203 protein-coding genes and 8 pseudogenes (1 of these 211 only partly in view) are annotated in these 228945 nt (G+C 62.8%); 109 read left to right on the top strand and 102 right to left on the bottom strand.

What is annotated here, in order from left to right; translation table 11 throughout:
- From benC to F6X39_RS04235, 3 genes are all read left to right on the top strand, one after another.
- Positions 1-759 carry the 3' portion of a benzoate 1,2-dioxygenase electron transfer component BenC gene (gene benC / locus F6X39_RS04245; protein ID WP_187615685.1) on the top strand. The gene continues 264 nt to the left of window position 1, outside the view, so the window shows 759 of its 1023 coding nt (coding positions 265-1023); the start codon falls outside the window, past its left edge; it ends in the stop codon at positions 757-759.
- On the top strand, positions 756-1547 hold the full coding sequence (locus F6X39_RS04240; protein WP_187615684.1) for a 1,6-dihydroxycyclohexa-2,4-diene-1-carboxylate dehydrogenase: 792 nt from the start codon (positions 756-758) through the stop codon (positions 1545-1547). The genes benC and F6X39_RS04240 overlap by 4 nt, the downstream gene beginning before the upstream one ends.
- 165 nt (positions 1548-1712) lie before the next feature.
- Positions 1713-2930, top strand: a complete 1218-nt coding sequence (locus F6X39_RS04235) for a benzoate/H(+) symporter BenE family transporter (RefSeq protein WP_187615683.1) — start codon at positions 1713-1715, stop codon at positions 2928-2930.
- 13 nt (positions 2931-2943) lie between these two features.
- On the opposite strand, the gene F6X39_RS04230 is transcribed toward F6X39_RS04235, so the two are convergent.
- Genes F6X39_RS04230 through F6X39_RS04210 form a run of 5 tightly spaced genes read right to left on the bottom strand, consistent with a single transcriptional unit; the run spans position 2944 to position 8265 of the window.
- A complete protein-coding gene (locus F6X39_RS04230; protein ID WP_187615682.1) occupies positions 2944-4470 on the bottom strand; it encodes an efflux transporter outer membrane subunit in 1527 nt (508 codons plus the stop codon).
- A gap of 12 nt (positions 4471-4482) precedes the next feature.
- On the bottom strand, positions 4483-5598 hold the full coding sequence (locus F6X39_RS04225; RefSeq protein WP_184069711.1) for an ABC transporter permease: 1116 nt from the start codon (positions 5596-5598) through the stop codon (positions 4483-4485).
- Between the two features lie 32 nt (positions 5599-5630).
- Entirely contained in the window at positions 5631-6611 is a 981-nt protein-coding gene (locus F6X39_RS04220; RefSeq protein ID WP_187615681.1) for an ABC transporter ATP-binding protein, read from the bottom strand.
- A complete protein-coding gene (locus F6X39_RS04215) occupies positions 6608-7573 on the bottom strand; it encodes an HlyD family secretion protein (RefSeq protein ID WP_187615680.1) in 966 nt (321 codons plus the stop codon). Before F6X39_RS04215 ends, F6X39_RS04220 begins: the two co-directional genes overlap by 4 nt.
- The gene (locus F6X39_RS04210; protein ID WP_090810826.1) at positions 7570-8265 is read right to left on the bottom strand and encodes a TetR/AcrR family transcriptional regulator; all 696 of its coding nucleotides are present in this window, start codon (positions 8263-8265) and stop codon (positions 7570-7572) included. Before F6X39_RS04210 ends, F6X39_RS04215 begins: the two co-directional genes overlap by 4 nt.
- A gap of 403 nt (positions 8266-8668) precedes the next feature.
- Here F6X39_RS04210 and F6X39_RS04205 point away from each other — a divergent pair, with 403 nt between their 5' ends.
- The 14 genes from F6X39_RS04205 to F6X39_RS04140 all read left to right on the top strand — a co-directional run bounded on the left by F6X39_RS04205 (position 8669) and on the right by F6X39_RS04140 (position 27226).
- The gene (locus F6X39_RS04205) at positions 8669-10585 is read left to right on the top strand and encodes a potassium transporter Kup (protein WP_187615679.1); all 1917 of its coding nucleotides are present in this window, start codon (positions 8669-8671) and stop codon (positions 10583-10585) included.
- Positions 10586-10861: 276 nt separating this feature from the next.
- The gene (locus F6X39_RS04200; RefSeq protein WP_187615678.1) at positions 10862-12358 is read left to right on the top strand and encodes an alkaline phosphatase family protein; all 1497 of its coding nucleotides are present in this window, start codon (positions 10862-10864) and stop codon (positions 12356-12358) included.
- Between the two features lie 353 nt (positions 12359-12711).
- Positions 12712-14520, top strand: coding sequence for an alpha,alpha-trehalase TreA (gene treA, locus F6X39_RS04195; protein WP_187615677.1), 1809 nt, complete (start codon positions 12712-12714; stop codon positions 14518-14520).
- A 149-nt stretch (positions 14521-14669) separates the two neighbouring features.
- Positions 14670-15965: an MFS transporter gene (locus tag F6X39_RS04190; RefSeq protein WP_187615676.1), complete on the top strand. Its 1296-nt coding sequence runs from the start codon at positions 14670-14672 to the stop codon at positions 15963-15965.
- Between the two features lie 261 nt (positions 15966-16226).
- Positions 16227-17090 (top strand): ABC transporter permease, encoded by an 864-nt coding sequence (locus F6X39_RS04185; protein ID WP_187615675.1) that lies wholly within the window; start codon positions 16227-16229, stop codon positions 17088-17090.
- Between the two features lie 2 nt (positions 17091-17092).
- A complete protein-coding gene (locus tag F6X39_RS04180; RefSeq protein WP_187615674.1) occupies positions 17093-18145 on the top strand; it encodes an ABC transporter ATP-binding protein in 1053 nt (350 codons plus the stop codon).
- Between the two features lie 11 nt (positions 18146-18156).
- The gene (locus tag F6X39_RS04175; RefSeq protein WP_090810835.1) at positions 18157-19218 is read left to right on the top strand and encodes an extracellular solute-binding protein; all 1062 of its coding nucleotides are present in this window, start codon (positions 18157-18159) and stop codon (positions 19216-19218) included.
- Between the two features lie 3 nt (positions 19219-19221).
- Entirely contained in the window at positions 19222-20109 is an 888-nt protein-coding gene (locus tag F6X39_RS04170) for an ABC transporter permease (RefSeq protein WP_187615673.1), read from the top strand.
- A gap of 73 nt (positions 20110-20182) precedes the next feature.
- Entirely contained in the window at positions 20183-21373 is a 1191-nt protein-coding gene (locus F6X39_RS04165) for a M24 family metallopeptidase (protein WP_187615672.1), read from the top strand.
- Between the two features lie 66 nt (positions 21374-21439).
- Positions 21440-22687 carry a metal-dependent hydrolase family protein gene (locus tag F6X39_RS04160; RefSeq protein WP_187615671.1) on the top strand — a complete coding sequence of 416 codons (1248 nt, stop codon included), beginning with the start codon at positions 21440-21442 and terminating at the stop codon, positions 22685-22687.
- A gap of 74 nt (positions 22688-22761) precedes the next feature.
- Positions 22762-23682 carry a LysR substrate-binding domain-containing protein gene (locus F6X39_RS04155; protein WP_187615670.1) on the top strand — a complete coding sequence of 307 codons (921 nt, stop codon included), beginning with the start codon at positions 22762-22764 and terminating at the stop codon, positions 23680-23682.
- 127 nt (positions 23683-23809) lie between these two features.
- The gene (locus F6X39_RS04150) at positions 23810-24874 is read left to right on the top strand and encodes a PotD/PotF family extracellular solute-binding protein (protein WP_187615669.1); all 1065 of its coding nucleotides are present in this window, start codon (positions 23810-23812) and stop codon (positions 24872-24874) included.
- Between the two features lie 41 nt (positions 24875-24915).
- Positions 24916-25893, top strand: a complete 978-nt coding sequence (locus F6X39_RS04145; protein ID WP_187615668.1) for a N(4)-(beta-N-acetylglucosaminyl)-L-asparaginase — start codon at positions 24916-24918, stop codon at positions 25891-25893.
- Between the two features lie 253 nt (positions 25894-26146).
- On the top strand, positions 26147-27226 hold the full coding sequence (locus F6X39_RS04140) for a tartrate dehydrogenase (protein WP_187615667.1): 1080 nt from the start codon (positions 26147-26149) through the stop codon (positions 27224-27226).
- 91 nt (positions 27227-27317) lie between these two features.
- Here the strand turns inward: F6X39_RS04140 and F6X39_RS04135 are convergent, their stop codons facing one another.
- The 4 genes from F6X39_RS04135 to F6X39_RS04120 form a co-directional block, all read right to left on the bottom strand.
- Positions 27318-28430, bottom strand: coding sequence for a PAS domain-containing protein (locus F6X39_RS04135; protein ID WP_187615666.1), 1113 nt, complete (start codon positions 28428-28430; stop codon positions 27318-27320).
- A 231-nt stretch (positions 28431-28661) separates the two neighbouring features.
- On the bottom strand, positions 28662-29624 hold the full coding sequence (locus F6X39_RS04130; protein WP_187615665.1) for a PDR/VanB family oxidoreductase: 963 nt from the start codon (positions 29622-29624) through the stop codon (positions 28662-28664).
- Positions 29625-29704: 80 nt separating this feature from the next.
- The gene (locus tag F6X39_RS04125; RefSeq protein WP_187615664.1) at positions 29705-31165 is read right to left on the bottom strand and encodes an NAD-dependent succinate-semialdehyde dehydrogenase; all 1461 of its coding nucleotides are present in this window, start codon (positions 31163-31165) and stop codon (positions 29705-29707) included.
- 10 nt (positions 31166-31175) lie between these two features.
- Positions 31176-32324 (bottom strand): aromatic ring-hydroxylating oxygenase subunit alpha, encoded by a 1149-nt coding sequence (locus F6X39_RS04120; RefSeq protein WP_187615663.1) that lies wholly within the window; start codon positions 32322-32324, stop codon positions 31176-31178.
- Between the two features lie 400 nt (positions 32325-32724).
- On the opposite strand from F6X39_RS04120, the gene F6X39_RS04115 reads away from it, so the two are divergent.
- Genes F6X39_RS04115 through F6X39_RS04105 form a run of 3 tightly spaced genes read left to right on the top strand, consistent with a single transcriptional unit; the run spans position 32725 to position 36341 of the window.
- Positions 32725-34170, top strand: a complete 1446-nt coding sequence (locus F6X39_RS04115; protein ID WP_187615662.1) for a purine-cytosine permease family protein — start codon at positions 32725-32727, stop codon at positions 34168-34170.
- A 24-nt stretch (positions 34171-34194) separates the two neighbouring features.
- The gene (locus tag F6X39_RS04110) at positions 34195-35346 is read left to right on the top strand and encodes a porin (RefSeq protein WP_187615661.1); all 1152 of its coding nucleotides are present in this window, start codon (positions 34195-34197) and stop codon (positions 35344-35346) included.
- The gene (locus F6X39_RS04105) at positions 35346-36341 is read left to right on the top strand and encodes a LysR substrate-binding domain-containing protein (protein ID WP_187615660.1); all 996 of its coding nucleotides are present in this window, start codon (positions 35346-35348) and stop codon (positions 36339-36341) included. The genes F6X39_RS04110 and F6X39_RS04105 overlap by 1 nt, the downstream gene beginning before the upstream one ends.
- Here the strand turns inward: F6X39_RS04105 and F6X39_RS04100 are convergent.
- A complete protein-coding gene (locus F6X39_RS04100) occupies positions 36338-37048 on the bottom strand; it encodes a FadR/GntR family transcriptional regulator (RefSeq protein WP_187615659.1) in 711 nt (236 codons plus the stop codon). The genes F6X39_RS04105 and F6X39_RS04100 overlap by 4 nt on opposite strands.
- Positions 37049-37381: 333 nt before the next feature.
- On the opposite strand from F6X39_RS04100, the pseudogene F6X39_RS36520 reads away from it, so the two are divergent.
- The 4 genes and pseudogenes from F6X39_RS36520 to F6X39_RS04085 form a co-directional block, all read left to right on the top strand.
- Positions 37382-37537 (top strand): annotated as a pseudogene (locus F6X39_RS36520) (mannitol dehydrogenase family protein); the annotation flags it as partial.
- A 131-nt stretch (positions 37538-37668) separates the two neighbouring features.
- Positions 37669-38958, top strand: coding sequence for an MFS transporter (locus F6X39_RS04095; RefSeq protein WP_187615658.1), 1290 nt, complete (start codon positions 37669-37671; stop codon positions 38956-38958).
- 48 nt (positions 38959-39006) lie between these two features.
- A complete protein-coding gene (locus F6X39_RS04090; protein WP_187615657.1) occupies positions 39007-40554 on the top strand; it encodes a UxaA family hydrolase in 1548 nt (515 codons plus the stop codon).
- 139 nt (positions 40555-40693) lie between these two features.
- Positions 40694-42112, top strand: a complete 1419-nt coding sequence (locus F6X39_RS04085; RefSeq protein ID WP_187615656.1) for an FAD-binding oxidoreductase — start codon at positions 40694-40696, stop codon at positions 42110-42112.
- A 224-nt stretch (positions 42113-42336) separates the two neighbouring features.
- Here the strand turns inward: F6X39_RS04085 and F6X39_RS04080 are convergent, their stop codons facing one another.
- Entirely contained in the window at positions 42337-42711 is a 375-nt protein-coding gene (locus F6X39_RS04080) for a DUF3564 domain-containing protein (protein WP_187615655.1), read from the bottom strand.
- Positions 42712-43055: 344 nt separating this feature from the next.
- On the opposite strand from F6X39_RS04080, the gene F6X39_RS04075 reads away from it, so the two are divergent.
- The 3 genes from F6X39_RS04075 (at position 43056) to F6X39_RS04065 (ending at position 45726) form a co-directional block, all read left to right on the top strand.
- Entirely contained in the window at positions 43056-44045 is a 990-nt protein-coding gene (locus F6X39_RS04075) for a zinc-dependent alcohol dehydrogenase family protein (RefSeq protein WP_184044913.1), read from the top strand.
- 158 nt (positions 44046-44203) lie between these two features.
- Entirely contained in the window at positions 44204-45205 is a 1002-nt protein-coding gene (locus F6X39_RS04070; protein ID WP_187615654.1) for a universal stress protein, read from the top strand.
- A gap of 50 nt (positions 45206-45255) precedes the next feature.
- On the top strand, positions 45256-45726 hold the full coding sequence (locus F6X39_RS04065) for a universal stress protein (protein ID WP_187615653.1): 471 nt from the start codon (positions 45256-45258) through the stop codon (positions 45724-45726).
- A gap of 33 nt (positions 45727-45759) precedes the next feature.
- Here the strand turns inward: F6X39_RS04065 and F6X39_RS04060 are convergent, their stop codons facing one another.
- The 3 genes from F6X39_RS04060 to F6X39_RS04050 form a co-directional block, all read right to left on the bottom strand.
- Positions 45760-46860 (bottom strand): PAS domain S-box protein, encoded by a 1101-nt coding sequence (locus tag F6X39_RS04060; protein ID WP_187615652.1) that lies wholly within the window; start codon positions 46858-46860, stop codon positions 45760-45762.
- Positions 46861-46982: 122 nt separating this feature from the next.
- On the bottom strand, positions 46983-47765 hold the full coding sequence (locus F6X39_RS04055) for a helix-turn-helix domain-containing protein (RefSeq protein WP_187615651.1): 783 nt from the start codon (positions 47763-47765) through the stop codon (positions 46983-46985).
- A gap of 16 nt (positions 47766-47781) precedes the next feature.
- Positions 47782-48189 (bottom strand): response regulator, encoded by a 408-nt coding sequence (locus tag F6X39_RS04050; protein ID WP_187615650.1) that lies wholly within the window; start codon positions 48187-48189, stop codon positions 47782-47784.
- Between the two features lie 320 nt (positions 48190-48509).
- On the opposite strand from F6X39_RS04050, the gene F6X39_RS04045 reads away from it, so the two are divergent.
- The gene (locus F6X39_RS04045) at positions 48510-48971 is read left to right on the top strand and encodes a universal stress protein (RefSeq protein WP_184044907.1); all 462 of its coding nucleotides are present in this window, start codon (positions 48510-48512) and stop codon (positions 48969-48971) included.
- Between the two features lie 68 nt (positions 48972-49039).
- Here F6X39_RS04045 and F6X39_RS04040 read toward each other — a convergent pair whose 3' ends face one another.
- Positions 49040-49543, bottom strand: coding sequence for a universal stress protein (locus tag F6X39_RS04040; RefSeq protein WP_187615649.1), 504 nt, complete (start codon positions 49541-49543; stop codon positions 49040-49042).
- 23 nt (positions 49544-49566) lie between these two features.
- On the bottom strand, positions 49567-50406 hold the full coding sequence (locus F6X39_RS04035) for a universal stress protein (RefSeq protein ID WP_187615648.1): 840 nt from the start codon (positions 50404-50406) through the stop codon (positions 49567-49569).
- Positions 50407-50611: 205 nt separating this feature from the next.
- Here F6X39_RS04035 and F6X39_RS04030 point away from each other — a divergent pair, with 205 nt between their 5' ends.
- From F6X39_RS04030 to F6X39_RS04020, 3 genes are all read left to right on the top strand, one after another.
- The gene (locus F6X39_RS04030; RefSeq protein WP_222945102.1) at positions 50612-50959 is read left to right on the top strand and encodes a polyketide synthase; all 348 of its coding nucleotides are present in this window, start codon (positions 50612-50614) and stop codon (positions 50957-50959) included.
- Positions 50960-51023: 64 nt separating this feature from the next.
- The gene (gene phbB / locus F6X39_RS04025) at positions 51024-51770 is read left to right on the top strand and encodes an acetoacetyl-CoA reductase (protein ID WP_187615647.1); all 747 of its coding nucleotides are present in this window, start codon (positions 51024-51026) and stop codon (positions 51768-51770) included.
- Positions 51771-51907: 137 nt separating this feature from the next.
- Positions 51908-52222, top strand: a complete 315-nt coding sequence (locus tag F6X39_RS04020; RefSeq protein ID WP_187615646.1) for a hypothetical protein — start codon at positions 51908-51910, stop codon at positions 52220-52222.
- 69 nt (positions 52223-52291) lie between these two features.
- Here F6X39_RS04020 and phaZ read toward each other — a convergent pair whose 3' ends face one another.
- Entirely contained in the window at positions 52292-53590 is a 1299-nt protein-coding gene (gene phaZ / locus F6X39_RS04015; protein WP_187615645.1) for a polyhydroxyalkanoate depolymerase, read from the bottom strand.
- A 349-nt stretch (positions 53591-53939) separates the two neighbouring features.
- On the opposite strand from phaZ, the gene F6X39_RS04010 reads away from it, so the two are divergent.
- The gene (locus F6X39_RS04010) at positions 53940-54179 is read left to right on the top strand and encodes a hypothetical protein (protein ID WP_187615644.1); all 240 of its coding nucleotides are present in this window, start codon (positions 53940-53942) and stop codon (positions 54177-54179) included.
- Positions 54180-54259: 80 nt separating this feature from the next.
- On the opposite strand, the gene F6X39_RS04005 is transcribed toward F6X39_RS04010, so the two are convergent.
- Positions 54260-54766, bottom strand: coding sequence for a PRC-barrel domain-containing protein (locus F6X39_RS04005; protein WP_187615643.1), 507 nt, complete (start codon positions 54764-54766; stop codon positions 54260-54262).
- A gap of 128 nt (positions 54767-54894) precedes the next feature.
- On the opposite strand from F6X39_RS04005, the gene F6X39_RS04000 reads away from it, so the two are divergent.
- On the top strand, positions 54895-55344 hold the full coding sequence (locus tag F6X39_RS04000) for a hypothetical protein (protein ID WP_187615642.1): 450 nt from the start codon (positions 54895-54897) through the stop codon (positions 55342-55344).
- Between the two features lie 20 nt (positions 55345-55364).
- Here F6X39_RS04000 and F6X39_RS03995 read toward each other — a convergent pair whose 3' ends face one another.
- Positions 55365-55868: a flavin reductase family protein gene (locus F6X39_RS03995; RefSeq protein WP_187615641.1), complete on the bottom strand. Its 504-nt coding sequence runs from the start codon at positions 55866-55868 to the stop codon at positions 55365-55367.
- 521 nt (positions 55869-56389) lie between these two features.
- On the opposite strand from F6X39_RS03995, the gene F6X39_RS03990 reads away from it, so the two are divergent.
- The 4 genes from F6X39_RS03990 (at position 56390) to F6X39_RS03975 (ending at position 62389) form a co-directional block, all read left to right on the top strand.
- Complete coding sequence (locus tag F6X39_RS03990; RefSeq protein ID WP_187615640.1) at positions 56390-58129, top strand: methyl-accepting chemotaxis protein; 1740 nt, start codon at positions 56390-56392, stop codon at positions 58127-58129.
- 351 nt (positions 58130-58480) lie between these two features.
- On the top strand, positions 58481-60283 hold the full coding sequence (locus tag F6X39_RS03985) for a thiamine pyrophosphate-binding protein (protein ID WP_316251647.1): 1803 nt from the start codon (positions 58481-58483) through the stop codon (positions 60281-60283).
- Between the two features lie 248 nt (positions 60284-60531).
- Positions 60532-61566, top strand: a complete 1035-nt coding sequence (gene pstS / locus F6X39_RS03980; RefSeq protein WP_187615639.1) for a phosphate ABC transporter substrate-binding protein PstS — start codon at positions 60532-60534, stop codon at positions 61564-61566.
- Between the two features lie 421 nt (positions 61567-61987).
- On the top strand, positions 61988-62389 hold the full coding sequence (locus F6X39_RS03975) for a hypothetical protein (protein WP_187615638.1): 402 nt from the start codon (positions 61988-61990) through the stop codon (positions 62387-62389).
- A 91-nt stretch (positions 62390-62480) separates the two neighbouring features.
- Here the strand turns inward: F6X39_RS03975 and F6X39_RS03970 are convergent, their stop codons facing one another.
- Positions 62481-64010: a CYTH and CHAD domain-containing protein gene (locus F6X39_RS03970; protein ID WP_187615637.1), complete on the bottom strand. Its 1530-nt coding sequence runs from the start codon at positions 64008-64010 to the stop codon at positions 62481-62483.
- Positions 64011-64269: 259 nt separating this feature from the next.
- Here F6X39_RS03970 and F6X39_RS03965 point away from each other — a divergent pair, with 259 nt between their 5' ends.
- Both F6X39_RS03965 and F6X39_RS03960 read left to right on the top strand, forming a co-directional pair.
- Complete coding sequence (locus F6X39_RS03965) at positions 64270-64827, top strand: TetR/AcrR family transcriptional regulator (protein ID WP_184069571.1); 558 nt, start codon at positions 64270-64272, stop codon at positions 64825-64827.
- Positions 64828-65087: 260 nt separating this feature from the next.
- Positions 65088-65912 carry an alpha/beta fold hydrolase gene (locus tag F6X39_RS03960; RefSeq protein ID WP_221307791.1) on the top strand — a complete coding sequence of 275 codons (825 nt, stop codon included), beginning with the start codon at positions 65088-65090 and terminating at the stop codon, positions 65910-65912.
- Positions 65913-65946: 34 nt separating this feature from the next.
- Here the strand turns inward: F6X39_RS03960 and F6X39_RS03955 are convergent, their stop codons facing one another.
- Positions 65947-66738: a DUF2182 domain-containing protein gene (locus tag F6X39_RS03955; protein ID WP_187615716.1), complete on the bottom strand. Its 792-nt coding sequence runs from the start codon at positions 66736-66738 to the stop codon at positions 65947-65949.
- 2 nt (positions 66739-66740) lie between these two features.
- Complete coding sequence (locus F6X39_RS03950) at positions 66741-67343, bottom strand: DUF1326 domain-containing protein (RefSeq protein ID WP_090810898.1); 603 nt, start codon at positions 67341-67343, stop codon at positions 66741-66743.
- A 289-nt stretch (positions 67344-67632) separates the two neighbouring features.
- Between F6X39_RS03950 and acnB the strand changes: the two genes are divergently transcribed.
- A complete protein-coding gene (acnB, locus tag F6X39_RS03945; protein WP_187615635.1) occupies positions 67633-70218 on the top strand; it encodes a bifunctional aconitate hydratase 2/2-methylisocitrate dehydratase in 2586 nt (861 codons plus the stop codon).
- Between the two features lie 112 nt (positions 70219-70330).
- On the opposite strand, the gene F6X39_RS03940 is transcribed toward acnB, so the two are convergent.
- Positions 70331-71272, bottom strand: coding sequence for an alpha/beta hydrolase (locus tag F6X39_RS03940; RefSeq protein WP_262413277.1), 942 nt, complete (start codon positions 71270-71272; stop codon positions 70331-70333).
- 117 nt (positions 71273-71389) lie between these two features.
- On the opposite strand from F6X39_RS03940, the gene F6X39_RS03935 reads away from it, so the two are divergent.
- From F6X39_RS03935 to F6X39_RS03920, 4 genes are all read left to right on the top strand, one after another.
- Positions 71390-72307 carry a LysR family transcriptional regulator gene (locus tag F6X39_RS03935; RefSeq protein WP_187615633.1) on the top strand — a complete coding sequence of 306 codons (918 nt, stop codon included), beginning with the start codon at positions 71390-71392 and terminating at the stop codon, positions 72305-72307.
- Positions 72308-72590: 283 nt separating this feature from the next.
- A complete protein-coding gene (locus tag F6X39_RS03930; RefSeq protein ID WP_184023933.1) occupies positions 72591-72959 on the top strand; it encodes a YciI family protein in 369 nt (122 codons plus the stop codon).
- The gene (locus tag F6X39_RS03925) at positions 72956-74251 is read left to right on the top strand and encodes an RNA polymerase sigma factor (RefSeq protein ID WP_187615632.1); all 1296 of its coding nucleotides are present in this window, start codon (positions 72956-72958) and stop codon (positions 74249-74251) included. The genes F6X39_RS03930 and F6X39_RS03925 overlap by 4 nt, the downstream gene beginning before the upstream one ends.
- Positions 74252-74970: 719 nt before the next feature.
- The gene (locus tag F6X39_RS03920) at positions 74971-75543 is read left to right on the top strand and encodes a winged helix DNA-binding protein (protein ID WP_184012166.1); all 573 of its coding nucleotides are present in this window, start codon (positions 74971-74973) and stop codon (positions 75541-75543) included.
- A gap of 22 nt (positions 75544-75565) precedes the next feature.
- On the opposite strand, the gene F6X39_RS03915 is transcribed toward F6X39_RS03920, so the two are convergent.
- From F6X39_RS03915 to F6X39_RS03900, 4 genes are read right to left on the bottom strand one after another with little or no spacing between them, the layout of a single operon-like run.
- On the bottom strand, positions 75566-76963 hold the full coding sequence (locus F6X39_RS03915) for an amidase (protein WP_187615631.1): 1398 nt from the start codon (positions 76961-76963) through the stop codon (positions 75566-75568).
- A gap of 19 nt (positions 76964-76982) precedes the next feature.
- Positions 76983-78308 carry a M20 family metallopeptidase gene (locus F6X39_RS03910; protein WP_187615630.1) on the bottom strand — a complete coding sequence of 442 codons (1326 nt, stop codon included), beginning with the start codon at positions 78306-78308 and terminating at the stop codon, positions 76983-76985.
- 34 nt (positions 78309-78342) lie between these two features.
- Positions 78343-79365: a ring-hydroxylating dioxygenase ferredoxin reductase family protein gene (locus F6X39_RS03905; protein WP_184012160.1), complete on the bottom strand. Its 1023-nt coding sequence runs from the start codon at positions 79363-79365 to the stop codon at positions 78343-78345.
- 25 nt (positions 79366-79390) lie between these two features.
- Positions 79391-80740, bottom strand: a complete 1350-nt coding sequence (locus F6X39_RS03900; protein WP_187615629.1) for a Rieske 2Fe-2S domain-containing protein — start codon at positions 80738-80740, stop codon at positions 79391-79393.
- A 473-nt stretch (positions 80741-81213) separates the two neighbouring features.
- On the opposite strand from F6X39_RS03900, the gene F6X39_RS03895 reads away from it, so the two are divergent.
- The 9 genes from F6X39_RS03895 to F6X39_RS03855 all read left to right on the top strand — a co-directional run bounded on the left by F6X39_RS03895 (position 81214) and on the right by F6X39_RS03855 (position 88968).
- On the top strand, positions 81214-82287 hold the full coding sequence (locus F6X39_RS03895) for a porin (RefSeq protein ID WP_187615628.1): 1074 nt from the start codon (positions 81214-81216) through the stop codon (positions 82285-82287).
- Between the two features lie 115 nt (positions 82288-82402).
- The gene (locus F6X39_RS03890; RefSeq protein ID WP_222945101.1) at positions 82403-83518 is read left to right on the top strand and encodes an alcohol dehydrogenase catalytic domain-containing protein; all 1116 of its coding nucleotides are present in this window, start codon (positions 82403-82405) and stop codon (positions 83516-83518) included.
- A gap of 28 nt (positions 83519-83546) precedes the next feature.
- Positions 83547-84092 (top strand): cupin domain-containing protein, encoded by a 546-nt coding sequence (locus F6X39_RS03885; protein ID WP_187615627.1) that lies wholly within the window; start codon positions 83547-83549, stop codon positions 84090-84092.
- Positions 84017-84616: a bacteriohemerythrin gene (locus F6X39_RS03880; RefSeq protein ID WP_262413274.1), complete on the top strand. Its 600-nt coding sequence runs from the start codon at positions 84017-84019 to the stop codon at positions 84614-84616. The genes F6X39_RS03885 and F6X39_RS03880 overlap by 76 nt, the downstream gene beginning before the upstream one ends.
- A 20-nt stretch (positions 84617-84636) precedes the next feature.
- Positions 84637-85380 (top strand): SDR family NAD(P)-dependent oxidoreductase, encoded by a 744-nt coding sequence (locus F6X39_RS03875; protein ID WP_187615626.1) that lies wholly within the window; start codon positions 84637-84639, stop codon positions 85378-85380.
- A gap of 40 nt (positions 85381-85420) precedes the next feature.
- Positions 85421-85786, top strand: coding sequence for a BON domain-containing protein (locus F6X39_RS03870; RefSeq protein WP_187615625.1), 366 nt, complete (start codon positions 85421-85423; stop codon positions 85784-85786).
- Positions 85787-85874: 88 nt separating this feature from the next.
- Entirely contained in the window at positions 85875-86054 is a 180-nt protein-coding gene (locus F6X39_RS03865; RefSeq protein WP_187615624.1) for a Tar ligand binding domain-containing protein, read from the top strand.
- Between the two features lie 125 nt (positions 86055-86179).
- Positions 86180-87535 (top strand): purine-cytosine permease family protein, encoded by a 1356-nt coding sequence (locus F6X39_RS03860; RefSeq protein WP_184023971.1) that lies wholly within the window; start codon positions 86180-86182, stop codon positions 87533-87535.
- A 119-nt stretch (positions 87536-87654) separates the two neighbouring features.
- Entirely contained in the window at positions 87655-88968 is a 1314-nt protein-coding gene (locus F6X39_RS03855; protein ID WP_187615623.1) for a Rieske 2Fe-2S domain-containing protein, read from the top strand.
- A gap of 71 nt (positions 88969-89039) precedes the next feature.
- Here F6X39_RS03855 and F6X39_RS03850 read toward each other — a convergent pair whose 3' ends face one another.
- Positions 89040-89627 carry a winged helix DNA-binding protein gene (locus F6X39_RS03850; RefSeq protein ID WP_184023986.1) on the bottom strand — a complete coding sequence of 196 codons (588 nt, stop codon included), beginning with the start codon at positions 89625-89627 and terminating at the stop codon, positions 89040-89042.
- Positions 89628-90186: 559 nt separating this feature from the next.
- Between F6X39_RS03850 and F6X39_RS03845 the strand changes: the two genes are divergently transcribed.
- Positions 90187-90543, top strand: a complete 357-nt coding sequence (locus tag F6X39_RS03845) for an STAS/SEC14 domain-containing protein (protein ID WP_187615622.1) — start codon at positions 90187-90189, stop codon at positions 90541-90543.
- A 183-nt stretch (positions 90544-90726) separates the two neighbouring features.
- On the top strand, positions 90727-91710 hold the full coding sequence (locus F6X39_RS03840; RefSeq protein ID WP_187615621.1) for a hypothetical protein: 984 nt from the start codon (positions 90727-90729) through the stop codon (positions 91708-91710).
- Positions 91711-91989: 279 nt separating this feature from the next.
- Here F6X39_RS03840 and F6X39_RS03835 read toward each other — a convergent pair whose 3' ends face one another.
- Positions 91990-92604 (bottom strand): TetR/AcrR family transcriptional regulator, encoded by a 615-nt coding sequence (locus tag F6X39_RS03835; protein ID WP_187615620.1) that lies wholly within the window; start codon positions 92602-92604, stop codon positions 91990-91992.
- An 84-nt stretch (positions 92605-92688) separates the two neighbouring features.
- Here F6X39_RS03835 and F6X39_RS03830 point away from each other — a divergent pair, with 84 nt between their 5' ends.
- Complete coding sequence (locus F6X39_RS03830; RefSeq protein ID WP_187615619.1) at positions 92689-93819, top strand: MBL fold metallo-hydrolase; 1131 nt, start codon at positions 92689-92691, stop codon at positions 93817-93819.
- Between the two features lie 177 nt (positions 93820-93996).
- On the opposite strand, the gene F6X39_RS03825 is transcribed toward F6X39_RS03830, so the two are convergent.
- The gene (locus F6X39_RS03825) at positions 93997-94848 is read right to left on the bottom strand and encodes a LysR substrate-binding domain-containing protein (protein ID WP_184069590.1); all 852 of its coding nucleotides are present in this window, start codon (positions 94846-94848) and stop codon (positions 93997-93999) included.
- Positions 94849-94956: 108 nt separating this feature from the next.
- On the opposite strand from F6X39_RS03825, the gene F6X39_RS03820 reads away from it, so the two are divergent.
- A complete protein-coding gene (locus F6X39_RS03820) occupies positions 94957-95820 on the top strand; it encodes an alpha/beta fold hydrolase (protein ID WP_187615618.1) in 864 nt (287 codons plus the stop codon).
- A 44-nt stretch (positions 95821-95864) separates the two neighbouring features.
- Here the strand turns inward: F6X39_RS03820 and F6X39_RS03815 are convergent.
- Positions 95865-96370, bottom strand: a pseudogene (locus F6X39_RS03815) (ABC transporter ATP-binding protein); the annotation flags it as partial.
- A 261-nt stretch (positions 96371-96631) separates the two neighbouring features.
- Between F6X39_RS03815 and F6X39_RS03810 the strand changes: the two are divergent.
- Positions 96632-97009: a DUF3022 domain-containing protein gene (locus tag F6X39_RS03810; protein WP_187615617.1), complete on the top strand. Its 378-nt coding sequence runs from the start codon at positions 96632-96634 to the stop codon at positions 97007-97009.
- A gap of 119 nt (positions 97010-97128) precedes the next feature.
- On the opposite strand, the gene F6X39_RS36505 is transcribed toward F6X39_RS03810, so the two are convergent.
- From F6X39_RS36505 to F6X39_RS03790, 5 genes are all read right to left on the bottom strand, one after another.
- The gene (locus F6X39_RS36505) at positions 97129-97383 is read right to left on the bottom strand and encodes a hypothetical protein (protein ID WP_262413268.1); all 255 of its coding nucleotides are present in this window, start codon (positions 97381-97383) and stop codon (positions 97129-97131) included.
- Between the two features lie 181 nt (positions 97384-97564).
- Positions 97565-97831, bottom strand: coding sequence for a hypothetical protein (locus tag F6X39_RS03805; protein WP_187615616.1), 267 nt, complete (start codon positions 97829-97831; stop codon positions 97565-97567).
- A 50-nt stretch (positions 97832-97881) separates the two neighbouring features.
- Positions 97882-98040 (bottom strand): hypothetical protein, encoded by a 159-nt coding sequence (locus tag F6X39_RS03800; RefSeq protein ID WP_187615615.1) that lies wholly within the window; start codon positions 98038-98040, stop codon positions 97882-97884.
- Positions 98041-98134: 94 nt separating this feature from the next.
- Complete coding sequence (gene phbB, locus F6X39_RS03795; protein ID WP_184069596.1) at positions 98135-98878, bottom strand: acetoacetyl-CoA reductase; 744 nt, start codon at positions 98876-98878, stop codon at positions 98135-98137.
- 1442 nt (positions 98879-100320) lie between these two features.
- Entirely contained in the window at positions 100321-101037 is a 717-nt protein-coding gene (locus tag F6X39_RS03790) for a phosphatidylinositol-specific phospholipase C domain-containing protein (protein WP_316251649.1), read from the bottom strand.
- Between F6X39_RS03790 and F6X39_RS37305 the strand changes: the two genes are divergently transcribed.
- The 5 genes from F6X39_RS37305 to F6X39_RS03770 all read left to right on the top strand — a co-directional run bounded on the left by F6X39_RS37305 (position 100969) and on the right by F6X39_RS03770 (position 106115).
- Complete coding sequence (locus F6X39_RS37305; protein WP_316251650.1) at positions 100969-101274, top strand: hypothetical protein; 306 nt, start codon at positions 100969-100971, stop codon at positions 101272-101274. The genes F6X39_RS03790 and F6X39_RS37305 overlap by 69 nt on opposite strands.
- A 138-nt stretch (positions 101275-101412) precedes the next feature.
- Positions 101413-102678, top strand: coding sequence for an ABC transporter substrate-binding protein (locus F6X39_RS03785; RefSeq protein WP_187615613.1), 1266 nt, complete (start codon positions 101413-101415; stop codon positions 102676-102678).
- A 91-nt stretch (positions 102679-102769) separates the two neighbouring features.
- Entirely contained in the window at positions 102770-103645 is an 876-nt protein-coding gene (locus F6X39_RS03780) for a branched-chain amino acid ABC transporter permease (protein WP_187615612.1), read from the top strand.
- Between the two features lie 23 nt (positions 103646-103668).
- The gene (locus F6X39_RS03775) at positions 103669-104595 is read left to right on the top strand and encodes a branched-chain amino acid ABC transporter permease (protein WP_184024032.1); all 927 of its coding nucleotides are present in this window, start codon (positions 103669-103671) and stop codon (positions 104593-104595) included.
- Complete coding sequence (locus F6X39_RS03770; RefSeq protein ID WP_187615611.1) at positions 104592-106115, top strand: ATP-binding cassette domain-containing protein; 1524 nt, start codon at positions 104592-104594, stop codon at positions 106113-106115. The genes F6X39_RS03775 and F6X39_RS03770 overlap by 4 nt, the downstream gene beginning before the upstream one ends.
- Positions 106116-106149: 34 nt before the next feature.
- Here F6X39_RS03770 and F6X39_RS03765 read toward each other — a convergent pair whose 3' ends face one another.
- The 3 genes from F6X39_RS03765 to F6X39_RS03755 all read right to left on the bottom strand — a co-directional run bounded on the left by F6X39_RS03765 (position 106150) and on the right by F6X39_RS03755 (position 110442).
- Entirely contained in the window at positions 106150-107697 is a 1548-nt protein-coding gene (locus F6X39_RS03765) for a methyl-accepting chemotaxis protein (protein WP_187615610.1), read from the bottom strand.
- Between the two features lie 61 nt (positions 107698-107758).
- Entirely contained in the window at positions 107759-109129 is a 1371-nt protein-coding gene (locus tag F6X39_RS03760; RefSeq protein WP_187615609.1) for a dicarboxylate/amino acid:cation symporter, read from the bottom strand.
- 146 nt (positions 109130-109275) lie between these two features.
- On the bottom strand, positions 109276-110442 hold the full coding sequence (locus F6X39_RS03755; RefSeq protein WP_090810943.1) for a mandelate racemase/muconate lactonizing enzyme family protein: 1167 nt from the start codon (positions 110440-110442) through the stop codon (positions 109276-109278).
- Positions 110443-110621: 179 nt separating this feature from the next.
- On the opposite strand from F6X39_RS03755, the gene F6X39_RS03750 reads away from it, so the two are divergent.
- On the top strand, positions 110622-111518 hold the full coding sequence (locus F6X39_RS03750) for a LysR substrate-binding domain-containing protein (RefSeq protein ID WP_410449875.1): 897 nt from the start codon (positions 110622-110624) through the stop codon (positions 111516-111518).
- Positions 111519-111650: 132 nt separating this feature from the next.
- On the opposite strand, the gene F6X39_RS03745 is transcribed toward F6X39_RS03750, so the two are convergent.
- The 3 genes from F6X39_RS03745 to F6X39_RS03735 all read right to left on the bottom strand — a co-directional run bounded on the left by F6X39_RS03745 (position 111651) and on the right by F6X39_RS03735 (position 114234).
- Entirely contained in the window at positions 111651-112496 is an 846-nt protein-coding gene (locus tag F6X39_RS03745; RefSeq protein ID WP_187615712.1) for a GNAT family N-acetyltransferase, read from the bottom strand.
- A 33-nt stretch (positions 112497-112529) separates the two neighbouring features.
- Positions 112530-112859 (bottom strand): hypothetical protein, encoded by a 330-nt coding sequence (locus F6X39_RS03740; RefSeq protein WP_187615608.1) that lies wholly within the window; start codon positions 112857-112859, stop codon positions 112530-112532.
- 67 nt (positions 112860-112926) lie between these two features.
- Positions 112927-114234, bottom strand: coding sequence for a tryptophan leader peptide (locus tag F6X39_RS03735; RefSeq protein WP_187615607.1), 1308 nt, complete (start codon positions 114232-114234; stop codon positions 112927-112929).
- 414 nt (positions 114235-114648) lie between these two features.
- Between F6X39_RS03735 and F6X39_RS03730 the strand changes: the two genes are divergently transcribed.
- A complete protein-coding gene (locus F6X39_RS03730) occupies positions 114649-115134 on the top strand; it encodes an adenosine-specific kinase (protein ID WP_187615606.1) in 486 nt (161 codons plus the stop codon).
- 51 nt (positions 115135-115185) lie between these two features.
- Positions 115186-116088 (top strand): ATP adenylyltransferase family protein, encoded by a 903-nt coding sequence (locus F6X39_RS03725; RefSeq protein ID WP_187615605.1) that lies wholly within the window; start codon positions 115186-115188, stop codon positions 116086-116088.
- Between the two features lie 42 nt (positions 116089-116130).
- On the opposite strand, the gene F6X39_RS03720 is transcribed toward F6X39_RS03725, so the two are convergent.
- Positions 116131-117783 carry an FAD-dependent oxidoreductase gene (locus F6X39_RS03720; RefSeq protein ID WP_187615604.1) on the bottom strand — a complete coding sequence of 551 codons (1653 nt, stop codon included), beginning with the start codon at positions 117781-117783 and terminating at the stop codon, positions 116131-116133.
- Positions 117784-118064: 281 nt separating this feature from the next.
- On the opposite strand from F6X39_RS03720, the gene F6X39_RS03715 reads away from it, so the two are divergent.
- Positions 118065-118760, top strand: a complete 696-nt coding sequence (locus tag F6X39_RS03715) for a DUF4410 domain-containing protein (RefSeq protein WP_187615603.1) — start codon at positions 118065-118067, stop codon at positions 118758-118760.
- A gap of 18 nt (positions 118761-118778) precedes the next feature.
- Here F6X39_RS03715 and F6X39_RS03710 read toward each other — a convergent pair whose 3' ends face one another.
- Positions 118779-120002, bottom strand: a complete 1224-nt coding sequence (locus F6X39_RS03710) for a YeeE/YedE family protein (protein WP_187615602.1) — start codon at positions 120000-120002, stop codon at positions 118779-118781.
- 563 nt (positions 120003-120565) lie between these two features.
- Here F6X39_RS03710 and F6X39_RS03705 point away from each other — a divergent pair.
- The gene (locus F6X39_RS03705) at positions 120566-122896 is read left to right on the top strand and encodes a filamentous hemagglutinin N-terminal domain-containing protein (protein WP_187615601.1); all 2331 of its coding nucleotides are present in this window, start codon (positions 120566-120568) and stop codon (positions 122894-122896) included.
- A gap of 72 nt (positions 122897-122968) precedes the next feature.
- On the opposite strand, the gene F6X39_RS03700 is transcribed toward F6X39_RS03705, so the two are convergent.
- Both F6X39_RS03700 and F6X39_RS03695 read right to left on the bottom strand, forming a co-directional pair.
- Positions 122969-124984 (bottom strand): acyl CoA:acetate/3-ketoacid CoA transferase, encoded by a 2016-nt coding sequence (locus tag F6X39_RS03700; protein ID WP_187615600.1) that lies wholly within the window; start codon positions 124982-124984, stop codon positions 122969-122971.
- A gap of 31 nt (positions 124985-125015) precedes the next feature.
- Entirely contained in the window at positions 125016-125483 is a 468-nt protein-coding gene (locus F6X39_RS03695; RefSeq protein ID WP_184068525.1) for a CBS domain-containing protein, read from the bottom strand.
- 861 nt (positions 125484-126344) lie between these two features.
- Here F6X39_RS03695 and flgM point away from each other — a divergent pair.
- On the top strand, positions 126345-126656 hold the full coding sequence (flgM, locus tag F6X39_RS03690; protein ID WP_187615599.1) for a flagellar biosynthesis anti-sigma factor FlgM: 312 nt from the start codon (positions 126345-126347) through the stop codon (positions 126654-126656).
- 174 nt (positions 126657-126830) lie between these two features.
- Here the strand turns inward: flgM and F6X39_RS03685 are convergent, their stop codons facing one another.
- The 9 genes from F6X39_RS03685 to F6X39_RS03645 form a co-directional block, all read right to left on the bottom strand.
- Positions 126831-127733 (bottom strand): NAD-dependent epimerase/dehydratase family protein, encoded by a 903-nt coding sequence (locus F6X39_RS03685; protein ID WP_187615598.1) that lies wholly within the window; start codon positions 127731-127733, stop codon positions 126831-126833.
- Positions 127734-127914: 181 nt separating this feature from the next.
- The gene (locus tag F6X39_RS03680; protein WP_184024102.1) at positions 127915-128271 is read right to left on the bottom strand and encodes an STAS/SEC14 domain-containing protein; all 357 of its coding nucleotides are present in this window, start codon (positions 128269-128271) and stop codon (positions 127915-127917) included.
- Between the two features lie 183 nt (positions 128272-128454).
- Entirely contained in the window at positions 128455-129981 is a 1527-nt protein-coding gene (locus F6X39_RS03675) for a glycosyltransferase family 39 protein (RefSeq protein WP_187615597.1), read from the bottom strand.
- A 546-nt stretch (positions 129982-130527) separates the two neighbouring features.
- Positions 130528-131772, bottom strand: coding sequence for a D-amino acid dehydrogenase (locus F6X39_RS03670; RefSeq protein ID WP_187615596.1), 1245 nt, complete (start codon positions 131770-131772; stop codon positions 130528-130530).
- Positions 131773-131878: 106 nt separating this feature from the next.
- Positions 131879-132724, bottom strand: a complete 846-nt coding sequence (locus F6X39_RS03665) for an urea carboxylase-associated family protein (RefSeq protein WP_187615595.1) — start codon at positions 132722-132724, stop codon at positions 131879-131881.
- Positions 132725-132892: 168 nt separating this feature from the next.
- Positions 132893-133624, bottom strand: coding sequence for an ABC transporter ATP-binding protein (locus F6X39_RS03660; RefSeq protein WP_187615594.1), 732 nt, complete (start codon positions 133622-133624; stop codon positions 132893-132895).
- A complete protein-coding gene (locus tag F6X39_RS03655; protein ID WP_187615593.1) occupies positions 133612-135420 on the bottom strand; it encodes an ABC transporter permease subunit in 1809 nt (602 codons plus the stop codon). Before F6X39_RS03655 ends, F6X39_RS03660 begins: the two co-directional genes overlap by 13 nt.
- 3 nt (positions 135421-135423) lie before the next feature.
- On the bottom strand, positions 135424-136323 hold the full coding sequence (locus F6X39_RS03650; RefSeq protein ID WP_018422469.1) for a branched-chain amino acid ABC transporter permease: 900 nt from the start codon (positions 136321-136323) through the stop codon (positions 135424-135426).
- Between the two features lie 25 nt (positions 136324-136348).
- Positions 136349-137551, bottom strand: a complete 1203-nt coding sequence (locus F6X39_RS03645; RefSeq protein ID WP_187615592.1) for a branched-chain amino acid ABC transporter substrate-binding protein — start codon at positions 137549-137551, stop codon at positions 136349-136351.
- 312 nt (positions 137552-137863) lie between these two features.
- Between F6X39_RS03645 and F6X39_RS03640 the strand changes: the two genes are divergently transcribed.
- Positions 137864-138640, top strand: a complete 777-nt coding sequence (locus F6X39_RS03640; RefSeq protein WP_187615591.1) for an aspartate/glutamate racemase family protein — start codon at positions 137864-137866, stop codon at positions 138638-138640.
- A gap of 158 nt (positions 138641-138798) precedes the next feature.
- Here the strand turns inward: F6X39_RS03640 and F6X39_RS03635 are convergent, their stop codons facing one another.
- The 7 genes from F6X39_RS03635 to F6X39_RS03605 form a co-directional block, all read right to left on the bottom strand.
- Positions 138799-139248 carry an SET domain-containing protein gene (locus tag F6X39_RS03635; protein ID WP_187615590.1) on the bottom strand — a complete coding sequence of 150 codons (450 nt, stop codon included), beginning with the start codon at positions 139246-139248 and terminating at the stop codon, positions 138799-138801.
- A 233-nt stretch (positions 139249-139481) separates the two neighbouring features.
- The gene (locus tag F6X39_RS03630) at positions 139482-140309 is read right to left on the bottom strand and encodes an ABC transporter permease (RefSeq protein ID WP_090810989.1); all 828 of its coding nucleotides are present in this window, start codon (positions 140307-140309) and stop codon (positions 139482-139484) included.
- A 35-nt stretch (positions 140310-140344) separates the two neighbouring features.
- Entirely contained in the window at positions 140345-141601 is a 1257-nt protein-coding gene (locus F6X39_RS03625; RefSeq protein WP_187615589.1) for an ABC transporter permease, read from the bottom strand.
- Positions 141602-141640: 39 nt separating this feature from the next.
- Entirely contained in the window at positions 141641-142696 is a 1056-nt protein-coding gene (locus F6X39_RS03620; RefSeq protein ID WP_184068494.1) for an ABC transporter substrate-binding protein, read from the bottom strand.
- A 2-nt stretch (positions 142697-142698) separates the two neighbouring features.
- Positions 142699-143904: an ABC transporter ATP-binding protein gene (locus tag F6X39_RS03615; RefSeq protein ID WP_187615588.1), complete on the bottom strand. Its 1206-nt coding sequence runs from the start codon at positions 143902-143904 to the stop codon at positions 142699-142701.
- A 43-nt stretch (positions 143905-143947) separates the two neighbouring features.
- Entirely contained in the window at positions 143948-145099 is a 1152-nt protein-coding gene (locus F6X39_RS03610) for an SRPBCC family protein (protein ID WP_187615587.1), read from the bottom strand.
- Between the two features lie 124 nt (positions 145100-145223).
- Entirely contained in the window at positions 145224-146147 is a 924-nt protein-coding gene (locus F6X39_RS03605) for a LysR family transcriptional regulator (RefSeq protein WP_187615586.1), read from the bottom strand.
- A gap of 178 nt (positions 146148-146325) precedes the next feature.
- Here F6X39_RS03605 and F6X39_RS03600 point away from each other — a divergent pair, with 178 nt between their 5' ends.
- The 4 genes and pseudogenes from F6X39_RS03600 to F6X39_RS03585 all read left to right on the top strand — a co-directional run.
- Complete coding sequence (locus F6X39_RS03600; RefSeq protein ID WP_187615585.1) at positions 146326-147684, top strand: flavin-containing monooxygenase; 1359 nt, start codon at positions 146326-146328, stop codon at positions 147682-147684.
- The gene (locus F6X39_RS03595; protein ID WP_184068482.1) at positions 147684-148115 is read left to right on the top strand and encodes a RidA family protein; all 432 of its coding nucleotides are present in this window, start codon (positions 147684-147686) and stop codon (positions 148113-148115) included. The genes F6X39_RS03600 and F6X39_RS03595 overlap by 1 nt, the downstream gene beginning before the upstream one ends.
- Positions 148116-148125: 10 nt before the next feature.
- Positions 148126-148803 (top strand): DUF1028 domain-containing protein, encoded by a 678-nt coding sequence (locus tag F6X39_RS03590; RefSeq protein ID WP_187615584.1) that lies wholly within the window; start codon positions 148126-148128, stop codon positions 148801-148803.
- Positions 148760-149023: pseudogene (locus F6X39_RS03585) on the top strand (hypothetical protein); the annotation flags it as partial. The gene F6X39_RS03590 and the pseudogene F6X39_RS03585, both read left to right, overlap by 44 nt.
- An 86-nt stretch (positions 149024-149109) precedes the next feature.
- On the opposite strand, the gene F6X39_RS03580 reads toward F6X39_RS03585, so the two are convergent.
- Positions 149110-150441 (bottom strand): NRAMP family divalent metal transporter, encoded by a 1332-nt coding sequence (locus tag F6X39_RS03580; protein WP_187615583.1) that lies wholly within the window; start codon positions 150439-150441, stop codon positions 149110-149112.
- Positions 150442-151039: 598 nt separating this feature from the next.
- Between F6X39_RS03580 and F6X39_RS03575 the strand changes: the two genes are divergently transcribed.
- Positions 151040-151264, top strand: coding sequence for a hypothetical protein (locus tag F6X39_RS03575; RefSeq protein WP_187615582.1), 225 nt, complete (start codon positions 151040-151042; stop codon positions 151262-151264).
- A gap of 83 nt (positions 151265-151347) precedes the next feature.
- Here the strand turns inward: F6X39_RS03575 and F6X39_RS03570 are convergent, their stop codons facing one another.
- The 4 genes from F6X39_RS03570 to F6X39_RS03555 are packed head-to-tail and all read right to left on the bottom strand — an operon-like array spanning position 151348 to position 156021.
- A complete protein-coding gene (locus tag F6X39_RS03570) occupies positions 151348-152334 on the bottom strand; it encodes an ABC transporter permease (protein WP_184068473.1) in 987 nt (328 codons plus the stop codon).
- A complete protein-coding gene (locus F6X39_RS03565) occupies positions 152331-153311 on the bottom strand; it encodes an ABC transporter permease (RefSeq protein ID WP_187615581.1) in 981 nt (326 codons plus the stop codon). The genes F6X39_RS03570 and F6X39_RS03565 overlap by 4 nt, the downstream gene beginning before the upstream one ends.
- Positions 153308-154858, bottom strand: a complete 1551-nt coding sequence (locus tag F6X39_RS03560) for a sugar ABC transporter ATP-binding protein (protein WP_187615580.1) — start codon at positions 154856-154858, stop codon at positions 153308-153310. Before F6X39_RS03560 ends, F6X39_RS03565 begins: the two co-directional genes overlap by 4 nt.
- A 35-nt stretch (positions 154859-154893) precedes the next feature.
- Positions 154894-156021, bottom strand: coding sequence for a sugar ABC transporter substrate-binding protein (locus F6X39_RS03555; RefSeq protein WP_187615579.1), 1128 nt, complete (start codon positions 156019-156021; stop codon positions 154894-154896).
- A gap of 414 nt (positions 156022-156435) precedes the next feature.
- Here F6X39_RS03555 and F6X39_RS03550 point away from each other — a divergent pair, with 414 nt between their 5' ends.
- Entirely contained in the window at positions 156436-157164 is a 729-nt protein-coding gene (locus tag F6X39_RS03550; protein ID WP_187615578.1) for a FadR/GntR family transcriptional regulator, read from the top strand.
- 72 nt (positions 157165-157236) lie between these two features.
- Here the strand turns inward: F6X39_RS03550 and F6X39_RS03545 are convergent, their stop codons facing one another.
- Positions 157237-158955, bottom strand: a complete 1719-nt coding sequence (locus F6X39_RS03545; protein ID WP_262413238.1) for an alpha/beta hydrolase — start codon at positions 158953-158955, stop codon at positions 157237-157239.
- A gap of 687 nt (positions 158956-159642) precedes the next feature.
- Positions 159643-159954, bottom strand: coding sequence for a hypothetical protein (locus tag F6X39_RS03540; protein ID WP_187615577.1), 312 nt, complete (start codon positions 159952-159954; stop codon positions 159643-159645).
- Positions 159955-160138: 184 nt separating this feature from the next.
- Between F6X39_RS03540 and F6X39_RS36500 the strand changes: the two genes are divergently transcribed.
- Positions 160139-160675: a hypothetical protein gene (locus F6X39_RS36500; protein ID WP_262413237.1), complete on the top strand. Its 537-nt coding sequence runs from the start codon at positions 160139-160141 to the stop codon at positions 160673-160675.
- Positions 160676-160814: 139 nt separating this feature from the next.
- Here the strand turns inward: F6X39_RS36500 and F6X39_RS03525 are convergent, their stop codons facing one another.
- Positions 160815-161585: a DUF3047 domain-containing protein gene (locus F6X39_RS03525; protein ID WP_187615576.1), complete on the bottom strand. Its 771-nt coding sequence runs from the start codon at positions 161583-161585 to the stop codon at positions 160815-160817.
- A 423-nt stretch (positions 161586-162008) separates the two neighbouring features.
- Between F6X39_RS03525 and F6X39_RS03520 the strand changes: the two genes are divergently transcribed.
- From F6X39_RS03520 to F6X39_RS03505, 4 genes are all read left to right on the top strand, one after another.
- Positions 162009-162533, top strand: a complete 525-nt coding sequence (locus tag F6X39_RS03520) for a phasin family protein (RefSeq protein ID WP_187615575.1) — start codon at positions 162009-162011, stop codon at positions 162531-162533.
- Between the two features lie 108 nt (positions 162534-162641).
- The gene (locus F6X39_RS03515; protein ID WP_187615574.1) at positions 162642-162839 is read left to right on the top strand and encodes a hypothetical protein; all 198 of its coding nucleotides are present in this window, start codon (positions 162642-162644) and stop codon (positions 162837-162839) included.
- Positions 162840-163174: 335 nt separating this feature from the next.
- A complete protein-coding gene (locus tag F6X39_RS03510; RefSeq protein WP_187615573.1) occupies positions 163175-164200 on the top strand; it encodes a lysylphosphatidylglycerol synthase domain-containing protein in 1026 nt (341 codons plus the stop codon).
- On the top strand, positions 164175-165398 hold the full coding sequence (locus tag F6X39_RS03505; protein ID WP_187615572.1) for a polysaccharide pyruvyl transferase family protein: 1224 nt from the start codon (positions 164175-164177) through the stop codon (positions 165396-165398). The genes F6X39_RS03510 and F6X39_RS03505 overlap by 26 nt, the downstream gene beginning before the upstream one ends.
- A 71-nt stretch (positions 165399-165469) precedes the next feature.
- On the opposite strand, the gene F6X39_RS03500 is transcribed toward F6X39_RS03505, so the two are convergent.
- The 3 genes and pseudogenes from F6X39_RS03500 to F6X39_RS03490 all read right to left on the bottom strand — a co-directional run bounded on the left by F6X39_RS03500 (position 165470) and on the right by F6X39_RS03490 (position 168177).
- Entirely contained in the window at positions 165470-166162 is a 693-nt protein-coding gene (locus F6X39_RS03500) for a transposase (protein WP_262413235.1), read from the bottom strand.
- Positions 166163-167435: 1273 nt separating this feature from the next.
- Positions 167436-167557 (bottom strand): annotated as a pseudogene (locus tag F6X39_RS03495) (IS5/IS1182 family transposase); the annotation flags it as partial.
- Positions 167545-168177, bottom strand: a complete 633-nt coding sequence (locus tag F6X39_RS03490; protein WP_018421953.1) for a TetR/AcrR family transcriptional regulator — start codon at positions 168175-168177, stop codon at positions 167545-167547. The pseudogene F6X39_RS03495 and the gene F6X39_RS03490, both read right to left, overlap by 13 nt.
- Positions 168178-168462: 285 nt before the next feature.
- Here F6X39_RS03490 and F6X39_RS03485 point away from each other — a divergent pair, with 285 nt between their 5' ends.
- Both F6X39_RS03485 and F6X39_RS03480 read left to right on the top strand, forming a co-directional pair.
- Positions 168463-169356 carry an NAD(P)/FAD-dependent oxidoreductase gene (locus F6X39_RS03485; protein WP_018421952.1) on the top strand — a complete coding sequence of 298 codons (894 nt, stop codon included), beginning with the start codon at positions 168463-168465 and terminating at the stop codon, positions 169354-169356.
- Between the two features lie 89 nt (positions 169357-169445).
- Positions 169446-170309: a class I SAM-dependent methyltransferase gene (locus F6X39_RS03480; RefSeq protein WP_187615570.1), complete on the top strand. Its 864-nt coding sequence runs from the start codon at positions 169446-169448 to the stop codon at positions 170307-170309.
- A 567-nt stretch (positions 170310-170876) separates the two neighbouring features.
- Here the strand turns inward: F6X39_RS03480 and F6X39_RS03475 are convergent.
- A complete protein-coding gene (locus F6X39_RS03475) occupies positions 170877-171065 on the bottom strand; it encodes a hypothetical protein (RefSeq protein ID WP_102636823.1) in 189 nt (62 codons plus the stop codon).
- Between the two features lie 692 nt (positions 171066-171757).
- Between F6X39_RS03475 and F6X39_RS03470 the strand changes: the two are divergent.
- From F6X39_RS03470 to F6X39_RS03450, 5 genes and pseudogenes are all read left to right on the top strand, one after another.
- A pseudogene (locus tag F6X39_RS03470) lies at positions 171758-172009 on the top strand (hypothetical protein); the annotation flags it as partial.
- Between the two features lie 81 nt (positions 172010-172090).
- A complete protein-coding gene (locus F6X39_RS37300) occupies positions 172091-172312 on the top strand; it encodes a DUF6723 family protein (protein ID WP_187615710.1) in 222 nt (73 codons plus the stop codon).
- A gap of 135 nt (positions 172313-172447) precedes the next feature.
- Positions 172448-172618 (top strand): hypothetical protein, encoded by a 171-nt coding sequence (locus tag F6X39_RS03460; protein WP_187615569.1) that lies wholly within the window; start codon positions 172448-172450, stop codon positions 172616-172618.
- A 346-nt stretch (positions 172619-172964) separates the two neighbouring features.
- Positions 172965-173177 carry a 30S ribosomal protein S21 gene (gene rpsU, locus F6X39_RS03455; protein ID WP_090812766.1) on the top strand — a complete coding sequence of 71 codons (213 nt, stop codon included), beginning with the start codon at positions 172965-172967 and terminating at the stop codon, positions 173175-173177.
- Between the two features lie 188 nt (positions 173178-173365).
- Positions 173366-173656 (top strand): annotated as a pseudogene (locus tag F6X39_RS03450) (serine protein kinase RIO); the annotation flags it as partial.
- A gap of 424 nt (positions 173657-174080) precedes the next feature.
- Here F6X39_RS03450 and F6X39_RS03445 read toward each other — a convergent pair.
- From F6X39_RS03445 to oxlT, 4 genes are all read right to left on the bottom strand, one after another.
- Positions 174081-174512 (bottom strand): PAS domain-containing protein, encoded by a 432-nt coding sequence (locus tag F6X39_RS03445; RefSeq protein WP_187615568.1) that lies wholly within the window; start codon positions 174510-174512, stop codon positions 174081-174083.
- Positions 174513-174614: 102 nt separating this feature from the next.
- Positions 174615-175865: a formyl-CoA transferase gene (frc, locus tag F6X39_RS03440; RefSeq protein WP_184040886.1), complete on the bottom strand. Its 1251-nt coding sequence runs from the start codon at positions 175863-175865 to the stop codon at positions 174615-174617.
- Positions 175866-175890: 25 nt separating this feature from the next.
- Positions 175891-177633 carry an oxalyl-CoA decarboxylase gene (gene oxc, locus F6X39_RS03435; RefSeq protein WP_187615567.1) on the bottom strand — a complete coding sequence of 581 codons (1743 nt, stop codon included), beginning with the start codon at positions 177631-177633 and terminating at the stop codon, positions 175891-175893.
- A gap of 64 nt (positions 177634-177697) precedes the next feature.
- A complete protein-coding gene (gene oxlT, locus F6X39_RS03430; protein ID WP_187615566.1) occupies positions 177698-179029 on the bottom strand; it encodes an oxalate/formate MFS antiporter in 1332 nt (443 codons plus the stop codon).
- Between the two features lie 515 nt (positions 179030-179544).
- On the opposite strand from oxlT, the gene F6X39_RS03425 reads away from it, so the two are divergent.
- Positions 179545-179934: a hypothetical protein gene (locus F6X39_RS03425; RefSeq protein WP_187615565.1), complete on the top strand. Its 390-nt coding sequence runs from the start codon at positions 179545-179547 to the stop codon at positions 179932-179934.
- Between the two features lie 183 nt (positions 179935-180117).
- Here the strand turns inward: F6X39_RS03425 and F6X39_RS03420 are convergent.
- Positions 180118-180919, bottom strand: a pseudogene (locus F6X39_RS03420) (aldehyde dehydrogenase family protein); the annotation flags it as partial.
- A gap of 26 nt (positions 180920-180945) precedes the next feature.
- Here F6X39_RS03420 and F6X39_RS03415 point away from each other — a divergent pair.
- Positions 180946-181215 carry a LysR substrate-binding domain-containing protein gene (locus F6X39_RS03415; protein WP_222945105.1) on the top strand — a complete coding sequence of 90 codons (270 nt, stop codon included), beginning with the start codon at positions 180946-180948 and terminating at the stop codon, positions 181213-181215.
- Between the two features lie 154 nt (positions 181216-181369).
- Here F6X39_RS03415 and F6X39_RS03410 read toward each other — a convergent pair whose 3' ends face one another.
- A complete protein-coding gene (locus F6X39_RS03410; RefSeq protein ID WP_187615563.1) occupies positions 181370-182773 on the bottom strand; it encodes an MFS transporter in 1404 nt (467 codons plus the stop codon).
- 128 nt (positions 182774-182901) lie between these two features.
- On the opposite strand from F6X39_RS03410, the gene F6X39_RS03405 reads away from it, so the two are divergent.
- Positions 182902-183822, top strand: a complete 921-nt coding sequence (locus F6X39_RS03405; protein WP_187615562.1) for a LysR family transcriptional regulator — start codon at positions 182902-182904, stop codon at positions 183820-183822.
- Positions 183823-183957: 135 nt separating this feature from the next.
- Here F6X39_RS03405 and F6X39_RS03400 read toward each other — a convergent pair whose 3' ends face one another.
- From F6X39_RS03400 to F6X39_RS03365, 8 genes and pseudogenes are all read right to left on the bottom strand, one after another.
- Positions 183958-184695, bottom strand: coding sequence for a dienelactone hydrolase family protein (locus tag F6X39_RS03400; RefSeq protein ID WP_187615561.1), 738 nt, complete (start codon positions 184693-184695; stop codon positions 183958-183960).
- Between the two features lie 606 nt (positions 184696-185301).
- Complete coding sequence (locus tag F6X39_RS03395) at positions 185302-185628, bottom strand: hypothetical protein (protein WP_187615560.1); 327 nt, start codon at positions 185626-185628, stop codon at positions 185302-185304.
- A gap of 244 nt (positions 185629-185872) precedes the next feature.
- Positions 185873-186507 (bottom strand): annotated as a pseudogene (locus F6X39_RS03390) (malonic semialdehyde reductase).
- A gap of 567 nt (positions 186508-187074) precedes the next feature.
- A complete protein-coding gene (locus tag F6X39_RS03385) occupies positions 187075-187863 on the bottom strand; it encodes a hypothetical protein (protein WP_187615709.1) in 789 nt (262 codons plus the stop codon).
- Positions 187864-188465: 602 nt separating this feature from the next.
- On the bottom strand, positions 188466-189215 hold the full coding sequence (locus tag F6X39_RS03380) for an HNH endonuclease (protein WP_222945099.1): 750 nt from the start codon (positions 189213-189215) through the stop codon (positions 188466-188468).
- Between the two features lie 352 nt (positions 189216-189567).
- Positions 189568-189933 (bottom strand): hypothetical protein, encoded by a 366-nt coding sequence (locus F6X39_RS03375; RefSeq protein ID WP_187615559.1) that lies wholly within the window; start codon positions 189931-189933, stop codon positions 189568-189570.
- 130 nt (positions 189934-190063) lie between these two features.
- Positions 190064-190666, bottom strand: a complete 603-nt coding sequence (locus tag F6X39_RS03370; RefSeq protein ID WP_316251645.1) for a DUF4268 domain-containing protein — start codon at positions 190664-190666, stop codon at positions 190064-190066.
- A gap of 602 nt (positions 190667-191268) precedes the next feature.
- Entirely contained in the window at positions 191269-191433 is a 165-nt protein-coding gene (locus F6X39_RS03365) for a hypothetical protein (protein WP_187615558.1), read from the bottom strand.
- A gap of 488 nt (positions 191434-191921) precedes the next feature.
- Here F6X39_RS03365 and F6X39_RS03360 point away from each other — a divergent pair, with 488 nt between their 5' ends.
- Both F6X39_RS03360 and F6X39_RS03355 read left to right on the top strand, forming a co-directional pair.
- On the top strand, positions 191922-192965 hold the full coding sequence (locus F6X39_RS03360; protein WP_187615707.1) for an AraC family transcriptional regulator: 1044 nt from the start codon (positions 191922-191924) through the stop codon (positions 192963-192965).
- A 228-nt stretch (positions 192966-193193) separates the two neighbouring features.
- Complete coding sequence (locus F6X39_RS03355) at positions 193194-194126, top strand: hypothetical protein (protein ID WP_187615706.1); 933 nt, start codon at positions 193194-193196, stop codon at positions 194124-194126.
- Positions 194127-194188: 62 nt separating this feature from the next.
- On the opposite strand, the gene F6X39_RS03350 is transcribed toward F6X39_RS03355, so the two are convergent.
- Positions 194189-194773 carry a glutathione binding-like protein gene (locus F6X39_RS03350; protein ID WP_187615557.1) on the bottom strand — a complete coding sequence of 195 codons (585 nt, stop codon included), beginning with the start codon at positions 194771-194773 and terminating at the stop codon, positions 194189-194191.
- Between the two features lie 294 nt (positions 194774-195067).
- On the opposite strand from F6X39_RS03350, the gene F6X39_RS03345 reads away from it, so the two are divergent.
- Positions 195068-197821: a UPF0182 family protein gene (locus F6X39_RS03345; protein ID WP_187615556.1), complete on the top strand. Its 2754-nt coding sequence runs from the start codon at positions 195068-195070 to the stop codon at positions 197819-197821.
- Positions 197822-197833: 12 nt separating this feature from the next.
- On the opposite strand, the gene F6X39_RS03340 is transcribed toward F6X39_RS03345, so the two are convergent.
- Together F6X39_RS03340 and F6X39_RS03335 are read right to left on the bottom strand one after the other, a co-directional pair.
- Positions 197834-198295 (bottom strand): hypothetical protein, encoded by a 462-nt coding sequence (locus F6X39_RS03340; protein ID WP_187615555.1) that lies wholly within the window; start codon positions 198293-198295, stop codon positions 197834-197836.
- Positions 198296-198478: 183 nt separating this feature from the next.
- Complete coding sequence (locus tag F6X39_RS03335) at positions 198479-198901, bottom strand: ACT domain-containing protein (protein ID WP_187615554.1); 423 nt, start codon at positions 198899-198901, stop codon at positions 198479-198481.
- A gap of 163 nt (positions 198902-199064) precedes the next feature.
- On the opposite strand from F6X39_RS03335, the gene F6X39_RS03330 reads away from it, so the two are divergent.
- From F6X39_RS03330 to F6X39_RS03320, 3 genes are all read left to right on the top strand, one after another.
- Complete coding sequence (locus tag F6X39_RS03330; RefSeq protein ID WP_084754273.1) at positions 199065-199274, top strand: hypothetical protein; 210 nt, start codon at positions 199065-199067, stop codon at positions 199272-199274.
- Positions 199275-199514: 240 nt separating this feature from the next.
- Complete coding sequence (locus tag F6X39_RS03325; protein ID WP_187615705.1) at positions 199515-200420, top strand: S1C family serine protease; 906 nt, start codon at positions 199515-199517, stop codon at positions 200418-200420.
- Between the two features lie 18 nt (positions 200421-200438).
- Positions 200439-201107, top strand: a complete 669-nt coding sequence (locus tag F6X39_RS03320; protein WP_187615553.1) for a response regulator transcription factor — start codon at positions 200439-200441, stop codon at positions 201105-201107.
- A gap of 38 nt (positions 201108-201145) precedes the next feature.
- Here the strand turns inward: F6X39_RS03320 and F6X39_RS03315 are convergent, their stop codons facing one another.
- Positions 201146-201442: a YdhR family protein gene (locus F6X39_RS03315; protein WP_018422424.1), complete on the bottom strand. Its 297-nt coding sequence runs from the start codon at positions 201440-201442 to the stop codon at positions 201146-201148.
- Positions 201443-201555: 113 nt separating this feature from the next.
- Positions 201556-202947 (bottom strand): FAD-dependent oxidoreductase, encoded by a 1392-nt coding sequence (locus F6X39_RS03310; RefSeq protein WP_187615552.1) that lies wholly within the window; start codon positions 202945-202947, stop codon positions 201556-201558.
- Between the two features lie 119 nt (positions 202948-203066).
- Here F6X39_RS03310 and F6X39_RS03305 point away from each other — a divergent pair, with 119 nt between their 5' ends.
- The 6 genes from F6X39_RS03305 to F6X39_RS03280 all read left to right on the top strand — a co-directional run bounded on the left by F6X39_RS03305 (position 203067) and on the right by F6X39_RS03280 (position 209780).
- Positions 203067-204617 carry an alpha/beta hydrolase gene (locus F6X39_RS03305; RefSeq protein ID WP_187615551.1) on the top strand — a complete coding sequence of 517 codons (1551 nt, stop codon included), beginning with the start codon at positions 203067-203069 and terminating at the stop codon, positions 204615-204617.
- A gap of 156 nt (positions 204618-204773) precedes the next feature.
- Positions 204774-206087: a hypothetical protein gene (locus F6X39_RS03300; RefSeq protein ID WP_187615550.1), complete on the top strand. Its 1314-nt coding sequence runs from the start codon at positions 204774-204776 to the stop codon at positions 206085-206087.
- An 852-nt stretch (positions 206088-206939) separates the two neighbouring features.
- Positions 206940-207293, top strand: a complete 354-nt coding sequence (locus F6X39_RS03295; RefSeq protein WP_187615549.1) for a hypothetical protein — start codon at positions 206940-206942, stop codon at positions 207291-207293.
- A gap of 972 nt (positions 207294-208265) precedes the next feature.
- Positions 208266-208520, top strand: a complete 255-nt coding sequence (locus F6X39_RS03290) for a hypothetical protein (RefSeq protein ID WP_187615548.1) — start codon at positions 208266-208268, stop codon at positions 208518-208520.
- A 382-nt stretch (positions 208521-208902) separates the two neighbouring features.
- Positions 208903-209331, top strand: coding sequence for an ester cyclase (locus tag F6X39_RS03285; RefSeq protein ID WP_184040150.1), 429 nt, complete (start codon positions 208903-208905; stop codon positions 209329-209331).
- Positions 209328-209780 carry a MarR family winged helix-turn-helix transcriptional regulator gene (locus F6X39_RS03280; RefSeq protein ID WP_184040147.1) on the top strand — a complete coding sequence of 151 codons (453 nt, stop codon included), beginning with the start codon at positions 209328-209330 and terminating at the stop codon, positions 209778-209780. Before F6X39_RS03285 ends, F6X39_RS03280 begins: the two co-directional genes overlap by 4 nt.
- Before the next feature lie 408 nt (positions 209781-210188).
- Here F6X39_RS03280 and F6X39_RS03275 read toward each other — a convergent pair whose 3' ends face one another.
- A complete protein-coding gene (locus tag F6X39_RS03275; protein ID WP_316251644.1) occupies positions 210189-211001 on the bottom strand; it encodes an AraC family transcriptional regulator in 813 nt (270 codons plus the stop codon).
- Positions 211002-211227: 226 nt separating this feature from the next.
- On the opposite strand from F6X39_RS03275, the gene F6X39_RS03270 reads away from it, so the two are divergent.
- The gene (locus F6X39_RS03270; protein ID WP_184009305.1) at positions 211228-212007 is read left to right on the top strand and encodes an SDR family NAD(P)-dependent oxidoreductase; all 780 of its coding nucleotides are present in this window, start codon (positions 211228-211230) and stop codon (positions 212005-212007) included.
- 952 nt (positions 212008-212959) lie between these two features.
- Here F6X39_RS03270 and F6X39_RS03265 read toward each other — a convergent pair.
- The 3 genes from F6X39_RS03265 to F6X39_RS03255 all read right to left on the bottom strand — a co-directional run bounded on the left by F6X39_RS03265 (position 212960) and on the right by F6X39_RS03255 (position 217906).
- Positions 212960-213637, bottom strand: coding sequence for a carbonic anhydrase (locus F6X39_RS03265; protein ID WP_187615546.1), 678 nt, complete (start codon positions 213635-213637; stop codon positions 212960-212962).
- Between the two features lie 10 nt (positions 213638-213647).
- Positions 213648-214970, bottom strand: a complete 1323-nt coding sequence (locus tag F6X39_RS03260; protein WP_187615545.1) for a DUF2254 domain-containing protein — start codon at positions 214968-214970, stop codon at positions 213648-213650.
- Between the two features lie 170 nt (positions 214971-215140).
- Positions 215141-217906, bottom strand: a complete 2766-nt coding sequence (locus tag F6X39_RS03255) for an MGH1-like glycoside hydrolase domain-containing protein (protein WP_187615544.1) — start codon at positions 217904-217906, stop codon at positions 215141-215143.
- Positions 217907-218111: 205 nt separating this feature from the next.
- Here F6X39_RS03255 and F6X39_RS03250 point away from each other — a divergent pair, with 205 nt between their 5' ends.
- From F6X39_RS03250 to F6X39_RS03240, 3 genes are all read left to right on the top strand, one after another.
- Complete coding sequence (locus tag F6X39_RS03250; protein WP_187615704.1) at positions 218112-219833, top strand: dihydroxy-acid dehydratase; 1722 nt, start codon at positions 218112-218114, stop codon at positions 219831-219833.
- A gap of 465 nt (positions 219834-220298) precedes the next feature.
- Entirely contained in the window at positions 220299-220781 is a 483-nt protein-coding gene (locus F6X39_RS03245) for a cupin domain-containing protein (protein WP_121320573.1), read from the top strand.
- A gap of 368 nt (positions 220782-221149) precedes the next feature.
- The gene (locus F6X39_RS03240) at positions 221150-222769 is read left to right on the top strand and encodes a methyl-accepting chemotaxis protein (RefSeq protein ID WP_187615543.1); all 1620 of its coding nucleotides are present in this window, start codon (positions 221150-221152) and stop codon (positions 222767-222769) included.
- A gap of 181 nt (positions 222770-222950) precedes the next feature.
- Here the strand turns inward: F6X39_RS03240 and F6X39_RS03235 are convergent, their stop codons facing one another.
- From F6X39_RS03235 to F6X39_RS03225, 3 genes are all read right to left on the bottom strand, one after another.
- Entirely contained in the window at positions 222951-223373 is a 423-nt protein-coding gene (locus F6X39_RS03235; RefSeq protein WP_187615542.1) for a PaaI family thioesterase, read from the bottom strand.
- A gap of 443 nt (positions 223374-223816) precedes the next feature.
- A complete protein-coding gene (locus F6X39_RS03230) occupies positions 223817-224281 on the bottom strand; it encodes an SRPBCC family protein (protein WP_184040524.1) in 465 nt (154 codons plus the stop codon).
- Positions 224282-224299: 18 nt separating this feature from the next.
- Positions 224300-224839: a LysE family transporter gene (locus F6X39_RS03225; protein WP_262413230.1), complete on the bottom strand. Its 540-nt coding sequence runs from the start codon at positions 224837-224839 to the stop codon at positions 224300-224302.
- Between the two features lie 188 nt (positions 224840-225027).
- Between F6X39_RS03225 and F6X39_RS03220 the strand changes: the two genes are divergently transcribed.
- Positions 225028-225492 carry an Lrp/AsnC family transcriptional regulator gene (locus F6X39_RS03220; protein WP_184040530.1) on the top strand — a complete coding sequence of 155 codons (465 nt, stop codon included), beginning with the start codon at positions 225028-225030 and terminating at the stop codon, positions 225490-225492.
- Positions 225493-225843: 351 nt separating this feature from the next.
- Here the strand turns inward: F6X39_RS03220 and F6X39_RS03215 are convergent, their stop codons facing one another.
- Positions 225844-226767 (bottom strand): LysR family transcriptional regulator, encoded by a 924-nt coding sequence (locus F6X39_RS03215; protein WP_184012337.1) that lies wholly within the window; start codon positions 226765-226767, stop codon positions 225844-225846.
- 115 nt (positions 226768-226882) lie between these two features.
- Here F6X39_RS03215 and F6X39_RS03210 point away from each other — a divergent pair, with 115 nt between their 5' ends.
- Positions 226883-227761, top strand: a complete 879-nt coding sequence (locus tag F6X39_RS03210) for an NmrA/HSCARG family protein (protein WP_187615541.1) — start codon at positions 226883-226885, stop codon at positions 227759-227761.
- A 209-nt stretch (positions 227762-227970) separates the two neighbouring features.
- Here the strand turns inward: F6X39_RS03210 and F6X39_RS03205 are convergent, their stop codons facing one another.
- On the bottom strand, positions 227971-228774 hold the full coding sequence (locus F6X39_RS03205; RefSeq protein WP_187615540.1) for a hypothetical protein: 804 nt from the start codon (positions 228772-228774) through the stop codon (positions 227971-227973).
- Positions 228775-228945 lie beyond the last annotated feature (171 nt).

The raw sequence follows: 228945 nt of genomic DNA, 5'->3' as shown, positions 1-228945 counted from the left end.
GATCTGGTGATTCGCGTGCAGGCGTCGTCGGCGGCGTGCAAGACCGGGGTGTCGCGTTTCGAAGGCACGCTCGCGGCGGTCGAACGGCTGTCGGATTCGACGATCCATTTCTCGATCGATATCGACGGCGCGAGCGCGCCGAGCTTTCTCGCGGGTCAATACGTGAACGTCGAGATTCCGGGCGCGAGCGGCGAGAGCCGGTCGTACTCGTTCAGCTCGGCGCCGGGCGCGACGCGCGCGGCGTTCGTCGTGCGCAACGTGCCGGACGGCAAGATGAGCGGCTTTCTGAGCAACGATGCGCAGCCTGGTCAGCAGATCGGCTTCACGGGTCCGTATGGCAGCTTCTATCTGCGCGATCCGCAGCGTCCGGTGCTGTTCCTCGCGGGCGGCACCGGCATCGCACCGTTTCTGTCGATGCTCGACGTGCTGAAGGCGAGCGGCAACCTGCAGCCGGTGCGCCTCGTATACGGCGTGACCAACGACATCGATCTGGTCGCGCTAGAACAGATCGAGGAGGCGCAGCGCTCGCTGCCGAATTTCAGCTATCGCACCTGTGTCGTCGATTCCGCGAGCAGCCACGAGCGCAAGGGCTACGTGACCGCGCATGTGGATAGCGAATGGCTGAACGACGGCGACGTCGACGTGTACCTGTGCGGCCCGGTCGCGATGGTCGAAGCGGTGCAGGGCTGGCTGCGCGACAGCAGCGTCGAGCCCGCGAACTTCTACTACGAAAAATTCTCGGCGAGCAACGTAGCATGACTTCGACCTTTACCGATCGCTTCAAGGGCAAGGTGCTCGTCGTGACCGGCGCGGGCCAGGGCATCGGCCGTGGCGTCGCGTTGCGCGCGGCGCGCGAGGGTGCGGCTTTGGTGCTGGTCGACCGTTCGCCGATCGTGCACGAGGTGGCCGAAGAGATCACGTGCGCAGGCGGCGATGCGCGCGCGTTCATCGCCGACCTCGAAACCTATGCGGGCGCGGCCGCGATGACGGCCTTCGCGATCGAGGCGTTCGGCCGCATCGACGCGCTCGTCAACAACGTCGGCGGCACGATCTGGGCGAAGCCGTACGAGGAATATGAAGCAGAGCAGATCGAGGCTGAGGTGCGGCGTTCGCTGTTCCCGACGCTATGGTGCTGCCACGCGGTGTTGCCCGTGATGCTGAAGCGCGCGAGCGGGGCAATCGTCAACGTATCGTCGATTGCGACGCGCAGTATCTATCGCGTGCCGTATGCGGCGTCGAAAGGCGGCGTCAACGCGCTGACCGCGAGCCTCGCGTTCGAGCATGCCGAACACGGCATCCGCATCAACGCGGTCGCGACCGGCGGCACCGAAGCGCCGCCGCGCCGCGTGCCGCGCAATACGGCACCGCAAAGCGAGCAGGAAGCGACGTGGTATCAGGGCATCGTCGATCAGACGATCGCGTCGAGCCTGATGCATCGCTACGGCACGATCGACGAACAGGTCGGCGCGATCCTGTTCCTCGCTTCCGATGACGCGTCGTATATCACCGGCACCGTGCTGCCGGTCGGCGGCGGCGATCAGGGCTAGCGAGCGGCTGCGGCTGAACAATGCCGATAGGCCGCGCGGCGATCGTCCTTCATACTATCGGCCCGGAATGACTCCGCGCTCTGACGGTGACTTGCAACGACCAGCGGCAACCTGCGCCGCGAGGCGCGTGTCACCGACAGCGGGCCGCCCTGACCCACATCGACGATGAATCCCACCCCTAGCCAGGCGCCGACCACGCGCGCCGTTGCGGCCGACTGGTCCGTGTCCGCCGTCGCGGCCGGCTTTCTGGCCGTGCTGATTTCGTACGCGGGCCCGCTCGTGATCTTCTTCCAGGCGGCGCAAGCGGCCCACATGCCCAACGAGATGGTCGCGTCGTGGGTATGGGGCATCTCGATCGGCGCGGCCGTCTCCGGCATCTTCGCGAGCTGGAAGCTGAAAGTGCCGGTCGTGACCGCGTGGTCGGCGCCCGGCACCGCGCTGCTGGTCGGACTGTTTCCCGCGTTGACGCTGCATCAGGCGGTGGGCGCGTATCTGAGCGCCGCCGTGATCATTCTGCTGATCGGTATCTCGGGCTATTTCGACCGCATGGTGCGCAGCATTCCGAAGGGCATCGCCTGCGGGATGATGGCCGGCATTCTGCTGCAGTTCGGCACGCATGCGTTCAAGGCGGCGGCGTCGATGCCCGCATTGGCGTTCGGCATGATCGGCGCGTACATCGTGTTCAGGCGCCTGCTGCCGCGCTATTGCATCGTGCTGGTGCTGTTGACGGGCACGGTGCTCGCCATCGCGCTCGGCGCCGCGCACCTGGGCGCGCTGCCGCTGCAGGTCACGCGGCCGATCTTCATCAAACCCGAATGGACGCTGAGTTCGACGCTGAGTCTTGCGTTGCCGCTCGTGGTCGTCAGTCTGACCGGGCAGTTTCTGCCGGGGATGGCGATTCTGCGCGTGTCCGGCTATCACACGCCGGCCCGGCCGATCATCACCGCGACGAGCATCGCGTCGATCGGGGTGGCGTTTTTCGGTGGCATCACGATCGTGATCGCCGCGATCACGGCGGCGTTGTGCACGGGCAAGGATGCGCACGACGACCCGGACAAGCGCTATATCGCGGGCATGGCGAACGGCGTGTTCTATCTGATCGGCGGCACGTTCGCCGGTGCGATCGTCGCGCTGTTCACGATGCTGCCGAAGGAGTTCGTCGCGATTCTGGCGGGCCTCGCGTTGATCGGTGCGATCACGTCGAACGTGATGGGCGCGATCCAGGACGAAGACCATCGCGAGGCCTCCGTGATCACGTTTCTCGCGACCGCATCCGGTATGACGTTCCTCGGGCTCGGCTCCGCGTTCTGGGGCATCGTGATCGGCTCGTTCGCGTACCTCGTGCTGAACAAGGTGCGGCGCGAGACGGCGGCAAACCGATGACCAACCGATCGACTCAAGGCCGCGCCCCGAGCGCCTGATAGAGCGCGGCGGTATCGGCATAACGCTGCGCGGCGGCTTTGGTGCGATCGAGTCCGGTCTGCAATTCCTGACGCTGCGTATCGAGCAGTGTCAATTGACTGATGCCGCCCGCCGCATACCGCTGGCTGGCGATCCCTGCGCTGTGTTGTGCGCTGCGCTGCGCGGCGTCGAGTGCCTGCAATGCAATCGCGTCCTGATCGAGCGCGCGCAGCGCGTCGGCGACCTGTTGCAGTCCCTGCAGCACGGTTTGCTTGTAGACGGCGAGCGCCGCTTGCCAGGCCGCCTCCGACGAGCGCTTGCGCGCCAGCAGTTCACCGCCGTGGAACAGCGGCTGCGTGAGACCCGCTCCGAAATTCCACACGTTGAAGCCCGTCAGCAGATCGGACACGTTGACGCGTTCGGTCGCCGCGCTGCCCGACAGCGTGATGCGCGGATACAGGTTCGCGGTCGCGACGCCGATGTTCGCGCTCGCCTGATGCAACAGCGCCTCGGACGCGCGAATGTCGGGCCGCTGCCGCGCGAGCGTCGACGGCAAGGTCAGTGGCAGATCGGCCGGCAGCACTAGCGTGTCGAGGTCGAGCGCGGCGAGGTCGTGGGTGGTGGCCAATTCCGCCGGCGCGCGTCCCAGATAGATCGCGAGTTGATGATCGGTCTGCGCAAGCTGCGTGCGCAATGGCGGTAACGTCGCGCGGGTTTGCTGCACGAGCGTGCGCTGGCTCAGCAGATCGACCTCGGAGATGCCGCCCGCGCCATAGCGGCGTTCGGCGATATCGAGTTGCTGCATCTGGTTGGCGAGCAGCGCTTCGGTGAGGGCGATCTGCCGCGCGAGCGACGCGCGCCGGATCGCCGCCGTCACGACGTTGCCCGCGACCGTCAAACGCGCGGCTTCGAGTTCGTATTGCTGATAGTCGACCTGCGCGGCCACCGCTTCGAGCGCGCGGCGATTCGCACCGAACAGATCGAGCGTGTACGACACCGTGACCTGTGCGCTGTACAGCGTGAACGGCGCAAACGCGCGACCCTGCGTCAGCTGACCGAAGCCGAGCGCCTCGGGATCGATCTTCTCGCGCGTGGTCGACAGGTTCGCATCGACTTGCGGCCATAGCGTGCCGCCCGCCTGTGCGCGATAGTCCTGCTGCGCTTCGTCGAGTTTCGCGCGGGCTTGCGCGAGAGTCGGGCTATCGTCGAGCGCCTGTTGCACGAGCGCGTCCAGCGCCGGCGAGCCGAAAGCGCGCCACCAGCCGTCGCCGGGCACCTCGGTCGGCACGAAGTGTTGCGCGGCGCCGCCGGGACCATCGGCTGCGACGGTGCTCGCCGCAAGCGGCGCGGCGGTATAGCTCGACACGCGGGTCACGTCGGGTCGATGGAAATCCGGGCCGACGGTGCACGCGCACAATGCCGCGCTTGCGCAGAAGCCGGCGAGCCGGCGCAGGGCGGAACGCTGGGACCAACAAGCCGCGCGATGAAAAACCGCGTCACGAAAGCCAGGAGCGGAACACATTGCAGGCCTTCCTCAATCGAGCGTGCGCCGATAGAACTTCACGGCGATACCCATTACGACGAACAGAAAGATCAGCAGCGGCCATACATGCGGCCACATGTCGGCCCAACCGACGCCCTTGAGCAGAATGCCGCGCACCAGCCGGTTGAAGTAGGTGAGCGGCAACAGGTTGCCGATGTACTGCGCCCACTTCGGCATGCCCGCGAACGGAAACATGAAACCCGACAGCAGGATGTTGGGCAGAAAATAGAACATCGTCAGTTGCATGGCCTGCAACTGGTTCTGCGCGAGCGACGACAGCGTAATGCCGATCGTCAGATTGGCCGCAACGAACAATAAAGCGGACAGATACAGCGCGATCAGACTGCCTTCGAACGGCACGTTGAACACGAAGCGCGCCGCCGCGAGAATGATGCTGACCTGCACCAGGCCGATCGCCACGTAAGGCACGATCTTGCCGGTCATCACTTCGAGCGGCAGTACCGGTGTGGCGAGCAGATTTTCCATCGTGCCGCGCTCGCGTTCACGCGTGATCGCGAGGCCCGTCATCATCACCATCGTCATCGTCAGAATCACCCCCATCAGGCCGGGCACCACGTTGTACTGGGTCAGGCTTTCGGGGTTGTAGAGCCGGTGCAATTGAACGTCGAAAGCGGCGGGGCCGACCGCGAGCGTCGACAGCGGACCCGTGAGGTCCTTCTGCAACACCGACTGCGCGATCGACGGCAGCGCGCCGAGCGCGGTGCCCACCGCGGTGGGGTCCGTCGCGTCGGCTTCGACGAGCAGCGATGGCCGCGCGCCCTTGGCCAGATCGCGCGTGAAACCGACGGGGATATTCAGCACGAACAGCACCTTGCCCTGCGCGAGCGCGCGCCGACCGGATTCTTCGTCGGGCAGCGTCGATACGATGTCGAAGTAATCGGAGTTGCGCATCGCCATCAGGAAACTGCGCGTGAACTCGCTGTGATCGGCGGCGATGACGGCGGTCGGCAGATGCTTGGGGTCGGTATTGATCGCGAAGCCGAACAGCGCCATCTGCATGATCGGCAGCACGATCATCATCGCAAACGTGATGCGGTCGCGCTTCAGTTGCAAAAACTCCTTGCGCACGACGCTCCACCAACGCATCAGCGAAAAGCGTGGAAGTCGGCGCGCGGAATTCACGATGCTTTGCCCGAAGGGGTGGCGTAATTGTCGGTCGAGCGGTTCATCATGAAGATGAACACGTCCTCGAGGCCGGTTTCCTGTGGTTCGATCCGCAACGCCGGGTCCGAATGAGCCAGCTGGTCGATCGTGGCGTGGAGTTCGGGCGTGTCCGGACCGCTTACGTGCAGCGACGAACCGAACGCCACCGTCTGCTCGACGCCGGGCGAGCGGCGCAGCCGGTCGCCGAGCTCGACGAGATTCTGGCCGTACACGGCCCACGTCACGAGCCCTTGCGAATCGATGACCTGTTTCGACGTGCCCTGCGCGAGCAGCTTGCCGTAGGCGATATAAGCGAGCTTGTGGCAGCGTTCCGCTTCGTCCATATAGTGCGTGCTGACGAGCACCGAGATGCCGCGCGCCGCGAGGCGATGCAACTCTTCCCAGAAGTCGCGGCGCGCGCTCGGGTCGACACCTGCGGTCGGTTCGTCGAGCAGCAGCAGTTCCGGCTCATGGAGCATGCACGCGGCCAGCGCGAGACGCTGCTTCCATCCGCCCGACAGTGCGCCGGCCAACTGCTTCGCACGGCTTTGAAGGCCAAGCTGTTCGAGCGCGCGATCGACCGCCTCGCGGCGGTTCTTCATCTCGTAGATGCGCGCGACGAAGTCGAGGTTTTCGCGGATCGTCAGATCTTCCCAATAGGAGAAGCGCTGCGTCATATAACCGGTGCGCCGCTTGATCTGCGCGCTGTCCCGCACGATGTCGTAGCCGAGACACGTGCCGCTGCCGGAGTCGGGCGTCAGCAGTCCGCACATCATGCGGATGCAGGTGGTCTTGCCGCTGCCGTTGGGGCCGAGAAAGCCGAAAATCTCGCCGCGCTGCACGCGCATCGTGACATCGTTGACCACGTGCTTGCTGCCGAAATGCTTGTTCAGCCCCTGCACGTCGATCGCGTACACGGGGTCGCTGGCATTGCCGGGGGGCGCGGGCGCACTCATTGCAGCGTGACCGTGACGGGCTGGCCGGGCCGCAGCTTCGGCGCATCGGCGGTCTGTGGTCGGGCTTCGACCATGAACACGAGTTTCGCGCGGCTTTCGTTGCTGAAGATCACCGGCGGCGTGTACTCCGCCTGGTCCGAAATGAAGCTGAGCACGGCCGGCACATCGGCCGCGCAACCGTCGCAATGAATCGATACGCGACGGCCCGGCGCGAGCGAACCGACCACTCCCTGGGGCACGAAAAAGCGCACCTTGACGTTCTCCGGCGGCAGCATGCGCACGACGGGGCTGCCGGCCGGCACCCATTCGCCGCTGCGATACATCGTGTCGAACACGAGGCCGGCGTGCGGCGCGTGCACGCTTTTCTGATCGAGCTTCCATTGGGCCTGGCCGAGCTGGGCCTGCGCCGCGTCGACCTGCGCCTGCTGCGCGCGGATCTGTTCGATCCGCCCAGGCAGACGCGCGACGGCCAGCTGGCTTTGCAACTCACGCACGTGCGCGGCGCTCGACAACGCGGTCGCGCGCGAGTCGTCGAGCTGGCTTTGCGCGATGCCGCCCGCGCCGAATTGCTGTTGGTCGCGGCGGAACTGCGTCGCGGCGCGCGCCGCATCGGCTTCGGCCTGCACGAGTTGCGCGCGCGTCACAGCGACTTCCGGCGGACGCTTGCCGGTTCCAAGGTCGGCAAGCTGGGCGCGGGCCGAGCGCAATTGCTCGGCCGCCTGCGCGACGGCGTCGGTTTCGTTCTGCGCTTCGAGCGCGAAGAGCGGCGTGTTCTGCGCGACGGTCTGCCCGCGCGAGACCGCGAGCTCGGTCAACTGTCCCGCCTGCGAAGACGCGAGGTACAGGAACTCGCCTTCCACATAGCCTTGCCACGTGTTCGCCGGTGGTCGCGAACAGCTTGCGCACGCGATGCACAGCGCGAGCAACGCGGCACGTCGGGATGAGCTGGCGAACACGATCATGACGGCTTCCCCTTCGCGCGGCGTGCGGTGGACGTCGCCCCGGTTGCGGCCTTGGCGTTGGTCTCGACCGCCGTGGTTGCGCTCATGCCCTGCGCGAGCAGCGCGACGACATGGCGTTCGAGCGTCGCGCGATCGAACGAGGTGCGCGGATTCAGGCGCTGCCAGATCCTCGCGGTTGCCTGCGGCAGCATCACCAGAGCGAGCACCGAGTTGAACAGCAGCAACGGTTCGAGCTGGGCGTTCAACTGACCCGACGCGCAGCCACGCGCGATGTTCTGACCGAACGCGGCGAGCTTTTGCACGGGGATGCGCGCAAACGCGCGCTCGCGCAGCAAACCGCCTTCGTTGACGATCTCGCGCAGCCAGAGCGAAGGCAGCCACGGCATGGTTTCGGTGACATCGAACATGCGCTTGACGATGCCTTGCGTCAGTGCGAGCGGTTCGTCGTGTTCGGGATCGACCGGGTCCCAGATCGCGCCGAACGCGGCGACGAGCCTTTCCTCGAACAACGCGTCGAGCAGCTTTTCGCGCGTCTGGAACCAGTAGTGCACCATCGCGGATGTCACGCCGCTCGCCGCCGCGATCTGCGCAACCGTCGTGTTGGCGATACCGCGCTCGGCGAACAGCGCCACCGCGACATCGAGCAGATGTTCGCGTGCGTCGAAGTCCTGCGGATGAGGACGGCGACCCATTCGGGAACGGGCGGCTTGCGGCATGGACACCAGACTAATTGATGAGTTAGTTAGTTTTAACTCATTGATATTAGGATATTTTCCGGTATGGCGAAGGAGGGGAAACCCCTGGCGGCTGGCGGCCTTTATTCTCTCGTTGATCCGCGTCAGGAAACGCGCGACGTCACTGCCTGGTAGCTTCGCTTTCGCCGTTCCGCCTGGCGTTAAGCTGACAATGGACGGCAGCCGGCATCCCCGCGCGAAGCGCATTTTCGCCGGAAATTTCTATACTTTCTCTAGCGCACACCCGGCACGATCCAGCCCGTACGACCCAAACGAATTCACATCAACGAAACGAAAGAATCGAAGCGAACCCGCGGCGCGGCCCTCACGGCTCACGCGCGATTCGTATGAGGAGGGAGACATGGCACATTCCGCATCCGCCGCGCCGGCGAAGGAAGGCCACGGCGAAGCCTCGCCGGCTCTGCCAGCGCTCGCGCTGGCCGCGCTCGGCGTGGTCTATGGCGACATCGGCACGAGCCCGCTCTATACGCTCGCCACCGTGTTCGATCCCAGCAACGGTCTCACGCTCAATGCTTTCAATATCGTCGGCATCGTCTCGCTGATCTTCTGGTCGCTGATGATCGTCGTTTCACTCAAGTACGTCGTACTGATCCTGCGGGCGAACAATCATGGCGAAGGCGGCATCATGGCGCTGCTCGCGCTCGCGGCGTCGTCGATCGCGTCGCGGCCGCGTTTGCGTCGCGGCCTCCTCGTGGTGGGCGTGATGGGCGCGGCGCTGTTCTTCGGCGATAGCGTGATCACGCCGGCCATTTCCGTGCTGAGCGCCGTGGAAGGGCTCGAAGTCGTCGAGCCCGGGCTCAAGACCTATGTGATTCCAGTGACGCTCGCCGCGCTCATCATCCTGTTCGTCACGCAAAAGCACGGCACCGGCGGCATCGGCGCCGTGTTCGGGCCCGTGATGGTGCTCTGGTTCGTCGTGATCGGCGTGGCGGGCGTTGCGAACATCATGGCCGCGCCGGTCGTGCTGTATGCGCTCAATCCGCTGGAAGGGCTCGGCTTCGTCATGCATCACCGCTGGCTCGCGTTCGTCGCGCTCGGCGCGGTGGTACTCTCGCTGACGGGCGCCGAGGCGCTCTACGCCGACATGGGCCATTTCGGCAAGCGACCCATCCGCCTTACCTGGTTCGGCGTCGTTTTTCCCGCGCTCGCGCTCAACTATCTGGGCCAGGGCGCGCTGCTGCTGGCGAACCCCGGCGCGGTGCAAAACCCGTTCTACCGCCTGTTCCCGCAGTGGGCCATCGTGCCGATGATCGTGCTGGCGACGATCGCCACCGTGATCGCCTCGCAGGCCGTTATTTCGGGCACCTATTCGATGACGATGCAGGCCATGCAGCTTTCCTTCCTGCCGCGCATGAACGTCGTGCATACGTCGGAGCGCGAGATCGGGCAAATCTACGTGCCCGGCATCAACTGGATCCTGTTGATCGCCGTGGTTGCGGCGGTGTTGGGCTTCCGCTCGTCCACGGCGCTCGGGTCCGCGTATGGCATCGCCGTGACCGGCACGATGCTCATCACCACGTTCCTGACGTTCTTCGTCGTGCATTACGCGTGGCGCTACAACTGGCTGCTGTGCCTGCTGTCCACCGCGTTCTTCTTCGTGATCGACGCGTTGTTCTTCTCGGCTAATCTGCTCAAGATCGTCGATGGAGGCTGGTTCCCGCTCGTGATCGGCGCGATCGTGTTCACGGTCATGGCGACGTGGGGACGCGGCTGGGAAATGATGCTGGCCGAGGCGCGCGTGCGGGCGGGAAAGACGCCGCTCAAGCCGTACCTCGCTGCGCTGCTCGAAAGTTCGCCGACGCGCGTGGGCGGCACGGCGATCTTCCTGACGCCGGACGCCGAAGCGGTGCCGCACGCGCTCGTCAACAACCTGCGGCACAACCGTGTGCTGCATGAGCGCACGGTTTTCCTGAGCGTAATAACGAAGAACGTGCCGTGGGTGGCCGACAGCGAGCGCGTGCAGATCAGGCCGCTGTGCACGGGTTGCTGGCACGCAACGGTGAAGTACGGATTCAAGGACGAAGTGGACTTGCCGCGCACGCTGGCCGCCTACAAATCGCCGGAACTGGCCTTCAACCTGGACGACACATCGTGGTTCCTGAGCCGCGCGGCCGTGGTGCCCAAACGCGGCCATGGCATGGCGCTATGGCGCGAGCGGCTTTTCGCGGTGATGCTGCACAACGTGGGCAATATCGCGGCGTTCTTCAAACTACCGGCCAATCGCGTGATCGAAGTCGGCGCGCGCGTGGAGATCTAGAGCGCGCCGTTCAGCAAGCGTGGAGCAGCGGCCGGGCTGCTTCGATACTCCTCGGCCCCGTAACCGCCGCGCCTGCGTAGTCAGCACGCGAGGCGGAGGCGAATCGCCCTTGTCCCACGCTAGCGTTGAGCGCCGCTTCGCAACGGCCCTCGGATACCTCGGGTTCGAAACTTGCTGGCCACGACCAACCCGCCGCTCGAATCGGCGCGCGCGTTTTGCTTCGCGGCAGGCTGGCATGGACGGACGCCCGCGCCGCATCCAACGAGGAGACGTGTCATGGGCGACGAGACTCACCAGAATCACGGACACGACCGCCGCCGCTTTCTTGCGGGTGTGGCCGCGGTGGCCGGCAGCGTTGCGCTATCGGGTTGCGGAGGCGGCGGTGGATTGGGCGGAGACGGCCAACCGGGCGGAGGGAGTGCCAGCGACCCCACGCCCTCGATTACCGACATCCCATCGCCCAACGCCGCCGACCGCTACAGCCTGCCGCGCCCGGCGTTGCCCGCGCCGGCCAGTTCGGGCATCGACTTCATCGTGCTGGTCACGATGGAAAATCGTTCCTTCGACCATTTCCTCGGCTGGGTGCCGGGGGCCGAGGGCATGCCCGCGAACCAGCACTTCAAAGACGCGTTCGGCGCGACGCAAACGCCGTTTTCCCTCGCGGCGAATGCCGCGTACGGCTATCAGGCGTGCGCCTACCAGGACCCCAATCACAGCTTCTCGGGGGCTCGCACGCAACTGGCATCGGGTGCGATGAATGGCTGGCTGCTCACGCCGGGCACGAGCCTGATCCCGGGCGACCTGCTGCCTATCGGCTACTACACGTCGGCCGATCTTCAATTTTTCAACGCCGTGGCGAGCAGTTATACGATCGGCGACTTCTACTTCAGCGGCATCCTGACCAGCACCTTTCCCAATCGCCTCTATCTGCATAGCGGCGCAACGGATCGGCTCGACGACAGCACCGACACTTCGTCACTCGCCACGATCTGGGACAAGCTGAGCGACGGCAATATCGACTGTCACTACTACTTCCACGACGTGCCGTTCACGGCGCTTTATGGCACGCGTTATCTGGGCATTTCGCGCCCGTTTGCGGATTTCCTCGTGAATGCCGCGGCCGGGACGCTGCCGCCATTCTGCATGGTCGATCCGTCTTTCACGGGCGAGCCGGAAGGCGTTTCCACCGACGATCATCCGCATGCCGACATCCGCGACGGCGAGGCGTTTCTCGCGCAGGTCTACGAGGCGCTGCGCACGAGCCCGACGTGGAGCCGCACGCTGATGATCGTCGTCTACGACGAATGGGGCGGCTTTCTCGAGCACGTGGTGCCGCCCACCAGGCCGATCAGCAACAGCGAGCTCACACTCGGCAACGACGGCAAGCTCGGCTTTCGCGTGCCGCTCGCGCTGCTTGGCCCGCGCGTGCGCGCGAACTCGATCACGCGCTATCCGTTCGACCCCAGCTCGATTCACGCGCTGCTGCAATGGCGCTTCGGCTTACAGCCGCTTGGCGTGCGCGGCAGCGATCCGGCGACGTTCAATCTCGCCTACGCGCTCGCTCTCGACGACCCGCCGCGCACCGACGCTCCCGCGTTCACGGTCGCCCAAGGGCCGTTCGGCGGGACGTGTCTGGGGGCGGCGGCGCCTTTGCCGTCAAGCTCCGTAGCGGCGATCGATCAGTCGCAAAAGCTGGCGATCAACCCGACGGCGGACCGCTTCGCGGATCTGCGCGCGAAGGCGGCGTCTCTAGGATTCCGGACCGGAGGCTAAGCTGGGTTTCCGCTTAAAATGAGCGGGCCGCAAGCCGGCGCCGGACCGGGCCGCGCTGGATTCTGAATGGCAGCGCGCACGGCAGGATGCACGGTCTGATGAAGGCTCATGCCTTCAGCGCAGTTTGGTGAGAAACGCTTGCGCGCGACATCGTTTTGCGAAGCGGGCCCCGCACTTGTTGGCGAGACCGTCTCGAAGCCCCGCGGCAGCGTGCAGCATGTCATCGGCGCGCGCGGCGGGCCGCCTACGTCGACCTCACCGCGTCGCCCTCAACGGGTCCGCCGATGCCATTTCGTTACGATCTTCCCGTTTGGTGTTCCCGCGAGCGGCCGTACCGCCGCGTTGTAGCCTCCGTGGCCGCCGCGCTGGCGTTCGCCGCAAGCACCAGCGTCATTGCGCAATCCGCGCCGACGGTCGCCCAGACCCAGGCGGCCGCGCCGGCCGTTACGCTGCCCGCATCGGCCGCCGCCGCGAATGCCGCCAGCAGCGCCGCGGACCGGCACGTCGAAAACACGGATCACGCGCAGCCGTCGCCGGTCGTGCCGACGCCGCCGTCCGAGCTGTACGGCGAGCTGTATCGCGACGTCGAACTCGCGCATCTTTACCCGGACAGCAAGACGTTTGCCGATATGTCGCCAGGCGAGCCGCCGGCCCAGGTCATCGCCGACTACGACAGCCAGCGTGCTCAGCCGCGCTTCGACCTGAAACAATTTGTCGAACAGCGCTTCACGCTGCCCCCGCGCGCGCCGAAGCGCTACGCGTCCGATCCCGACGAGAGCGTCACCGCGCACATCGATACGCTGTGGAGCGTGCTGCGCCGCGAACCGGATGCGAGCGCGAGCCCGTACTCGTCGCTGTTGCCGCTGCCGTCGCCGTACATCGTGCCGGGCGACCGCTTCGACGAGATCTACTACTGGGATTCGTACTTCATCCTGCTGGGGCTCGACGCGAGCGGCCAGCACGCGCTCGTCGACGACGAGCTGAACAATTTCTCGACGTTGATCGACCGCTATGGCCACATCCCCAACGGCAATCGCACGTATTACCTGAGCCGTTCGCAGCCGCCGTTCTTCGCGCAGATGGTGCAGCTCGTCGCGCGGAAGGAGGGCGATCAGGTCTACGCCCGCTATCTGCCCGAGCTGCGCCGTGAATACGCGTACTGGATGGCCGGCAGCGACCGTCTCGCGCCGGGCAACGCGGCGCGCCATCTCGTGCGCCTCGCCGACGGTACGCTGCTCAATCGCTACTGGGACGAGCGCGCGGCGCCGCGCGACGAGTCGTACCGCGAGGATGTGATGACGGCGCAGCGGATGCCGCAACGCGATGCGCAGGATTTGTGGCGCAACCTGCGCGCGGGCGGCGAAACCGGCTGGGACTTCAGCTCGCGCTGGTTCGCCGACGGCAGGACGCTCGCGAGCATCGACGTGACCTCGCTGGTGCCAGTGGACCTGAACTGCCTGATGGTGGACCTCGAACGCACGCTCGCGAAAGCCTACCGTGTGACCGGCGACGCAGGCCACGCCGAAAACCTCGAACTACGTGCCCGGGTGCGCGCCGATGCGATCCGCCGGGTGCTGTGGGATCCGCAACTGCACGCTTTCGGCGACTACGACTTCGTGCACCGCACGCTCACGCACCGGCTTACCGCCGCGACGGTGTACCCGCTTTACGCCGGCGTCGCGACACGCAACGACGCGCGCGAAGTGGCGCAGACGATCCGGCGCGATCTGCTGCGTCCGGGCGGTCTCGCGACGACGCGGACCAACACCGGCCAGCAGTGGGACGAGCCGAACGGCTGGGCGCCGCTGCAGTACCTCGCGGTGATCGGGCTGCGCCGCTATAGCGAGCCGGAGCTCGCGCGCGATATCGCGACGCGCTGGATCCGCACCGACGTCGCGTACTACCAGCGCACCGGCAAGCTGGTCGAGAAGTACGACGTCGACGCGAGCGGCAAGTCGGCGGGGGGCGGCGAGTATCCGCTGCAGGACGGCTTTGGCTGGACCAATGGCGTGCTGCGCGTGCTGATGCAGCTCTATCCGGATGCGGTGAGTTCGACGCGGCCGGCCGATCTGCCGGGCGGCGCGGTGGGGGTGTCGGATGCGGCGGCATCGGCGGCGGCTGCGCCGCAGACGTCGCACAGCACGTCGCCCGCGGGCCACTAGTTGCAAACGAGGCGCGCAGCCAGGCCCGCGCGTTCCGAAGAGGTAGTAGCGATACCAGGATGATCGGTTGACTGCCTGGCGGCGGCGCAGCCCGTTACGATGCTTTGGATAGCTCGAACAGACCCTCGTCACCCTGGAAAGCCTCGAAGATGAATCGCAAGCTCGACGTACCATCGGCCGAACCGGTGCCGCCGCAGGCGCAGGCCACGGCGACAGCCAAGGCCGCCCCGCCGGCCGGCGATGAAGCCGCCGCGCATTGGCAGCGCAATCTGTGCGTGTGCGTGTTCGGCTCGTTCACGACCATCGTCGCGATGACGCTGCTGCTGCCGTTCCTGCCGCTCTATGTCGAGCAGCTCGGCGTAAAGGATCATGCGGCGATCGTGCAGTGGTCCGGCGCCGCGTTCGGCGCGACCTTCTTCAGCGCCGCGCTCGTCGCGCCCCTGTGGGGCAAGCTCGCGGACCTCTACGGCCGCAAGCTGATGCTGATCCGCTCGAGCCTCGGCATGGCGGTCGCGATGTCGCTGATCGGCATGGCGCACTCGGCGTGGCAGCTGGTCGCGTTGCGGCTGCTCGCCGGGTTGCTCGGCGGCTATGCGTCGGGCTCGATGATCCTCGTCGCGACGCAGACGCCGAAGGCGCGTTCGGGCTGGGCGCTCGGCGTGCTGTCGTCGGGGATCATGGCGGGCAATCTGGTCGGCCCGCTGATCGGCGGCTTCCTGCCGCCGTTGATCGGCATCCGCGCGACCTTTTGGGCCTCGGGCGCGGCGATCTTCGTCGCCTTTCTCGCGACGGCGTTCCTGATTCGCGAAATGCCGGTTCGCAAGCGCGCGGACAGCGCGCCGAAGCAGGGCGCGTGGGCCTCGGTTGACGACAAGGGGCCGGCCATCGCGATGCTTGCCACGGGTCTGCTGCTGATGGTCGCGAACATGTCGATCGAGCCGATCATCACCGTCTACGTCGCTCAGCTTACGAAGCCTCAAAGCGTGACGATGATCGCGGGCTTCGTGATGTCGGGCGCGGCGCTCGGCAGCGTGATCTCGTCGTCGCGTCTCGGCAAGTTCGCCGATCGCGCCGGGCACTGGAATGTGATCGTCGGCTGCCTCGCCGTATCGGCGGTGTTGCTCGTTCCGCAGGCGTTCGTCACCGCGAGCTGGCAGCTGATCGTGCTGCGTTTCCTGATGGGGATGGCACTGGGCGGCCTGTTGCCGTGCATCGCGAGCGTGATCCGCCATAACGTGCCGGCGAGCGTGACGGGCGCGATCCTTGGGTACTCGGTGTCGTCGCAATACGCGGGGCAGGTGGCCGGCCCGTTGCTGGGCGGTTTCGTCGGCGGACACGTCGGCATGCGCGCGGTGTTTCTCGGCACCAGCGTGCTGATGGCGCTCGGCGCGCTCGCGAACTGGCGCGTGAAGTCGGGCAGGGCACGGGCAGCGGTGGCGCGCTGATACAAGCCACCTCGACGGTCAACACGTTTGCCATTCCGGCGCAAACACCTTTCCCCTGGGCGACCAGCGCCCGCGTAAACCCCAGCGCGCGTCTAGCCAGAACCCGCTTTGCTCCTTTTTTTATTCATGCTACTGTGAATCGCAGTTCGTCAGGCTATGCAAATTTACATTGCGACCAGCCGAGGCGGAGCGGGGGTGGCCTGACGCCGCCACCCCGCCGGACACACCCCAACGTGTAATCCCGACCAAGGAGAAAGCGCGGTGACGCAGGTTCCGATCGACGGTAGCAGCATCGTTTCCGCGCGCGCTTTGTCCCACCCACGTCTGTCCCCGGCGAAATGGTTCGTCAGGGCGGGCGTCGCGCTCATCTATCTGTTCATGCTGAGCCCGCTGATCTTCGTGATCTGGCTGAGCTTCTTCAAGGACGCGATCATCACGTTCCCGCCGTCCGGCTACACGCTGTCGTGGTACGTCAACGCATGGCGTAACGACGCGTTCGCGAATGGTTTCGTGCTGTCGCTGAAGCTCGCGGCGGGCGCCGCGATCGGCGGCGTGGTGCTCGGTATCGCCGCCTCGCTCGCACTTGCGCGCTACCGGTTTGCTGGGCGTCGCCTCGTCAGCAACACGCTGCTGCTGCCATTAGTCGTGCCTGGGATCGTCGCCGGCATCGCGACCTATCTGTTCTATCTGCGCGCCGAGAATGCGCTCGACACCGACATCGTCGGCACATTCGGCGGCCTGCTGCTCGCGCATATCTGCCTGACGATCCCATGGACGATCCGGCTCGTCACCGCGAGCCTGGGCCAGCTCGACACCACCGTCGAGGAGGCGGCGCGCAATCTCGGCGCCGGTGCGTGGCGCACGCTGTGGCGCGTCACGTTGCCGATGCTGCGGCCGGCGATCGTCGCGTCCACGCTGTTCGGCTTCATCGTCTCGTTCGAGAACCTCGAGATGACCTTGCCGCTCGTCGGCCCCGGCAAGACGACGTTGCCGATCGCAATCATGCAGTACCTCGAATTCAATCTCGACCCAACCATTGCGGCGGTATCGGCCGCGCAGATCGTGCTGCTTGGCATCGTGATGCTGATCACCGATCGTTTCGTGAAGCTCGGCAAGGTGATCTGATCATGGCTCAGGTATCCCTGCGCAATCTGCGCAAGCAGTACGGTGCGACGACCGCGGTCGCCGACGTGTCGTTCGATATCGCCGAGGGCGAGCTGGTCGCGTTCCTCGGCCCGAGCGGCTGCGGCAAGACGACGACGCTGCGCATGGTCGCGGGCTTCGTCGAGCCGAGCGACGGCGAAATCTGGATCGGCAACACCGAGGTCACGCGGCTCGCACCCGACAAGCGCAATACCGGCATGGTATTTCAGCGCTATGCGTTGTTTCCGCACATGACCGTCGCGCAGAACGTCGCGTTCGGTCTGGAAATGCGGCGTGTACCGAAGGCGGAGCGCGACACGCGCATTCGCGAGGCGCTCGACATGGTGCAGCTGAGCTCGCTCGCCGAACGCTATCCCCGGCAGTTGTCCGGCGGCCAGCAGCAGCGCGTCGCGATTGCGCGCGCGCTCGCGATCCGGCCCGACGTATTTCTGCTCGACGAGCCGTTGTCGAATCTCGACGCGAAGCTGCGCGTCGAGGTTCGAGAAGAAATTCGCGCGCTCCAGCAGCGTCTCGGTCTCACGACCATCTTCGTCACGCACGATCAGGAGGAAGCACTTGCGATGGCGGACCGCGTGGCCGTCATGCACGACGGACGCGTGCAGCAGATCGGCAGCGCGGACGCGTTGTACGAGCGGCCCGCCAATCCGTTCGTCGCCAGCTTCCTGGGCCGCATGAATTTCCTCGCGGGCCACGTCGACAACGGCCAGTTCATCACGGCGAACGGCGAAAAGATCACGGTCAACGCCGCCGCGCGCAATGCCAACACGCTCGGCATCCGACCCGAGCGCCTGCGTCTCGCCGCGGCGCCCGAGCACAGCGAAGCGTCGATCCCGGTCCGGCTGGCCGACCGGATCTATCTCGGCGCGACCGTCGAATTGCGCCTCACGAGCGAGCGCGGCCAGAGCCTCGTCGCGCTCGTGCCGAACACCGCGCACGCCGGTGCCGGCGCATGGTTGCCGGGCGACACGCTGCACGCGTGCTTCAGAACCGAAGATTGCCTGCTTTTTTCCGCCTGAAGGACCATAAAATGAGCTATCCCATCACGCGCCGCACGTTTCTGAAAGCTGCTTCCGGTCTGCTCGTCGCTCCGTCGCTCGGTTTCGATCCGCGTACGGCATTGGCGGCCGACGCTTGCCCCAACGTCGTCGTCGGCACGTGGGGCGGCGATTATCTGAACCTGCTCGAACAGAACATCGGCAAGCCGATCATCGAGGCCGCTGGCGGTCGCGTCACGTACGACTCGGCGGATCAGATCGGCCGCATGACGAAGCTGCGCGCGGAGAAGATGTCGCGTCACGGTTCGCTCGACGTCGCCTGTCTCGCCGACATCGACATGTTCGACGTCAATCGTTCGGGGGTGCTCGAACCGCTCGACACGAAACTGGTGCCGAACTCGGCGCGCACGATCGAAGCGCTGCGCCGCCCGTATTCGATTCCGCACATCTTCAGTGCGATGGTGATCGTCTACAACCCGGAGAAGTTTCAGGCGAAGCCCGATTCGCTCGCGGTCGCGCTCGATCCGAAACTGAAGGGACGGGTGGGTTTTTCCGACATTCTGTACAACTTCAACGTGCTGCAGTCTTCGCTCGCGGCGGGCCAGCACAATGGCGACACGGCGGCCGGCATCCAGTTTCTGCGCGAGGTGCGCAAGCAGCAGCCGAAGGTCTATCCGTCGAACGAAACGGTCGCGGCGGCGCTGAAAAGCGGCGAAATCTGGATGACCTGCATGTGGAAAGCGCGCGCGCTGCAGTGGAAGAAAGGCGGCGTGCCGGTCGACTACGCGTTCCCGAAAGAGGGCGGCGTGCCGGTCACGTTCGAGGCCGCCGTGCCGAAGAACGCGCCGACGCGTGCGTGCGGCTTCAACTATCTGAACGCGATGCTCGATCCGCGCGCGCAGGTCGGCTTCGCCGAGACGATGGGCTATGCGCCGACCGTCACCGACGCGGCCTTGCCGCCGACGCTGCAACAGAGCGTCGGCTTCACGAATGCCGAGCTCGATCGCCTCGTGAAAGTCGACTACGCGCGTTTCACCGCGGAAAAACCGGCGCTGCTCGACTTCTGGAACAAGGAATTCAAGCCGGGACTTTGAACCATGACGACGAGCGCACTGAACGCCGCGCCGCGGCGCCGCGACTTCGCCGGGGGCCTGCTCGCAACGCCTGCCGTGTTGGTCGTGCTATTCGTGATCGTGCTGCCGGGCGTGCAACTGGTGCGCTACAGCTTCAATCATTTCGACTCGGTCCAGATGATGCAGGCGGCGTTCACGCTCGAGAACTACGTCCAGTTTCTGACCGATCCGTACTACCACACGGTGCTGTGGACCACGATCAAGGTGGCCGCGCTGTGCACGGCGCTGTCGCTCGTACTCGGTTTTCCGGTCGCCTATGTGCTTGCTAAAACGCAGAGCCGCTTCAAGAGCCAACTGGTGATGCTGCTGGTGTTTCCGCTGCTGGTCGGCAACGTCGTGCGCGCGGCGGGTTGGATGGTCATGCTCGGCAACGCGGGTTTCGTCAATGCGATGCTGATGGCGCTCGGCCTCGTCGATCAACCGGTGCGGCTGCTGTATACGCCGTTCGCGGTGGTGGCCGGCACCACCGCCGTGGTTCTGCCGTACATGATCCTGACCTTGCAGAGCGTGCTCGAAGGCCTCGATTTCTCGATCGAGGAAGCCGCGCGCAATCTCGGCGCGAGCTTCGCTCAGACGCTCGCGCGCGTCGTGCTGCCGATCGCGGCGCCCGGCGTCGCGGCCGGCACGATGCTCGTGTTCATTCTGTGCATGAACGCGTACGCGACACCGGTTCTGCTCGGCGGCACCGGCATCACGATGATGACGCCGGCAATCTACGACCAGATCGCCAAGGCGAACAACTGGCCGTTCGGGGCCGTGCTGTCGATCGTATCGATGGTCGTCACGTTTGCGCTGGCGCTGTTGTCGCACTGGATCATCCAGCGGCGCTACGCGAAGACGATGATGACCTGAACTGGCAGGGCGCGCCGCGGGCTGGTGGGTGGGATGCGCCTCTCCTTAATTCTTCTTCCTGAAGGAACGACAGATGCCAATCCTCACCGACAAGACTCGCGCTTACCGTCACGACCTGATGCAAAAACTGATGGAACGTCAGCGAGTCGATGCGCTCATCTTCACGTCCGCCGACTTCTTCCAGTGGGCGACCAATTTCCACGTCGACGTGCAGACCTGGGAGCGGCCGATCGCCGTGTGCGTGCCGCTGTCGGGCGAGCCGTTCGCGATCATGAACGAGCTGTCGACGCATCACGTGATGATGGCGCGCGAGCGCGGACATCTGTGGCTCGACGATATCTCGTTCTACTCCGAGCATCCGCGCGTGGTCGAGCGGCAGCCGCTACTCGCGGAAGTCCCGGAGCTGATCGCCGCGCGTTTGCGTGCCGCCGGGCTTGGCGCATCGCGAATCGGCGTCGAAGCCGCCGGCGGTCCGCTCGGCCGCGCGGCGGCGGCGCTGCCAGACGCGAAGTTCCTGCCGATGCTCGCCGAGCTGCGCTCGTTGCGCTGGGTCAAGCACCGGGAGGAGATTGCCATCATGCGGGCCGCCGCAAGCCTCGCCGATTGGGTGCAGGACCGCTATCGCGAGAACATTCGCCCCGGACGGCTCGTTCAGGAACTCGACTATCAGATGGCCGCCCTGATGGTGACCGAAGGCGCGCGCCGCTTTCCTGGCGAGAACCTCGAAGTGATGCGTTGCTGGACCTTGTCGGGACCGGCATCGGCGTCGCCGCACGGCGACGGTGCGTCGTGCGGCGCGCAGATCAAGGCGGGCGACGGTCTCGTCAATATCGTGATTCCGCGTTTGAACGGTCTCGTGATCGAGAACGAGCGCACCTGGTTCTGCGGCAAACCGGGCGCCGAGCAGGCGCGTTTTCATGAGGTCGCGCGCGCGGCCAACGAGGCGGCCGTCGCGGCGGCCGTCACGGGTCAGCCGGTTTCGGGTATCGACGCGGCCGCGCAGGCGGTGATCGAGCAGGCCGGCTGCGCAAAGTACATCCGTCATCGCACGGGGCATGGCATGGGCATCATCGGTCACGAGTATCCGGACGACATGGCGTTCAATCACCGCGCGCTGCTGGACAACGAGGTTTACTCGGCGGAGCCCGGCATCTATGTGTACGGCCTCGGCGGTTTCCGGCTCGACGATTCGGTCGTGACCGGCCCGACGCCGGAGCTGCTCACGAAGACCCCGCGCACGCTCGCGCACGCGACCATCGATTGAGTCGCGCAGCGCGCGACACCCTTCAACGTTGGAGATGACCCGGATCTTGTACCGGGAGGAGACCTGATGGAGTCGATTCTGTTCTCGCACTGCGCGCTGCTCGATCCGGCTGCCGGCGAATTGCGTGAGGACCACGCGGTGCTGGTGGAAAACGGACGCATCAAGGAGGTCTCGGACCGGCCGATCCGCAGCGCGTCCGCACGCGAAATCGACCTGCGCGGCAAGACGCTGATGCCTGGCCTGATCGATTTGCACGTGCACGTGCATGCGACGCAGCTCAATCTCGCAGCACAGGTGAACTTGCCGAACGTGCTGATCACGCTGAAGTCGTTGCCGTTGTTGCAAGGCATGCTTCGGCGTGGCTTCACGACAGTGCGCGATGCGGGTGGCGCGGGCTTCGCGCTCAAACAGGCGTTGGAACAGGGGCTCGCCGAAGGTCCGCGCCTGTTCGTGTCGGGCCGCGCGATCAGCCAGACTGGCGGACACGGCGACATGCGCGGCCGCAGCGACTACATCGGCACCGATAGCCCATGCGCGTGTTGCGCGCGGGTCGGCGCGATATCGCGTGTCGCCGACGGCGTCGATGCCGTGCGTCGCGCGGTGCGTGAAGAGCTGCAGATGGGTGCCGACCAGATCAAGATCATGGCCTCGGGCGGCGTCGCCTCGCCCACCGATCCGGTCGGCGCATGGGGCTATTCGGAAGACGAGATCAGGGCGATCGTCCACGAGGCGCGGGCGCGCGGCACCTACGTGCTCGCGCATGCGTACACGGCCGAGGCGATCGCGCGCGCGGTACGCTGCGGCGTTCGCACGATCGAGCACGGCAATCTGGTCGACGAAGCGGCTGCGCGGGTGATGGCCGAGCACGGCGCGTTCGCGGTGCCGACGCTCGTCACCTACGACGCGCTCGCGAACGAAGGCGAAGCGCTCGGCCTGCCCGCCGATAGCGTCGCGAAGATCGGGAGCGTGCGCCAGGCGGGCCTGCGTTCGCTCGAAATCTTCCGCGCGGCGGGCGTGCCGATGGGCTTCGGTAGCGATCTGCTCGGCGAATCGCAGCGTCTGCAAAGCGATGAATTCCGCTTGCGCAGCGAAGTGCTGACGCCGCTCGAGATCCTGCGCAGCGCAACGGTGGTCGGCGCGCAGGTGCTCGGCCAGGTCGGGCAGCTCGGGCAGATCACGGCAGGCGCGCACGCCGACATGCTCGTCGTCGACGGCAATCCGCTTGCGTCGCTCGACTGTCTGCTGGGGCAGGGCGAGCGCATTCCGGTCGTGATGAAGGGCGGTAGAATCCATGCCTTTGATTTGCCGGCGTGACATGCGCAGCGCTCGCTTGCGAGCGAGGTTGACAGCGGGGAGCGCCGGCGGCCCATGCAATCCGGAGAGAACGGATGGACTTTCGGCACATCGACGCATTCAGGGCGCTGATGCTCACGCGCACGACGACCCGCGCCGCGCAGGTCATCGGCACTTCGCAGTCGGGCATCAGCCGCCTGATTACCGATCTGGAGCGCTCGACCAGTCTCACGCTGTTCGATCGCAGCCGCGGCCGGCTCGAACCGACCGTCGAAGCCCTGGCGCTGTTCGAGGAAGTCGAGCGGCGCTATGCCGGCCTGGACAACATCCGCGAGTTCGCGCTGAGCTTGCGCAATCCGTCGACCGCGGTGATTCGCGTGGGTTCGGTCGTATCGTTCGGGCTCGGCTACTTCGCGCGCGTCGTGGCGAACTTTCATCGCCGGCATCCGGCCGTGCAGATTGCGTTGACGACCGGGGCATCGTCGCTGATTCGCGATCAGGTGGTGTCGCGTCAACTCGCGCTCGGTCTCGTCACGAATACCGTCGACGTGACCGGCACCGATTCGACCGCCTTCGCGCAGCTCGACGCGATCTGCGCGTTGCCGGCCGGTCATCCGCTGGGCAAGCGCAAGGTCATCAAGGTGGCGGATCTGCGGAATCAGCCGATCGTGTCGTACGATCTGCCCGACCTCGTGCGCTGGGGCATGGCTCAGGTGTTCGCGACCGGTCAGCTGCAATCGCAGGTGGTGGCGACCGCGCCGTATTCGGTCAACATCGCGACGATGGTCAAGGAAGGCCTCGGCATTGGTTTGTTGCATCCGGTGTCGGCGTACGACTTTCTCGACTCGAATCTGATCTTGCGCCGCTTCGAGCACGCAATGCCTTTCTATACGCTGAAGATCACGCCGCATGGCGCCGCGCCGGCTCCGCATCTCGACGAATTGTCGAAGGTGATGGAGGAGACGCTCGAAGAAGTGCTGGCGGCCGTGAATACGCGCTTGACGGCAGCGAGCTGACCGATTGCCGCTTCGCGGCGGCAGCGGCGTTCCCCACCTATCCAATGAAATACAGATCGGGCCACCGAGGCCCGGCGTCGTCCTTTGCGGCTTCTTTTCGAAAACGCATTTCTCCTGGAGCGAGTGTATGAATCACATCAACCAGCCACGCCGCCGTTTTCTTCGATCCACGGGGACGCTCGTCGCGGCCTCCGCGCTGGGTCCGTTCGCGATGAAAGCCAATGCGGCCGGTGCGTGTTCCGGTCAAGTGGTGGTCGGCACGTGGGGAGGCGACTATCAACGCCTGCTGCAACAGAACATCGATTCGCTGGTGACGCCTACCGGTGATGCGATCACCTATGCGGTCGGCAGTGCGCTCGCGCGGCAGACCACGATGCGTGCCGAAGCACACGGGCGGCGCAGCACGTTGGATGTCGCGCTGCTGCGCGATAACGACATGTTTCAGATGTACTCCGAAGGCACGACCGCGAAACTCGATGACGCGCTGCTGCCGAACCTTGCCAACGTGATTCCGCAATTTCGTCGCAGCTACGCGGTCCCGCACATCTTCAGCGCGCTCGTGCTCGTCTACGATACCGACACGGTGCGCACGCGCCCGGACGGTCTCGCCGCGCTGCTGGACCCTCAATTCAAGGGCAAAATCGGCCTGGTCGATGATCAGTATGACTATCTGACGCTCGCGGGCGCGCTTGCATCGGGTGGGCAAGCGAGCGATCTCGCACTCGGGCAGAAGTATTTGCGCGCGCTGCGCGAGGCATCGCCGCGAGTGTATCCGTCGGTCGATGCATTGGCGTCGGCGCTCAAGAGCGGCGAGATCGTCGTGACCGTCACGTGGAAGGCGCGCACGCTGCAGTGGAAGAAAGCGGGCCTCGCGGTCGATTACGTGTTCCCGAAGGAGGGCGCATTACCGGCCACGTTCGAGGCCGCGGTCACCGCGGGCAGTAAATCGTCCGCCTGCGCGTTTCCCTATCTGAATGCGATGCTCGATCCGCGTTCCCAGCGCGCGTTCGCCGAATCGATGGGCTACGCGCCGACGATCACGAACGCGAACCTGCCGCCGTCGTTGCAACAGGCGGTGGGCTTCTCGGGCAAGGAGTTGGAGCGGATCGTGCCGGTCGACTTCGCGATGCTGATGAAACACAAGACGGAAATGCTCGACTTCTGGAACAAGGACTTCCGCGCTGGACTTTGACCCTGAGGCTCCGCACATTTCTGCCTGCAAGACCCAAACACATGATCATTCTGACCAACAACGAAGGTAAATCCGGCATCGGCTTGACCGCGGAACTGCTGCGCAATGGCGGTGCCGGGCTCGACGCGGTCGAGGCAGGCATCCGGCTCGTCGAAGATGACGAAGAGGTGCGCACGGTCGGGCGTGGCGGCTGGCCGAATCTGCTCGGCGAAGTCGAGCTCGATGCGTCGGTGATGGATGGCTCGACGCTGCGGACCGGCGCGGTGGGCGGTCTGAAGGGCTTCAGGCATCCGGTGAGCGTCGCGCGCGCGGTGATGGAACGGCTGCCGCACGAGCTGCTGATCGGCGAGGGCGCCGCGCGCTATGCGGCCGAAACGGGTGCGGAGCGCTGCGAGCTGCTCGCCGAACATTCGCGCAAAGCGTACGCGCGCTGGTTCGACGGCGAAGTCAGCGCGACCGACAGGGCCGCGTGGCCGAATGTGCCGCTCGAACGGTACTGCCATGACGCGGTCGATCCGGAGATCGGCAAGGACACGACTGTTTTTCTTGCGCTCGACAGCGCCCGCAATGTCGTGAGCGGCACGAGTACATCGGGATGGGGCTGGAAATATCCGGGCCGTCTCGGCGACAGTCCCGTGATCGGCGCGGGCTCCTATGCCGATAGCCGTTACGGCGCCTGCGCATGCACGGGCGCGGGCGAGATGACGATCCGCGCCGGCACGGCGCGCGCGGTGGTGCTCTACATGAAAATGGGCATGAGCGTCGAGCGCGCGGTCAGCGAAGCGGTCGACGATATGCGCGCGCTCAAGGGCGGCTTGATCAGCCGCGTGACGATCCATGCGATCGATGCCGCGGGCAATCACCGCGTGGTGGCGGTCAATGGCTTGCCGGGCAATCACTACTGGGTGTGGACGCCAGCCATGGCGCAGCCGGAGCGCCGTGCTTGCGAGCTGATCCAGATCTCGGAGGGTGAGCCGCAGAGCAAGCGGATTGCGATGCAGGTTTATACCGACGTTTGAGGGCGACGCGTAGTGGCGATGTGGCCGTCCACGCATTGCGCGGACGGATAAGTTCGATCCGACGGTTCGTTCAGGTCGAATCAGTCGGGCAAAGACCTCGTAGCGATGCAGGCCCGGGCCTCGCGGACGATTATTCACGCATCGTGTTCAATGTCTCAACGCTACAGCGGCTAATTTCCGGCGCCCTTTGAGGCATGCTTGCACTCATCGAGCGCGCACCCCTTGAGGCGCGCCGTGCAACGGAGAACGAGACATGAGCAAGACATTCAGAATCGCCGCGATTCCCGGCGACGGCATCGGCCAGGAAGTGATGCCGGAGGGCGTGCGTGTGATGGAGGCGGCAGCCGCGAAGTTCGATCTGAAGCTGGAATTTACGCATTTCGACTGGGCGAGCTGTGACTACTACCTGGAGCACGGCAAGATGATGCCGGACGACTGGTGCGCCACGCTCAAGGAGTTCGACGCGATCTATTTCGGAGCGGTGGGCTGGCCCGACAAGGTGCCCGATCACATTTCGCTGTGGGGTTCGCTGCTGAAGTTCCGCCGCGAGTTCGATCAGTACGTGAACCTTCGGCCGGTACGTCTGTTGCCCGGCGTGCCGTGTCCGCTCGCGAATCGCAAGCCCGGGGATATCGACTTTCTCGTCGTGCGCGAGAACACCGAAGGCGAGTACAGCGCCGTGGGCGGCAAGATGTTCGAAGGCACGGAGCGCGAGTTCGTGCTCCAGGAGTCGGTGTTCACGCGCCAGGGCGTGGACCGCATCCTTCAGTACGCGTTCGAGCTCGCGAACGCGCGCGGACGCAAGAAACTTACGGCGGCTACCAAGTCCAACGGCATCTCGATCAGCATGCCGTACTGGGATGAGCGCGTAGTTGCGATGGCCGAAGCGTATCCCGACGTGAAGTGGGACAAGCAGCACATCGACATCCTGTGTGCGCGTTTCGTACTGCAGCCGGATCGCTTCGACGTGGTCGTGGCGTCGAACCTCTTTGGCGACATTCTTTCGGATCTCGGCCCCGCGTGCACGGGCACGATCGGTCTCGCGGCTTCGGCCAACCTGAACCCCGAGCGCAAGTTCCCTTCGTTGTTCGAGCCGGTGCACGGTTCGGCTCCGGACATCTTTGGGAAGAAGATTGCCAATCCGATCGCGATGATCTGGTCGGGTGCGATGATGCTCGACTTCCTCGGCAACGGCGACGCGCAATACAAAGCGGCGCACGAGGCGATCATGCGGGCCATCGAGAACGTGCTGGTGGAAGGGCCGCGTACCCCGGACATGGGCGGCGCGGCGAACACGGCGGACGTCGGCAAGGCTGTCGCCGCCGCGCTTTGAGCGGAAAGCGCGCGGGGTGTTCCTGCGGGACACCCCGTTATCTTTGACGAATGCTCGTCACCCGGAGTCAGCGAACGTTGATCACCCGGAGTCAGCGCGCGCCGATGCCGAACGGCGCGCTTCCCGTGGCCGCGGCTTCTTCGGCGGTCGGCTGCGCACCCGTGGTCGCGGCCGCCGTCATGTCGGCGGGCTGCGCCGCGCGGCACAGTGCCGTGAGCCACACATCCTCGCCGTGCGGCGCGACACGCGCGTAGCCTTGCTCCACCACCAGCCGCCACGTATCGTCGGGCAACAACGCGCGATACAGCACGCGATAGTCCGCGCGATGCGCGAGCGCGTCATTCACGCTCGCTTCGCGCGCCGCGCGGTCGTCGGAATGAATGTGCTGCGAAAGTTCGACGAAATGACGCGGCGCCCCGGCCGGATCGACGCCGAACAGGCGGCACCACTCGTCCGACACGATCAACTCGTCCTGCGCGCGCAGCCAGCGCCATGCACCGAAACCCGCGATGCGCGCAGCGTCGTTGAGCAACTGCAGGCGGCTTTCCAACGCGCGCTCCGCTTGCTTGCGCGCGCTGACGTCGATGGTGGTGCCCACCACACGCACGGGACGTCCGGCATCGTCCAGCAGCGTGGCGACGCGTGACTCGATCCAGCGGATCTGCCCGTCGGGAAGAATGATGCGGAAGTCCCACACGCGCGGCGCCGTGCTCGCAACGAGTTCCTTCAGGGACCCTTCGTTCAGCCAGATCGCGTCCTCGGGGTGCAGGATCTCCCAGAACTCGGCGTTGGTGTGAATCTCGCGGCCATAAAGCTTCGCGCAATTGCTCGAATAGATGAGCTCGTCGGTAACCAGATTCCATTCCCACGTCACGATGCCGGCCGACTCCTGCGCCTGTTTCATGCGCGCTTCGTTCGACATGATCTCGGCGGTGTAGCGGCGGCGCAGGTCGGTCATGGGCAGTTCCGTATTGCCTGCGATGCCGAGGTCCTTCACGGCTTCGTCGCCGTAGCGCAGCCAGACCCAGTTCACGTCGAGGAACGCCGCGAGGCGGCGCAGGTTCGAATAATCGATCTCGCCGCCGCGGGTCCACTTGTGCACGGCGGGTCGTGAAATGCCGACGGCGTCGGCCACTTGCTGCAAGCTCAGCTTCTTGTGCTCGAGCAGTACTTTCAGACGGAACGCGAACGTATCCTCGGACATCCATTTCCCTCTATGACGTATCGCGCGGTCGAACGGATCAGGCGAAAAGGGCGGCATAGGCCCCGGGCCCGAAAGAAGGGCCCGGGGCCTATGCCGCCGATGATGAATGGGGCGCGCGGCCGGGACAATGCGTGCGAGCGCCTATCTTTCGCTAGTTTAACGGATCGGCGCGAGGGCCGTTCCGTCAGGCGCTGCAGCGCTCTCGCGGGAATCCGTGCCGTGGAGGCCGGCCTACAGGTCGATCACGAGGCGTCGCGTGCGCGAGCGTGACACGCATAGCAGAATGGTCTTCTGCGCGGTTTTTTCGTCGTCATCGAGATACTGGTCGCGATGATCGGCCTCGCCTTCGAGGATCGCCGCTTCGCAGGTGCCGCACACGCCTTCGCGGCACAGCGACTCCACCGTCACGCCCGCGCGCTCGATGGCCTTGAGGATGGTCTCGTCCTCGCCCACTTCGAGCTCGATGCCCGACTTCGCGAGTAGCACGGTGAACGCCTTGCCGCCGGTGTCGGTAGCGGCGAACTGCTCCGAGTGCAGCTGTGACTTCGGCCAGCCCAGCAGCGCGGCGTTCGCGTAGACGGCGTCGTTCAAGCCCTGCGGGCCGCACACGTAAACATGCGCGTCGGTAGGCAGGCTCTTGAAGAGCTTGAGCAGGTCGAGACGCTGGCCCTCGCTTTCCACATAGCAGTGCACGTTGGCCGCGTGCGGGCCAGCCTTCAGTTCGTCGACGAATGCGCCGTGCTCGGGACTGCGGAATGCATAGTGCAGTTCGAGCTCGAGATCTTCAGGCCGATGCTCGGCGAGCTGCGCGAGAAAAGGGGTGATGCCGATGCCGCCCGCGATGAATACATGCCGCTTCGCGTCGCTCGCCAGCTCGAACAGGTTGGCGGGCGAGCCGATGGCGAGGCGCGTGCCCGCTTCGACCTTTTCGTGCATGAAGGCGGACCCCCCGCGCGAGGCCTCTTCGCGGCGCACGGCGATCTGATACCGGCGCGTGTCGTGCGGCGAACTCAGCAGCGAGTACGCGTTGTGGCGCCACGCTTCGCCGTCCTGCATGGAGACCAGCACATGGGCGCCGCCGTTGAAGGCGGGCAGTGGCGCGCGGTCGGGCAGTGCGAGCGTGAAGCGCTTGATGAGTGGAGTGAGTTGCTCGACGGCGACGACGTCGACAGCGATCGATTCGCGGGCGTTCATGTTGACTTCCTTGACTTCTGAATCCGGAGAAAAGAGCGGATGCGGCGCGGCCCGCATCCGCTCGAAGGTGAGCGCGTCGATTAACGCGAAACCCCCGCCATACAGAGGTACTTGATCGACAGGTAATCCTCGATGCCGTACTTCGAGCCTTCGCGGCCGATGCCCGACTGCTTGACGCCGCCGAACGGTGCGACTTCGTTGGAGATCAGGCCCGTGTTGATGCCGACGATGCCGTATTCGAGCTGATCGGCCACGCGCCAGACGCGGCCGATGTCGCGGCTGTAGAAGTACGCGGCAAGCCCGTAGATCGAATCGTTCGCGAGCTGCACGACTTCGGCGTCGCTCGAAAAACGCACGATGGGCGCGACCGGTCCGAAGATTTCCTCGGAGAGCACCGCCATGCCGGGCTTCGCGTCGGCGAGCACGGTGGGTGCGTAGAAGTTGCCGCCGCGCTCGTGCGGCGCACCGCCCGTGACCGCGCGCGCGCCTTGCGCCACGGCGTCGCGCACGAGGCTGTCGACCTTGTCGCGCGCCGCTTCGGTGATGAGCGGTCCGATGTTCACGCCCTCGGCGAAACCGTCGTCCACCTTGAAGGCGGCCACCCGCGCGGCAAAGCGCCGGCAGAACTCGTCGTACACCGAATCGTGTACATAGAAGCGGTTCGCGCAGACGCAGGTTTGCCCCGCGTTGCGATACTTCGAAAGCAGTGCGCCTTCGATCGCGGCGTCGAGGTCCGCGTCGTCGAACACGATGAACGGTGCGTTGCCGCCGAGTTCGAGCGACACTTTCTTGACGGTATCCGAGCACTGACGCATCAGCAGACGGCCTACTTCGGTCGAGCCTGTGAACGTGAGCTTCTTGACGAGCGGGCTCGAAGTCATCTCGAGGCCGATCTCGCGCGACTTGCCCGTGACGATGTTGATCACGCCGGCGGGAATGCCGGCCTCCTCGGCCAGCGCCGCAAGCGCGAACGCGGAGAGCGGTGTCTCGTTGGCGGGCTTGATGACGATCGTGCAGCCGGCGGCCAGCGCGGGACCGGCCTTGCGCGTAATCATCGCGGCCGGAAAATTCCACGGGGTGATCGCGGCGCACACACCCACCGGCTCCTTCGTCACGACCAGACGCTGGTCCGGGTTCGGGCTCGGGATCACATCGCCGTCGATGCGCTTGGCCTGCTCGCCGAACCACTCGATGAACGAGGCCGCGTAGCCGATCTCGCCACGTGCCTCCGCGAGCGGCTTGCCTTGCTCGCGGGTCATGATCTCAGCCAGCGCCTGCTGGTTCGCCATGATGAGCTCGAACCAGTTGCGCAGAAGGCGCGCGCGCTCCTTCGCCGTCGTGGCGCGCCACGCAGGGAAGGCGCGGTGCGCGGCCGCGATGGCCGCGCGCGCTTCGGCGGCGCCCATGTTCGGCACGTTCGCGATCAGCTCGCCCGTGGAGGGGTTGTAGACGTCGAGCGTGGCGCCGTCGTCGGCGTTGCGCCACTGGCCGTCGATATAGGCCCGCTCACGCAGCAGGCCGGGATGTTGCAGTGAATTCATGCGTGGCCCCTTATTCCTGGTACTGCTGGGCAAGCAGGTTGTGGAAGTGCGCAATGCCGTGCTCGCTGACGCCGCTGCGCTGACTGTCGACCATGATGCGTCCCTGGCCGCGATAGCCGCGCGACTTCAGGCCCTTCTGCACGCTCTCCACGAGGCGCAGGTCTTCCGGGCGGAACACGGTGCGATACCACTCGATCAGCTTCTGCTGCTCTTCGGTCGGCTCGTCGTTCAGGAAGTAGATGTCATAGTGCTGCAGCGTGACTTCGGCGCTCATCGGAAATTCGTAGATGACCGTCATGAAGTCGCCGCCCGGCGGCACGTTGAACATCGTGCAGGGCCACGCCCAGTAACCGCTGAAGCTCGGGTCCTTCACGGACGGATCGAGCTTGAACGAACGCTCCGACGACCGCGCGTGACCGAACTGCAGCGTCCAGTTGCCGTGCAGCGTGTGCGTGTACTGGTCGATCTTCACGGAATCCGAGAAGCCGGGGTGCGCCGGGCCGCAGTGGTAGCACTCGAGGTAGTTATCGACGATCGACTTCCAGTTGGCCGGCGTCTCGGTCACGAAGCGAGCGGCGAGCTTGAGGTCGTCGATCACGGGGCAGGCCTTGCGAAGGCTGGCTTCGAGGCCCGGCAGTTGCGATTCCACGCCCTCGGCGTCCGGGTTCAGGTTGATGAACACGAAGCCCGCGTACTCCTCTACGCGTACCGGCACGAGCGTCGAGTTTTCCTTGTCGAACGACTCCACGTGATCGCAGTTGTTGGCGTGCGCGAGCGCGCCGTCGAGCTTGAACGCCCAGGCGTGGTACGGGCAGGTGATAACGTTCTTCGCCTTGCCGCTGCCTTCGAGCAGCTGGTGGCCACGGTGCGGACAGACGTTATAGAAGGCGCGCAGCACCTTGTCTTTGCCGCGCACGAGCAGGATGCTCTCGCCCACCACTTCACGGGTCACGTAGGCATTCGCTTCGGCCAGTTCGCTGCGGTGCGCGACGCAGATCCAGGTGTTCTCGAAGATCCTTCTTTCTTCGGCCTTGTACACCGATTCAGAGGTGTAGTAGCTCGCCGGGATGGTCCAGGCGAGTTCGGGGTTGGCGCAGAAGTCGGCCGGCAACTTGGGGAGGTCGGGTTTTTTGTGGAATTCGATCGGGAGGAAGGTCATGGGGTCCGCCGTACTGGGAGTGAATTAACTGTCAGTTACTATAAAACTATTGGTTAACGGAAATATAGGAGAAAACCGTCCGGCGGAGGATCGGGGTTATCCCGCACTGATCGCCCGGTGGCGTGCGGGTTCGATGCAAGACGCCTATTCTTTTCTGTTAAAAATCAATGGAAATTGACGTTCGACGAACCAAATCGATTTCCGCGTAGACGTCAATAGGAGGATGCGATAGTGCGACGAAACACTTCAGGGTGGGTACCATCGTTAACTGATGGTTTGTAGTTAACTGAAAGATAACCGCGTCGTGTCATGAAACTGGAACTCCAGGTATCGGTACCGGCGCGGAAGGCGGGACCGTGCCATTCGCGGCCGCTTTCGCCACCCCACAACTGGAGGAGACATGTCCCACGAGGCAATTGCCGAAACCTTGGCCAACGAACCTTCGCGCGCAAAATCGCGAATCGAATCACGCTCGATCGACTACGTGCCGCTTGCCGAACGCAAAGGCAAGGCCTGGCATCTATGGCCCGTGTGGTTCACGGGCGACGCCAATCTCGCGACCGTCGCGGCCGGTGCGATTGGCATCAGCATGGGCGGCAACCTGCTGTGGAGTGCGATCGCCATCGTGCTCGGCAACGTGCTGGGCACCTTCTTCATGGCGTTCCATTCAAGCCAGGGGCCGCAGCTCGGGCTGCCGCAGATGATCCAGTCGCGCCCGCAGTTCGGCTACATGGGCGCGCTGCTCGTGTGGGTGGTCGCGCTCGTCACCTATATCGGCTACAACTCGTTCAACCAGCTGATGGCGGGACAGACCGCGCATCACCTGCTGGGCACCGAGCCGCATCTGAGCTACATCGTGTTCACGGTGATCGCGGTCGCGCTCGCGGTGTTCGGCTATGACCTGATCCATAAGGCACAACGTTGGCTCGCGCTTGCGCTGCTCGCCGCGCTCACGATCTTCAGCATCGGCATGTGCCTGAAGGTGCCGTTCCCCGCAGGCCAGCTGAGCCTCGCGGGCTTCAAGACCACGCCGTTCCTCGTGCAGCTTTTTTCGGCAGCGGCATATCAGCTCTCGTGGTCGATCTACGTTTCCGACTACTCGCGGTATCTGCCGCCCAATACCGGCGTGCGCGCCACCTTCTGGTGGACCTTCCTTGGCGCGCTCATTGGCGGCGTCTGGATGATGCTGGTGGGCACGGCGGCCGCGGCGCTCAACTCGCAGATCGAGATCTCCGACGCGGTCCAGCGCGCGGGCGACATGATCTTCCCGGGATTCGGTACGGTTACGCTGCTGCTCTCGCTGCTCGGATTGCTCGCCATCACGGGCCTGAACTTCTACGGTGCCTCGCTCACGCTGCTGAGCATCGCGGACTCGTTCAAGCCGCTCAAGTCGAACGCGACCAAGCGCATCGTGAGCCTCGTCGTGGTGGCACTCGTTGCGACCTCGCTCGCGTTCTCGGCGTCGGACAACTTCATGGGCAAGTTCGGCGACTTCCTCGGCATTCTCGGCTATCTGTTCACGCCGTGGACCGCGATCAACCTCGTCGATTTCTTCGTCGTGCGCCACTCGCATTACTCGGTGCGTGAGATCTTCAACCCGCGCGGCATTTACGGACGCTGGAACTGGCGCGGCCTCACCGCGTACTGGGTGGGCTTTGCCGCGATGATCCCGTTCTTCAAGACAGAGCTCTATTCCGGACCGGTCGCGAATGCGCTGGGCGGCATCGACATCGCGATGCTCGTGGGCCTGCCCGTCGCGGCACTGGTCTATCTGTGGGCCTGTCGCTCGATTGACATCGAAAAAGAACGCCAGCTCGTGCGCGAAGCCGACCGTGGCCTGAACTGAACCTGACTCAACAACGACTACAACATGAATCAGACGAAGAAATTGCGGCCCACCGTATTCGTTACGGCGGTGCTCGCACTCGCCTTGCTCCCGGTGGCCGCGCGCGCGCAAAGCAGTGTCACGCTTTACGGCGTGCTTGATGCGGGCATCACCTACGTCTCCAACGCGGGTGGCTCGCATCTGGTCAAGTTCGACGACGGCGTGACTTACGCGAACCGCTGGGGCCTGATGGGTACCGAAGACCTGGGCGGCGGGATGAAGGCCGTGTTCAAGCTGGAGAGCGGCTTTCACCTGGGTAACGGGCAAATCTCGAACGGCGGCTCGCTTTTTGGTCGCGCCGCTTACGTGGGTTTGCAGAACGACTGGGGCACACTCACGTTCGGCAATCAGTTCGACATGACGCGGGAAATGGTCTACCAGTACAACGCGGCCGCGTGGGCAAGCGGCTACGCCATCAACCAGGGTGACTTCGACCGCATGAACGGCGACCATCTGCCGAACGCCGTGAAGTTCATGTCGAGCACGTACGGCGGGTTTCAGTTCGGCGGCATGTACTCGTTCAGCAATACGCCTGGCGATTTTCACAGGGGCAGCGCGTGGAGCGTCGGCGCGCAGTATCAGCACGGCCAGTTCTCGATGGGCACCGCCTATACGCAGCTGAACAACCCGTCGGGCATTTATGCGTTCGACCCGTACAACATGATCGGCGTGCGCACGTTCTTCGGCAGGCCGACGGTGAGCGTCGATCCTGCCACGGGCGCCGTCACGTCGCTGTATGCGGATACGCCTTTTCCGGTCGACAGGCAAGGTGCCTTCGGCGTGGGCGCGAGCTATGTCATCAACAAGGTCACGCTGATGGGTGCTTTCACGTACACGCAGATCAAGGCGTTTGGCGAGAGCGAGCACATGCTGGTGGCCGAGGGCGGTGCGAACTGGCAGATCACGCCGGCGGCAAGTTTCGCGGGCGGCTATCAATACACGCACTTCGACGGCCACCACTGGAATCAGCTGTCTGCGGGTCTGCATTACCTGCTTTCGAAGCGCACGGACGTGTACATCTCGGGCGACTGGCTGCAGGCGTCGAACGGTGTGGATGCGGTGATCGGCTACAGCTTCACGCCTTCTTCGACGACCACCCAAGCCGACGTGCGCATCGGCATGCGCCACTCGTTCTGATGAAACTTCCTGCTTCCCCTGAGCTCAACGACCTGCGGGTGTTCTGCATGGTCGCCCGCAAGTCCAGCTTTAGCGCGGCCGCCGATGCGCTCGACGCCTCGGCGGCGTATGTGAGCAAGCGCGTGGGGATACTCGAAGCGAGCCTCGGCACGCGTTTGCTGCACCGCTCGACGCGCCGCGTGGCGATGACGGCCGCGGGCGAGCGCGTGTTCGCGTGGGCCGAGAAAATCCTCGACGACATGGAGCAGCTCGTCGAAGACGTCTCCAGCACGCGGCGCGTTGCGCGCGGCACGCTGCGCGTGTCGAGCAGCTTCGGCTTCGGCCGCAAGTTCGTCGCACCGGCGCTGGCAGCCTTGTCGGATCGCTACCCGCAACTGGGTGTGCGGCTCGACCTGTTCGATCGCGTCGTGGACGTGGCGGGCGAAGGCTTCGATCTGGACGTGCGCATCGGCGACGAGATCGCTGGCCACCTGATTGCAAGGCGCCTTGCAACCAACTATCGCGTGCTTTGCGCCTCGCCGGCATACCTCGCGCAGCACGGCGAGCCGCGAACCGTCGCGGATCTGGAGGCGCACGCGTGCCTCGCGATCAAGGAGCGCGATCACCCATTCGGCGTCTGGCGTCTCGATGCGGGCGGCAAGACGGTCGCGGTGAAAGTGACGGGTCCGCTCTCGACGAATCACGGCGAGGCCGCAGTGCAATGGGCGCTGGCAGGGCGCGGCATCGTGCTGCGCTCGATCTGGGACGTGCAGCCCTTGCTCGACGAAGGGAGGCTGCGGCGCGTGCTGCCCGAGCTCACGCAGCCCGCCAGCGTGTGGGCCGTATTTCCCGAACGTCTTGCGCAGTCGGCGAAGGTGAAGGTGTGCGTGGACTTTCTCGCCGAAGCGTTCGCGCAGGCTGGGGTGGGCTGCGCGGCGCAGGCGCCATCACAGGGCACTTCGAAGCCGCAGAGCAGAACAACGCCGACGCTGGTTCACAGTCACACCACCGCCTAAGGCGTCTTCTGCCCCCCCGCAATCACCCGCTCCAACGACAGCTTCAAGTGACGCTGCATCGCCGCCTGCGCCTGAATCGCATCATGCGCTTCCAGCGCTTCGAGAATCACGAGATGTTCGTCGGGCACGGCGCCCCACGTCGTTTCGTTCTCGAAGTGGCCGCGCAGCTTTTCCGACAGCGGACTATGCCGCGCATCGAATAGCGAGCTGACGGTGCGCACGAGCACCTCATTGCCGGACATTTGCGCGATCGCGAGATGGAACGCGCGATCGGCCGCGACCGGAATTCTGCCGGCCTTTACTTCGCGCTCCATCTCGCTGTAGATGGCGCGCAGCATCTTCAGATCTTTCGGTTTGCAGAACGGTGCGACGCTCGCGATGATCGAGCCTTCGATCAGGCAGCGCGCGCCGAGGATGTCGAGCAGGCTATCGCCGAGTTCGGCCTGCGACAGCGACGCATCATTCTGCGCGGACGGCGTCGCGCACAGGTAGACGCCCGAGCCCATGCGAATCTCGACGAGCCCTTCCAGTTCCAGCGCGACCAGCGCCTCACGCACCGACGGCCGCGACACGCCGAGCGTCTCCGCCAGCGCGCGCTCGGGCGGCAGGCGGCCGTTCGGCGCGAACTCCGGCTGAGCGATCAGCTCGCGCAATTTTTCGGCGATCTGAAGATAGAGGCGGCGAGTGTCGGCAGGTCTGGTGGTCACGAAACGATTCCCGGCGATGTAGCTTGTGCAAGCCCCATAAGGCGAGCGCCGATTGTAGATCGAAGCGCCCGGCGCGCAAATCGTGCGCGCTCGGCGGCGCGGCGACAGCGTTCGGGGTTTCCCCAACTTCGTGCGAATTGGCTTGACCAGTATCGCACTCGCCGTTATTTTCGCAAATTGGTAAGGCCGGATTGACGCCACGGAGACGCCAGCCGTGCAGCCCTGCTGGTCGCTCCGCATCCCGATACCCGATCAATTTCTCCATGACGATGAAGACTGTCATTTGCGAACAACCCGGCCAACTCGGGCTCGCCGAACGCGCGATGCCGGCGGTTCCTCGATCATCGGCTCGCCGACATCGCGCGCAATCACGAGCAAAAGAAAGAGCGGCGTTTCAAGCCGGTGATCGAACTCGCGCGCGAGCTTGGCGTGCGTGTCGAGCAACCGCGTCTAAGCGTGGCGCTTGCCGCGTGCACGCACGACGGCTAACGACGCGGGCCGCAAATCCGCAGTAGATCTGTAGCAGACCCCGGCAGCACACCCCGGCAGCACACCGGCGGCCACGAGGCCGCATGGTTCATCCAAATAGAGTAGATGCCAGCCCAGGAGGAGACGGTTTCATGAAGAAGAAGATGCGTTGGGTAGTGATTTTTCTGTGCTTTCTCGCGATCGCGGTGAACTACATCGATCGTGCGAATCTCGCGGTCGCCGCGCCGCAAATCGAAAAGGCGCTCGGCATCGGCCCCGCCGAGATGGGCTTCATCCTGAGCGGATTCTTCTGGACCTACGCGTTGATGCAGATGCCGTTCGGCTGGTTCGTCGATCGCGTCGGCGCGCGCATCGCGTTGCCGCTCGCGGTCGGGTGGTGGTCGGTGTTTACCGCGGCCACCGCGGTCACGACCAGCGTCGCGGGCATGTTCGGCTGCCGCCTGTTGCTCGGCGTCGGCGAGGCGGGCGCGTATCCGTCCTGCGCGAAGCTCGTCAGCCAATGGTTCGAGCCCAAGGAGCGCGCGATCGCGACGAGCATCTTCGATAGCGGCTCGCGGGTCGGCTCCGCGCTGTCGATTCCCGTGGTCGCGCTGATCATCGGCACGCTCGGCTGGAAGGCTGCTTTTGTCCTCACCGGCTTGCTCGGCGCGGTGTGGATCGTCGGCTGGTTCGTGATCTATCGGAATCCCGTGCAGGACGCGATGGAGACCGCGCGCAACGCTGCGCCGGCGGCTCGAGCGAGAGGCGGGCAGGACGACGTGACGTGGGCATCGCTGTTTCGCCATCGCACGCTGTGGGGCATGATGCTCGGCTTCTTCTGCCTGAACTTCGTGATCTACTTCTTCATTACGTGGTTTCCGAGCTATCTCGTGCAGACGCGCGGCTTCTCGCTGAAATCGCTCGGCACGCTCGGCATGATTCCGGCGCTGATCGCGATTCCGGGCGGCTGGCTCGGCGGCTATGTGTCCGACGCGCTGTTCCGGCGCGGCTGGAGCCTGACGGCTGCGCGCAAGACCTGCATGGTCGGCGGCATGCTGGTGTCGTCGGTGATCACGCTGTCGGCGTTCACGGAGAACACGTATCTGATGCTCGCGTTCTTCGGTATCGCCTATGGCAGCCTCGCGTTCGCCGCGGCGAGCATCTGGTCGCTGCCCTGCGATGTCGCGCCGACACCGCGCCATGTCGCGTCGATCGGCGGCATCCAGAACTTTGCGTCGAATCTGGCGGGGATCGTGATCACGACGTTCACCGGCGTGATGGTCGCAATGACGAAGGGCTCGTTCACGATCCCGCTCGTCGTCGCGGGCGGCTTCTGCTTTCTCGGCGCGTTTAGCTATCTTTTCATCGTGGGACGCATCGAGCCGCTGTCGCTGGAATCGGAAAGCCGCGATCTGCCGAAGGGCGCGCGCTCCACGATCTGACGTATTCTGTGTCAACGCATACGGATAACCCTGTTTTCGAGGCTTTTCATGTCGACTCAAGCTAGCGTCACGTCCGCGATCATCCGCCTGCATCCCGGCGACGACGTCATCATCGCGACCCGGCAGTTGCTGCCGGGCACGCGCATCGAGGCGGAACAACTGGTCGTCGCCGGACTGATTCCACCGGGGCACAAGATCGCGACGCGCAACATCGCGCAAGGCGAGCCGGTCAAGCGCTACAACCAGATCATCGGCGTCGCGCGTGAGGCGATCGCGCGCGGCCAGCATGTCCACACGCACAATCTCGGCATGTCGGAGTTCGCGCGCGAGCACGCGTTCGGCGTCGATGCGCAGCCGACCGTCTACGTCGACGAACCCGCGCATTTCATGGGCATTCGCCGCGACGACGGCCGCATCGCGACGCGCAATTACATCGGCATTCTGACCAGTGTGAACTGCTCGGCGACGGTCGCGCGCGCGATTGCCGATCATTTCCGGCGCGACGTGCGTCCCGACGCGCTCGCCGACTATCCGAACGTCGACGGCGTGATCGCCTTGACGCACGGGCTCGGCTGCGGCATCGACATGCAAGGCGAGGGCATTGCGATCCTGCGTCGCACGCTGGCCGGTTACGCGCTGCATCCGAACTTCGCGTCGGTGCTGTTCGTCGGGCTAGGCTGCGAGACGAATCAGATCGACGGTGTGCTCGCCGCGGGCGGTCTCGACGCCAGCACGACGAAGCTGCGCAGCTTCACGATCCAGGACAGCGGCGGTACGCGCAAGACGATCGAACTCGGTATCGCGATGGTGCGCGAGATGCTCGCCGACGTGAACCGCGTGCAGCGCGTGCCGGTGCCGGCTTCGCATCTATGCGTCGGTCTGCAGTGCGGCGGTTCGGACGGCTACTCTGGCATCTCCGCGAATCCGGCGCTCGGCGCCGCGGTCGATCGGCTCGTGCGGCACGGCGGCACCGCGATCCTGTCGGAGACGCCGGAAATCTACGGCGCCGAGCATCTGCTGACGCGGCGTGCGGTGAGCGCCGCGGTCGGCGACAAGCTGCTCGCGCGCATCGCATGGTGGCAGGACTATTGCGCGCGCAATGGCGGCGCGATGGACAACAACCCATCGGCGGGCAACAAGGCGGGCGGCCTGACGACGATCCTCGAAAAATCGCTCGGCGCGGTCGCGAAGGGCGGCACGACGAATCTGGTCGACGTCTACGAATACGCGCAGCCGATCGCCGCGAAGGGCTTCGTATTCATGGATTCGCCCGGCTACGATCCGGTGTCGGCGACGGGACAGGTCGCCTCGGGCGCGAACCTGATCTGCTTCACGACCGGGCGCGGCTCCGCCTATGGCTGCGCGCCGTCGCCGTCGTTGAAGCTGGCGACCAACACCGCGTTGTGGGAGCGCCAGCAGGACGACATCGATATCAATTGCGGCGGCGTGATCGACGGCAGCGCGAGCATCGACGAACTCGGCGAAGCGATCTTTCGCATGATGCTCGACTGCGCGTCCGGCACGCGCACGAAGAGCGAGCTGCACGGCTATGGGCAAAGCGAGTTCGTGCCGTGGCAGGTCGGCGTGGTGACCTGAGCGGGTGCATTGCAGCGACACGACCGAATAGCCGGATGGATCACGCACTGGAGGATGCAATTGGAACGCCGCCTTTATTCAGGCCGCGACGTGAAGCGCGCGCAGCGGCTCTGCCCGTCTGACGAACTGGAGATATCCGATGCAGCACGAACCGGTCTCCGCGACCCGCGGTAACGAAGCCGTCGCCGCGCTGCGCGCGGCGCTCGGCGCGGACATCGTGAGCCTGCCGGCCGAATTTGGCGGGCGGCAGTTCGCGGACTGGAGCGGCACGCCATCGACCGATCCGATCGCGCTGATCCGCCCGCGCACGACCGAAGAGGTCGCCACCGCGCTCAGGATCTGCCATCAATTCCAGCAGCCGGTCGTCACGCAAGGCGGCATGACCGGGCACGCGGGCGGTGCCTGCGTGCTTGGCGGGGAGGTCGCGCTGAGCGTCGAGCGGATGAACGGCGTCATCGACATCGATCCGGTCAGCGCGACGATGACCGTGTTCGCGGGCACACCGCTGCAGGTCGTGCAGGAAGCGGCCGATCACGCAGGCTTCATGTTCGCGCTCGACCTCGGCGCGCGCGGCAGTTGCACGATCGGCGGCAACATCGCGACCAATGCGGGCGGCAATCGCGTGATCCGCTACGGGATGATGCGCGACCAGGTGCTCGACGTCGAAGCGGTGCTCGCCGACGGCAGCGTGATCGGCGGCGAGCGCAAGATGATCAAGAACAATACCGGCTACGACCTGCGCAACCTGCTGACGGGCAGCGAGGGCACGCTCGCGGTCATCACGCGCGCGGTGCTGCGCCTGCGGGCCAAGCCGCGCGCGATCTCGACCGCATGGTGCGGCATGCCGGACTACGCGGCGGTGACCACGCTGCTCGGCCGCGCGCAGGAGCGGCTGCCGGCCGGCGTGTCCGCGTTCGAGGTCATGTGGCCGAGCTATTGCGACTTCGTGCGGCAACGCCTGCCCGAACTGCGCGTGCCGCTCGCGAGCGATCACGCCTACTACGTATTGCTCGAGACTTGCGGCGCGGACCCGGAACGGCAGTCGGCGGCTGTCGAGGAATTCCTCGCCGACATGTTGAACGCCGGCGTGATCGCCGACGCCGCAATCGCGCAATCGGACGCGGACGCCGCGGCGTTCTGGGCGATTCGCGACGCGCCAGCCGAATATCCGCGCCTGATCCCGGGACGCGTCTCGTTCGACATCAGCTTCGCGGTCGCGCAGGCGGGCGACGCGGCGCAGCGTTGCGACGAGCGGTTGCGCGCGCGCTGGCCGCAAGCGACGATCCTCGTCTATGGGCATCTCGGCGACGGCAATCTGCACGTAGTGGTGCAAGAACCTGGCTGGACCGACGAGGCCATCGACGACGTCAAGCGCGTCGTCTATGAACTGACGGGGGAAATGGGCGGCTCGGTATCGGCCGAGCATGGGATCGGCGAGGAGAAGCTGGGCGTGCTCGGCCTGTCACGCTCGCCGGCCGAACTCGCCGCGATGAAGGCGATCAAGCTCGCGCTCGATCCGCACAATATCCTGAACCCTGGCAAGGTGATCGCGATGTAGTGTGCGCGGCGCGAATCTGCGTGCGCAGCCACGGCGCTTTCAGCCGCTCGGGAACGCGCGCAGCATGTTGCGCGAGTCGCTTGCTTAGGCACTCGATCTCGCCGAGCGCGACGTGTTCGAATTCGGCGGGGCGCAGTGCGATCGCATCGTTGCGAGCGTACTCACGGAAATATCCGGCGGCGCGTCATGGCATCGGCGACGTGGTACGCCGGAGCCGTGCCGATTCAGGCGTCTTCGCCGGTTACGAATACGCCGTTTTCCGGTGCCGTCCGTTCGACGTCGATGCATTGCACGCGCCAGTGGCCGCCCACCAGGATGCGGCCGTGCTCGGCGCACCACTGCACGCGGCCGACCTCGCCTTCGAACGGCCCGTCGAGCTGATTCAGATCGAGCCCCTCGAGCACGCAGACCGGCGCGGAGCTATGCGGCGCGCACACGAGCGTATTGCCGCAATCCATATGCAACGCGCCCCATTCGGGCAACTCGAGCCCGAAATGACCTTCGCGCGACCATTGCCGCGTGTCCTTGTCGAGCCAGAGAATGGCGAAGGCCATCGGGTTGACACGATCGAACGCGTCGAGATGAACAGTCAAACGCATGACATGTCTCCGCAATGTATACGACTGATTCGCATTGCCGGCGCCATCGCGCGTCGGCAGCGGGCCCGCTGCGTGCGCATCGAGGCAACGCCGGCCGTCAGCGCAGACGCCGAGCACACGAGCAGACAGTTTCGGATTCGCGCAATCACGGCACGCACTCCCGTATCAGGAATAAGATCAGTGTACGGGCGGCGAAACCGCCCTCATTGACTTCGATCAAACGGTCTACGGCGCGGGCCGATCGCGCGACACAATGGCGCGCCTACGCTGATGAGAACGGCGCGCGCCTCGCTGTCTGCCATGACGGCAGCTTGTCGCCGCCGAAGCATCTGAAGGAGAACCCGATGCGAGCGATGGTGTTCGACGGCAGCTCGGCGACGCTGACCGAGCGGGAAGTGCCTGATCCGCGGCCCGGTGCCGGCGAGATCCTGATCGACGTTCATGCGTGCGGCGTGTGCCGCACGGACCTGCATCTGGTCGACCGCGAGCTCGAGCATCCAAAGCGGCCGGTGATTCCCGGCCACGAAATCGTCGGCGTGGTGGCCGAATTGGGCGCGGGCGTCAGCGGTTTCACGGTGGGCGAGCGGGTCGGCGTGCCGTGGGTCGGGCGCACCTGCGGCCACTGCCGCTACTGTCTGTCCGCCCGTGAAAATCTCTGCGACGACGCTGGCTTCACCGGCTACACGATCGACGGCGGCTACGCCGAGCGCACGGTCGCCGACAGCCGCTACTGCTTTCATCTGCCGCCGCACTACAGCGATATCGAGGCCGCGCCGCTGCTGTGCGCGGGTCTGATCGGCTATCGCACGTTGAGCATGGCGGGCGACGCCGAACGGATCGGTATCTACGGTTTCGGCGCGGCCGCGCATCTCGTCGCGCAGGTGGCGCGTCACCAGCAGCGCACCGTCTATGCGTTCACGCGCCCTGGCGACCACGCGGCCCAGCAACTCGCGCTGCGCCTCGGCGCGGCATGGGCCGGCGGCAGCGACGAGGCACCGCCCGGCGAACTCGACGCCGCGCTGCTGTTCGCGCCGGTCGGCGCACTGGTGCCGCTGGCGTTGCAGGCGGTCGCGAAAGGCGGCGTGGTGGTGTGCGGCGGCATTCATATGAGCGACATTCCGTCGTTCCCGTACGCGTTTCTGTGGGGCGAGCGGCGGGTGGTGTCGGTCGCGAATCTGACCCGCGACGATGGGCTTCAGTTCATGCGCAGCGCCGCCGAGATGCAGCTCGCGATCGAGACCACGACTTACGCGTTGCGCGACGCGAACCGCGCGCTCGACGATCTGCGCAACGGCAACCTGACCGGCGCGGCCGTGCTCGCGGTCCGCCCGTGATCCGCTAGCGAGCCGTTGGCGCTTGATACAGATCAAGCCGCGCGCCGCGTCGGCGTTCATCATGTAAGCGCGAACCGCTGGCGTCCCCGTCACGGGCCGAGGTGTGAAGCGACGCGGTCGGCGCGCCGCCTCGCGGTGCGACGATCCGAGGAGAGCCGATGAACACTGCTGCCGAGCGCAACACCTTCCACCGCGTGATGATCGCGTCCGCGGGCGGCAGCGGACTGCCGCTCGGCACGCGCGTCGCCCGGCAGTTGGTCGCGGCGGATGCGCGCTTTCGTCTCGTCGATATCGTTTGCAATCCTGCCGCGCTTTATCCGACGCTGATGCTCAGCTATCCGGACTGGTGCGAGGCGCATCGCGCGATGCTGCACGGCGCGCAGGCCGCGCTGCGCGACGCGGTGATCGCGTTGCACGGCGTCGTCGCGGCGAGCGACGCCGAGATCGTCGATCTCACCGCGCTGCATCAGGGCGCGGCCGAAGCGCTCGCCCACACGGCGACGCAATGGGACGCGGATCTGGTCGCGGTGGCCGCGCATCCGCGTGAACATCGCCGGGACAGCCGTATCGATCCCGAGGAACTGGTCGCGTCGATCGGGCGTCCGGTGCTGTACATGCCGGCGAGGTCGACCGACGCGAGCGATGCCTCGGCGGTGAGCCGCGTGCTGGTCGCGATCGATGGCAGCGACACCGCGCTCGACGCGCTGCGCACCGCGCTCGCGGTAGCGCCGCCCGACGCGCGCATCAAGGTCGTCTACGCGGCCGACGACCGGTTCGCGTGGTGCGAATGGTTACCGTTCGAAGTCGTGTCGCAGCATCGAATCGATGTCTTGCGGCGCGGCGCGGCGATGCTCGAACAAAGCCGGCGCGCGGCCGAAACCGCGTTGCTCGAGTTCGACGATGCTTCCGGCGATGCGTCGAGCGCGATTCTCGACGAAGCGCAACGCTGGCACGCGGACCTGATCGTGATGGGTTCGCACGGCATGCGCGGCGCGCCGCACCCGTTGCCGGGGCACGTGACGTCGCGCACGCTGCGCGACGCGGCGTGTCCCGTGCTCGTGTGTCCGCGGGGCGCGTCGTCATTGCGGGCGGACGACGTGCCGCACGGCGAGTGGCGCGAGCCGTATCTGGGCAGTCCGGGCGGGCCCTTTTATCTGTAGCAGGAGCGCGCCACGCGCGTTGACAAATCCAACCTCAGTGGAGAATCGGCATGTACCAACATATCCTCGTCGCGCTAGACGGCAGTACTTTCTCGAAACGCGCGCTGAAAGAAGCGGTGAATCTCGCCGCGTTGACGAAGGGCGTCGTGCATCCGGTTTATGTGGTCGACAAGACGCCGCTCTTTTCCTATGCCAGCTATTACGACCCGCTCACGCTCGTCGAGGCGTTGCGCCAGGACGGCCAATCGGTGCTGGAGGAGGCCGAACAGGCCTGCGCCGCCGCCGATGTGCCTTGCCGCCCTGAAATGATCGAGTCGGAGAGCCTGTCCGACGACGTCGCCGCGATCGTGCTGCGCCACGGCGAGCAGATCCGTGCCGATCTGCTTGTGCTAGGCACGCATGGGCGACGCGGCGTGCGGCGCCTCGTGATCGGCAGCGTGGCGGAGCGGGTGCTGCGTTTCTCGACCTGTCCGGTGCTGCTCATGCGCGAGCAAAGCACCGAGGATGCGCCTGCAGAGTAACCCGCGACAGCGGGGCGCGGCAGCGCGTGAGCATTACGCGAGCGCGTCGGCCGGTATCTGGATCGAGATCCTGAAGCCATGGCCCGGCGAGCTGGTGAACGACACGTTGCCGCGCAACTGCCGCACGCGTTCGCGAATGCCGAGCAAACCGAATGAATCTGTTCCCTGCGACCGATCCAGCGCGACACCCACGCCGTCATCCTCGATATCGAGGGATACGATGGGGCCCGCGCAGGTCATGTCGATGCGTACGCGGCTGGCCTTGGCGTGCCGCGCGACGTTCGTCAACGCCTCCTGAACGATGCGAAACAGCGCCGTCGCCGCGAATTCGCCGCATATCGGCTCGGCCGGTTCGAGATGCACGCTCGAGCGCACGTCGTAGCGTTTCGTGAAGTCTTCGGCCAGCCAGTCGAGCGCGGCGGCGAGTCCGAGGTCGTCGAGCAGCGGGGGCCGCAGATCGGCGGCGATACGCCGCAGCGAAGCGGCCATCCAGTCGATCTGCTTTTGCAGTTCGTGCGTCTGCGCGGCCAGCGGCTCGGTGTCGGCATGGTTTTTCAGCTTCGCTTCGAGCAGCGCGACGCTCATTTTCAGCGCGGTCAGCCGTTGGCCGAGATCGTCGTGCAGTTCGCGCGCAATACGTTTTTGCTCGTTTTCGCGGGCGATCTGCACGTGCGTGGATACCTGATTCGCGCGTTCGAGTTCCGCGAGGCGCATACGCTCGGTCAGGTCGCGCGTGATCTTGGCGAAGCCGAGCAGCGCGCCCGACGCGTCGTGCACGGCGGAAACGACCACGTTGGCCCAGAAACGCGAGCCGTCGCGACGTACGCGCCAGCCCTCGTCCTCGGTGCGGCCTACGGCTGCGGCGATTTGCAGTTCGCGGGCGGGCTTGCCGGCCGCGATGTCTTCCGGGGTATAGAACTTCGAGAAATGCTGGCCGATGATTTCTTCGGGCGTGTAGCCCTTGATGCGCTGTGCGCCGGGATTCCAGCTGGTCACGCGGCCGGACACGTCGAGCATGAAGATCGCATAGTCCTGAACCGCATCGATCAACATGAAATAGCGATCCTCGACGGGCACGTCCGACAAGGACGCCGCACCGGTGAAGCAGGAAGACTCGCCGCTCGACAGACCCATCGCTCCTCCGGGTGGTCACGCAAGGTCGCGCACCGCAACGCACCGAGTTATATCAGTTCGGGAGCGCTTGTTCCACCCCGCATGTCCCGCGAACGAACGTGAGGCGAGCGTCGCGTCGGCGTTCAAACCCGAGCCAGTCCTTCCGCGTCTTCGATGCGGATCGTTTTGCCGTTCGCCTTGACGAGGCGCTCGCGCTGGAACTTCGAGAACATCCGGCTCACCGTTTCGAGCTTCATGCCCAGAAAGCAGCCGATTTCCTCGCGGGTCATGCGCAAATGAAACTCCGCCGCGGAAAAGCCGCGCGCCTTCAAGCGCTTCGACAGATTCAGCAGAAACGTCGCGACGCGCTGTTCGGCGGTCATCGTGCCGAGCAGCATCATCTGGCTCGATTCGCGCACGATCTCGCTGCTCATCATCTGGTAGATGTGATGCTGCATCGGCTTCATCTCGCGACAGATCGCCTCGAGCTGCGCGAACGGAATGATGCACACGACGCTGTCTTCGAGCGCGATCGCATCGCAATTCTGCTTGCCCTCGCCGATGCCGTCGAGGCCGAGCGAGTCGCCGGCGATCTGGAAGCCGGTCACGTGCTCGCGGCCGTCGCGATGCATGACCACGGTCTTGAACGATCCGGCGCGGATCGCGTAGATGCTTTGAAACGCATCGCCCGCGCGATACAGCGCATCACCGCGTTTGATCGAGCGCGTCGAGCAGATCAACGTGTCGAGTCGGCTCAGTTCGTCGGATGTCAGCTCGGGCGGCATGCAGATCGCGCGCATCGCGCAGGTGGAGCAGCGCGGCACGGCGTGGCGTGTGGCCGCGGTGCGTGGCACGACGTGGATCGGTACGCCGTGCGAAGTGCGGGGCGCGTCGTGGCGGGGTTCACAGACTGTGGCAACTTGCATGCTCGGCTCCTCGCGGTCAGACCGGATGCGCATGACGCGCATAGGCAATCGCTTCGATGGCACGGCAGGCGAGTTCGAACTCCGAGGTCTTGTCGAAGCAGAAGTCGGCGCCCGCCGCTTCGCACGCTCGGCGAAACGCCGTCGTGCAATGATTGGTCAACACGATGCTGACGATGGACGGCCGCGCCCGCGACAGCGCCGCGAGCAGCAGCAGATTGGTCTTGCCCGAGAAGGACGGGTCCAGCACCGCGACATCGGCGCGACTCGCGACGATGTCGTCGAACGTGTGCTCGACGCCGGCGGACTCGCCGACGATTTCGATGCCGGGAATCAGCGCGATCAGGCAAGCAAGCCGGCGTCGGACCTCGGTCGCATCGTCGACGAGGAAGACTCTCGATAAGGTGGCTGGCGGAGCGGTGTCCATACTGACCAGTATTGGCGACCTCATCTCAGAAATATATCGGCGGGGATTTAAGCGGCGCTAGGAGTTCGGGTAGTGTTGTAGGAATATTCCTAGTGCATGGCTGGCGATGGGGTATGTAGCCGAGTGCGAGTACACGGCTACTTTCGACGTGACGGCTTCGAAGGTCGCAGGCATGCAGTTGATTAAGTAATCACGGAACAAGCCGATAAAGACCCATTGACCTGCGTCAAGCCGCGCGGCGGCGCGCGCTTCACACTGTCGGCGCGGACACGCGACGGCACCGCTTCGGTTCATGCCAGCGCTTTCACAGGGAGTCCAACATGTATGCACGAATTCTGGTTGCACTCGACGACAGTCCCAGCGCGCAGCGCGCCTTTGCCGAGGCGCTGAAGCTCGCGAAGCTGACGGGCGCCACACTCGAAGCCTGCTGCGTGGTAGGGCACGGCAAGTGGTCGGACAATGCCGATGTGGCTTTCGAGCCGGAACCGGCGGCCGCGGCGCAAGAATTCGCCAGCCGCGCGCTCGATGCGCCGCGCGAGCTGATGCGCGAGGCGCAGGTGCCCGGCGGCGTGCGGGTGATCGACGCGTACGCCGAAAGCGTGTCCGCGGTGCTCGCGCGCGTCGCCGACGAAATCGAAGCCGATCTGATCGTAATGGGCACGCACGGCCGCCACGGCGTGCAGCGCTTTCTGCTCGGCAGCGTCGCCGAGTCGCTCGTGCGTGCGACCGACAAGCCGGTGCTGATCGTGCGGCATGACGAACACGGGCACGCGCGGCCCTGAAGCGCCGCGTCGCGCAGCCGTGGCGCGATCGCGTCGGAGCGGCCGCGCAGCAGCCTGGTTTTCGCGGCTCAGGTGAGTTCGTGTTCGGCGCAGGCCGGGATTGACTGATCGCGCGTCGCGCCGTTCGCGTGCGCGGGAACCATCAGCACCGGGCAGCTGGCGCTGCGCAGCACGCGCTCGGCGACGCTGCCGAGCATCAGTCGTTGAACACCACGACGGCCGTGCGTGCCCATCACGATCGCGTCGGCGTGCCATTCGAGCGCCGCCTCGACGATGCGATGCGCGATGTCTTCGCCGGTGATCGCGGCTTCGACGGTGCGGGCCGTGCCCTTGATCCCGCGCGCGGTCATCCGGCTCTGGGCATCGGCCGCGATCCGCTTGCCTTCCTCGATGAAGGCGTCCTGGATCACGCAAGGGTCGAAGCCGGGCGCGTCGTAGGCGATGACGGGCACATCGATCACGTACAGCGGCTGCAGCTCGGCGCCCGATTCGGCGGCAAGGGTCAGCGCGGCGTCGAACGCACGGGAGGCGGTGTCGCTGCCATCGAGCGCGACGAGTAGGCGGTGAAACATGGCGGACTCCTTAAGCGCGCACTTCAGTGCGACAACAGCACCGGTACGGTCATCGACTCGAGCATCGTGCGCGTCGCGCCGCCCAGTACGACTTCGTGCAGACGCGAATGCGCGTAAGCGCCCATCACGATCATGTCGCAGCCGAGGTCGGCCGCCTGCGACAGCAGCGCGTCCCCGACCGGCGTGCCGTCCGCGACGCTCAGTTCGCGCACGTCGATCTTGACGCCGTGACGCGCGACGGTGAGTGCGATGTCGTCGCCCGGAACCGTGTCGCGCGGCGGACGATCGCCCGATGAATGAACCGTCAGCAGCGTCACTTTGGACGCGTGCGCGAGGAACGGCAGCGCGTCGTGGATCGCGCGGGTGGCTTCGCGGCTGCCGTCCCACGCGATCAGCACGTGGCGGCCGGGCGCCGCGAAGGTGCCGCCCGACGGCACCAGCAGCACCGGCCGCCCGGCCGACAGCACGACGTGCTCGACGAACTGTTCGGCGACGAACGCCTCGGGGTCGGTCGGGTCGGTCTGCCCGAGCACGATCAGATCGGCGAGACGCGCATAGGGCGGCACCACGTCGTTCGCGTAGCCGTTCGCGGCGATCCAATGACCGTCGACGTTCGCGCGCGCGAGTTCGGCACGAAACAGCCGCTCGAGCGCGCTGGCACGCTCGTGCCGCAGACGCTCGTGCTCCGCGTAGTAGTCGGCGGTGCCGGCCATCACGAAGAACGCGTGCCGCGGTGGCACGTACGTCGCAAACAGGCCTGTCAGCGTCGCATGAAAGCGGTGTGCGAGCTGCAATGCGATTTCGAGGCGCGGATGTGCACGAACGCTCGTATCGAGGTGAACGAGAATGCTTTTGTAGCTCATCGCCAAAGCTCCGTGACAGAACGTGGGGAAACGGGCGCAAGCAGGCTCGAGCCCGTCGTCAAATGGAGTCTAAGGGCCCGGCGGCCGCGGCTGTTGATGCAGATCAAGCGGGGGCCGCCGCGCGCTCAAATTACAGTAGCAGGCGCGCTCGACGGTTTGCAACCGCGCCTGGCAATCCTATGCTGTGCTCTGGAGGGCAGCGATCATGATTTCCGAATCCGATGCGCCGCCCGGGCGCCCCGCTTCACCTTGGACCTCGACGGCATCCGGACCGCCCGAAGGCTGGCTCGACTACGCGGCGGCGTATCGGACCGCACTGGGCGCGGCACACGAGTACGCTGAGCGGTGCTTCGCCGACTGGAGCAAGTCGATCGCTTTCGTCGCGCAGCGCGAGGCGGACTGGTTCGGCGAGGCCAACCGCGCTTGCGCCGCCTGGTATGCGGGGTGGCAGACGGTGTACGGGATCGCGCCAGGCGTCGCGCCGCTCGCGGGCGGCCTGAGCGCATGGTGGTGGAGCTCGCAGAACGCGCTGCCGTTCGCGGGCGTCGTTTAGCCGCGCGAGCCGGCAAGGCCGGCGCGCGCACCGTCAATGGCAGACACGGCAAGGAGGAGTTCAGATGGGAACGGATCGCGTGGCATTGGTCACAGGCGGGATGGGCGGTTTGGGCACGGCGGTCAGCCGGGCGCTTCATGACGCGGGCATGACGGTCGCGGTGACGCACTCGACGCACAACGATCACGTGTCGACATGGCTGCAGCACGAGCGCGACACGGGGCGCGACTTTCACGCGTACGAAGCCGACATCGCCGACTTCGATTCATGCGCGCGCTGCGCGCAGCGCGTGCTGACCGAACTGGGCGCGGTCGACGTGCTGATCAACAACGCGGGCATCACGCACGACACGAGCTTCGCGAAGATGAGCAAGGAGCACTGGGACGCCGTGCTGCGCACCGATCTCGATGGCCTGTTCAACATGAGCAAGCCGCTGTTGCCCGGCATGCTCGAGCGGCGCCACGGTCGCATCGTCAACGTGGGGTCGGTCAACGGTTCGCGCGGCGCCTACGGGCAAACCAATTACTCAGCGGCCAAAGCGGGCGTGCACGGCTTCACGAAGGCACTTGCGCTCGAAACCGCGAAGCACGGCGTCACGGTGAACACGGTGTCGCCCGGTTATCTCGCGACCGCGATGGTCGAAGCGGTGCCGCGCGAGATCCTCGACACGAAGATCCTGCCGCAGATTCCGCTCGGCCGGCTGGGACGTCCGGACGAGGTGGCGGCGTTGATCGCGTTTCTATGCTCAGAGGAGGCGGCTTTTATCACCGGTGCGGACATTGCGGTTAACGGGGGTATGCATATGCAGTGAGGGTGCTCGCCTTCACCGCGCTTGACCCACGTCAATGACCGCCTTTCTGGCAAGAACAGGATAAGCCCCATAGCAGGCGCCTGGACCCTGAGTCTGCGCGCAACAGGTTCGATCGACACTCGCAAGGGGAGGCGAAGATGGGCATCGACATGCAGATCGTCTACCTTGGCTTTGCGGGTGCCGCTCCGCTCGAAGCGGAAGCAGGTGCGCAACTGGTGCGTCTCGCGCGGTTTGGCGCGCTCGTGTCGCACTGCCATCTCGCCATCGAGGCGTTGCGTCCGGGATCGGCGCATCCGCTGTATGACGTGAGGCTGGATCTGGTCACGCCCGCGCACGAGCTCAAGCCCGTCGCGCACTGCACTGACGACGACGCCAAAGCGGCGATCCGTCGCGCGTTCGATGTGGCGGAAATGACCCTCGAAACAGCGATCGGCACCGAGCGTGGGAGCTGACGAACTTGCGTCGTGACGTGACGCTCGGCGTTCGTCAGATGCGGACTGCTGACGTTTTCCCCGGCCACCTCACGCCGATCTGCGGTTTGCCGAACCCCTGGCCGCGCGGCGCGGCCGGCAAACCTTCAACGCGGCGTGCTCGACATCGCGCCAGAATTCGCAGAGCCCCGGATGAACCGCATCGCGCCAACGGGGCCCGATGAAGAGGTCGTAGTGATTGCACTGCTCGATGGTGAGCTGCCGCGCGGCTCGCATCGGCGATGCATCGCACAGCGCATGCGCGCAATGCGTTTGCCCCGCGCCCGTGATCTCGTCGCTGTCACCCTCGATCGTGCACAGCGGGGTATCGCGCAGCGCGGCGATTCGTACCCGGCGCCCGGCGACCGACCACAGACCGCGCGGCAACAGATGTTCGTGAAACACCACCCGAAGCATGTCGAGGAAGTAGCACTCCGCCATGTCGAGCACCGCGGCATATTCGTTTGCCGAGCGCAGCGCCTGCTGCGCACCGGGCATGTCGCCGGCGAGCCATCGGGACCAGTAATCCGCTTCGAGTCGCAACTGCCGCTCCGGATGCGCGGCAAAAATCGCGGTCTGCTGGATGAAGCCCGGATACACGAGACGCCCCGCGCCGCAATAGGGCGGCGGAACGATATCGATCGCATGGTCGTGAAACCACTCGAGCGAATGGGAACTGGCGAAGCGGTCGGTGATGGTCGGGTTCAAACGGGTATCGATCGGGCCGCCGAGTAGCGAGAGGCTCGCGATCGGCGCCGCCTCGTCCATGGCGAGCAGCGCCGCGGCGCCGAGCGCAGGCACGCTCGCCTGACAGATCGCGATCACATGAACCGGCGAACCGAACGCACGGGCGGCGCCGACGAAGCTTTCGAGCGCCTGCACGTAGTCGTCGAGCGATAGCGGGCCCGCTTCGCGCGGTACGTCGCGCGCGTCGGCCCAATCGGTCACGAACACGTCACGTTCCTCGAGCAGCGTTTCGGCGGTCTCGCGCAGCATGACTGAGTGATGTCCGGCGAGGGGCGCGCACAACAGCACCGGCAGTTTTGCGTCGGTAGGGGGTGTAGAGGGGTTGCGCTTGAACCTGAGCAGCGCGCCGAGCGGCAAGGAGGCGACGACGCTTTCGTCGACGGTAACGCGGCTACCGTTGCCGGCAACGGAGTGGATCGCGAATGTCGGCGTTCGTTCGAAAGCGCAGGCGGATCTCAGCAGCCAGTAGCTGAACGCGTCGGCCGCCTGTTCCGGGCCGAGCCAGCCCGCTTGCGGGCGCGGCCCCGACTCCGGTTCGGACAGAACTCCCCCGACCATCGCGCGCGCGAGGCGTTGCTGTGCATCGATGAAGGCGTACCACATGATGAACTCCGACGTTCGTCGATCATGAGGGCAGCGTTGCCGCACCGGCACGAACTCGTGACGCGGATACCGTCGCAAAGCTTACCGCGAAACGTTGGGGCGAGGGGCGCGAAATCGGTGCACGCGGCGCGCCAAGCACGCCGCGTGCAAGAGGCGTTGCGCGTTTTCCCGGCAGGGTTTTCACGCGATGGCGTGCCTCTGAAACGGAGCCGAAAGTATCGGGGAAAGCGAACGACGTCGAGCGTGACTCATGGTTCGTGTCGACGGTTGACGTGGATCAACGAGAGAGGCGTTGCGGGTCATTACGCTGACGATGGCAGTCGCTCGCGACAACCCCGAGGAGAATCCAATGGCCATATCAGCAAACGCGCAGGAAGGAACCTGGTCCGTGAGCGTCGAGACGCGGGAGGCGCAGGAAGGCGGGTTTCTGTCGACGATCCATGTCAAACATGTGTCGCCCGAGGGTGACTTCGAACGTACCATGCATCAGTCGCAGGTGTTCGCCGTGGAAAGAGAGGCGGTACTCGAAGGCTTGCGCGAAGGCATGACGTGGATCGCGCTGAAGACGACGCGGACCATCGGGGTGTAACAGCGCACCGCGCCTCGCGTGCTCGCCGCAACAGGCAACGCGTGCGAGGTAGCGGTGCTCGAGCGTCGCGATGCGTGTCTTCAGATTCCGCTCGTCGGATCGACACGTGTCGCGGGATCGCTTTCGACGACACTGCGCGTCGCTTCCCAGTACGGTTCGCGATGATAGAACTGATGGACCGACGTCCCCCATGCGCGATCGGCCATTGCCGGCCAATGGTCCTTGTCGAAGCCCGGCGAGCTTTTCACCTGCTCGGCCGTGGCGTCCAGCTGGAAGCACTTGCGGTCCGTATCGAGCGTCAGCGAACGCCACGGGATCGCGTGCAAGGTCCCGCCGATGCCGAGAAAAGCGCCCTCCGTCAGCACCGCATACGCGATGCGGCCGCTGCGCACGTCGAGCATGATGTCGGAGATTTTGCCGAGGTCCTGGCCATCGGAAGAGATCACCTTGTTGCCGTCGAGCGTCGCGGCGGCCATGACCTCGGGTCCGGGACCGTCGCCGACGCCGCCGCCGGCGATACGTGCGCCGGCGCTGGGCTGTATGGGAGTCGCGGAGGCGTTCGGGTCGAGAGGATCGAGCGGGTTCATGTCGAAACTCCTGATTTCCACGGAATACCTGCCGTTCGCAAGGCGCGTACCCGATACCGGATTCGAAGACTAGAATAAAAACACGCCGTGTCTAGCGGCTGCGCTGCGCCCGGATAGGGGGAGCGATCATGCGTTGTGGAATCGTTGGTCTATGCACTGGCGTGGCGGGCGTATGTGTGTTGTCTGGCTGCGTCTATTACGGTCCTTACTCGTACTATCCGGGAGCCGGCGGCTATTACGCCTGCACCAGCGCCACTGCCACTGGCCCCGCGCAAGCATCGTCTGGCAACGCGCCTGTGCCGGCGAGCGATACGGCGGCCGCGAATGCGGCGCCAAACGACTTGCCGTTGTCGGGACAGAATTGCACGTACGTCGCGGTACCTGCGCCTGCTTACTACGGCTATCCCGGGTATTACGGTTATCCGGGCTATTACGGTTATCCCTATGGCTATTCATGGCCGGGCTACTACGGATGGTGGGGACCGTCAGTGGTGATCGGAGGCTACTGGGGCGGTGGCCATGGCCATGGCGGCTATTACGGCCACTGGCACGGAGGACATGGCGGGCACGGGCATTGAGCAGCCAGCACGCCAGCCAACTACGAAAACGTCTCCGGATAAAGATCCTCGCTCATGTCGAGATTGCCAGTCTGCGCGTAGATCAGCGGCTCGCCGTCCGCGCCGGCTAGCGCGCCATCGACGACGCGCCCAACTATCAGCCGATGATCTCCCGCCTCGATGTCGCCGGTCACCCGGCAGTCGAAATGCGCGAGCGCATCGAGCAACAGCGGCGCGCCGGTCACGCCGGTACGCCAGCGAGCCACCGCGAGCTTGTCGACGGCTCGGCCCGACTGCGTGCCGAAGTGCTCGGCGAGCTTCTGTTGATCCGCGCGCAACACGCTGATCGCGAACACCGCGCCGCTGCGCAGTAGTTCGTACGACTCATGCTCGGGACTGATGCCGAGCGCGACCAGCAACGGTGCAAACGAAACCTGCATCACCGAGCTTGCGGTGAACGCATTGCGGCGCTCGCCGTCCGCTACGCCGATCACATACACACCCGCAGTCAAATGCCGGAAAAGCTGCGCGATCCCGTTGCTCATAGGGCCTCCTGGATAACATTTCGTCGCGTGTTGCACGTCTGTGCGCCTGCTCCCGAAGATGCAAAACATAAATATTGAATCGATATAAACATATCGAAACAGAATGAATCTCAGCGCGGTTGTTCGTCGGAAGCAGACGTGACGCGGTGCGTGCCTGTGGGACGAATTCAGGCTATCACCGGGTTATGCAAACGATAAATATTATATTTACCTAAAGACATAGAGCGTGCATTTCGGGGCGACCAAAAGCTTTGCACCAGGCGAGTGCGGCCGGCACGAGTGCGTGCACCGATTGGCACTTTCATTGGCTCAAAATAGAGCACTCCTGTTCTCTTATAGGGACGTAAAAAAATCTTCGCGATGATCCCGCTATTCACCTGAAGAATGAGAGCGTATTGCCGATAACCAGTTATGTCCGGTACTACGTTTCGCGTCGGTATGACCTTGTGTTATAGCGGGCGCCAAAGCGGTGATGTACCTGCTTATCCGTTCGGGTTCTTACATTCTCAACAAAGCGAACTATGAATTTCGGCAATATGAAACTCGGCGCCAAGCTGATCAGCGCTTTCATCCTGGTTTCGATCATCAGCGCTGTTGTCAGCGGGATCGGCCTGCACAACATGGCGGAGATCAGTGCGAACGCAGACAAGACGTATCGGCAGGACCTTGTCGGGCTCAACCTGATACAGCAGGCTAACGCCGACGTACTGCGAGTCGGCACCTATCTGCGCAACGCGGTTCTGGCCACGACGGCCGCCCAGCGGGCTGGCTCGCTCGATCAAGCTGACAAGGCCTTTGCCTCGTCACGTGAGCACCTCAATCAGGCGGAGCCGCTCATCTATACCGACAAAGGCAAGGCTACGTTCGCCGACCTCGATCAAGGTTGGCAGGACTACATCCAGGCCTTCAATGAAATGAAAGGCAAGATCAACGCGGCGGCGTTAGGGGACCGGGACAGCCTGACCGAATACATGCTGGGCGAGTACCACCACAAAGGCTTCAAGACCCTCGTGCTGATGGGCAATCTGGTTGCCCTGAAACAGGCCGACGCGCAACGGACAGCTGAAGCCAACGATGCCGTGTACGAGGAAGGTCGAACTCTGATGCTGTTCTTCGTGGCGATGTCCGTGTCGATCGGCGTGGGAATCGGCATATGGATGATGCGTAGCGTAACGCGGCAACTGGGTACGGAGCCGGCGACGGCTGCTGCTGTGGCCAGAAGCGTGGCGGCCGGCGACCTGAACATCAGTATCGCCCTGCGGCCCGGCGACACGAACAGCCTGATGGCGTCGCTGAAAGCCATGTGCGACGCCCTGGTGCGGGTCGTGTCAGAGGTGCGCGAGAACGCCGAAGGTGTCGCGACTGCGAGTGCGCAGATCGCACAAGGCAATCTGGATCTGTCGAGTCGCACGGAGCAACAGGCGGCGTCGCTCGAAGAAACGGCTTCCAGCATGGAGGAACTGACTGCGGCGGTCCGCCACAACACGGACAATGCAACCCAGGCTGCCACGCTCGCGGGTACCGCCTCGAGCGTCGCGCAACATGGCGGCGAGATCGTCGGGCGCGTGGTCGAGACAATGCGTGACATCTCCACCAGCTCGGCCACGATGTCCGAGATTATCGGCGTCATCGAAGGCATCGCCTTCCAGACCAACATCCTCGCGCTGAACGCAGCGGTCGAAGCGGCCCGCGCGGGAGAACAGGGGCGGGGCTTCGCTGTCGTTGCGGGTGAAGTCCGCACGCTCGCGCAGCGCAGTGCGACTGCCGCGAAGGAAATCAAGGAGTTGATCTCGGACTCTGTCAGCCGGGTGGAGGCAGGCTCGATGCTCGTCGAAGAAGCGGGCGGTGCGATCAAGGAAATCGTGCAGTCAGTGAAGCGCGTGACCGACATCGTGGGCGAAATCTCGTCGGCATCGAGCGAGCAAAGCACCGGTATCGAACAGGTCAATCAGGCAGTCAACCAGATGGACCAGGTCACACAGCAAAACGCTGCGCTTGTCGAAGAGGCGTCGGCGGCAGCCCAGACAATGGCCCGGCAAGCGGAAAGCCTGCGCAAGACGGTCGCTTTTTTCAAGGTCGATGGCGAGAAGGCTGCTTCATCGCGAGCGACGACGCAAGCGGCAGTACCGCAACGGACGGCCCTGAACCGCGCCCCATCCTCTGCTGTAACACCGGCAAAGGTTGCGAGGAGACCAGTCCCCTCTTCAGAAGGTCCGGTAGTCGTCGCCGCCGCGACTGAGACGGACTGGCAGAAATTCTGAGCGATTCCGACCGGTTCAGGGTGCTGGATGACGTCGATTCATACCGTCGGCGCGTGCCAGCCCCGCGGGAGTCGAGCGGGCGAAGATCCGCGATACACGTGCGCCGGATGGCTATCAATGCGGCGCGGCGACTGCCTCAGGCACGCAGGCAGCGTGGATGATCAACAGTGCAGCCAGGGCGTGTGATTGTGGACGGAGACACCCGGGCCCGCCGGTCAAGCGGGTTCGAGGAAATAGCGTGATGCGCGACTGCACTCGACGTGCAGCGCCTTGAATGTCTCGCCGTCTCCGCGCACTGGCCATCGCCGATCTCGTCTCGCGCCGCTCCGACATGCAGCGCGTGACGGGCAGATGCGCAGCGGTGAGATTCGATTAACGGTAACTCGTGAGATCGTAATCAAAACTATGGGATCAAACGCTCCGCTCAATGTCTCGACAATGGTTGTGAACTCGTTGGAGTCCGCCGGAATAGACCACGTGTTCCTGGTCCCGGGAAAACTGATCTATCCGCTGCTGGACGCAATCGACAACTCCCCTTTGATTCGCGGAATCGTAGGCGCTCATGAGACTGGCAGTGCTTTCATGGCCGATGGCTATGCCCGCGCCAGCCGGAAATTCGGCGTTTGCGCAGGGATTTCCGGCCCAGGCACGATGAATTTCGTTCCCGGCATGGCAGCCGCTCACGCAGACCGGATTCCGATGCTCTATATTGCCGGCGGGATCTCGTCGCATGCGGAAGGCAAAGGGGCGTTCCAGGATGCCACGCCCGGAGGCATTTTTGAAAGCGGCGTGGTCAGAAGTCTGGTGACGGATATCGTCGAGCTAAAGAACAAGGAAAATACTCAGGCCGAGATGCGTCGTGCGATCGAAGGGTTGAACTGGATGCGTCGAGCGCAGTCATTCATCAGTATCCCCGTAGACGTTCAAAAGCAGGATGTCCTGCCCGGTCAGGACGTGGCACGGCAACCCTACGCTCACCGCGAATTTAACGCATGCGAAGTGCCCGCGAACCGCGCCGCTCTGGATGCCCTGTGCGATCAGTATCTGTTTCAGTCGAAGAGAGTCGCGTTTCTGGTCGGAAGTCGCGGCAATGATGCGGAAACTGCAAAGCTTCTTCTCGAGGTTGCCGAAGGCTTTCACATTCCAGTCGCAACGACACTATCGGGAAAAGGTGCATTTCCCGAGCAACATGCCCTTGCACTGGGTGTCTACGGATTTTCAAGTCATTCGCGCGCTGCACGGGTGATCAACTCCGACGAACTTGACGTACTAGTCGTGTTTGGTAGCGACCTGAACCAGCGAGACAGCATGAACTGGAGCAGGAGGCTGACAGGGGGGAAGGAGCTATTCATCTTTGATGACAGCTTCGATTCACCGGCGATGGGGCACATTTCGCGTCAAGGAATCTTCTCCGGAATTTCCGCGAGCTTCCGGTTGCTGGCTCAGAAAGCCGCGGACAACCCTCCCGGGCTGCCGCAAGCACTGCAAAGAAGAAAGGGGTGGATTGCCGAGATCAACGAGACCCCCCTGTACGACCACCGGTTCGAGCAGTTAGGAGCCCGAGTTTCCAGCGGCGACGAAGCGCTATATCCTGGAGACGTAGTTAAGCACTTGTGCCGGATGCTGCCGAAGGACAGCAACGTCGTGGTGGATTCCGGAGCCCACCGCATCTTCATGGCCCATTACTGGCTGTCGTCAGGTAAGGGCAACTACTTTTCGTCGAGCTCGCTCGCCCCGATGGGCTGGGCCATCGCAGCGGGAATCGGCGTCAAGCTTGCGGCCCCGGAACGCCCGTGTGTCGTGGTGACCGGCGATGGGTGCATGATGATGCACGGCATGGAGATTCAGACCGCGGCTCGATACCGAGTCAAGGTGATCTATGTGGTTCTGAACAACGCCGCACATGGCGCAATCCATATCGACGCTATCAGGAGTGGTTCGATTTCAGAGCAGTTCACCAAATTGCCCTGTCATAGCTGGTCGGCTTTTGCATCATCGATCGGTGTGGCCGCGCGCGCGGTTGAGCGCATCGACGAGCTTGATGGTGTATTGAGTGAAGCTTGCCAATATGACGGCCCCTTTCTGATCGAAGTCATCACCGGAGTTTTTCCCGCGCCGAACCGGTACTATGCAGAAGCCGAAGCCTGTCCGTGAGATTCCATCCTTCAACGCGACAAAGCCAACCGCATTGCTGAACGACGCCGCAATCAGACCGTCTGAACGCCGCGTCGCAGTTGTCAACGAAATGTCATTCGAACCGCCTAAGTTTAGACGTTCGGGCCGATGGCAAAGCTCGACGCGGCGATGGGCACGCCGGGCCTGCGCAATGCGCAAGAGAGGGGGCGCGGCGCGTAGCTTGCTGCAACCATTGAACCGGTCAGTCAATCTCGTGGAGGCAAACCATGCTGTTAAAACGCGGAATTGCAGTTCTTGCCGTTGCTCTACCGCTCGCGGCCGCGCAAGCGCAAACCGTCGACATCACCGGCGCGGGCAGCACTTTTGCGGCCCCGATCTATAACAAGTGGGCTGACGCCTACCATAAGGCGGGAGGCGGCAAGGTCAACTACCAGGGCATCGGTTCAGCGGGCGGCATCAAGCAGATCATCGCGAAGACCGTTGATTTCGCAGGTTCCGATGCGCCGATGAAGGACGACGAACTGGCGAAGACTGGCCTGTTCCAATTCCCGACCGTGGTCGGCGGCGTCGTGCCGGTCGTGAACCTGCCCAGCGTGAAGCCGGGTCAACTCATTCTGTCGGGTGCCGTGCTTGGCGACATCTATCTGAACAAGATCAAGAAATGGAACGATCCGGCGATCGCCGCGCTGAATCCGGGTATGAAGCTGCCAGATACGGACATCGCCGTGGTACGCCGCGCCGACGGTTCGGGCACGAGCTTCATCTGGACGAACTTTCTGTCGAAGGTGAACCCGGAGTGGAAGTCGAAGATCGGCGAAGGCACGACGGTGAACTGGCCGACCGGTACGGGCGGCAAGGGCAATGACGGCGTTGCCGCGTTCGTGCAACGCCTGCCGGGCGCGGTCGGTTACGTCGAGTGGGCATATGCGAAGCAAAACAACATGATCTACACCAGCCTGAAGAATTCGGCCGGTACCGTGGTTGCGCCGAAGACCGAAACCTTCAAGGCGGCCGCCTCGGGCGCGGACTGGAAGACGTCCTTCTACCAGATCCTGACGAACGAGCCCGGCAAGGACGCGTGGCCGGTCGTCGGCGCGACCTTCGTGCTGCTGCATGCGACGCAGGACAAGCCGGCGCAAGGCGCGGCAACGCTGAAGTTCTTCGACTGGGCGTTCAAGAACGGCGGGCAGGCTGCCAGCGATCTCGACTACATTTCGCTGCCGGACGCGGTCGTGTCGGAAATCCGCGCGCAATGGAAGACCAAGGTCAAGGACGCCTCGGGAAAACCGGTGTTTCAGTGAAGGCCTCGATGCCACCCGCCTCAAACAGCTTGTAATCGATCATGGACGAAGTCAATTGACGGTGCCGAGCGTTCAGGCTCGTCTGCTTTTGGTCAATCGCCGTTGTGCGATGCCGCCTCCGCGCCGAAGCGCTCGACCATGAATTCAATAAAGCTCGCATCGAGGTGATTGCGGGCGCCACGCGAGCGCGTAATCGCGATCGGTCGTCATAGCCATTGGCGTTTGCTTATCGTATCCATCAGCCGAACGGCAAGCGGCGTCGCGCCCGTGGCTAATCAACGCGATCAGGTGTTGGTCGGGGCCCTGGACCCGCTCGAGCGCGCAAAGAGGGAACGCTCATCACACGCCACGCCACGCTACGGCACGCTCGCGATGTACCATGTCTGCGTGAAATCTCGCGCTGGATATCGTGGAGTACATCATGGGAAGCGCATGGAAACGCCGCTTCAAACTGTTTATCCAGCGTTTCTGGCAGCCAACCAGCGCGTGCATGACCTGTATGCCGGGGAGCTGGGGCAACATCATGAGCCTCACGCACTGGGCGATCGCATTCAAAACCGGGCTGCTCACCGGCGTGCTCGCCCTGCTGCTCACCTTCACGCCGGCGGCGAAGTGGTACGGGAATCGCTATAGCAACGCGCTGCTCGTCGGTTGCCTGACCGCTATCGGCGATGCCTACTCTCATTTCAGCCACTACCGCTTTCATGTTCTCGAACACATCGCGACGGGGGTCGTGTCAGGCCTGTTTGCGCTTGCTGCGTCGTACCTGTTCGAGGACCGCGCGCGCCGCGTACGCGCGGCGTGGTCGCGTTTGTTCGGATAATAAGACTTCGATCTCGAACATCGTGAGACGTCACGATGAGTGTTGCGCGTGACACGTTCGTGCCCGGATACATCGCGGTGAATTGTTCGCGTCAGTGCGGTGACGAAAGCAGTTTGAAGCGCTTCCACAGCTTCTTCAATGTCTGATGATCGGCAGCGACGCGTGACGCGAGGAAGCCGCGTGCGAAGGCCGCGCCCGAGGCTGCTTCCGGCGACGTTTTCAACAACGACTTCAGAAGCTGGTCGGCGACGACGGCATCGTTGCGCCAGCCGAGATCATCCTGAAGCGCGGTGAGCGCGTCGACATAATGGCGAACGGCCTGCTTCGGGCATAGCGACGCAAAGAACTCGGTGGCGTATCGAACTTTTTTCGCCGCGATGCGGGCTCGGTGACGACGGTGATCGTCCAGATCGGCCAAACCCTTGCCACGTTTGATCAGTTTCTTGTGCCGACGACACAGGACATCGGCGGCGAATGACTTCACCGGGCCGCTGATCGCGTTGCGCTGTTCGTCGGACATCTCATCTCGCCAACCTTTGCGGTTCACCCAAAGCGCGAACTGGAGCGCGAGCCGCGTGTAGCGAACCGACTCGACCGCGGCAGCCGCGCGCTGCCGGTTGTTGACGGCAATCTGCTCGCACGCCTCTCTGACGGGCCGGATCTCGTCCGCATTGCCGTCGGCGCCGGCATGGTCGAGCGTCGATCCCGCAAGCACTTCCCAGTCGCGCGCGCCACCGAGTTCCGAGGCAATCCAGCGCAACTCCTCGTCGAATCCGGACGAGGCGGGGATGACCTTCGCAAACAGGTCGAGAGCCGAACGCAAGCGACGGAGTCCCACGCGCATCTGATGGACGCTCGATGGATCGTGGCCCGACACGACGCCCCGTTCATTCGCGTGGACCTGGTCCAGACAGTTGCGCACAATCACGCAGAACGCATCCTCGACCGAATCGCGTTTGTTCAGTCGCACTGGTTGCGCTTTCACCGCCTCGCTGTGCTCGTCAATGAGCAGTGCATACCCGACATCTGCCTTGCTGCGATGATCGATACGCAGCGGCGCAGTTTCGAGCATTTCCAGCGCGACCCGGTACAGCACATCCGGATTGCCCTGTTTCAGTTCCAGTTCCACCGCGGCGATCTGCACTGATCCCGAATCCGCCTCGACGCTTCCTTCGTCGAGAGCAAGCTCGAGTTCGTCTCCGGACGGCTGGCGCAGCACAAACGCTGACCGGTTGATCCGCGTGACGAACACCGGCTTCAGTTGGGCCGCAACGGTCTCGTCGCGAATCAGCTTTCCGCAGTCGCTGTCGTCGGGGATCTGGTCGTACAGCAGCGTCAGATCGGGCGCGTCGCTATTCACGGGCATCTCGAACTCGTCCCGGTCGAACAACCCCGCCTTGGCCGATCCTTCGCGCTTCAGCGTCTGGATTTTGTCGTTGCCGACGGTGCGCACGCGCAGCGAAGCCCCGCACCAGTGAAATGAAAAATCGGGCGTGTCGAAATAGGTGCTCGTCAGCAGGTGAGGCGTTCCCGCTGTGACTTCTGATTGCGCAAGCATCGACGCGTTACGCAATTTGACGAGATCTTCGTTCGCAACGCGCAGCTTCAGTTCCCGTTCCATGCTGCCTCCGAAATGAGCACCGGACTGTCAGACTACACCGGATTGGCTGGACCGCGTCGCGGCCGATCGTCCCCAGTGGCCTCAGATAAAAGTTGGACACGGAAAAAGTGGATGAGACGGTCGACGAGCCTGGCGCGAATGCCTGTACACGTTGGAACATCTTGATTAGGAAATGATCGTTTCCTATAATCGCCGTATGACTACACCCAACCATGCTGCCAGACAGCCACGTGCTCCAGGTCGTCCACGCGAATTCGAAATGGACGTCGCGCTGGACGGCGCAATCCAGATTTTTCGCGAGCGCGGTTATCAAGGGACGTCTCTTGGCGACCTTGGGTCCGCGATGGGGCTCACGGCCGGCAGTATCTACAAGGCGTTCGCCGATAAGCGAGCGGTATTCCTTGCCGCGCTCGAGCGCTACATCCACCTACGAAATGGCCAGTTGCAGAGCCTGCTCGACGCGGAGCAGACCGGCCGCGACAAGGTACGGGCCATTCTGCGGTTTTATGCTGAGTCTGCAATTGGCGAAGAGGGCAAGCGAGGCTGTCTCGTAGTCGGAAGTGCAGTCGACCTGCTGGCCTTCGATGACGAGGTCGCGAGTCATGTGGTCGCGTCTTTGCAGCGAACGGAGCGTCTGTTGTGTCGTTTGATCCGAGTGGGCCAGACAGACGGTTCGATCGCGTCCGCCGTGGATCCGGACGCTACCGGCCGCGCACTGCTGAGTCTGACGCAAGGTTTGAGGGTCGTCGGCAAAGTCGGGCGATCCCGGGCACACATGATGGCGGCGGCGGATCAGGCCATGCGTCTGCTGGACTAAGCACAGCAAGACATAGCATCGCGTGACCTGCGCGTGCCGCTCGCCCTATTAGGAAATGTCCATTTCCTAACATCATCCGCCAATGAGAAAAGCCGCTCAACGGTGTCATCCCCCAACCCAGAGGAGTTTCGTTCGTGAATACACATCACTCGCCGGTGCCATCAGGGAGTTCCGGATTCGTAAGCACGTTGCCAGTAGCAAGGCCCGTTGCGGGGCTAGCAGGATTCGAGCACAAGTTCGCAACCGTAGACGGACTGAGGCTGCATTACGTCACCGGTGGAAACCCACAGGGCGACGTGGTCGTGTTGCTCGCGGGCTTTCCCGAGAGCTGGTTCGCCTGGCGCAAAGTGATGGGACTGCTTGCAAAGACCTACCGAGTCGTCGCGCCGGACCTTCCCGGACAAGGTGATTCGGATCGTCCGATGGACGGCTACGACACACAAACCCTTGCGAGCCATGTTCACGGTTTGCTCCAGCAACTGGGGATGACCCGGTACTTTCTTGCTGCACACGACATTGGAGCGTGGGTGGCTTTTCCTTACGCCGTAATGTTCGGCGACGAGGTCCGGCGACTCGCGCTGCTGGATGCGGGGATCCCCGGCGTGACGTTGCCTGATGCGTTGCCGAGCGCGCCCGAGCGTGCATGGCGCACCTGGCATTTCGCATTTCACGGGCTACCGGACCTGCCGGAAGTGCTGCTCGCCGGCAAGGAACGTGAATACCTCGACTGGTTCTTGCGGCGAAAGGCGGCCAATCCCGATACTTTCACTGACGCCGATATCGATGAATATCTACGCATTCTCAAGAAAGACGGCGGTTTACGCGCGGGCCTTGCGTATTACCGGGCCGCGCATGTGTCCGCCCAACAGAATGCAGAACTGAAGCAACGAGGCATGCTCGACCTGCCACTGCTGACGCTCGGTTCCGATCAAGGTTCCATCGCCGATATGGCAACACCTTTGAGAGCCTTTTTCACCGACGTCCAAGGCCGCACCATTAGCCACTGCGGGCACTTCATTCCAGAAGAACAACCGCGCGCGGTCGCCGACGAACTCACTGCGTTCTTTGGAAGCGCAGAGGGGTAACGGGGCCACGGGGGCGCAAGATGCCGCGCATGGCTCAGGCGATGCGGGCGTGCTGTAGGACGATCCATGCGGACCACACAAGCAACGCAATGCCGAGCGGCTTGCCGATGGAGCTGCCCCAGCGGAAATTCTTCTCGGCCGACATGATCGCACCCAGCGCCAGCATCCAGCCGACGCTGCCAGTGCCGACCGCGAACATCAGCAGCATCAGGGCCCAACAGCAGCCGATGCAGAAAGCGCCGTGACTGATGCCGAGCGCAAAGCTCTCGCGGCGCGCGCTCCTGCCGCGCCAATGCTCGGTGATGAACATCAGCGGCGAGCGGCATTTGTCGAGACATCGGTGCTTGAGGCTGCTGAACTGATAAAGGCCCGCGAGCGCGACGATCGCGGCGCCGATCAGCCAGCCGTTTGCAAGCAAGCTCGCAGACTGGTCCGCGACCAGATGGAGCGCCGCGTCGAAGCCGTGCGCGAGCACGCCGAACAGCGCCCACATCGTCGCGTAACCGACGATCAGAAGCGCCATCAGAGTGCGCCGGTTTGCGCGCGCGACGGTCATCCGCCGGAACGTGTCGAAGAGCGGGAAGGCGGTCGGCAGCATCATCGCCGCGATCATCAGCAGCCATGCGACGCTGTGCAGCAATGCCGCAATCGTGAGGCTCGCGCCGGGCACCTCACGGCATATCGCGCCGACGAGCGGCAGTTCGGCCCAACTCGCATGATGCAGAAAACGCGCATAGGGCCCCGCGTCCCATATCCATAACGCGATCCACGCGCTGCCCGTCAATGCGACGAACAGCGGCGCGAACAGCCGCGAGCGTGCGAGCATCTTCACGACGCGAAGCTGAACGATCCCTGAATGGCGTTATGTCCGGTCAAGGCGAGGTCGAGATCGAGCTTTTCGTGCCGCAGGCGGAATGCGTTCGCCTTGCCGACGAAAGCAGGGGAGCCGGGTATCGTCGAAAAGATGCTTTCGACCAGTTTGGTCGGCTCGCCGGTCGGGCCGCGATAGGGCTCCAACTCGGCCTCGATGGCTTCGCCGACTTTCATCCTGCCCTTGCCGTCGACGACCGCGTATTCGATCGGCGCGCGTTCCACGGACACGACTTCGCCGATCAACTGCACGAGATCCGCGATGGGGCCACCGCGCTCGCCACGGTGCACGCTAACCAGGGCGTCGAATTGCGCGTCGCTCGCGCGCTCGTCGACGAACATCGCGACGCGCCAGCCGCCTTTGAGCACGTTGCCGGGAATGAACGCCGCGAACGCGATCGTCAGGCCCGATACATCGACGCCGTCGATCATGCCTTGCTCGTAGTGGTACGCAAGCGCGCTGCGGCAAATGCCGTTATCGGGATCTTCTCCGATCCAGCACGGACACAGCACCTTGCATTCACACACTTCGAGGATGCTGCCCATCAGTTGATAGCTCATTCACGCCTCCGCTGCCGGTTGGATCCGGCCGGGAAGAACATCGCCGGACATCCTCTGTTGTAGCCGTTAAGCGGGCAGGAATCAAAGTGTTCGGGGCACTGCGAATGATTGAAGCGGCTTACACAGTCGGTGCTTTTGCGGTGCAGGAGGGGCGCAAGTCTTATATAAGACATAAGACATTTGACCTTGCATGGGTATTGCAATTAAAATCGCGATCGAAGCAGTGCCCGGCACAGCTTGGAGCGCCTTAAAAGCCTTTCCCTGAAACGCAAATACCAGCAGGTCCCCCATGCTTGAAAATTTTCGTGCTCACGTGGCCGCGCGCGCCGCGCTCGGCATTCCTCCCCTGCCGCTGACGGCTCAGCAGACCGCCGAGCTGGTCGAACTCCTGACGAACCCGCCCGCTGGCGAAGAGCAGACGCTGCTCGACCTGATCACCAACCGCGTGCCCGCCGGTGTGGACGAAGCCGCCCGCGTGAAGGCAGGCTTCCTCGCCGCCGTGGCCAACGGTCAGACCGCCTGCGCGCTGATCTCGCGCGCCCGTGCCACCGAACTGCTCGGCACGATGCTGGGCGGCTACAACATCCAGCCGCTGATCGAACTGCTGTCCGACGCCGAAGTGGGCACCGTGGCCGCCGCTGCGCTGAAGAAAACCCTGCTGATGTTCGACCAGTTCCACGACGTCAAGGAACTGGCCGACAAGGGCAACGCCAATGCGAAGGCCGTGATGCAGAGCTGGGCCGACGCCGAATGGTTCACGAGCCGTCCGGAAGTGCCGCAAAGCCTGACCATCACCGTCTTCAAGGTGACGGGCGAAACCAATACCGACGACCTGTCGCCGGCCCCGGATGCGACCACCCGTCCGGACATCCCGCTGCACGCACTGGCAATGCTGAAGAACGCGCGTCCCGGTATCACCCCGGAAGAGGACGGCAAGCGCGGCCCGGTCAAGTTCATCGAGTCGCTGAAAGAAAAGGGCCACCTGGTCGCGTACGTGGGCGACGTGGTCGGCACCGGCTCCTCGCGCAAGTCGGCCACCAACTCGGTGCTGTGGTTCACGGGCGAAGACATCCCGTTCATCCCGAACAAGCGCTTCGGCGGCGTGTGCCTTGGCGGCAAGATCGCCCCGATCTTCTACAACACGATGGAAGACGCCGGCGCTCTGCCGATCGAACTCGACGTGTCGCAGATGGAAATGGGCGACGTGGTCGAACTGCGCCCGTACGAAGGCAAAGCCCTGAAGAACGGCGCAGTGATCGCCGAGTTCCAGGTCAAGTCCGACGTGCTGTTCGATGAAGTGCGCGCCGGCGGCCGCATTCCGCTGATCATCGGTCGTGGCCTGACCGCCAAGGCACGCGAAGCGCTGGGCCTCGCCCCGTCGACGCTGTTCCGCCTGCCGCAGCAGCCCGCCAACAGCGGCAAGGGCTTCTCGCTGGCGCAGAAGATGGTCGGCCGCGCTTGCGGTCTGCCGGAAGGCCAGGGCGTCCGTCCGGGCACGTACTGCGAACCGAAGATGACCTCGGTCGGCTCGCAGGACACCACGGGCCCGATGACCCGCGACGAACTGAAGGACCTGGCGTGCCTCGGCTTCTCGGCCGATCTCGTCATGCAGTCGTTCTGCCACACCGCCGCTTATCCGAAGCCGGTGGACGTCAAGACCCACCAGACGCTGCCGAACTTCATCAGCAACCGTGGCGGCATCGCGCTGCGCCCGGGCGACGGCGTGATCCACTCGTGGCTGAACCGCATGCTGTTGCCCGACACCGTGGGCACCGGCGGCGACTCGCACACGCGCTTCCCGATCGGCATCAGCTTCCCGGCCGGTTCGGGTCTGGTCGCCTTCGCGGCCGCCACCGGCACGATGCCGCTGGACATGCCGGAATCGGTGCTGGTCCGCTTCAAGGGCAAGATGCAGCCGGGCGTGACCCTGCGTGACCTCGTCAACGCGATTCCGCTGTACGCGATCAAGCAAGGCACGCTGACGGTTGCCAAGCAAGGCAAGAAGAACATCTTCTCCGGCCGCATTCTCGAAATCGAAGGCCTGCCCGATCTGAAGGTCGAGCAAGCGTTCGAACTGTCGGATGCTTCCGCCGAGCGCTCGGCCGCCGGTTGCACGGTGCACCTGAACAAGGAGCCGATCATCGAATACCTGAACAGCAACGTCACGCTGCTGAAGTGGATGATCGCCCAGGGCTACCAGGATCCGCGCAGCCTGCAGCGCCGCATCAAGGCGATGGAGCAGTGGCTGGCCGACCCGCAACTGCTCTCGCCGGATGCCGACGCCGAATACGCAGCCGTCATCGAGATCGATCTCGCCGACATCCACGAGCCGATCGTGGCCTGCCCGAACGATCCGGACGACGTGAAGACGCTGTCCGACGTAGCCGGCGCGAAGATCGACGAAGTGTTCATCGGCTCGTGCATGACCAACATCGGTCACTTCCGCGCCGCGTCGAAGCTGCTGGAAGGTAAGCGCGACATCCCGGTCAAGCTGTGGGTGGCCCCGCCGACCAAGATGGACCAGAAGCAACTGACCGAGGAAGGCCATTACGGCGTCTTCGGCACGGCTGGTGCGCGTACCGAAATGCCGGGCTGCTCGCTGTGCATGGGCAACCAGGCACAGGTGCGCGAAGGCGCGACGGTCATGTCGACGTCGACCCGTAACTTCCCGAACCGCCTCGGCAAGAACACGAACGTGTACCTCGGCTCGGCGGAACTGGCGGCGATCTGTTCGCGCCTCGGCAAGATCCCGACCAAGGAAGAGTACATGGCCGACATGAGCGTGCTCAACGCCAACGGCGACAAGATCTATCAATACATGAACTTCGACCAGATCGAGGACTTCAAGGAAGTCGCCGACGCTGTGACGATGTAAGTGTGCTGTCGGACTACGGCGTGTGGTTCGCGTCGTAGCGCCACGAAATGGCGCCGTGGGCTGAATGCCTGCGGCGCCATTTTTTTTGCGGCGTTCGAGTCGAGGTCCGAGCTCAGGGACTGGCGATAGCCGATCCGCATCGCAAGACAAACCCCGCGACCTGGTCCAACGCGTATCGGGCGCTTGCAAGCTCGTCGGTCGAGCGCTGGAAGACGTGATGGAGTCCCTCGTAGATTTCCAACTGCACCGTATTTCCCCGCTGCGCAGCGGCAGCCGCGTAGCCCCGGGCGTCGTCGAGCAGCAGTTCGTCCGTGCCGACCTGAATGGCGATCGGCGGCAGATGTGCGGGAACGTGGTACAGCGGCGACGCACGTCGGTCCGCGGGATCGGCTGACCCAAGGTACGCGGCGGCGGCATCGGCGAGCATGGGCCGCGTCAAGACCGGGTCGCGGGTCTCCTCACTGCGCGACGACGGGCCCGTCAACGCAAGATCGAGCCACGGCGAAAAAGTGGCCACACAAGTAACGTTCATCGACCGGCCTCCATCAGCGCCCAGCGCCGCAAGCGCGAGCCCGCCGCCTGCCGAGTCGCCAACCAGCGCGATGTCGCGAATGCCTGACTGCGCCATCCACCGCAACGCTTCGATCACGGCATCGTATGCCGCGGGAAACGCATGCTCGGGCGCAAGCGGATAGTCGAGAACGAAGGTGTCGATGCCGGCACGCACGGCAATCTGACTCGCCAGGCCGCGATAACCGGTGGCAGACCCGAGTACGAACGCGCCTCCGTGCAGAAAGAGGATCGCGCGGCCGGCCACGGCGGATTCGGGTCGAATCCAACAACCCTTTACGTCCGCGCTCTCGACTCTTTCAAGATCGACGCCATCCGCTATAGGCGTTTGCGCCGTCATCGCGTCGTAGGCCTCACGCGAGGCTCCGCCGAATTCCGCAAAGAGTCGCTGAGTACGGTCGAGCACCGATATCGCCGCCTCGCGGTCGTCGTCACTCAAGGGGTGCCGCATCTCGATCAGGTTGGTCTGCTGTACGACGCTCATCATTTGCTCCTTTGTTAGTGGTGGTCGACGGGCAGACGATATCGATTCCGCCCAGCGTCCAGAAGAAGGCCGAACGGAATACAATCAATTCCATTCCGGAAGTTTTGGAGGCAAGGAGTGGACCGCCTGGATGCGCTCAAACTTTTCGTCCGCATCGTCGAGAGCGGGAGTTTCGCTGCGGCGGCGCGCGAAATCGGCGTGGGCCAGCCCGCGGTCAGCAAGCAGATCGCGTCGCTCGAACGCCATCTTGGCGCGCAACTGGTCAGGCGCACGTCGCGCAGCATGACGCTGACCGAGACGGGACAATCGGTCTATGAAGCGGGTTTGCGCATCATTGGAGATTTCACGGAGCTCGAATCGTCCGTAGGGCGCGGTCAGGTTTCGCCGGCCGGGATGGTTAGGGTCACCGTGGCGCCGGTTTTTGGCCGGCTGTATGTGGTGCCGCGCCTGCCGGCATTTTTCGCCAGGTATCCGAACGTGTCCGTGGACCTGTCGGCAACGGAGCGAACCGTCAATCTGGTCGAGGAGGGCTTCGACCTTTCGATCAAAAGCGGGCGGCTTGCCGACTCTTCGCTGATTGCAAGGCAACTGGCATCGAGCCCAGTCGTTGTCGTCGCAACGCCGGATTACCTCGAAAAACACGGGCGCCCCGAACGGCCACAGGATCTCGCCCGACATGCCTGCGTCGTTTTCGCGCCGCTTCGCGAGCCGCGGGCGTGGCGCTTCGAAAACGTCGACGGTCCCGGCTTGCACGTCCCGTCCGGCAATTTTCACACCGGCGACGCGGAACAGATTCGCGCTGCCGTGCTCGCCCATATGGGACTGGTTCAAGCGCCGGCGTGGCTCTTTGCGCCGGAGATCGCGAGCGGTGCGGTCGTCAGTCTGTTGCCGGATTTCGCGCCGGCGCCGATGGCCATCCACGCCGTTCATCCTGCCGGCCGACGATTGCCGACCAAGACCCGCGTATTTATCGATTTCGTTTCAGAAATTCTGACGTCTGAACCCGGTCCGGCCTTTGTCCCGGTCAGGACCTAGCGAGTGTTCCGCCGACACCGAATCATGCCGACAGGGATCCCGGTCCGGCCTTACCGCGCCGCAGCCAATCGCCGGTCGACAAGGCACTTGACCCGTCCGACAATGCTTGGCGAAACACGGTCGAACGGGCTGCGATCCAAGCGTCTTTTTCCAATGCGGCGTGGGTCCCAGGTGGTCGTCCGCGATTTTTTTGACGCCCCCTGTCCGTCAGCATACGGCCCGCGCGTCATTGTGATGGCGGCCGATGCAATTCATCCGCCTCAACCCCAGGACGGAGGCTCAAATGGAATACCTGTTGATGATCTACTCGGAAGAAAACGGCTGGAACAAGATGACCGAAAGCGAGCGGCAGCAAGGCGTTGCCGCCTATCACGCGTACACCGAATCGTTGAAGAAAGCGGGGGCTCTGGTGGGGGCCAACCGGCTGCAGCACACGAACACGGCCACCACGGTGCGGCTCGTCGACGGCAAGCCGCAGGTGCTCGATGGACCGTATTCCGATTCGAAGGAGCAACTCGCCGGCTACTACCTGATCGACGTGCCGAACCTCGACGCGGCGATGTCGTGGGCGTCGCGTTGTCCCGGCGCGGCGCACGGCGTCATGGAGGTGCGCCCGGTCTGGACCGCCCCTTACGAGGCACCCACTGCATGAGTGCGTCCGGCGGCGCCCTTGGCGATGACGTCGCCGCGCGGTCGATTGCCGAGGCGGTCGCTCGCCGCAGCTACGGCAAGCTCGTCGCGCTGCTGGCGATGCGCACGCGCGACGTCGCCGCAGCCGAGGACGCGCTCGCCGACGCATTCGCGGCCGCGCTCGCGGACTGGCCGGAGCACGGCTGTCCCGCGAGTCCGGAAGCGTGGCTGATGACGGTTGCGCGCCGCCGGGCGATCGACGGCGCGCGTCATCGCCAGGTCGGCGACGACGTGGCGAACCAGTTGATGATCCTCGCCGACGAGATCGACGAGAGTGAGGCAGGCGCGTTGCCCGACCGGCGGCTTGCCCTGCTGTTCGCGTGCACGCACCCTGCGCTAGAGGCCGCGATTCGGACGCCGCTGATGCTGCAAGTGGTGTTGGGGCTGGAAGCGAAGACGATTGCGTCGGCGTTCCTGATGTCGCCCGCCGCGATGAGCAAACGCCTCGTGCGGGCGAAGACCAAGATCCGCGAAGCGGGCATTCCGTTCAGCGTGCCCGAGCGCGAGGAGCTGCCGGGCCGGCTCGACGCGGTGCTCGAAGCGGTCTATGCGGCGTATGCGGAAGGTTGGACGGACCCGGTCGGCGGCGATACCGAGCGGCGCGACCTCGCGGACGAGGCGCTGTATCTCGCGCAACTGCTCGTCGAATTGCTTCCCGACGAACCGGAGACGTTGGGCCTGCTCGCGCTAATGCTGTTTGCACAGGCGCGACGTGATGCGCGACGCGATGCGGCTGGCGACTACGTGCCGCTGTCGGCCCAGGACCCTGCAACGTGGAACGCGCCGATGATCAACGCGGCGAACGCACTGCTGCGGCGCGCGAACGCGCTCAACGCAATCGGGCGCTTTCAGCTCGAGGCCGCGCTGCAGTCGGCGCATGTGGATCGCTGCCGGACGCGTCGCCCGAACTGGGACGAAATCGTGCAGCTCTACGATGGGCTGTTCGCCATTGCGGCGTCGCCGGTGGTCGCCGTGAACCGTGCGCTTGCCGTGGCCGAACGCGACGGCCCGCAGGCGGCGCTCGACGCGCTTGCGCCGTATGCGGACGACCCGCGGCTGGCCGACTACCAGCCCTACTGGGCCGCACGCGCCAATCTGCTCGCGCGTGCCGGCGCGACTGCGCAAGCACTCGACGCGTACGATCTGGCAATCGGCCTTGAGCGTGATCCGGCCGTGCGCCGGTTCCTGCAGCGCAAGCGAATGGAGCTTGCATCGACGAGCGGGACCTTCACGCGCGGTGCGGAGCCCCCATAAGAGACGCCTGAATGGAGCGGCTTGGCGATATCGATCAGATACGCCTGGCTTCCCGAATGCTCTTGAGAACGCGCGCGTTCTGTCGCGCGTCGGATTGCCAAAGATCTGTTCCGGCGGTCCTTCTTCATAAACTGCGCCGTCGCACAGAAAGCAAACCTTTGATGAAACCTCACGCGCGAAGCCCATTTCATGTGTCGCGAGCAGCATCGTCATGCCTTCGCTCGCGAGATCGCGCAGACGCCGAGCACTAACTTTGCGTCACAGACAGGCCCGCGAAATGAAGGCAGGTTCCAACGACTCGCTGGTCAAAATCCGGCTCATGGCAGCGGGGTATTTGCCGCCCTGGCTGATGATGCCGATTTCGACGGAGTATTCATCGACAGCACCATCGTTCGTGCCCAGCAGCGTGCCGCTGGCTCGCTCAAAAAAGGCGACCAGGCGCTGGATCGGTGCTGTAGGCGCTAGCTGAGCAGGTCTATCCGACCGTAGGCGCGTAACGACAGACGCCCCGGCATGCCGAACCGAGGGTTGGTATACTATCGCTTCAAAACCAATTGGTAGTTGATAAAAGATCGACAGCCAATCTTTCGCGTTTGGTGGCGGGCAGTTAGGCCGTGGCCCGCTGTCGGAGCCGCACGCAGCACATTGACGCGTATTGGAGCGTTCCCAGCCTTGCCGGGCGGCACTGGCTGTTGAAACCATGGAAGGTTGAGCGAAGTATGGAACCCAAGTTTTACCGCGGCTGGCACCTGGCCAAATCGGACACGGAGTACAAGGCTACGGAGTTCGAGTGGGCGTTGATCCGCTTTTACGAGTCGTTTTCGCGTTTTGTGCTGACCACGGGCATGATCACGATCGCGGCCGACGTTGATATCAAGTATCAGGAGCATGTGATCCTGCACGTGATCCGCATGCAGGATCGTCCGAAGAACAGCGCGACCATCGCGCGGCTGATGAATCGGGATGACATCCCGAACATTCAATACAGCTTGCGCAAGCTGGAATCGGCCGGCCTGATCGAAAAGCTCAAGGACAAGAACAGCAAGACCTACTCGTATACGGCGAGCGAGCTTGGCGTCAAGCTGACCGACGAATACAACAAGGTCCGGCAGGAGATTCTGGTCAAGCGTTTCGAGGAGATCAGCGACGTCGACGAGAAGTTCGAGCGCGGTGCGCGCTTCATGTCTCTCCTGACCGGCATTTATGAGGAAGCGGCTCGCGATTCGGCGACCATCACGCCTCAAACCGACGAGCCGCCGCCGAAGCCGAAGGCTTCGCGCAAGTCCGCTTAACCGGCAACCGCGGCCGCGCAAGTCACAGCGCCGGATGCAACCTGTGCCAGTCGCTAGCCTTCTGGTACGCCATGCCGGCGCGGCACAGCAGGGCTTCGGCGCCATGAGCCGCAACGAACTGGAATCCGATTGGCAGGCCGCCCTGCGTGAGCCCGCATGGCAGAGCGATCGCGGGATGGCCGCTGGAGTTGAACGGTGCCGTGAACTGGATCAGGCGCGCATTGAGTTCCGGGTCCTGCGCGAGCGCGCCAAGCTGTTCATGCGTGGGCGCGGCGAACGGCTGCATCGGCACGATCAGCAGATCGATCCCGCTCATGAGCCGGTTGATCTTTCCGCGTAGCGCGGCACGGTTCAACAGGACCTGCTGATACGCCATCCCACTGGTTTCGCGACCAATCTCGATCAGGCGCGTAAGCGCTGGCCCATAGTGCGCCGCGAGCCGCGGATAGGTGTCGGCATGGGCCACCGCCACTTCCACACCGCAGTTGACCTGCCACTCGTCGACTACCGTGCGCACATCGGGAACGCGCACTTCTTCCACCTGAGCGCCGAGCGACTTCACCACTTCCACGACCCGCGCGAGCGCGTGCACGATGACGTCGTCGGTGCCATTGCTGTTCCACTCGGCATCGATGCCGATTCGCAGTCCGCCCAGATCGTGCGCGTCGTCCGGCAACACGAGTCTGGCCTCGGGCAACGAGGTTGGGTCGAGTGGATCGTGCCCGGCAATCGCACCAAGCAGCAGCGAGGCATCGGCTGCACTGCGCGCCATGGGGCCCGGATGATCAAGACTGGCGCCGAGTGCGAACACACCGTGACGGCTCACGCGTCCCCACGTCGGCTTGATGCCGGTGAGACCGTTGGCTGCAGAGGGAAAACGGATCGAGCCGCCCGTATCGGTACCGAGCGACGCGTAGCATAGCCCCGCCGCCGTCGCGACGCCGGAGCCACTCGACGACGCGCCTGCCCAGTGCCCCGGATGCCACGGATTGACCGGCTCGGCGATCTCGGGGTGATGGGTTGCGAATGCGCCCTCCGTGAGCTGAAGTTTGCCGAGCACGATCGCGCCGGCATCGCGCAGCCGCTTGACGGCGGTCGCGTCTTCGGTCGGCACGAAGTTGCGATGAATGGTCGTGCCGGCGGCAGTCGGCGAACCCGCGCACCAGTACAGGTCCTTCACCGCCAGCGGTATGCCGTGCAGCGGCCCGAGCGTCTCACCATTCAGCACTTTTCGTTCGGCTTCGCGCGCGGATGCGAGCGCCTCGTCACGCATTACGAGCGCGTAGCTGTGCAGCGTGGGGTCGAGCCGCTCGATGCGTTCTAGCATCGCGGTCGTGACTTCCACGGGGGAGATCTCGCGCGTGGCGATCAGGCGCGCCAACTCGCGCACCTCCATGTAGTGCAGTCCGGAATGGGACATGATCAATCTGCCTCCGTACTCAAAGTCCGAGCTCTGCGCGCTGCCGCGTGAGCGTATCGATCACGGCGTACATGATCTTGTGCGCGCAAGGCATCAGGTCGGGAATATAGGTCGCACCCATGCCGCCCAGCCCCTCGGCCACCGGCACCGGCGAGCCTTCGGCGGGCCATGGCCAGCCGATGCGCGCGGTCGGAATGCCGAAGCGGCGCAGCGCGGCACCGTCGGTCTGGCCGCCGAGCAGGTCGGGCGTCGGATGCGCACGCTGCTCGATATGCTCCCAGCCGCGCCGCGCGGACTGCACGATCCAGTTCGACGGGGACGTCGTGCCGCCGGGCACGGAGCCATACATTTCCCAGTCGAGATCGAAATCGGGATGACGCTCCCGTAGTGCCGCGACGAATGCGGCGAACTGCGCCTTCACTTCGCCCGGTGAGGTACGGGGATTGATGCGCACGTCGAAGAAAATCTCGGTGACGGCCGAAGGAAACGCCGGCCGTTCAGGCCAGCCCGCCCGCACGCCCGAGATCCAGCCGTGCGGCTTGACCGCGCCGGACGTATTGCGCTCGGCGTACTCGATCAGCCATTGCTCGAGTTCGAGTATCACGTGCGCGGCCGGCACGACCGAGCTGCGAAAGCCCGGCGTGTCGCGCGGCACGCCCGCGTAACCGAGTGTGCCCTTGACCTTCAGCTTGAACCAACCCATGCCGGGTTCTTCGTGATAGACCCAGTTCCAGGGCTTCATCACGATCGCGAAGTCGGGCGCTACGCCTCGGCTCAACAGGTGCGTGACGCCTGCGGACATGCCCGCGTGGTCGCGCGCGGCGAGATCGACGGGCATGCCGCCATCCGCCATCGCGACGATCAGGTCGCCGACCAGCGGCACGTCGGCCTCGATCAGAGCGGTCGCGACTTCGGTCAGCGTGGCGATCATCCCTTTGGGGTTCGACGCGCCAAGGCCGTAGATCCAGTCACCTTCCATACGTGCGCGCGGCTTGAGGTCCGCGAAATCGGGCGGACCGATCCACGGGTCGTCGCTTTCGTCGCCCTCGAGATGGGTGTCGATGGGCGCGTAGAGCATCAGCGCGGCACCGCCGCCGCTGCCGCGTTTCTCGGCGACGACGTTGCCGGTGCGCTCGTTCATGGGGCGATAGCTTGCGCTCAGGCCGACGCTCGCCAGATGCCCGACCATGAACTGGCTCGCGTCGCGCGCGGCGCCGGTCGGGCTGTGAATGTCCGTGAGTTTGAACAGCAGCTGTTGCAGCCGCCGCGCGTCGAGCGTTGCGCAGGCCCGTTCGTACCAGGCCTGTTGCTCGGAAGAAAAGGGCAGTGGCGTGGTGCTGACCACGATGGATACCTCCAGATTGCGTTGCGATGGGTGGTCAGTTCGACGGCGCGAACTGTTCGGCGTAGATGTTTTCCGGGCGCAGGCCGAGATTCACGAGCTTTGTCGTGGCCGCCTCGATCATGCGCGGCGGACCGCACAGATAGGCGACGGCGCTTTCGTGCGTCACGTCGGCCTCGCCGATCGCATCGACGGGATTGCCGGCGAGTAGTTCGCCGCTCGCGTGGTGGTCTACCGAGATGCGCGTTTTGAGATTCGGCAGCCATTGCCGACGCAGCTCCAGATCGTCGAGGCAGAAAAGCTGCTCGGGCGTTGCACAGCCAAAGCTCAGCAGGATCGGCGGCTTGCGTCCGGGCTGGCGACGCAGGGCGTCGATCATCGACAGGATGGGTGCGAGGCCGGTCCCGCCCGCCACCATGATGTGCGGTGCAGGCACCTTCTCACGCAGGAAGAAACTGCCGAACGGGCCTTCGATTTCGAGAACGTCATCGGGTTTCGCCTCCTGCTCCAGCCACTTCGACATCACGCCATCTTCAAGCACACGAATCAGTAGTTCGAGCTTCGGCAGATCGGCCGCCGTGCTGGCGGGCGAATAGCTGCGCGTGACATTCGTGCCCGGCACGCGTACCTGAATGAACTGCCCCGGCTTGAAGTCGAGCCACGCGCCTTCGGCCAGTTCGAGCCGCAGGCGCACGACGTTCGACGCCACCTTCTCGACGCTGTCGACGAATGCGTGCGCCTTGACCGCCTGCACGTCGGCCGCATCGCTCGCATAGTTCAGCGTGAACGTGCAGTTGGTTTCAGGTTCGGTCAGGCACAGCAGCCGGTCGCCGGCCTCGTATTCGCTGCGCAGAAGCGTCGAGCTGGCACCCGCGCGCATGCCGGCGCGGCCCTCGACAAGCTTCGCCATACAGCTCGAACAGGATCCCGACCGGCACTGGTGGATGACCGGGATACCTGCGGCGAGAGCCGCGTCCAGCACGCTCTCGCCCTGCTGCACGGCAACCGATGTCGCTTTCCCGTCGCGAAAGCTCAATGTGACGTTTTTAACGGAAGACATACGGATACCTTCAGTACTGCTGTGATTAATGATCCTCTTCGATCTTCTCGACGAAGTACGAAGGACGTTTGCCGTCTGCGGTTCGCTTCATGCGGATGCTCGACGCCTTGATGGTGCCGTCGATACCATTGCCTGGCTTGGCGATGCCACGATTCCAGCGCGAAGCAATCTTGCGCCAGCTGATCGGCGATACGTCGGTTGCAACGAGTTGTTCGTTGTCCCAGCCGGTGCCATCGGCATAAAAATCCTGCATCGCTTCGCGTGCGTACAGGTCGCAGTTGTTGAAGCCATGCAGGCACAGCGGCTTGAACAGATAGTCGTAGCGATACTTGAAGTCCTTGCGCTCCTTGTCGGTCGGGCACACGCGCGCGAGGATTTCCCAGTACTCGTAGGTGTCGTCCGTGATCGGCACATACCATTCGAACTGGACGACATGCTCTTCCGGCCAGTTCTCGACCATCAGCACGCCAGGCAGGAACACGGAGGTGCGGTACGGGCGGGCATTGACGTTCTCGACCTTGAGGTCGACTCTCTCGTTCTCGAGGACGGGGTTCCACTTCTCCGTGAAGAGCCATTGCACGAGGCCCTTGGGACCGTTCTCGTCTTCGACCGGCGCGATGCAGTCGTCCGCGGTCGGCACGATGCCAAGCGGCAGCACCCAGTCCTTCGCGTGAATGATCGCGTTGTCCTTGTGCACGAGGATGTGCGCGTTATCGAAGCCGTTTTCGCAGGCAATGCGCCAGTTCGCGAAACCCGTGCGGTGCATGCCGTACGCGACGACGTCCTTGTCCAGCAGGCTCGGCGCGGACGGCCACAGCGGATGCGGGAAGCGTTCGTCGTTCTCCGGGAAGCGGATGGGCAGGTCGTGCGCGAGCGGTGGCACGCCTTCATCCGGATAGTCGTCTTCGCGCACGAAGACGAAGATCATGCCCGCGACTTCCTCGACCGGATAGGTCGTGATACCTGTCGTGCCGATCAGCTTGTCATCCGGATTGCCGGCGATGGTCGCGAGCTTGCCGCTTTCCAGGTCGAACGTGAATCCGTGGTACCAGCAGCTGATCGTGTCCTCGGTAAGACACATCGGCTTGGCGGAGAGCCGCACGCCGCGGTGAATGCACTGGTCCTTCAGCGCGTAGATCTTGCCCTTCACGCGGCGCAACACGATCTGAACCCCGCAGATCTGAATGCCTTCGACGGCATCTTCCGGCAATTCATGGCTGAAGAGCGCCGGATACCAGTGGTTGATAAAGCCCCATGCCGCGTCCTTGTACGGCTGGTACTGGCTCTGGACTTTCGCGTCGTTGACGCGGGCGTCGCTGATCTCGTTGAGTCGCTGACCGGTGCTGCGCCGGCGGACGATGGGCGTGTCGCTCATGGAGTGCTCCTGATGTGTGGACTGGGGCGCGTCTCGTGACTGCTCACGAGCGCTGATTTCTGTACAGCTTGTCGCGGCTCGATGCGCTTCGCCGTGCGCGTCTCATCCGATGCTGTGAGTGAAGACTACGGAAACATAAATTGACAGTCAATTAATTTTCAATCAATCTTCCGTCGTACATTGATCGTAAATCGATTGAACATAGCGCGATAAAAATCGGCGAACGCCCGTGGGAAGGCGCTGAGCGGGCGATGTGCTGGTTGGAGGCGGTGCCGCTGTGGGTGATCTTCCCAGGGTTGTCCCTAGCGATGCTCCCGCCCGGAATGCGGCCCGGACGAGAACCCAGTACCCGAGCAGAGCGACGCGCAGGCAAAAGAAACAACACGAAACGTGTGCTGAAAAGCCGCCGCCTGGCAACTCGCCCGGTCAGCGGGCGCAGCAAAGGCTATTGACGAAAGGAAGAGGAGAACGCGGTGAAAATAAAGAAGTCTGCACTACTGATCGGCCTCGCGCTGGCCGCTAACGCCCATGCGCAAAGCAGCGTCGAAATCTACGGGATCATCGATACGGGCGTGATGTATGTGTCGAACGTGGGCGGTCACAGTAACTGGCTGGCCGACCCCGACACGATGGCGCCGAATTTGTTCGGCTTTCGCGGAACCGAAGATCTCGGCAATGGCCTGAAGGCGATATTCAAGCTCGAAGGCATGTTCAGCCTGAACAACGGCGAATCCACCAACGGGCTGTTCGGGCACGAAACCTATGTGGGATTGCGTGACGACCGTTGGGGCACCCTGACCGCCGGCAATCAGATCGACTTCATGTTCTATTCGCTCGTGGTCGATCACTGGGGCCCGGCCTTCCCGTTCGTCAATTCTCTGGGGCTGCGGCAAGGCTCGTTTTCGGGCCTGAATATTCCAGGGCCACCGGGCAACGGTTCGTTCGACTTCGACCGCACGCTCGGCGCTCCGATCGCGAACTCGGTCAAGTACATGAGCCCGACAGTCGGCGGCCTCTCGATGGGCGCGCAGTACAGCTTCGGCGGACAGGCTGGTTCGTTCGGTCAGGATAGCGGGCAGAGCTTCGGCCTGAACTATCACATCGGCGCCGTCGCGCTGAATGGCGCGTACACATACATCAAGTATCCCGAGTTGAACAACGGCAACGACGGTATCCGCAACATGGGTCTGGCCGCTTCGTGGGTGGTGGGGCCGACCGAGCTCGCCGCGATGTACACGAGCACGCAGAACACGCAGAACGGCGCGCGTGTCGGCGTCTACGAGGCCGACGTAACATGGACGGTCTCCCCGTTCCTGCACGCGAATCTCGCCTACCAGTACATGAAAGGCAACGACGTCCTGAAAGGCCAGAAGGCCAGTCAGGAGACGTTGTCGGTCCTGTATTCGCTCTCCAAACGCACGAGCATCTACTCAGCGCTGGCGCTGCAGCAGGCCTCGGGCGGCCCCGCCTGGATTTCGCTTGTGCCGGGACCCTCGTCGGGCGGCCGGCAGACGGCGGTCGACATCGGTCTGCAGCACGTGTTCTGACGATATGACCTGACCACGCGGAACCCGTCGCTCAACACACCGAGGCTGTGGCTCCGCGCTTCTCGACTGGCGCAAGCCAGTCGCGACCCGCCAAATACATACAGGAGATACCACCATGAGCAACCACTGCACCATGCGCGCGATGCGTGTACACGAACCCGGCGGCCGCTTCGTGCTCGACACGATCCCGCGCCCTGAACTGCTGCGGCCGACCGACGTCCTCGTCGACGTGAAGGCGTCCGGCGTCGTGCCGAATCTGCGCAACGTAATGAGCAATTACGGTGAGCGTGCTTACCTCACCGTGCCGGATCTGCCCGCTATCTACGGGCTGGATGCGGCCGGCGTGGTTGCCGAGGTGGGCAGCGCCGTGACCGGCCTCGTGCCGGGCGATCGCGTCTATATCAATCCGGGCCGTTCGTGCGGATCGTGCGACGCGTGCCGGACTGGCCAGCCGATCAACTGCGTGGCCTTCACGTTTCAGGGCTACTTCGGCTTTGGCCCGCAATCGAAGGCGATGTACCGGCAATACCCATACGGCGGCTTCAGCGAGTTCGCAACGGCGCCCGCCGACGGCCTCGTCAAGCTGCCTGAAGCAGTGAGCTTCGAGCAGGCCGCGCGTTTCGGCTACCTCGGCACCGCGTATTCTGGTCTGCGCAAGGCAGGCGTCGGCGCGGGCCGGACCGTGCTGATCGTGGGCGCAAGCGGCACGCTGGGTCTGGGGGCCGTGCAGATCGCACGCGCGATGGGCGCGACTCGCATCCTGTGCGTCGCGCGCAACGAAGCGCTGCTCGCCCGTGTGCGTGCACTCGATCCGCAGCGTATCCGCACGTTTTCGTACGGCACCGGCTCGCTGGCCGACTGGGCCCGCGAGCAGACGGACGGTATGGGCGTCGACGCGGTCATCGACGCGATCGCGCCGGGCGCCTCGCATCAGGTCACGCTCGACAGCATGGCGGCACTCAGGCGTGGTGGCCGGCTCGTCGAAATTGGCGCGATGACCGACCCGCTGCCGCTGAACCTGCACGAGATGATGTGCGCGCAGGTCAGCGTGATCGGCTCGCTCTGGTTCTCGGTTGCCGAAGGCCAGGACCTGGCGAAGATGGCTGCGGCCGGCACGCTCGATCTCGGTGTGTTCGAACACCACCGCTACACGCTCGATCAGGCCGACGAAGCACTCTCGGAAGCAGAAAAACGCGCTGGCGGCTTCGTCAACGTCGTCATCGTTCAATGAAACAGCCCGAATCGAACAGGAGAACATCATGGTAAGACGCGTCGTGACAGGCGAGAAAGACGGCAAGTCGGTCATCGTCTCCGATGGCCCCGTCGCCAATACGCACGACTACGCAGCCGTGCCCGGCTTCCAGACCACGCTGGCATGGGCGACGCTGCAGGGCATGGCGCCCCTGCCGCATGACGGCAAGGACCCGGTGGTCGGCATCCAGTCGGTGGTGCCCGATCCGCATGGCACACGCCTGCTCGTCGTGCAGTTCCCGCCGGACAGCTCGCTCGATTCCGCGGACTTCGACCCGGTTGCGGCTGGCGCGGAATACGAAGCGCATCTGCCTGGCCTCGCCCAGGCGTTCGAACCCGATGGTTCAGGCATGCACCGTACCGCGTCGGTCGACTACGACATCATCGTTTCCGGCGAACTGTGGCTCGAACTCGACGACGGTGAGATGCGCCATCTGAAGGCAGGCGACATCGTGATCCAGAACGGCACGCGCCACGCATGGCGCAATCGCAGCACGATGCCGGCGGTGATGGTGGCGGTATTGATCGGCGCCGAGACGCAGGCAGCGCGGTAACGGCAAACGAAGTGAGAGAGCAAACGATGAGTCAGCAAGCAGAACATCCCCACGACGGGCCGCCCAGGGCACCACGCGCCGAAACGCTGGAATGGAGCGACGCGATGTTGCTCGGTCACGCGCCGATCGACGCCGCGCATGAAGAGTTTGTCGAAGTGGTGACGGCGCTCGCCGGTTGTACGCAGCATACGGCGCTGGCCTGCTTGCAGGCGGTGGAGGCGCATCTGCTGTCCCACTTCGCAGTCGAGCAGGAATGGATGGAAAAGACCGATTTTCCCGCCGCCGAATGCCATCTCGACGAGCACCAACGGGTGATGGAGGCCGTGCAAAAGGTGAACGCACTCGCAGCCATTGGCCAGGTCGGCCTGCAGGACGTCAAGCGTCTCGCACAGGCATTGGCCGACTGGTTTCCAGGTCACGCCGACTATATGGATTCGGCATTGTCGGCGTGGATCAACAAGAAGATGTATGGCGGCGCACCCGTCGTGTTGCGACGCGATCTGCAAGTGGCTGAGGCGGCCTGAACGAAGTGACGGAGCTAAACATGATCATGAAGGACAAGGTGGGACTCGTAACGGGCGGTGGCTCGGGCATGGGGCGCGCGGCGGCGCATGCGCTGGCGCGCGAGGGTGCGATCGTCGTGCTCGCTGGACGCGGTGAAGAAAAGCTTGCGAGCGTGCGCGACGAAATCCAGCGAGCCGGAGGACGGGCGGAAATCCGCTCGGCCGACGTATCGCGTCGCGAGGATAACGAGGCGCTCGTCGCGTTCGTCGAGTCGCGCTTCGGCAGGCTCGATTTCGCATTCAATAACGCGGGCGGCCACGCGGACTTTAAGCCGATCGACCAGACACCGGTCGAAGAGTCGGAATGGGTGATCGATCTGAACTTCAAGGGTGTCTATTACGGCGTCAAGTATCAGGTTGAAGCGATGCTGCGCGCGGGCGGCGGCGCGATCGTCAACAACGCATCCATCTTCGGCTTACGCGGCATGAACGGCATCGCTCACTACGTTGCAAGCAAGCACGCGGTAGTCGGCCTCACGCGTGCGGTCGCGAAGGAATATGCCGGTAGCGGTATCCGCATTAACGCCGTGTGTCCGGGCGCAACCGAGACGCCGAACTACATGCGCTCGACCGACGGCGACGTGCACCTGCTCGATGACATGATTCCGATGCGCCGCATCGGCCAGCCTCATGAAGTCGCCGACGCGGTGCTCTGGCTGCTGTCCGACAAGGCGGCCTATGTGACTGGCGCCACCCTTTCCGTCGACGGCGGCATGACAACCTGAACGACCATTTCAGGCTCACGGTACACAAGGAGAAAGAACGATGAGATCGAATCGTGCAGCACGGTATATCGGCGGCGCGCTTATCGCGCTGATTGCCTTCGGTGCGAATGCTCAGGGCGGCGGTGCAACTGCTTCGACGCCGGCTGCGAGCGCGGCTTCGGACCAGAGCAAAAGCGCGAAGCGCGCGGCGAACCGGCAACTGCAGAAGAAAGTGCGCCGCGCGCTGGCTCACACCAAGGGCCTCAACGCGTCGGGCATTGCAGTACGCGCGAACGACGGCGCGCTCACTTTGCAGGGGTGGGTGCCGGAGCAGTCCCAACTCCAGCTTGCGTTGCGCACGGCCCAAGGTGTGCCCGGTGTCGTGTCGGTGAACAACCAGTTGACCATACGACCGGTGGGGCAGTGAGACGTCGTCCCGGCGCGAGCAATTGGACGTTGAACGATCGCGCCCGGGACCACGAATCAATACGGAATCAGCCAAAAGAAGGACGTGCATGTTTGACGGCATCACCATCAAGTCGCGATTGACCATCGCGATGGCTTTCCTGTGTCTGCTCCTGACCGGGGCAGGCATGCTCGGCCTGAGCAGTATTGGCCGGGTGAACGCCTCGTTGAAAGCGGACCCGGGTCGTGTCTGCATTCAGCGTGGAAGCGCCGGCGGCGATTTGAGTTGACGCTTGACGGCGTCGGAGAAAGCCCTTCGGTGGAGGGGCCAAAGCGAAGTTGAATCAGCCTCATGTACGTCAGTTGGCTTTACTAACTAATTGCCCGTCGAATGGCGGAACGTTTGGAGAGAGTCATGCCTAGCACGATTGAATTGACGCAGGAAGATGAAGTCGATGTCTCGACCATCAGGGTGCCGGAGAGTTCGCGCATGCCTAAGTTCGCGCTCACCATGGCCTGGTGGGGGCTCTGCAGCGCGATGGTGTATCTGATCATCGGCGCGACGCTGGCGCTTTATTACGGCACGACCAATGCGCTGATCGGGATGGTGATGTCCGTGGTCGTTTATTCGGCCGTGAACTACGTGCTGACGAACTATGCGATCCGCACGGGTCTTTCCGTGTCGCTTTTCTCCCGCGTGCTGTTCGGCAGTGCGGGCGCCGCATTGGCAACGTTGATATTCGCGGCAACCGTCATCTACTATGCCGTCTTCGAGAGTTCCGTTATCGCGGTCGCGCTGAACAGTCTTTTTCCATCCGTTTCCTATCCACTGGCTTGCCTGATCGTGGTCGCCTATAGCGTGCCGCTCGTTTTCGGCAGCGTGCAGAACTGGCTCGACAAGCTCAACGGCGTGCTTCTGCCGTTCTACGCGGCCGGCCTGATCGCGGCTGTGGTAGTGGCGACGTCCACGCACGGCTATAGCCCGGCCTGGATGCATTTCGGCGAGACGAAGGGGGCAGTCGTGTCGAACGGCTGGTGGGACTGCTTCGTCTACTACATGGGCGTGTGGCTGTTCATGCTCGCCGCTTTCGACTTCGCGCGCTTCGGCAAGAAGCAGGACGTCCGCTATCACAGCGTGATCAACTTCGGCATGCCGTTCTGGTTTGTTACGTTTATCGTCAACGGCGTGATCGGGATTTATCTCGTCAGCACGATCCCCGGACAAGGCGCGCTGTCCGAGGTATCGGTCGTGCTCGCGCTGCTCAAGTTGATGGGACTCTGGGGACTCGGCTTCCTCGTCGTCACGCAGACTCGCATCAACACCGCCAACTACTATCTCGCGACCATCAATACGCAGGCACTGTTCGAAGCAGGCCTCGGTCTGAAGCTGCCGAAATTTGTCTGGACGATCGTCGTCGGCGTGATCGTGTACGCGCTGATGCTGTCCGGCATCTTCTCGAAGCTGCTCCTCGCACTCGCCTATCAAGGAGTGTTCGTCGTCGCGTGGGTGGCGGTGGCGCTCGCCCATATCCTGTCGCACAAGTCGGAGCGGACTTCCGACGACGCACTCGAATCGACGTTGCGCAACGTGCCGACCTTCAACTCCGGCGGACTGATTTCGTGGTTTGTCGGCGTCGCGGCGGGCATTGGCGTGATGAGCGGACCGGAATCGCTCCACACGTTTTCCGCGCCGGCAACGTTTGTGGTTTCGGTCGCCGCGTACCTGATGGTGTCGATGCATGGCAAGCGCTCCATCTCCGTCACGACGTAATTCACCTATTTGGCTTCGATAACGGCCAGGCATTGCACGCTGGCCCACGCACTGATTTGGTCAACCGGGCCGTGCGAACGGCAAGTCCGCGGCGCCCGATTTCATCATGGAGCGAAGTAATGTCAGACCCGACGATCGTCCGCCGCCGCACGGTGAGTGGCGGCAATAGTGGTACATCGAGTCAATACCAGCCCTATAAGGACGCTGCGTGGGGCTTCGTCAATCACTGGTATCCGGCGCTTTTCAGCCACGAACTGACGGAGGACCAGGTGGAAGGCGTGCAGATATGCGGGATTCCGATTGTATTGAGGCGCGCGAACGGCAAGGTTCATGCGCTCAAGGATCAATGTCTGCACCGTGGCGTTCGCCTTTCCGAAAAGCCGATGTGCTTCAACAAGAAGACGATATCGTGCTGGTATCACGGCTTCACGTTCGACCTTGAAACGGGCAAGCTTGCGACCATCATCGCGAACCCCGAGGACAAGCTGATCGGCACGGTCGGCATTACGAGCTATCCGGTGCACGAAGTCGCGGGCATGATCTTCGTCTTCGTGCGCGACGACGATTTCCCGCTTGAGGACGTTCCGTCGCTCGAACAGGATCTGCCGGTGCGCTTTCCGAAGCAAAGCGACCGCTACCCGCACCCGCTGTGGCCGGCCGTGCCCAGTCTGCTCGACGAGAACGCGGTGGCGATGGGCATTCATCGCATCGGCTTCACGAACTGGCGCATTGCGTGCGAGAACGGCATCGACAACGCTCATCTGCTGCTGCACAAGGACAACAGCATCATTCACGCGATGGAATGGGTCCTTCCGCTTGGCCTGCTGCCGAGCGGCGAAGACTGCGTCGAAACCCTCGAAGACCCTGACGGTCCCAAGGGCATGCTGCAGTGGCTCGGCACTGACAAGTGGCAACCGGTGCTGGAAAACAAGGAACTGGGACTGAAAGTGCCTGGACTCGTAGGCCGCCCCTATCGGACTTCGATCGTGTTGCCTGGACTCGTGGCGGTCGAGAACTGGCCGGGCGAACATATGACCCAGCTGGAGTGGTTCGTGCCGATTACCGACGACACGCATGAGTATTGGGAGGTGATCGTGCGCATCTGCAACACGCCGGAGGAACTGGAGGCGCACAAATATCGCTACGAGCGTGTCTATGAGCCGCTGGCGCTGCATGGCTTCAACGACTGCGATATCTATGCACGCGAGTCGATGGAAGACTTCTACGGTGACGGCACCGGATGGGAGAGCGAGCAGATGGTCGCAACGGACATCTCGGCCATCACCTGGCGCAAGGTTGCTTCGCGCTGGAATCGCGGCATCGCGAAACCGGGACGCGGCGTGCCGGGCGCGCGAAAGGACAGCAGCCTGCGCTTCAAGCGCGCTGCGGACGGCAAGCGGATGACCTACAAGACCGAGCAGATCGAAGACTGATCAGCCCCTGCTACCTCTCCCCTCGGACTTTGCGCCGGGGGAGGGGTTATTTTCGTCGAATAAGACCCGATTCAGGGTTCCTTTTGCTGTGTCACGCTTTGCGCCGATCCGGTGGCTGTCGCACTTTTTTCAGTCTGCGGTGTGATGGTGGCGGCGTCGCGAGCAGCCTCATCGTAAATCCCGGTAAGCAGAGACATGAAGCGCGCGTAGCGCTCGAACTTCTCCTCTGTGTCGCTGATTTCCCCGAGGCGCTGAACCAGTATCTCTTTTCGGACCTTGTAGTACTCGTCCGTCAATCGGATCCCCAGATCGCTCGCACAATACAGGTAGGTCTTGCTGCTCGTGTCCTGTAGCTTTTCGATCAACCCGGCGGCTTCCAGCTTTCTCAGGCTGTACTGGATGTTGGGAATATCGTCGCGGTTCATCAATCGTCCGATCATTGCGCTGGTCTTGGGACGGTCCTGCATACGAATGACGTGAAGGATCACGTGCTCCTGATGTTTGAGTTCGACGTTCGCTGTGATCGTAACGACGCCTGTTGCCAGAACGAAGCGGGTGAAGGACTCGTAAAAACGAATCAGTGACCACTCGAACTCCGCGATCTTGAACTCGGCGTCGGATTTTGCGAGATGCCACGATCGGTAGAACCTCGGTTCCATTGCTTGACTCGCTTATCAAAGATTGTCGACAGGGGAGTACGGCCCCGGCTGGTCCGGTTGCCGTCCAGCACCGGCATCGCGAGACAATTTCAAGTCGGTGTGTACTTGCCGCGGTGGGTGCATGAAATCAATTATCAATCGACAATATGTTGAATGACACTGGATAATCTACCAATTTTTCGAAAATTTTCCGCCGAAGTCCGGGGCTTGGCGTTGGTTGTGTAACCTGAATGTCAGGTTGGGTCGGCGGATTCGACCGGTCGATGCAACACAATGAACGTCGCATGAGCGGCCATTGAAGACCCTGACGTCAGCTCTGGAGTAAGTTCGCGGAACTGGTGCTCTCGACCATGACGCGACGCTCGACGTGTGGAACCGAACGTCCGCTGGATTATGTGCAAGGGTCGTTCGCAACGCACGAGCATCGACGGGCATCCGAACGAAACGCGGTGCTCGTAGCCTTATCGGGCGCGTGGAAAGGGGTACCATGAGCAAGCCGTCGAACGCCAGGCTCATCCGTGCCTGAACGTGTAGCATCTCCCTGGCCTGGGGGCTTGCCATGATCCGTTATCACACCGCACCCGATTCGTCGGTCATCGAAATAGCCGTTGAAGGCAAGATCACCGACCACGAACTGCGCGAAGCCATCGAGCGCATGCGTGGTGATCTTGAACTGAACGGTAAGACCCGCGTGCTCGAACGCATTGAGCATTTCAGTGGCATCGAGCCGAAGGCGCTGTGGACCGACCTGACGCTCGGCGTCTCCGTCGCCCGCAAGGTCAAGCGCGCCGCCGTGGTGGCTGACGCGGGCTGGATTCACGCCTCGATGCATTTGGCGCGGTTCTTCACAAAGGCTGAAATCAAGGCGTTCCACGTGAACGAGCTGGAACAGGCGCGAGCCTGGATCAACGCCTGAACGTCGTCTCCAGCCGAGCGCATCGGGCAGAGGCCGGCCTGAAGCGACGCTCGCTCGACGCAGACATGTGGCTGAAACTCGTCGCGTTTCGGTCATATGCCCATTGGATGCCTGGCTACTGACCCCGAGTCCCGAGTCTGGCCGAAAGGTCGTTCTGATTTCCTGATCCCCAAGGAGAGTCTGATGCCGTTCATGGATATCGCCGCCGGCGAGATCTCGTCGATCCAGCCGGTCGAGGCCAACAACAAGAACGTGGTGCTGCTCATTAGCCAGCGCAATGCTTCGCGCCCGCTGGTGGTGAAGTCCGAGGACGGCGCCGGGCGCAACAACGTCGGCGCCATGCTGGAGTTCCATGCCACCGCCTTCTCCAGGTTGCGTGGCCTGCCCTTCGAAACCGCCAAGCTCTCACTGAAGGAAATCGACGAACTCAAGCGCTGCGACCCGGCCAAGGTCAAAGCCAACCCGCCGCTCACGCAGACGCAATGGTTGCAGAAGCTCGACGACCTGCTCCATACCGCTGACCGAAAGGTCAAGACCGCCATCAAGGTTAGCTTCGTGGAGGAGCTGGCCAACCTGCACGGTATCGGCAAGGATCTGGAGCAGAAGAAGCTACTCGGCGACGCGTTGGTGCGCGGCAATACCGACGTGCCCTTCGGTCTTGGCGAGATACTGGCGGTCGACTTCTTCATCGGCAACGGAGACCGCTTTCGCGAAGTGAACTCCGGTGAAAAGTATCCGCGCGGCTCGATCCTCGGCGACCAGAACATCTTCTTCCAGATCAAGTACGGGAAGTTCACGGCCGTAGGCCTGGATACCTACGACGGCGCCGGCCCCTGGTCCGACCTGAACCGCACCATCGAGGACCTGGAGGCCACCAACAAGAACTTAGGCGTCGAGTACGCTCTCTGGCCCGGCCGCATCCTTGCCCCGGGCGCGCGGCGCGAGCGCGACGAGGTCGCGACCGCGCTGGTCGACTCGCTGATCGAACTTTGCTTCGGCAATGGGGTCGGGTTCTCGGCTTCGATGCGCAAGAAGCTGATCGAGGCCTGCCACCGCGGCATCTCGTCGGGCAAGGAAATGCTGCGGGGAAAATACAAACTGGGCGACAACGTGCAGTCGCTCACGGAGGGCATCCGCTCGCGCTGGCTGATCATCCGCGGAAAGTGAGTCCGCGCCGGCGCGAGATTGATCGTGGTCGAGTCGTTGGAGGCGCGCGTCTTCCTGCCCGAGTGGTTCGGAGAAAAAGTCCGGCTGGAGCCGCTGCCGGACGGTGGGCTAGTCGCCCACTGGACGACGTAGTTGCTGCAACCATTGATGAATTAAAGTCGATTCAAGGAGGATGAAGGGCAATTCCAGCCATCGGTAGTGTTCGACAAACGACAGAGACTCGACGCAGATCAACCCTCCAGTCGCGACCGACGTGACGCCCCAACCCGGCAAACCGACTCACGCATACCGCGCGAGAAACATATCCGCCGCCGCTTCCGCGATGCGCTTCTGCTCCTTGGCATCGAGCGGCACTTGCCCCATCGCCACTTGCGGCCAGAAGGCAAAAGCCTTCACGAGCCCCTGCAACTGCAGTGCCGCGAAGACGGGGTCATCGGTCTTGATGCGGCCGTCCGCGGCGGCCGCCCGGACCCACGCCGTCAGATCTTCCTCGCGTTCCCCCATGCGAGCGACCATCTCGCGTGCGCGCTCAGGTGAATGGATGCCAGCCGCGATCGCCACCCGGGCAAGCGACAAAAAGGACTCGTCGTGAAGCAGCCGCAGCTTGCGCTCCAGCAGATCGAGCAACTGCGCGCGCAACGGTTGGTCAGCACGATAAGAGGGTGCATCGCCGTCATGGCTCGCGTCCCACAGCTGATGGAGAATCGCCGCGAAAAGCGCTTCCTTGCTCGGGAAATGGTTATAGACCGTGCGCTTCGAGACGTTCGCGCGGGCGGCGATGCGGTCCATGCTGGTTGCGTCATATCCGGCCGCGAGGAATTCCTCGATCGCGGCAGCGACGATCGCGACGCGCTTTCGGTCAGTCAGACGTTGGGGGCGGGCACAGGACTCCATCCAACGATTTTACACTGGCCAGTTTACTTTTCTTGAAAATAAACTACACTGCCGAGTGTAAATTTTCTTCGGAAGGTCAACTTCATGACGTCGCTTCCCGCCTTTGTCCGCCGAATGCTCGGCGTGAACGCCGCACAGCGCAGCCGCGCGAGGTTCAGCCTGTCGCCGCAGCATGACGGCGAGCGCTTTCGCAACGTCAAGCCGCGTCCGGCGGAAAGCCTGCGCAAAACGCTCGGCCTCGCGTGGACGGTGCTGTTCAACAAGCCGCGCGGCACCGTGCCGGCCGACGCGTTGCCGGTCGAAACGCTGACGCGCGCGCAACTCGACGCGGCGCCCGACCGCAGCCTGTACCGGCTCGGTCATTCGACGATGCTGCTGAAGTTGCGCGGCAAGTTCTGGCTGACCGATCCCGTGTTCGCCGAGCGGGCGTCTCCGTTCCGCAATCTCGGTCCGAAGCGCTTTCATGCGCCGCCGATCTCGCTCGACGATTTGCCGCCGCTGCGCGGCGTGATCCTGTCGCACGACCACTACGACCATCTCGACCGCGAAACCGTGCTGATACTGGCGCAGCGTACCGAGGTGTTTTTGACGCCGCTTGGGGTCGGCGACCGGCTCATCGAATGGGGTATCGACGCGGCAAAGGTTCGGCAGTTCGACTGGTGGCAGGGCACGGAGGTCGAGGGCATCGAGTTCACCGCGACGCCCGCGCAGCACTTCTCCGGGCGCAGCCTGTTCGACGGCAACCGGACGTTGTGGGCGTCGTGGGTGATCGTCGATCACGATTTGCGCGTGTTTTTCAGCGGCGACACCGGTTACTTCGAGGGTTTCAGCGCGATCGGCGAGCGCCTCGGACCATTCGACGTCACGTTGATCGAGACCGGCGCGTACGACGCGATGTGGCCATACGTCCATATGCAGCCTGAAGAAACCGTGCAGGCGCATATCGACCTGCGCGGCCGCTGGCTCGTGCCGATCCATAACGGCACCTTCGACCTCGCGATGCATCGCTGGCAGGAGCCGTTCGAAAGGGTGACGGGGCTGGCGCTCGCGCGAGGCGTCGCGCTGTCGACACCGCGCATGGGCGAGCGGCTCGATCTGACTGCGGTGCATCGCGGCGAGCGCTGGTGGCGCGATGTTGCGCAAACCGCTGCCGTGCCGAAGGCTTCGTGGCGGATGTGCGCGTCGCGCGGGGTCCAGGAGGGGGAGTCGTCCTGAGGTCGTTGGCACCGCCACGTCTTAGCGGCGGACGAGAGCGCCCGAGCGGACTGTTTCTCGGCGGCGCGCTGGTGCGGCGCGCGCACGTTGCCGTTCCCGCCGAAGCGCTCGCGACCTCGAAGTACGCTCCGTCGGAACTGTCCGCCGCGGCGTGATACGCAACCGTCGATCTGCGGGTTAATTCTTCAGGTCGGCGAGAATGCGTTCCGCGAGAAAATCGCACACAGGCCGTTTCGAAGCGGCACTTCGCGCCAGCACGACTTCAAGTGTGCCGATTTCCGGCAGGCCATTCGCGGTTCCCAGCAGCGAGAAGTGAGCCGGTACCGCGCACTTGGCCAAAGGAGTCACCGCGAGTCCGGCCTCGGCCATCGTCAGCAGACCCAGCAGACTCGGACTTTCATACGAGGTTCGATACGTGATGCGCGCGCGCTCCAGGCTCCGGATGGCTTTCTCCCGCGCGACGCTGCCGGGCAAAAACACGGCGATGGGCAAGGGCCTTTCACGCCAGATCTCGGTCGCGCCTGGCGCGGCGGCCCAGACCATCGGTTCGTGACGCAGGAACTCGCCGTGCAATCCTTTCACGCGCGTCGCGCAGACGAGATCGACCGTGCCGTCTTTCAACATGGGCTCGAGAGCGACGCTTGGCAGGCCCACTACCTGAATCTCCACCTTCGGATAGGTCGCCGAGAATTTCTTGAGGATCGGCGGGAACAGTGACGTCGCATAGTCGTCAGGCACGCCGATCACCACGCGTCCGGTCACGTCGGGCCGTACCACCGCTGCCCACGCTTCGTCGCGCAGGGCGATCATCCGCCGCGCGTAGGTCAACAGCATTTCGCCGTCCTGCGTCGGCACCACGCTGCGAGGCTTGCGCACGAAAAGCGCCTTGCCGAGCGCCGTCTCGAGCGTCTTGATCTGCATGCTCACCGCCGATTGCGAACGATGCACGACCTGCGCCGCGCGACTGATCGTGCCGGCGTCCGCGACCGCGATGATCATGGACAGCACGTCCAGATCGAGCGCTTTCATTTCCGTTGCCATGATGGTTGATATCAGAAAAGTAGATCGATTCCATCAATATTATGCGATTTTCTTTTGCGAGCACACCCTCGATAGTGGCGCCAAAGGAGCCCTATGATGAATGCACGTACCAGCCCATCGATTCTGGCCTCGGCCTTTGGCGCGTCCGCGCCATCGTTTGTGACCACCGCATCGAGTCTTGCGATACCGTATGTCGAGTCCGGGCGCGGCGAGCCGATGGTGTTCGTGCACGGCTCGCTTTGCGATTATCGCTATTGGGACGCCCAGATGGCCTCCCTGTCGGGCCGGTTTCGCTGCTTCGCGCCGAGCTTGAGCCATTACTGGCCCGAGATCGATGCATTTGGACACAGCGACTTCAGTTGGGAGGCGCACGTCGAGGAAATTGCCGGATTCATCACGGCGCTCGACCTTGCTCCCGTTCATCTGGTCGGTCACTCGCGGGGTGGGTGCGTGGCTTTCCATCTCGCGCGCGAATTTCCGCGCCTCGTGAAAACGCTGACGCTAGCCGATCCCGGCGGCCCGCTGCAAACCGAACCGAGGGGGCAGCCTGCGTTCATGCCGCCAGCGACCAACGTGTTGCGCGCACGGGTCGCGGAACTGATCGAGCGGGGCGAGTTCGACGCCGGCTTGTCAATGTTCGTCGACTCGGTGAGCATGCCGGGGTTCTGGAACAAAAGCCCGGAGAGCTTTCGTCGCATGGCGCTCGACAACGCGCTCACGCTGCCAAAGCAGTTGCTCGATCCGCTTCCCGCCTATACGCCGGAAGCCGCGCGCGATATCAAGTGCCGTACGTTGTTGATCGACGGCCAGAAAAGTCCCCGTATGTTCCGCAATACGGTCGACAAGCTCGAACGGTGGATCGAGTTTGCCGAACGCGAAACGATCGACGGTGCGTCGCATGGGATGAATGTCGCGAGACCGGATGCGTTCAACAGGGCGGTTGCGACTTTCGCGGCGTAGCCCGGTTGACGGGAGAGTGCTTCGGCGTGCACGCTGGTTTTCCCGGCCAGCAAGGTATCGATCTTGTGATCCTGGACCAGCAACTCGGCCGCCGTACTCGAATGAACGACCGAGCCGCGCTCGAGCACCACGGCGTTGTGCGTGATGCCCAGCGCCTTGCGCGCGTTCTGCTCGACCAGAATCACTGAGAGGCCTTCGCGGATGATCTCCGAGACAAGTCCTGCACGATAATCGGCGCGAGGCCCTCGAGCGGTTCGTCGAGCAGCAGCACCTTGGGATTGAGCATCAGCGCGCGGCCGATGGCCAACATCTGTTGCTCGCCGCCGGAGAGCTGGTTGCCCATATTGGCGCGGCGCTCCTGCAGGCGCGGGAACATCCGATAGATGCGAACCAGATCCCACGGACCGGACACGGCGATCGCCGTCAGGTTCTCTTCGACCGTCAGCGACTTGAAGATATTGCGTTCCTGCGGCACCCAGCCGATGCCGGCCAGCGCGCGCTGGCACGGTCGTAGTCCGCGCTTTGCTTCACGAGCCGCGCGCCCACTTCGGGACGCGCCAGCGATTTCGACGGCTCCAGCCGAAGCGCGCTGCCTCTTCATTGGGCGGCCAGAGGCAGCCGGACACAGTTCTTGCTGGCGTATTCATCGATTCATCAATTCGGCGGGGCCAGGCGCAAAGCCGGCACGCATAGCGGACCCGCGAGCGCCGTCGTGCCAGCGGGCGACTCGGGCGCAGCGTCGAGCGAACCCGCGGTCACGACGACGCCCGATGCCACGCAACCGGGCCCTCGACCACAAGGAGGACTTTCAATGAAAGACATCGATCTGAACCAGCGCGTCGAAGAAATCGAACTGGCTCTTTCCACGCTATTCGAGTCGCCGAAGGCGCCCGCGATCAGCAGCTACGACGACGGCCGGACGTTCTTCATCCAGGCCTCCTGGGTCGTCGAGTCACATGGCGACACGACGCTGGATGCGCGATGCGTGCTCACACTCCACTTTTCGGATTCGCAGATTCAGCGTTACGCGCAGATGGACACGGCACAACGTATCCTCGTGCGCGAACGCCTCTGCCAAATGGTCCGCGATCGACTCCGAGCGGAAGGCGGTGAGTTGCCCTTGCGGGGAGAGTGCGCCGAAGAGTTGCATGTGGAGGATCGGCTGCTGGATGTCGACGATCAGCTCTGATCCATCGCGGACGGCGTACGTCCGCGGCCTGGCGATTGGCTGTCCGAGCCGGCGGCCGCCTGCCAATCGAGTTGCGCCCGAATCTCCACGATGTAGCGAGGTCGAAAAGTGAACAGGCCCTAGCACGATTCTTCGCTCGGGACCGGGGGCGGGAGCGACTCGAGCAACTTCACGAGCCTTGCCTGCTGCTGCGGAGTCAGTCCTTGAGTAGCGCTCACCTGCTGAACACGCGCGCGCCAGTAGGTCCGGCTGAACAACGAATCCGCGCCATCGGAGGACAGGATCCGTTCGAGATGGGAAATCGCATCTCCAGCGGTCAGGGGTGTATAGGGGCTCTCCCTGTCCGGGGGCCTTTTCTTGATTGTTGTTTTCATCCACTTCTCTCAGGTGGTGACCGGCTGGGTCCGGTCGTATTCGTCCGGCTTCAATTGGCCGGTTCGTGCCAAACAACCCATGCGGGGCGCGCGCCCGCCAGCTACCTGGCGGGCCAGGTAGCATGAAGCGCGCGGGGTCGCGTGGCGACGCGACCCATTGCTAGCGGCACGGCCCCGGTGTTCAGCAAAGCTCCGCGGCGGCCACCCAAGGCATCGTCTCGAACTGCCTGAGAACGGTGTGCAGCGATCCGGAGAGCCTGTCGGCAAACGCGATCGTCATGTCTTCGACGTCACGTTTACGGTTGCTCGTGATCCGTACCTCCTCGATGGCATCTGCGACCGGCATCAATACCTGCCACACTGCGGCGACCCGCATGCAGCCGCGCCTCGCACGAACCGTAATCTGATGGCCTGTGGCCTTTAGTTGTCCGGTGGTTTCCGGTGTCATTCTTCAGCCCTCTCGATGTATCTGATTTGTTATTGGCACGGACGATGCACCTACATTCGCCCGCGCGGTTGATGCCACCACTCACGATGATCCAGATGTCGTAGCAGTCGTGCCCGTCTGCGCTCACGGCGATAGTGATCAATCACCATCAGCATTGCGATGCTGAGGGCCGAGCCGCCAATGATCAGGCCCATCCAGGTCTCACTCATGACACGTTCCTCTCATGGAAGCACAGGGGTGTTGCGTGAATGGTTCACGCCGCTTCGTCCGATGTTCCGGGGCGTACCGGCGCGGTGTGTCGCGTTACTGCATGTGCTGGCCGCCGTTGATCGCGATATTGGAGCCGGTCACGAAGCCGGCATCGTCCGAGCAGAGATAGAGCACGAGCGCCGCGACTTCCTCGGGCTTGCCGAGACGGCCCATCGGGATATGCGGCAGGACCTTCGTATCGAGGATCTCCTGCGGAATCGCGGTGACCATCCTGGTGGCCAGGTAGCCCGGCGAAATCGTGTTGACGGTGACCCCTTTGCGCGCCACTTCCAGTGCTAGCGACTTGGTGAAGCCGTGCATGCCGGCCTTGGCCGCGGCGTAGTTGGTCTGGCCGACCGAGCCTTTTGAACCGTTGACGGACGAAATATTGACGATGCGCCCCCAGCCTCGTGCGACCATCTCTTCGCACAGCGGCTTGGTCATGTTGAAGACCGAATCGAGGTTCGTGCGAATGACCGCATCCCAGTTCACCTTGTCCATCTTCCTGAGAGTCATGTCCTGGGTGATCCCCGCGTTGTTGACCAGGATGTCGACCGGGCCGACCTCCGCCCGAATCTTGTCCGCGCAACGCTGGCATGAGTCGTAGTCGGCCACATCGACCGGGTAAGCGCGGAAGCTCCGGCCCTGAGTTTCCATGTCAGCCAGCCATTTGTCCGCACCGGTGTTGTTCGGCGAGTGCGTGACTACCACCGCATACCCTGCGTCGTGCAGTTTCGTACTGATCGCTTCTCCCAGGCCGCCCATGCCGCCCGTTACTACTACGATTCGTTTCGTCATCCTTTCCATCCGTGATCGTAATGTCTGCGAGGATCGTGAATACCCAATGGCCGTCTCGCATACCCGCCATCGCTTTGCCACAATGCGCTGCCGCCTCCAGCGTCGAGGGAGGAACGGCTGCGGCATTGATTGAACTGCGCGGGTTTTTATAGGCTTGTGGTATTGCGCGAATGGAGCCGGGTGCGTCAGCTCGCGGCGATATGCCGCGCCGGCGCACTGCTCAATGATTCCAGATGCCCCGAATGGTGTTTCTCGCCTGCCGGTTCAGGGCGGCGAGTTTCTGTGCCCTTCAAACGCTTCGCTGGCGAGCGAAAGAAAAATCGACGCATTCGTTCGGCAGAATTTCAGCAAAACTTCGGACGAAAGGTCTCTCATTGCTTCTCCCTGGATTGATTTCGAATCCGCTTGCCCCGGAGACGACATGCGCAATGAATGTGCTGAATGTCGGTCGGAGAGGATTCCGGAGCAAAAGTGTTATAAGTAAGACTAAATAAACACCGCAAAACCAGTTCGGCCCGGATCGCACTTCTGATCGTCGGTATTCGACAGTCGAATGACGACACGTGTCCATAATTGGGTCGTGGCCGATCGGTTGGCCATAACCCTCGTCAGTCCGGCCGTGCCGCTGACCGGATGCTTCGCCCTGTAGTTCAACTGTCATGAAATGACATAACAATCGATTTTAGAAGGTTCATTCTAACTTCAAATTGTTAAATTTTTGAGAAGAAGGGCTAGGTAAATACCCCTATTTCGAAAGGTCGGCTGTCAGAGGAGATAGTCGAGCTAAGTCGACGTTTGAACGTCCGAACGAAGGACGCGAATGGCCAGCGATGCTGAGTGCGCTCTCCGATTGCTTCGCAGAGCAATGTCACGAAAATGGCCGAAAATGACAGGACACTGCAGTGAGCACCACCGGATGCATCATTGCATGTTATGCAAGAAAATGACAATTCAACCGACCCTGTCAGACACTCCTGCCTGGGCCCGGCCGGCTCGCTGCACGAGGGGGCGGCTGCCCCAGGCAGCGTCGCTCGTCCGCGGCGCGTGCTGTAGAGAATGGCGAACGCTGCGGCGCGGCACGCATAGCGAATGAGTGTCGGCGGCGGTGAACGGGACCGGGTTTCGAAGGGCAACGCAGGCGCACATAGAACACCGTTCGCACGCGAGCGTAAGATGGAAGCGATTGATCGATGAGTTTCAAGGGGGCGCCATGAAGGCGGTGTGCCCGCTGCACGGGCCAACGACCATCGTCGGCACGAACGCGTATGGGTTTCCGATCTATGCGTGTTGCCGCGACGACGTTCCTTATGTCACGCCGCCGGACGCCTGTACGCGTGAACCGGCGCAACGCGGACAAGAATCGAAACCGCCACCGCGGCAGCCTCAGGCAAACAAGGAACCACGCTGACGTTCGCGGGCAACGTCATACCCGCAGCGAAACCTTATCGGCTCCAGTTGCAGTCGATCAACGCATCGACGAGGCGCCAGTCCTGCCAGTCGCAAAAATCGAGCATCAGCGTGCCGCACGGTTCCGGACGAGCCGCGAGTCGCTCCGCAAGTTGCTCGTGAATGCCGCGATGCCGTGTATCGCCACACGCCACGACGACCGGCGCCGCCGCCATCCCCGTGCCGCTGCAAAAGTTGATGACCCACCGCTCGCCGCACAGAGCGGGGGCGAGGTTCAACAGTGAATCGATGGCGCGCCATTTGTAAGCGATCGATCTCGGCACCGGCACGCGAAACTCGTCCTGAATGGTGAATGGCGCCGGCACGACGTCGATATCGAACGTCGCATTGTCGGGCCAGATTGTCAGGTCGATGCCGAGCGGCTCTTCACTCGCGAAGCGCCGCAGTAGCACGATGCTCCCGCGTACCGCCTCCAGCCGCGGCCGCCCGGAAGCAAGCCGCCAGCGCACATCCGCATGTCTTTCCACATACCATTCGAAGGTCGCGGCAAACGCGCGGGCGCAGTCGCGCGCGGGCCATTCGTCCTTGACGGACATGACGATACATTCGCCGCGGTGAAGCGCGAGAAACTGAGTGCATGTCCGCACCACATCGTCGAAAGTCAGACCCAGCGAGATGCCGCCATGATGAATCGCGAAGCGATCATGCTCATGGCGGCAGCGGATGTCGAGGACCCGCACGCCATGGTGCAACTGATCGTCGAGCGTGGCATGCTGCGTGCGCGCGAGCCGGTCATCGACCGTGTAGGCGCGGGTTGGTCCATTGAACCGCCGCACCAACCCCGCAAAGCGATGCGGCCACAATGCTTCGGATCACGAATGAGCGAGAGGACGAAGGCGCTAATCTCGCGGTCCATAGCCATCGCTCTCACCATGGACAAACCGCGTCCGGCGGCGCGGGCGGCAAAATTTTTCCGCTCTGCACCATGAAATCCGTAGGGACCCGGTCATCGTTTGTACCGATTGAGCGCTGCGAGGCCCGTGAATATTGTTGTGTGCGCATTCTTCAAATGCCGCGATGTGGCGGGCAAGTGTTGCTCAACGATCCTTTCGAATCGGAGATGCATGATGTCCAGGAACAATGTGTGGCGAAACCTTCATTGCGTCGTCGCGACGGGGATGGCAGCGGCGGGGCTAGGTCTGGCGGCAGGCGCCCATGCGGCGGCAGAGCCGATCAAGATCGGCGTGATCAGCGAAGAATCCTCCGTGGCGGGCGCTTCGATCAGCAAGGCGGCGCAACTCGCCGCGGACCAGATCAACGCCAGCGGTGGCGTCGATGGCCGGCCCATCCAGATCGTCGCGTACGACGACCATTCATCGGCTTCGGACGGCGTGCGCGCCTTCCAGCGCGCGGCGACTCAGGACAAGGTAGTCGCTGTGATCGGCAGCTACATCAGCGAAGTGGCGCTCGCGATGGAGCCGTGGTCGGCACGCCTGAAGATGCCCTTCATCACTCCCGGCGCGGCTAGCAACGACATTTCGAAGCACGTTCACGACGACTACGACCACTACAAGTACACGTTCCACGGCTGGATGACGTCGGCGTTCATCGCACAGTCCATCTGCGACTTCTCACACGACGTTCTGGTCGGCCAGTTCAAGATGAAAACGACGGTCGTCATGAGCGAGGACGCGGCGTGGACCAAGCCGCTCGACGAACGCTACCTCGAATGCCTGCCCAAAGCGGGACTTCAGGTGCTCGATCACATCCGCTTCAATCCTGACACTTCCGATTTCACGCCGATCTTCAACCAGATCGAGGCGAAGCACCCCGATACGATCACCACCGGCATCAGCCACGTTGGCGTGCAGCCGACCGTGCAATGGCACGACCAGCAGGTGCCGATCCCGATGTCGGGCCAAAGCTCGCAGGCCACGACCACGAGCTTCTGGAAGGACACGAACGGCGCGACGGAAGGCGTGATCACGGCCTCGGCCGCGGCGCCGGGCGTGGCGATCACGCCGAAAACGGTACCTTTTACGGATGAGTATCAGAAGAAGTTCGGCGTTTCTCCGGCGTATTGCGGCTTCACGAGCTACGACCTCGTCTACATCCTCGCGGACGCGATCAAGCGCAACAAGGGCTCGACCGATCCGGACCAGATGGTCGACGCACTCGAGAAAACCGACTACGTGGGGACGATCGGACGCTGGCAGTTCTACGGCAAGAGCGATCAGTTCACGCACGCGCTGAAGTACGGGCCCGGCTATATCACGGGCATCGACCTGCAATGGCAAAACGGCAAGCAGGTTGCGATCTGGCCCAAGTCGATTGCCAACGGCGTGGTCAAATTCCCGACCTTCATGAAGGTGCAGCAGGCAAGCGCGAACTAGCAGCGCGACGATCGCGACTGTCCGGATCCGCGCGTAGCGAAGGCCCGGACAGCGCACGCATCGACACCTTAACCAACATGAAAGGCCGGGCATGTTGCTACTGCAGATTCTCGTCGACGGCTTTGCAATCAGTTCCCTCTACGCGCTGGGCGCGATCGGTTTCACGTTGATCTTCGGCGTCTCCGGCATCTTGAATCTCGCGCACGGCGGCGTGATGCTGGTCGCGGCGCTGATGGGCTGGATGCTCGCGGGCGAGGCGGGACTTGGCACCTATCTCGGCACGCTGCTCGGCGTGTTGGCGGGTCTCGTGACGGCCTTCGTCACCTACCTGATGGTGGTGCGGCCCATTCAACGCTCGGCCGCGATTCCCGGCGAAGAGAAGGAAATCTTCGTGCTCACCGGCACGCTGCTGTGGGGCATCATGATCCAGCAGGGCATGGCGTGGCTCTTCACCGACAACCCGGTGACGATGCGCCCGCTGATCAGCGGTGTGGCGATGGTCGGCAGCGTGCGCGTGCCGTTCAACGAAATCATGATCGCGGTGGTCTGCTGGGCCGTGATCGGCATGTTGTGGCTGTTCGTGAACCGCACGCGCGCGGGCAAGGCGCTGCTCGCGGCTTCGATGAACCCTCGTGGTCTCACGCTGCTCGGTTTCGAACTCTCCCGAATCTATCTTCTCGCGTGGAGCATCTATGGGTTGCTGGCCGGTATCGCGGGCGTGCTGCTCGCTTCGTTCCTCGGCGTGAGCACCAACAATGCGGGGCAGCTCACGGCCAGCGCATTCTCCATTGTGGTGCTGGGCGGGCTCGGCAGCGTGTCCGGTTCGCTGATGGCCGCGTATGTCGTCGGTTATCTGGAAACCATTACGGCCTATCTGATCGCGCCGACCCTGCGGCCGCTGCCCGCGTTGCTGCTGCTGGTGCTCGTGGTGTATGTAAGACCCCAGGGCTTCCTGGGACGCCGCTAACAGTGCGAATGGAGCGTACCCCCATGTCCGTTCTTCTCCGTTCGCGTGGCGCATGGATCGCCGTTGCGCTCGTCGCGATGGCGGCGACGTTGCCGTGGTGGCTTTCGGGCTACATCCTCGGCGTGCTCACGGTTGCGTATTACTTCGGCGTGTTCGCCATGTCGTGGGACCTGTTGTTCGGCTTTGCCGGCGAGGTCAACTTCGGGCCGACGTTCCTGATCGGACTCGGCGCCTATTCGGCCGCGATCCTCGACGCCAGATGGGGTCTGCCCATACCCGTTTGCGTGCTCGCTGGCGGCGGCGTCGCGCTGGTGGGCGGCCTGCTGCTGGCGGTGCCCGCGCTGCGGTTGCGCGGTCCTTACTTCGGGCTGGTTACGCTCGTGGCCGTGCTGCTGCTGCAGAACGCCATCGTGATCTTTGCGGGCATAACTGGCGGCGAGATCGGCATGATGGTGCCGGACGTGATGTCGGTCGATGCGAGCCATAACTACTGGATCGCGCTCGCGTTCCTGATCGTTTGCGCCGTCCTGCTGTTCGGCCTGTCGCGTTCGGCAGTCGGTCTGATCCTGCAGGCAAGCGGCCAGGACGCGACCGGCGCGCAGGCGCTGGGTTTCAATGTCACGCGACACAAGCTCGTGGCCTTTTGCATCAGCGCCGTTTTCTCCGGCGTGGCCGGCGCGATGCTGGTGTTCTACCAGGGCACGGCCTCCGTGAGCACGGTGGTGGATCTCAGCGTGGGAGTACAGATCATCATCGCGGCCGTGCTCGGCGGACGCCGCACGATACTCGGCGCGGTGCTCGGCTCGATCTTCCTGATCGTCGCCGGCGAGTTTCTGCGCCCGCTCGGCCAGCTCAACACATTCGTCGTCGCGGCGGTCGCGCTCGCGGCGCTGCTGTTCTTTCCAGACGGTCTGCTCGGCAATCTGCTGCGTGCGAGGGAGCGCCAATGAACGACACGCCGCTGCTCTCCGTACGCGGACTGACCAAGCGCTTCGGCGGTCTCGTCGCCGTGAAGGATATCGGCTTCGACATCCGGCCCGGCGAGATTCTGGGCCTGATCGGACCAAACGGCTCGGGCAAGTCCACCGTCATGAAGCTGATCATGGGCATCGAGCGGCCCAACGCGGGGTCGGTCAAGGTGAACGGCGTGGAGATGGCCGGCTGGGCGCCGCACCGGATCGCGCGCGCGGGCGTGGGCATCGTGTTTCAGCATTCGCGGCCGCTCCATCGGCAGACGGTGCTGGAACACATCAAGCTCGCGCTGCTTCCTGATTCGCTCGTCAAGCTGGCCGCCGAACCGCACGTGCACCAGCGCGCGCAGGAAATTGCCTCGCGTGTGGGTCTTGCCGCCGTCATGCATCGGCATCCCGCGACACTGCCATTTGCGGATCTGCGCCGCATGGAGATGGCCAAAGCGATTGCGCGCGACCCGCAGGTCGTGCTGGTGGACGAGCCGTTCGCGGGACTGACGGTGGCGGAATCGGAGGCGTTTTCCGAGCTGATTCGCGGTTTTCGCGCCGAAGGCCGCGCGGTGCTGCTGGTCGATCACAACGTCAAAAGTCTGTCCGCACTCGCCGACCGCGTGCTCGCGATGTACCTTGGCGAGCATGTCGCCGAGGGCACCGCCGAACAAGTGATGCAGAACGAGACGGTGCGCCGGGTCTATCTGGGCAGCAAGCTGGAGTTGCGCCAGCGCACCGCAGCCGCGGGCATTGCCAGGCCCACGATCCTCGAGGTGACCGGTGTGCGTGTGCTTTACGACAAGGCGTGCGCACTCGACGACGTCAGTCTGCAGGTGCGCGAGGGCGAGTTCGTATCGGTTGTCGGTCTGAACGGCGCGGGCAAGACGACGCTTTTCAACGCGCTCTCGGGCCTCGTGCCGTACAAGGGGACGATTCGCTTCGACGGGCGCGATCTGCGCGGCAGCAGCGGTGCCGCGATCTCGCGCGCCGGCCTCGTGCAATGCCCGGAAACGCGCGAGCTATTCGGCGACATGACAGTACGCGAGAATCTCGAACTCGGCGGATATCATCTCGCCGATACGGTGCGCGTCAAACAGCTGTCGTGGCTGTTCGATCTCTTTCCGATCCTCAAATCGCGCCAGGGCCAAACCGCGCGCACGCTTTCCGGCGGCGAGCAGCAAATGCTCGCGATCGCGCGCGCGCTGATGACCCAGCCGAAGCTGCTGATTCTCGACGAACCGACACTGGGGCTCGCGCCCGTGATTCTCGAGCAATTGTCGAAAGCGCTGGATTCGCTGCAAAAGTCCACGCCCATTACCGTACTGCTGGGCGAGCAGAACGTCAGGTTTGCGCTGCCGCATGCGGACCGTGTCTACGTGCTCGAACATGCACGCATCATCTGGGAGGGCAGCGCTTCGCGCTTCGAGGCTGAGATGGGGCGCGGCTTTCTCGAGGCGGCGCCTACCGGTGAGCCCGACGCCACGACCTCCGGCGACGCGCGCAGCTAAGGCCAGCAGCGGCAGGCGAGCCCATAGCGCGGCATCAGGACAGGGACGCAAAGCGAAATCGACCCGCCGCCCTCGTCAACAGACCGGTCTGCTCGGTCAGCGACGCGGCCGCCGCGGCTGCCTGCTCGACCAGCGCGGCATTTTGCTGCGACATCTGGTCCATCTGCGTAATCGCCCGATTGACTTCCTCGATGCCATCGCTCTGTTCGGCCGAGGCCGTCGCGATGTCGCTCATGATCGACGTGACGCGGCTGACGGCCGTCTGTACTTCGCCCATGGTCTCACCGGCCCGACCGACCAGGCGCGAACCGTCCGCGACGCGGGCCGTCGAGGCGTCGATAAGCTCCTTGATTTCCTTCGCCGCTGTCGCTGAGCGCTGGGCGAGATTGCGCACCTCGCCAGCGACGACGGCAAAGCCACGTCCTTCCTCTCCGGCGCGAGCAGCCTCGACAGCCGCATTCAACGCAAGGATGTTGGTTTGAAAGGCGATGCCTTCGATCACGCCAATGATCTCGCCCATCCTCTTCGCACCGTCGTGAATGTCGCTCATCGCGGCGATGACCTGACGCACCACGTCCGCACCCGCACCGGCCGTCGACTTCGTCGCGTCGGCCAGCTCGCGCGCCTCACGCGCGTGCGCGGCGTTCTCCGTGACGGCATTGGTGAGTTGCTCCATGCTCGCCGCCGTTTCCTCGATGGACGCCGCCTGCGTCTCAGTGCGCGCCGACAGGTCCGCGTTGCCGGCCGAGATCTGCTGGGTCGCGGATGCGATCGACTCGCTGCCGCGCGCGATCTGTTCGATCATCGTGCCGATGTCCTTCTGCATCTGCCCGACGCTTCTGACGAGGCGACCCATTTCGTCATCACTGTCGAAGCGCAATTGCTGCGACATGTCACCCTGAGCGAGTCGCTCGACATGGCGCACCGTCATATCGATCGGGCGCGCGATGGCGCGAAGCAGCGTGAAACCGCAGGTGACGCAGGTCAGAAGACCGACGGCGATCGCGATTCCGGTAATTGTCACGAGGGTGTCATACCGGTCCTGTGCCGTCTTGTAACGCACATTGCCCTGCTCGTTGCGAAACTTGTCCAGAGCCGCGGCTTTCTGCGTGAGAGCCGCCGACAGCGGTGGCATCACGACCATCGCATCGTGGTCGGCGGCTTCATGGTCGCCACGGCTCAGCGCGTCCATCATCGGCTCGAGTGCGCCATGCAGCATCGCTTCCCGGGCGTCGGCCACGGCCTTCGACAAGGCCGCCTCGGCCTCGGAAACGGGCAGTGCGCGGTACTCTTTCCAGGCCTTGTCGGAGACCGCAAGATAGTTGCGCGCCTTATCGATGAGCGCGGCTCTGTCCGCTGCTTCCGGGTGCAGCAGCACGCGGTCGAGCGTGGTACGCACTATCGTCAGGTTCAGGTTGGACCTGCCGAGCGCGGTTGCGGCAGCCACGTCGTTGGTGTACGCCTGCGCAACGGCATGGTTTGAACCACGCATGCCGGCGATCCCCAGCACGCCGGTCACCATCAGCAGGAACCCGAGCAAGGTGAGTGTGGCGAGAAGTCGGAACTTGATGGTCAGTTTCATGCTGAATTCGGTGGAGTGAGATATCTCTGCATTAACGGCACCGACCCGGAAAAGTCCAGTTCTAGCGATGATTCGGCGAGCCGTCGAGAACCGCGGCGGCTTCGGTCGTCGGTGCCGGCGGGATCGCCGGTTGCGCGACAGGACCAGGTGTGTGGAAGTGAGGCGTATTGTCGCGATCCAGCACCGCGCGCGCCAGCTTCCTGTCGAGTTGCCCCTCCCAGCGAGCGACGACGACGGTGGCAACGCCATTGCCGATCAGGTTCGTGACTGCACGCGCCTCGTTGAGAAAGCGGTCCACGCCGAGCAGCAGCACGAGGCCTTCCACGGGAATCTTGTGCATCGAGGCGAGCGTCGCGGCCAGTGCGACGAATCCCGCCCCGGCCACACCCGCAGAGCCCTTCGACGTGAGCAGCAGTACGCCGAGCACGAGCAACTGGTCCCAGATGCTCAGGTGGACGTTCATCGCCTGGGCGATGAACAAGGCCGCCATCGTCAGATAAATCGCCGTTCCATCGGCGTTGAACGTGTAGCCGGTGGGCAAGACCATGCCGACCACTGGGCGAGCGCAGCCCATCGCCTCCATCTTGATCAGCATCTGCGGCAACACCGCTTCCGTCGACGCCGTGCCGAGCGTAATCAGAATCTCGTCCCTGATGTAGCGGAGAAACTTCCACAGCGATAGCCCGCACATTTTCATGACGAGGCCGAGCACGACGAACACGAAGAAGAACGAAGTCAGATACAGACAAAGCATCAACTCGCCGAACGATGCCAAGGTGCCGATGCCGTATTTGCCGATGGTGAAGGCCATGCCCCCGAACGCGCCGATCGGAGCAACGTACATGACGATTCGCACGACGCCGAACATTCCTTGAAGGAACATGTCGAGCATGTCGACGAATGGCGCGGCACGAGGGCCGAGCTTTGCCAGCGAGATGGCGAGCAGGACTGAAAAGAAAATGATGGGAAGCATCTCGCCTTTGGCGAATGCCCCGACGATGCTATTCGGAACGATGCTCATGAAGAACTCGAGCATGCCGTGTTGCTGCGCCGCGTGCGTGTAGGTCGAAATCGCAGCGGCATCGATCTGCGAGGGATCGATGTTCATTCCGCTGCCGGGTTTGATGACATTGACGACCACCATTCCCGCTATGAGCGCAATGGTCGACGCCAGTTCGAAATACAGGAGGGCTTTCACGCCAACCCGGCCCGCTTGATGAAGGTCGTTCATGCGCGCAATCCCGACCACGACCGATGCAAAGATGATCGGTGCAAGCAGCATCCGGATCAGCTTGATGAACAGGTCGCCCAGCGGTTTCATCTGCGAGGCGAGCTCGGGGTAGAAGTGGCCGAGCAGGACACCGGCCACGATCCCGATGAGGACCTGAACGTACAGCTTGGAAAGTGCTCTTCTTACTTTCGATACTGGCATGTCTGTCTCCTGTGCACGGCGTCTTCAAAGGGAAAATGCGGCCCTCCCACGCAGCAGCGTGGAAAGGCCGCATTGAGCCGGCTTCGTTCCGTCTTTGTATGAACCATTCAACCGGGAATGTTGGTCGGTGCCGTTGCGCGCGCGCGTTATTCAGCCAACTTGCGCATCTCGGCGATGAGGTCGGATTTGCCTTCGAAGCCGATGCCGGGCAGCTCCGGCATCGTGATATATCCGTTCTCGACGCGAACGCCGTCGGGGAAGCCGCCGTATGGCTGGAACAGGTCCGGGTACGATTCGTTGCCGCCAAGTCCGAGGCCCGCCGCGATGTTCAGCGACATCTGGTGCCCGCCGTGGGGAATGCAACGGCTGCGCGACCAGCCATGCTGATGCAGCATGTCGAGCGTTCGCAGATATTCAACGAGGCCGTAGCTCAACGCGCAATCGAATTGCAGCCAGTCGCGATCGGGGCGCATGCCGCCGTAGCGGATCAGGTTGCGAGCATCCTGCATCGAGAACAGGTTTTCGCCAGTTGCCATCGGCTTGTCATAGTAGTTGCGCAGCGTCGCCTGCAACTCGAAGTCGAGCGGGTCGCCCGCCTCTTCGTACCAGAACAGGTCGTACTGCGACAGGGCCTTCGCATACCTGATCGCCGTATCGAGGTCGAAGCGGCCATTGGCATCGACCGCGAGCTTCTGGCCGTCCTGCAGCACGCTGAGGATCGAGTCGATGCGTCGCAGGTCTTCGTCGAGCGAGGCACCGCCGATTTTCTTCTTCACGACCGTGTAGCCCCGGTCAATGTAGCTGCGCATCTCATCCTTGAGCTTTTCGTGGTCCTGGCCCGGATAGTAGTAGCCGCCCGCCGCGTAGACGAAGATCTTGCGGTTGGCCTCGCCATTGCCATACCGTTGCGCGAGGAGCTGAAACAGCGGTTTGCCCGCGATTTTCGCCACCGCGTCCCAGACGGCCATGTCGATCGTGCCGATGGCGACGGACCGCTCACCGTGGCCACCGGGCTTCTCGTTGATGAACATCGTCGCCCAGATCTTGTGGGGATCGAGGTTGTCGCCGGAGTCGTCGACCAGCGAGGCAGGGGCGGCCTCGAGCAGGCGCGGAATGAAGCGCTCGCGCATCAGCTTGCCCTGGCCGTAACGGCCGTTCGAGTTGAAGCCGTAGCCGATCACCGGCTTGCCGTCGCGAATGACGTCCGTGACGACCGCGACGAGACTCAAGGTCATTTTGCTGAAGTCGATGTAGGCGTTCCGGATCGGGGAACTGATCGGAACGGTTTTTTCGCGGATTTCAACGATTCTCACGCCACTGTCTCCAGAGATTTGAACAGTTATTGAGCCACCCCGGCTTCAATGTGTTGCATAGCTTAGCCGCGAAAGAGCTTGCTAGAATTCACTTACGTTCACTACATATTTCACCAAAAGTGAGTACTGCTCCCGCATCCGACTTTGAGTTCTTCATTCTCCTGGCGAAACTCAGGAGCATGTCCGGCGCCGCCCGGGCGCTCGATCTGAGTCCGCCAGCGGCGACGAAGCGGCTGGGGATCATCGAGCAGCGGCTCGGCGCGCGTCTGGTCAACCGGACCACGCGCAGCGTCAGCCTGACACCCGAGGGCGAGACCTATCTGCGCTATGCGTCCCAGATCGTCGGGCAGGTCCGCGAGATGGAGGAGGCCATATCCGGCGCCAGACGCGATCCGCATGGGCCGTTGCGCATCAACGCGACGCTCGGTTTTGGCAGGACGACCATCGCGCCGCTCGTCTCCGACTTCGCAAAGCGTTTTCCGAATGTCGAAGTTCAGTTCGAGGTGACAGACCGGCCGGTCGATCTCGTCGAAGGGGCGTTCGACATGGCGATACGGTTCGGCGAGCTACCCGACAGTCGTCTGAGCGCGAGGCGCATCATGAGCAATCGCCGCTTTCTTTGCGCGTCCCCGAAATATCTGGAACGTTTTGGAACGCCCGAGCGGGTGGAGGACCTGCACCAGCATCGCTGCATCATTCATCGGCAGAACGATGACGCTTATGGCGTGTGGCGCTACATCGTGAACGACCACATCGAGGCGATCAAGGTGAAAGGCGCGCTATCGAGCAATGACGGCGACATTGCCCTTCGGTGGGCGCTCGACGGTCATGGGATTCTGATTCGCTCTGAATGGGATCTGGCCAAGTATGTACAGAGCGGGCGCCTTAAGCGGGTGCTGCCGAATACCGTGCTGCCGTCCGCGGACCTGTTCGTCTATTACCCCAGGCAGCGCAATCAGACCGCGCGGGCGCGCGCCTTCATCGACTTCCTCGTCGATCATTTTCACGCACCGTTCACACCGGTCGACGCCACCGTCGAAGTTCCGGAAAGGAAGAAGAGAGTCTCGCGAAAGTGACGTTCATGTCGCGAGGACAGCGCTCGTGAAAAACCGCCGCGATGATCGTTCCCTTTCGGGGCGGACCGCTCGGATCGTAGTGGAGGTCTAGCGCATCACCGCCGGTTGTTTCCAACGGCTCGATCTTTGCAGTCAACCTAGTTCGAACGAACTCACCCCGAACACGCGTTGCACGGGAATGGCCGGCGGGGCGCGAGTGTACATTCGCGCCGTTTCGAACGCGCTAACCATGCCGTAGCGTTCAGCGAGCGCTACGGCGGCCGCGTTGACCTCCGGCACGTCGAACGCGATGACTTCGCCTGCGACGCTCGCGACCAGTCCGTCGAACAGATCGTTGGCGATCCGTGCGTCGTCGGCAAAGAGCGGACCGATCTTGTAGCCGGTCCCGCAACGGCGCAGCACGCCGTACCCCCTTATCTGAGTGTTGCGCACATCCGCCAGAGCCAGCGCCTGTGGTTGCGCGATCCAGTCCGCCAGGAAGCGGGGACGGGCGGTCGAAAAACATGCGCTGTCGTAGGCAACCAGTTGCGCGAAGGGTACCTCCCGCGCGTTCGTCAGGTTTGGCGTCGACGCCGCTTGCACGACGCCCTGGAAGCGGATGTTGCGATAGGCGGGCTGGAAGCCGGATTTTTTATAGTTCTGCTGCTGGGCAACGACACCATCGAGGCCGATCGTACGATCTCCCAGATAGCGCATCGCGTGCTGCCAGGTGCGCAGACCGAAACCCCTGGCGCGAAACGCCGGCTTGACGATGTAGAGGCCAATGAAACCGAAGCGCTCATCGTAGGCGACTGCCGAGATACATGCCACCGGCTCCCCGCGCCAGGTACCGACGAAAAAGCCATTGGGGTCTGCATTCCAGAAGCACCTCGCGTCGTCGAGGCCCGGATTCCACCCCTCTGCCGCAGCCCATTCGACCGCCAGATCGACCTCGCGGAACGCCATGTTGCGCACAAGGAAATCGTCACGATCATCCATGATCAGATGCATCAACGTGATTGGCTACAACGTCTACGCAGGTGTGAAGACGACAGCGCCCTGCTCGGCAACTTGCGCGAAGGTCCGAGCGAAGCGGTAGGCCTGTCCTTCAATGACCAATTGGTTGAATCCTGACCGCGTGGTCTCCAGAAGCGCGTGGACCAGCTTGTTCGGAATGGCCGCGCAGCTTATCCAGTCCGCGTCTGGCTCGCCAGGATCACCAAGGTAGACTTCGCAATTTTCGCCTTGAGAGAGCACAAAAATCAGGCTCTTTCCTTTGTCTAGCGAAAGCTCCAGGTACTCTGAAAGCGTAGATACCGCCTCGGTCGCTACATCGAGCGGGTCGCGAGAGGAAGAGTTCATAAGTGGCCTTTGTGGGTCGGGCGTGGCATCCAGATAGGTAACACGACATGGCACACCGGGAGGACGATCAGACCGGCAACTGGCCGGGCGCACCATCCAGAATGCGAAGCTTGTCGTCGATGTCGGGAAGCTGATGGCCAGCCGCGCGAAGCTCGTTGACAAGCCGATGCGCAGTTGCACAACACTGCGCAAGCGTCTCATGCAGTCGCGGTTCGCCCCGCAGACCGGTCACCACCTTTTCCAGCTCGGAGGGGGGCTCGCTTAGCAGGGCGGGAACCACCTCTTCCGGCGGAATCAGCGATCCGTGGCTCAAAAGCTGGGCCGTCCACTCGCATCCATACAGCAGCGTCCGTCGCTCAGCCCGTTTCGCTTCTTCCTGCTCCAGAGTCGCGAGACTGTGCCGGTTCTTGTGAATCGAAGCGCGCCAGGTCGCAAGTATGTCGGCGCGCAACGCTGCAATTGCATTGCCGAGCGACGTGCTCTGTCCGCCAACGACGAGCCGGCGTTCGTCGAGCCTGTCGACGTGGTCCCGGTATCCTTCGAGGAAGGGCTGCCAGTTCAAGGGCAATTCGGTCGTCTCGGAGAACGACCGGCTAGTCTCATTGAGCTCGGTCCTGATGTCCTCGATGGCCCGAGCGTCGGCAAGCCGCGCCTCATAGACCTCGTGAGCCGTCACCATCTGGCGATGAAGAGCGAAAAGGGGATTCTTGTGGCGGCGTTGCAGGTGTCGCTCGGCGGCGCCGGGATCAGCGCTCCATCTCCAGTTGGGCAGCGATTTCGCGTCGAAGTCGACCGCGTCTATCATGGGCCGGAATACCGCCAGCCCCTCTTCGGTTGCATGCTGAAAACAGTCGGCCAGTTTGAAGTCGTTGCCTTGCAGGTCGGTGCCTTCGTTCCCGGCATAAGGCGAGTCCGGTGCGAGCCGGAGGAAGGCAGTAGCGAGGAAAAACTCCATGGGTAGCTCGACGGACAGACCCTCCAGTCGGAAGGTGCGCTGTTGAGCGGAAAAGTCCTCGACAGAATGCGCGAGGCGGTTTTCGAGGTCGAGGAGCGAGTCGATCTTGTCGCCGGACGACGGTTGCATCGCGTCGGCGAGCAGGCACAAAGACTCACGCACCATTTTTGCCGCGATCGTGCCGTGCTTCTCGGCGAAAAGCCACAACCAGATGGCAAGCTGATACCCCCGGACTCCGTTTCGCGCGAGCGTTTCGACTTCGGGCGCAAAAGTAATTCCAGGCGCGGCCCAGTTCGCAAACGGTGGCGAGTCGCTGCCCAGGTACATATCCAGAAGCTGCTTCAACGACTCATGCGTGCCGCTCGGCCAGCTTCGCGTCTCGTCGTACCGCTTCTCGGTCTTCCAAAGTTTCCAGGCCATCGTGAACCTCGCAAGAGTGTGCGGGATGCGGCTTGGTGAAGATACTTGCACACTCGGTCGGGGGCGTAAACCGGCGGTTGACCTTGTTGACCCGGAAAGGTTGCCGCGGTGCGATGGGGGTTTAAAGCGGGTCAAAACGCTATGAGGAGGAATCGGCTTTTGGTCGATCAGTGCCGCCATAAGTCAGGCTTTCTCTGCCTGCTCGATCCTGGACTGGCGCGACCCGGTAGCGGTGTCCGGGCGCGTTCGAATCCCGCGGCTCGTGGTCGGTCGAGGTTTCGCTCACGCGCGGTTAGTACTAGGCTAGAAGCCGGATCGACGAAGACCGGCTGGCGCGCGAACCATCCACGGTCGCGTTGGCCCGTGTTCGACGTGTTTTCATCGGCGTGTTGCCGCAATGGAGCGAGGTCCACCATGCAATTGTCCGCCGTCAAGGTCGTCAAGCCCGAAGCGACCAACTTCATTCTCGGGCAAAGCCACTTCATCAAATCTGTCGAGGATATTCACGAAGCGATGGTCGGCACGGTGCCCGGCATCAAGTTCGGTCTCGCGTTTTGCGAGGCTTCCGGCAAGCGCCTCGTGCGGCGCTCCGGCACGGACGAAAGCCTCGTCGAGATGGCATGCCAGAACGCAACCAACGTCGGCGCGGGCCATAGCTTCTTCGTGTTTCTGGGCGACGGCTTTTTCCCCGTCAACGTGCTGAACACGATCAAGGCCGTGCCGGAAGTCTGCCGCATCTTCTGCGCAACGGCGAATCCCGTCGAAGTGCTGATCGCTGAAACAGATCAGGGGCGAGGCATCGTCGGCGTGGTCGATGGTTTTTCGCCTGTCGGCACGGAAAGCGCGGAAGACATTCAATGGCGCAAGGATCTTTTGCGCGCGATAGGCTACAAGCTGTAGTGGCTGCGCTTTCACCCGCTTCACGCGCGCCGCCACGCCTGCCGACATCCTATGGAACGACAACGACGCCTGATTCCGGGCACGCTGTGGCCCGCCATTGTGCGACAGACCGGACATGCGCTGCGCTGCCGCGCGCTGCGACCGATCGACACGCAACAGTCCGTGATCGACAGCGGCGGCATCCGCTTTCTCGTGCGTCAGGTGTCGAGCCTGACGCGCAAGGAACAGCAACGCGAGCAAGCGCGAAAGCTGCAGACGGCAAAGCACCCTCAGGCGAACCCATTTCTTCCCTATGAGCCGGATCTGTTCGTCGCCGACATCTCCGATACTCACCTCGCGTTGCTGAACAAGTTCAACGTGATCGATCATCATCTGCTGATCGTCACGCGCGAATTCGAACCGCAGGAAGCGCTGCTCGATCTTGCCGATTTCGAAGCGCTGCTCGCGTGCATGGCCGAATTCGACGGCATCGGCTTTTACAACGCCGGCACGCAGGCGGGCGCGAGCCAGCCGCACAAGCACCTGCAGATCGTGCCGCTGCCGCTCGGGGAAGCCGATCCGTCCGTGCCTGTCGAGCCCTTGCTCGGTGCGGAGAACGGCATGCCGGATCTGCCGTTTCGGCATGCGTTCGCACGCTTTCACGCCGATGATCTGGCTCGCGCGGATGCGCCGAAGCTGGCGCTTTCCCGCTATCGCACGCTGCTCGACGCGGCGGATATCGGCGCGCTCGAAATCGACCGTGCCTGCTGTCATGCGACGCCCTACAACCTGCTGGTCACGCGGCGCTGGATGTTGCTCGTGCCGAGATCGCAAGAGCGAGTCGAAGGCGTGTCGGTCAACGCGCTCGGCTTTGCGGGTTCGCTGTTCGTGCGCGATGCGGCTCAACTGGATGTGATCGAAAGGCTCGGCCCGATGACGGTATTGGAACGCGTCGCGCTGCCTGCGAATACATAGCGGCCGCGCAACCCGATCGCGCAGCAGACTCACGCGACGAACTCAAGCTCCGTCCGACTGCAAATACCTGTGCGCGAAAGCAATCGCCATGCTGCCCTCGCCGACGGCCGAAGCGACGCGCTTCACAGGGCTCAGTCTCACGTCTCCGCACGCGAACACGCCAGCCACGCTCGATTCGAGCAGGTAAGGATCGCGCTGATGCGACCAGCGTCCGGCCTTGACGACGTCATCGCCGGTCAGAACGTAGCCGCGCACATCGCGCGCGATTTCGGGCGGCAGCCACTCCGTCTGCGCATCCGCTCCGATGAAGACGAACAGCCCGCCGCAGTCGTGTCGGCTCACTGCGTCGCTCGTCGAATCGCGAACGGTGATGGCCGTCAGATGCGTATCGCCATGCGCGCCGACGACTTCCGAGCGCAGCCGCACCGCGACATTCGATTTGCCTGCTAGCTGTTCGACGAGATAGCGCGACATGCCCTTTTCGAGCGAATCGCCGCGCACGACGAGCGTCACGCTGCGCGCATGATTGGCGAAGTACAACGCCGCCTGGCCGGCCGAATTGCCGCCGCCGATCAGATGGACATCGAGGCCGTGCGTCGCGCTCGCTTCGCTGCGCGCCGCGCCGTAGTAAATCCCCTTGCCGATAAAGCGGTCGAAGCCGTCGATCGCGAGCCGCCGCCACGTGACGCCCGTCGCGAGAATGATGGTTTGAGCGTGCACGGCGTCGCCGCCGTCGAGATGAATCCGCCGCGCCTGCACATCGATGCGCTCGACCGAGCGCGTCACGAGGATCTCCGCGCCGAGCCGCCGTGCCTGTTGCAGCGCGCGGCTCGCTAGTTCGTCGCCGGAAACACCATTGGGAAAGCCGAGATAATTTTCGATGCGCGAGGACGTGCCCGCCTGTCCGCCCGGCGCCTCGCGCTCCAGCACCAGCGTGCGCAGACCTTCCGACGCGCCGTATACCGCGGCAGCCAGCCCCGCGGGACCGCCGCCGATGATCGCCGTGTCGTATCCGGCCAAACGCGGCTGCGTCTGGAGGCCGAGCAGTCCCGCAAGCTCGCGGGTCGCGGGCCGCCTCAGCACCGTGCCGTCGACGAGGCGCAACGCGGGGCACTCGCCTTCCGTCGGAGACGTGCCAGGCCAGCGCGCCGGCAATTCGGGCGCATCCGGCGCCAGCCAGTCGACGCTGATCTGATTGCGCGCGAGGAACTGACGCAGCAGCGTGCACGCATTATCCCAACGGTTGCCGACGATCGTCACACGCGCCTTCGGCGGCTCGGCGGAAAGGCTTTGCAGCCCGCCGATGCGTTCGCGCGCGAGCGCGCCCATCTTGAACGCCACGTCGGGCGACGCCGCCGCGAGCGCATAGTATTGCGGCGCGTCGACCCGCATCACGCGCGAAGGCTCGGCCGCTCGATACGCGCCCGGAAACGGTGAGCTCAGCGCGAGCGGCACTTCGCCGAAGATCGTGCCGGGCAGACGCCAGCCCAAGGTTCGCTCGATGCCGTCGAACGTCTTGATGACTTCCATCTTGCCCGACAGCACGGCGTATAACGCGCGCTCGCCGCCTTCATGGACCGCGAACTCGCCCGCGCATAGATGCAGGTCGGCGCACGCGTGCACGAGGATTTCGAGTTCGCTGTCGGGGAGGGTCGAGAACAGCGGCACGGCGCGGATGTCGTCGATCGTCAGCATGGCTTGGTTATCCGTTCTGTCAGGCAGATGACGCAACGCGCGGTCCACCGGGTTTCAGAGGCGTCATGTCGGACGATTGGACTCGTGCAAACGGATGCGCAGGCAAAGCGCGAAGTCAGCAACCGCACCGACCCAGTATAGGATTTTCAGATCGCGAAGCAGACGATCGAGCCATGGGTGCGCTTCTGAAAGACCTAAGCTGGATGAACGGCCGCGATATGAATGCCGTATTTCGTCGCTGCCATGCAACCAGTACCAGTCGATCAGCGTGGAGGTGCGCAATGGTGTTGCGATGGGTGCGAATGGTATGCCTGGCGACGTACGTGTATGCCAGCGCGCAAGGATGTCTGGCCGCGGATTCGTCGGCAGCGCTCGCGGCTGCTGTCGCGCCGCCGGTCGTCTATGTCTCCGATTTCGATCTCGACGCCGCGAACATCGCCCCTGACAGCGGGCCAGGCCACCGCGCGCGAGGCATCCTGGGTAATCTGGTGCCTGAGGGCCCGCTGCGTCAGCAGCAGGATCCGCAGGCGCGTGCGCGAGACATGGTTGCGCTGATGGCGCAATCTCTGACGGACGATCTGAAGAAGGCCGGAGTAGACGCGCGCCGCGTCACGCCGGGTGAACCGCTGCCCCACGGCGGCTGGCAGGTGCGCGGCGTTTTTCTCAGTGTCGATGAGGGTAATCGGCTGCGTCGCGCGATGGTGGGTATGGGCGCGGGCCAAAGCCAGTTTCAGGTCGCGGTTTCCTGCGATAACCTGGCTACGCCGGAGTTACCGCCGCTCTATGAAACTGTTGAAGAGGGGGCGAGCAGGGATATGCCGGGCGCCGTGATCAAGCTCAACCCGTACGTGATCGCCGCGAAGGTCGTTCTGTCCGGCCGCGATGAAAAGACGGCGGTCAGGAAAAGCGCGGAGCAGATCGCTGACGAACTCGCGCGACGGCTTCAGACGGGTGCAAGGGAGGCCCCCGCCCGATAGGCGGCCGAAGCCGCCCGCTCAGCAGCCCGTCCGCTTGACGCGCTCGACCGCGAGGCCGAACACCGGACGCAGCTTCGTGCCAACCACGTTGCCGAAAAATGCCGAGACGAGCCACAGCCAGCCGTGCAGGCTGCCCGACACGATGCCGCTGAAGTACGCGCCGATATTGCAGCCGTACGCGAGGCGCGCGCCGTAGCCGAGAATCAGTCCGCCGATGATTGCCGCGATCAGCGAGCGCAGCGGCAGACGCCACACCGGCGCATAGCGGCCGGCCAGCGAAGCGGCAACCATCGCGCCGATCACAATGCCGATGTCCATGACCGACTTCACGTCGTGGCTGATCGGTGCGGCAAGGGCGGCCGCGTTCGGACCGGTGCTCCACACATGCCAGCTCGCGACGTCGACGCCCATCGCGGAGAACGCCTTCGCGCCCCACAGCGCGAACGCCGACGTGATGCCCCACGGATGGCCCGACAGCGCGAGCGTCGCGAAATTGAGGATCGCGAGCACGACGCCGCCGGTGAGGAGCGGCCACGGGCCATGCAGCCACGGCGATTCGTTCGGGGCGCGATCCACGCCGCTGACGAGACGGCCGTGACGGCGCTTTTCGATCAGCACGCTCAGCGCGGCGATGGCAGCGAACACCACGAGGTTCAGCGCGATCGCCGGGCCGACGCCGAGCGTCTGCACGAGCGAGATCGGCGGCAGATGCGGCAGCGCGGACCAGAACGGCATGTGCGCGGTGCCGATCACCGAGCCGATGATGAACGCGATCAGCGTGACCACCATCCGTGTGCTGCCGCCGCCGACCGTATACAGCGTGCCGGAGGCGCAGCCGCCGCCGAGCTGCATGCCGATGCCGAACATGAACGCGCCGATCAGGACCGACGTGCCGACGGGCGACACTTCGCCGACGACCGGATGACCGAATAGCGTGCCGGCGGAAAGCGCGGGGAAGAACAGCAGCACGCCGATCGCGAGCATCAGCATCTGCGCGCGCAGGCCGGCGCCGCGGCCGTCGGCGATGAACACGCGCCATGCGGACGTGAAGCCGAACGCGGCGTGATAGAGCGTGACGCCGAGCAGCGCGCCGAGGACGTACAGCGCGGCCTGTTTCACGCTGACGGTCTGCGCGAGATAGATCGCGCCGAGCACGACCAGCGCGAGCGCGACGGCGAGCGGCTTCGGATTGATGTTGACGAGACGGCGGGGCGCGCTGAACGGCGTGGAGAGATCGGACATGATGAGCGGGGCGGGCGCGCTTGCCGCGCGAGGGCGGCACGCCTATGAAACGGCGGTCGCTGCTCGGGCGGAGGGCCGCGAATAATCGTTTTTGGGAAAGCTCGCGAGTATACCGAAATGTCGCGTTGCGGCTGTTGCCCAGCAAGGTTCGCGCTGCTCGATGGCAACTCCGGGCGCGCACGGTGCCGCCAGGCTGCAAGGCCCGCCGCACGGGGGCTTGACGGTGGTCGATCGCGCTTGAAACCAGTGACTTAATAACCTCCCGTAATAAAGGTATTTCAAACTTGCATTGAAATCGTTATCAAGATGGAAGGCGACGGTAATCCCGTCCCGGTCGCGCAACAACGTTTCGGGCCGAAATATCGACCAAATCAGCCACGGTCGTTAGGTCGTTAAGTGGCGACGAGGCGAACTGCTAATCTTCATACGCGGCGACTCACGCGTTTCCGGTCGGCTCCACGGGTCGTTGGCAGCCGTTTCGCGCGAGCGTGGAAGGGGGATGTATGAGCACTCGAAGGCCATCTCTGCTGCGGCAACGTCCATCGCAACGCCGTCATGCAAGCGTGCGAATTTCATTTGCCATCGCCATTTCGCTGACCGGACTTTCCACGACGCACGTCGCGTACGCGGCCGGTACCCTGCCGCAAGGCGGGCATTTCGTCGCCGGCTCGGGAAGCATCACTCAGAACGATGCCGGCATGAGCATCACGCAAGCGGGCTCGCGCGGCATCATCGAATGGAACAGTTTTTCGATCGGATCGTCCCGCACGGTGTCGATCAACAACGGCACGGGCGCGACACTCAATCGCGTGACGGGTAACGATGTGTCGGCGATCTACGGCACGCTGAAGGGCACCGGCAGCATCTACCTCGTCAATCCGCATGGCGTGCTCATCGGGCCAGGCGGCGTGGTGTCGACGGGAGGGCGTTTCGTCGCGTCGACGCTTGACGTCCCCAACGACGTCTTTCTCAATCCGCCCGCGTTCGGTGGGTCGGCTTACACAGGCAGCTCCACGACGGATGTAGTCAATCTCGGCAAGATCAGTTCGTCGGGTGGGGACGTGTTCCTGATATCGGCCAGCAAGGTCACGAACGCAGGAACGATCGATGCGCCGAACGGCAATGCCGAACTCGTCGCAGGCCGTCAGGTCCGGCTCTTCGACGGCAACTTTCAACAAGTCTTCGTGGAGGTGGGAAGCGGCGGCACGGTGACGAACTCAGGCACGGTACGGGCGGCGATCATCAACGTGCAGGCGGCCGACGGCAATATCTTCGCGCTCGCGGGTCATTCGGGCGCCCTGCGCGCCACCGGCACCGCGACGCGCGACGGCCACGTCTGGCTCGTCGCGAACACCACCGTCAACGGGGTCGTCGTCAACTCCGGCAACGTCGATGCGCGCGGGGCGCAAATCAGCGCGCGTAACGCGGACGGCAGCGGCGGCACGCTCGACATGTCCGGCAAGGACGTCAAGGTCGGCGGAGCGGATGTGCGGGCGAAAGCATGGAACATCACCACGGGGGACTTCACCGCGGACGTCCCCACCGCCAATACGCTCGGCGCAAGTCTGAGCAACGGCGCGTCCATCTCCGTGCTCGCGAACGGCACGGACGGCAAGCTCGGGGCGACCGGCGAGGGAGACATCGCGATCGAAGCGAGCGTGCGCTGGCACGGAGCCTCCTCCCTGACGCTCGACGCGGCGCACTCGCTGACGATCGCACCGCAGGCGACCATCGCCAATAGGGGCACAGGCTCGCTCACGCTGTCCGCCGACACCTATGGTTTCGACAACGGCGGCAGTCTGACCAACCAGGGCACGATCGACTGGTCGCGCAGCATGGGCATCGTCAGCGGCCTGTACGACATGAACGGCAGCTACACGCCCGGCACCGTGTACACCAACGTATCGTGGCACCCCGCGCCGTTTACTGGGCTCGTCACGCAGTTCACGGCCTATCAGCTCGTCAACTCCATGACGGACCTGGGCGCGGTGAATAACAACCTCTCCGGCAACTATGCGTTGGGCAGTAGGGGGCTGGAATTCGCGGGTGCGCCGGAGTTCGGAGGCATCGGCACCGCCGCGAATCCGTTCACCGGTCAGTTCGACGGCATGGGGCATCTCCCCGCGGATCTGCGTCTCTCAAGCGCGGCCGATACCGGACTCTTCGGCGTGATCGGCAAGAGCGGCGTCGTGCGCAATTTCACGCTCGCGGACGGCACCGCGACGTCCTCGGGAGAAACGGTCGGCTTGCTGGCCGGCATCAACTACGGATACATGGTGAACGTCGGCGCAACGGGCGCCATCGGTGCCCCGGGCAACACGAGCACAGTGGCCGGCGGTCTGGTCGGCGAGAACTTTGGGCGCATCGAGCGCTCGTGGGCGGGCGTGAACATCAACGGCGCGGGCCAGATCGGTGGGCTCATCGGCCTGAACGACGGTCGCATCGATCAGTCTTTCGCGATCGGCCGCGCAACAGCCGGTGCGCAAAGCACGGTCGGCGGACTCGTCGGCACGAACCATGGCGTCATCGGCCGATCGTATGCCTACGAATTCCTGAACGGCGGCGCGACTGTCGGCGGACTTGTCGGCATCAATACGGGCTTCATCCGCGAGTCGTATGCCGCGTCCAGACTCACGGCGGGCGCGAACTCGACGGAGGGCGGTATCGCGGGCACGAACAGCGGCCGGATCGCGGCGAACGTGTTCTGGAACAGCCAATCGTCGGGGGCGGCGGCGGGTGTCGGTTCGGGCACGGCGGCGGCCAGTTCGAGCGGACTCACGGACACCCAGTTGCTCGAGCCGGCGAGCTTCGGTCCGACGTGGGATTTCAGCGCGAACGGCACGTGGGTCGCGGGATATCCGGGGCCTCAGTTGCGCTGGCTGGCAGGGCACTGACATCGAGGGTCCGACAGAACCCGGCGCGGGCGCACTCGGCCTTCGGTGCCGCGATCACGATGCAAGCCGGATTCAGCGGTTTGACGACTGTTCGCGCAGGTAGGCCTGCGCTTCCGCCTCCGTCTCATAGACATAAGGTGACAGCCCGCGCCGCGTAAGGGCGCCACCCAGCTTGGCGCGCATGAAAGCGCTGGTAGTGAAGCGCGTTACGCCGAGATAGTAGCGCTGCACCATATCCTCGACCATTTCGACGTACGCGTCCTCCAGCGCGGGGTCCAACACGAAACCCTCGTAGTTCACCACTGCATAAACCTTGTGGTCCAGTGGTTCGCAGACGCGCCATACCTGAGTCCGGATCGCCGCGATGTCGTCGGGACGCTTCACCTCGAGGCGCGCGAAATTGAGAAACATGATGTTCTTGTCGTCGTCGTAGATGAAGCGCGCTTCCAGCGGCAGTCGCAAAACATTCGAGCGCAGGCCCATCGGTTCAGGCAGGAAAATCCGCTCGTCCATCTGCGTCGGCGAACGCAGGATCGGTGCGAAGTCCATCCTGGCCAGAATATCGCGCTCCAGATCGACGCCCGGTGCAATCTCGATGAGTTCCATGCCCTCGGCGCCCAGCTCGAACACGCAACGCTCGGTGATGTAGAGGACCGGCTTGCCCATTGCCGCTGCATACGGGCCAGAGAACGTGCGATGCTCGACTTCCTCGATAAATTTCCTGGCCGTGCCGTCACGGTGGATCCGCAGCTTGCCGTCGACGACCGAAATCTGGCTGTGGCCCGCCATGAAAGTGCCGACGAACACGACTTTCCTGGCATTCTGGCTAATGTTGATGAAGCCTCCGGCGCCGGGCAGGCGCGGCCCGAATCTCGACACATTGAGGTTTCCCATGCGATCGGCCTGGGCGAGGCCAAGAAAGGCGACGTCGAGCCCGCCGCCGTCATAGAAATCGAACTGGGCGGGCTGATCGATGATCGCCTGCGCATTGGTCGCCGCGCCGAAGTTCAAGCCTCCCGCAGGAATGCCGCCGATGACGCCGGGCTCGGTGGTCAGCGTCATCAGGTCGAGGATCCTTTCCTCGTTGGCGACGCTGGCGATGCCTTCGGGCATGCCGATCCCGAGATTCACCACGCTGTTTGGCTGGAGTTCCATTGCCGCGCGTCGCGCGACCACCTTGCGCTCACTCATCGGCATCGGCGCCACACTGCTCGCGGGGACCCGGATTTCGCCGGCGTACGCCGGACTGTATGGTGTGGCAAAGGTCTGCTGGTGGTTCTCGGGCGGCGCCAGCACGACGCAATCGACCAGCACGCCGGGGATCTTGACCTGTCGCGGATTGAGCGAGCCGCTTTCGGCGATGCGCTCCACCTGGACGATCACGAGGCCGCGGCAGTTGTGCGCGGCCATGGCGATCGCGAGAGCCTCCAGTGTCAGGGCTTCGCGCTCCATCGTCACATTGCCTTCCGGATCGGCAGTGGTGCCGCGCACGATCGCGACGTTGATCGGGAAGGCCTTGTAGAACAGATATTCCTCGTCGCCTATCCGCATCAACTCGACCAGATTCTCGGTGGTGCGCTCGTTCAGTTTGCCACCACCGAAGCGCGGATCGACGAAGGTGCCGAGGCCGACCCGGGAGAGATGGCCTGGCTTTCCGGCCGCAATGTCGCGAAACAGGTGGCTGATCACGCCCTGCGGCAGGTTATACGCCTCGATCTGGTTATCCACCGCAAGCTGCTGTAGCTTCGGCACGAGGCCCCAGTGTCCGCCGATGACGCGCTTGACGAGTCCCGGCGTCGCCAGGTGGTTCAGTCCGCGTTCCTTGCCGTCTCCCTGGCCGGCCGCATAGACTAGCGTGAGGTTGGCGGGCTTTGGGAGGGTGACTAACGTATCCTCGTCATGCGCCGTACAGAGTTCCTCGATGGCAATGGCGATGTCTTCGGCGAAGCCGATGCCGACGAAGCCACCCGTCGCGACCGTATCGCCGTCGCGGATCAGGCGCACGGCATCGCGCGCCGACGCCACTTTGCCGGACGAGCGGGAAAGGATGGCCGGTGAAAGCGCCCCCGCGGTTGATTGCGTGCTCACGTTTCACCTCGCCTGATTCGAGCGCGACTGGCTAATAGGCGCCACCGGTATCAATGGTCAGATGGAGCATGTCGTCCTCGAGAATCCTGATGAAATGCTCGTCCTCCTGCAGGAGTTCCTCCAGCACGTCACTGTCGGAAAGCACGCCGATGACGCGCCCGGATTCGATCACAGGCAGGTGCCGGATCCGCCGGGTATGCATCGACGCGAGGCATTGATCGCAGGTATGCTCGGGCGTCACATAAAGCACCTGGGTGGTCATGATGTCGCCAACCCTGGTGTTCGCGGCGTTGCGGCCAAGCACCTCGACCTTGCGGGCGTAGTCGCGCTGAGACAGCACGCCAACCAGATTGCTGGCCTGCAGCACCAGCACCGTCGTCACGTCCTTGTCGGCCATCAACTGCAACGCGTTCAGCACCGTGTCGTCGGGGCCCACTGAGATAACCTCCCGAGGGTTCCCGGACAGAATTTGCCGTGCTGTCTTCCTCTCCTTTTTCATGACCGCCTCCAGACAGAAAGGGGAGCATGTACGGACCACGCTTGATGAAAGCGAAATCAAAGCGAAATCCGAATACGATCGTCCAGACCCAGCCAAGGCTGGCGATCTTTTCTTATTCGTTGAATTGCAGTGTAGATCGCTTGACCTGAGTCGAACGAACATTTTCCGTTCCCGCGCTACGCCACTCGGTGAGTCGAAGCGACGAGGCACCTGCCGCACGAGCGCGCCTTGCCCATTCGCAACCGTCCGGCGCTAACTGTCGCCTCACCACCGCAGTCGCACCGGCAAACCCACAATCCATCGCCAGCGTACCGCTCGGTCGTCAGCTGGCCGAAAACCTCGCCGCTCTTCAGCGCAGGTGAGCCCGGTCGCGACCGCCACACGCGACGCTGCTCACGGCAGCCGCAATCACGCACTGCACCGCTCTCTACCGTCTTCAGGGCGGAAGTCACATGGCCGCCGCATCGGCATCGCCAGAGCCACACGTCCGCGCCGCAATATTGAAGCGCGACGAGATCGCCAAAGGCGCGACCAGCGACATCGCGACTTGGCGGAAAGGGCCATCGAGGCTGCAAGGGGCGGCGGGTACGTTTGTTCACAGCAAGCAAAATGGGGTGCGGCGTCGTGTTCTCAAGCATACCTGCGCCTTTGATTCGGAGCGGGTCGACGCTTCGATCAGCTTATAGCCGTTGTGTGGTATTGCTCACACTTTGTTGCAATTTGCTGCAGGCGGCTAGAGTGCCCGCCCGGCAAGGCTTAGCGGCTCACGGCGAAACGTGGATACGGTTCCGCTTCCCACGGCAGGGTGAAGATTTCAAACGCTGAACCGTTAAAGGACTCAACCAGTGGGGAACACACACCATGAAGATTGAATCCAGCGATTATCCGCTCGCGGCTTCGCAGAACGGTCCGCAACGCGCAATGATCAACAGCGATGCGAAGGATGCCGTCGAGTCCGCGCACCAAGTCAGCGCTGCCTGCGCGCAGAATTCGACGGTTAATCTCTCGTCAGTGTCCGCGATGCACACGTCCAGCGATTCGGATAGCGACACGGCGAAGGTCGAGTCGATCAAGGCCGCCCTGCGTGACGGCAGCTACAAGATCGATTCCGGAAAGATCGCCGACGGCATGCTAAGCACCGCGCGCGACCTGCTGCAAACGACTACTCGCTGACCGGCGGCCGAACGTAGCAGGGAGAATTTTCGCTGCGGGCTTGTTCGACAATTCTTCCCGAGACCCACCACCCGACTGCGGGAACGACGCCATTGCGCCGGTCTGCGTCGTTGCAAGGCAGTCCATGAAGACTCGCACGGCGTGATTGGCCGGCCGGGGGCCGGCCCGCCATGCTTACTGGACGATCTTTTTCGCTTCGTCGCGCCAGTAGTGTTGCTGGTTCCACCCAAGAAGGCGCTTGAGCTTCTCGTTGCTGAGCAGGGTCTCGAACTCGCCGAGTTGCTTTTTGAGCGGCACGCCGGGGTAGTAGCGTCGGAGCAGTTCCGCGGTAGGTACGTCGGACGACACGTCGTCGGCCGCGACGTTCATCACCTGAAAGCCGAGGCCGTCCTTTTCGATGGCGAGCCGGCACGCGCTCGCGAGATCGCGCCCGTCGATATAGCTCCACGCAATCCTCTTGCGCAGTGCTGGATCCTTGAGCCACGCCGGAAATTTCGCGTAGTCGTTGGGTTCGAGCACGTTGCCAATACGAAAGCAGTAAATGTCAGAGCCGGTGCGCGCGTGGAACGCCTTCGCCGTCACTTCGTTGATAACCTTCGACGTCGCGTAGCTGTCCATCGGGTTCACCGGGTATTCCTCGTCGAGCGGGAAGTACTCTGGACTGCGATCCCGGTGCGCGAACACCATACCGTATGTGGTTTCGCTCGATGCCACGATCACCTTGCGGATGCCAAGCTTCGACGCTGCGTCGAGGATGTTGTACGTGCCCATCACGTTGATCCGGTAGACCTCGTTGTCGGGCGTGATCATGATGCGAGGGATCGCCGCAAAATGCACAATCGCGTCGATCGGCTTTGGTTCGAGGTCGTCGGCGAATTCTCCCGGCGCGGTGCTCGATGCCAGCGCATTGAATACCTGGCCCGCATCGGTGATGTCCGTAATCAACGTGCGCGCCGTGCGCGCCGCCATCGGCACGCGATCAAGATTCATCACCTCGTAGCCGTGCTCGACCAGGTTCTGGACCACCCATTTTCCGGCCAGGCCGCTGCCGCCGGTCACGATCACTCGCTTCGTCATGTGCTCCTCTTCTCCTGTTTTCCTACATGTTTTAGCGCTTTTCCGCGCGTGTCGCGCGGCCTCATTCCATCATAGGATCGTTGCGCTCCGCGTCCTTGATTCGGCAGTAACAGTTCTGATGTTGAGTCGTGCGGCTCCAACTGGCCGGCCTCCGCCCGATGCGGCCGGCTGGAGACGACGTTCAGGCGTTGATCCAGGCTCGCGCCTGTTCCAGCTCGTTGACGTGGAACGCCTTGATTTCAGCCTTCGTGAAGAACCGGGCCAAATGCATCGAGGCGCGAATCCAGCCCGCGTCGGCCACCACCGCGGCGCGCGTGACCTTGCGGGCGACGGAGACGCCGAGCGTCAGGTCGGTCCATAGCGCCTTCGGCTCGATGCCGCTGAAATGCTCGATGCGTTCGAGCACGCGGGTCTTACCGTTCAGTTCAAGATCACCACGCATGCGCTCGATGGCTTCGCGCAGTTCGTGGTCGGTGATTTTGCCTTCGACGGATATTTCGATGACCGACGAATCGGGGACGGTGTGATACAGGATCATGGCAGGACCTCTAGCCAGAGAGACGTTACACGCTCAGGCAAGGATGAGCCTGGCGTTCGACGGCGTACTCATGGTACCTCTTTCCACGCGCTCGGTTAGGTTACAAGCCGATCTTCCCCTGAGAGGCAGTCGAGGCCATCGGCGCCACCGGCCGGCCGCGGTACGGCATGATGGGCGCGTGGCTCACGACTGCGGCACGATCACGAACAGTTGGTAGGGACGCGCGGGCAACTCCCGTCCCCATGCGGTCTTGCTCACCTCGAGCGCAATCGGCGCTGCATGGCTTAGCGACGATGCCGTCGCGATGCAGCCCGAGTCGTCGCCACGGCACACAATCAGCGAGCCCTGGCGCGCGAAATCGGCGGATGTGAGCCAGGGCGTTGCCGCCGGCCAGTCGAGATCCCAGAAGCGGGCGCGGCCGCCGTCATAGAACACCATCGAAGCGGCCTCATGCGTCGAGCCCGCCACGATCGACAGCGGCTGGCTGGTGCGTTCGTGCCACACGGCCTGCGCGGCTGCCGCGAGTTCCGCGCGCGGCTCGGCCGCGTCGTCGGAATTGCGCCGCGCCCCTGTGTAGCCGACCACTGCCGATACCGCGAGCACCAGCGCCCAGTACACCGCCATGACGCGTATGGCACGCTGCGGCGCGAACTCGAAGCGGGCTTGCACGAGCACGGCAAGCCAGAGCGGCACCATTGCGAACCACTGCGCCATGCCCCAGACCGAGGCCATCTGCGTCTTGCCGATCACGGACAGCAGGCCCACCGCGAACAGTGGCCCCAGCGCGAGCCACCAGAGATCCGGGTACGACGCGCTCCGAACGACGCTCAGCGCCATGAGCCGCGCAGCCCCGCGCGTGCGCACCATCAACAGCACGAAAACGAAACTGAGCGCGAGATAGCCGATCTGCGCGAGCGTGTAGATGCCAAAGCGCCCGACCGCGGCGAGAAGCGTGCCGCCGGTGCGTTGCGCGGCATACTCGAGCGTCGGGAAATGATTAACCATCATCCAGTGCACGTGCGGGGCCAGCACGGCGACTCCCGCCGCCACCGCGAGCAGCGATTCGACGCTGACGAGGCGCGCACGCCATGCGGGACGCGCGAGCAATGCCAGCAACAGCCCGAGCAGCAGCACGATCGAGAAGTACTTGCCCAGCACGGCAAGCGCCGCGCACGCCCCGAGACCGAGCGCCGCGCCGCTGCGCGCGAGGCGGCTGCCCGGCTGCACGTAGCGGACGAAAAAGTAGGCGGTCCACGGCCAGACCGACAGCAGGATCGAGTTCGGATTGAATTTGATGGCGAGATTCGAGTAAAGCGGCGAGACCGCCATCGCAAGCCCGGCGATGATCGCGATCGGGCGCGGCACGAAGCGCCCGGCGAGCGCGACGATCCCGGCCAGGCCGACCAGCACGTTCACCGCCGACAGCGCGAAATACGCGAGATCGGTGTGCGGGAACACGCTGAACCAGGCCGCTGCGACCCACGACGAAAGCGGCGGGTGCTTCGCGTAACCGGCCTGCCACTCGATGCCCCAGACATAGGTCTCGACCATGTCGCCCTGGATGTCGAGATTGCCGCGCGCGAGCCAGGCGGCCAGCGTCCAGACCAGCGCGTGGAAGGGGAGCAGCCAGCCGAGTGATGCGATGCGCGCGGCGGCAGGTTTTTCGGAGGCTGAGGCGAGCGACGTGGGATTCGAAAGCTGGGTCGACATTGAACCTTTTGGTCTGAGTGCCGCCCTACCGGGCAGCGTTTTTGGCCCGGCATTGTAATATGAGCTTAAGTAGGGAGGGTGCGATCCTGACAGACTGCCCGGCAACCCATGGCGCCCGATCAAATTAAAAAGGCTTTGATGAAGGACGTTCGCGGCGACAATTGACCCGTGTGGTCAAGCCGAAGATTCGATTCTCTTGACGCGGCGCTCAACTCGGCCGCAATTGCAGATGCGCTTGAGGAAGCTCTGAGCTGGGCGTGGATCGTAGCAACCCCGACACGAGCCGCGCAACCGTCGCCAGCGTTCCAGTGGATCTGATGGCGAAAAACTGCGCGTGACAGGCCGCTATCGCGCTCGGCTAAGATGCAAAAGTCGAGACCTAGTGTGACGGCGCGACCGACGCGCGATAGCGCGTCTCGAAGTCGCAATTCTTTGAGCGCGACGTGTACCGACGGGTCATGCGCGGCGGATTCGACCGGTCGATGCAATAGTTTGCTGGCATCGTTCGGCAGGGGCCCCATGTTTTGGCTGCAAAACGCGTCGCCATCAGTCGCAAAGCAGCCCCACCATCGGAATCGCCGGGGTTCGTCCCGCGATCAGGTCAGCCGTGATTCGAGCCGATCCGTGCGACATGGTCCAGCCGATATGACCGTGACCGGTATTCAGATAAAGATTGCGATACTTCCTGCGCCCAAGAAACGGCAGGTTCGTCGGCGTCATCGGCCTGAGACCGGCCCACATTTCGGCGCGATCGTAGTTGGCGCCGGCCGGGTAGAGTTCTTGTGTCACGCTCTTCATAAACGCAAAATCAGAAGGCTTATGGCTCGTGTCGTAGCCGGCAAACTCCGCCGTTGCGGTGACCCGGATCCGGTCTCCGAAGCGCGAGATTGCGACCAGGTTGTGCTCGTCGACCACTGCAACGGAGGGTGGCATGGGCCGGCCATCGATCGGAATCGTGAGGGAGTATCCCTTGATCGGATAGATCGGAAGATCGATGCCGATCTGTCGGGCAAGAACCGGACTATAGGGGCCAAGGGCGAGCACGTACGCGTCGGCTTTTACAAGGCCGCGACTCGTTCTTATGCCCACCACGTCCTGCCCAGCGGTTTCGAAGCCGTCGATGGTGGTGTCCGTCAGAAGCGTACCGCCACGCGCGACAATCTTTTCCGCAAGGGCGCGGGTGAACTTCGCAGGGTCTCCGGTCTCATCGGTCGGGCAGTAAATGGCACCCGCTATCCTGTCTTTTGCCGAAGCCAGCGACGGGTCGAGTGCGACGACCTGATCGCGGCTGAGAACCCTGATGACTTGCCCATCGGATTCCAGCAGCTTCATGTGTTCGATTCCGCGATCCTGCGCTTCCTGAGTCCGATGAAAATACAGAATTCCGCGGTCATTTCGATCGTATTCAATGGCGTCCTCAGCGATCACATTCTGTAGCACGCGTTGCGAGTACGCGGCAAGCCGATGCTTGAGCAGGGTATTGCGGCGTGCCTTCTCTGATGTGCATTCCATCAGGAAACGCCACGACCAGCTGTAAAGCCTGGGATCCGCCGAGAACTTGAAGCGCAACGCCTGATCTTTCAGCACCAGCGATTTGAGCAGAATCATCGGCGCTTTGGGCGAGGACCAGACAAAGGAATGCCCGGGCGCGATCATGCCCGCGTTACCCCAACTGGTTTCCGATGCGACCAAAGGCTGCCGCTCGACGATCACGACCTCATGGCCATCCTTCTGCAACTGGTACGCGGTTGTCACACCGACTACCCCGCCACCGAGCACGACAACTTTCATGATGTCCTCAGATACAAGGGGGCCGGCGGCATTCACGGCGGCGCGGTCTTGCTCCGGCTTTTGTGCTGCGCCACCCTCGATTCCTGCTGGACAGGAGGCAGCAGTCTCACTTCCATTGCGGCTGATTCAGCACCATTCCGTGCTGCCCTTTGTAGGCAGCCACAGCCGGCGGCGTCCACCCATCCAGCATCCGTGGCGCGAGTTGCCAGACCTCGACGCCAAGCGGCCGGCACACTTCCAGCGGATCGCGCGCGTCGGGTCCCCACATCGGCACTGACAGATCGCCGCCCGGACAGGTCGACAGCGCGCACAGCAAGTCGATCTCCGCGAAGAATTCGAGGTAATCGCCTTTCTTTGCCGGACACGCCTTCATGAAGTATTTGTCTTCGAGATTCAGGCCGGTGCACTGGAACACGTTGAGCACGTCGTGGACGTCGTACTCAGTCAATCCATACGGGGCGATGGCGCGCGTCAGGTTGGAGTGGCAGTGAAAATGAAAATCCTCGCCGGTCAGCATGCGGTTCACGTAGGGGTCGCAGCGCGTGCCGAGCAGATCGTGGACACGGCCGCCGTGCTCGTCGACACCGTAGCCTGCGAGACTGTCATCCGTGATGGTCACCATCGGACGCAGGAATGGCAGCGTCGACCACAGACGGTCGAACGTGCTCACGTGCGCCTGCTGCAACTGGCGCGTGCGCGACGCCCACATGCGCTCGCGCGGGTTGTGCCGGTTCCACATGTTCAGGTCGGCAACCTGCGGGCCTTCGATCGTGACAATGCGAAACACGTGGCCGGCCGGCACGGTCCACGCTTGCCCCGAGCGGATCGGCACGACGATCGATTCGACCAGCGTGCGGGTGTCGTGCTGTGAGGCGATGCGCTGATAGAACGTCTTGTCGACGTCGAGCGCTGAGCCTTTGGTGGACTGATAGGCAGCAGGATGATTCAGCATGATGCATGCTCCGTCGAACTCAGGCCGGCGCCGTGCCGCGACGAGGCGGCGTCGTCATCGCTCGGGCGACGCAACACTGCAACGACCTTTTCCTTATCGATCTCTGACATGTTTTGCCTCCATGACGTCTGACCCGTTTCAGCCAAGGTCGATTGCCCGGTTGGCGGGTTACTCTGCCGAACTGGCACTGCCGCCCAGATAGGCAGCGCGGACCCGGCTATCCTGAGCCAGCTCGCGGGCGGACCCCGCGAGCGCAATGTGCCCGCTTTCCAGCACGTAAGCCCGATGAGCGATCCGCAGCGCCTGGCGGGCGTTCTGCTCGACGAGGAGAATCGAGGTGCCTTCGCGGCAGATGTCGGCGATCATGCCGAAGATCGCGCGGACCAGCTTCGGCGCGAGTCCCATCGACGGTTCGTCCAGCACCACGATACGCGGGCGCAGCATCAGGGCTCGGGCAATCGCCAGCATCTGCTGTTCGCCGCCGCTGAGCGTGCCAGCCAGCTGGCTGCGTCGCTCGCCGAGCCGGGGGAAAGCCGCATAGAGCTGATCCCTTCGCTGTTGCAATGCCGCACTGTCGCGCCGGATCAGATAGCCGCCGAGATGCAGATTTTCCTCCACCGTCAGCGCCCCGAAAATGCGCCGCCCCTCTGGCACATGACCGAGACCCAGCGCCACGATCTGGTGTGCGCGCAAGCCCGTCAGGCGCTGGCCAGCCATCGCAATGTCGCCCGCGCGCGGCCGGATCAATCCGGAAATCGCCCGCAGCGTGGTCGTTTTTCCCGCGCCGTTGCTGCCGAGCAACGCGACGATCTCGCCCTCCGCGACGTCCAGCGAGATGCCGTGCAGCACTTCGACAGTCCCATAGCTCACACGCAGATCGCGGATTTCTAGGAGTCCCACAGCGATTTCTCCCCGGCAGTATCGTCGCTCGCCTCGTCCTTTCCGGCTGTGCCGAGATAGGCATCGATCACCCGCGGGTCCGCCTGGATCGCGGCGGGCTGGCCCTCGGCGATGATGACGCCGTGGTCCATCACGATGATCCGGTCCGACACGCCCATCACCAGCATCATGTCGTGCTCGATCAGCAGCACCGTCACGCCATGATCCCGGATCCGCCGGATCAGTTCCATCAGCGCGCGTTTCTCGGTCGGGTTCATGCCTGCAGCCGGCTCATCGAGCAGCAGCAGGCGAGGGCTGCTGGCGAGCGCACGGGCGATCTCCAGCCTGCGTTGGTCGCCGTAGGGCAGATCGGCGGCGCGCTCGCCCGCCCTGCCGGCAAGACCGACGAAGGCGAGCCAGCGCAGGCCTTCGGTGGAATGGTCCGCCGCCTCGGCGCGCGCGGACGGCAACGCCAGAAGCTCGGCTGCGAGCGGTGTCCGAAGCCGATGGTCCATGCCGGTCAGGACGTTTTCGAAGGCTGTCATGTGGCCGAACAGGCGGATGCCCTGGAAGGTGCGCGCCATGCCTTGATGGACGATGCGATGAGGCGCGCCGCCGGCAAGCCGTTCCCCGCACCAGACGATCTGGCCGCCAGTCGGGCGGATGACGCCGGTCAGGCAGTTGAACACGGTGGTCTTGCCGGCGCCGTTCGGACCGATCAGGCTCACGATCTCGCCGCTTCGCACCATGAAGCTGACACCGCCGACCGCCAGCACGCCGCCGAAGCGCCGCTGCATGTCGCGCACCTCCAGCAGGACCTCATCGGTGACGGCGTGATCGGGCACAGCGACGCGATCGGCGTCAGCGCCCTTGCGCGCCGGCGCGACGCGGCGCAACGGCGCTGGCCACAACCCCTGCGGCCTTAACAGCATCAGGATCACGAGCCCGATCGCGAAAGCGAAGATGCGCCAGAGGTTGAGAAAACGCAGAATCTCCGGCAGGCCGGCGACGATGATGGCGCCGAGGAGCACACCGGGAATGCTGCCCCGGCCGCCGAGCACGACGACAATCAGGATCGTGACGGACTGCAGATAGGTGAAGCCGGTCGGATCGATGGTGCCGAAGCGGGCGGCGAACAGGCTGCCGCCCAGCCCGCCGATCAGCGCGCCCATCACATAGGCGAGCAGCTTGACGCGCAGCGTCGGCACGCCGACGGCCTCGGCAGCTGCCTCGTCCTCGCGGATGCTGGTCCAGGCGCGGCCCAGCCGCGACTGGCCGAGCCGGATGGCGAACCCGAGCACCAGCACGAGGAACGCCATGCCCAGTTCGTAGAGCGCTAGCGGCGAACTGATCTCGAAACCGAACAGGCTCGGGCTCGCGATGCCGAAGATGCCGTTCGGGCCGCCCGTGATGTCGAGGTTGGTGGCGACGATACGCGTGATTTCGCCGAACCCCAGCGTGACGATCGCCAGATAGTCGCTGCGCAGGCGCAGGGTGGGATAGCCGATGACGATGCCCGATACCCCGGCGAACGCCAGACTGAACGGCAGCGTCTCCCAGAACGAGAAGTGCAGCAGGGTTTCCAGCAACGCCGTCGTGTACGCGCCGATCGCGAAGAAGGCCGCGTAGCCCAGATCGAGCAATCCGGCATAACCGACTACGATGTTCAGCCCAAGACCCAGGATCGAATAGGTGACGATGGTCAGGCCGACATCGACGACATAGTTGCTGACGACAGCGGGCAGCGCCACGGCGGCGGCCAGCAGCGCACCGCCGAGAGGCCTGGTCCAACGCGCGGAAGCCTGACTGGCGCTCATGGACTACATTCTCTCGACAACGCGTTCGCCGAACAGCCCGGTCGGCTTGATCACGAGCACGGCGATCAGCACGCCGAAGACGAACACGTCGGTCCATTGCGAAGAGACATAGCCCGCGCCGAAGGCTTCGAGCAGGCCAATCAGGATGCCGCCCGCCATCGCGCCCGGGATGTTGCCGATGCCGCCAAGCACGGCGGCGGTGAACGCGCGCAGGCCTAGCACGAAGCCCATGAAGAAATTGATCTGCGTGTAGTAAAGACCTTCCATGACGCCCGCCACGGCGGCCAGCACCGACCCGAGCAGAAAGGTGAGCTGGATCAGGCGTTCGACGTCGATGCCCATCAGACGCGCGGCGTCCTGATCGATTGCCAGCGCGCGCATCGCGGTGCCGAGGAAAGTGTGGTGAACGAAGAAATACAGTGCCAGCATCAGGGCCAGGCTCGTCACGATGATGCCGATCTGCGCGAAGGTGATCTGCACGCCGTGGAGTTCGAATCCGGCCTGGCTCAGCACGTGCGGATAGGTGCGAAAGCCCGCGCCGTAGATCAGCAGCACCCCATTTTGCAGCGCCAGCGAGACGCCCAGCGCCGTAATCAGAATCGACAGCCGCGGCGCGCGCAGCAACGGCTGATACGCGAGCCGCTCGATCAGCAGGCCGAGCGCGCCTGTGACCGTCATGGCGGCCACAAGGGCGATCAGCAGCGCCAGGGCGAGCGGCAGATGCGCGGACGCAAGAACCATCAGACCGGTCCAGCCGATGAACGCGCCGACCATGAACAGGTCGCCATGAGCGAAGTTGATCAGCCGGATGATGCCGTAGACCATCGTGTAGCCGAGGGCGACGAGCGCGTAGAACGAGCCGGTCGTCAGCCCTTCGATGACGAACTGGAAGAAGTCGCTCATGACGGGGCGGCGCGCGCAATGACGCCTACTTCATCGCCACCCAATGCCCGTTCGCTTCCTGCCGCTGGTAGGGCTCGAACTTGTCGTTGTGCACGATGATGGTGATGTACACCGCTTTACTGCGGTCCCCCTTCGCATTGAAGGAAATCGTTCCGGTCGCGCCCGGGTAGTTCGAGATCTTGTGCAGAGCCGCGGTGATCGCGGCAGGCTGGGCCGATTTTGCGTCCGCGATGGCTTTGGCCGTGACTCCGACAGCATCGTATTCATAGACCGAGTACGGTCCCGGCGCTTGCCCGTAAGCCTTCGTATAGTCATCGACGTAGGCGTGCGCGCCGCTCAGGAACTGCGCGAGCGGTGCCGTCGTGATGATCATGCCGTCGGCGGCGGGACCGGCCGTCTTCATCAGGGTGGGGTCATTGGTGGCGTCGCCGCCCATGAAGGTCATTTTCAGACCCAGTTGCCGCGCCTCCTTGACCAGCAGGCCGGCTTCGGAGAAATAGCCTGTGTAGTAGATCACGTCAGGCTTCAGTGAGGAGACCCGCGTGAGCGTCGGTGAATAGTCCATCTGTCCGGGGGTGATCGAATTGGCGTACACGACATCGACACCGTCCTTCTTCAGGGCTTGCACGGTGTTCTGGGCGAGGCCTTTGGAATAGGTCGTGTTGTCGTCGATCACCGCCACGCGCTTCGCGTGCAGAACGTCTTTCATGAAGTTTGCCGCGAATGGGCCCTGCTGGTCGTCACGGCCGATCGTGCGGAACACGTTGTCGTACCCCATCTCGGTCAGTTGCGGATTCGTCGACGCATCCAGCACGTAGGGAATCCCGGCGCGATGAAAGGTTGTCGATTCCGGCAGCGCCGCGCTTGAGCAATAGCCGCCCGCTACCGCGACAACGCCCGCATCGACGAGTTTCTGTGCCGCCTGCACCGCGGTCTGCGCATCACAGGCGTCGTCCTCGGGCACCAGCTCGATCTGCTTGCCGAGCACGCCACCGGCCGCGTTGATTCTGGCGGCGGCGAGCTTCGCGCCATTGACAATATCCGTGCCGGCATTGGCACTGCTGCCCGACAGCGGAACGGGCACGCCGATCTTGATGGTGGCGCCCTGGCTTAGCGCCGAACCGGGAGCCATGCCGACAAGCAGGGCCACGGCGGCCGCCATGCCCGCAAAGGCCGTTTGCCGCGAGCCCCGCTTTGCACCGGACCAGCCAATCGTCTGAGCAAACATGTTAGAGACTCCTTATTGTGAGAGGGATCGGACGATCCGCCACACGGGTATACCGGTGACATCGGAAAGCGGACGGAAATGGGGCGATTGCGTGTGATTCATACCCACCAGGTCAACGGCGTGACTGCTGGTTTCACCGGAGCGCTGACACTAAAGCGCTTCTTTCATGATAGAAGCCGGTGTGCGTTGGGACGGTATAGGGTATTTGCGTATAAACCATTACACAAAGGCGCCGGCAATCCTCTACCTTTAAGAGGCAGTGACGACAGAGACTCGCGAGCGGCGAACGCGACATGACAGGACGACTCCGAAATGAGTGCGATTGCACCGCATGACGACGTGTACACGAAGCTCGATTTCACGCTGGACGACGGCGTCTGCCGTCGTGCCGCGATTGGGCTCGTGGTGCTCGCCACCGATCATACGATCGAGCATGAGTGGCGGGGCTTGCTGACGCAGGACGGCGTGGCGTTCTACGAAAGCCGTGTGTATAACTCGGCGGACATCACGCCCGAACGGCTAGCGGAAATGGAGGACCGTATTGCACCGGCGGTCGCGCTGATCCGTCCGGCCGAGCGTATCGATGTGGTGGCGTTTGGCTGCACGTCCGCGTCGATGGTGATTGGGGAGGAAAAGGTGTTCGCGCGGATTCGCGAAGCGCGTGCGGACGCCGCGTGCACTACGCCGATCACCGCGGCGCTGGCGGCGCTTCGCGCCCTAGGCGTCCAACGTACGGCCCTGCTTACACCTTATGTGCGTTCGATCAACGAATACATGCGCGACTATATCGAGTCGCGCGGTCACGGCATTACGCGCATGGCGTCGTTCGAGCATGCGAACGATAACGAAGTGGCGCGGATCGATGCGGCGTCATTGCGAACTGGTGTTGAGCGACTTGCGCGCAATCGTGACGTGGACGCGATTTTCGTATCGTGCACGAGCTTGCGCATCGCCGGGTTGATTCCGGAGCTAGAGGCGGCGATCGGCAAGCCGGTGATATCGAGCAACTACGCGATGGCGTGGCACGCGTTGCGGCTCGCCGGCGTGGGAGATTGCGAGCCTCATCTTGGGCGGCTGTTTGCGCTGTGACGTTGTGCCTTGAAACGCGACGCAGCGCGACGGGGCGACCATGCGGCGATCGACGCCGCGGCCATGTTCCAGACATCGACGCGCACCACAGACGCGGCAGGCGCGTCGGATGAACCGCCGCAGGAATCGCTCATCGAAGCGTCTGCGCGGCGGCAGGACTACGACGACTGTCCGTCATTTCCCAGCATGGTTCGACGACATGCCGGCGCGCCGCAATGACACGCGTACTGGGCGCGAACGTCGTCGGTGACCGCGCCGTCCACTGACAGACCGTAATTGATGAAAAGCTCCTCCCCGGGTGCGATCGTGGCGAGCGCATGAATGAACACCCGGTCGCCCGTCTCGATGGCCTCGCAGTTGGGGGCGCACGCATGGTTCAGAAAGCGGGCGCTGTTGCCGCCGCGGCTGCCGTCGATCACTCGTCCGCTGGACAGCCCAAACACGAACGTGTGGCCCGCGTCGGCTCGCTGACGGGCGGCGGCGCGCCGCCAGCTGGTCACTTCCCCCTTGTACTCGATCACCCGTTCGCCCGGGGCGATCGGCTGCAGGGCAAACAGTCCCATGCCATGCACTGGTGAGCGTCGTGCGGTGATGCGTCGCAATCGCATTTTGTCGTTTCCTTCGCGACCCTCGGTCGTTGCATGTGGTTGAGCGGCGATGCGAAGCATATCGCCACACAGTCAGGCGCTCAATATTTTTCTTTTTAAAAGCGCAACTAACAGCCAAGGACGGACCGCGCCAAGGGTTCCGGCTTTGCCGCAACGAGGCTGGCAACGGTCGACGGTTACAGGGAGGTCGTCAAGTCGCATGTCCACGGCATCACGCTGGCACAACAGTCGGCTCAGCCAAACGAGCGGCTGGCCGCCGCTGCGCGCTTGCGCAACCAGTTCATGCAGGCGAACAGGGCGATGGCGAACGCCATCAGCAGTGTGGCCACGGCAAGGATCGATGGGTCGATCTGGTCACGGATGCCACTCCACATCTGCCGCGGCACGGTGCGCTGCTCGGGGCCGCCAATGAACAGAATGACGATCACTTCGTCGAACGACGTCGCGAATGCGAACACACTGCCCGTTGCGACGGCGGGCGTGATCAGCGGGAGCGTGACGCGACGAAACGCGACCCACGGCTGCGCGCCCAGCCCCGACGCAGCGCGAAGCAGGCTTTGATCGAACGACAGCAGCGAAGCCGTCACGGTGATCACCACGAAGGGCGTACCGAGCGCGGCATGCGCAAGCACGACGCCGAGATACGAATTGACCAGGCCGAGCGGCGAAAAGACCAGATAAAACCCTGCCGCGACGACAACGATAGGCACGATCATCGGCGACACGATGATCGGCATGATGATCGAGCGGTAAGGAAACTGCGTGCGGCTCAAGCCGAGCGCGGCGAGCGTGCCGAGCACCGTCGCGATCAGCGTCGACGCCGCGCCGATGCCGATGCTGTTCGCCAACGCGCGTTGCCAGTCCGGCGAACTCAGCGCCTGCGCGTACCAGCGCAGCGAGAAGCCCTGCATCGGGTACGAGAAGAATGAGCCGGAGTTGAACGACAGCGGCACGATCGCGAGGATCGGCGCGACGAGGAAAAAGAAAATGAGCGCGCAATGCACACGTAGTCCCGCGCCCGCGATGCGTTCCGAGAGTAGCCGGGTTCGTCCGTCTTTCATCTGAGTCTGCCTGTTAGCGTCGGTTGCGCGGCGCGTTAGCCGAAGCGCAAGCGGTCGATACCGACCAGCCGGTTGAAGATGAAATAGAACACCGCCGTGAATGCGATCAGATAGCACGACAACGCACCCGCGAGTCCCCAGTTGAGCTGATCGTTGGTCTGCGACGCGATCAGCTGGCTGATCATTTCGTCGCCGGCGCCGCCTAGCAGGGCGGGGGTGATGTAATAACCGAGCGCGAGCACGAACACGAGAAAACATCCCGCGCCGACACCCGGCAGCGTTTGCGGAACATACACTCGCACGAAGGCCACAGCCGGATGCGCGCCGAGGGATTTCGCCGCCCGCATGTACACGGGCGGGACACCTTTCATCACCGAAAAGATCGCGAGGATCATGTATGGCAGCAGGATGTGCGTCATGCCGATCAACACACCCGTGCGATTGAAAATCAGCGGCAACGGATGATTGATGAGCCCAAAGTGGAGCAACGCGCCGTTGATCACACCACCTGGTTGCAGCAGCACATACCACGCGGTGGTCCGCACCAGCAGCGATGTCCAGAACGGTACGATCACGAAGAGGATCAGCCGGTTGCTCTGGTTCTCCGGCAATGTCGCGAGCAGATACGCCACGGGATAACCCAGCACCAGGCACAGCAGCGTGACCGTCGCACTGATCGTGACCGTGCGTCCGAAGGCGGCGCGGAAGATGGCGCTGTCCGCCGCGACGGACGTCACCGAGCCATCGGGCGCGACTTGCGCGTCGACGGCGTTCAGCAAATAGTCCGGCGTGGGCGAGATCGACGCACGCTTGAGGAGCCGCCAGGTTTCCGGTGTGTTCCAGCGTTCATCCAGATCGATCAGGGCGGGCTTCCATTGCGCGGGCGTCTGCGAACGTGTGGCACGCGCCGTCTTGAACAGCAGGCTGCGGAACTCTGGTTGAGAGAAGTTCATGCGTCGCGCGATATTGCCGAGCTGGCCGGATTCGCTGGCGTCCTTCAGGTCGTGCGCGAGTGCGGCAAAGGCCGGTTCGCCGGGTACGCCCGCACCGTCCCATCCGGCCAGCGCCGTGCTCAATTGCGGCATGCCGGCGCGCACTTCAGGGTTTCGCACGCTGCGCGCGAGCAGGCTCGCGATCGGCGCGACGAACGTCACCAGCAGAAAGATGAGCAACGGCAAAGCCAGCAGCAACGCGCGCATCGCGGCCTTGCGGCGCGCGGCGCGAAACGACTCGCGGTTCGCGGCCTGCGGGCCGCGGCCAAAAGGGGCGGTGGATGGCAACTGCGTGTTCATCGTGCTCGATCTCCCGGGTGACGTTCGTTCGATCTGGCGCTACTGCGCCAGCCAGTTCTGGAACCGCTTGTTGATCGCATCCGCGTTGTCGGCCCAGAACGTCGCGTTGATTTGCAGCGGGCGTTTGAAGTTCTCCGGCGCTGTCGGCAGATCGTTCAGACGCGCCTTGTCGATCAGCGGAATGGCGTCCTTGCGCGGCGGCGCGTACGCGATGTACTTCGACAGGTCCGCATAGGCCTGCGGTGTCGAGGATGCGACGATGAACTTGCGCGCCGCGTCGGCATGCTTCGCGCCGTTGACCACGGCCCACCATTCGTAGTCGTACACCTGTGCATCCCAGACGATCTTGAAGGGCTTCTTGTCCTTGTGCACGGCGTCGTCGATGCGGCCGTTGTACGCCTGCGTCATCACGACCGCGCCGTCGGCGAGCAGTTGCGGCGCCTGCGCACCCGCCTCCCACCAGACGATGCTCGGCTTGATGGTGTCGAGCTTCTTGAACGCGCGATCGACGCCAGCCGGCGTGGAGAGGGTCTTGTACACGTCCTTGGGTGCAACGCCATCGGCGATTAAGGCCCATTCCATCGCGACCTTCGGTGATTTGCGCATGCCGCGCTTGCCGGGGTACTTGTTGAGGTCGAAGAAGTCGTTGATGGTAGTAGGCGCAGATTTCAGCTTGCTGGTGTCATACGCATAGACGGTGGACCATACCATCGCCGCGACGGCGCAATCACTGATCGAGCCCGGCAGGAAGTCACTGGTGTTGCCGAGCAACTTCTTGTCGAACTTGGCGATGAGGCCTTCGTCGCACGCGGTGATTGCGTCGTTGGTTTCGAGGTCGATCAGATCCCACGTCGGGTTCTTCGACTGTTCCATCGCTTGCAGTTTGGCGAGGCCGCCATCGTAGGACTCGGTGGAGAACTGGTCGCCGGTTTTCGCAGTGAACGGTTCGAACCATGCCTTTTTCGCGGCAGCTTCATACGCACCGCCAAAGGTGACGACGGAAATCGTTTCGGCCGCGTGAACCGTGGCCGTGGCAAACGCCCCGAGCGCGCACGCCGCGATGGTGGTCCGGAAGGACGAGAGTGTGGTCTTCATTTCTAGTTGGCTCCTGCGATAAGTGGCGAGGCGGACGAGGGAACGGAAACGGTGGAATAGTCGACGCCGCCGGACACGGCGGTGGATTGCGGCGCGGCCGCCATTGCTGGCAGCACCTTGCAGTCGTCGCGTCGCCAGGTCACGGCGGTCTGACGGCCGAGCGCGGGCAGGTCATGGTGCTGTGTGTTCGGCAGCTTGACGACCATGCTTTCGCCATGGCCGAGCTTCAGATGCACGCGATGATGATCGCCGCAGTAAACGAGTTCCTCGACAAGCGCGTGCACGATGTTCATGTTCTGCCGCGTCGCTTCCTGCAAAGCGTCCGGCGTCGCGGCGATGTGCGCGCGCTCGGGACGTAGCGCCAGCACCGCCGTGTCGCCTGACGCGAGCCCGACGCCTGGGCGTCCGCACACGGTGCTGCCGTCGGCGAGTTGCATCGCAGCCCATTCCGTCCCGTAGGAATGGACGCGACCGGTCAGTCCATTGTTCTCGCCGACGAAATTGGCAACGAACGCATTCGCCGCGTTTTCGTAGAGTTCGGTCGGTGCGGCGGCCTGCTGGATGCGTCCATCGGAAAACACGGCGACGCGGTCCGACATCGTCAACGCTTCGTTCTGGTCGTGGGTCACGTAGACGATCGTCAGCGACAGTTCGCGATGCAGCCGCATGATTTCGTATTGCATGGTTTCACGCAGGCGCTTGTCGAGCGCGCCAAGCGGCTCGTCCATCAGCACCACGCTCGGCTCGAAAACCAGCGCGCGGGCAAGCGCAACGCGCTGCTGCTGACCACCGGACAGTTGCGACGGACGCCGCCCCGCCAGATGCGACAACTCCACCATGTCGAGCACGCGCGTCACGCGCGTTTTCTGTTCGCTACGGCTTATCTTGCGTACCGACAGCGGAAACGCGACGTTCTCGGCAATCGTCATGTGCGGGAACAGCGCATAGTTCTGAAACACCATGCCGATATCGCGCCGATGCGGTGGCTTGTCGTCCAGACGCTTGCCGGCGAGGCGGATTTCACCGCGCGTCGGCGCTTCGAATCCCGCGAGCATCATCAGTGTCGTGGTCTTGCCGGAACCGGACGGACCGAGCAGCGAAACGAATTCACCGTGCGCGACATCGAGATCGAGTCCCTCGACGACGCTATGCACGCCGTCGTATGACTTGCTGACGCCGTCGAACGAAATAAATGGTTGGCTTGACATGAGTAACTCGGCAGAGTGTTGGCGGTCCACGTGAGGCGGCAAATCACTTCGCGCCCAGGCGTCCCGCCAGATAGCGGGCGAAGTCGTAATTCGGCCGTTCCAGTGGGCTCAGATGGCCAGGCTTCGCGAGTGGCGCGTGCACGCCGCGAAACACGGCCTCGACGCCGCGCCGGTCCTCGGCGTTGACTTCGTCGAGCAGCGTCTTCAGCGTAGCCATGTAATCGGCGGCCCGCGGATCGTCGACGAAATCCGGTGCGAGGCCGCCGCCGAAGCGGATATGCACGCGGCCGACGCCCCGCGGCTGCAGGATCAGATACCAGAAGTAGCCGGGCGTCAGCGTGATCAGGTGTGTCGGGTAGATCGCCAGCAGCGCGGTGGTACGGCGCCAGTGCCCTTGCAGACGTGTATTGCTGGGATGCGCGTTGCCGATCGGCAGCGACGCTTCCTTGGTGATCCAGTGATAGTTGAACGCGGGCAAGCCCGGCGGACATTCCATTTCTTCGAGCTTCGAGTGCGGCCCGACCGTTGCGCGATGCAGCATCGGCAAGTGGTAGCTCTCCATGAAATTTTCCGCGAGGATCTTCCAGTTGGTGTCCCACACGTGCTCTTCGTGGAAGGTCTCGACGTAGTTGCTCATGCCGTACGGCTCGATCAGCTTCGTCAGCCCGGACAAATGTGATTCCACCGAAGGCGCGTGCGCGTTGAGCGTTACGTAAATCCAGCCTTGCCACGTCTCGCAGCGCACGGCAGGCAGCTTGTATTGTTCCTTGCAAAAGCCCGGCTGCCGATCCATCAACGGCGCGCCCGCGAGCGAACCATCGAGCGTGTAGTTCCATGCGTGATAGGGGCACACGATCCGGCGCACGTTGCCGCGCCCTTCAAGCAATACCGACATCCGGTGCAGGCAAACATTCGAGAATGCGCGCAACGCACCGCTCGCATCGCGCAGCACGAACACCGGCTGGTCGTCGATTTGCGCGGTCAGATAGTCGCCGCTCTGTGCGAGCGCGCTCGCGCGGCCCACGCACAACCACTCGTGGCGAAACACGTCGCGCCGTTCGAGCGCGAGAAACGCCTCCGACGTGTAGACGGCCGGCGGCATGGCGTGTGCATCCCCGAACGGACGCTCGCAGTTCTCGCGCAGGGCGCGAACGATGTCGAGCTCAGCGTCCGTCGACTGAAGAATGGCTGACATAGGGGGCCCCCCATCAGTGTGTGCATCCGATGAGCACCAATCTAACAATCCAAATTGCTAGGTAAAATATTGTTTTTGCATGCAGTGCATAGCTCAAGCCTATGCCGAGAGGCTTTCCGGGCCGCTAACCGATGTGGAGGTGCCGAATATACGTTTCACAGAATGCCGAGAAGCGTTTCACAACCTCGCGCGGCTTGACGGCGCCCGATAGTGCGATGCCAAGCGTCGTCGCATTGACGCTTTCCTTGAAATGTTTAATCACGAAGTCTTCGCCGTCCACTGTCCGGGTCGACTTCAGCGGGAAGTTGAGTATGCTGTAACCCAAGCCGTTGGCAACCATGCCACGCACCACTTCAGGCTGTGACGACCGGAAAGCCGCGGTAGGGCGGCTGCCGACTGCGTCGAACAGCGCGGAGAAGTACTCGCGGCTATGCGGAAGGTCCAGCATCACATAGGGCTCGGGCAGCAGATCGGCCAGCGACACTTTGCGGGCCCGTGCAAGCCTGTGTGTTTTAGGCAGGATGACATACGGTGGCAGCGAAAGCAGCGGGGTAAACGCGATTCCATCGGCGATATCGAGGCTGTAGGTCAGCGCGATATCGAGCGAGCCGTCGCGCAGGCCGCTCAAAAGCGTGTCCTGATGCGCTTCCGTCGTACGGAAGGTGACCGCCGGATAGTCCCGCACGAAGCGGCTGATGATGCCTGGCATCAGCGGCGGGGCCAGTGACACCATGCAGCCCAGCGAGATGGAGCCCGACATGCCGCCGTCGATTTCCTTCGCGGTCAGCTGCAATTCTTCGGCGTTCTGAAGCAGATTGCGAGCGTGGCCGAGCAGATCGCGGCCCGGTTGCGTGAGCGACAGCCCGCTGGCGTGATGGCGGATGAACAGTTGGACGCCGAACGATTCCTCCAGATCCGCGAGCGACGTCGAGATAGACGGCTGCGAAATGTGCAGGCGCTTTGCCGCGGCGGTGAACGAAAGCGTCTCGGCCGTGACGACAAAATACCTGAGCTGACGCAACGAGTAGCGTATCGAGTTGCCGTCCATCAGTTGCTCCGTGTTCGGTCGAACCGATTGTCGCTCGCCAATTGTCGATTGCATAGCGAAAAACGATGCAAAGCATTTTTAAAATATAGTTTTTGTTGCCCGCCGCGCGGCGTACATTCTGTCCGACCGAAGAGAGAGAGTGACCTGAATCCAGAGCGCTTTTCAGAAGGAGAAGGCCATGTCGGCTGAAAAATTGTCGATCGACACGCTGGTCATAGGCGCGGGTCAGGCTGGCGTGGCAATGAGCGAACACCTGAGCAAACTCGGCGTACCCCATCTCGTGCTGGAGCGCGACCGCATTGCCGAACGCTGGCGTACCTGTCGCTGGGATTCACTGGTCGCCAATGGTCCCGCCTGGCACGACCGCTTCCCTAATATGGAGTTCGAAGGACTCGATCCTGATGGGTTCGCCGCCAAGGATCAGGTCGCCGATTACTTCGAGGCCTATGCGCGCAAGTTCGATGCGCCGATCCGCACGGGCGTCGAAGTCACGAGCGTCGAGCGTCTGAAGGGCCGGGCAGGATTTGCGGTCGCAACGTCCGATGGCACGATCGAAGCCCGTCGCGTGGTCGTTGCGACGGGGCCGTTCCAGCGGCCCGTCATTCCCCCCATCGCGCCACAGGACGTCGAGCTCACGCAGCTTCATTCGGCCCACTATCGGAACCCGGCGCAGCTGCCCGAAGGGGCGGTGCTCGTGGTTGGCGCGGGGTCGTCCGGCGTGCAGATCGCGGACGAACTGCAACGCGCGGGCCGCAAGGTTTATCTGTCCGTCGGTGCGCATGACCGTCCGCCGCGCGCCTATCGCGGTCGCGATTTCTGCTGGTGGCTCGGTGTACTCGGCGAATGGGACAAGGAAGTCGCCGTGCCGGGACGCGAGCATGTGACTATTGCCGTCAGCGGCGCGTATGGCGGCCAGACCATCGATTTTCGCAGGCTCGCTCATCAGGGCATGACGCTGGTCGGCACGACGAAATCGTTCGCGAATGGCGTCGCGACCTTCGAACGGGACCTCGCCGCCAATCTGAAGCGTGGCGACGAAAACCTGATGTCGCTACTGGACGCGGCCGACGGCTACGTCGAGCGCAACGGCGTGGACCTGCCGGAAGACCCCGACGCACGCCTGATTCCACCCGACCCGGAGTGCGTGACGCATCCGCTCCCGGAACTGGATCTGAAGAAGGCGGGTGTGAGCACGATCATTTGGGCCACCGGCTATGCCGTCGATTTCAGCTGGCTGCACGTGAACGCATTCGACGATAAGGGCAAGCCGCAGCATCAGCGCGGTGTATCGAAGGAACCGGGCGTGTATTTCCTCGGCTTGCCGTGGTTGTCGCGGCGCGCGTCGTCGTTTATCTGGGGCGTCTGGCACGACGCAAAGCACATCGCCGATCACATCGTCACGCAGCGCAAATACCTCGCGTATCGCGACGCGTCGCAGCGTCGGCAGGACGCGCGCGGCGTGCATGGCGCGAATCCAACCGATACCGCGTGCGACGAATCGCACGCGCCGAAGACCAAAGAAGTGGGAGTGAACTGATGCCTACGCATACACGCATCCGCATGTTCAATACGAAGGATACGTACCCGAACCAGTCGCTCGATAACGATCTTTGCCAGGCGGTTCGCGCGGGCAATACGGTCTATGTGCGCGGCCAGGTCGGTACGGATTTCGACGGCAACCTGGTCGGTCTCGGCGATCCGGGCGCGCAGGCCGAGCAGGCGATGAAGAACGTCAAGCAACTTCTCGAGGAAGCCGGCAGCGACCTGTCGCATATCGTCAAGACGACGACTTACATCACTGATCCTCGTTATCGCGAGCCGGTGTACCAGGAAGTCGGCAAGTGGCTGAAGGGCGTGTATCCGATTTCGACTGGGCTGTGCGTCAGCGCGCTCGGTCAGCCGCAATGGCTGATGGAAATCGACGTGATCGCCGTGATTCCGGACAACTGGAAGCCATCTCAGGCGTAAGGAGCTACCCATGACATTCTCGATCGTCGGACGTTGTGGCAAGACCGGTCAGCTCGGTATCGCGATCAGTTCGTCGAGCATTGCGGTGGGTGCCAGGTGTCCGTGGGCGCGCGCGGGGGTCGGTGCGGTGGCGACTCAGAACGTGACGCAGCCCGCGCTCGGGCCGCAGATTCTCGATCTGCTGGAAAGCGGGCGTATCACGGCGGATACGGCGCTCGAACGGGCGCTAGGCGCGAGCGAGTGGAGCGAATACCGGCAGGTGACGGTGGTCGACAGTGAGGGGCGAACCGCGATGTTCACCGGCAAGGAAGCACTCGGCGTGCATCACGCCGTCGCGGGAAATCAGTGTGTGGCAGCGGGCAATCTGCTCGCCGGCAAGCCGGTGATCAACGCGATGGTGAAAGCGTTCGAGAGCGCACAAGGCGCGCTCGCCGATCGTCTGCTGCACGCGATGCATGCGGCCGCCGAAGCGGGCGGAGAAGCAGGGCCCGTGCATTCGGCGGCTCTGAAGATCGTCGATACACACGTCTGGCCGATCGTCGATCTGCGTGTCGATTGGGCCGACGACGATCCGATCGGCAAACTTGCCGCGCTTTGGCAAGCGTATCGGCCGCAGATGCGGGACTACATCGCACGCGCGTTGAATCCAACCGCGGCGCCGAGCTACGGAGTGCCCGGCGACGAGTGAGTTGTCGAGCCGTGCGCTGCTCGAACGGCTGATCGGTTTTGCGACTGTCAGCCGCGACTCCAATCTGGAACTGATCGGCTTCGTGCAGCAATACCTCGCGGACCCAAGTGTGGACAGCGAGCTGTTCCATAACGCCGAGCGTACCAAGGCGAACCTGTTCGCCACGAACGGTCCGCGAGAGCGTGGCGGCATCGTGCTGTCCGGGCATACCGATGGTGTGACGCGATGTTCGCTCGCCTCGCTGAACATCTCAAAAGCGTGAGGTAGCCTGCGCGTCTGCGGTGCAAATCGGGCGTGAGGGGTTCATCAGGACACGCGCTCCGCCACTTCGAGCACGAAGTGCGCGACCACGACCACACCGGTGATCAGGGTCGCGAGCCAGCAGAGCGCGCGTAACGACCCGTGCGCGACGATTTCGCCGACCGCTTCTCGTTTCGCACTCAGCAGCACCAGAAGCACCAGCACGGGCGTAATCGTCATACCGTTGACGATGGCGCTCCAGTACAGCGCCTTGACAGGGTCGACGTGCCATAGGCCGAGCGCAACGCCAAGCAGCGTCCCGAGCCCTGCGAGCGCAACGAGCAGAACAGCAATGCGCCGATCACGCCGTTGGCCGTGGGGCCAGTCGAACGAACTCGCGACCGCTTGCGCAGCGGAACCCGCAAGCGAAGGTAGTGCGAGCAGCGCGGAGCCGATCAGTGCAAGCCCAAGCAGTGTGCCGGCGTAGCCATCCACTAGCGGTTCGAGCACCCTGGAAAGCTCCATGGGCTCGCCGGGCCGCGTCTGTGCACCATGCAGCGTCGCCGCAGCCGCAATCATCATGCACAATGCGGCCACGCTCGATAGCGCGGTGCGCGTCAAGGTCTGCATGCGCAACCGGCGAAGCTGCTCTGACGAACGTCGATCGCCCCGCGCCGCGTGCTGTTCGTGCTGTCGATGCTCTTCCTGTGCTTCCTGCTCGGCCTGCGAAAAAAGCAGATAGGGACTCATCGTCGTACCGAGCACGGCCATCAGCATCGTGACGAAATCTTCTTTCCATTCGACGTGCGGCACGAGCGAGCGCAGCACGACCGTGTGCCACGGCACATCGACGATCAGCAGCACGCCGGCATACGCGAGCATCGGCAGCATCAACCATTTGAGCACCTGCGCATAGCGCGCATAGGGAATGAACCACTGCAACGCAATCGACGTGCAACCGCATGCGAGGGCAAGCAACCAAAGCGGCCCATGAGTGAAGCGTTGCACGACCGCGGCCATCGCCATCACATTGACGGCGATATTCAGCGTATTCGCAATCACGAACCGCGCCACCGCCAAATAGAAGAACACCGGCGAATAGTGCGCGCGCATGTTCGCGGTCAGGCCATGTCCAGTGACGGCGGCGACACGCGCCGAGACCAGCTGCAACGCGACCATCGACGGATACGACAGCACGCAGGTCCACAGCAGGTCGTAGCCGTACCACGCGCCCGCGAGTGAATATGTGGCGATACCGCTGGGATCGTTATCGCAGCCGAGACTTGCCAGCCCCGGCCCGAGATCGGCGGCCCACGAGCGGGCGGGCTGCGACGAGGCAGCGTGCGTATTACCTTGTGCGGCGCGGGGCGCGGTGCCCCTGTCGGGGGAAGAGTGCATTCGCCTGACCGTCGGGAAACCGGGGATGCTGTAGCACTCGCACGAAACGTTCCTTCGTCGACTCGTTTCGCGGCACACATATTGGCACACATATTCAGCGGATGTGACGCTATCGGGGGCGACTATCAGGACTCCCGCAGGCTGACGATACAATGTCACATCTTCAACCGCGCCGACCAGCGCGAAACGCTCGTCGACCGCGGCGAGCGAACGACCAGTCTCCGCGATAGCTCCCCGCAAGTGAGGTCTCAATGCCCACGCGTCTTTTCCGCGCTGCGGCGATCGAAACGGATTCAAAGCGGTGAATGACACACTCGGCCATACTGCACCGCCGCTGACTCGCTCTGTTTGCCTGAATTCCGGACCTGCTTCGGTAGGGATGCTGGATGTGCCGGACAAAGTGACAGTTGCGACGAGCCGCTGAAGAAAATCGCTGGAAAGGAGAAATCTTGAAAAAGACAGGATTCACGGTTCTGATCATGACGCCTTGCACGGGCGCGCACGCATCGGACTACGCTGAGGTCTGGAATCCACCAGAGGCACGCGCGAACATGCTTCGAGTGACGACTCGCGCCGCATCCGTCAGGGTCGTGCGCTAATGGAAACGATCGACTACGACGGGTACACGTTGTGGGGGCATGCCATCCTTCAGCAGGAAGGCGAAGGCCTCCTGCAACCGGAGCGCTATGCGGCGAGCGGAACCATTACGCAAGGCGGAAAGCTGATCGAAGCATCAGGCATTCTGGGACTGTTCGATAGCGAGGAGGAAGCCCACCATGCAGGCTTGGATTGGGCGCGCGCGTGGGTGGATGCTCATGGATGAGCTTGCGCCTGGCAGGGTAGTCGAGAGGCCTGGAGCCGTTGCCGTTGGTGGGCCGGGAGGACGCGCCAGCGGATCGACTCAAACTACGCTTCCCGCTTGCTGCGCCCATACAGCAGCAACATTGCCGCTATCACCGCGCCGTAGATGATCTGACGTCCCGCCTCGGGCATCTGCGCAACTGAAAGGATCGACTGCAGCAGCGTGATGAGGATCGCGCCAGCCACGGTGCCGAGGTATGAACCTCGTCCACCCAGAATCGATGTGCCGCCGAGCACGACTGCCGCGATCGCCGGCAACAGGTAGGCATCGCCCATCGACTGCGCTGCCTTCGACGCATAACCGGCGAGCAATACGCCGCCGAACGCCGCGAAGGCGCTGCACACGGCGAATGCGGCCACGGTCACGAGCCGCGTATTGATGCCGGACAGATACGCCGCGCGTTCGGTATTGCCGATCGCGTACAGCGTGCGGCCGAAGGTCGTACGCGACAACAGGAACACCGTGGCGCCGCCGATCACGAGCCATAGCGCGACGGCATTCGGCACGCCCGGTACGAGCCAGCCCGCCGCAAGCCATCGCATCACCTGTGGCGCGGAATCCTGCGGCGACGATCCGCCGGTATAGACGATCATGATGCCCTGTGCGACCGCATTGGTCGCGAGCGTGGCGATCATCGACGGAATGCGCAGCAGCGCAACGAGGATGCCGTTGACGACGCCGATCAGCACGCCGCAACCAATCCCGACCGGTATCGCGAGGATCCGTCCGAGTTCGCCGTGCCCCGCTACCGCGCACGCCATCATTGCGCCGACGGTGATGGTCCACGGCAGCGACAGGTCGATGTGGCCGAGCAGGATCACCATCATCAGGCCGGTCGCGATGATGCCGAGGAACGCGCCGACCTTCAGTTGCAGCAGGATGTACTCCGGCGACGTGAAGTTGCGCGAATACATCCCGCCGACGAGCAGCAGCGCGACGATGCACGCGAACGCGATCACGATCGGTTTGTCGATTCTGCGCGCGAGCCTCGACACGAACGTGGTCCGGCTGGTCGCTGAAACGTGGCTCATTGAAACCACTCCAGACGGTTGCGTACCCTGAATAGCCCGCATGCGCCGATCGCGACAGCGAGCAGAAGAATCACACCCTGGAATAGCGGCTGCCACAGCGCATCGACGTTGAACACGAACAGCAGGTCGCCGATCGAGCGGAACGCGAATGCGCCGAAGATCGCGCCAATCGCGCTGCCCTTGCCGCCGAGCAGCGACACGCCGCCTATCACCACCGCGGCGATCGAAAACAGCGTGTACGAGTTGGCGCTGCCGAGGCTCGCTTCGCCGGTGTCGGTGAAGAACGTCAGGAATAGGCCGCCGATCGCAGTGAGCAGGCCGGCCAGCGTATAGCTGGCGAACTTCGCGCGGCGGATCGGCATGCCGGACAGAAAAGCCGCGGGTTCGGACGAGCCGGTCGCGTACGCCGCGCGCCCGACCGCCGAGCGTTTGAAAGGAATCCAGACGATCAGCGTCGCCGCGAGCAGAATCAGCAAGCTCGCCGGCAGGACGCCGGCGACCTTGCCGGTCAGTGCGTCGGCGAGGTCCTCGTTGATCGAGCCGCCGGGCACGGGGCGCAGCAGCAGCGCCAGGCCGTAGTAGACGGCGCCCGTCGCGATCGTCGTTACGATCGGCTGCAGCCGGCCGAAAATGATGATCACGGCATTCAGCGCGCCGCACAGCGCGCCCGCCGCGAGCACGCCTGCGATGCCGAGCGCGCTGTGCAGCGCGTTGCCCGTGACGATCCACGAGCCGATGCAATTCGTCAGCACCAGTGTCATGCCGATCGACAGGTCGATGCCGGCCGTCAGCACGACGAGCGCTTGGCCCATCGAGACGAGCGCGAGCAGCACCGCCTTGTTCGCTGCCGTCTGAAACACGTTGGCCGACAACGCCGACGGATAGTTGACCAGGTAGATCGCGAACATCAGCACGAACAGGCCGAACGCGAACACGGCCCCGCGATTCTCCGCATACCAGTAACGCAGCCCGCTCATAGCGCGACTCCCGTGGAAGGCGAAATCTGTCCGACGGGCAGGTCCAGTGCGCTGGCAATCAGGTTCTGCTCGGTGATCGCCGAGCCGACGAGTTCCTTCTTGATCCTGCCTTCGTACAGCACGAGCACGCGGTCACAGCAGCCGATAAGCTCGTCGTAGTCGGTCGAATAGAACACGATCGCGGCGCCTTCGTCGGCGAGGCGCCTGAGCAACTGATAGAGCTCCTGCTTGGTGCCGACGTCGATACCGCGCGTCGGGTCGCTGAGCAGCAGGATCCTCGGCTGCCGGATCAGCCACTTCGCGATGACTACCTTCTGCTGGTTGCCGCCCGACAGCGAATTCACGGGCGCGTCGACGCCGAACGACTTGATCGCAAGCAGCTCCATCATCCGGTCGACGAGCGACTGCTGGCGGTCGCGATCGATTACGCCGGCGGTGGACATGCGATCGAGCGCGGCAAACGACAGGTTCTCGCGTACCGACATCGGCAGCATCAAGCCTTCGGTCTTGCGGTCCTCCGGTATCAGCGCCATACCGATGCCGTTGGCACGCGCGGCCGTCGGACTGCCGATCGACACGGCTTTGCCGTCGATCTCGATCTTGCCGGCGCACCCGCGCAACACGCCGAACAGCGCCAGCAGCAGTTCGCGCTGGCCTTGTCCGTCGAGGCCGCCCAGTCCGAGAATTTCACCGGGCTGCAACGAAAAGCTGATGCCTTGCAGCGTGTCGTTCCACGCGAGATCCCGGCAGGCGAGAACCGGAGCGGCACTGCGGTCGCCGGCGGGTTTGGCCGGAAACGCATGCTGGTACTTGCGGCCGATCATCATTTCGACGACCTCGTTGTCGGAGCGCGTGCCCGCCTCGAAGCTCATCACATGACGACCGTTCCGGTAGACCGTGCATTCGTCCGCGAGCGCCTTCACCTCGTGCATCCGGTGCGAGATGAACAGCAGCGCGAGCCCCTCTTCGCGCAGGCGCTTGAGCACCTCGATCACGCGCGCGACGTCGGCCGCGGTCAGCGCCGAGGTGGCTTCGTCGAGGATCAGAATGCGCGGCGCGTGTGCCAGCCCCTTCGCGAGCTCGACCATCTGCTGGCGCGACAGCGGCAGGTCCCGGACCTTCGCAAGCGGATTGATGTCGGCGGCGCCCGCCCGGGCGAGCGCCTCCTCGGCCTGGCGCCGCTGGGCCCGGCGGTCGATCATGCCGAAACGTCGCGGCGGGTGCGAAGCGAAGATGTTGTCCGCCACGCTCAAGTCGGGGATCAGCGACAGCTCCTGATAGACGCAGACGATGCCGGCCGCGTTCGCCTCGGCCGGCGAGGCGAACGAGACCCGCCGGCCATCGAAGTGCATCGTGCCCTCGTCAGGCTGTACGACGCCGGACATCACCTTCAGCAACGTGGACTTGCCCGCGCCGTTCTCGCCGAGGATTGCGTGAATGCGGCCCCTGCGCACCGTGAGCTCAGCGTGATCCAGCGCGACGGCGCCGCCGTAGCTTTTCGACACGCCAGACATCTGAAAGAACGGCTGCTCTGCATCCTGCAGCATGCTTCGTCTCCCGTCACATCCCGGCCATCATCCGATCACTGGTTGCCCTGGCTCTGCTTCATGATTTCCTGCGCAGAGAAATTGATGCCGCAAGTCGGAAACGAGTTGCCGACGAAAAAGTTGTCGGAGTCGTTCGGGAAATAGTTGACGCCCGCCTTCAGCTTCGAATCGTCGGTGACGTCGAGCGGCAGCTTGATCGAGACCGGGATCGTCTGGCCGTCCAGCGCGGCGAGCGCCGTCTTGATCGCCACGGCCACCTGCGCGGGACCGGTGCCCGCCGACGTACACTTCAAGCCCTGGCTCCCATACTGCGCGCAGAACTTGCGAAAGCCGTTCTCCGTCTCGCCGCCGAAAGGCACGAACGGATGTTTCGCATCGATCATCGCGCGCACGACTCCCGTGTCGCCGCCTTGCGCCGAAATTCCATCGAAATGGCCCTGCACGGCAATCGCGTCGGCGGTGGCCTTTTGCGCGACCCCGTCGTCCCACTTGCCGTAGACCTGCACGACGTTCCACTTCTTGCCGGTGTCGTCCAACGTTTTCAGGAAACCATTGTGCCGGTCCGTGTCGACCGACGTGCCCGCCACCCCGCGAACCTCGAGCACCTTGCCTCCGTTCGACAGGTGGCTCGCGAGCCACTTGGCCCACAGCACGCCGAGCCCATACTGGTCGACGTTGACGTTGATCGCGTCTTCGCTGTCGAGGATGTTGTCGAACGCGATCAGCACGACGCCGGCCTTCTTCGCGCGGCGGATCGCGGGGCCGAACGAGGCGGGATTCTGCGCGTCCACGATGACCGCGTCATAGCCGGCATCGATGAAGTTGTTGACGGCCGAGATTTGCGCCGGCACGTCCTCGCCGGTCGAGACGACCTTGAATTCCTTGAGCTTGGCGGCGACGGCCGGCTGCGCCGTGTAGGCCTTAGCCGTCTTGATCATCTGGATACGCCAGGTGTTCGCGATATAGCCGTTCACGAGTGCGATCCGGTAGGGCCCGTTCTTCTTCGGATACTTGATGAACTTCGTGTCGCTCTTCCAGGGGACCATGCAGGTTGGATCGCTGGACGGTCCTGAAACGAACGATGCCTGCGCGAAAACCGCGCTTGCACACAGCGTGAATGCCGCGGTCGCCGCCGCTCGAAGCACCTGGATTCCTGAAAGCATGTCGTCTCCTTTTTGTTGGATTGAACTTGCCGATTGCCGGCGAACATGGCGGCTATGGATCGCCGCCGAATTCTGTGCGTGAAGCAGGGAATCTTGCGGAATGTGCTGCAGCGGGGCTGACTCGGACTCGCCGAAGCAGCGCGATGACCTCTTCAACGGCGCCGCCTCGAAGCAAAACGAAGGGCCGGGGCGAACGCAGTCACGTCTGACAGTACTGGCATACCAATCCGCGCGCGATAGTGGTTTACCACGGCGTCGCGGGAGGATTCGAGTAGTCTGAAACTGCTGCTGTACCGGTTCGATGGGCGGCAAACGCGGCGTCAGGCCGATGCAGGCTGACGCCGGCAATTGGTGTACCATTTTGGCGAACTCGAGCCAATCCTTGCGCGGCTTCGAAGCTTTCGGGAATCTTGCATGGCCGATCTTTCGCACACGCCAACCGGCCGCGCCGCCGATGAGGACGCGACCGACCGTTCCTATGTCGGGCTCGCGAAGCAGATCTACGATCTGATCGTCGCCGGCGACGTCGGGCCGCGTGAGCGCCTGCCTTCCGAGCGCACGCTGGCCGAGCGTTTTGGCGTGAGCCGCACGCAGGTGAGGGAAGCGATCATCGCGCTGGAAGTGCAGGGCGTGGTCGAGGTCCGTGTCGGCTCGGGCATCTATGTGGCAGAAGCGCCGCAGGCGCGCTCCGCCATGTTTAAACTGCCGCGCGGACTGGGCCCGATCGAGACGCTGCGCGCGCGGGCGGTGATCGAAAGCGGGATCGCGGCCTTAGCCGCTACCGAGCGCAAAGATTCAGACCTCGACCGGCTCTTCGCCGCGTTGCGCGCGATGCGCGAAAACATGGACGACAAGGCTGCGAACGAAGCCGCCGACCGTGATTTTCATCTGGCGATTGCGCGGGCGACGGGAAACGAAATGCTCCGGCTCGTGGTGACAGCGATGTGGGACAACTCCCGTGCCGACCCGTTGTGGAAAAAGATCGAGGAGCACTTTCATACTCCCGCATTGCGGGCGGCGTCACAGGACGACCATCAGCGCATCTTTGCGGCCATCATGGCGCGAGATGCGACCGACGCGCGCACGGCGATGCAGGCGCATCTGGCGCGCGTGGTCGGCGAGTTTACACGAGCCTGGCGTTAAGTTAGACCATGTTCTGCGGTGCGCGCAGCGAGCTGCAGCGGCACCGCCCCAATCCGTTCGCCTTCAGCTCGGTCACGGCTCTGATTCATCGCCGGCAATCTGGTCGAGGAACCGGGCCAGTCGTTCGGTATCGGCGTGCGTCCAGCCCTCGGGAGGCATCACGCTGGCCCAGCCGTTGACGTAGTCCTCCGACGAGTAGTTGTGACCAAAACCCGCCGGCACGCCGAGTTGGTGAATCAGATCGCCCACCGCCTGCACGCCCGAGACGATGGGAAACCAATGCATGGCGTCAGGCACGTCGAAGCCACGTGGCCGAGCCAGCCATTCGGGCGGCCACCAGAACGCACTGGCATTCCAGAACACGGCCGGATCGGCCGGATGCTGAAGGTACACGATTCGCGGGGCCGGCCAGTCGGTGTCCAATGCCATCTGATGCGGATCGCGGTTCAAGAACCGTACCGAACGCCCCCCATCGAAGATCGGCTGCCAGAAGGGCGACCCGCTATCGCGCTCGCGAGTGAGTTGCGAATGGATCGGGTTGCTTTGTTTGGCGCCGACGATCAGCACGCCATCCGTTCGGGCCATCATGTTGGCCACCGAGGCAGAGGCGTCTTTCCCGACGAAAGGCGCTTCCACCCCCGCGGCGCCGAGACTCTTGCCGAACAGAACGAGCTTTGGCCGTCGTTTCGGCGGGAGCATCGACCATCGGGCGCGAACCGCGTTGAAGAGCGTGACACCCGCCTCGTTCGCGAGACCAGCATCCATGAAAATGGCGAGTCGGCTAGGCAGGAAAGAGTATTGGATCGCCACGATCGCCGTGTCGCCACGGTGCAGTTGCTCCAGCGAAGCCGCGGCTTTGGGGACTATCCAGCCCGTGCCGGTGGGTATCCACACGACCAGCACTTTCCGCTCGAACCCGCCCGCGCGCTCGAGCTCGCGGACCGCAATCTGCGCACGCTGCTCGAGGGAGTCCGCGGAACGCACTCCCACGTAGACCCTCACCGGATCGACCAGTCTCGCATCAGTCCCGTGGAACTTCGCAAGCTCTTGCGTGTTTGTCGCTGTCGCCACGAAGCCGCGCCCCATGCGGCCCAAGGTGTCCCATGCGACGAACGACGTGCTGCTGCCGGACACCGCCGGCGACGTGGGGGCCACGATTCCCTCGGTCGTGTTCTCGTTCACCCGCCCGTGGACGAAGTTGGAGACCGTGGTGAGGGCGGGAAAGGCCACTCCGCGAGCGAGCGCCATGCCAATCACGATGATGAGCAGCGCTGTTGCCGGCACCGAAACGATCGGGGGCACGTGGCCCTGGATGACCTGCTTGACTGCGGCGACACCGCGCGCCGTCAATCGCCCGATGACTACCAGCAACACCGCGCTCAACGGCGATAGGACGATCACCAGCACGGCGTCGAACCAGGCGATCGGCGCCATCCCCATGAAACTACGCTGCTCGTTCTGCCAGCCGAGCCATAGCTTCGAGCCAACGAATAGTGCAATGAGCCACGCCGCTGCCAGAACGATCCAGCTGCGCCGTCGGATCTCGCTGCCGGGCACGCGCCCCCATCGCTCCAGCAGCCGATGCACGCCGCGGCCGACCAATGTGCCTATCCCATAGCCGATGGCCAGACAGAACGCGCCGACCACGGTTTGCGTTCCCCACGACCGCGGAATCAGTGTCGGCGTCAGTGACTGCCACCAGAACACGAGCGCGAGCAGCGAGCCGCTGAGCGTCGGCGTCCAGGACGTGCTTCGAAGCCCGGCGGCTACCGGCTCATGGGAGTCCCGCATGCGTGCTCGCTCGGATTGGCACAACTCGCACCTCGTTTCCGCGGGTCACCCGCAAAGGAGTTGATGACGCGACCAGCCTTGATTCAGACTCCGCCAGGAGGGCAGTAATGGAAGATGCCGCCGCATGATCAGCCACGACGATGTTTTCCTGATTACCGCGCGCGGCGCGACACATCGGGGCAGCGGAATGGACGAGGCTGCTCCGATCTCGTGCGATGTTTCTCCTGCGTCGAAAAAACGTCAACGATAAACCGGCCATGCGTCGCATTGTATTTACCTTTCTGTCCCCCGAACAACATCGTCGCTCTGCGCGCATCGTGTTCAAACATCGATGAACCGGCCTGTCGGTGGCGACGTGGCCCGAGCGAGTGGCTTTACGGAGCTTGCGCGCACGCTGCTTGCTCGTCGCGCTGGTCGCTACCCGGTGGCACGATCAAGCGGTTCGAAACCCGCTGGTTGAATTGACCGTCGCAAACCAAGCCGAATATCTGGAGCATTGCCGACTGCTACGCAGTTGACCGGCAGGGCAAACAGGCCAGATAGCGAGATGGTGTTGCGATTGTCGCAAGACTTCCAGGAAGACCCGGTATCGCCGGTCGCTTCTGTCTGCCGCACGAAGCTCGAAGGGATCATAGGCAAACGCGGCGACGCGCCATACCGCTCCGAAGGGCGCGCCGGCGCGAGCCATTAAAAAACGTCCTGGCGCGTTGCGGGCCGAGCGGCCGCGTCGCGGAGCCTGCGCCTTTGAGAAGGCGTCGACAACATCGAATCGACAAAGGTGTGCGCCCGATTTTCTCCATACTTGAACGCTTCATGCTCGGTCAGAAAATCGAACTGTTCCGGAAAACTCAGCAGTTCCTGTTCCGGATTGCCGGGCAACGTCACAGTCCATGACACGCGATAACGGCGATATTTGCCACCGAGCCAATGCGTCTTCGATAGCGTAACGTTCACCTCGATATTGCAGCCGCGATACGGCGCATATTCCTGGATGGACATCGCTTTTCTCCCACAACTGAATGCTTGCCACGTACGTCTGCGTTGCCGGCGGTCGCGCGCGGCCTCCAGATCGGCGGGATAGTCGATCTCGTCCGCGACCAGGACATAGACGCTCGCCCCGCTGGTCGCGCCGTTCGGCCGAGAAAAACGCGCAGCCCATGGGTGTCTCGTTATGCATTTCGTATTGACGACGCACATCGAGCAACGCGCGTTCCCGCGCGGCAACCATCGTCTCGGCCCGCAGCGCGGCTGCGCTCGTGGCCATTCCCCCGATCTTCGTGACGCGGCGCTCGCGCACCGGCTGAACATCAAGGCGATTCAGGTGGCGGAACGGGACTTCCAGGTCGCCAAACGCCGCAAGGCGCGAAACGAGTTCGTCGATACGTGGTCCGTCGACGCGTTCGTGGAAGAGGGCATGCAGCCGGCGGAACCACGATGGGGTACGCACGGGTTCGGTAGCGATGCGGCAAGTCATCGACCGCATGCGCAGGCGCATGACGGGCGTTTTTCCGCACCTCGACGGCGTGAACATCGACTGTGCATGGGGGGCTTTGTCGACGTCACGATGCACCGCGCGCTGGATCCTAGTCGTATCGGCGACAACCTCTACTTACAAGGCTTCTCCGGACTTGGGCTGGTGTTCGCGGGAATGGCCGGAAAAATCTCGCGGACGCGATCGGCGGCGACGCTTCTCGATTCGACAACGCATCTGAGCGCCTGAGGAATGAAGGGTCGATGGCTGCGCCCCAAAGCAAGCCGGTGATCGGCAAGGCGCGTCATCTTCGCTTACGAAAGCGCGCGGGACACACAGCCGGCCACGCCACGCCGACGGGCTCGATCGACTCGACGGCACCCGGTGATCAAGGCCCGGGAAGGAACTGGACGTCTCCGTACCAGGCGCGTGTCGTGGCACCGGTATTGTCGGTATCGGTCAGCAGCCCGTAGCCTGTGATTCGTCCTGGCGGTTCGTGAAAGACCCGCTCGTAGTCTTGCACGATATTGCGGCGCAGGCTTTGCCACTGACCCGCATCGCCAGGCAGACCGGAGACCACGATCATCTGTACGCGGTTCGTGCGAGGGTTGGCAATGACGGTACCCGGCGCGGCGGTGGTCGACCACACGTACATCAACGTGGCATAGGGCAGATCTTCGCCACTCAGTTGCTTGGCCAGCCCCATCTTCGCCCGGTCGAAAAGCGACAGCTTGCTCTTGTCTCCGGCAAACATGAACACCAGCCGCGCTGGCGCGTCTTCCTTCGACGCCACGCGGTTATCGGCGCCTTCGATCGGTCTATCCGCTTTCCAGCGCCATGCCACGACGGGAGTGCGAGCGAGGTCGATATCACCCTCGTGCATCAGCGCGGAAGCAGAGCGGTTCGCGTCCGCCTGCAGCACAGTGGTGTGGTCGTCGCGAACGAGCGTGTATTGCGTGATGGGCTTGCCGCGCACGACCGGCATGTTCTTCCAGCCCGCGGGCAGCGAAGCGCCGGGCTCGATCGAGGAAAAGGCGATACCGGGCTTTTCGTCCTGGGCAAGGATGGGTGGCGACAACAAAAGAAGTGCGACGCATGCTGCGATCCAGGCTGACGGGGCTGTTCGTTTTTGCGCTCGACGGCGCGAGGGAAGATGCATGGCAGGTCGCATTCGTATTTTGGATAGCGTCCATTGTAATGGGCTCCTCGGGCGACATTTCAGCGGGGCTTTCACGCCGACGGTTGAGGTTCTGTTTGCTGCGTCGTAGCGTTTGCATCACGAGGCTCGCAACGCGCCGCGCGGTATTCCCGTCGCGTCGTGCGGCGCGCGAGGGGGGGTGCTATCAATGACCGTGGTCACCGCCACTCATCACAGGCGTCAATTTCCCACATATTGGGGAAACTCCCTGGTTCGTAAAAATCGTAGTCCGACTTAAGAAAGTTAGAATGACGGCTCTAAGACGGCTTCAGACCGTCTGCCTGGCCAACGGCCCGGTGTGGGAACGACCTTCACGAATCGCAGTGGCAGCGATCGCCGTGTCCGCGAGAACCTGAGAGATATTCCGTGAGCAGCCCAAAACAGATGCCATTTACCCTATCCGTTCCGACCGACGTGTCGCAACTGCCCAACCAGTTCCTCGCCGGTTATTGCGCGCTGATACGGCTGAACGTGGATACATACAGGTCCGCGGTCACGGGTGCCGCGCTGCACTGGGAAAGCGTATTGCGCGCCCAGACGCCTGAACAGTTCCTCAGACGTCAAGCGGATGTGATGCCTTGGCTTACCCTGCAGTTCGCCGGATACACCCGCGGCTGGATGGACATCGCGTCTGAAACAATCAGACCGTGCCACGCCGGCGGCGATCACGACGACGAGCGTGAGCTCCACGAGGACACCAGGCCCGCTGGCCTGCCGGCCTGCGCAACGGGCGTCGGAGCGATGATGCGCGCGGCCGTGCCGCCGGAAGTGCAGCCGGAGCGCGTGTCCGTCGCCGAGGCACAGGTCGGAGAAATGGTCCGTGCCTTTCTCGAGCGCGTCGAAAAGGCGACGCCTGACACGGCGGAACGACGAGGTCCGCCTCGCACACGTCGCTCGTCAACCCGATAGGCGACAAGCTTCCACCAATCCTGCCGGTTCCGGTATTCGCGTGCTGCCGATGCAGCCGTGGCCGGATCTGGTCGCCCGTTCCTTCGTTCCCGCCGTGAGGTAAGCGACATGTTGAGCCCGCACGAAGTGGCCACGTTGCTGCTGTTGCAGGATGCGCCTGAACGAATTGATTCGGATCGGGCAGAGCTTGGCGCGCTCCGCGAACTGCAGTTGATTGAGAATGAGCCAGCTGGGCCGGGCTTCCGGTTACCTCGCGTGACGCCGCGCGGCGACGCCGTGCTGCGAGCGTTCGCACGGGTCCGCTGACCGGTGCACAGACAACGTATCTGACGACCTATACACGTTGGGTGGCCGCCTGCGCCGCCGCTCGGCAATCGTGTGCACGAACAGCTTCGCCAGTGACTGTCGCTGAGCACCGCAGCGCGCAGCGGGGACTTCGTCACGGTCGCTAATCACACCACCATTCTCCCCGCGCGGGGAACGAGTTATGCGACAGCTCGAATAGGGGCCCAGGGTGCGATATGCCAGATTCTCGGTGAAAAGTTATCGGGAGAGTCGCAACTGCGGCTCGATGTCCGAAGTGGACGCAAAAGTCTATTGCTGCCGCTTCAAAGCGACTGACACTACGCTCGCGCCAGCTTATGAGATATCTCGCCCGGGCTGCCGCACTTGCTGGCCTGGCCATCGCGGTCTGGCTCGTCTGGCACGCCGACGCGCTGAAGGTGCTCGGTTTGATGCGCGCGGCCGGCGCCGGGCTCGCGCTTGCAGGGATGGTCCACATTCTGCCGATGCTCGCCAACGCAAGGAACTGGCAAATGCTGATGCGCGGCGCGATACGCCCGAAGCTGTTCGCGGTACTGCGTCTCGTCTGGATTCGGGAGTCCGTGAACGGCATGTTGCCCGTTGCCCGAGTGGGCGGTGAAGTCGTGACGTTTCGCATGATGCGCAAATGGGGCATGGAGCCTGCCCCAGCCATGGCGAGCCTCGTCGTCGACCTCCAGCTCACGCTCATCAGCGAAATGCTGTTCGCCATCGCGGCCATCGGCTATCTGATCGCCCATGCCGGCTCCAGGGCGTTGCACCTCGCAGCCAGGCTCGGAGGCGGCATCGCCATTCTGGCGGTTCTGCTGCTGGCGTTTTCGTTCGTGCAGCGAGCGAGTCCGTTCGCGCGGCTCACGAAACTTTTCAATCGCATCACGAGCGGCAAGTTCCGCTCGCTCGTCGGCGAGTCGGTGCGCATCGATCAATCGATCAGTGAGCTCTGGCATCAGCCCGGCGTCATCATCCGCTACCTGCTCATCTGGCAATCACTCCAATGCATCGCGACGGCGCTCGAGCTATGGCTCGCGCTCTATTTACTGTCGGCAAAAGCAGGTTTCCTGCAGGCAGTCGTACTCGAGTCGCTCATCCAGGCGCTCAGTAGCGTCGCGTTCTTTGTGCCTGGCGCACTCGGCGTTCAGGAAGGTGGATTTCTGCTGATCGGCACGGTGCTTGGTTTCCATCCGCAGCTTTGCCTCGCGCTCGCGGGTGCGCGCCGTATTCGTGACATCATCGTCTTTCTGCCTGGACTGATCGCCTGGCAGGTGGAGGAGTGGCGCGACAAGCGGCGACTTCGTACCGAGGGAGGTCGGGGCGCGAATCATGATGCGAGACACAGGAAAACATGATGCGGTCGTGGTGTTCGGCGCCTTCGATCGCCACAACCTGGGCGACCTGTTGTTCCCTCACGTCGTCGCAAGACTGCTTGCGTGCGACGACGTGATCTTCGCCGGGCTCGCGGAGCGCGACCTGCGCGTCCACGGCGGCCACGCTGTTCAGGCGCTCGCGCAACTGGCCGCCGAACGCGGCAAGGACCGTGTGCATATCGTGCACGCAGGCGGCGAGATCCTGACTTGTGGCGACTGGGAGGCGGCGGTGATGCTGCTGCCGTGGGACCAGGCACAGAAGGTCATCGCGCGACTGGAAACGCACAACGACGAGCGACGCGCGTGGGCACGTGCGCTGACGCGTCTCGATGCGCTTGCCCCCTACATGACGTCTCGCGAGATGTTTCCCTGTGCGTCGAGCGTCACTTATCAAGCGGCCGGCGGCGTCGATGTGGAGCGACTTGATCCCGGGATGCGGGCAGAAGTGCTGTCGAAGCTCGCGCAAGCCGACGACGTCAGCGTGCGTGACATCCACACCCAGAACGGGCTCGCCGCAGCAGGCATTCTCGCGCGGCTCGTGCCGGATCCGGCGGTGATGGTGACGGAGCTGTTCGGCGCGAACATTCGCGCGTGCAAGGAACGAAGCGGCGTGGCGGATTTGCAAAGGGCGTTTCCCGAGGGGTATGTCGCCGTGCAGTTCAGTGCGGATTTCGGCGACGACGGAACGCTCGGTTTGCTTGCGCGCGAGCTCGATCGCGTGTCGAACGAGAGCGGGCTTGGTATTGTTTTCTTTCGAGCGGGTGCGGCGCCCTGGCATGACGATATGGCCTGCTACGAGCGGGTTGCGGCACGGATGAAGGTCTCACGTACCCAACTCTTCCGTTCGCTGGAGATATGGGACATCTGCGCACTGATCGCAGACGCCACGGCCTACGCGGGAAGCAGCCTGCACGGACGGATCGTCGCGCTGGCGTGCGGCTTGCCGCGGGTGAACTTCTTCCATCCGGCGCGCGCGAACGACACGACCAAACAGTCCGCGTTTGCCGCGACGTGGGAGCCAGCGTGCGTGCCGGGCAGCGTCGGGATCGAGGCACTTTCGCAAGCAATGCTCCATGCCCTGACGATCGACCGGACGTTGCTGCGACGCACGGCCACACACCTCACCGCTCGCTATCGCGAGGGATTCGCGCAGACGCGAGCGGCAATGTGTTGTGCGTGAAATGCAGGGCCTCGCGCGACGAGCAGTGTCGGCGCGGTCGTGTAATCTCGCGAAGCTCGATCGTTCTTTGCTCAGCCCACGTGTACGAGCGAGCGTGTGGTGCGAACCGTGGACGGCCGGTCGCGCAGCAGCAGTGGCATCAAGCGCCGATTGGCTGTCTGCGCCGCCCACTCGCAATACGCGGGGCTGCCGAGCACCCAGCCGTTGAGCGTCGACTGCATCAGGTTATTGATCTCGCGTTCGTCAACAGGCTGTGCGCCCAGATCGCGATAAGCCTGGTGGCGCTCGAACGGCGTATTGCCGAGCGCCCGGTACAGTGGATGGTCCTTGATGAACCTATCGACACGCAGCCCGATGTGGTGCGCGCAGCTCGACCACGGGTAGTTTCCCGGCTCGGCCGCCAGGCCATTGCGCACCGGCGCCTGATCGATGATCTGGCTCGCGAGCAGGAAATACCGGTCGGGCTCAATCACTGTCGCCCGGTACTCGCCACGCCATACCGCACCGCGGCGTCCATGGCGGCGGTTGAAGGTCTCGGCATAGCGACGGCCAACCGCCTGCATTGCCATGGCGACGCTCGACTCGTACGAAGGCGTGACGAGGAACTGTACCGCATCAGGCATGAGCACCCACGCATGGACCGCCAGATCGGCGACGCGCGCTGCGTCTGCCACGCAGGCGAGGAAGTACAGGTAGTCTCCTTCGTCCATGAAAGCGGGCCCCGCGAGTCCCTGCAAGATAACGTGCTGCGGTTGATCGGGCATCGGAGATTGCGACAATGGCGCTCCCTGGAGCATATTGCGGTTATCGACTCGAGTCTGTCTGCTCGGGAACATGGAGCGCGGCCCGGGCACGGTGCTGTTGCGCCTGCCGGTCGACACTGCGAAGCAGCTTGGTCTCGTGCCGCCGGACTGGGAAAACTCGGACTGGGGAAAGGGGTAGGTCATGCGCAAATACCGGGGCAGGACAGTGCGGTAGGTCGCGGCCTGCACAAGCGACCGCTGCGGCCGGCGCATGACGCCGATGACGACCAGTGGGAGTGGTACAAAACGTGTCGCTCGACTGGCGTGGCGGCTTTGGCTCGATTTTCGGCGACAGCGCCCATATGAGCGTGGACGTTTGCCAGCAGTGCGCCCGCAATACGCTGGGGCCATGGCTGCGTGTCGTTCCGCCGTCCGCACCGGATGGCTTAATGCAAGCCCTGAAGGGCGTCGTGCCCCGACCCAATGCGCCGATATCTGTCGACAGGATGAATCTCTGTGGTTTCCACGAGAGCGACTCCCGATGCGGGTCCGCGCGTCGCTCAGACTGCCGATCATGGCTTGCCGTATGTCGCGCCGCATCTCGAACTCACCGTAGACACACTGGGGTGGCTGGCTGCCTTCGGTTGAACACGTTATCGCTATCGCTGAATGGGTCTTCTAGACCGCATTGCCGCCGGTCGCGCAGTTGGGAGTTCAAGCGCAGATAACAAGATGGTCCGATCGTTCATGACGGCGCCTCAGAGACAGCAGTTCGGCCATAGCCGACGTTGGCCGTTCATCCGCCGTGCGGCTGCAGTGCACCGCTTTGCTGTCATTCGCGATGAGATGTCGTTGAACGTCGGCTCCCGGGAACGGCGAACGAGTCCTCCCGACCCGTTGCAGCCGGTCGAGCAGTCTCTGTTCTAAGGGTAGGTATCGGAGTGGAACGGTCATTCCGTGCCGTCGCCTGGGGGACAAGTCATCGGCCTCTGCGGACGCTTAGACCCGTGAGTTGGTGAGGCGGCTTACGCCGTGCAAGGATGACGTCTTGCTCGACCCTCGAATTGCTCTCGAACTTAAGTTTGATTTCTCTATAAGCAATCAGCTTGTCGTTCACCAGATCGAAAGGAAGCGCCCGCAAGGTTAGGGATGGTGTTCAGAACTCGTTTTGCCGCACTGAGCCATCCACATAGGGCCGATGCGGTGGAAGCGGTGCGGCACCTGGCTCGAATGCAGCGCTACGTTCGGCATAAGGAAGGCGCCGATTGCCTGCCCGCGCGGGCGGCTTTTGCGCTCATGCAGCGGCCGCGCGCATCAGTCGTTCGCGCGTCATCCACAGATTGCTTAGAGCGAACAGCGTGTGCAACTCTGCGGGTTCTTCATCAAGCCGCGATAGCGCACCTTTAGATGCCACCGTGCGCGGCGATGAACATGGCGACGGCCGACCGGCAATAGGATTCGATTTCGTTGTCATCCTCTGCTCTCGCCTCATCGAAGCGTGCGACAAGCAGAAGATCGGATCCTTTGAAAAGCGCGGCAAACAAGCGGGCGGATCGGAGAGCATCGGGTACGTTCAGAATCGCTTTCGCGTGCAACTGACGCAACACGGCCTCGATTTGGGCGATGACATGGGCGGGCCCGGCTTCGTAATGGAGCTTGCTTAACGACTTTTGATTCGTCTTGTCGGCCAAAACCATGGCTTCGACACTGCGGACGTCCGGGCTCAACAGCGTGCGAAGCAGGGATGATCCCACCGCCATGAGCTGATCTTCGGCTGAACCGTCGACGCTTTCAGAAAGGGCCTGGGGTGCAAATTGATGGCAGTGGGCCACCATGGCCGCGCTGAACAGCGCCTCCTTGTTCTCGAAGTGCCGATAGATGCTGAGCTTGGATATCTTCGCCCGCTGCGCGACCTTGTCCATGGTCGTCGCTTGAAAACCCAATTCCACAAAGAGTTCGCAGGCGGCGTCGACGATCGTTTGGCGAAGCGCCTCGTTGGCGGGCCGGCCGCGCCGGCTCTGGCTGTTTTCGGTCACAACAATTCCAGTACTTGACAGTATCCAAATTCTTGCACTACGATACCACGCAGTATCTTAAATGTGCAAGCCAAGGATAGGTTTCAACCAGTTGCCCAAATCAGGTTTCCCCGGGGCGCCTGGCGATATCGAATGCGGGATTGTGGGGCCGATCAATACAGCCATCAGCAACTTTCTCGCCAATGCCGAAGCCCTACTCGCTGACCGTCTCAAGCGCGTATCGCTGGACGATATTGCACACCACGCCCAGCCCACCCCTCCAATCACAACACGGAGCCCATCACCATGGATGACGTCATCATCATCGGCGGCAGCTTTGCCGGCCTCGCCGCCGCCCTGCAGCTCGGCCGTGCCCGCCGCAAGGTCACGGTTCTCGATACCGGCCGGCCGCGCAACCGCTTTGCAGGCCACTCGCATGGCTTGCTCGGCCACGATCACAAGCCACCGCTGGACATCCTGGTCGAGGCGCGGCAGCAGTTGACGCGCTATCCAACGATCAGGCTGGTCAATGCCCGGGCCGAGAGCGTGTCTGGCGCCATCGACGATTTCTGCGTCGTCACTGACGATAACGAAAGCCTGAGGGCGCACCGCCTGATCCTGAGCTATGGCGTCGCCGACCAGATGCCTGATGTTCCGGGCTTTGCCGAAAGCTGGGGCACGTCCATCGTGCCCTGCCCCTATTGCGACGGCTTTGAAGTCGCCGGCCAGCATTGGGGCCTCGTCTGGTCCAGCCCGCAGTCGCACCAGTCTGCCAGGCTGTTCCGCGATTGGACGGACAAGCTGACTGTCTTCGCCGATGGTCATGACATTGCGCCCGATATCCAAGTCGATCTGGCGCGTCGCAACATACCTGTCGTCGATGGCCGGATCGTCGAGATCGCCCATCACAAGGGCCATATCAACACCGTCAATCTCGATACCCGCCGCAATGTCGCGGTCGACGTCCTGTTCGCCCATCCGCGCAACAAGCCGTCCGCACGCCTGCATGAATCACTGGGCCTCGCCACGGTCGATACGCCCACCGGCATCGTCCTCAAAGTCGACGAGCGCCGCCAAACCAGCATGCCCGGCATCTACGCCGCTGGCGACCTCGCCACGCCCTTCTTGCCCTCGGTCACCCAGGCTTCATCGCAGGGCGCGATGGCGGGTATCTTCGCCCAGCAGTCGATGGTGGTTTGAGAGCACAGATCCTTGTTGCGTCGTCGCCTTCGAAAAGGTTGGCGTAAATCGACGCGGCGAAAGGCGGATCGTCGAGTCAAGGAGATGACATGGCAAAGCAAAGTGCTGATCAGGTGGGTGACTGGAATGGTCAAAGCGGGGAGAGCTGGGTCGCCAACCAGGCCCGGCTCGACGCTCTGGTGGCGGTGTTCGGCCAGGCCGCGATCGAAGCCGCCGCGCCCGCGACGGGTGAGCGCGTGCTGGACATCGGCTGCGGCGCGGGTGCGTCAAGTCTGGCTCTGGCCGCTCGCGTCGGCGCGGGGGGCCAAGTGCTGGGCGTGGACATATCCGAACGGCTGATCGATCGAGCGCGCGCGCTTGCGCGCCACGATACGCGGGCCCTGTTTCAGGTGGCCGACGCCAGCAGCGCAGAGCTGCCCGAAGGCGCGTTCGACATTCTGTTCTCGCGTTTCGGCGTGATGTTTTTCCCCGATCCGACAGCGGCGTTCGCCCATATGCGACGCGCGCTCCGGCCGGGCGGCCGGGTCGCTTTCGTCTGCTGGCGCGGTGCGGCCGAGAACGATTGGATGCGACTGCCGGTGGGCGCGCTCAAGGACATCGTCCCGCCGAGCGCGCTCCCCGATCCCGAAGCGCCCGGCCCGTTTTCGTTCGGCGACCGGGAGCACGTGGCGCGCATCCTGACGGCGGCCGGTTTCACCGAAATCGTTATCTCGCCCTTCGACGCGGCCGTCCCATTCGGCGAGGGCGAAACGCGGGACGCGGCGATCGACGACGCAGTGAGGATGACGCTTGAGGTCGGCCCGCTGTCGCGTGCGCTCGCTGGTCAGCCCGACGACATCCGCGCCCGTGCCTCCGCCGCAGTTCGTGCCGCCTTCGCGAGCCTCCCCGGCGAGGGGTCGGTGATGATCAACGGCGCGGCATGGGTCGTCATGGCACGAAATCCGGCAAGCTGACAGGGATTAACAGGGGAGATGCCTCCGCTCGGTGGAACAGGGCGTCCTTGGCCGGCCAGATTGATGTCCCTTCTGGCCGCTGAACGAGCGCTCGCCTTGCGACAATCAGATGGCCGGTTGCGAAGCAGAGCCGACGCCTGAGCGGCCTTCCGGCGGCGCATGTGACCGGCAGTTTGTGGCCGGACTGAGACAAAGCGGCGCCGTGCTCAAGAGGCGCGCGAGACCGTGGCGGCCGCCCAGTGGCGGTATTCATCACGCCACGGAAACCGCGGTAGGGTGCTGGGTGAATAGCCAGGGTGACGGGTCTCCATGCGCCCCACTCCGTACCGCAAGTTATGGAGGGCTTGCCGCGCTTCTTAGAACGTTCGTGGAAGACGGTTCGTCGGTCGGCGGCCATGAGCCCGTGATGAAGGCGATCAACGCGCGTTGACCGTCGTGCGAATCTAGATGCGCAAGGCAGGCCCATTCGCAGATGATTTCGGATGCTGTCGACCGGAGCACCATATCGCGCGGCGCCAGAGAAATTGGTAGTGGCCTCCCTCGCTGAGCGCCCCAGCGGACTCCGCGTCAGTGTCTGATAACGCAGACGGCTACGATTTCGTATCCGGGGTCGGCGTGCTCGTTTGCCGCTTTTTCCGCTTCCTCATACGACAGAAAGGACGTGGCATTTTCGATCGCCGATGCCATGCCGATGTCGCCGTCCTCGGCGGTGCAGAGGAACTGCTCACCGGTCTTCACCACGTAGACGGACATCATGTCACCCTCCATGGTTTGCATGGGTAGCTTCCAGTCTGGCAGGCGGGAAGGGTTGCGGGCGGTTCGCTGAGTCTTTCCCGTAACGCCTTCCCGAAGGCACTTCCGCCTCGATTGTCCGAGCGTCATTCCGCGATTCAGTACGCAACCCGGCAGTCAAATTTCGCAGATCCAGTTCCGGACGATTCAGCATTCCAATGTCGCGAGCGCTTCTGGCAGCAGACGTTCGCGATGCGGGGCTAACATCGGTTAGTCGTCGAACTTGATTTCGTACGATCACCATCGGCCGCGGTCCCAAGCGGCATGGCCGCCGGACTACGATGCTAATCCGAAACCACGGATCACCGGCGCTTGGTCTGACGCTCGATAAAAAGGGGGCGGCCCACTACAGAGCCGGGTGGTATACTGCTTGCGTCGGTTCTAGGCTTCTCTCATGCCCGTCGTCCCTCGGAGTTCGCGTTCCACGGGCGGCACTTGATTCCCGTCTACTGCTGGTCAGCTCTCTCCTCGTTCCAGAGGAAGCGATATTCCCTCTCCGGACGCCGATTCCGCTAGCTGCGCCGCTGCGATAGTTGCTCCATCCCGAGCTCTGCGGCGCGCTGCGTCGCCATTTCGTTTGCGGCAATCGCCCATTTGCCACACGCTGGGCGGTCCCCGGCTACCTCTCGTCATGGCTCACGCCTTTGGACTACATCATGAGCGAGTACGTCAGAACTTACAGAGGGTTGGAGATGTATCCCCTCGTCTATTCCCACATTCCCCGGGAGGCCGTTGGGTCATTCGACTATGATGCCGGCTTTGACGCTGCCGTCAGGATATGCCGCCGAGGCACCGACGACACACTGACGGCCAGCCGCGTATTTCGGATCCCACATCGTGCGCCGTTTGGCGATGCGGGCGAGGCGCGCAGGGCATCCAACGACTATGCGGAGCGCCTGATTGATGGCGAGGTTGACGGGCAGTCTAGCGTGATCTATGAGCGAACGGCGATACGGTCCAATGCGCGAGGAAACGTGAATGCAGCATCTATGCTAGGCGAGAAGAACTATGAGGTCGTCGCCTCGTCCCGCCGGACGATAAATGGCGCCGTTCCGACCTTGAAGGTGACCCGCCTTGACGACAAGCGGGTCATCTATCCGTTTTGCGGTTGCCCGGACATGCCTCTATTCGACGATCCACAGAGCGCGAAGAATTTTGCCGAGGTGTACGGCTGGCAACTCGTGAAGGGCGATATTGCGGTTCCAGAGTGATCTGAGGGACCACCGTCGAGAGCCGCCGATTACGCTTTTCGGGTTGCATCGAGATAAGGCCAAACGGGCAGGAAAATTTCATGGATTCTCACTGCTGCTAACGGCTATCCGATTGCATACGTTTCGCAGGATACGATGGTGACGAGCCAGCACGTCCTCATTGACGAGCCGAGCGGCCATTACCCTAACCGCATCGAAATCGAACCGCACGTCGATCCGGCGAACCTCGGTGCTTCCACGTTGATTTCAGTCCCGCTTTATGTCGACCGGCGGCCGGGCAACCATGCGGCAGGCACGCGATGCTAATTGCGAGCGCCTCGGCGTATTTTTGAGTCAACCCATGCCTGCCGAAAGGGGCGTTGCGTCGTACACTGTCAAATTCAACATAAAAGGAGGCCATCGTGAGCAAAGCCCATGACGCCAAGAAGACGGAAAAGAAAGTCGCCACGAGAACGCCGAAGGAAAAGAAGGACGCGAAGAAGCTGAAGAAGGAGGCTTCGAAGCGTCAGTGATCTTGCAGTGCCACGAGCGCTGCTAAATAGCCGCGGCACACGGTGGCACGATCGAGGTGAGATCGGACGAACAAGAGATGTCTTCATAGTGCGCCTGCCGCGGCAGCAGTTACCCGGCGAGCGCTTAACCAAGGAAAAAATTGACTACCGTAATTCTGAAACCCGACGAGCCCGTGGAAGTTGCAATACGCCGTTTCCGTCGCGCGATCGAGCGCACCGGCTTGATTCCGGAGCTTCGTGCCCGGACAGCCTACGAAAAACCTACCGCAGAACGCAAGCGCAAAAAAGCTGCTGCAGCGGCACGCCTGCGCAAGCAGATCAAACGGTCGTTGCCGCCGAAAAAGCGGTACTGACCGGGAACTGCCGGGCAGCTATGCTGAAGCGGCCGTCTAGTGCCCAGCCAGGTGTCCCGCGTAACCTCCGCATGGGGAACCGGCTCTGATCTGGGCCCAGTGGCCGGTTGAATCCGCCTTCGCATACCGGCCACTTGATCTTCTGCGATCGATAGACAGCTTCGGGTCGGGTGCTGTCCGCCGGGCTCGTCGACGCAGCCGGCAACAATGAAGCCGCCTCGATGCTCAAGCGTGACGTCGACAACCTGGCCGCGTACTTCGGGCGATTTGCCCCGCAAATACTCACCGCAAATTATGGCACGGAGATCTGGACGCTCTTCGAAGCAGGCCGGCTGCATGTCGATGCCGAACTGACCGGCCGCATCGAGGTCGACACGCGACGTGTGGACCTCGATGGCGTGCTGCAGGAACTCGAAGAGACACGTTTTGAGGAGGACGCGCGAGTGCGGCGACAGCAGGAACTGAGCGCAGGCCGGTAACCGTGCTCAATGTCCCCCGAAGTTCGTCCGAATGTGAAGGTCTTCGAGGATGTCGCCGCTCGGCCACAAACGGTCGTTCGACACCGATGCCCAAATCGTCGACAATCGGACTCACCAAAACCGACGACACTTCGAAGTGCAACAAATCAACACCGAGTTTGGCCTACTTAGCGTTGTTGACGAGCCGCTCGCGATGACCATCTGCGCATAGTTGCGACCTGAGCATAGGGGTCGACTACGGAAACTCGCCCGTCAACGGGAGCCGCAGAGTTCACCAGCGCCCGATGAACTTCCGGGTCCGGCCACTACCGGTATTCGACGACATCCCCAAGATCGTCGACGATCCGCAAAAATCCAGGGCATTGCCCAACTCCGCCGCCCTGGCGGCAGACTCAGAACGTGGACCGCGCCTTCAACCAACCGCTCACACGCCCGCGGATGCTTCTAACTCCGCAAGACGCTGGCGTAGCAAGCGATCCTGTTGGAAACGGGCGGTTTCGTCGCGGATCACGGCGACGATGCCGTTGAGTTCATTTTGCGGCGAATGCAGCAATGCAACTGTAAATGCGATCGACATTGACCGTCCGTCTTTATGCACGGAGGGGACACGCAACACATCACTGCCGTAACGGGTTTCGCCCGTGGCCATGGTCTTGTGATAGCCGTCCCAATGGCGGCCGCGCAAGCGTTCTGGAATGATCAGGTCCAGCGACTTGCCGAGCGCCTCGCTTTGCGTAAAGCCAAACATGCGTTCGGCCGCGGGGTTCCAGAACGTGATGCCGCCGCCGGCATCGGAGATGATGATCGCGTCGCCGATTGCGTTGGCAAGTTGCTGAAAGTCGATGGCAGTTTGCACGGCGCCCCTCCAAAGAAAAAACGTGGATTTGAATCGAATGCGGCACCGTCAGAGGCGCCGCATCCGCTCATCAGAGCCAGAATCCCGGCCTGCGTGACGCCGCTAAACTGCTTTGACTTCGCGTAGATTGAAGATCTCCTGCTTGCTGTAGCCAAGGCCGGCCAGCACTTCGTCCGTATGCTCACCGAGCAGCGGCGACGCAGTGACCTCCGGCTTCATGTCCGAGAATTTGATCGGGCTGCCGACGGTCAGATACGAGCCACGTTTCTTGTGCGGTACTTCGACGATCGTCCCGCTCGCGCGCAATGAAGGATCGTTGGCCAGTTCCTTCATCGTCAGCACTGGCGCACACGGAATGTCGAACTTACGCAAGATGTCGACCGCTTCGAATTTGGTCTTGTCGGCGAGCCAGGCCTCGATGGTTTTAAAGATCTCAAAGATATGCGGTTGACGCGCTTCAGCGGTTTTATAGGCTGGGTCATCGATCCACTCGGGCTTGCCGAGTGCTTTGCAGATCGGCTCCCATGCATGACCCTGGATCGTGAAATAGATGTAGGCATTCGAATCCGTTTCCCAGCCCTTGCATTTGAGCACCCAACCCGGCTGCCCACCGCCGCCCGCATTGCCGCCACGCGGCACCACATCGCCGAATTCGCCGTGCGGATACTGCGGATATTCCTCGAGATATCCCACTCGCTCCAGCCTCTGCTGATCGCGAAGCTTGACGCGGCACAGGTTCAGCACGCTGTCCTGCATCGACACAGCGACCTTCTGGCCCTTGCCGGTTTTGTCGCGCCCCAGCAGTGCAGTCAGAATGCCGATCGCCAGATGCATGCCTGTGTTGCTGTCGCCGAGCGCCGCGGCACTGATGGTCGGCGGACCGTCCCAGAAGCCGGTGGTGGAGGCCGCTCCGCCCGCGCATTGCGCAACGTTTTCGTAGACCTTCAGGTCGTCGTAGTGGTGACCGTCGCTGAAACCCTTCACTGAGGCCACGATCATCTTGGGGTTGAGTTCGTTCAGACGTTCCCAGGAAAAACCCATCCGGTCCAATGCGCCCGGTCCGAAATTTTCGACCAGAACATCGGATTCGCGGATCAGTTTTTCGAGCACTTCCTTGCCTTCCGGCTTCTTCGTGTCGAGCGTCAGCGACTTCTTGTTGCTGTTAAGCATCGTGAAGTACAGCGCGTCGGCATCCGGGATGTCGCGCAACTGGTTGCGCGTGACATCGCCAGAACCTGGCCTTTCGACCTTGATCACGTCAGCACCGAACCAGGCGAGCAACTGGGTGCACGCGGGACCGGCCTGAACATGCGTGAAGTCGATGATCTTGATGCCTTCGAGAGGTTTGGTCATGTTGGTATCTCCTTGGTTAATCCGATTACTTTTTCATTGCCGCGCTTTGCGGATTCAGATTGGTCAGGCGGCCGCTCTCTGTGCCGGCTGCTTCATCGATAACGGCATTGATCAGGCTCGGTTTGCCGGATGCGATTGCCTCGAGTAGTGCCTTCGTCAGTTCTTCCGGGGTGCTCGCGTGGTAGCCGATGCCGCCGAATGCCTCGATCATCCTGTCGTAGCGCGCACCCTTCACGAACACCGTAGGCGCGACGTCCTTGCCGCCCGTCGGGTTCACGTCGGTGCCGCGATATACGCCGTTGTTGTTGAATACGACCGTGCAAACCGGCAAGTCGTAACGGCAGATCGTTTCGAGTTCCATACCGCTGAATCCGAAGGCGCTGTCGCCTTCGATCGCGACCACCGGTTTGCCGGTCGTTACCGCCGCGCCGATCGCGAAACCCATACCGATACCCATGATTCCCCACGTGCCCGAATCGAAGCGTTTACGCGGCTCGGCCATGTCGATAATGCTGCGGGCGTAGTCGAGCGTGTTGGCACCTTCGTTGACGACGTTGATGTCCGGGCGCGTCTTCAGCACGTCACGGATCGCACGCAAAGCACTGTGGAAATTCATCGGAGACGGGTTCTTGTCGAGCGTAGCGGCCATCTTCGCGAGATTTCTGTTCTTGCGCTCGGCGATCGCACCGGTCCATTCGACACCCGGTTTTGCGAAATTCGCATCGAGGCCGGCGCGAAGTGCCGCCACGCACGAACCGATATCGCCGATCACCGGCGCGGCAATCGCGACATTGCTGTCGATTTCGGTTGGCGAGATATCGACCTGCACGAACTTCTTCGGCGCCGCGCCCCACGCGTTACCCTTGCCATGCGACAGCAGCCAGTTCAGACGCGCTCCGATCAGCAAGACAACATCGGCTTCCTGCAGCACGAACGAGCGCGCTGCCGATGCGGATTGCTCGTGCGTGTCGGGCAACAAGCCCTTGGCCATCGACATCGGCAGATACGGAATGCCGCTTTGTTCGACGAAAGCGCGGATTTCCGCGTCAGCTTGGGCATACGCCGCCCCCTTGCCGAGCAGGATCAGCGGACGTTTTGCGCTTTTCAGCACGTCGATCGCACGCTTGACCGATTCCGGCGCCGGCAACTGACGCGGCGCGGCGTCGACCACTTTCACCAGCGACTGCTGCGCCTTGACGGTGTCTAGCGTTTGAGCGAGCAGCCTGGCCGGTAAGTCCAGATAGACGCCACCCGGCCGGCCAGACACCGCTGCACGGATCGCCCGCGCCACGCCGATGCCGATGTCTTCTGCATGCAGCACGCGATATGCGGCCTTGGCGTAAGGCTTGGCCGCGTTCAACTGATCCATTTCCTCGTAATCTCCCTGCTGCAGATCGACGATTTCGCGTTCGCTCGAACCGCTGATCAGGATCATCGGAAAACAGTTCGTGGTTGCGTTGGCGAGGGCGGTCAAACCGTTGAGAAAGCCTGGCGCCGACACGGTCAGGCAAATGCCCGGCTTCTGCGTGATGTAGCCGGAAATCGCCGCCGCGTTGCCTGCGTGCTGTTCATGACGGAAGCCGATGAAACGCATCCCTTCCGCTTGTGCAAGCCGAGCCAGGTCGGTGATGGGAATACCGACCAGTCCGAAGATGGTGTTGATGTCGTTCAGTTTCAGCGCGTCGATGACGAGATGGAATCCATCGGTCGTTTCGCTTGCCTGTTGTTGTGACGTAGCGTCTGTTGTGGGCTGGTCGGCTTCTGCCATGACATCTCTCCTGGGTAGCGGGGCGTGATGAGTTGGATCGTGAGCGGCGTGCTCACGGGGTCATTCATTCAGACGAGCCGCCGGACGACGGTTGCAGCCGTGCCTCGGCGACGGCCACTCCGGCCGGCGCGCCTGAGTTTTCGATCCAGCGTTTTCTCATGGGGGCGAGAATGAATTTCGCGGATACGGCGGCCGCGATCGATATCACGGCCGCTGAGATAAACACGGTGCTCCATCCACCGTTCGCGGATAGCACCGATGCAACCGGCACCAGCATCGAAGCAGTCCCTTTCGCGGTGTAGAGCGTCCCCGCATTCGCTGCGGCGTATTTGCTGCCGAACGTGTCCGCACAGGTCGCCGGGAAGATCGAGAAGATTTCGCCCCAGCAAAGGAATACGGCGGCGGCGAAGAACATGAACGCGTACGGGTTATGGCCGAACTGCATCAGACCGAGCAGTGCGACGCCTTCGCCGAGAAAGATCATGAACATGGTGTTTTCACGGCCAATGCGGTCCGATAGAAAGCCGCACAGAGGGCGAGTGAAACCGTTGCACAGATTGTCGATGGACAGCGTCATCGTGAGAAGCGGTAGCGTGATACCCAGCAGGCTGACTGGCATTCTGGCGAAGCCGTATTCCTTGGCGATCGGTCCGAGCTGAGCGGTTGCAATGATGCCGCCGGCCGCGACGAATACGAACATCAGATAGAGCACCCAGAACAGCGGCGAACGGATCATTTCGCGGGACGTGTAGTCGATCTTGCTCGCGACAATACGTTTAGGCGCGACCGCGTAGGCAGGCGGTTTAGGCCGTACGAGCATGGTGGCGAGCAGCAGGATGCAGACGCCCTGGAAAATGCCGAAGAACATGAATGTATGCTCGTAGCCCGAACGCTGGATCATGTTGGCAATCGGAATCACCGTGACCGCTGCGCCGGCGCCGAAGCCTGCCGCCGTCAACCCGGCTGCGAGACCGCGCTTGTCCGGAAACCATTTGAGTGCCATCCCGACGCAGGTGCCATACACACAGCCCGCGCCGATACCGGCGATGACTGCCGCGATGTAGAGTTCGGTGAGACTGCTTGCATGAGCATTGATCATCCAGCCGATCGCCGCGCAGAGCGCGCCGCCGGTCACCACCGGGCGCGGTCCGAACTTGTCGACGAGCCAGCCTTCTACGGGAACGAGCCAGGTTTCGGTGACGATGAAGATGGTGAATGCGGTCTGGATTCCCGCCTGGCCCCAGTGGTGAGCGTTATCCATCGGGACGACGAACAGCGTCCACGCGTATTGCAGGTTCGCGACCAGCCCCATGCATAAGATGCCGATCGTGAGTTGAATCCACCGGTGATGCCAGAACGCTGGACGACCGCTCTCCGATCCGTTGGAATGTCCCATGTCTTTCGTCTCCTGTATTTTCCGTCGCACTCGAGCGGCGCGTTGGACTTACGTGATCGAATCGCTTCGTCGCTGCTATGTCTGCGAGCAAAGAGGCGCCAATGGTCGGCCAGAGAAAAGCGCACTAACGAAAGTTCTTACTCGTTGAACGCACAACAGTGGGGTGAAAGCTATTGGCGTGCAGCGGGTGTGAGGGGATGCTGCGCGAAAATGACGATAAGCGAAAGTTAAAACATTTTATGATTTGCATTAAGCATCCCTAATACAAGGAGCCGACGCATCCGACGAAGGACTTGTGCGCCCGTGTTGTCGCGGCCTTGGATATAGTCAGATCTATCGTGATGCTGGACCGGTGCGCGGTGCGATACGAGGGCGAGTGTCTTCCGCACCGTGACTGCGATACACGAAATTACATGTATAAGTGAAAACCTATCATTTTTCGAAAAAACTTTAATTATTGTTTATCTATCCGATCTTCTATTCTCGGTCATGCCATTTGCCGGAAGGAGACGACCATGAACCCCCCTCAATTCGATGCCCGAGACAGCGCGCATGATGCGGAAGTCGAGGCGCAACTTTGCGCCTATAACGCCGTTTTCGAAGAACTCGGCCTGCGCTTCCGTTGGGATGAGCGCACGCTGACGTCGCTGGCCGCAGTTCACGGCGAACAGGAACAGATTGCCGCGTACATTGAAGCGCATCATGCGCACTTGCTGAAAGCGTATAGCGCTGAGTTTTTGAGTCGGGCTATTCTCGACAGGAAAAAAGCCCGCTATCCGTCGCGCTTACAGAGGCGCATCGATAGTGTGCCGAATCCGAGCCACGTGATGCATCAACCACAGATGAACCGCCGGTCCGAGCGCACGTCGTACGAGACAGAGTTGCCAGCGCTGGCTGGCGTGTAGATCGCGCGCTACCTGCACGGCGCTGTGGTTTGCATGGCGTGGCCACTATCGGCTTTCTGCAAGTGCCGTGAAACAGATCATGCAAACGAAATCGACGGTGATACTGCTGGCCCTTGAATCGAAGGCTCTCGCAGACAGTTTAATTACCCGACAAAGCACTGATAAGCCTTCCGGATGAACTGCTGTAATGAACTTGTTGGTGAGATAGAACTCGATGCACTTCGGTGCCGCCTTCCGAGCCGTGGCCACTTTCCTTCATGCCGCCGAACGGCAGTTCCGTCGAGACGATGCGGTACTGGTTGATGCCAATCATGCCGGCTTCGAGCCCGTCCGCCACATCGATGGCCGTGCGCGCGTTGCTCGTGAACGCGTAGGCCGACAGGCCATAAGGGAGTCGGTTCGCTTCCGCGAGGCCGTCTGCGACCGCGTCGAATGGCATCAGCACCGCAATGGGACCGAACGGCTCTTCGTGCATGACGCGTGCATCCATCGGTACATCGGCAAGCACGGTGGGTTCGAAGAAGAAGCCGTCGCCTTCGATGCGCTTGCCGCCCGCAAGCACGCGCGCCCCGCGTGCCACTGCGTCAGCCACCAGGGCTTCCATCTTCGCCAGTTGGCGAGCGTTGGCGAGCGGGCCAACCTGCATGCCCGTCTGCATGCCGTCGCCGACCTTGAGCGCACGTGCTGCGCTCACGAAGTGCTCGACGAATTCGTCATAGACGCCGCGCTGAATCAGAAAGCGCGTCGAAGAGATACAGATCTGCCCAGTGCCGCGGAACCGGTTGGCGGCGCCTTCGACGGCCGCCTTCTGGACGTCGGCGTCGTCGAACACGAGCACGGGACCGTGCCCACCGAGTTCCAGTGTGATGGGCTTTACGCCCTCAACTGCGCGCGCCGACAGCAGACGTCCGATCGGCACCGAGCCCGTGAACGTCACCTTGCGGATGATCGGCGAGGCGATCAGGTGCTTCGAGACGTCGTCCGGCGGGACCACACTTTTGCGTGAACGACATGGACGCCATGGCCGTGGCTTTGCGCGACGGTGCCGGTATAGGACTGCTCGCCAGCTTCTACGCCATTGAAGACCTGCGCACCGGTGCGCTCGTACGCGTGCTGCCTGACTATCACACCCATTCGCGCAATGTCTACGCGGTCTACTCGTCGCGTCAGTTTGTGGACGCCAAGATCAAGCGGTTTGTCGACGCGCTGAAAACCCAGGTCGGTGGCGAACTCAGTGCGTTTGCGCGCGAACTCAATATAGAAACGGTGGATGCCCTCTAGATCCACCGTTTCGTGATTGACTGGTGCGCGGCCTGAAAACGGTTCAATCGCAGATTCCTATATGACCGATCCGCCCTGGAAACCAGCCATTCACGCGGTGAGACCCTGAGAGGCCGCTCAGGGTCGCTGAGAGCCGATCACATCAACAACGGGCTCACCGTCGAACGCCCTGGCGAGCCGCTCCGAGCCGTTCCACCGATCCTGCCGGTTTCAAACCGGTAATCGCCATCACCACGCCCGCCGCCATGAAAGCCCCAGCCATCATGACGGCCGCGTGCAGGCCGCTGACCAGGTTGCCGGCCGTTCCGACGGCAAGCGATCCGAAGACACCTACTCCGAGTGCGCCTCCAATTTGGCGCGCCGTGTTCAGCACGCCTGAAGCAATACCGACGGATCGCGGATCGACATTCGCAAGGACCGCAGTATTGATCGACGGAACCGCTAGCGCGACGCCGACACCGATCGCCAGCAATGGCGCCGTAATCGCCAGGTAACTGCTGCTGACCTCGATCAGTCCGAGCGACAGGAAGCCGGCCGCCGCCAGAGCCTGCCCGACCGCCATCGGAAGACGGTAGCCGAACCGTGCCGTGAGGGCGCCGGACACGAGGTTCGCCACGGTCACAACGGCGGTCATCGGTAAGAAGGCCAGGCCGGTCTCGAGCGGCGTATAGTGCCGCACGCTCTGGAAGAAGAGGCTCATCGCGAACATCAGCCCGTAATAGCCGAAGTTGAGCGACAGCCCGATCGCCGAACTCACATTGATGGCCGGTATCTGGAATAGTGAAAGCGGCAGCATCGGATGCCGTTGCCGCTTTTCCACCAGCACGAACAGTAGGCCGAACAGGACAGAACAAGCAACACCCGTCCGCACAGCCGGACTTCTCCAACCCAGGCTTCCGCTTTCGACGACGCCGAACATCAGCGCGGCGAGCGCAACCACCGCCAACATCTGCCCCGGCAGATCGAAGCGGCGCGCTGCGTCACGGACAGTATCGGGCGCATGGGCTAGCGTCAGCCAGATGCCGGCAACACCGAACGGCACGTTGATCAGAAAGATGCTCGGCCAGCCGAAACAGTCGACCAGCCCCCCTCCCACGACCGGACCGGCCCCGAGCGCGAGCGCGGCCGTTCCGGCCCAGATACTCACGGCCCTGGCTCGCGCCCGAGGGTCGGGAAAGCTCGCGTTGAGCAGCGATAGCGACGTCGGCACGCACAACGCAGCGCCGACGCCCTGAGCCGCCCGCGCCGTGACCAGCGTGGCCGCGCCGATTGCGAAGCCACATGCCACCGACGCCAAAGTAAATAATGCAAAGCCACTGACGAACACGCGCCGTGCCCCCAGCCGGTCACCGAGTGCGCCTGCGCTGAGCAGAAGGCAGGCAAAGGCGAGCGTGTAGGCATTGAGCACCCATTCCAGCTCCGCGGCGCTGGCGGATAAGGTTTCCCGAATGCGCGGGAGCGCGACGTTTACCACTGTGACGTCTAGACAGATGATGACGAAGCCAAGGCTGGCGGCGAGCAAGGCGAGGCGCGGCGATCGCGTCGAGGGTCTATGCATGATGAGCGGTCCGGGTTGGGCGCGATACGAACGGGACCGTTCGAGCGTTGGCCACGACGCACTTTAATTCCCCCGTTATCTTTGATAAAGCGTGTGCAGGTTGGCACAGAACCCACTAATATTGTGTAATGGATCTCCTCAAGGCAATGACTGTTTTCGTGCGCGTCGTCGAGTCCGGTAGCCTGACAGCCGCCGCGCTCGCGTGTGATCTGTCGCCCACCATGGTCGGCAACCACCTGCAGGCGCTGGAGGCCCGACTCGGCACACGACTGATCCACCGCACCACGCGCAAACAGCAGATCAGCGCGTTCGGGCGGGCTTACTATGACCGTTGTGTCGAAATTCTCGGCCTTGTCAACGACGCCGAAAGCCTGGCGCTCGATCATCTTGCGACCCCGCGCGGACGCTTGCGCATCACTGCACCTGTGATTTTCAGCAACGAGTGTCTGATCCCAGCAATTGCGGATTATTGCCGGCGCTACCCCGAGGTCCGGCTGGATGTCGTCGCCACCGATGCATTGACGGATTTGATTGAGGACGGATTCGAAGCGGCCATTCGCATCGGTACGCCGGGTAACCATGACCTCATTGCACGTCCTCTGCAGCCGTATCGCCTCGTGCTATGTGCGTCGCGCGCATACTTCGATTCGAACGGCGTACCGGCGACACCGGAGGAGCTTCGCTTCCACCAATGCCTCACCTACGCCTATCCACTTCGCTCCGAAATGCACGCGGCACAGCCCGAGTGGACGCTGTCTGGACCGAACGGAAGCGTAAGTGTGCCCATCGATGGACGCTTGAAGATCGACAATGCGGACGCCCTGCGCAGGGCCGTGCTTGCTGGCATGGGCATCGCAATGCTGCCCGCCATTCTCGTGGACACAGATCTCAAGACGAACCGGTTGCTCGAGGTACTGCCGTCTCATAGGCCCCCGGTCCGGTCGATCAATCTGCTCTATTTGCGCGATCGCCAGATGTCTCCGAAGCTTCGCAGTTTCATTGACTTTGTCGTGGAGCGATTCGGCAACATCTCCAATTCACCGGTTTGAATATACCCGCGGGTCGTCCGGCCGGGTGCGGCCACCAAGGGACGTTCGCTTGGCCGTTTGCCAGGACGCTCGAGCGGCGCCTTCCGCACTTGATACCGGCCATTCAAAGGCGCCATTCTGGCGTCGGATTGATTTTCAACCGCCCAAGTTTTGATTCAGCAGCGCAAACAACGCTTCCCACCCGCGCTCGGCGGCGGCATGGTCGTATACCGGGAAGTCCGGCACCATCCAACCGTGAGCGGCGGTGTAAATTTCCGCGCGGTAATTTACACCGGCTTCGACGAACGCCTTCTCCAGGCGCTCGGCCATCGCCGGCGGATAGCTGTCATCGTTCTCTGCGCTAGCGAGGTAGACCGCTGCTTTTAGGTTGGACGCGAGCAAGTGTGGACTGGTTGGCGCGTCGGTCGCCAGATTGCCACCATGGAAGCTGGCGACGGTCACAAAACGATCAGGATAGGTGGCCGCCGCGGTAATCGCCATACCGCCACCCATGCAAAAACCTATTGCGCCGACCTTGGTGCCCGTAACATCGCTGCGGGCATCGAGATAGGCCAGGAAGGCCTCGGTGTCATTCGCAGCCTTATCATTCCCTGTCGTAGCCATCAATGGGCCTAGAATTGCGCGCACGTCGCCCTTAAAGACTTCGTCTGGCACGAGGGTTTCGTAGGGGCCGTAGCGGTAGAAGAGGTCGGGGAGTAACACGACGTAGCCGGCGTTTGCAACACGCTGTGCCATCTCAAGCACCGCAGGCCTGATCCCGCCAGCGTCCATAAAGAAAATCACCGGTGACCACGGCCCCTCGCCAGCAGGCGTCATAATATTCGCGGGGCATTCGCCGTCGCGAGTTCGAATAGTCACCTGTTCGTGGGGCATGAAATTCTCCTATTGCCGATAGGTGTGCCGAGAGTAGTCTATCGTCAACATCCGTCTCTGTTCAGCAGTGTGCATTTAACCTCCTGAGTCATTAAACCGATCCCTCGTTTCGCCAAACGTCTAATGGTCAGGGAATGGCCGTTGTACCTTGGAAGCTGTCGTCAAGACGGTGCTATGTCGAACGGCGTTTGTGGGTCGACTTGAGCCGGTCGCCGTCGCCGGCATCGTCCGTTCGACAGCCCGGCCTGACTGGGTCCAGGTTACACCGTCGCAGGGACATGGCTAGAAAGATTCTCTTCATATCTCAATGGCTGTATTTCGGCCGCCAAGTCGCCTTATGCAAATCAAGCCGCTGCAATGGATCTGACAGCGCGAGTTGAGGATTTTTTTTCCAGTCCGAACGAAATAAAAACGTCAATTCGCCTCAGTCCGAATTAAAGGTGTCACTTCGCATCGCGCGGCTTGAAATATGTCGCAATGCACTGATTTGTCAAGAAATTCCCTTGCAACAAGGCCGCTTGTTAAAAAGCTGAAGGAAGTCTTCCCAGAAAATTGCATGGGCTCGTAACCGATGCGCCTGGGAAAGTACAACACATTGAAGATTGCCTATTCAGACTGCGTAGTTGGCGCTGCACCGTCCGACACCTCATTTCCCTTCGCGCGCATGCATTCCAGGTACGCGAGATAGTATCTTTGCTGCACATTCAGTTGTGCCCGTGACACGTTGGCATCGCTCTGAGCGCGGGTGTCCACGCCGCGCGCCAGCTGCTCTCTCGCATACTGTTTGCACTGCGCATCGTCCCGCAGAAAGACGGTGAATGGCTTGTCGCGCCCCGGCTTCACAGCTACAGCCGGCCCAATTGGCTGCGACACGCATCCGGTGACAACCCCGGAAATCGTTACGGCAATCTGGACTCGGCAGAGAATACTCACGGCGTCCGTCCTTATCCGAAGCTCAAAAAGCATCTGTAGCCCAGTACACGCAATAGTGATAGCAGGACCATCACCATTGCAAGTCCCCTGGCTGCCATATCCGGGGCCCTGCCAGCCGATATTGACCCATCACCGCGTGCGGGCTCTTTCCGGCCACAAGCCGACGTTCGAATGCGTCGTCGGTCGGACGTTCAGGCGTCGGCTCCGCTTTAGTCAACGGACGGCGAAGCCGGGTTCCTGCTGGTCAGAGCAATTTGCAGACCTCGTCAAAATCTAGGCGTGGGCTGCGCGGGAACAGCCCTGCCGGATCACCATAGCCCAGATTGCAGAGGAAATTCGACTTGATGTGGCTGTCGGGAAAGTACTCCTGCTGGAAGGTGCCCTCCTGTGCGCTCGCAGGAAAAAATTCATGATCAACTTTTGCATGATCGAACCCGGACATCGGACCACAATCCAGTCCGAGCGAGCGGGCAGCCAGGACGAAATAGGCCCCTTGTAGCGAGCTATTGCGCCGTGCCGTGACCTCGGCCAGTTCCGGTGTGTCGGCGAACCAGGCTCGCGCATCTGCGTGCGGGAAGAGTTTGGGCAGCTTGTCATAGAACTTGCCGTCATAAGCGATGATGGCTGTCACCGGTGCGCTCATCGTCTTGTCGGTATTGCCTGGTGCCAATGCCGGCAGAAGTCGTTGCTTCGCATCCTGAGTGCGCAGGAACAGAATACGTGCTGGGCTGCAGTTTGCGCTCGTTGGGCACCACTTCATCAGCTCGTAGAGTTCGCGCAATGTGTCATCACTGACCGGCTTAGGCAGCCAGCTATTGTGGGTTCTCGAGCCTGACGGAACAGCAGATCCATCCCCCCTCCATTCAATCGTTTCTCCATATTTGCCTCCCAGCGGAAACGGACGTTGCAAGTTGCCTTCCTGCATCAACAACCACGAATTGTTGGAGGGCCGTACGCCGTCCAAGCGTTTCGTGAACATCACGCAGCAGATCATCGATGATCTGAGCGCAGCCCCGTTCGGGTGTTATAGACGTACCACGCGTCGTCCATGGAAAAATTTGCGCGGTCGGGTACCAGTGACGCTTCGGGGAGCACCCTGCTGGACTGTAAGGAAGTCGGCATTTCCGAGCAGATCAGTCTGACTCCGATCACTTTCGAACGAGAGAAGGTGTAGCGACGCGTTGCCCGCCTCAATTAACCGTTGCAAAGGGTCACAGCTTACGCGCGACCATCACGGCGCCGCGATCCAGCTCCGTGCGAGCAGAGTATGTCAGATGTCCCTGCGCTGTCTCACGCTAACGTTCAATGCCGCTATTCCCGGTAGCGGCGTCTCCCGCGCACAATCCGGCTTGGTGACACTCAGAAGCTGCGGCTTCCTCTGTCTGATTCGAAACCGGCACCCCGAGAGAGGTTGTGTCGAAAAACAATCCAGGGTCTCTTACTTCTTTACTTCGACAGATGCAGCTTCTTCGATAGCACGATACCCCGCTGCGGGCTCACCAGCCAGATGGCGTGAATGTTGGTGTACAGCGTCGAGGTTCTTGTTGTGATGTCTGTGGGCTCGTCGTCGCTGGGATCGCTATGTTCGCGTCGGTCGGTCAGGTAAGGCGGCGCCATGCTACACATCAGCACAATCGCGAAGTCTCCATTCGCTTCGTAGAACGCCGACTGCGAGAGTGTCACGCGTCCGTGAACCCTGGTTTTGCTCCGTTCGCCGGACTTGAGCTCAATCAGATCGATATGTTGGATGTACCCCTTGGCCTTCGCCTCCGGCGCCACCACAAGCCCTCGACCGCGTGGTCCGGTTATGGTCTTCTTGAGCAGGATCACTCCCGGAGTGTCGTCATCGGATAGATCTACGTTTACCGTCAACAGGTGCGTCTTTGACTGATATCGTATTCCGTAGGGCGCCGGTACGACGAAAGCCAGGTCGCGGTCGAGACTGGCTTTCGGCAAGTCGAGATCGCTTGGCGCCTTAAGGACAGGGACGTGGATCAGGTTCCTGATGCGATCGCTCAACGAAGGCGAGTTGGCATTGAAGCTCTGGTCCGCCAAGGCGTCCCTGATGGCAACCGGGTCGTCGCCCACGAAAGGCCGAGTCGACAGGACATCTGCAGAGGCAGAAATTTCAGGCTCAGTCGCACGGGTAACAGTGGCTGAGTCTGCCGACGTCCCGGCGTGCGCCAGCAGCGACATGCAAATCAGGGCGCAAGCGGCGTTCGAACGGACCAACATGGTTTTAAGATCAGCCACGACAAACCCCTCTAGGATGAAGGCAGTCTATCGCAAAGCCTTCCACGGTCAACTCGACCGCGCGACAGCGGCCGTAGGCACCCGCTTGATCCGTTCTTCGTCAGCTCAGCAATCCCAACGGCAGGTATAAAGGCCGAGAACTTCCCGGCTAAGACGGCTGCTCGAATGGCTGTTCCACTTTGGAAGCTGCCGTAGCGATCGCGTCGGGTCGAAGGGCAGATGTGGGTCGTAAGTACGCGTTGGGGATGGCGAGACGCGTCGCTCACGACCGCTGAGGGTGTGAGCGGCCGGAGAGTGTCGTGAAGCCGACCGACCACAGCCAATAGCTGACCGTCGGCAATGGCCGAACTACTGTCCCGGAGGCGGCAGCGGCCAGATGATTGGACCACTCTGTTCACTCTCGTTGGATGGTCGGTCGCGCGACCGGGAGCTGTGGGGACGGCGTATGTCTTTGACGGATGTCGGGCGCGTGCAGTTAGCAAACCGGTCCTGGTCAAGAAGACATCGACCAGTGGTCCGACGGTCACCCGAGGGCACCTATGTCCGCCGCCCTAGTGCTGACCATTCCCCCCGAGTGTCCCGGGTCACTCCGTGACCGGTCGCTTGAAGACATGGACGTGGTGGTAACGCAAATATTCGATCTGCGCTTCGTTGAACGGCCCCGTCTCAACGTTTTCAGGCAGGTTCCAGAGTCGCAGCGCTTCCTCGGGCAGAAAGGGCGAGGTAATCAGCTTTCCTGTTTCGTCGAAAGTAATCCACCCGCCATCGAACAGGTGGTCGACGTGCGGGGCCAACAACAAGCCATTGCTGCCGTCCAGTCGCTCCGAGTTTGTCGCGTTTCGCCACGGTTTGATGTGGCTCGCGCGCAGCATGTCGGGGTGGGAGACGTACGTAAGGCGGCACTTGGGTTCGATCCGTCGCACTGCCTCCCTGAAACGTCCCTGTCCCACCCGGGCGCGAATGAGTTGAGTCTTTTCAGTCTCCGGTATCGAGGGGTCGCGTCGTATCGCCGCAATCATTTCGTCGTCAGAGCGGAGTTGCCGCTCGCTCGAGGCCTCCTCAGCCTTGAGCGTCAATAGGCCTTTCAGCGGATCTTTGCTGACCTGGCAAATCGTTGCTAGCAACGGCTCGGCTCCTACGGCCTGCATTTCGTCGAGGGAACAGGTAAAGTCGGTGTTCCAATCCACCGCGATTCGGAAAACGGCCGAATACGAATCGCCATACAGTTCCTTGTGGCCGGGGTGAGAGATGCGATCCCACTCGGCAAGTGCAGTGCCGAGGCCGATATACCCCCGGCGGGAGCCAAGATAACGGCTTTCATACGCGAATACCAAGTCGCCAGGCCTGATTTTGCTGAGAGCATTCGAATACGTTTTGAGGCTGCGGTCGTCGTACGGGGTCAGAAAAGCGAAGCCGTCCCGAAGCCAAAATTCGAAAGGATTTCCGGAGTCACCTTGATGAACATCGTAATAGCTTTTGATGTCGACTATCTGACGTTGCTGTGTGTTTCGAAATCAAGGCTTCTGTTAAAGCGGGGATTCGTTATTGCCGGCGGTTTTCTGCCCGAAATTCCAAGCCGGGGTGCGGACTGACCCGCCGCTGGTCGGCGGCAGTCCGAACCGGCCACCGTGGCTGACGCGTAATCGACTTCGCCCGCGTACGCGGCGGGCGCAAGAATCGCGTGCACTAGGTCAACGTGTCCACAGCGATCTCGATCCCAAATCGCTCGGCCAGCGGGCGAAGCACGGCGTCGTCAGCGGCGCATAGCGCGACCGCGCGCACAGATCGAGGCGCATAGCGATCCTCGATCAGCACTCGCGAAAACAGGGCCTGCCCCAAAAGGTACATCCCGAGCCGCTTTGCCTTTGCTTGCACAACGATGACGTCGTGCCCATCAAGACTTAGCCGCTCGGATCGGGACGCGATCCTATGCTCACCGTCCGCGATGACAACTGCATCGATCAGCCGCCGACCGACCCCCGGGCCGCTTGGCACGATGAGATACTCCTCCACCAGAGTTCCACCAACGCGCTCCCAGTAGCGCCGAGTCATTGGTGTCTCATGTCTGCTCATGACGCGGCCCTCGGTTGCGAACGGTCACTTGGTCGTACGCGAGCGGTCTTATCCGCTACGGGCGCCCGCATCGCCGCGTTAGCTCACCCCCGCGCGGCTGCTTTCTGGGCTATTGCGCGGACTTCAGAGAGCGCACCGCCGCAGCGATGTATCTCGGAAATATCTCGCGGAACTTGAGCAAGTGCACGACGAGCCATTGCGAGATGCTAACGAGTTTGCTGGTCTCCGCGTTGATCGTACCATCGCCGTATATTGCGATCCGGCAGGCACGTCGCGTATCGAGGCGCTCCCATTCGAGCGGTTCGCCGAACTCCCGCTCGATCGCATCCTTTTGCTGAAGAAGCAGATCAAACAGCGCCTCGTTCTGTGCCTTATCCTGCGTGTCGATGTAGATCTCAGCTTTCACACGGTCGTCGTTCGTGAAGTTGACCGAATACTTGTATACCCTGCTGTTTTCCGAGGAGAACGAATACCAGTTCTGTGGCTGTCCCATCCTCGCATTCGTGAACGCATGCTTTTCTCGAAGCTCATCGAGAAGCCCCTGGAAGAAACTCTGATATCGGCGCTTAAGATCGCTGACTTCCCCAGAGTCGATTTGGTCGGCAATAGGTGCTTCAGTGGGCGCGCACACGACTTTGAAGTTGAGCGCCGGTCTGGACTCGTCGATTTTCAGCCGTGCTGCCTCTACCGCAAACAGTTGCAGAGACTCCACTCGCCTCCGAGCATCCAGCGCACCGCCGATAGCCTGCCGTTGAGCGTGCCCCACTCAAAGTCGCTCCAGGGGCCGAGTTTTTCGATGCCCACTTCTTCGAAGTAACTGATGGCCCAACGACTGCAGCGGATCCGATAACGGCCCTTGGCCAGCGATCGGTCCAACGACCGCATTGGCCGAATTTTTGTCACTGATCGGCGCTATCTCGCGACTGCTGGAGCCTGAGACCGGGCGTTTAACCTCTCGCGCCGCGACCGGCGGCGGAGCGGTCGAAAGCCGCCTGTCGAGTCCGACGATGAGGCGAGTACCCGAGTCGCTCCGCATAGCGACGCTTGGAAAACAAAAAGGCCCGCACAAGGGGCGGGCGGCCTTCTGCAGTCACTTCAGAGGGCCGGTGGGGTTGAGGGTGGCTGGCCGCGATAAGCGGCGTTATCGCGGCAATCGGTTCAACTTTTGCCGTTCATGAGCGGGACTTGGTTCGCCGGTTCGTTCGTGCGGGTGTTTTGGGACGGGCAAAGCGTCCAGAGAGTTGAGTTCGAGTGATTCGGGTGCCGCTACGTCCGCGCTCGGACGTTGATCGACGAACGCTTCGCATCGCAACTCTATCCCTTGTCGAACAGACTTGAAACATGCGAGATCGTTTTCGCGGCCAGAACCAGCAATGCACCAGCGATGCTGTAATCGACGTGATGCATAACGTCGGCCAGATAGAAAACGGATAGCGCAATGATCGGGTGGTACATCGCACGGCTTATCAGGCGTTTCATCGGTGTCTCACGCTACTGTGTTTGCGCGAAGCGGTCAGTTGCTGTGCTTGAACCGATTCGTGCAAGTTGGGTGACGCGCCAGGTGTCCAGAGTCCGAGGAAGGCTTGTTGGCGAAGTACGGATGACGCCGATCCGTGATGTTCCTTCCTGTCATGAACTCTGCCCGCGGCAAGCCATTGCCGTCCTGCCCGTGCGTCGATCTTTCTTGTCCGATCGTCCACTTCTTGCCGATGCATCGCGTGCGCAGTGCGGGCGTCCACAAAGATCGTCCTGTCATCCTGGCGAAGCGCACGTTCCGTGGTGCGCTTTTTGCCAGGCGCGAGTCTTCAACGGACCCGCAAAGCGTTTCATAAGCCTCGCGAAAAACGTCAGTAAGGGAATTGTCATCAAGTGAGGTTGCGGGTATAACATGGAGCCCTTGGCCATCCTGAAGAATGAACGGCGGCCAGGTTTCTCGCCCGGGAAATCGCATTTCACGCGAGCTATCCATGGATGCAGTCTCTGATGTTCTGCGCGCTGTTCGCCTGAGCGGCGCCGTGTTTCTGAACGGGACACTCACCGCGCCGTGGTGTCTGATCGGTCGCACCGATGCATCGCTCTGCGGCGCTTACTTGCCGCCTTCCGAGCGCGTCGTTTCTTATCATCTGATCATAGAGGGGAGTTGCTGGGCGACGCTGGCCGACGATCCCGGTTCGGCGATTCACGTCCATGCCGGCGAACTGATCGTGGTGCCTCAGGGTGAAACGCACATCATCGGCAGCGCGATCGATATCTCCCCTGTGCCGTCGGACTCGCTACTGGCCGGGCAGATGGCGACAGCACCCGGTGAAGTGATGACGCTGTCCTATGGCGGCGGGGGCGCTGTGACGCGCATCGTGTGCGGCTTTCTGGCCTGCGACGATACTTTGAGCAATCCGCTGCTCTCATCGCTGCCGCGACTGTTCAAGATCGATATGCGCCAGGATCCGCGTGCGGCATGGCTCGAGTCGTCTCTCAAACTTGCTGCCGCGGAAGCGGCCGACTCGCGCGCGGGCGGCACGATTGTGCTTGCCAGGCTATCGGAACTGCTGTTTGTCGAAGCAATCCGTAGCTGTATTGAAGCGCTACCTGATAACCAGACCGGGTGGCTCGCCGGCGTGCGTGACCGCTACGTTGGGCGCGCGCTCTCGCTGCTTCATGCGCAGGCGGCGCATGCGTGGACCGTCGAGGAACTTGCGCGCAAAGTGGGCCTATCGCGTTCCGCGTTGGCGCAACGCTTTACCGATCTTCTGGGGCAGCCGCCCATGCAATACCTCGCGAGATGGCGCATGCAGATTGCGGCGCACGAACTTCTGATCGGTAGCAAGCCGCTCAACGCCGTTGCGGAACAGATTGGCTATGAGTCGGAAGCCGCATTCAGTCGCGCGTTCAGACGCGAATTCGGCATGCCGCCGGCCGGCTGGCGCAAGAGCAAAGGAAAGTCCAACGGCGTGGCCACATCAGCGCAGCACGCGCAACCTACGCATGGCGTTTCCGCACTGCGGGATCAGTGATGCCTGCCGTGACGCGCCGCGCTGTCTCTACCCACTCAATCGTCGACCTGTGCGACCAACGTGACGAAACGGCGTTTCAGTCATATCGTCCGGCGGCTCGATCATAGAACTTCAAGACTCCCAATCGTAAATTGAGCGTGCCGGAAAGCCAGATCATTCGACTGGCTCTGCCCGGTGAATCGACACTCAACGCTAGACCGCGTGGCGGTCCATATTGGGAGAACTTCCATGAACGCAGTATTGCAGCTGTCCGATCGCGATCGCTACGCCCGATGCATTCGCGCTTCGAAGATGGTCAGTTGGGACATCGACCGTGACGTGATCGGAGGCCGTACCTTCGACATGTCCCAGAAGTATTTGCCGGACGGGCTGTCGCTGGTGCCGGATTTCATCATGCTCTCGGAGGCTGAGAAGCGGTTCGTCAGCCAGATTCAGGGGCGCACATACGCGAACGTGTTCGGGCTCGTCGAGCGCTTCATTAACGCCAAGGTGCTGGAAGTGAGCCGCGACTACTGGCTCGGCGATCAGGTGGCGCTCGAAGCGCTCGTGCGTTTCAGCGACGAAGAGCTTAAACACCAGGCGCTGTTTCGCCGCATCGAAAAAATGATCGGCGAAACGCTGCCCGCGGGTTACCACTTCGACGTCGATGCCGATGCGCTTGCCGCCGTGGTCCTCGGCAAGAGCACCTGGGCGGTGCTGGCCATGACGCTGCATATTGAACTCTTCTCGCAAATTCACTACCGCCAGAGCATTCATCCTGACGATCAGTTATCGGAGCTGTTCAAGGATGTATTTCTGTACCACTGGAAGGAAGAAAGTCAGCACGCCATTCTCGATGAACTGGAATGGAAGCGGCACGACGCTACGCTGACAGATGCGGCGCGCGACAACGCGGTCAACGAGTTCATCGACCTGATGATTGCGATCGATGGCATTTTGCGCGGGCAGGCGACAGCGGACTCGCGGTATTTCATCGCGAACTGCGGGCGTGCCGTCGTCGAGGCAGAAGCCATGTCGATCGAAGCGAATTTCCATCATGCCTACCGGTGGCAGTACCTCCATTCCGGTATGCATCACCCCCATTTCGCGGAAGTGCTCGATCGGCTCGTCTCCGAAGAGCAGGGGATGCGTATCCGGGCCGCACTCGCCACACTGCATTGAGCGAGCCCGAACGCACACGAATCATCCAGCTAAAGGTGCGCGCGGCGAGGATCTGCGTTTCATCAGTCGAGTCCCTCGTGCTTCATGGCAAGCTGGACGGCCGGACGCGCGCGCATCAGTTCGGCAAAGTTTCGCAATTTCTCCGGCACTTCGATGCCTACCTTGTTGGCCCAGAGCAGCATCGTGAACAGATAGGCGTCCGCCACACTCGCTTCGCTGCCGAACAGGTAATCGCCCTTGAACATGGTGGCGATCAACTGGAAGCGTTGACCGAGCTTCTCGCGCGCTGCCGTTGCTTCAGCATCCGAAGTGGGTTTGAAAACACGGCCGAACTGTTTGTGGATTTCCGTCGAAATGAACGCGAGCATCTCGAGCAGGCGCAGGCTACCAGGTTCGCTATTCGGCGCAAGGGCAGGCTTGCGCTGTGCGACCCACGAAAGAATCGCGATATTCTCGGTAAGCCGTTGACCATCATCCATTTCGAGGGTTGGGACGTAACTCTTTGGATTGATCCGATTGAACTGCTCCCCAGTCTCGGTCTCCTTGGACTTCAAGTCGACGCGAATCCTTTCGAAAGTGAGATCGGCCTCATGCATTGCGATATGGTCGGCGAGGCTGCAGGCACCAGGCGAATAGTAGAGTTTCATGATAGGGGCCCCTTTTCGTGAGATGAACTGAACCGTTTCAACGCAGCAAAGGGCGTGCCGCCGCCGTCGACACCTGGAACGAGAGTTCGACGTCGAGCGTCGATTGCGATGGATGAACTTTGGCATAATTGCCGCATCGCTGCGCCGGGCACTGTCCGTTTTGACTCGCGCCAGGTCCGCAAGGATCTTTCGTCATGGTTCGTGGAGCGGCTTCAGATAGCTTGAATTAATGTAGCCTCCGAACCCGGATCGCAATCGCAGCAGGGCAGGGCGACGGCCAGCACAGGAGAGACCATGCGGTCGGAAGTGAAGTCCGGCGTGCGCCTGAGACGTTATGCAATCACGGTGACGGCCGTCATCGTTGGCCTGCTTGTCGTCGGACGCATCACCGGCATCCTGGTCAACTGGCTGTGGTTCTCTTCGATCGGCTATGGTGGCGTTTTCTGGACCATCCTCTGCGCGAGAGCGCTGCTGTTTGCCGCGGTGTTCGCAGTCTCGGCGTGCGCGATATGGCTGTCTGGGATTTTGGCGCATCGTTACGCGAGGCGCGTCGATGTCTTGCGAGCTCAATCTGTTGATCGATCGGGTCCGACGGAAGTTGCCGTTGAATTGTCTGAACTGATCGCGCCGCACGTTCCCTGGCGCTCCAGTATTGCCTGCGCCGCGGTCGTCCTGGGGTTGGTTATTGCCGCTAGCGAAATCTCGAGCTGGGACCTCGCGCTTCGCTTCATTTATCAGGTCCCTGTTGGCGAACGCGATCCGATCTTTGACAGGGATATCGGCTTTTATCTGTTCTCGCTCCCCGCGTATGTCGCACTCAAGAACTGGCTGCTGCAGCTAATCTTCTGGAGCGCGATCGTGGCAGGTGCTGTCTACGGGGTGCGCGGTGACATCGCGCTGGAGCGGCCACCACGCACGCTCTCGGCCGCCCCCCTCACTCATGGTTCGGCACTGCTCGGTTTGTTCTTTGCGGTGAAGGCCTGGTCGTGGTGGCTCGACCGCTTTCTGCTGCTCTATGGCGACAACGGCGTCGTGGTCGGCGCCAGCTATACCGATGTCCACGTCGAGTTGCCGGTCCTGTGGATGCTTGTGGGCCTTGCCGCGGCCTCATCCGTTGCCCTTTGGATCAACATGCGCCGACGGAGCCATCTGCAACCCGTCGTTCTCGCGCTGCTCGTATTCGGCAGTTCGTTTGTGTTCGCTGTGATCTATCCATCGCTGTTTCAGCGCTTCTATGTCAAACCGAGCGAGCTGAAACTGGAAACACCCTATATCGAGCACGCCATCGCGCTAACGCGACAGGCTTACGGCCTCGCAAAGATCGAGGTTAAACCGTTTGAGGCCGAGAAGGGACTGACTCTCGACTCGCTGCAAGCCAATCGGGCGACCATCGACAACATCCGGCTATGGGATGTGCAACCGCTGATGGATACCTATGCACAGTTGCAGGAGATCAGGACTTACTACAAATTTCTTTCGGTGGACATCGACCGCTATCAGCTTGACGCCGGATACAGACAGGTAATGCTGTCGGCGCGTGAACTGGAACCGGCGATGCTTCCGACCAACGCCCAAACCTGGGTGAACCTGCGCCTTATCTTTACTCACGGCATCGGCGTCGTGATGTCGCCAGTCACCGAGAAATCCACCGAAGGCTTACCGATTTTCTATCTGCACGATATTCCGCCAGTCTCCAACGGCGGCCCGGCCATTCGCGAACCACGTCTTTATTTCAGCGAAGGCCGGCAGGACTACGTCATCGTGAACGGCAACGTAGCTGAGTTCGACTATCCCCAACGGCCGACTAATGCCTACACGACATATAGCGGGCGCGATGGCGTCAGCATCGGCAGTGTGGCACGCCGGAGTCTGTTCGCCTGGCAGCTCGACGATCCGAACATCCTGCTGAGCGGCTATATCACAGACAAGAGCCGGATCCTGCTTCATCGCAACATTCAGGACCGCGTGCGTACGATCGCGCCATTCCTGACTTTCGACCATGACCCCTATGTCGTCGCAAGCAATGGGCGCCTGTTCTGGATCCAGGACGCCTACACCGTCAGCCGGTGGTTTCCTTACTCCCGGCCGGGTTTCGGCGACGGCGCCAATTACATCCGAAACGCGGTCAAGATCGTGGTCGACGCATATAACGGCACGGTCGATTTCTACGTCAGCGATCCCGCCGATCCGCTCCTGCGCACATACGAGCGCATCTTCCCGGGTTTGTTCAAGCCTTTGGACGTGATGCCACCCGGGCTGCGAAAGCATATCCGCTATCCCGAAGATCTGTTCCTGATCCAGGCGCAGCTCTACCGCGCCTACCATATGGATGCGCCGGAGATCTTCTACAACCGCGAGGATCTGTGGCAGTTTCCCCGGGAGCTGGTCGGAATGGATGGCGGAAGCACCGCCAGCACGATGCCGCCGTATTACACGATCATGCGACTCCCCGGCGACGCACGCGCTGAGTTCATCCTCATGCTGCCGATGGTGCCGAGCCAGCGCGAGAACATGATTGCCTGGCTGGCGGCGCGTTGCGATCCGCCCGGGTACGGCAAGCTCGTCGTGTACACCTTTCCCAAGGACAAGCTGATCTATGGACCGTTTCAGATCGAAGCGCGGATTCAGCAGAATACCGAGATCTCACAGCAGATCTCGTTGTGGAACCAGATGGGCTCACGCGTCATTCGCGGTCATCTCGTGGTCGTGCCGATCGAGAACTCGATCCTCTACGTTTCGCCGCTCTATTTGCGAGCGGCGTCCGGTCAGTTGCCGGAGTTGAAGCGGGTGATTGCCGCCTATGGGGACCGTGTGGTGATGGAGAACACTCTGGATGAGGCGCTGGCGGCGCTTTTCAGTGAGACCGCACAAGCGGCATCGCCAGCCCGAGGCAGCGTGGACGTTCGCGCGAGAGAGGCACTTGTCCACTATGACCGCGCCATCGAGCGACTGAAGGCGGGAGACTGGAGCGGCTTCGGCGCGGAACTGGATGCCCTCCGGCCGTTGCTCGAGGCACTCGGCGCTGGCCGTTCCGATGATCGGAAGTGACCAACGGGACGATCAATGCGGCTCGCCGAGGCAAGCGTCGGCAACATCGACGATCGGCTCGCTGTCGGCGTGAGCTTGAGGAAACCGGTCAACGCACTTGATCTGAACGTAGGTCCACCACGTTCCCGGTGGATCGTGACCCAGCCACAACACAGTGGCTGCGACCTTGGTTCGCAGCCCCCATTGGCGCCAGTCAGCACCCGTTGGCGAAAAGTTTCCGTGAATGTCCTTGTACAGGTTACGGTCCAACCCGTATCGCTTCAGATAGGGCGGGGCGATGCGCTCGTCGGGCGTAGCCGGCTCGCCACGCGCGATGTCCGCTTGCGCCAGGGCCGCGTCCCGGCGGAAATCGCTCACGGCACGGCCGACCACCGACAGCTCGAACAGCAATGCCCCGCCAACTGCCATGCAAGTCGCGATAATGCAAAGCGAGAGCGCCCAAAGCACCCGCCTTCTGGTCGTCGGTGTCTTCATCACTGTCGACCTCCTACCGGCATCGGGATTCGCCGCCATGCCCGGCGCTTCGTTCGCCATTCAAATGGCCGCTCGGCTTTGTCGCAACGGATTTGAGATGGTCGACGGCAGTCGTGTCAGACAGAGCGGCCCCCTTGCCTCGTCAGCAAGAGCCAAGCCGGTTCGCGGTCCGGTACGGGTACTTCAGGCCCTTTGTAGAAGGTCAATCGCCTGTTCGGCATCGTCCAACGAGTCGACCGCGAGATACGCAATGAACTGCGTGCCAAGTACAGCGGCCGAGACGCCGCGAAGGTTGATCCCCCCATCCGCCAACGTCTGGGTCAATTGCGCGATGATGCCCAACTGGTCCAGACCCATTACACGGACGGAGTGAAGGCTCGGGCTGACGCTGAACCCCGCCTGTGTGGCGGCACGGATCGCACTTTCTCCCTCTAGCGGAGCGACAAACACGACTCCCTTACCCGCTGCCTCTGGCGTTCGACGTGCCACGACGAACTGCAAGTCGACACCAGCATCCCGCAAGACGCTTAAGACCTTCGCAAGGCCTCCCGGTTTATCGTCGATGGTAGCTGCCCAAACCTCGACCCGTTCCACGCTCAGTTCCATGGCCGTCCCTCCCGGCTCGAACCTCATTAGAAAAATCTACTTCACGAACGCCGTGCCGGCAAGGACTGTCGGACTACGCGCCGGTCGGCGATCCGTGTCCAACTTGCTGCTACTGAGCATCTGTATCAAGATCAAGTCGCCTCATCACAAACAGGCGATTCTCATGACAGACGATCCCGATGGCGATCCTGCTACCGATCCCGACAAACTGAAAGGCCCAGGCGGCATGAGTTTGAGGCAGATCCACGAACAGGTGCAGAAGTCCGTCCAGCGCGACTGCGAAGCGCAGACTGCGCGCCACGCGCCCGCTCCACCGCAAAGCCGGTGGCAGCGGTGGGTTCGCTATGTATGGGGCCGTAGCGGGCGGCGCTAACCGCAGTGTGATCAGGACGTGCCGGTCGCAGACCAGACTCGTTGCATCGTGAAGTCCGCATTGCATCTACCCGGCTACCCATTTGGGTGGTGTGGGCCCCCCGTCGTTCTGTCATTGTGAACCCGTCGTCACAACGCTAGCTGGACAGGCGAACAAACGTCGACGCGAAGCACTGGCAGGTCGCACGCAATTGACAGGGGGCTTGAAATGGAAACCACATCCTCGAGCGGAAATCCTTTGATGGATCTCTCGGACAATCTGGCAGACATCGTCGCGCGAGTCGGGCGGAGTGTCGTCGCAGTACACGGCCGACATCGCATGCCGTCGAGCGGCGTAATCTGGCGACGTGGCGTCGTCGTGACGGCTGCACACACGCTCAGGCGTGAGGACGGCATCGAAGTCACATTGACCGACGGCCGTACGGTCGCCGCAGTCCTCGCGGGCCTGGATCTGGGGTCCGACGTCGGCGTGCTGAAACTGGACGGCGTGGACCTCGACCCGATCGATTCTGGCGACGCCCACTCACTGAAGCCGGGTCATCTTGCGCTCGCCGTCGCACGTGCGGACGATTCCGGCGTCAGCGCTGATTTTGGCGTGATCGGCAGCATAGGTGGTCCCTGGCGCACGTGGAAAGGCGGACAACTCGATGCGTTCGTGCGACTGGACGGCGGTCTGCGCCCGGGTTTCTCAGGGGCGGCCCTCGCCGACATGCACGGGCAGGTCGTCGGCATCTGCACCTCGGCACTGATGCGCGGCGCCGGCATCGTGATTCCGGGGATGACCGTGGAGCGTGTCACCGATGAACTGTTGGCTAAAGGGCGCGTCTCGCGGGGCTACCTTGGTGTCGGCACGCAGCGGGTCGGCCTGCTGGACGCCTGGGTCAATAAAATGAACCTGTCGTTCAGCAGTGGATTGCTGATCAATTCGCTTGCGCCGGGCGGCCCTGCTGAGCAGGCGGGCGTGCTGATAGGCGATGTACTGATCGAACTGGACGGCAAGCCTTGCCGCGACATGGGTGACGTGAGTGCGGCGCTCGGCTCCGCAAGCATTGGGCAGCAGTTGCACATCGCCTTGATCCGAGGCGGTGAACGCCACGCGTGTTCGGTAACGGTGGGCGAACGGCCCCAACGGAATTCGTGCAGATGACGTCCGGGAAGCGACCAAATGTCGGATGGACAGACGATACGGAGGGCGCCTTTACGGGTCGTAGTGATTGCGGCATCGTGGCAAGAGCGCGCAAGCCTGCAAGCGCTTGTCGAGGCGAACCCGGCACTTGAGTTCCTGGGTAGCGCGCCCGACGCCGAAAAGCTCGTCGATTGCCTCGCCGGATCGGTGCCGGATGTGGTCGTCACCGACATCGCGCCGGAGGCGAGCGATGCGCTCAGGACTCTACTCGAACTTTCGCCCGCGTCACCGTCGCTCGTCCTGTTGAGCGACGACCCGGACAGCGACTGGATCTTCGATGCGTTGCCCGCCGATGCGGTGGCTATCCTGCCGCGCAACGCGGTGCCAGCTGAAATCGTCGTGTCCATCGAAGCCGTCGCCGCAGGCCTTTGCGTGCTGACGCCCGACATCCTCGCAAGGCTGCTGGCCGAAACAAGACCGTCGCGCCAGAAGGGATCCGGCGAACCGTTCGAAGCCTTGACGTTACGAGAGATCGAAGTGCTGGCGATGCTCGCCGAAGGACTCGGCAACAAGGAGATCGCGCGGCACCTCGACATCTCGGACAACACGGTGAAATTCCACCTCTCGTCAATCTTCGGCAAACTCGGTGCGACCAACCGCACCGAAGCGGTGATGCTCGGCATGCGGCACGGATTCATCATGGTGTAGACAAGCTCGCGTTTCTCTACCCACGACACTAGACGACGTCATGCTCGAACGTTTTCCACCAACGTGGCAATCTGCACGAACTCGACATCAGGGCGTACCCCGTAGAGACCGGTGACCCGGTCGAGCAACTCATCGGTGAAGAACGCCTTGGCTGCGTCCTCTGATTCCCAAACGTAGAAGTTCGTGGCCTCACGCTTGGCGGAATTGAGCGTGAAAGCCTTTGAACGTAGCCCTGGCATTCCTTCAAACCTTGCACGTGCGGTCTCGGCAATCGTCCGCACGGCTCGTTCATCGAAATTGTCGCCGTAGCGAAACGTAACGAATACACCGATCATGTCGTACTCCTTTGGAGGCTGTTATCAACATTAGCTCCGACGGAAGAGTCCGTCTAGACGAGAACTGCACGCGCTCGGACTCGCGAATGCAGGTGTGGCCGCGCTTAGCTGGGTTACGTCAGTTCAATACGCTTGTTGTCAGGCGGCTCGCTCGATTGCGGGCGAGAAGGCGGTAGCGCAGACCTCCGGTTGCCTCGCCAGACGCGCCAGGCAATGGCCGGGCTCAGCAGCGACGGCGGCGGGACCATCAGGTTGACTACCTTCAGAAACGCGGTTGCCAGCGTGCTGTCGCGGGTTGCGGCAACATGAAGCCAGCCGATGTACCAGTTGATGAAACGCAGCATCGGCCGCCGCGGGCCCTTGACGAGCGGATTGCGAAGGTCGTTGCCAACCGCGATGTCCCACGCGATGTCGACGATTTTCGCGGCCTGCCTGAAGAACCGCCGCGCAAGATCGTTCGAGCCCGCGCAACGCAGACACTGCTGCAGCGTCAGCGCCTCCTGCGCCGCGACCGTCATGCCCTGTCCGTAGACCGGGTTGAAGCTGCAGATAGCGTCACCGAAAACCAGGTAATTCCCGGGAAAGCGTGCAAGCGTCTCGTACCGGCGGCGCAGACTGGAGACGTAGCGGTAGCGCCTGTAGCCGCTCAACGGCTCCGCTGTGGCGACAATGTCATGAATTTCCATGGTCGGCAGCGTCGCCAGATACGCGAGAAAGCCCTCATCGTTGTCGGGTGCCTCGTCGCCGAGAAACCCCCCGGTACTGACGATCCAACTGTCGCTCTCCTGTGCGAGGATGACGCCGTTGCGCCAGTTCGGCTCACTCCCGGCGACGATGATGCCGAGCTTGCCGTCAAGATCAGTCGGCCGACGTCGATAGGTCCGGGTGGTGTAGCCGATGCCGACCTCGACCTTCTCGCTGACGGGAGGTCGGTAGCCGAGCTCTTCGAGCCACATCGCGCTGGACGAGCCGCGTCCAGTCGCATCGACGACAAGGTCCGCGTCGACGGTCTCTTCGGGCCTGCCTTCGGCACGTATGCGCACACCTGTCACGCGCTCGCGGGCAGAGTCGCTGGCGAGCCCTCGCACTGCGCAATTCTCGATGGCGCGCACGTTCGGCAGTTCCAGGAGCCGCCGTCGCAGATGGCCTTCGAGCACGGGACGGCTCGCAAGCAGACCGGTCAGGTCGCTCTCGCCATTGGCAAGCGTGACGTTGCGTCCGATCCAGAGCAGATCGTTAGCGACATCGCCGAGCAACCCGCCGCTCTCCGCGACGACCTCACTGTTATATCCGGGAAAGAATTCCTCGAGCACCGCGCTGCCGCGGGCAAGAAGCCCATGAGTGTGACGACCCTGCGGGACGCCTTTGCGCCAGGTGTCCGCTGCCGGAAACGCATCGCGTTCGAGCACGGTCACGGCGGAATAGAAATCCGATAGCGCGCGTGCGGCCAGCAGCCCACCCATTCCGGCGCCTATCACGATCGCATGCTTACCCAGGTTCTTCATGGCAAAGCCTCCAGTGCGATTCGCCGCAATGAGTGCAGCGATGATCGTCTGCCGTGCATGGTAGGATCGACGCGTCCCCTGAGCGTCCCCTGGACGCCGTCATGGAGGGTCGCACTACGATGGCTCTATTCAGCGTGCGGACGCTTGGTTTTCCGGAGATCCGTCGGGACGACCGGCCGTGTCCGATAGGCTTGCGCAAAGGTCTGGCCCTGCTGGTCTATCTGGCGGAAGCGAAGGGCCCAGTCGGGCGCGACGTCGTCGCGACCATGTTGTGGCCGGATAGTGGCGAAGATGTCGTTCGCGTTCGGCTGCGGCGCCTCATGTACCGCCTCCAGCTCACGCTGGGCGACGACGTCCTGACCACCGACCGGTCGACGCTTCGATGGTCATCAGCGACCGACCTGCAAATTGATTCGCAACTGTTCGAGCAAGCCTGTGACGTCGGCGAGTTCGAGCGGGCATGCCGTCACTATCCCGGCGACTTTCTCGAGGGTTTCTCGCCTGGCGATTGCCCGCAGTTCGACGAGTGGGCTTTCTTTCGCCGTGAGGCCTTGCGGGGTAGGGCGATCCACGCGCTGGAACGGGTGGTGCAGGACAGGCACGCGGCCGGCGACTACGCGGCTGCGGCTGTGCACGCCGGCCGTCTCGTTCAGCTGGACCCATTCAGCGAAGCGTATGCGCGGCACCTCATCCGCAATCTCCTGCTCGCCGGGGACCGGGCTACGGCCGAGCGCCACTTCGATGCCTTGACCCAGCGCCTTCGCGACGCGCTCGATGTGGCGCCGGAAACCGAGACCCGTGAGCTGCTGAACGCCGCCACTACGCTGCCGATCGAGGCCCCGCCGCCGACGCGCTATGTCTCGGGCGGCGGCGTCCATCTCGCGTTCCAGACCTACGGCACCGGCCGCATCGATATCCTGCTGCTGCCTGGATTCGTGTCCCACGTCGAACGGGTCTGGGAGGAACCCCGCTGCCGGACGTTCCTGTCCTCTCTCGCTGAGATGGGCCGGCTCATCCTGCTCGATCGTCGCGGCATCGGGCTTTCCGACCGCGTCGGGTTCAACCCTGGCGTCGACGCAACCGCGCAGGACATCGGCACGGTGCTCGACGCCGCCGCGAGCCGCCGGGTGGTGCTGTTCGGTGCGTCCGAGGGCGGACCGGCATGCATCAAATTTGCCGCTGATCACCCTGATCGAGTCACTGGCCTGGTCCTGTTCGGCTCGCTGGCCAAGGGAAGTGCGACGCCAGACTATCCGCACGCGCTGCAGGCTAGTCAGTATGACGTGTGGCTCCAGCAACTCGTCGCGGCTTGGGGCGGGCCTGCGGGCATCGAAACGTTCGCGCCGAGTCTATCTCGCGATCCTCAGGCGAGAGCCTGGTGGGCGGGCTTGCTTCGGGCCGCGTCGAGCCCGGGAGCCATCAAGGGCGTGCTCGAGGCGTTGCGCGATACGGATGTGCGGGACCTGTTGGGTCGGATTTCAACTCCGGCTCTGGTGCTGCACCGTCACGACGACCACGCCGTTCGAATTGGCGCTGGCCGGCATCTTGCCAGCCAGATCGCACAGGCGCGATACGTCGAACTCGACGGCGTCGATCACTGGTTTTTTGCGGGCGACCAGAGAGCCGTCCTCACCAGCGTCAGACAATTTGTCGGCAGTCTCGCCGCATGACTGGAAATAAACATGCTGGGGTTGCCGCAATGCGTCGAGCCTCATCACGCGCGACCTCATGGATACCGCGTACGATTTTGCCAACCGGCGTTTTCGGGCAGCGCCGATCCTCTATTGCGCCGCCCGACCACGTACGGCCTGCAGGAGGCACCCGGAATGGCTCATGACTGGATCACCAAGCAGCAGCTCGATCAGTTCAAGGGACTGCAACGACTGTATGCCAGCAACCAGGATTTCGATTTCGGCTGGTGGTGTGCATATTTCTGGAAGGAAGCGCGTGCGTCGGGCGGCCGGCTAGATCCGGGTGACGAGAAACTCAAGGCGTTGTTTGTCAGGGTCTATCGCGATCCGACAAAGCCGACAATGAACTTCGTTCAGCGCAAGGCGGCCGGCGCGACCATCGTGGTCCAGCAGGCCGCATCCTGGCCCGACACCGACGCCGACAAACGGGCGGTCCTGGAACTCGCCCTCGAGATCGGCTTCAAAGACATGCCGGGCGGCCCGGCAGCCGGGGGCATTCCGCGTGGCCTCGAGGTGCGGCGCTACTTCCGCAACAAGCTGCGGCTGAGGACGGCGGGCGGTGGCCGCCTGATCCTACCGATCGGATGCCGGGGCGAAGGGCGCGACTTCGCGACGGTCAGGGAGCACGGCGGCGCGCTCAACCGAGTCGATCTCGGCCTCAACAACATGGGACAGCCGTGGCATCCATTCAGCCAGGCACCGCACAAGGACCGGATGTACTTCCGGATCGCGTCGGGTGACAACTGTCTGTTTTCGGTGCTGAGCGTCGCCGAGACCATGAAGCTTTCGGTCGGTTTTCCGCTGATCGAGGACGAGCAGATCTTCAAATTCCCGTCTGCTCTGATCATGCACTGGACTCGAAGCCAACTGGAACAGGCACGCGCTAACGACGTGTTGCTGGCCCGCGTCACCTGCACGGTCAACGGCACGCAGCGCACCGGCGTGTTCCTGGCCACGCAGTCGTACGCCTATTCATTCAAGGTGCTAGGCGACGCGGTGCACACCCAGGACTTTCTCGAAAACGAAATGGGCGGCGTGCAGGACCAGTGCATCGAGCGCGGCGTGCGCGAGGTGGCGCTGCAAGATTTTCTGTTCGGTCTGAAGCTGCGCCGGATTCATCTCGGCCCGACGCGCGGACATGGCGTGATCGCCTTTATCGAACAGGTGCGCTACCAGATGGGCGGCGACTGGCACGAGAACGTCGAGCGCGCTCTGTATGCCCAGCGTCATTTCGACAGTGACAGGCAGGCTGCCGATGCCGTGCTTGATCCGCTCGAAGCGCAGATACAGGTCGGGCGTATCGAAGGCGAACGTCTGGTTGACGGCAACGCGGTCCAGATCCAGTCGATCGACCAGTGGGCGCTCAGCTACGAGCAGTTCCGCCAGGTAATCGACGAGCCACGCAATCAACATTTCGGCCAACCCGTGTACTTCGGCGCGACGAGCTGACGTCGAAGATGTCGGTTCTTCCTTGCGAGCCACCCAGACCGTGCCGCGGTACATCGCGGATGTACCGCAACGCGAAGATCACTCGCTGGGCACGCAGCACCTTGCTGATCCCACCTTGCGCTCGCAGATTCTCGACCGAAGAAATGTCTGCGAATACTGAAAGACCCGCGTTGGGATCGACGTACACCTTCGCTTTTCACCGCGCTACCTATTGCGCGGGCGTTGTATGTGGGGTTGTGCTAACCATAGACCACGCTGTGGCAGAAGCCGGCTCAGTTTCTGCCGCTCGACCGCATTTTCGAGCGCTCATTCGAAGGACTGCTCCAGTTCGTGACCCGCCGGATACTCAACGCGGACTCCTCGGCCATACCCGACGTTCGGCTGTCGGTGTTTGCAAGGCAGCTCTCAATCCCATTCCCGACTCTCGCATGTCGGCGTTTGCGAATGTCCGCGCTCTCTGCGGGCGAACGCGTACTCACGACCCATAGGCGTCCTTCGACCCGGGGCGAGCACGATGTCAGCTTCCAAACTGGAACGGTCTTTTGAGCCTCGGCCTCGCCCGGCGAGTCTCGTCGGCCTTTGCCTTCGCTGCAACTCGAATATGGATCCTGGCTGCAATTGGCGACTCCTGTTCGGCGCTGCGCGAAGCGCGTTGGGTCGCACCGCAACACGCGGCGACACGTTAGCGTTCCTTAATCGAGATTAGTTAAATTAGTTTTTCTCGTCTCAGTAGTGGTGGCACACTGGCGCCATCCGACTCCTCATGTCCCCGATCCGACGCCGCAATTCATCTGATCCAGTGGACCATCCCGTCGACCCGTCTTTGCACCTATGCAAGGTGAGGAGGCAGTCATGGCTATTTATACCGGGAAGCTTGCCAGGTTCTATAGCGCAATTCATCATCGTCGTGAACCGGTCATATACGCGCCCACGATAGTTGCCAGCAATAGACTGGCATTCTTTGCAGCGCTTGCTGACAATCCGTCGTCAGCAGAAGAGCTTGCAAACATAACCAAAACAGAATTGTGCGGCGTGCGTGAGTGGTTGGCCGACCTCACTGCTTCTGGGTATCTCCAGTACGATGCAGCTAGACAGCGGTACTGGATGACCGAACAGCAGGCATATGCGCTCGCCGACAAGGCTGGCAATGCTTTCATCAAAGACGCATTTGCAACCTGGCGCAAAGCGAAGCTATTCGGGAGATGACGCAAAGCGATCGATGCCCCGCCCGTTTCCAATATTCCATATTTGGACATCGAGATCCTCCGGAAGCGTTGCTGGCCCGCGCGGCCAATCAATGAGCTGATTCGGTCAATCTGGGAGCTCGATGGCCCGAGCAACCGCAGGCGAATCAGCCTCGAGCTTTCGTAACCGATGTGAAGCGGTCATTGGAATGGCGAGCTTTCGCATTACGCGGACGGCAGCTATTGGCCGATCCCGGTCCGACGTTGAATCGGGGAAGTAGGCCGCCCTTGATCGGTCCGCCTCGGGCAGAACTCGACCTTGAACTGCCCTTCGATCCAAAGTCCGCTCTACGGCTGGCTCCTGGAGGGATCTGCGTTTCGAATGTCCGCGCGACGCCCGGCGAAGGGCAAAGGGCCCTTCATGGCCATCCAGCGCCAGCGATCCAGCCCGGACTCGACGGCCGATATGCGGTCTCCTGCTCGATAGGCTCGACAAGATGCGCTCTATTGGCGGGGCGCAGCGAGCGCCCGCATCTCCTGTCGTCACACTTAAGCGTTTTATGTGGAATGGTAACAGTCTCCACGCGTGCAAATGATAACATTACAATACGCTTTCATGATCGGCGATTGGAGAGTATTCAATGGTTCTATTTCACCATGGCGCAGCGATTCAAGCGTCAACGATAAGGTACGGCAACACGTTCGTGGCCCGTGCCTGCATCTTGAAGGAGGACGGCGAATCTACCTCATTGGGTGATCTTGGTCAGTTTGCAAGCCAGACCTGTGCATACGAGTTTGCTGTGCGCTGTGCTTGCGCGGTTGTGGATGGCGTACCGATACCTCGCTCCCCGTTCGGCAGATCGTCGACTTTGAACCAGGCAGCAAATAGCTAACGCCGCATTGCAGGATCCGGCAGACATCCCTAAAGCAGTGAACGACTGCCTTCACCGCGACTCCTGCAATCGGTCAATTCAGAAGCAGCCACGGAAACGTGATGTACAAACCGCTGTTAAGCCGATTTCAGTACACCCGCAAGTACGGCAAGCGACGGACATACGACATAACGATCAACCTCGTGCAAAAGGCTTCCGGTGTTTGCGCTTACGCAGCGTGGGTGCATTTCGAAGCTGAATTCAAGGGTTCAGGGCTGATGCTCCCGCTCGTTGCCAACACACTCGATGCCGCTGCACAAGAGGCTCAGATGCGTATCCAGAAGGAGATTGACGATCTGGTCGGCATCGTCGAGTAAAGACGAACGCAAGTGAAATGGTGGTCTGGCTGGAAGACCGTTGCGACGGTGAACCCAAATCCGCTCTCTCGGTGAATCTCTTCTCCTGCCGGTCGAACTGGTTGCAGCGGCCGGCAGCGAACCGCCGTCGCGGCCCGTCCTCGGTACTATCACATCCCGAACTTCCGCAGCCGACCCGCTTCGGTCAGCCAACGTTCTCCAAAGCGGTCGCTCAGCCGCAGTAGCAAGTTCCCGTGTTCATCAGACATCGAACGGTCGATCAGATCGGCCGTGCGCAGACCGGCCGGGGACTCATTCGCTTGAAATATACAGCATTGCTGTATATTATTTATACATACCCTCCCGAGAGGTTTAACGAATTTCTGAAAAGTGAAGGACAGGCATGAACAGCAACGATCCCAAAGCTGTCGTCGAGCGGTTCAATTACGAAGTGATCCGTGACGGCAATCGAGAATGCTTCGAGGCTCTGATGGCGCCCGACTTCGTCAACTGGTCAGTGCCGAATGAGGCGATGCAAGGCGCCGAAACAATGTGGGCGACGTTTACTTCCGTGTTACGCCCAGCAATTGAAGGCATGCAAGTCCACATTCATGAGCAACTATGCGATGGTGACAAAGTCACTACGCGAAAATCGATTTCCGGCAAACATGTCGGGCCACTGCTGGGCGTCGAGGCAACCGGAGAGAACATTTCGATCGATGTAATCGATATCGTCCGCATTCGGGACGGACAATACGTCGAGCATTGGGGCGTCAATACGCTTGCTGCCGTCGTTGCGCGACTTCACAGACAGTCAGTGCTCCCGAAATGAGCCAGGCAGACCGGAACCGTCCTACCATCCGCACCAGTGAAGCCGCAGTTCTAGGTGAATCGATTCGCGATGTCGTGAGCCGTCTCGTTAAGGTCGTCCGCGAGCAAAGTGGTACGCACTCGAACGCGCAGAACGAGACACTTTCGCTGCTGGAACGCTCGGGCCCTGTCAGTATTTCGACCCTCGCCGTGCGCAGGGCGGTGACTCATCAGACTATGCGGCTGATCGTAATGAAGCTGGTCGAACAAGGGTTGGTGACCTTGATGCAGGATGCTGAAGATCGCCGCGCTTACGTCGTGGATCTGACCGATAAAGGGCGAGCAAAGACCGCCCATGAACGATCCACACGTTCGCAATGGCTTACAGATCAGTTGATCAAGAAGACGAGCCGCGAAGAGCGCGCAGCGTTGGAAGTTGCGGTTCGAACACTTAACAAGCTGATTGACTAATCGAACCTCGCGGCATCTCCGTTGCAGATAAGGGTCGACGGTTGACGTAAAGTCGCAAACTGAGAATCAGGCTGGAGTTTGCCGATCGCGAGGATCGTGCAGCAAATTTTCGGTCGACGACGTTCGATCGTCGACGATCTTTATATCACCATCAAACGTCCGAAGTTGGCCGATCACTGCCTCATGCAATCGGCATACATCGTTCGAACTTCACAAGGCAGCGATCGGCGGCACGCGACCCGACTCGGCCATTCGACACGTGATAGGCCGAATGTCTCGTAAGCAATAGCAACGGTCGGTTGGTCGTGCCCTTCCCAGCGTCATCAGCAGTCGGCGAATTTCGGGCGGACCCTGTCCTGCGGCCGCGACGTTGCGCGGCAATTTAAGGTGGTCCGCTGGACGCGCGGCCTATGCGGCCTCGCCAATCGTCTTCAAATGTGCCAACTGCCTTTTTGGCGGAGCGCCGAACATCCGCGCATATTCGCGGCTGAACTGCGACGGACTTTCGTAGCCGACTTCGAATGCGGCGGCCTGCACGCTCATGGACTGCGACAGCAGCAGTCTGCGAGCTTCCAGCAAGCGCAATTGCTTCTGGTATTGCAACGGCGGCAAGCCGGTGAGCGCTTTGAACTGCCGATGAAACGCCGACTCGCTGAGCTGCGCGATTCTGGCAAGGTCTTCCACTCTCATGGGTTGCGCATAATTCGCCCTCATGTTGTCTACCGCGCGCGCGAGCTTGTGCGAAGGGCTCTGGATCGACGCGAGCTTCGCAACTTTGGGGCCGTTTGTTCCCGCAAGGAGCCAGTAGCCGATCTCACGCATGATCATGGGCTGGAGGACGGCGGCGGCATCGGGCGTATCGAGCAGATGCACGATGCGCAGTGCACAATCCATCAAAGGCCCGTCGAAATTGGCGACGAACACGCCGCAGCTTGCATCGCCCGACGGCACTGGGGCAGTCGGCATGTCATTGGCGACCGCACGGATCATCGACAGATCCAGCTGCAAAAGCAGAACCAGGCAAGGTTTGTCCGGGCTGGCCTCGAACACTTGCCCCCGGGACGGCGTTTGGACGCCGACGACCAGCGCCTGCCCCGCCCGATATTCCAACCGTGCGCCGCCAAAACTTGCCCACTTCGCGCCTTGAGCGACGATGCACAAGGCGGGACTCGCGGAGCGCAGCGTCGGCGGTTTCGGCTGATCTGAGCGAAGAATGGACACGCCTTCGAGCGGTGTCGCGTACGGGCTCGTGCCCGGACATCTGTCGGTGTAGCGAAGCGCGGCGGCGGCGAGTCTGCTGGGCATGCTGAACGGTATGATAAGAATGAGGTTGGTACATCATAGGATAACCGAGCAGGATCAGGCAATAACTCGGCAGGTTCGGACATTCTCACGGCAAGAACGGGAGCGGACAATCAAACGTATCCCAGCCAACAGGAGGTGTCAGATGACAACAGCTAACGCTCAACGCGCCGGTTCGAACATTGCGATCGTTACCGGCGGTAGCCGAGGCATCGGCCGCGATACGGTACTGCGGCTTGCCGCCCGCGGCGTCAACTCGATCTTCACGTACAACGCCAATCAGGCCGAAGCCGATGACGTCCGAGCACTCGTGACCGAGGCGGGTGCGAAGGCGATTGCGCTGCAGTTCAGCGCAGATAAAGCCGCCACGTTCGACGCTTTCGTCACGCGAGTGCGAGAAGCACTCGATAGCTTGGGTGCGAAGCGCTTCGACTATCTCGTGAACAATGCTGGCACGTCTTCCGCGTCAACCCTGGAAGCGGGCACTGAAGCCGAGCTCGACGCACAGTTCGCGGTCCATTTCAAGGCGCCGTTCCTGCTTACCCAAAAGCTTCTGCCGTTGATCAGCGACGGGGGACGCATCGTCAATATCTCGTCGGGCCTCGCCCGCTTCGCGTTTCCAGGGCGGGCCATCTACGGCCCGATGAAAGCGGCCGTCGAAGCACTGACGCGTTACATGGCGCTCGAACTCGGGCCGCGCCGGATCACCGTGAACGTCGTCGCGCCGGGCGCGATAGCGACCGACTTTAGCGGCGGCATCGTGCGTGACAATCCACAGGTCAACAAAGCCGTCGCGGACCACACAGCGCTTGGCCGCGTAGGGTTGCCGACCGATGTGGGGCCGGTGGTCGCGGCACTTCTCTCGGACGAGTTCGGATGGGTCAACGCACAGCGGATCGAAGTAGCGGGCGGAATCCAGATATGACGTCCGTTTGCAAAGGCGTCGATGCGCCGCTTCAGTGCAGCGGCGGTTCTGACAGTTCACCCCGAGATTGTTGTGTTCGGTTTAGCTATCAGATGACGCATCCGGCCATTTTCAGAAGGCCTCGTGAATAAATGCAAGGCGTTCGAAGCGGATGCGCAGGCGTCGAAAAAGGTTATGGCCCCGCGCGTCCGGGTGAGACAGCACCGCCAACCCGGTGACCGCTTGTGTAGTGATGCAGCCATTGGAATGTCTCGACGACGTATCGGACGAGGGGCCGTTCATGGCCGGCTACTGCCGAATGCGGTCTACAGTAGCCGAAGCACTTTTCCTTTTCACGACTCTACCGGAGGCGCGCACCGCACGCGGATCGCTTGCAGGCGCGTGACGCATCGTGGCCCGTTGGAGCGGGTGATGCCAACGCGTCCCGGCGAGCTACAACCGATTAAATCTCACAATAGCAGGGTCCACCGGTTTGATGGCATTGGCGTTCTTGCAGGCACATACCATGGAGCCAGCAATGAACACAAACCTGCCTTCCGATTCGTCCCCGCACAGCCGCTTCATCCTCTGGTCGCCGGAGCTGCCGTTGCTGTGATTCTCGCCAGCGGCACCGGCATCGCCGCAATGACCGGTCTGCTTCCGACATCCCGGGCGGTAACGCCGCCGCTGTCGCAAACTGCAGCGGTCGCCGTGCAGCCAGCACGCCGCTCGACTCGGCTCAACCGTATGCGGAGCAACAAGGCACGCGGACCAACACGGTGAGCGAACCCCACGTTCATCACCACCATAGCAGTGCGTCGTCGCCAGCGCCCCCGTACGCGCACGACGATATTTACCGTGATGCCACCCAGCCGCCACCTCGACCGGCTGCCGTCGACCCTAATGCAGGTGAAGTTGTCGCGGTCAACGCAGTCCAAAGGCATGCCGGTCCCGTCGCGGGCTTCGCAACCCGTCACCTCGCCCGTGCGGCAAGCCGCGCCATCATCCGATCAGCCATTGTGCGATCGATGACTGCGAATGAGCGGCTCGTGCGCTCATAGGCATACATGGCGCCCGTCGCGATGTCGAACCACCAGCCGCTCAATACGAGTGCCCCGGCAGTGACCTGCTGGCGGACGATCGGGTAGGTCATCAGGTGCTCGAGTTGCACGAGTACGTTGAGTTGCGACAATTGATCGTGCGCTTTCAAGCTGTCGTCGAGCGGACCTTCCTGTTCGAGGCGAAACGCTGCGTTGTTGGCGTGGCATAGCCATTTATCGAGGTTTGGTGATTTCAGCTTGGCGTGCCTGGAGAATACGGCCTTCATCGCGCCGCACTCCGAATGTCCACACACGACGATATTCGCGACTTTCAACACCAGCACGGCATATTCGATCGCGCTTGCCTCGGAAAGATCTCCGGTAGAGACGCCCTCCGCAGTCGCCGGTGGTATCAGATTGCCCACGTTGCGCATCGTAAAGAGATCGCCGGGATGGGTCGATGCAAGCAGATCCGGCACGACCCGGCTGTCCGAGCACGTTATGAAGAGCGCATCAGGTGTCTGCGCGAGCGCGAGTTTGCTGAACTGCTGCGCGTATTGCGGCAGCATTTTCTCCCGGAATTCAACGATGCCCATGATGAGTTTTCGCATGGTTTGCCTCTCAAAGGACGGGTTGCCTTGCTGTCGAGCTTTCCGAGCCTCCAAGCCCTTGCGAGTCGGGGATACGGGCCAGCGCCAGGTCCTCCGGAAATGGATGTTTCGAGCCGATCGCACGGTCCAGCAGGGTCAGCTCGACACGCAAGGCGTCGTGACGATGCTCCGGCAAGCACTGAAGGAGATTCTCTATCGCCGCGCGCTGACGCCGCGCGATCTGAATGCTGCCCGCGCCGTACTGACGTATCTCGCGGAAACTGATATGCACGAAATCTTCCCAGTTCGGCGTTCGATAGATGACGCGCACAAGTCCGGACTTATCCGTCATCTCTTCGGAGTACAAAGACCGCTTTCCGACTACACGCAATAGCCGCTGCAACTGATCGATGGCCAACACGGCCGTTGTTGGATCGTTGATCGCAGCCGACAACGCTTTTAGCGCAATATCAACAAGGATGCGAAACGCGAACATAGGATCCTGTTCCATCGTGCGTTCAGTCCCAAAAGCAACCAGTGTACGCAGCCGGTTTTCATCGATTGCGTCAGAGTCTCCGTACAGGTAAAACAAGGGTTCGTCCACCGCGACAAAGTCGCCGACTTGCGGCACGAATTCGATAACCGAGTTAGTGCGCCTCGCCTTGGCGACAAGTCTTTCGAGATTCACGGCCAGAACGATGCCGGATGTACCGCTATGGCGAACAATGCGGCCAGGGACGCCTCGCTCGTGGTCAAGTCTCGGCGGGGTGGTCCGGCCCGTCGCGGGGTCGGGATAGACGCTTTCGATGACCGCGATCCCGTGCTCCCCAACCCGAGCCACGAGGCTTACTGGACGCAGGCATTTCGCCGCATAATCAATCAGGAAAAGGAATGCGACGACAGAAGCGAATCCGAATAGCGCTGCAATGAATACCTGAAGCTGGTGCACCTCGCTATCACCCATCCAGCCCAGGGTTCTGTTGGCGAACAGAAGCGTGAAGACGAACAGTCCCGAGATGCTGCGGATCACGTTATCGCGCAGCAAGGTCGTCGCGATGATCCGCGGGGTATATTGACCGCCAGCGACCTGGATTGCGACGAGCAGCGAACCGAAGGTAAACACCAGAAACGCCAGGTCTGCGGAAACGATGTCGCCGACAAGTGACCGCGCTCCAGTCATGGACAGCGCAAACAGGCCGGTTTTCGGATCGAGGATGTCGTGTCCGATCATCCACCTTCCCAGCATTTCAGTGAGCGGCTTTACCACGGCATAGATCGCCACCGCGACGAGCGGTACCGTCCACAGGGAAGATCTGAGGTAACTCTTCAAGCTGTACCAGCGGTTCCAGTCCATGTTTGCGCTCTTCCTACGATTCATGCGGCAGCGGAGGCCGAAACGTTCGCGGTTCGCCTTTGACGATGCACGTGACCTTCAGGTCGGTCAATCAGACTTTGGTCCGATAGGTCGAGGACGTAGAGTTTCGGGAATCGCGTCTCGATCGATTCCGGATTTTCGATGCCCGTCTATCGCGCCATCGCGGGCAGCGCGTCTTCGGCGACTGGCGCGCCTGCCGGCGCGTTTTCGGCAGTGACATCGGCCGCTACGTGGGCCAGCTTCATCAGACGCGGCTGAAGCAGCAGCGCGACGAGCCCGCTCCAGCCGGTCTGGTGCGAAGCGCCGACGCCACGTCCGCTGTCGCCGTGAAAGTACTCGTGGAACAGCACGAGATCAGACGAGTGCGGGTCGGCCTGCAACTGCGGATAAGCCGCCATCACGGGCCGCACGCCGTGCTCGTCCTTGAGAAAGAGGGTAGTGACACGCCGCGCGAGACCGTCGGCGATCTCGCTGAGCGAGCACCGGTTGCCCGATCCCGTTGGATATTCGATGCGGAACTCGTCGCCGTAGTAGCGATGGAATTCATATAGCGATTCGATCAGCAGATAGTTGACGGGCATCCACACAGGCCCGCGCCAGTTCGAATTGCCGCCGAATACGCGCGAATCCGATTCGGCCGGCTGATACGCGATGCAGACATGCGCGCCGCCATGATCGAACTCGTACGGTGTATCGCGATGCACGCGTGACAGCGCGCGCACGCCGTGATCGGACAGAAATTCGTCTTCGTCGAGCGCGCGGCGCAGCAGTGCCGTCATCCGGTATCCGCGCAGTAGCGAGAGCAGCGTGGTGTTGCCTTTGCCGGGTTCGGTCCAACGCGATACGAGTTTGGCCAGATTGGGCCGGTGATCGAGAAACCACGCGAGCCGTTCTCGCAGGCCGGGCAGGTGGCCGTATATGCGTTCTTCGAGCACATGCACGGCGAACAACGGAATCAGGCCGACGATCGAGCGAACGCGCATCGGCACACGGGTTCCGTCTGGAAGATGCAGTACGTCATAAAAGAATTCGTCGTGACCGTCCCATAGCCCCGTTCTGCAACCTTCACTGCAACCGACGGCTTCCGCGATATACAGGAAATGCTCGAAAAACTTCACCGCGATTTCGACGTACGCGTTGTTCGTCATCGCGAGCTCGAGTCCGATCTGCATCAGGTCGAGCGCATACGAGGCCATCCAGGCGGTGCCGTCCGCCTGGTCGATGCGGCCGCCCGTCGGCAGCGGGGAAGAGCGGTCGAAGATGCCGACGTTGTCTAGCCCGAGAAAGCCGCCCTGGAAGATGTTGCGGTCCTCTGCATCCTTGCGGTTGACCCACCACGAAAAGTTCAGCAGCAACTTGTGGAACATCACCTCGAGAAACTTGTGGTCACCGACGCCCGTGACTTCACGGTCGAGTTCGTACACGCGCCATGTCGCCCATGCATGAACGGGCGGATTCGCGTCGCCGAATGCCCATTCGTAGGCGGGCAACTGCCCGTTCGGATGCATGTACCGTTCCTTCACGAGCAACAGCAGCTGTTTCTTCGCGAAGTCGGGGTCCACCATCGCGAACGCGGCCGCATGAAACGCGAGATCCCAGGACGCATACCACGGGTACTCCCACTTGTCCGGCATCGATACGACGTCGCCGTTGCACATATGCCGCCAGTCGGCGTTGCGCCCGTGCCGGCGTCCTTTCGGCGGCTTCGGCTGACCGGGGTCGCCGTCGTGCCAGCGCGTCACGTCGAACTGGTAATACTGCTTCGTCCATAGCATGCCGGCGAGCGCCTGGCGTTGCACGAGCCGCGCATCGGCGTCGCTGATGTCGTGCTGGAGCGCCGCGTAGAACTCATCGGCCTCCGCGATCCGGCGCGCGAACAGCGCTTCGAAGTCGAGCGGCAGGTCGTCGCGCGTGATGCCCGGTAGCGCCGCCGGACGCCAGCGCAGATATAGCACCGCGCGCTCGTGCGGCGCGAGCGACAGGGCCACATGCGCGGCGGCGCGGGTGCCCGCGTCGCGGCGTATCGCGTGCTCGTCGCCATCGACGAGGTAATCGTTGAAGCCATCCTTGAACGGGCCTGCGCCGGCGATGCCGAAAAGGCGGCGGACGTTGGTTTCGTTTTCGCAGAACAGCCATTCGATCGGCTGCGGCGCCGAGGCCGTGACGATCATCGTGCCCAGCGCGGGATTGTGCGCGATCACGCGCGCGCCCTCGGCGGACTCCGGCTCGAGCGTGAGCGACGGCTTGCCGGGCTTGCCTGACCACGCCCAGCGGTTGCGCGCCCAGAAGAGCGGCAGCAGATGGAGTGGCGCGTGCTGATCCGCGCGATTTTCGACGGTTACGCGCATCACGATGTCGTCGGGTGTGTGCTTCGCGTACTCGATCCAGACGTCGAAATAGCGATCGTTGTCGAACACGCCCGTATCGAGGATTTCGTATTCGGGCTGATCGGCGCCGCGCCGGCCGTTTTCCTCGATCAGGTCCTGATACGGGTACGCATCGTGGGGGTATTTGTACAGCATCTTCATGTACGAGTGCGTCGGCGTGCCATCGACGTAGAAGTAAAGCTCCTTCACGTCCTCGCCGTGATTGCCTTGCGCATTGGTCAAGCCAAACAGCCGCTCCTTCAGGATGGGGTCGCGCCCGTTCCAGAGCGCGAGCGACACGCACCAGTCGAGTGGGTCGTTGCCGAATCCGGCAATGCCGTCCTCGCCCCAGCGGTACATGCGGCTGCGCGCATGCTCGTGGGGGAAATACTCCCATGCGGTTCCGTAGTCGCTGTAGTCTTCGCGAACGGTGCCCCACTGCCGGTCGCTCAGATAAGGCCCCCAGCGGCGCCAGCCGTCGAGGTCCGGTCCATGCAGACGGAATCCTTCCTTCGAATGGAGCAGATCGTTTGCGCGTAGCGATGACATGTGACCTCCCAAACCGGGATTGACCGTCGAACACGTTCAGTGCGTGAGTCCCCGCCCATCCCGTCACGCGTGCGGCGCCGGGCGGTATATGGATGATAGGCGTCGTTTAGACTTATCGAGGTCGGAGGCCGCCTCGTTCCTGGTTTCATCTGACGTTTTCTTTCGCTGTATCCGCGCTGCATCGCCTGATCGTAAGGAACTGGAAATGAATCAAAAACCGCGTGGCCTCGACAATGGCCTGACGAACTACGGTGATCAAGACTTCGCGCGCTATCTGCGCCGCTCGTTTGCCAAATCGATGGGCTACACCGGCGAATCGCTCGACAAGCCGATCGTCGGGATCTGCACCTCGGAGAGCGGTTTCAATAACTGCCATCGCCACTTTCCCGAAATGATCAAGGCGGTCGAACGCGGCGTGCTCGCGTCGGGCGCATTGCCGGTCGTATTTCCGGTGATGTCGCTTGGCGAGGTCTTCCTTTCGCCGACTTCGCTGGTCTATCGCAATCTGATGGCGATGGCCGTCGAGGAAATGATTCGTGCCCAGCCGATGGATGCGGTGGTGATGCTCGGTGGATGCGACAAAACCGTGCCGGCGATGTTGATGGGCGCGATCTCCGCGGAGCGGCCGGCCGCAATGGTGGTGGCCGGTCCGATGATGACCGGGCGACATCGCGGCGAGCGGCTTGGCGCGTGCACGGACTGCCGGCGCTTCTGGTCGAATTTCCGCGCGGGGAACGTCTCGGCGCAGGAGATCAGGCAAGTGGAGGGGCGTCTGGCGGTCACGGCGGGAACGTGTGCGGTCATGGGCACGGCGTCGACCATGGCGCTGATCGCGGAAACGCTGGGCATGATGCTGCCCGGTTCGGCGGCGATTCCGGCCGTGCACGCGGATCGTCTGCGCAATTGCGAAGAAACCGGAGCGCTGGTTGCGCGCATGGCCCTCAATGGCGGACCGAAACCGGCCGGGATCGTGACGCCCGCGTCGGTGCGCAATGCCTTGCGCGTGCTGCTCGCGGTCTCCGGTTCGACCAACGCCGTGATTCATCTGGCGGCGATTGCTGGTCGTATCGGACTGAAGATCGATTACGACGAGTTCAACCGGCTGTCTGATGAAACGCCCGTACTCGTGGATCTCAAGCCGGTAGGCAACGGCTACATGGAGGATTTCCATGCAGCCGGCGGGCTGGAGGGCGTTCTGCGCGGACTGATGCCCCAACTCGATCTGACTTGTCGCGATATCGCCGGGCAGAGTCTCGAGGAGCGTTTGAACAAGCCGCTTGCCGATCCGATCGATACGGCCGTGATCCGCTCGACGGAGAAACCGGTCAGTCCCGATGGCGGGCTGATTGTTCTAAACGGGAGTCTGGCGCCCGGCGGTGCGGTTCTGAAGCGCGCCGCCGCGACTCCCGAACTGCTCGAACACGAAGGGCGTGCCGTGGTATTTACCTCGCTCGAAGATCTGGCCGCGCGCATCGACGACCCCGATCTGGACGTTCGCGCGGACGACATTCTCGTATTGCAGAACGCGGGGCCGCGCAGTGCTTCAGGCATGCCCGAGGCCGGCTATCTGCCGATTCCGCAGAAACTTGCGCGGGCGGGGGTGAAGGACATGGTGAGGATTTCAGATGCGCGCATGTCGGGCACGGCGTACGGGACCATCGTGCTTCACGTGACGCCAGAAGCGGCGCTCGGTGGCCCGCTGGCGCTGGTGCGCAACGGCGACCGGATCCGGCTCTCGGCGCGGGACAAGCGGATCGATCTACTGGTCGACGAGGTCGAACTGGCGCGTCGTGCCGCTGAGATTCGTCCGGCGGAAGGAACATATGCGCGCGGTTACCAGCGTCTTTATCACGATCACGTGCTCTCTGCCGCCGCAGGGTGCGACTTCGACTTCCTCACCGCGTTTCCTTCCGAAGACCTTAAGTAGCGGGTGCTTTTTCAACTCCCTGACCGAAGTGCCCGCGCGACTCGATCTGTTCGGCGCCTGATCAAGCGCAAACGACGAAGAGTTCATCCCTCACCGGAGGTGTCGTCGAAGATTGCGGATTGCCTGGGCCACAGTGTTTCGAGGCGACCCAGCAGATCACCGGGGAAAAGAAGCGAAATGTAGGGGGTATCGGGTCCCGCTGGGTTGCGGACTACGAGCCCGTTCAACCGACCATCCGCCGCAGCCTGTTCGATGGCGGCGCCATCGTCGAGTGTCGACCCTGAGCCGACGGTGGACCCAGCAGCACATATTCGGCAGCTTCCAAACAACAGCGGCCATTCACTCCTGCCAGCCGCTCGGCGGGTCATCGGCAGAAGTGGCCATGGCCGAGATTGGCCGCGAGTCACGGCTAACGTCCGCTCCTAAACCGCTATTATCGATGTTCGCCCTAAAGGAGAACAACCGATGAGCCGACCAGATTTCATCAAACACTGGACTGAACTCGAAGAACCGGATGCGCATTCCTATCGCGCCGATACCGAGCCAATGGCGCTAGACGCGCCGCTTTCCGCCGCACTCGGTATTACGCGTATTGGCATTCATCACGTGAGGCTTCTGCCCGGCCGGCGGACGTCATATCCGCACGCCGAAAGTACCGAGCAGGAGTTTGTGTACGTGCTCGAGGGCAAGCCCGATGTCTGGATCGACGGCGTGCTGCATCCCATTGCTGAAGGCGATTCCGTCGCGTTTCCGGCAGGCACCGGAATCTGCCACACCTTCATCAACAATACGAAGGACGAAGTCAGGCTGATGGTGATCGGCGAACGTCCGCGCGACGACAACCGTATTCGTTACCCGCTCAACGAAGCGCACGAACTTACCCGCGCGGACCGCTGGGTGGACTGGCCCGCTAGACCACTCGGCGACCATAACGGGATGCCGGACTGAGGCTTACGCGGATGACCGCAATGGCCGATGAAGCACAATTCGTCCTCGCGAATTGAATGGCCGCTTGCTGGGTGGATCCGACATCTGAACGTCCGCGCAACGGTGCGGGCGAATGACGCTTCATGGCCGGCTGGTGCCTGATGACGCTCCGTGGGAGCCGACGCACAAGGGCCCTCCGATACGCCTTGGCAAGGTGGTAACCGAGGGTTTCACGGGATGAAACTTTCGCTCGTATCCGCCGATAACTCGAGCAGGAACCACCTGGATGGCCGCCGGACAGTCCGCCGGCGCCACACGGCGCGCCCATACACATGCCACTTCGCACGGCAGCCCTGCGCGGTTTCCATTCATTTGCACGAGGACTCAGGATGCACAAGCTCAGTTTTACGCAGAAGCTTTGGCTGCCGTTGATCATCAGCCTCGTCGCGTTGCTCGCCGTCTCCGTATCGGCGGCGTGGCAGTCGCGCGAGACGCGCATCGAAGAACGTAAGCACGACCTCACGAACATCGCGCACGTCGGACTCAGCATCGTGACGGAGTATGCGGCGCTGGCGCAAAGCGGCGCGTTGCCGGAGGCGGATGCCCGCAAGCAGGCACTCGAACGCCTGCGCGGCGTCCGCTACGGCGAAGACGGCTACTTCCTCGTGATCAATTCGAAGCCGCAGATGGTGATGCATCCGATCAAGCCGGCACTCGAAAGCAAGGATCTCGCGGGCAGCGCCGATGCCGACGGCCGTCACCATTACGTGACGTTCGCGTCGACCGCACAGGCGCCGGACGGCGGCTTCGTCGACTACGTGTTCCCGCATTCAGGCGCGGCCTCGACACAGGCGGTCGGCAAGATCGGCTACGTGGTGCGCTATGCGCCGTGGGATTGGATCATCGCAACCGGCGCCTATGTTGACGACATCGACGCTGCGTTCATGGCGTCGTTGTGGCTGATCGGCGCGATTTTCGTGGCCGTGTCCGCGGTCCTCGTGACGCTCGTCGCGGTGACGAACCGCAGCATCGCGCGCATGGTCGGCGGCGATCCGGCCTACGCGGCGAACGTGGCGGACGCGATCGCATCGGGCGACCTGACGGTGGCGATCCGCACGCGCAACGGCGACACGTCGAGCCTCCTACACGTAATGCAACGGATGCGCGACGCGTTGACGGGTACCATCTGCCAGATCAAGCATGCGTCCGACAACGTCGCGTGCGGCGCGAACGAGATCGCGAACGGCAACGCGGACCTGTCGTCGCGCACCGAGAGCCAGGCGGCGTCGTTGCAGGAAACGGCGTCGAGCATGGAGCAGATGACGGCGATGGTCCGCCAGACTGCAGACAACGCGCGCACTGCCAGCGAGCTTGCGGCCGGCGCCGCGAAAATCGCGAACCGCGGCGGCGACATGGTCACGCAGGCCGTCGCGGCGATGAAGGGGATCTCGAACGAATCGGGTCGCATGGTCGAGATCATCGCGACGATCGAGGGCATCGCATTCCAGACCAACATCCTCGCGCTGAATGCTGCGGTTGAGGCAGCACGCGCGGGCGAGCAAGGCCGCGGCTTCGCAGTCGTCGCGAGCGAGGTGCGCAGCCTCGCGCAGCGTAGCGCGACCGCGGCGAAGGAAATTCGCGAGCTGATCAGTCATGCGGTGGGCAGCGTCGGCAGTGGTGCAACGCTGGTCGAAAACACCGGCTCGACGATTGGCGAAGCGCGCGACGCGATCATGCGTGTGACCGGTGTCGTGCAGGAAATCGCTGCGGCCGCGGCGGAACAGAGCGCTGGCATCGACCAGGTGAATCTCGCGGTCACGCAGATGGACAGCATGACGCAGCAGAACGCGGCGCTCGTCGAGCAGGCGGCGGCCGCGGCACAGTCGCTGAAGGAGCAGGCGATGAGTCTGCAACGCGCGGCCGCGGCGTTTCAGGTGGGCGACGCTGACGCTAACGGCGGTGCACAGCTCGCGCCGGCTTCGGCGCAGCACCGCGCAGTGTTCGCGTAAGGACCCGCGCCGCAATCTCGCGGCGAACCTCGCGTTTCATGGCACGTCTGCGCGTTTTTTTGGACCGTCACCTTGCCACCCAATACGGCCGCTCAACGCGTCGTCCGCCAACGACGGCTTTCGATCACACACCAGCCGTTATAAAACTTAGCGGCTCTCGCAACAGCGGCGGTGTTAACCGTTACCGACGGAGGTTAGCGATCGTTGCCTGCATGATCGCAATCACCTTATGCTCGTCCCCAACTCCGGAGAACGCCCGGACTTCACCTGTGCAGACGGTAAGGGTCTTGCCTGCATTCTGTACTCGTCCGATAGCCAGAAAGCGCTTACCAACAGCTGGCCGCAAGAGATTGATTTTGAATTCTGCTGTGACGACTTCAAAGTCAGGCGCTACCTTCGTCAGCGCTGCGTATCCGCATGCGCTGTCTAGAATGCTCGACGTAGCGCCCGCATGGAGATAGCCGTGTTGCTGAGACAGTTGACTTGAAAAAGGTAGGGCGATCTGCACCTCCCCGTCTTTAACGAGGAGAAGCTGTGCGCCAAGTGTAAGCATCAACCCCTGCGCGTTGAAGCTGTTTGCAATTTGCGTGTGAAGATCGGCCATTGTCGTCGGTAAAAGGGCGGTTCGGTGAAGCGATTCGGCGGCACTTAAATCGTATCAACTGCTCTAGCGACGGAGACGCGCGACATTCGCAGTTCCGGTACGAATGGGCCGTTACGTGGCATGCCGCCGATCGCCGGCACCCACAGTCGGGGCAATACATGCGCGCTGCACCCGGCCGTATACCGCCCGGCGACAACACAGCGACGCTGCTCCCCGGATTCGTTGCCTCAAAGCCGACTGTCGCGCCGCGGCGAGAGCATTGGACTCTCCATCCGTCCGCGAGCTGATCAATTTGCGTGACAGGCTGCCCTGCGTCGTGCTGCAAGCCCAGTGTGGCGACAGCAAGTCCGCAATCCGCGGATTTGACCGGCACCGCTCGCGATTGGCGGTGTACGTCGGTGTCGCAGAAGCCGTGAAGCTGCTGCAGCCACGGGCCGAGCGCTTCAGCGGATTGGAGTTGCCAGCAGCAACTCGCGACAAGCTGCTATCTTGCGTGCCCAGTCGTCGATCATTGCAGCGAAGCGCTCGCCAACGAAATCCTCGATCGCCTGTTCGCCCGCAGCGTTCAGCGCGGTGAGCTCGTAGCTCACCCATACTTCGGTGCGCGCCTGGTCGATTGCGACACAACGCACGTCGACAAGGCTGGTGCGCGAGGCCGGTGTGCAGCGTAAGTAGCGCGATCGGTGGGCCTTGCTGTCGAAGTCAGCCAGGGTCCAGATGGTCAGCTCATCACCCTGACCAGTGGTGAACACCATACCGGACTCTGTGCGGCCGTCGCGGGGGTAGACGTAGGTTGGCTTCCAGCCGTCAACCCACAGCTCCTCGCCGGCCGGCGTGAAGAACATGAAGGCTTGGTCGACCGCGGCGTCGACTACGATTCGGTGGCTTGCGTGCAGACGGTGCGCCATGGGTTAATCCTCCATTGATCATATGGTGAGCTGGCCAAGCTGCCATAGCCCGAGTCCAGCCAGCAGCGCGGCTGAGCTTAGGTTGACGGCGCGTTGCCAACGTTCGTCGAAACGGTCGCGCAACTGGCGCACACCGGTAGACAGGATCAACCACCACAGCGACGAGCCCACCAGTACACCGACCACCATCACCCAAGGCGACACCGATGGCGCGCGGCCTGCCAGCGCGCCGAACACCGCCATGAACGACAGGATGGTCGTCGGGTTCGACATCGTCAGCACAAACGTGCCGGCCACGTAGCGCAGTAGCGTCCTGGTCGGCGGGGACGTATGCACCCTGCGCACTGCCCGCTTTGTGGCGATGCGCCAGGCAAGCCATAGCAGGAAGCCGCCACCGAACAGGCCCAGCCATAGCCTCAGGCTCAACAACCAGCCGATCAGTCCGCTGACGCCAAACGCGCCGATGGCGCCGTACACTGCGTCGGCGAATGCCGCCCCCAATCCAGTGGCGAGCCCCGCAGGGCGGCCATGGTCCAACGTGCGTTGGATGGCCAGCAAATCCAATCTGCCCGACGGGCGCGGCGATCGACAGCCCGATGAGTAGCGATTGGCCGAACAGCACGGGTACGGGTGACGACAGGATGAGATCCATGTCGAGAATTATCCGACGGCATCGAAAAGTTGCACAGAATAAAACACCAACCCAAAATCCAATCAACTTTCGATTTTTCAGGTAGAAGCCCGTTATGACCGAAGCACTGCAACTCGACGCCAAAGCCTGGGCGCTGCTGATGGCACTACAGGAGGATGGGCGCGCACCGCTGAAGACCCTGGCCCTTGCCGCTGGGTTGTCGGTGCCTGCCACTGTGGAGCGACTCAAGCGTCTGAAGGACTCCGGCGTGGTGCGCTCTTTGGGTGTCGAACTGGATCCGGTGCAGGCCGGCTACGCCGTGCGCGCCATTGTCGGCATCACCGTGCCGCAGCCCGGCAAGAATAGCTTTCTCGACAAGCTGCGCCGCGCGCCCGAGGTGCTGGAATGCCATCACGTGGCCGGCGCCGATTCCTACATCGTGACCGTGGTGTCCCCCAGCCTTGAGCAACTGGAGCGCTTTCTCGCCTCCATCAACAGCTATGGCGAGACGCGAACCTCGATCGTCTTCTCCACCCCCATTCCGCGTCGCGGCCTGGTGGTGCCGGGCGCGTCACGCTGAGCCTCCAAGGGGCCGCGGCCGATCCGCTTCTCGCGGTCGCGCCGTTGCCGGTTCAAGGGCAACTACCAGAGCAAAGCGGTCGCTTGAATGACTACTCTCCGTCGATAGTGAATGACGGGAACTGGCCGACCGCTGCCTGCTGGCGTTCAAGGCTGGATTGCGTCGCCGCCGAGGATCTGCATCAGAGTCTTCGCGTTACGCTGCCCCTGGTCCTCGTAATTTTTGTTCTCTACACCGACAACCGTTACCGGCGACAACGGAGGACCGTGAACGACCCGTTAGAGACACTCAATGTCGCCGAAAGCAGCCGCTCGACGGCTCGACCACGTCGCCGCGCTACCACAGAGACAGCTAGCGGCGCGGAGAATCATTGGAGCTGCTAGCGCCACCCCATTTGCGCTCCCGACCCGGCAACTCCTGCAGCATAGTCATGAACGCTCGCACCTTCGCGCTCAGAAGCCGGCGCGAATTGTAAAGGGCCCAGATTTCCACGGGCGAGCCCGCCTTTCCCCAACAGGCGAGTCTTCCTGTCGACACATCATGCTCAACCAGCAATCTGGGCAAGAGCGCCGCGCCTACGCCCTCGAGCACCGCGTCACGCACCATCAGCAACGATGACAGCCGCAACACGGGCATCGGCCTGATCGCTATCGCACCACCGTCTTCCGTTCGCATGTGCCATAACGCGCCTGATGGTGCCGCGGCCGACATAACGGCCGGCACCTCCAACCCGGTTGCATCGGGTGCCGGTCTCGAAGGTATCGACATGCCCGGCGCCGCGACCACGAGGCGCTCGTCACCGAGGATGCGCCGTCCCACGAGCTGCTCGCCATGCGCCGGGTCGATACGGATAACGAGGTCGTAGCCGTCCTCCACCGGATCCACGATGCGGTCTTCTGCAATGACCTCAAGTTCGACCTGCGGATAGGCGAGCGCAAAGCGCGCAGCGATCCGGCACAGCACGACATGCGCGAAAACGACAGGCGCGCTGATGCGCAGCCGCCCGCGCGCCACCGGGGCGCGCGAGGCGAGCGCTTCACCCGCCTCCTGAATCTCAGCCATGAGCCCCCGCGTGCGTTCATGGAGTGCAACGCCCTCTTCTGTCAGACGCAGCCTGCGTGAGCCTCGCTCGATCAGCCTGACGCCGAGGCTTTCCTCGAGCTCGGCCACGCGCCGCGAGAGGGTGGCCTTGGGGCGGTCGAGCGCCCGGCTGGCGGGCCCAAAGCCACCGTGCAGTGCAACTGCATTGAAATCGCCGAGCGACGTCAAATCCATGATCGTTCCGTTTACGAGACGAAGTGTATGAATTCTGGCACTTTCGACTATTGAGCGAAACGACTATTGTGTGTCTCACGGGCGGACCCAGCCCATCCACTTCAAGGAGATACCCATGGCAGTCCTCGTTACAGGCAGCACGGGCGTGATCGGTAAGCAGGTTATCGAGCATCTGGGCGGCAGCGGTGCCGAGGTACGCGCGCTGACCCGCACACCGGAGAAAGCGCGATTTTCTGGTGGCGTCACCGCAGTGAAGGGCGACCTGTCCGACGTCGACGCGGTGCGGCAGGCGATGATCGGCGTCAGCACGTTGTTCCTGCTTGCGCCCAACGTCGCGGACGAGCTGACTCAGGCGATGCAGACCCTGAGCGTCGCACGGGAAGCGGGTGTGAAAGGCGTGGTTTATCTGTCGGTGTTCAAGGGCGCCGAATACGTCGACGTGCCGCACTTCACCAGCAAACATACGGTCGAGCGCATGATCGAACACCTCGACCTGCCGGTGACAGTGCTGCGCCCCGCGTATTTCATCCAGAACGACGTCCGGCAGAAAGACCCGCTGCTTTCGCACGGCGTCTACGGCATGCCAATTGGCGCGAAAGGCATTTCCATGGTCGACGTCCGTGATATCGGCGAGGCTGCCGCGCGCGAACTGCTGCGCCGCGAGCGTGGCTCAAACCCGCTGCCGGGCGAGACGTACGAACTCGTCGGTCCTGACGTGATCAATGCGCAAACCGTGGTTTCGATCTGGGCCGAGGCGCTGGGACGTCCCGTCCGCTACTGTGGCGACGACCTCGACGTCCTTGAGCAGCGCCTCAAGTCGGTTGCTCCTGCCTGGCTCGCATACGACATGCGGCTCATGATGGGCCGGTATCAGCAGGACGGCGCGGTCGCGTCCAGCGCGGACGTCGAGCGTCTGGCGACGCTGCTGGGACGGCAACCGAGATCCTATCGGGACTTTGCCGTCGCCATGGCTGCGGCGTGGGCTAAGGACTGACCTGCCAGGATACGCGATCGCGACTTTCAGAGGCTGGCACGCGCGACGGGGGGCTTGACGGGGCCGACCCCTGCTCGCGGGCGTATTCCGCTGCTTATGAAGGCCGCGCGGATATCGACCCAGCGTGACACTCGTGGCTTCAGGGAGCGGACGTCCGTAAATCGTCTCCAGAAGCACGAACGATTCAACGCGTTTCCCGCCGACTTCAGTCAGGGCCTCGCATCCTCTGGCTTGGGGCTCCTGGCATCAGCAAAGCGGCTTTGTACCGCGACGAGTTGGTCATCAGTGGTCGCCACCAGCCACAACCGTGCGTGCTCCGCGATTTGGCGGTTGTGGTCCTTCAACGGGCCCATTGCCGCGGCGGACTTCCAGACCACGGGGCCAATTCGGCTGCTCCTGCCCGACGGCGCACCCACCAGCAGGCAGTATGGCCCAAGAGGAAGCGAGACAAACGGAAGGGCCGGACTAGCGCGCACGCGCCAGTCGATGAACGGCGCCTCGCTGATGAGCAGGGGCGTGGGCAAGCCGTAAAGCACACTGAAATCGTACAGCGCCAATTGCTCGCGCATGCCCGCGTAGATACGTCGGATATCGTCGACAATCGCAGCGCGGATTTCATCCTCGAACATGGGTTCTTGCGCATAGCGTGCGGCGGCCTGCCGGGCGCTCAACTGATATGCGCTGAACAGGCCGAGTTCCATGCAGTCCTGCACTGCGCGCTGGACCTCCACGATAGTGCCGGCCTCCTCGGGCCTGCCTAACTGCGCTGCCCTCAAAAACCGGGCGAGCCCCGCTTCCTGGATCGCAGGACCTTCCACAGGCGCATCGTCGTCAGCATCCTTGTCGAGTGGCACGTGAATGTATTCTTCGGCCGCGAAGCGCGACTTCTTGCCTTCGTCAAACTTGATTTCGCCATCGGAGCAGTCCAGATATCGGGTACCGATTCGGCCATGCTCCCAAACCCAATTTTTCAGGAGCGGGCGTAGCGGATGCAGTCTGTCTTGATTAGCCATCGGAGCCTCCAGGTACCCCAGTATAGATCCACATGACCGCTTGCTAGGCAGTATGACTTCCTGCGGGACAGAGGCTGGCCTGCCGCAACGGAATCAAACGCGGGTTAGCATTGCTGTCAGAGCCGCACGGTGCGGACGTGCCGCACCCGGCGATTTCCGACGCGGAGGCCA

Source organism: Paraburkholderia sp. UCT2 (assembly GCF_014397665.1).
GTDB classification, from domain to species: Bacteria; Pseudomonadota; Gammaproteobacteria; order Burkholderiales; family Burkholderiaceae; genus Paraburkholderia; species Paraburkholderia tuberum.
The sequence above is the reverse complement of the archived record's forward strand: the minus strand, read 5'-3'. Positions and strand labels throughout refer to the sequence as shown.

What these genes read in the sequence shown, in the direction of transcription:
- F6X39_RS03875 (WP_187615626.1), top strand. Translation starts at nt 84,637, where the DNA reads ATGATCATGAAGGACAAGGTGGGACTCGTAACGGGCGGTGGCTCGGGC.
- F6X39_RS04170 (WP_187615673.1), top strand. Translation starts at nt 19,222, where the DNA reads ATGACGACGAGCGCACTGAACGCCGCGCCGCGGCGCCGCGACTTCGCC.
- F6X39_RS03560 (WP_187615580.1), bottom strand. Translation starts at nt 154,858, where the DNA reads ATGCTGCAGGATGCAGAGCAGCCGTTCTTTCAGATGTCTGGCGTGTCG.
- F6X39_RS03575 (WP_187615582.1), top strand. Translation starts at nt 151,040, where the DNA reads ATGGAAACGATCGACTACGACGGGTACACGTTGTGGGGGCATGCCATC.
- F6X39_RS03885 (WP_187615627.1), top strand. Translation starts at nt 83,547, where the DNA reads ATGGTAAGACGCGTCGTGACAGGCGAGAAAGACGGCAAGTCGGTCATC.
- F6X39_RS03845 (WP_187615622.1), top strand. Translation starts at nt 90,187, where the DNA reads ATGATCCGTTATCACACCGCACCCGATTCGTCGGTCATCGAAATAGCC.
- F6X39_RS03300 (WP_187615550.1), top strand. Translation starts at nt 204,774, where the DNA reads ATGGCTCATGACTGGATCACCAAGCAGCAGCTCGATCAGTTCAAGGGA.
- F6X39_RS03730 (WP_187615606.1), top strand. Translation starts at nt 114,649, where the DNA reads ATGCAATTGTCCGCCGTCAAGGTCGTCAAGCCCGAAGCGACCAACTTC.
- F6X39_RS04135 (WP_187615666.1), bottom strand. Translation starts at nt 28,430, where the DNA reads ATGTCCGAGGATACGTTCGCGTTCCGTCTGAAAGTACTGCTCGAGCAC.
- F6X39_RS04095 (WP_187615658.1), top strand. Translation starts at nt 37,669, where the DNA reads ATGAAGAAGAAGATGCGTTGGGTAGTGATTTTTCTGTGCTTTCTCGCG.
- frc (WP_184040886.1), bottom strand. Translation starts at nt 175,865, where the DNA reads ATGACCAAACCTCTCGAAGGCATCAAGATCATCGACTTCACGCATGTT.
- F6X39_RS36505 (WP_262413268.1), bottom strand. Translation starts at nt 97,383, where the DNA reads ATGAAAACAACAATCAAGAAAAGGCCCCCGGACAGGGAGAGCCCCTAT.
- F6X39_RS03670 (WP_187615596.1), bottom strand. Translation starts at nt 131,772, where the DNA reads ATGAAAGTTGTCGTGCTCGGTGGCGGGGTAGTCGGTGTGACAACCGCG.
- F6X39_RS03725 (WP_187615605.1), top strand. Translation starts at nt 115,186, where the DNA reads ATGGAACGACAACGACGCCTGATTCCGGGCACGCTGTGGCCCGCCATT.
- F6X39_RS03315 (WP_018422424.1), bottom strand. Translation starts at nt 201,442, where the DNA reads ATGATCGGTGTATTCGTTACGTTTCGCTACGGCGACAATTTCGATGAA.
- F6X39_RS03855 (WP_187615623.1), top strand. Translation starts at nt 87,655, where the DNA reads ATGTCAGACCCGACGATCGTCCGCCGCCGCACGGTGAGTGGCGGCAAT.
- F6X39_RS03785 (WP_187615613.1), top strand. Translation starts at nt 101,413, where the DNA reads ATGTCCAGGAACAATGTGTGGCGAAACCTTCATTGCGTCGTCGCGACG.
- F6X39_RS03545 (WP_262413238.1), bottom strand. Translation starts at nt 158,955, where the DNA reads ATGCGGGACTCCCATGAGCCGGTAGCCGCCGGGCTTCGAAGCACGTCC.
- F6X39_RS03405 (WP_187615562.1), top strand. Translation starts at nt 182,902, where the DNA reads ATGGATCTCCTCAAGGCAATGACTGTTTTCGTGCGCGTCGTCGAGTCC.
- F6X39_RS04205 (WP_187615679.1), top strand. Translation starts at nt 8,669, where the DNA reads ATGGCACATTCCGCATCCGCCGCGCCGGCGAAGGAAGGCCACGGCGAA.
- F6X39_RS04020 (WP_187615646.1), top strand. Translation starts at nt 51,908, where the DNA reads ATGGGCATCGACATGCAGATCGTCTACCTTGGCTTTGCGGGTGCCGCT.
- F6X39_RS03695 (WP_184068525.1), bottom strand. Translation starts at nt 125,483, where the DNA reads ATGAAAAAGGAGAGGAAGACAGCACGGCAAATTCTGTCCGGGAACCCT.
- F6X39_RS03675 (WP_187615597.1), bottom strand. Translation starts at nt 129,981, where the DNA reads ATGTCGACCCAGCTTTCGAATCCCACGTCGCTCGCCTCAGCCTCCGAA.
- F6X39_RS03645 (WP_187615592.1), bottom strand. Translation starts at nt 137,551, where the DNA reads ATGTTTGCTCAGACGATTGGCTGGTCCGGTGCAAAGCGGGGCTCGCGG.
- F6X39_RS03510 (WP_187615573.1), top strand. Translation starts at nt 163,175, where the DNA reads ATGAGATATCTCGCCCGGGCTGCCGCACTTGCTGGCCTGGCCATCGCG.
- F6X39_RS04120 (WP_187615663.1), bottom strand. Translation starts at nt 32,324, where the DNA reads ATGACCTTCCTCCCGATCGAATTCCACAAAAAACCCGACCTCCCCAAG.
- F6X39_RS03485 (WP_018421952.1), top strand. Translation starts at nt 168,463, where the DNA reads ATGGATGACGTCATCATCATCGGCGGCAGCTTTGCCGGCCTCGCCGCC.
- F6X39_RS04240 (WP_187615684.1), top strand. Translation starts at nt 756, where the DNA reads ATGACTTCGACCTTTACCGATCGCTTCAAGGGCAAGGTGCTCGTCGTG.
- F6X39_RS03555 (WP_187615579.1), bottom strand. Translation starts at nt 156,021, where the DNA reads ATGCTTTCAGGAATCCAGGTGCTTCGAGCGGCGGCGACCGCGGCATTC.
- F6X39_RS03940 (WP_262413277.1), bottom strand. Translation starts at nt 71,272, where the DNA reads ATGAGCGTCGTACAGCAGACCAACCTGATCGAGATGCGGCACCCCTTG.
- F6X39_RS03565 (WP_187615581.1), bottom strand. Translation starts at nt 153,311, where the DNA reads ATGAGCGGGCTGCGTTACTGGTATGCGGAGAATCGCGGGGCCGTGTTC.
- F6X39_RS03515 (WP_187615574.1), top strand. Translation starts at nt 162,642, where the DNA reads ATGTTGAGCCCGCACGAAGTGGCCACGTTGCTGCTGTTGCAGGATGCG.
- F6X39_RS03265 (WP_187615546.1), bottom strand. Translation starts at nt 213,637, where the DNA reads ATGCGAAAACTCATCATGGGCATCGTTGAATTCCGGGAGAAAATGCTG.
- F6X39_RS03950 (WP_090810898.1), bottom strand. Translation starts at nt 67,343, where the DNA reads ATGAGCTATCAACTGATGGGCAGCATCCTCGAAGTGTGTGAATGCAAG.
- F6X39_RS03335 (WP_187615554.1), bottom strand. Translation starts at nt 198,901, where the DNA reads ATGGAACTGAGCGTGGAACGGGTCGAGGTTTGGGCAGCTACCATCGAC.
- F6X39_RS04150 (WP_187615669.1), top strand. Translation starts at nt 23,810, where the DNA reads ATGAATCACATCAACCAGCCACGCCGCCGTTTTCTTCGATCCACGGGG.
- F6X39_RS04155 (WP_187615670.1), top strand. Translation starts at nt 22,762, where the DNA reads ATGGACTTTCGGCACATCGACGCATTCAGGGCGCTGATGCTCACGCGC.
- F6X39_RS03900 (WP_187615629.1), bottom strand. Translation starts at nt 80,740, where the DNA reads ATGAGCGACACGCCCATCGTCCGCCGGCGCAGCACCGGTCAGCGACTC.
- F6X39_RS04145 (WP_187615668.1), top strand. Translation starts at nt 24,916, where the DNA reads ATGATCATTCTGACCAACAACGAAGGTAAATCCGGCATCGGCTTGACC.
- F6X39_RS03570 (WP_184068473.1), bottom strand. Translation starts at nt 152,334, where the DNA reads ATGAGCCACGTTTCAGCGACCAGCCGGACCACGTTCGTGTCGAGGCTC.
- F6X39_RS04200 (WP_187615678.1), top strand. Translation starts at nt 10,862, where the DNA reads ATGGGCGACGAGACTCACCAGAATCACGGACACGACCGCCGCCGCTTT.
- F6X39_RS03235 (WP_187615542.1), bottom strand. Translation starts at nt 223,373, where the DNA reads ATGGCCGATCTTCACACGCAAATTGCAAACAGCTTCAACGCGCAGGGG.
- F6X39_RS04180 (WP_187615674.1), top strand. Translation starts at nt 17,093, where the DNA reads ATGGCTCAGGTATCCCTGCGCAATCTGCGCAAGCAGTACGGTGCGACG.
- F6X39_RS37305 (WP_316251650.1), top strand. Translation starts at nt 100,969, where the DNA reads ATGATGAATCGCGAAGCGATCATGCTCATGGCGGCAGCGGATGTCGAG.
- F6X39_RS03925 (WP_187615632.1), top strand. Translation starts at nt 72,956, where the DNA reads ATGAGTGCGTCCGGCGGCGCCCTTGGCGATGACGTCGCCGCGCGGTCG.
- F6X39_RS03295 (WP_187615549.1), top strand. Translation starts at nt 206,940, where the DNA reads ATGGCTATTTATACCGGGAAGCTTGCCAGGTTCTATAGCGCAATTCAT.
- F6X39_RS04075 (WP_184044913.1), top strand. Translation starts at nt 43,056, where the DNA reads ATGCGAGCGATGGTGTTCGACGGCAGCTCGGCGACGCTGACCGAGCGG.
- F6X39_RS03735 (WP_187615607.1), bottom strand. Translation starts at nt 114,234, where the DNA reads ATGGCCTGGAAACTTTGGAAGACCGAGAAGCGGTACGACGAGACGCGA.
- F6X39_RS03970 (WP_187615637.1), bottom strand. Translation starts at nt 64,010, where the DNA reads ATGGAACGGGAACTGAAGCTGCGCGTTGCGAACGAAGATCTCGTCAAA.
- F6X39_RS03835 (WP_187615620.1), bottom strand. Translation starts at nt 92,604, where the DNA reads ATGGAGTCCTGTGCCCGCCCCCAACGTCTGACTGACCGAAAGCGCGTC.
- F6X39_RS04115 (WP_187615662.1), top strand. Translation starts at nt 32,725, where the DNA reads ATGTCCCACGAGGCAATTGCCGAAACCTTGGCCAACGAACCTTCGCGC.
- F6X39_RS03965 (WP_184069571.1), top strand. Translation starts at nt 64,270, where the DNA reads ATGGACGTCGCGCTGGACGGCGCAATCCAGATTTTTCGCGAGCGCGGT.
- F6X39_RS37300 (WP_187615710.1), top strand. Translation starts at nt 172,091, where the DNA reads ATGCTAGGCGAGAAGAACTATGAGGTCGTCGCCTCGTCCCGCCGGACG.
- F6X39_RS04000 (WP_187615642.1), top strand. Translation starts at nt 54,895, where the DNA reads ATGCGTTGTGGAATCGTTGGTCTATGCACTGGCGTGGCGGGCGTATGT.
- F6X39_RS03930 (WP_184023933.1), top strand. Translation starts at nt 72,591, where the DNA reads ATGGAATACCTGTTGATGATCTACTCGGAAGAAAACGGCTGGAACAAG.
- F6X39_RS03880 (WP_262413274.1), top strand. Translation starts at nt 84,017, where the DNA reads ATGGCGCAATCGCAGCACGATGCCGGCGGTGATGGTGGCGGTATTGAT.
- F6X39_RS03500 (WP_262413235.1), bottom strand. Translation starts at nt 166,162, where the DNA reads ATGCCCGATCAACCGCAGCACGTTATCTTGCAGGGACTCGCGGGGCCC.
- F6X39_RS03765 (WP_187615610.1), bottom strand. Translation starts at nt 107,697, where the DNA reads ATGAAACTGACCATCAAGTTCCGACTTCTCGCCACACTCACCTTGCTC.
- oxlT (WP_187615566.1), bottom strand. Translation starts at nt 179,029, where the DNA reads ATGGGACATTCCAACGGATCGGAGAGCGGTCGTCCAGCGTTCTGGCAT.
- F6X39_RS03475 (WP_102636823.1), bottom strand. Translation starts at nt 171,065, where the DNA reads ATGATGTCCGTCTACGTGGTGAAGACCGGTGAGCAGTTCCTCTGCACC.
- F6X39_RS03915 (WP_187615631.1), bottom strand. Translation starts at nt 76,963, where the DNA reads ATGTCCCATTCCGGACTGCACTACATGGAGGTGCGCGAGTTGGCGCGC.
- F6X39_RS03995 (WP_187615641.1), bottom strand. Translation starts at nt 55,868, where the DNA reads ATGAGCAACGGGATCGCGCAGCTTTTCCGGCATTTGACTGCGGGTGTG.
- F6X39_RS03215 (WP_184012337.1), bottom strand. Translation starts at nt 226,767, where the DNA reads ATGGATTTGACGTCGCTCGGCGATTTCAATGCAGTTGCACTGCACGGT.
- F6X39_RS03270 (WP_184009305.1), top strand. Translation starts at nt 211,228, where the DNA reads ATGACAACAGCTAACGCTCAACGCGCCGGTTCGAACATTGCGATCGTT.
- F6X39_RS03635 (WP_187615590.1), bottom strand. Translation starts at nt 139,248, where the DNA reads ATGCGATTGCGACGCATCACCGCACGACGCTCACCAGTGCATGGCATG.
- F6X39_RS03745 (WP_187615712.1), bottom strand. Translation starts at nt 112,496, where the DNA reads ATGGATGATCGTGACGATTTCCTTGTGCGCAACATGGCGTTCCGCGAG.
- F6X39_RS03615 (WP_187615588.1), bottom strand. Translation starts at nt 143,904, where the DNA reads ATGTCAAGCCAACCATTTATTTCGTTCGACGGCGTCAGCAAGTCATAC.
- F6X39_RS03810 (WP_187615617.1), top strand. Translation starts at nt 96,632, where the DNA reads ATGAAAGACATCGATCTGAACCAGCGCGTCGAAGAAATCGAACTGGCT.
- F6X39_RS03860 (WP_184023971.1), top strand. Translation starts at nt 86,180, where the DNA reads ATGCCTAGCACGATTGAATTGACGCAGGAAGATGAAGTCGATGTCTCG.
- F6X39_RS03595 (WP_184068482.1), top strand. Translation starts at nt 147,684, where the DNA reads ATGCCTACGCATACACGCATCCGCATGTTCAATACGAAGGATACGTAC.
- F6X39_RS03640 (WP_187615591.1), top strand. Translation starts at nt 137,864, where the DNA reads ATGAGTGCGATTGCACCGCATGACGACGTGTACACGAAGCTCGATTTC.
- F6X39_RS03825 (WP_184069590.1), bottom strand. Translation starts at nt 94,848, where the DNA reads ATGAAAGCGCTCGATCTGGACGTGCTGTCCATGATCATCGCGGTCGCG.
- F6X39_RS03400 (WP_187615561.1), bottom strand. Translation starts at nt 184,695, where the DNA reads ATGCCCCACGAACAGGTGACTATTCGAACTCGCGACGGCGAATGCCCC.
- F6X39_RS04110 (WP_187615661.1), top strand. Translation starts at nt 34,195, where the DNA reads ATGAATCAGACGAAGAAATTGCGGCCCACCGTATTCGTTACGGCGGTG.
- F6X39_RS03820 (WP_187615618.1), top strand. Translation starts at nt 94,957, where the DNA reads ATGAATGCACGTACCAGCCCATCGATTCTGGCCTCGGCCTTTGGCGCG.
- phbB (WP_187615647.1), top strand. Translation starts at nt 51,024, where the DNA reads ATGGGAACGGATCGCGTGGCATTGGTCACAGGCGGGATGGGCGGTTTG.
- F6X39_RS04040 (WP_187615649.1), bottom strand. Translation starts at nt 49,543, where the DNA reads ATGTTTCACCGCCTACTCGTCGCGCTCGATGGCAGCGACACCGCCTCC.
- F6X39_RS03360 (WP_187615707.1), top strand. Translation starts at nt 191,922, where the DNA reads ATGGATGCAGTCTCTGATGTTCTGCGCGCTGTTCGCCTGAGCGGCGCC.
- F6X39_RS03280 (WP_184040147.1), top strand. Translation starts at nt 209,328, where the DNA reads ATGAGCCAGGCAGACCGGAACCGTCCTACCATCCGCACCAGTGAAGCC.
- F6X39_RS04060 (WP_187615652.1), bottom strand. Translation starts at nt 46,860, where the DNA reads ATGGGTCTGTCGAGCGGCGAGTCTTCCTGCTTCACCGGTGCGGCGTCC.
- oxc (WP_187615567.1), bottom strand. Translation starts at nt 177,633, where the DNA reads ATGGCAGAAGCCGACCAGCCCACAACAGACGCTACGTCACAACAACAG.
- acnB (WP_187615635.1), top strand. Translation starts at nt 67,633, where the DNA reads ATGCTTGAAAATTTTCGTGCTCACGTGGCCGCGCGCGCCGCGCTCGGC.
- F6X39_RS04230 (WP_187615682.1), bottom strand. Translation starts at nt 4,470, where the DNA reads ATGTGTTCCGCTCCTGGCTTTCGTGACGCGGTTTTTCATCGCGCGGCT.
- F6X39_RS03830 (WP_187615619.1), top strand. Translation starts at nt 92,689, where the DNA reads ATGACGTCGCTTCCCGCCTTTGTCCGCCGAATGCTCGGCGTGAACGCC.
- F6X39_RS03800 (WP_187615615.1), bottom strand. Translation starts at nt 98,040, where the DNA reads ATGAGTGAGACCTGGATGGGCCTGATCATTGGCGGCTCGGCCCTCAGC.
- F6X39_RS03920 (WP_184012166.1), top strand. Translation starts at nt 74,971, where the DNA reads ATGGAACCCAAGTTTTACCGCGGCTGGCACCTGGCCAAATCGGACACG.
- F6X39_RS04220 (WP_187615681.1), bottom strand. Translation starts at nt 6,611, where the DNA reads ATGAGTGCGCCCGCGCCCCCCGGCAATGCCAGCGACCCCGTGTACGCG.
- F6X39_RS03255 (WP_187615544.1), bottom strand. Translation starts at nt 217,906, where the DNA reads ATGTCATCGCTACGCGCAAACGATCTGCTCCATTCGAAGGAAGGATTC.
- F6X39_RS04070 (WP_187615654.1), top strand. Translation starts at nt 44,204, where the DNA reads ATGAACACTGCTGCCGAGCGCAACACCTTCCACCGCGTGATGATCGCG.
- F6X39_RS03805 (WP_187615616.1), bottom strand. Translation starts at nt 97,831, where the DNA reads ATGACACCGGAAACCACCGGACAACTAAAGGCCACAGGCCATCAGATT.
- F6X39_RS03905 (WP_184012160.1), bottom strand. Translation starts at nt 79,365, where the DNA reads ATGTCTTCCGTTAAAAACGTCACATTGAGCTTTCGCGACGGGAAAGCG.
- F6X39_RS03220 (WP_184040530.1), top strand. Translation starts at nt 225,028, where the DNA reads ATGACCGAAGCACTGCAACTCGACGCCAAAGCCTGGGCGCTGCTGATG.
- F6X39_RS03375 (WP_187615559.1), bottom strand. Translation starts at nt 189,933, where the DNA reads ATGACTCGGCGCTACTGGGAGCGCGTTGGTGGAACTCTGGTGGAGGAG.
- F6X39_RS03350 (WP_187615557.1), bottom strand. Translation starts at nt 194,773, where the DNA reads ATGAAACTCTACTATTCGCCTGGTGCCTGCAGCCTCGCCGACCATATC.
- F6X39_RS03210 (WP_187615541.1), top strand. Translation starts at nt 226,883, where the DNA reads ATGGCAGTCCTCGTTACAGGCAGCACGGGCGTGATCGGTAAGCAGGTT.
- F6X39_RS03205 (WP_187615540.1), bottom strand. Translation starts at nt 228,774, where the DNA reads ATGGCTAATCAAGACAGACTGCATCCGCTACGCCCGCTCCTGAAAAAT.
- F6X39_RS03760 (WP_187615609.1), bottom strand. Translation starts at nt 109,129, where the DNA reads ATGCCAGTATCGAAAGTAAGAAGAGCACTTTCCAAGCTGTACGTTCAG.
- F6X39_RS03665 (WP_187615595.1), bottom strand. Translation starts at nt 132,724, where the DNA reads ATGCTGAATCATCCTGCTGCCTATCAGTCCACCAAAGGCTCAGCGCTC.
- F6X39_RS03650 (WP_018422469.1), bottom strand. Translation starts at nt 136,323, where the DNA reads ATGAGCGACTTCTTCCAGTTCGTCATCGAAGGGCTGACGACCGGCTCG.
- F6X39_RS03320 (WP_187615553.1), top strand. Translation starts at nt 200,439, where the DNA reads ATGTCGGATGGACAGACGATACGGAGGGCGCCTTTACGGGTCGTAGTG.
- phaZ (WP_187615645.1), bottom strand. Translation starts at nt 53,590, where the DNA reads ATGTGGTACGCCTTCATCGATGCACAGCAACGCCTCGCGCGCGCGATG.
- F6X39_RS03590 (WP_187615584.1), top strand. Translation starts at nt 148,126, where the DNA reads ATGACATTCTCGATCGTCGGACGTTGTGGCAAGACCGGTCAGCTCGGT.
- F6X39_RS04045 (WP_184044907.1), top strand. Translation starts at nt 48,510, where the DNA reads ATGTATGCACGAATTCTGGTTGCACTCGACGACAGTCCCAGCGCGCAG.
- F6X39_RS04050 (WP_187615650.1), bottom strand. Translation starts at nt 48,189, where the DNA reads ATGGACACCGCTCCGCCAGCCACCTTATCGAGAGTCTTCCTCGTCGAC.
- F6X39_RS04005 (WP_187615643.1), bottom strand. Translation starts at nt 54,766, where the DNA reads ATGAACCCGCTCGATCCTCTCGACCCGAACGCCTCCGCGACTCCCATA.
- F6X39_RS04160 (WP_187615671.1), top strand. Translation starts at nt 21,440, where the DNA reads ATGGAGTCGATTCTGTTCTCGCACTGCGCGCTGCTCGATCCGGCTGCC.
- F6X39_RS04080 (WP_187615655.1), bottom strand. Translation starts at nt 42,711, where the DNA reads ATGCGTTTGACTGTTCATCTCGACGCGTTCGATCGTGTCAACCCGATG.
- F6X39_RS04175 (WP_090810835.1), top strand. Translation starts at nt 18,157, where the DNA reads ATGAGCTATCCCATCACGCGCCGCACGTTTCTGAAAGCTGCTTCCGGT.
- F6X39_RS04235 (WP_187615683.1), top strand. Translation starts at nt 1,713, where the DNA reads ATGAATCCCACCCCTAGCCAGGCGCCGACCACGCGCGCCGTTGCGGCC.
- F6X39_RS04065 (WP_187615653.1), top strand. Translation starts at nt 45,256, where the DNA reads ATGTACCAACATATCCTCGTCGCGCTAGACGGCAGTACTTTCTCGAAA.
- F6X39_RS03720 (WP_187615604.1), bottom strand. Translation starts at nt 117,783, where the DNA reads ATGCTGACGATCGACGACATCCGCGCCGTGCCGCTGTTCTCGACCCTC.
- F6X39_RS04085 (WP_187615656.1), top strand. Translation starts at nt 40,694, where the DNA reads ATGCAGCACGAACCGGTCTCCGCGACCCGCGGTAACGAAGCCGTCGCC.
- F6X39_RS03955 (WP_187615716.1), bottom strand. Translation starts at nt 66,738, where the DNA reads ATGCTCGCACGCTCGCGGCTGTTCGCGCCGCTGTTCGTCGCATTGACG.
- F6X39_RS03850 (WP_184023986.1), bottom strand. Translation starts at nt 89,627, where the DNA reads ATGGAACCGAGGTTCTACCGATCGTGGCATCTCGCAAAATCCGACGCC.
- F6X39_RS03580 (WP_187615583.1), bottom strand. Translation starts at nt 150,441, where the DNA reads ATGCACTCTTCCCCCGACAGGGGCACCGCGCCCCGCGCCGCACAAGGT.
- F6X39_RS03750 (WP_410449875.1), top strand. Translation starts at nt 110,622, where the DNA reads ATGTCCGGCGCCGCCCGGGCGCTCGATCTGAGTCCGCCAGCGGCGACG.
- F6X39_RS03460 (WP_187615569.1), top strand. Translation starts at nt 172,448, where the DNA reads ATGGTGACGAGCCAGCACGTCCTCATTGACGAGCCGAGCGGCCATTAC.
- F6X39_RS03625 (WP_187615589.1), bottom strand. Translation starts at nt 141,601, where the DNA reads ATGAACACGCAGTTGCCATCCACCGCCCCTTTTGGCCGCGGCCCGCAG.
- flgM (WP_187615599.1), top strand. Translation starts at nt 126,345, where the DNA reads ATGAAGATTGAATCCAGCGATTATCCGCTCGCGGCTTCGCAGAACGGT.
- F6X39_RS03685 (WP_187615598.1), bottom strand. Translation starts at nt 127,733, where the DNA reads ATGACGAAGCGAGTGATCGTGACCGGCGGCAGCGGCCTGGCCGGAAAA.
- F6X39_RS04165 (WP_187615672.1), top strand. Translation starts at nt 20,183, where the DNA reads ATGCCAATCCTCACCGACAAGACTCGCGCTTACCGTCACGACCTGATG.
- F6X39_RS03620 (WP_184068494.1), bottom strand. Translation starts at nt 142,696, where the DNA reads ATGAAGACCACACTCTCGTCCTTCCGGACCACCATCGCGGCGTGCGCG.
- F6X39_RS03985 (WP_316251647.1), top strand. Translation starts at nt 58,481, where the DNA reads ATGCGCAGCGGTGAGATTCGATTAACGGTAACTCGTGAGATCGTAATC.
- F6X39_RS03540 (WP_187615577.1), bottom strand. Translation starts at nt 159,954, where the DNA reads ATGTCCATCCAGGAATATGCGCCGTATCGCGGCTGCAATATCGAGGTG.
- F6X39_RS03715 (WP_187615603.1), top strand. Translation starts at nt 118,065, where the DNA reads ATGGTGTTGCGATGGGTGCGAATGGTATGCCTGGCGACGTACGTGTAT.
- F6X39_RS03775 (WP_184024032.1), top strand. Translation starts at nt 103,669, where the DNA reads ATGTCCGTTCTTCTCCGTTCGCGTGGCGCATGGATCGCCGTTGCGCTC.
- F6X39_RS03410 (WP_187615563.1), bottom strand. Translation starts at nt 182,773, where the DNA reads ATGCATAGACCCTCGACGCGATCGCCGCGCCTCGCCTTGCTCGCCGCC.
- F6X39_RS03680 (WP_184024102.1), bottom strand. Translation starts at nt 128,271, where the DNA reads ATGATCCTGTATCACACCGTCCCCGATTCGTCGGTCATCGAAATATCC.
- F6X39_RS04010 (WP_187615644.1), top strand. Translation starts at nt 53,940, where the DNA reads ATGGCCATATCAGCAAACGCGCAGGAAGGAACCTGGTCCGTGAGCGTC.
- F6X39_RS03260 (WP_187615545.1), bottom strand. Translation starts at nt 214,970, where the DNA reads ATGGACTGGAACCGCTGGTACAGCTTGAAGAGTTACCTCAGATCTTCC.
- F6X39_RS04125 (WP_187615664.1), bottom strand. Translation starts at nt 31,165, where the DNA reads ATGAATTCACTGCAACATCCCGGCCTGCTGCGTGAGCGGGCCTATATC.
- F6X39_RS04215 (WP_187615680.1), bottom strand. Translation starts at nt 7,573, where the DNA reads ATGATCGTGTTCGCCAGCTCATCCCGACGTGCCGCGTTGCTCGCGCTG.
- F6X39_RS03290 (WP_187615548.1), top strand. Translation starts at nt 208,266, where the DNA reads ATGTACAAACCGCTGTTAAGCCGATTTCAGTACACCCGCAAGTACGGC.
- F6X39_RS03865 (WP_187615624.1), top strand. Translation starts at nt 85,875, where the DNA reads ATGTTTGACGGCATCACCATCAAGTCGCGATTGACCATCGCGATGGCT.
- F6X39_RS03610 (WP_187615587.1), bottom strand. Translation starts at nt 145,099, where the DNA reads ATGTCAGCCATTCTTCAGTCGACGGACGCTGAGCTCGACATCGTTCGC.
- F6X39_RS03425 (WP_187615565.1), top strand. Translation starts at nt 179,545, where the DNA reads ATGAACCCCCCTCAATTCGATGCCCGAGACAGCGCGCATGATGCGGAA.
- F6X39_RS03605 (WP_187615586.1), bottom strand. Translation starts at nt 146,147, where the DNA reads ATGGACGGCAACTCGATACGCTACTCGTTGCGTCAGCTCAGGTATTTT.
- F6X39_RS03780 (WP_187615612.1), top strand. Translation starts at nt 102,770, where the DNA reads ATGTTGCTACTGCAGATTCTCGTCGACGGCTTTGCAATCAGTTCCCTC.
- F6X39_RS03710 (WP_187615602.1), bottom strand. Translation starts at nt 120,002, where the DNA reads ATGTCCGATCTCTCCACGCCGTTCAGCGCGCCCCGCCGTCTCGTCAAC.
- F6X39_RS03525 (WP_187615576.1), bottom strand. Translation starts at nt 161,585, where the DNA reads ATGCATCTTCCCTCGCGCCGTCGAGCGCAAAAACGAACAGCCCCGTCA.
- F6X39_RS04210 (WP_090810826.1), bottom strand. Translation starts at nt 8,265, where the DNA reads ATGGGTCGCCGTCCTCATCCGCAGGACTTCGACGCACGCGAACATCTG.
- F6X39_RS03330 (WP_084754273.1), top strand. Translation starts at nt 199,065, where the DNA reads ATGACAGACGATCCCGATGGCGATCCTGCTACCGATCCCGACAAACTG.
- F6X39_RS03655 (WP_187615593.1), bottom strand. Translation starts at nt 135,420, where the DNA reads ATGAGCGCCAGTCAGGCTTCCGCGCGTTGGACCAGGCCTCTCGGCGGT.
- F6X39_RS03355 (WP_187615706.1), top strand. Translation starts at nt 193,194, where the DNA reads ATGAACGCAGTATTGCAGCTGTCCGATCGCGATCGCTACGCCCGATGC.
- F6X39_RS03285 (WP_184040150.1), top strand. Translation starts at nt 208,903, where the DNA reads ATGAACAGCAACGATCCCAAAGCTGTCGTCGAGCGGTTCAATTACGAA.
- F6X39_RS03550 (WP_187615578.1), top strand. Translation starts at nt 156,436, where the DNA reads ATGGCCGATCTTTCGCACACGCCAACCGGCCGCGCCGCCGATGAGGAC.
- F6X39_RS03890 (WP_222945101.1), top strand. Translation starts at nt 82,403, where the DNA reads ATGAGCAACCACTGCACCATGCGCGCGATGCGTGTACACGAACCCGGC.
- F6X39_RS04190 (WP_187615676.1), top strand. Translation starts at nt 14,670, where the DNA reads ATGAATCGCAAGCTCGACGTACCATCGGCCGAACCGGTGCCGCCGCAG.
- F6X39_RS03310 (WP_187615552.1), bottom strand. Translation starts at nt 202,947, where the DNA reads ATGAAGAACCTGGGTAAGCATGCGATCGTGATAGGCGCCGGAATGGGT.
- F6X39_RS03340 (WP_187615555.1), bottom strand. Translation starts at nt 198,295, where the DNA reads ATGAAGACACCGACGACCAGAAGGCGGGTGCTTTGGGCGCTCTCGCTT.
- F6X39_RS03245 (WP_121320573.1), top strand. Translation starts at nt 220,299, where the DNA reads ATGAGCCGACCAGATTTCATCAAACACTGGACTGAACTCGAAGAACCG.
- F6X39_RS03990 (WP_187615640.1), top strand. Translation starts at nt 56,390, where the DNA reads ATGAATTTCGGCAATATGAAACTCGGCGCCAAGCTGATCAGCGCTTTC.
- F6X39_RS04035 (WP_187615648.1), bottom strand. Translation starts at nt 50,406, where the DNA reads ATGAGCTACAAAAGCATTCTCGTTCACCTCGATACGAGCGTTCGTGCA.
- F6X39_RS04030 (WP_222945102.1), top strand. Translation starts at nt 50,612, where the DNA reads ATGATTTCCGAATCCGATGCGCCGCCCGGGCGCCCCGCTTCACCTTGG.
- F6X39_RS03840 (WP_187615621.1), top strand. Translation starts at nt 90,727, where the DNA reads ATGCCGTTCATGGATATCGCCGCCGGCGAGATCTCGTCGATCCAGCCG.
- F6X39_RS03600 (WP_187615585.1), top strand. Translation starts at nt 146,326, where the DNA reads ATGTCGGCTGAAAAATTGTCGATCGACACGCTGGTCATAGGCGCGGGT.
- phbB (WP_184069596.1), bottom strand. Translation starts at nt 98,878, where the DNA reads ATGACGAAACGAATCGTAGTAGTAACGGGCGGCATGGGCGGCCTGGGA.
- F6X39_RS03770 (WP_187615611.1), top strand. Translation starts at nt 104,592, where the DNA reads ATGAACGACACGCCGCTGCTCTCCGTACGCGGACTGACCAAGCGCTTC.
- F6X39_RS03365 (WP_187615558.1), bottom strand. Translation starts at nt 191,433, where the DNA reads ATGAAACGCCTGATAAGCCGTGCGATGTACCACCCGATCATTGCGCTA.
- F6X39_RS03240 (WP_187615543.1), top strand. Translation starts at nt 221,150, where the DNA reads ATGCACAAGCTCAGTTTTACGCAGAAGCTTTGGCTGCCGTTGATCATC.
- F6X39_RS03870 (WP_187615625.1), top strand. Translation starts at nt 85,421, where the DNA reads ATGAGATCGAATCGTGCAGCACGGTATATCGGCGGCGCGCTTATCGCG.
- F6X39_RS03305 (WP_187615551.1), top strand. Translation starts at nt 203,067, where the DNA reads ATGGCTCTATTCAGCGTGCGGACGCTTGGTTTTCCGGAGATCCGTCGG.
- F6X39_RS03325 (WP_187615705.1), top strand. Translation starts at nt 199,515, where the DNA reads ATGGATCTCTCGGACAATCTGGCAGACATCGTCGCGCGAGTCGGGCGG.
- F6X39_RS03385 (WP_187615709.1), bottom strand. Translation starts at nt 187,863, where the DNA reads ATGTTGGTCCGTTCGAACGCCGCTTGCGCCCTGATTTGCATGTCGCTG.
- F6X39_RS03520 (WP_187615575.1), top strand. Translation starts at nt 162,009, where the DNA reads ATGCCATTTACCCTATCCGTTCCGACCGACGTGTCGCAACTGCCCAAC.
- F6X39_RS03740 (WP_187615608.1), bottom strand. Translation starts at nt 112,859, where the DNA reads ATGAACTCTTCCTCTCGCGACCCGCTCGATGTAGCGACCGAGGCGGTA.
- F6X39_RS03480 (WP_187615570.1), top strand. Translation starts at nt 169,446, where the DNA reads ATGGCAAAGCAAAGTGCTGATCAGGTGGGTGACTGGAATGGTCAAAGC.
- F6X39_RS04055 (WP_187615651.1), bottom strand. Translation starts at nt 47,765, where the DNA reads ATGCAAGTTGCCACAGTCTGTGAACCCCGCCACGACGCGCCCCGCACT.
- F6X39_RS04090 (WP_187615657.1), top strand. Translation starts at nt 39,007, where the DNA reads ATGTCGACTCAAGCTAGCGTCACGTCCGCGATCATCCGCCTGCATCCC.
- F6X39_RS03505 (WP_187615572.1), top strand. Translation starts at nt 164,175, where the DNA reads ATGATGCGAGACACAGGAAAACATGATGCGGTCGTGGTGTTCGGCGCC.
- F6X39_RS03630 (WP_090810989.1), bottom strand. Translation starts at nt 140,309, where the DNA reads ATGAAAGACGGACGAACCCGGCTACTCTCGGAACGCATCGCGGGCGCG.
- F6X39_RS03345 (WP_187615556.1), top strand. Translation starts at nt 195,068, where the DNA reads ATGCGGTCGGAAGTGAAGTCCGGCGTGCGCCTGAGACGTTATGCAATC.
- F6X39_RS03250 (WP_187615704.1), top strand. Translation starts at nt 218,112, where the DNA reads ATGAATCAAAAACCGCGTGGCCTCGACAATGGCCTGACGAACTACGGT.
- F6X39_RS03230 (WP_184040524.1), bottom strand. Translation starts at nt 224,281, where the DNA reads ATGGCGCACCGTCTGCACGCAAGCCACCGAATCGTAGTCGACGCCGCG.
- pstS (WP_187615639.1), top strand. Translation starts at nt 60,532, where the DNA reads ATGCTGTTAAAACGCGGAATTGCAGTTCTTGCCGTTGCTCTACCGCTC.
- F6X39_RS03415 (WP_222945105.1), top strand. Translation starts at nt 180,946, where the DNA reads ATGGACGCCATGGCCGTGGCTTTGCGCGACGGTGCCGGTATAGGACTG.
- F6X39_RS03975 (WP_187615638.1), top strand. Translation starts at nt 61,988, where the DNA reads ATGGGAAGCGCATGGAAACGCCGCTTCAAACTGTTTATCCAGCGTTTC.
- F6X39_RS04105 (WP_187615660.1), top strand. Translation starts at nt 35,346, where the DNA reads ATGAAACTTCCTGCTTCCCCTGAGCTCAACGACCTGCGGGTGTTCTGC.
- F6X39_RS04225 (WP_184069711.1), bottom strand. Translation starts at nt 5,598, where the DNA reads ATGCGTTGGTGGAGCGTCGTGCGCAAGGAGTTTTTGCAACTGAAGCGC.
- F6X39_RS04140 (WP_187615667.1), top strand. Translation starts at nt 26,147, where the DNA reads ATGAGCAAGACATTCAGAATCGCCGCGATTCCCGGCGACGGCATCGGC.
- F6X39_RS04130 (WP_187615665.1), bottom strand. Translation starts at nt 29,624, where the DNA reads ATGAACGCCCGCGAATCGATCGCTGTCGACGTCGTCGCCGTCGAGCAA.